The sequence below is a fragment of the Geodermatophilus dictyosporus genome (assembly GCF_900115505.1).
GTDB lineage: Bacteria > Actinomycetota > Actinomycetes > Mycobacteriales > Geodermatophilaceae > Geodermatophilus > Geodermatophilus dictyosporus.
In genome coordinates this window covers 343,554-568,507 of the sequence record NZ_FOWQ01000003.1, presented here as the reverse complement: position 1 = coordinate 568,507, position 224,954 = coordinate 343,554, and the positions used below count along the sequence as shown (strand labels likewise).

The window sequence follows — 224,954 nt, the reverse complement described above, 5'->3', positions numbered from 1 at the left end:
GACGACGGCCGCCATCCGCCGTCCCGGCCCCTCGAGGACGGTCAGCGCGCTGCCCGCGCAGGCGACGATCCAGCCGGCCAGCCCGCCGAGGACGACGACCACCACGGGCGCCGGCGGCGCCGGGGTGGCGGTGAGCAGTCCGTCGAGCCCCGTCAGGCCGCCCGCGAGCAGGGCCAGCGACTCCAGCCCGCAGACCGCGGCGAGCGCGAGCACGGCCGCCGGCCGCCGGGGCGCGGCGGTGGGGATCGTCGGGAGGGGGGCGTCGAGGACGCTGGTCGCCACGGGTCTGCTCCTGGCCGGGGACGTCGGTCACCGGTCAGGTCGTCGCGCGGAGGCGGGCTCCGGAGGTGCGCCGGAGCCCGCCTCACCCCTCCGAGGGGGTCAGCGGCGGGCGATGTTGTCCGCGGCCGACATCCGCTCCCCCGTGGCCATCCGGCTGTGGCCGCGGCCGTAGGCGAAGTACACGACGACGCCGAGGGCCATCCAGACGAGGAAGCGCAGCCAGGTGTCGGTGGGCAGGTTGGACATCAGCCACAGGGAGGCGAGCGCCGAGACGATCGGCAGGACCGGCACCCACGGCACGCGGAAGGAGCGGTGCAGGTCCGGGCGGGTGCGCCGCAGCAGCCAGACGCCGATCGACACGAGGAAGAAGGCGAACAGCGTGCCGATGTTCACCAGCTCCGCGAGGGCGGTGAGCGGGACGAACCCGGCCAGCAGCGCGACCACGATCCCGGTGACGATCGTGATGCGGTACGGGGTGCCGTACCGGGGGTGGACCTTCGCCAGGCCGGGTGGGAGCAGGTGGTCGCGGCTCATGGCGAAGAGCACCCGGGACTGACCGAGCATCAGGATCATCACCACCGACGTGAGCCCGGCCAGCGCGCCCAGCGAGATGATGCTCGAGAAGACCGGCATCCCGTTGGCGGAGAACGCACCCGCGAGCGGTGCGGTCGCGCTGAGCTCGGTGTAGTTCTGCATCCCCACGACCACCAGCGAGACCGCCACGTAGAGCACGGTGCAGATCGCCAGGGAGCCGAGGATCCCGCGCGGCATGTCCCGCCTGGGGTCGCGGGTCTCCTCCGCCGCGGTGGCCACGATGTCGAAGCCGATGAACGCGAAGAACACGATCGCCGCGCCGGCCAGCACGCCGCCCCACCCGAAGGTGCCGGGGCTGAACCCGGTGAGCACCGAGATCAGCGGCGTGTGCAGCCAGCCCTCCTCCCCCGCGGCCGCGGGCTCGGCCGGCGGCACGAACGGCGAGTAGTTGGCGGCGGAGACGTAGAAGAACCCGACGACGATGACCAGCAGGACGACGACCAGCTTGATCGCCACGATGACGCTGGTGACGCGCGAGGAGAGCTTGATCCCGAGGATCAGGACGCCGGTCATCACCAGGGCGATGACGATCGCCGGGATGTTGACCGTCGCGGTCTCCCCGGCGATCGACGTCGGCAGCGGCGTGCCGACGTCGTCGAGCAGCTGGTTGAGGTACCCCGACCAGCCGACCGACACCGTCGCGGCGCCCAGGGCCAGCTCCAGCACGAGGTCCCAGCCGATGATCCAGGCGATGAACTCACCGAAGGTGGCGTAGGAGAACGTGTAGGCCGACCCGGCCACCGGCACCGTCGAGGCGAACTCGGCGTAGCAGATCGCCGCCAGGCCGCAGACCACGCCCGCGATGACGAACGAGATGGCCACCGCCGGGCCGGCCTGGTCGCGTGCCACCAGCCCGGTGAGCACGAAGATGCCGGTGCCGATGATCACGCCGACACCGAAGACGGTGAGGTCGAGGCCCGACAGGTTCTTCTTGAGCCGGTGTTCCGGCTCGTCGGTGTCCCGGATGGACTCCTCGACGGACTTGACCCGGCGGGACCCTGCGGTCACGGCGTCCTCCTCGGCGAGCGCGACGCCGGCCTGGACTCGGCCGGCCTCCCAGGCAGCGTGGCACGGGGCCGCGGGCGCCGCACGCCTACGCTCTCCTCGCCCGCCGTACCGGCGGGACGGGAGGAGGCAGACGGTGGTCGACCCGCGGACCGAGGGCGCACCGGAGCTCTACGCGCCCAGCCCCCGCCCGCGGCCGGCGGGGGCACCACGACCGCCCCGCGGCCGGCCGCCGGGGACCGGAGCGGTGGTCGACTGCGCGGTCTACGTGCAGGGCCGGCGCGAGCCGCCGGTGGACCCGATGGAGGCCCTCGACACCGCGGTCGAGCGCGGCGGGTTCGTGTGGCTCGGGCTGTTCGAGCCGACCGAGGCCGAGCTCGGCGCCATCGCCGGCCGCTACCAGTTGCACCCGCTGGCCGTCGAGGACGCCGTCTACGCCCACCAGCGGCCCAAGCTCGAGCGCTACGACGACGACCTGTTCATGGTGCTCAAGACCGCGCGGTACGTGGAGCACGAGCAGCTGACCGCCACCAGCGAGGTGGTCGACACCGGCGAGGTCATGGTGTTCGTGGGTGCCCACCACGTGATCACCGTGCGGCACGGCGACCACAACGACCTGACCGACCTGCGGCAGCGGCTGGAGGAGGACCGCGACCTGCTCTGCCACGGGCCCGCGGCGGTGCTGTACGCGGTGGCCGACCTCGTCGTCGACACCTTCGTCGACGTCGTCGAGCAGGTGCAGGACGACGTCGACGAGCTCGAGGCCTCGGTGTTCAGCCCGGAGCGCACCGACGACATCGGCCGGCTCTACCAGCTCAAGCGGGAGCTGATGTCGCTGCGGCGGGCGGTGGGACCGCTGGAGGTGCCGCTGCAGAAGCTCTCCGAGCGGCCCGTCGACGTCGTCCCGGAGGCGATGCGCTCCTACTTCCGCGACGTCCTCGACCACGCCATCCGGGTGCGCGACCAGGTGGGCTCCCTCGACGAGCTGCTGTCGTCGATCCTGCAGGCGTCGCTGGCGCGCACCTCGATGGCCGACAACGAGGACATGCGCAAGATCTCGGCGTGGGCCGGCATCGTCGCCGTCCCCACCGCGATCGCCGGCATCTACGGGATGAACTTCGAGTTCATGCCCGAGCTGCGCTGGCGGTGGGGCTACCCGATGGTGCTGCTGGTGATCGCCACCGCCTGCCTGCTGCTCTACCGCGGCTTCAAGCGCAACGGCTGGCTCTAGCTGGGCGCGAGTGTGCGGCCCCCGGGGTCAGCTGCCGGCGGCTGGGCCCGGGGAGCGCACACTCACGGCCGCGAGGGCCCGGGTGACGCGCGCGACCAGCTCGCCGGGCCGGTGGAGGTCCGCGGCGGTCACGAAGACCACGCGCCACCCCGCCTCCTGCAGCCGGTTGAGCCGCTGCCGGTCCCGCGCGAACTGTCCCGCCTCGGCGTGCCAGCGACCGTCGTACTCGACGGCCACCCGCAGGTCCGGCCAGGCGAGGTCGACGCGGGCGACGAAGCGGCCCCCGACCCGGACGGTGAACTGCGGGACCGGCACGGGCAGACCCGCCCGGAGGAGGAGGACCCGGAGTCGCGTCTCCTGCGGGGACTCCGACCGCTCGTCCGCGAGCGCACAGACCGCCCGCGCCCGCGCACTCCCTCGCCCCGTGCACCGTGCCGCACGACCGCGCAGCGCACCGAGGTCGACGAGGCCGGAGGCCAGCACCCGGTCGACTGCCACCACCGCGTCGTCCCCCTCCAGGTGCCGGGCCAGGTCGAGGGCGGTGGCCTCCGGCGTGGTGGCCGGGACTCCCCGACGGCCTTCGACGTCGTCCCCGGCCAGCGACGCCCGGCACACGCGCAACCCACCCACCCGCACCGGGTGGCGCCCCGGCGGGAGCGTGAGCTCGACGTCGTCGTCGGTCCCGGCCAGCTCGATGCCCCAGAGGACCGCCGCACTCCTCCCCGAGACGACGGCGCCGGGGAGCAGCAGCCCCGCCGCGGCCACGGCACGCAGCTCGTGGGTGACCGGGAGGTCACGGTGCAGGTAGACGTCCCGGAAGAGTCGCCGCCAGGCGCTGCTCCGGAGCTGGTCCGCGGTGAGCAGCCCCCGGGCGACCGCGGTGGTACCCCGGAACGGGCCGGTGGTCAGGCGCGACGGCTGCGCCGGGGGGCGGGACACCGCGGCACCGTGCCGCACGAGGGACCTCTCCCGCCGGCGTCGTCCACAGGTCGGTGCGACCGTGCACCTGCCGGGGCATCGCTGCCGCCGATGGCCCCGACGAGTGCACGGTCGGAGGTCAGGTGTCCTTGGTGGCGACGACGGCGTCGTAGACCGTGCGGCGGGGCAGGCCGGTGCGGGTGACGACGGCGCGGATGGCGTCCTTGCGGGTGGCTCCTGCGGCCTCCTCGCCCGCCACCAGCGCGGCGAGCTCGCCGGCCGACAGGGCCACCGGCTCCGGCGACGCGCCCGCGACGACGAGCGTGATCTCCCCGCGCACACCGTCGGCCGCCCACGAGGCCAGCTCCGTCAGCGGCCCCCGCCGGACCTCCTCGTGGGTCTTGGTCAGCTCCCGGCACACCGCGGCCGCCCGGGAGTCGCCGAACGCGGCGGCGCAGTCGGCCAGGGCGTCGGCCAGCCGGTGCGGCGACTCGAAGAACACCATCGTGCGGCGCTCGTCGGCCAGCCCGGCCAGCCGCGACCGGCGCTCCCCGGCCCTGCGGGGCAGGAAGCCCTCGAAGCAGAACCGGTCCACCGGCAGCCCGGAGACCGCCAGGGCCGTCGTCACCGCGGACGGCCCGGGCACCGACGTGACCTCGGCCCCGGCCTCGATCGCCGCCCGCACCAGCGTGTAGCCGGGGTCGGAGACCGAGGGCATGCCGGCGTCGGTGATCAGCAGGACGGTCTGGCCCTGGTCGAGCGCCGACAGCAGCCCGGGCAGGCGGGAGCGCTCCACCGACTCGTGGAAGGTCACCACGCGGCCGGTGAGCGTCACCTCGAGGTCGGTGGCCAGCCGGTGCAGCCGCCGGGTGTCCTCGACGGCCAGGACGTCGGCCTCGGCCATCACCCGGCGCAGCCGCGGGCCGACGTCGCCGGGCTGGCCGAGCGGGGCACCACCGAGCACCAGCCGTCCGGTCACGTCCCGAGCCTGTCACGCCGGCCCGCCCCGGCGGCGCACATACCCTGAGGCGCATGGCGGTCCTGGCTCCCGAGCGCACGGACGCCGGGGACCCGCCGGGCCCGCCGCCGCGCGCGCGCCGCCGCCTGCCGCTGCCCCGGCCGCGCACCGACCGCACCCCGCCGCTGCCCGGCGACCGGCTGCTGTCCTGGCTGCTGGCCGGGGTGCTCGGCGTGCTCACGCTGGTCAGCCGGCTGGTCGGCATCGGCTATCCCGACACGCTGCTGTTCGACGAGGCCTACTACCCGCCCGAGGCCCACGACCTGCTCACCTGGGGCCACGAGTACAACCGCGGCTACACCTTCATCGTCCACCCGCCGCTCGGGAAGTGGCTGATCGCGGCCGGGGAGCAGCTGTTCGGCTACGACTCGTTCGGCTGGCGGTTCCCGTCCGCGGTGGCCGGGGCGATCAGCGTCGTCGTCCTCGTGCGGCTGGCGCGGCGGCTGACCGGCTCGACGCTGCTGGGCGTGGTCGCCGGCCTGCTCCTGGCCTTCGACGGCTTCCAGTTCACCGTCTCGCGCATCGGCCTGCTCGACGTGTTCCTGCAGGTCCTCGTGCTCGGCGCGGTCGCCTGCCTGGTCGTCGACCGCGACCGGGTGCGCGCCCGCGTCCGCGCGTCGCTGCCGGTGCCGGCCACCGGGTCCCGCCTCGGGCCGCGCGGCTGGCGGATCGCCGCGGGGGTCCTCTTCGGCTGCGCCTGCTCGGTCAAGTGGAGCGGGCTGTACTTCCTCGCCTTCTTCGCGGTGCTCTCGCTGTTCTGGGACCGCGCGGCGTGGCGGGAGGCGGGCGTCCCGCGGCCGACGGCGACCGCGCTGCGCCGCGGGCTGCCCGGCGCGACCTGGGCGCTGGCGGCCGTGCCGGTGCTCACCTACGTGGCGAGCTTCACCGGGTGGTTCCTCGGCGAGACGGCGCAGGGCCGCTGGTGGGCGCAGCGCAACCCGGAGACGGCGTTCCCGTGGGTCCCCGGCGCGCTGCGCTCCTGGTGGCACATGCACGTCGAGTGGTGGGACTTCCACAACGGCCTGTCGACGCCGCACCCGTGGGAGTCCGGCCCCTGGACCTGGCTGGTCAACGGCCGGCCGATCCTGCTGTGGAACCCGCAGGGCCTCACCGACGGGACCGGCGGGCAGGTGATCCGCTACATCCTCATGGTCGGGACGCCGACCCTCTGGCTGGCCTTCGCGCCGGCCCTGCTGTGGCTGCTCTGGCGGATCGTCGCCCGGCGCGACCCCGCGGCGGTGCTGGTCGCGGTCGCCGTCGCCGCCGGGTGGGGCACCTGGTTCCTCAACCCCGAGCGGACGATGTTCGCCTTCTACACCGCGCCGGTGCTGCCGTTCTTCGTGCTCGCCGTGACGCTGGTGCTGCAGGACGTCCTCGGCCGGCCGGGGGCCACGCAGTGGCGGCGCACGGTGGGCCTGGCTTCGGTGAGCGGCTACGTCGCCGTCGTCGCCGGCACGTTCGCGTTCTTCTACCCGGTGCTGGCCGGGCGGCCGCTCCCGCACGCGGAGTGGCTGCTGCGGATGTGGTTCCCCTCCTGGTTCTGAGGTGGTGCGCGGCCGGGCCCTACGGTGGTCGCCACCGCCCTCGGGAGGACCGATGACCACCGACCACCCGCGCGTCCTCACCGCGCTCGACGGGGACGTCTGGACCATCACGCTGGACCGGCCCGAGGCCGGCAACGCGCTGGACCCGGCCATGGCCGAGCAGCTCACCGCCGCGCTGGAGGCCCGCCCCGAGGCGACCCGGACGGTGCTGCTGCTGGGCAGCGGCGAGCGCTTCTGCGTCGGCGGCGACGTGCACTCCTTCGCCCGCGCCGAGGACCCCGGCGCCTTCGTCGGACGCCTGGCGCACGACTGGCACGAGGTGGTGCGCCGGCTGCTCTACAGCCCGGTGCCGGTGGTCGCCGGTGTGCAGGGCGCGGTGGCCGGCGCGGCCGTCGGGCTGGTGGGGGCCTGCGACGTCGTCGTCTGCGCCCGCTCGACGAAGTTCCGCCCGGCGTACGGCGCGCTGGGCTTCTCGCCCGACGGCGGCAGCTCGTGGGCGCTCACCCGGGCGCTGGGCGCGCCGCGCGCGCTGGAGCTGATGCTCACCGACGGCGCGCTCACCGCCGCCGAGGCCCACCAGTTCGGGCTGGTCGCGCGGCTGGTCGAGGACGAGGACCTGCGCGAGGCCGCCGTCGCCCTGGCCCACCGGGTGGCGACGGGGCCGGTGCGCGCGATGGTGCGCACCCGGGGGCTGGTCCGGCGGGCGGCCATCCGCACGCTGGAGGAGCAGCTGGACGACGAGGCGCGGCTGATCGCCGAGTCCGCCGCCGACCCCGAGGGGCGCGAGGGCGTGCGCGCGTTTGTCGAGAAGCGCCGGCCCGACTTCCGCGGCGCGGGCCGGCCGTAGGCCCGCGCCGCTCCCCTCACGGGCGGGCGGCGAGCGGCGGCACCGCGGCCACCAGCAGCGGGTCGGGCCGGCCGAGGACGTCGTCGCTGCGGCCGCGGTAGTCCACCGTCGAGAGCACCTGCCGCAGCGCCGCCAGCCGGGCCCGCGGCTCGTCGTCGGCGGCCAGCACCGTCCACGGCGCGCCGGGGGTCGAGGTGGCGCCCACCAGCGCGGCCTCGGCGACGGGGTCGGCGTCGGGACGGCGCACCGAGCACCACAGCTTGACCAGCTGCACGCCGTCGGCGAGCAGCGCCCGCTCGCGCGCCACCAGCTCGTCGACCGCCACCGGGGCCGGGCCGCACCAGCAGCGGTCGGCGACCAGGAGACCGCCCGGGCGGGGCAGCAGCGCGGCGCGGTCGGGCGCGTCGGTCACCACCCGCGCCCACCGGGGGTCGAGGTGCTCGACGAGTGCGGCGGCGATGCCCTGCTGGCCGGCGTCGCGGCTGCCCTCGAGGACGACGACCACGCGGCGGCGCTCCTCGCGCACGCCGGCCTGGAGCTTGAGCAGCTCGACCTGCAGCCGGAGCTCGGCGGCGGACGACGGGGACGAGGTGCCGGCCGGAGGAGCCGGCGGGGACGGGGCCGCCCGGCGGACCGGGGGGTGCGCGGCCCGGTGCGGAGCGGGCAGCGCAGGAGGGGACCGCCGGGGTGCCGGCACGGCGCCGGGCACGGGCAGCCGCGCGAGCGTCAGCGGCGTCCACAGCACCCGCGGGTCGCCGTCCCAGTCCAGGCGGACCCGCAGCCGGGCGGTGCCGGGACCGTCGTGCCGCCAGCCCAGCAGCTCGGCCGGGTGCCAGGTGGCGTCGAGCAGCACCTCGACGGCCAGCGCCTCCCGGAGGAGGGCGACCGGACGCTCCCCCGTTGCCACGGGCAGGAACGGTAGGCCGCGCGGGGGCCCGGTCCGGGGATGCCGGGACCGCGGGGGTTGACGAAGTCGGCGGCGCCGCGCTGTCGATCCGTCCCGACCCGGCGGGTCAGCAGGAGGGGGTCAGCGAGGCGGTGGCGACGGTGGAGGTCCAGGTGCCGCGGTGGGCCCACAGGCGGAACGTGTACGAGGTGCCGTTGACCAGCGGCCCCTCGGTGGCGGACGTCGTGCTGATCGGCGTGATCGACCGGTCCGACTGCACCGTGGCGCCGGAGCGGCGCTCGAGGCGGTAGCCGCTCGCCCACGTGCTGGGGCTGGCCGTCCAGGAGAGGGCCGCCTGCGGCGTGCCCGGGGCCCGCCGAAGCGCGACGGTCTGCCCCACCCAGGCCGCCGAGGTCCCGGTCGACGCCGAGGACCGGGAGGACACCGGACCGGCACCGGTGACCTGCTCGTCGCCCGCGCTGTAGCCGCCCAGGCCGGACACCGGGCCGACGCTCCACCGCGGGGTCGTGCCGGTCGGCGCCGGGTGGGGCTGGGCGGCGTGGCTGATCAACCGCAGCACCAGGGTGCCCGCGGTCGCGGTGGTCACCGCGGGGGTGGTGGCCGACGTACCGGTGCCGACCTGGCCGCTGTGGTCGTCGACGGGCGTGGTGGTGTCCGCCCCGGTGTAGGCGGCCATGGCGCCGCCCATCTTGACGGAGCTCCCCGGGGGGTAGCTGAACGTCGCGCTCGCCTCCCCCGTGGCGGCCTTCTTCCAGTAGAGCGCGGAGACGATCGTGTTCGCGCTGTTGTCGGTGCGGACGTGGGTCCACCCGGCGGGCGTGGTGAAGGGCGCCCCGGTCCAGGAGTGGGCGATGTGGACCAGCAGCAGGTCGCCGGCCACCGTGCCGGTGGGCACCGGGAGGGTCAGCGTCTCGGTGCCGGTGGCGGTCGCCACGCTGCGGAAGGCGACGGGCGTGGTCGCGCAGGCCAGGGCCGCCGAGAAGCCGGTCGGCGGCGCCACCCCGTCGGTGGCCCAGGCGCCGGCCGGGTTGCCGGTCACCGAGGTGAACCGCGCCGAGGCGCCGGGCAGCAGCACCGTGAGGGCGAGGAGCGCCAGCGCGCCGACGACGGCGGCCAGCGCGCGGCGCGGCAGCCGCCGCGCGCACCGTGACCGTGTCATCGCCGTCCTCCTGCCGGGTCCCGCCCGGTGGCGGGTCCTCGCCGGAGCATCGGCCGCGCCCCGCGCCGACTTGAGCGGCCGGCCGCACACCCCTCCCCCGGGGGGAGTACGCGCGCACGGCGACGGGCGGCGTCAGCAGGCAGGGGTCAGCGGAGCGGTGGCGACGGTGGAGGTCCAGGTGCCGCGGTAGGCCCACAGGCGGAACGAGTACGCGGTGCCGTTGACCAGCGGCCCCTCGGTGGTCGACGTCGTGCCGACCGGGGTGATGCTCCGGGGTGCCTGCGCCGTACCTGCGGTGCTGCGCTCGAGGCGGTAGCCGGTCGCCCAGGTGCTGGGGCTGGCCGTCCAGGACAGGGACGCGCCGACCTGGGGCGCGGTGGGCCGCAGGGCGATCGTGTGGGCGACGTACTCGGTGGCGGAGCCGGGCGTCGAGGACGAGCGGGACGGGGTCGTCCCCGGTCCCACGAAGGACTCGTCCGCCGCGGTGGCGCCCTCGCTGTCGGAGCTCAGCCGCCAGCGTTCCTGCAGAGCCCCGGGCGTCGGGAGCAGTCCGCCCGACTTGGCGAGGAAGTACACGAGCACCGTGTCCTTCACCGTCGTCGTCACCGTCGGCAGGTTCACCGTCTCGCCGGTCCCCGTGGTCCTGCCGGTCACGGCGACGGGGCTGCTCGGGTCGACCCCGCCGTAGGCGACGATCCCGCCCACCATGTCCCCGGGACTGGAGGGCGGACGGCTGAAGACCGCGGGTGCCTCGCTGCCCGTGGCGACCTTGTGGAAGACGGCGGAGGTCACGGACGTCCCGCTCGTGTCCGCGGAGAGGAGGGTCCAGTCGCCGGGCGCGCTGATCGTCGAGGTCCCGTAGTAGGCCACCTGGGCCACCAGGACGTCGCCCGGCTGGGTCTGGGCCGGGGGGCTGAGGGCGAGCGGTGACTGGCTCGTCGACGCCGCGGCCCCGCGGAACGCGATCGGGGTCCGCGTGCAGGTCTGCACCACCGTCAGTCCGGTCGGCGGCGCCACCCCGTCGGTGGCCCAGGCGCCGGCCGGGTTGCCGGTCACCGAGGTGAACCGCGCCGAGGCGCCGGGCAGCAGCACCGTGAGGGCCAGGAGCGCCAGCGCGCCGACGACGGCGGCCAGCGCGCGGCGCGGCAGCCGCCGCACGCGCCTGGACCGTCTCATCGCCGTCCTCCTGCCGGGTCCCGCCCGGTGGCGGGTCCTCGCCGGAGCATCGGCCGCGCCCTGCGCCGACTTGAGCGGCCGGCCGCACACCCCTCCCCCGAGGGGAGGGGGTCAGCGCGCCGCGGCCGGCTCCTGCCACGGGTACTGCACCGGCACGACCGGGTCCTCGACCTCCACCCCGCTGACCGGCCCCTCGACGCCGGCCATGCGGGCCTGGTCGCGGCCACCGGCCTTGGAGGCGTACAGGGCGGTGTCCGCGGCGCCGAGCAGGTCGGCGGCGGGCACCCCGGCCCCGCGGTGGCAGGCGATGCCGACGCTCGCGGTGATCGTGCGCGGCGCCTCGACGTCGGCCAGGACCCTGCGGATGCGCCGCGCGAACGCGATGGCGTCGTCGGCCTCGGCGCCGGGCATGACCACGGCGAACTCCTCGCCGCCGTAACGGGCGACGACGTCGCCGAGGCGCGCGCTCGACCGCAGCGCCGCGCCGACGCCGCGCAGGACGTCGTCGCCGGCCTGGTGGCCGAAGGTGTCGTTGAGCTTCTTGAAGTGGTCGAGGTCGAAGATCAGCACCGCCAGCGGCGCGTCGGTGCGGGCGGCGAGCGACAGCTCCCGGTCCAGCGCGGCGTCGAAGGCCCGCCGGTTGGACACCCCGGTGAGGCCGTCGGTGAGCGCGCTGCGCTGCAGGTGCTCGAGCAGCGCCACGCGGGCGAAGGCGGTCGCGGCGTGGGCCACCGCCTGCTCGGCCACGCCCACCCGGCGCTGCTGGATGCGCGACCCGGTGCGGGCGTCGTCGGTGAAGGTGAGCACGCCGTTGCCCTGGCCGTCGAGCCCGAACGGGATGGCCACGACGCGGCGGGCACCGTCGAGCACCTCGTCGACCCAGGGGTCGGGGGCGGCCATCGCGGCGAGGAAGGTGCTGCCGCGCCGGCCGACGTCGTCGAGCAGGGAGCCCTCGGCGGGCGCGCCGATGCCCCGCAGCACCTCCACCTCGCCGTCCCCGCGCCGGCGCAGCGCCAGGTCGACGGCGGGCCCGGCCGTGCCGGCGGGCACGTGGCAGTGCACCGCGGCGATCGCGGCGTCGGCCGCGTCGACGGTGAAGTCGAGCAGCGCCTCGGCGACCGCGGTGGTGCTCTCGGCCTCGTGCAGGGCCGCGGCCAGTCGGCGCAGCGCCTCCTCGTCGTAGCGGCGGCGGCGCAGCTCGCGCTCGTTGACCGCGCCGAGGACGGCGGTGGTCACCGCGGTCACCCACACCACGGTGAGGAAGACGCTGTAGGTGACCTTGTCGAAGCCCTCGACGCCGCGCGCGGGCAGGGAGCCGGTGGTGATGCCCTCGAGCACGCACATGACGACGAGGGAGTGCCACAGCGCCAGCTTCAGGCCGCTGCGGAAGGAGCCCAGCAGCGAGACGGCCAGCACGTGCAGCACGATCACGTAGACGACGGGGCTGCCGATGCCCCCGGTGACGTAGAGCGCCCACCCGAGGTGGACCGCGTCGAGGATGACCGGCACGGTGATCGCCAGCACCGCCCACCGGCGACCCCGGACCGACAGCTTCTGCAGCAGCAGCCCGAACGCCAGCAGCGCCACCCCGGGCAGCACGAGGTACTCGACGGGCAGCGTCTCCGCCGTCCGGGTGACCGGCCAGGCCGCCAGCGGCAGGGCCACGACCAGGCCGGTGCGGACGGCCAGCAGCCACCGCAGCCGGTCGGCCAGCGGCAGGAGGTCGAGGTCCTGCGGCGCGGACGAGGATGCCTGGCTCATGTCGTGGTCCTCGGCGTTCGGGGGAAGTCCTGGAAGTCGTGCACGTCGGAGCTGACCCGGGCCAGCGCCAGCTTGGGGTCGCGCTGGTCGAGCCGGCCCTGGACGAAGAGGAAGCCGACCACCACGCCCACGAGCCCGAGCGGGAACTGGCCGTCCTTGGCGACGGCCACGGCGGTCTCCCCCACCGCGGCGGCCACCTCGGCGACCACCTGCGCGACGGCCTCGGCGACCGTCGCCGGCGGGGCCGCCAGCGGCTCGGCCTGGACGACGTCGCCGGTCCGCGGCGGGTCGTCCGACGGCGGCGGCGGGCTCGGGACCTCGGGGGTGGGGGTGGGCTCCGGCGTGGGCACGGGGAGCACCTCCGGCGTCGGCTCCGGGGTGGGCGTCGGCGTCGGTGTCGGTGTCGGCGTCGGTCCGGGCTCCGGCGTGCGGGCCGGGACCGCGGAGGGCGTGGGTTCGGGCTCGGGCGGGTGGGGCTCGACGTCGAGGGCCCAGACGAAGGTGGCCGCGGCGCGGCGGCCCTGCGCCCGGGGGTCGTCGGGGACGGAGACGGTGAGCCGGAAGACCGCCCGGGACGCCGCCTCCGGACGCCAGCCCGTGGGGATCCCGGCAGCGGCGTCGGCGGGCACCTGCGCCAGGGTCCCGCTCCAGACGGGGGCACCGGAGAAGGTGGCGCACCGGGAGGGGTCGGCCAGCGTGCCGGCCTCGATGCCGACCTGCAGGTACGGGGCGAGGTCGCCGCCGGTCCCCGTGGCGCTGAGCCGCACCTCGCCGAGCGACTGGGCCGACCCGGTGACCGCGAGCGCGACGCAGGCGCTCTCGGTGCGCCCGGGGGTCAGGCCGGTGGAGCGGAACAGCGCGGCGCCGCCGCGGTCGTCGACCAGGCTGACCGCGCTGGTGCCGGCGGAGGCGGGGGTGGTGCCGACCGGCAGCCCCTCGGCGGCGAGGGCGGCGAACAGGGCGGCACCGACCAGCCAGGCGGCGAGCCTGCCGCCGCCGGCGGCGCGCCGGGGCGCGGTCTGGGGTGCTCGGCGCACGCTGTCCTCCTCCCCGGAGCGGTACCGGCCTCCTGGTGTCATCGGCCCCGCGGCGCGGTTGTTGAGCGGGGTGGCCGACGGGTCAGACGGCGGTGCGCACGGCCGGGGCGCCGAGCCGGTCGGCGGTGGTGCGGCCCCGCGGTGCGGGGTCGCGGTCGGCGGTGGTGCGGCCCCGGCCGCCGCCGGACCGGCCGGCGACGACGACGGCGGCCGCGGCGAGCAGGACGGCGGTCCCGCCGATCGGGCCCCACCGCCCCTCGGCCCGCCAGTACGCGGGGAGGCCGATGTAGGGCACGCGCAGCTGCACCTCGCCGATGACGCTGGCCGCCGGCACGTGCGTGGTGTCGTTGCTCTGGTTGGCGTCGCCCCGGGTGACCAGGGCACCCCGCTCGTCGAAGGACACCAGCCGGTGCACCACGAGCCGGTCGGCGCCCGAGGGATCGGGGAACAGCAGGATCTGTCCCGGCTCGAGGTCCTGCACGGCGACCGGCCGGGTCAGCACCACGTCGCCCTCGGCCAGCCGCGGGGCCATCGAGCCGGAGACCACCACGTGGCCCTCGAAGCCGACGAGCCGGGGGGCCAGGGCCAGGACACCCAGCCCGGCGACCGCCACCAGGGCGACCGCCACGGCGACCCGGGCGGTGGCGGCGGCCCGGGACGGCCACGAGGGAGCGGGAGGCGTGGTCACGTGTTGCGCGCCTCCCACGTGATGGTCGCGTCGGACCGGGTCCGCTGCGCGTTGTTGTCGTCCTTGACCAGGTAGGAGATGCGCAGGGTCAGCGACACGCCGGGGGCGACCGGGGCGCCGAGCGACAGCCCGGTGGCGTAGTCGGCGCGGGTGCGCAGGCTGGTCAGCGTGGCCGCCTGGTCGGCCAGGGCGTCGTTGGCCTGGCGGGTGTTGAACAGGAACGTCGGAGTGGCGTTCGCGGTGAAGCCGGCGGTGCAGTCGGCCGCCACCGGGGTCGACGCGCTCACGTTCTGCCCGCGCTCGACGCTCATCACGAGGAAGTTGTCGAGGGTGGTCGCGCCGCCGGCCGGCGTGCCGACGTACATCCGGATGTCGGCGGCGACGTCGCCGGTGTAGTCGAGGCGGATGCAGCGGGACCTGGCGGCACCGGGGACGAGACCGGTCTCGACGGTGCTCTGGAAGAGGGCCGTGTTGCTGTCGTTGTCGGCCAGCACGACGCTGCCGGTCTGCCAGGAGTTGCCCGGGTTGGCGGTGCTGGCCGAGAAGGCCGCGTGGGTCGAGCTCCAGGTGAGCGCCATGCTCAGCACCAGACCCACGGGGACCGCGCCGGCCAGCACGGATCGGCGACCGCGGCGCAGGGAGACGCGCACGATGCCTCCTTCACGTGGGGGACGCAGGGGATCTGCGTGCTGGACACAGCAGGCATCGGCGTCCCGGCGCGCGCCCTGAGGGCAGCGGCGGGAGGGGTCACCCGACCGGGTGAGTCGGGGGTGACGGGGGCGGCACGGCCGGGCCCGGAGACACCTCAGGCCGGGCCCGCGTGGGCCCGGCCTGAGGTGGGACGGGTGGAGCTGAGGGGATTCGAACCCCTGACCCCCTCGATGCGAACGAGGTGCGCTACCGGACTGCGCTACAGCCCCGACGCGGACGAGCTTACCGCCCGCCCGCCCCGGCACCGCGACGGGGGCGGCGCCGGGGAGTCGTCGCTAACCGTTGACGACGCGGGGCTGGTAGAGGTCCACGTCGGCGAAGCCGATGTCGTCGTCGTCGAGGCCCACGACGGCGCTGTCCTGCCAGCCGGCGGGCGCCGGGGTGCGGGCGGCGACGACGCGGCCGGGGCGCAGCGGGTGCACGGGGGCCAGCGGCAGGCTCGGGTGCGGCAGGCCGACGGTCGAGTGGACCTCCTCGACCACGGGCTCGGCGTGCAGCGGCTCGGCGACCGGACGCGGGGCCGGCCGGGCGACGGGGCGCACCCGGGCGGCGGCGCGGGCGGCCCGGCGCGCGGCGGCCTGCTCGCGGCGGACGGCGGCGCGCAGCACCACCAGGTAGCCGACCAGTGCGACGTCGAGCAGCCCCTGGAGCACCCACAGCCACGGCGAGACGAGCAGCGCGCCGGCCAGCGCGAGCGCCGTCAGCGCGACCAGCCCGGCCAGCGTGCGCCGGCGGACGGCGTGCACGTCGACCCGCAGCTCGCCGGTGCGGCGCAGCGTCTCCCGGTCGACCGAGACCCGCTCCGTCGCCGCGGAGCGGACCGGGTCACCGGCCCGCCGGCGCTGCAGCGTCCGGCCCGCGCCGACCTCCGCACGGGACGACGACGTGTCGCGGGTCACCACCATGGGCACCAGCACCACGAACCACAGCACGACCAGAGCGGCGAGCAGCACGCCTGACCCCATCGAGAACACCACCCGTCACACGAGTCACTTGCCGCGGCAGGTTATGCACGCGCCTCACCAGGACGAGGGAGGCGCGCGGGCGTGTCGCCGGAGTGTTGTGGGACGGGTGGGGCGCCGACGGCGGCGTGTCGGTACGGAGTCACCCGGACACGTTCGGTCAGCGTGCTAGGCGCGGGGGGTGAGGGACAGCCAGCGCCCCAGGACGCCGCCCGGGAGGTCCTCGGCCAGCAGCGCGTAGGACAGGTGGTCGCGCCAGTCGCCGTCGATGTCGAGGTAGCGGCGCAGCAGCCCCTCGCGGCGGAACCCGAGCCGCTCGACCAGCCGCTGGCTGGGCAGGTTCTCCGGCCGGATGTCGGCCTGCAGCCGGTGCAGCCCGGCGGCGCCGAACGCGTGGTCGCACACCAGCGCCACGGCCAGCGAGGCCATCCCCCGGCCGGCCACCCCGCGGTCGATCCAGTAGCCCAGCGACCCCGACCGCAGCGCGCCGCGCACCACGTTGTCCACGGTCACCTGCCCGGCCAGTCGGCCCTCCACCCGGACGGCGAAGGGCAGGGAGCCCCCGCTCCGGGCGCGCCGGGCCACCGAGCGGCGCATCGCCCGGTAGGCCGCGGGCGTGTGCCGCACCGACCACGCCACCCCGGCCGAGGGCTCCCACGGCCGCAGCCAGCTCTCGTTGGCCAGCCGCAGTCGGCTCCACTCGCCGGCATCGCCCCGGCGCAGCGGGTGCAGCTCGACCGGCCCGTGGGAGAGGTGGGCGGGCCAGCCGGGGTGCTGCAGGGGGTCGAGGTCCAGCTCAGCCGCCCAGCAGCAGCGGCATCACCGTCACCAGCCCGCCCTCGGCGACCTCGGTGACGTCCTCGTCCAGGACGATCAGGCAGTTCGCGCGGGCCATGCGGGCCAGCAGCGCCTCCTCGCCGTCGCCCAGCGGCTCGACGACGTAGCCGCCGTCGGGGTGGCGCATGACCTGGCCGTGCAGGTACTGCCGGTAGCCCAGCGGCGAGACCAGCCGCTCGGCCGAGATGGCCTGCACCGTGCGGCGGAACAGCTGCCGCTTGCCCAGCATCGAGCGGATGGCGGGGCGGACGAAGACCTCGAAGGAGACCAGGGCGGCCACCGGCTCCCCGGGCACGCGGATCACCGGCACCTCGTCACGGCCCAGCCGGCCGAAGCCCTGCACCGCGCCGGGGTACATCGTCACCTGGCGCGAGCGCATCGGGCCGAGCTCGGCGAGCACCTCCTGCACCAGGTCGCCCTCCGCGGCCGGCGTGCCGGCGACGAGCACCAGGTCACTGCGCAGCAGCTGGCTCTCCAGCACCTCGGTCAGCCGGCGGCGCTCGGTGGGCAGGATCCCCCAGCGGTAGGCCGAGGCCCCGGCGTCGCGGGCGGCGGCGGCCAGCGCGTAGGTGTTGACGTCGACCACCTGGCCCGGCGCCGGCTGGGTGGTGATGTCGACCAGCTCGCTGCCCGCGGACAGGACGGCGACCCGCGGGCGCGGGCGCACCTGCACCCGGTCGCGGCCGACGGCGGCCAGCAGGCTGATCTGCGCGGGACCGATCGGCATCCCGACGTGCACGGCGGCGGTGCCGGGCGAGACGTCGTCGCCGGCGCGGCGCACGTAGCTGCCCGCGGCCGGGCCGGCGTGCACCTGCACCCGGACGACGCCGCCGTCGGTCCACACGGCCGGGACGACGACGTCGGCGCCGGCGGGCAGCATCGCCCCGGCGGCGACCTTCTGCGCCAGGCCCGGGGGCAGCGACGTCAGGCCCGCGGCCCCGGCCACGCTCTCCCCCACCACGGCGAGCTCGACCGGCGCGTCGGGCGCGGCAGCGGCGACGTCCTCGGCGCGGACGGCGTAGCCGTCGAGGGCGGCCTGGTCGAAGGCCGGCAGCGCGCGGGCGCTGACCACCTCCTCGGCGCAGAGCAGCCCCTGCGCGTCGAGGACGGCCAGCTCGATCGGCTCGGGCTGCGGGACCGCGGCCAGGATCTCGTCGAGGTGGGCCTCCACCGACCGCAGCTCCGGCTCCGGCTCGGGCGCCGGGCGCGGCGGGGGGACCCGGCCGCGGTCGATCGCCGCGGTCGCGTGCGCGGCCGGCGCCGGCGGGTCGACCGTGGCGCCGCTGCGCAGGTCCAGCGCCGTCGTGTCCCGGGGTGCCGCCGGGGCCCCGCCCGGGCTGTGCTCGCTCATCGCCTCGATGGTCCCCCCTGCGGGGGCCGGGTCAGGCCTGCGACGCGCCCTCGGCGGGCAGGTCGGCCACGAACTCCGTCAGCCACGTGCGCAGCGCGGGGCCGAGGTCCTCCCGCTCGACGGCCAGGCGGACGACCGCCTTGAGGTAGTCGAGCTTGTCCCCGGTGTCGTACCGGCGGCCGTCGAAGACCACGCCGTGCAGCGGCTGCCCGCGCTCCACCAGGGTGGCCAGCGCGTCGGTCAGCTGGATCTCCCCGCCCCGGCCGGGCGGCGTCTCCCGCAGCACCTCGAACACCTCGGGGGCCAGCACGTAGCGGCCGATGATGGCCAGGCTGCTGGGCGCCTCGTCGACCGGCGGCTTCTCCACCAGGCCGGTGACCGTCACGACGCCCTGCTGGGTGTCCTCCTGGATGGCGACCGCGCCGTACTTGTCGATGTTCTCCCGGCCGACGTCGAGCAGCGCGATCACCGAGCCGCCGTGCTCGGCCTGCACGGCGAGCATCTGCTCGAGCAGGTGGTCGCGCGCGTCGATCAGGTCGTCGCCGAGCAGCACGGCGAAGGGCTCGTTCCCCACGAAGGCGGCCGCCTGCAGCACCGCGTGGCCCAGGCCACGGGCCTCGCCCTGCCGGACGAAGTGCACCTGGGCCACCTCGGTGGACTCCGCGACGGCGGCCAGCCGGGCGGCGTCGCCCTTCTTCTCGAGCGCCGCCTCGAGCTCGGGGGCGCGGTCGAAGTAGTCCTCGATCGCGGCCTTGTTGCGCCCGGTGACCATGAGCACCTCGGCCAGCCCGGCCCGTGCGGCCTCCTCGACGATGTACTGCAGGGCCGGGCGGTCGACGACCGGCAGCAGCTCCTTGGGCACCGCCTTGGTGGCGGGGAGGAACCGGGTGCCCATCCCGGCGACGGGGATGACGGCCTTGCGCGCCGAGGGGGTCCGCGAGCTCTCCACGCCGGGAGCCTAGCCACCGCACCGCACCCCACCTCGAGGCGGCCGGGAGCGGCGCGCGCGGCGGCCCACGGGGGCGCGACCGTTCCACCGGGCGGCCGGGGCCGGGCTCTAGCCTGCTGCGGTGACCGCCCCGCAGGACGTCGAACCGGTCAAGGCGGCCCTGCGCGACCGGGTCCGGGCCCGACGCCGGGACCGCTCCCCCACCGAGCGCGCGACGGCCGCGGCCGCGGTCACCACCGCACTGCTGCGGCAGCTGGCGAGGGTGCGCACCCTCGCGGCCTTCGTCCCCGACGAGACCGAGCCGGGCCACGGCCGGCTGCCGGCCGCGTTCACCCAGCTCGGCGCGCGGGTGCTGCTGCCGGTGGTCCCCGACGGCGACCCGCAGCTGCACTGGGCGGTGGACACCGGTCGGCTGGCGCCGGGCCGCTTCGGGCTGCTCGAGCCGGTCGGGCCGCGCCTGGGACCGACGGCGATCGGGGCCGCGGAGGTCGTCGTCGTCCCCGCGCTCGCCGTCGACCGGACGGGCACCCGGCTGGGCCGGGGCGGCGGCTACTACGACCGGGCGCTGCAGCACGTGCGCCGGGACGCCGTCGTGGTGGCGCTGGTCTTCGACGACGAGCTGGTCGACCGGCTGCCGGCGCTCGACCACGACCGGCCGGTCAGCGCCGTGGTCACCCCGGCCACCGGCTGGGAGGCCCTACCCGCCGGTAGGTGACACGGTGGGCCGACCCGTCGCAGAGGACAGGGAGACCGCGTGTCACCGGAGATCGTCACCATCCTGGCGCTCGTCGCGATCTTCGCGATCGCCACGTTCCTGCCGATCAACATGGGCGCGCTGGCCTTCGTCGCCGCCTTCGTCGTCGGGACCCTCTCGGTCGGGCTGAGCACCGACGACATCCTCGCCGGCTTCCCGGCCGGACTGGTGCTGACCCTGATCGGCGTCACGTACCTGTTCGCCATCGCGCAGAACAACGGCACCGTCGACCTGCTGGTGCGCGGCGCGGTGCGCCTGGTCGGGGGCCACGTGGCCGCCATCCCCTGGATCATGTTCCTCGTCACCGCGGTGCTCACCGCCATCGGCGCGCTCTCGCCGGCGGCGGTGGCGATCATCGCGCCGATCGCGCTCACGTTCGCCGCCCGGCACGGGATCAGCCCCCTGCTGATGGGCATGATGGTCATCCACGGCGCCCAGGGCGGCGGCTTCTCGCCGATCAGCGTCTACGGCGTCACGGTCAACGAGATCGTCGAGGAGTCGGGCCTGCCGAGCAACCCGCTGGCGGTCTTCCTGGGTGCCCTGCTGTTCAACCTGGCCATCGCGCTGGTCCTGTTCTTCGTCCTCGGCGGCCGCCGGCTGCTCGGCCGGAAGGTGGCCGCCGAGCCCCTGGCCCACACCGAGCACGCGCACGGCACCCTCGTGCGCGGGCACGGTGCGGCACCCGGGCCCGGGGTCGGCGGGGACGACGACGAGCACGTCCACCCCGACCGGCCCCGCCCGGTCTCCCTCGAGCAGGTCCTCACCCTCGTGGGACTCGTGGTGGTCGCCGTCCTGGCGCTGGTGTTCGACCTCGACATCGGGTTCGTCGCCATCACCGTCGCCGTCGTCCTGGCGCTGTTCTCCGCCCAGCGGCACAAGGGGGCGGTCACCCAGATCAGCTGGTCGACCGTGCTGCTCATCGCCGGCGTGCTGACCTTCGTGTTCGTCCTGCAGGAGGCGGGGACGATCGACTACGTCGGCGATGCGGTCATCGGGCTGGGTGCGCCGCTGCTCATCGCGCTGCTGCTCGCCTACATCGGCGGCGTGGTGTCGGCCTTCGCGTCCTCGACGGCGATCATCGGGGTCGCCATCCTGCTCGCGGTGCCGTTCCTGGAGGCGGGGGCCATCAGCGCCGTCGGCGTGGTGGTGGCCCTGTCGGTGGCCTCCACGATCGTCGACGTCAGCCCGTTCTCGACCAACGGCGCGCTGGTGCTGGCCAACGCGCAGGACGTCGACCGGGACCGCTTCTACAAGCAGATCCTCGCCTACTCCGGGATCGTCGTGGTCGTCGGGCCGTTCCTGGCCTGGCTGGTCTTCGTCGTCCCCGGCTGGCTCTGAGACCCCCGGAGGGCTGTCGTGACCGGACCGCTGGACGGCGTGCTCGTCGTCGACCTGACCCGCGCGCTGGCCGGCCCGCACGCGGCGATGATGCTCGGCGACCTGGGCGCCCGGGTGATCAAGGTGGAGAACCCCGGCAGCGGGGACGACACCCGCGGCTGGGGGCCGCCGTTCGTGCAGCCGGACTCCGGTGACCGCGAGTCGACGTACTTCCTGTCGGCCAACCGCAACAAGGAGTCGGTCACCCTCGACCTCAAGGAGGCGGGCGACCAGGACCTCCTGCGCGAGCTGGTCCGCCGCGCCGACGTGCTGCTGGAGAACTTCCGCCCCGGCACGCTGGCCCGCCTCGGCTTCGGCACCGACGTGCTCGCCGAGCTCAACCCGCGCCTGGTCACCCTCTCGATCAGCGGCTTCGGCCACGACGGCCCCGAGGGCAGCCGGGCCGGTTACGACCAGATCGCGCAGGGCGAGGCCGGGCTGATGTCGCTCACCGGGCCCGGCCCGGACGACCCCCAGCGGGTCGGCGTGCCGATCGGCGACCTGCTGGCCGGCATGTACGGCGCCTACGGCGTGCTCGCCGCGCTGCACGAGCGGGAGCGCACCGGCCGCGGCCAGGTGGTGCGCACCTCGCTGCTGGCCGCGATCGTCGGCGTGCACGCCTTCCAGGGGACGGCGTGGACCGTCGGCGGGCAGGTCGGCCGGGCGCAGGGCAACCACCACCCCTCGATCGCGCCCTACGGCCTGTTCCACTGCAAGGGCGGCAGCGTGCAGCTCTCCTGCGGGTCGGAGGGGCTGTGGCGGCGGCTGTGCACCGAGTTCGGACTGGACCCCGAGGCCGACGGCCTGGCCACCAACGGCGAGCGGGTGGGCAACCGGCAGCGGGTGATCGAGCTGCTCGAGGGCGTCTTCGCCGACACCGACGCCGAGAGCCTGCTCGCCCGGCTGGCCGCGGCCGGCGTCCCCGCGGGCAAGGTGCGGACCATCGACGAGGTCTACGGCTGGGAGCAGACGCTGTCCCAGGGCCTGCTCGTCGACGTCGAGCACGCCACGCTGGGCCGGCTGCAGCTGCCCGGCCCGCCGCTGCGCTTCTTCGCCCCGGGCCCGGACGGCGAGACCGAGACGACCCGCCGCGACCACGGCGCGCCGCCGGTCCTGGGCGGGTCGAACGAGGGCATCCGCGCCTGGCTGGCCTCCTGAGCCGTCGCGGCGGTGATCAGGTCACCTGACCGTCGCGCGTCCTCCCCCACGGTGGGCGGTCGGGGAGGACGCGCTGCCGTGAGGGAGGACGGGGATCAGCGGCCACCCGACGGCCGGCGCCACTGGTCCACCCGTCGTCGGGCACGGCGCGCTACGAGGTGCTGCCGGGCGCGCAGGTCCCGAAGCTCCACTCCCGCCCCTCGGGGTCGAGCAGGCGCGCGCGGCGGTGCCCTCCTCGGTGTCCCGCGGGGCGAGGACGGCGGTGCCGCCGGCCGCCACTCCGCGGGCGAAGCGGTCGTCGACGCCGGCCGCGTCGTCGAGCACCAGGTACAGGCCGGGACCCGCGGAGTGTCCGACCAGCGGCGGCCGGGTGTAGTCGGCGTCGTGGCTCGCGACCATGGGGACGACGTCGTCGCAGCGGACCTCCGCGTGGGCGACCGTGCCGTCCTCGGCGTCGGCCCGCCGGACCACGGTGGAGCCCACGGCCTCCATCCAGCGCAGGGCGGCCGGGGCGTCGCGGTGGCTCAGCTAGGCGGCCGGTCGCGCTCCCACGGCCGCGACCTGCTCGCGCTCCACCTCCCCCCGGAAGGGATCAGCCGGCGACGTCGCTGCCGTGCGCCACCCGCCGGCTGGCGTCGGGGTCGAGGCCCTGGACGACGGTCTCCAGCACCTCGCACAGCGCCTGCGTCTGCTGTTCGGTCAGCGGGTCGAACAGCGCGGCGCGCACCGCCGCGACGTGCCCCGGAGCGACCGACCGGACGACGTCCCAGCCGGCGTCGGTGAGGACGGCGAGGTTGCCGCGGCCGTCCTCGGTGGAGCGCTCACGGCGGACCCAGCCGCGGTCCTCGAGCCGGGCGACGGTGTGCGACAGCCGGCTCTGCGACTGGTTGGCCCGCCGCGCCAGGTCGCTCATCCGGCGGCTGCGCCCCGGCGCCTCCGACAGCATCGCGAGCACGATGTAGGCGGCGTGGGTGAGCCCGGCGTCGCGCTGCAGCTGGGCGTCGAGCTCGCGGGGCAGCAGCTCCGCGGCGGTCAGCCACGCCCGCCACGCGCGCTGCTGCGTCTCGTCCAGCCAGGGCGGTGTCACGCGCCGGAGGTTACCGGCGCGTACGCGTCCGTTCCGCCACGCGTGGTGCGGCCGTGGACGACGCCGACCTGCGAAGGGCCCGTGCGTGTCGGCGAGCGGCACCGCTGCTCGCGGCGCCCGGGGCCGGGTCAGTCGCCGTCCGCGTCACCGGAGCCGCGGTCGCCCCACGGCACCGGGTCGACTCGCCATGGCGCCGGCCTGGCACCTGCGGGTGCCGCGGTCCCGCCCTCGTCGGTGATCTCACGCGCGCCCGCCACGGAACCCACACTCGCCGACGGTGCGTGGACGGCGGGCCCGAGGTGTCGCATCATTGGCAGTCGAGGGTCCCGAGTGCCAGCCCGAGGGCAGGGGCGCCCGACCCGCCCACCCCCGCCCGACCAGGAGAACCGCCGTGCCCACGTACCAGTACGCCTGCACCAACGCCGAGGGCAAGCACGAGTTCGAGGTCGTGCAGTCCTTCACCGACGCCCCCGTGGCCGAGTGCCCGACCTGCGGCGCCCCGGTGCGCAAGGTCTACGGCTCGGTCGGCGTCGTGTTCAAGGGCTCGGGCTTCTACCGCACCGACAGCCGCGCGAAGGCCTCGTCCTCGGAGTCGTCGGGCTCGTCGTCCTCGACCTCCTCGTCGGAGTCGTCCTCGTCGGAGTCGTCCTCGTCGACGGCGGCGCCGAAGAAGGAAGCGGCCTCGACCCCGTCGAGCAGCCCGTCGTCGTCCTCCTCGGGCGGGTCGAAGGCCGCCGCCTCCTGACGGGGGCGCGTCCACAGCCGGGCGCGGCGTCCACAGCCGCCCCGCTCCCCTCCCCCCGGTCGTGCGGGACGGCCAGCCTGGGCCCGTGCCGCGCCTGCGCCGACCCCGCTCCCCCGTCCTGCTGCTGCGCCGCCTCGTCGCCGCGGCCCTCGTCGCCGGGGCGCTCGTGCTCGCCCTGCGGCCGCCACCCGCGCCGGCGGCGCCCCCGCCGCCCGGGACGCCGGTGGTCACCGCGGCCACCGACCTGCCGGCCGGGGCGGCCCTGACGGCGGCGGACCTCGGGACCACCGAGCTGCCGGCCGGCGCCGTCCCCGCCGGGTCGGCGACCGACCCCGCCGTGCTCGCCGGGCGGGTGCTCGCCGCGCCGGTGCGGGCCGGGGAGCCGCTCACCGACGTGCGCCTGGTCGGTCCCGGCCTGACCGCGCTGCTGCCGGCGGGACAGGTCGCCGCGCCGGTCCGCCTGGCCGACCTCGCCGTCGCCGGGCTGGCCGGAGCGGGCGACCGCGTCGACGTGCTGGCCACCGCCCCGGGCGCGACCCGGGCGGAGGTGGTCGCGCGGGCCGCGCCGGTGCTGGCCGCGACGCAGGGCGACGACGGCGGGCTGCTGGTGCTCGCCGTCGACGAGGCCACCGCCGCCGCTCTCGCCGCCGCGGCCACCACCGCCACGCTCACGCTGAGCCTGCCGGGGCCACCGTGAGGCGGTCCGGGGACGACGGCCGGCTAGACGGTCCCCCAGTGCGGAGGGCGGTCCTCGAGGTAGCGCCGGTCCTCGTCGCGCTCGCCGGGCCGCTCGCCCCAGCCCACGTCGCGGTCGTCGGGCGCCCGCTCCGGCGGCAGGGCCGGCGCCGGTCGCGGCGCCTCCTCCACCGGCAGTCCCAGGCCCTCGACCACCTCGGCGGCCGCCAGGGCGGCCAGTGCCGAGCCGGGCAGGGCCAGCTTGGCGCCGCGCGTGCCCGAGCCGACGACGACGACGTCGGCGGCCGCCACCGCGGCGTCGACGAGCACCGGCCACCCGTCGGGCAGACCGACCGGGGTGATGCCGCCGTAGGCCATCCCGGTCTCGGCCACGGCGACGTCCTGCGGGGCGAAGGACGCCTTGCGGGCGCCCAGGTGCCGCCGCACCAGGCCGTTGACGTCGGCACGGGTGGTGGCCAGCACGACGCAGGCCGCCAGCGTGGTCTGCCCGGCGCGGCGCGCGGCGACGACCACGCAGTTGGCCGACGCCTCGGGCGGCACCCCGTAGGCCTCGGTGAAGGCGGCGGTGTCGGCCAGCTCGTCGTCGACCGGGGCGACCCAGGCCGGCCCGGGCAGCGCGGACAGCGCGGCGGCCACGGGCCCGCCGAGGAGGTCGGGGCGGTCCCGGGCGGGGAGCCAGGTCAGCGAGCCGAGCACGGGCGGGGCGGGGTCGGTCACGGGTCCGATCCTGCCTCGTGTCCTGCCCCGTGGCCGGATCCCGGCGGAGGACGGCCGGTTCCCGGCGGGTGCGCCGCACCGGCAGCCAGCAGGATGGGGACCATGATCGGTCAGCTCCACTCCGTCGTGATCGACGCGCCAGACGCGCACGCGCTCGCCACCTTCTACGCCGACCTGCTCGGGATGGAGGTGAGCAGGGGCGGACCGGGCGACGACTGGGTCGTGGTCACCGGCCAGGGGTACCGGCTGGCCTTCCAGCAGGCGCCGGACCTGGTCCCCCCGGACTGGCCCGCCCCCGCCCGGCCCCAGCAGTTCCACCTCGACGTCTACGTCACCGACATCGACGAGGCCGAGCCGAAGGCCCTGGCGCTCGGTGCCCGCACGCTGCCCGGCGGCGGCGGGGACTTCCGCGTCTACGCCGACCCGGTGGGCCACCCCTTCTGCCTGGTGTGGGACGCGTGAGCGGGCCCGAGCTGCCACGGGTGGACCGCGCGTCGAGCAGCGCCTTCGTCGCCGCCACCGGCTTCGAGCCCGAGGAGATGACCGGCACCCGGGTCACCGGCACCGTCGAGCTCGGTCCCGACCAGCACACGCCCTGGGGCGTGGTGCACGGCGGCGTCTACTGCGCGGTCGTCGAGTCGGCGGCATCGATCGGCGCGAGCGTCGCCGTGGCGGACCGCGGCCAGTTCGCCGTCGGGGTCAACAACAGCACCGACTTCCTGCGGCCGGTGACCGCCGGCCGGCTGCACGTGCTCGCCGAGCCGGTGCAGCAGGGCCGCACCCTGCAGCTGTGGCTGGTGCAGCTGACCCGCGCCGAGGACGGCAAGCTCGTCGCGCGCGGCCAGGTCCGGCTGCAGAACGTGCCCCTGCCGGAGGCGTGAGCACCCGTGCCGTCCGCGCGGCGGCCGCCGCCTCCGCTGTGGCCGCCGCGCACGGCGTCCGGGTGCGCGGACCGCGGGTGCTGCACGACGGGGTGAACGCCGTGGTGCACCTCGCGCCCGCCCCGGTGGTCGCGCGGGTGGCCACGCTGACGCCGCTGCTGCGCCCCGACCCCACCCGGCCGTTCGGCCGGGAGGTGGCACTGGCCGGCGCGCTGGCCGCGGCCGGGGCCGCCGTCGTCGCGCCCAGCGACCTGGTGCCACCCGGCCCGCACCGGCACGACGGACTGGTGCTCACCTTCTGGAGGCACGTCGAGGTGCTGCCACGGGCGCCGGGCCCGGCCGAGGTGGCCGCGGCGCTCACGGACCTGCACGCCGCCCTCCGCGACCTCCCCACCACCGGCAGGCCGCTGGACACCCCGCTCGACGACCTGGCCGCCTTCGTCCGGCACGCCGGCGACTGGGGCGTGCCGGAGGCCGTCCGCGCGCGGGTGGCGGAGGACGTCGAGCGGCTGCGGCCCCGGCTGGACGGCGGGCCCGGGCAGGCGCTGCACGGCGACGCGCACCCGGGCAACCTGCTGGCCACGCCGCGGGGGTGGTGCTGGACCGACCTCGAGGACACCTGCCCCGGCCCGGTCGCCTGGGACCTCGCCTGCCTGCGCAGCACCTCCCGGCTGGACGGCCGGGCGGCCCTGGACGCGGTCGGCGGGCCGTCCGACGCCGAGCTCGCGCCGTGGCTTGAGCTGCGGCGGCTGCACGCGCGGGCGTGGACGACCGTGGTGCAGGGCGGCTACACCAGCGGCAGCGCGGGCTCGCGGTAGGTCGTGCCGGCCTGCGCCGGCGGCAGCACCTCCGGGTCGACGACGACGGAGAACAGCGCCCGCGGGTCCTGCAGCGTCGCCGGCGGCCGGGCCGCGGCGCGCGGCACGACGCGGTCCCAGCGGGCCGGGCGGCGGTGCGGGAGCAGCTCGCGGCCCTGGAACAGGTAGTCGCCGAGAACCTCGCCGACCAGCAGCCCGGCGCCGTGCTCGATGGGCAGCGCCACCGGGTCGCCCGGGCGGATCTCGTCGAGGAAGGTCGACAGCTGCCGCAGGTCCTTGCTCGGCCGCCGTCCGGAGAGCTCCTTGGCCAGGGCGCGCAGCTCCGCCGGCGAGAGCCCGGTGGCGTCGACGTCGACGCCCGACTGGGTGCCCAGCCCGACGACGCCGGCGGCCAGGCAGGCGCCGAGCTCGTTGTGCGCCCGCGGCCGCACGACCCACACCCGGGTCCCCTCGGGCTCGGCGGCGGGTGGCACGTCGTCGGCGCCCGGCCACACGTAGGGCAGGTCGTCGGGCTCGGTGCCGAACAGCGGCTGAAACAGCGGCCGGTAGAAGTCCGGGTCCTTGGCCAGCAGGTTCGACCGGTGCGACCGGTGCACCGCCTCGTCGCCCACCCACGAGGGCAGCAGGCCGGCGCGGGCGAGCTCGTCCTGGGTGGCGCCCTCGACGTCGGGCGCGAACTCGGCGATCAGCGTGTGCGTGCTGTCGGCGAACCCGCGCTCGCGCCACACCCGCACCGCGGCCAGGCCGTAGACGACCAGAGCCGCCGTCCGCCCCCGCCACATGTGCACGACCGGGTGCGAGGTCCAGCCGTAGTCGGGCAGCTCGAGGGCGCGCAGCACCTGCAGCGTCTCCACCCGCTGCTTGCCCAGGCGCGGCGAGTCGAGCAGCCGCGCGCTCTCCTCGAAGTCGGCCACCGGCAGGAAGGTCTGCATCGCGGGCCTTCCTGCCCGTCCCGGGGAGGCGTCAACCGCCGGTCGCGTCGAGGGCGGCCAGCGCCGCCTCCCAGCGGGCACGGCGGGCGTCGTCGTCCTGGTCCCACCAGGCCGGGCCGCGCTCGCCGAGGCCGGTCTTGGCCAGCTGCACGCGGTCGCGGGCGGCGCGGACGGCGGCCGGGTCGGTGCCCGTGCGCACCGCCGAGCGGGCCCTGCCCAGGTGCGAGAGCAGCCGGGCGCGGACGTCGCCGGGCAGCGACGGGTCGGCCGCCCGCCAGCGCCGCCCGTCGACGACCAGCCAGCGGCCGTCGTCGGTGAGCTGGCCTCCCTGCAGGGGCCCGGCGCGGGCCTGCGAGCGCTGGGGGGCAGGGAGGTCCTTCCGCTCGCGCCGGCTCACGCCCCGCAGCGGCGGGCCAGCTCCGGCAGCACCTCGCCGAGCGGGGCGTCGACCTTCACGTCGACCTTGGCGTCGCCGCGGGTGGGGCCGAGGTTGACCACGCCGACCGGGATGCCCAGCTCGGCGGCGCGCAGCACGAACCGGTAGCCGCTCATCACCGTGAGCGAGGAACCCAGGACCAGCAGGCTGCCGGAGTCCTCCAGCCGCCGGAAGCAGCCGTCCACCCGGTCGCGCGGCACCGTCTCGCCGAAGAAGACGACGTCGGGCTTGAGCGGGCCGCCGCCGCACGCGGTGCAGTCGACCATCACGAAGCCGTCGAGCACCTCGTCGGGCAGCTCGGCGTCGCCGTCGGGGTTCACCTCGTCGACGCGCGGGCCGAACGCGGGGTTGGCCGCCCGCAGCCGGCGGTGCAGCCCGGCGCGACCGGCGACGTCACCGCAGGCCAGGCAGACGGTCCGGTCCAGCCCGCCGTGCAGCTCGACGACGTCCCGGGCACCGGCGGCCTGGTGCAGCCCGTCGACGTTCTGGGTCACGACGCCGCCGAGCAGGCCGGCCCGCTGCAGCCGGGCGACGGCGGAGTGGCCGGCGTTGGGCCGGGCGGCGGCCATCTGCGGCCAGCCGACGTAGCTGCGCGCCCAGTAGCGGTGCCGGCCGCGCGGGTCGCGGCGGAAGGTCTGCCAGGTCATCGGCGTGTGCCGGCGCAGCGAGCCGGTGGCACCCCGGTAGTCGGGGATGCCGGAGTCGGTGGACAGGCCGGCGCCGGACAGGACGAGGACGTCGCCGTCGGCGACCAGGTCGGCCAGCTCGTCGAGACCGGGGACCGCGACCCGGGGCGGCTCGACGGCGGGGAGGGCGGCGCTCACCGGCCCATGGTCCCCCGCGACGGCGAGCCGTGCCGCGACCTCAGGCGGCGGTGGCCAGCTCCCGCTCGAGCCGGCCGAGCAGGTCGTCGTAGACCCGGCGCAGGCCCCTGGGGGCGAAGGTCCGCTCGAAGAACCCGCCGACGCCGCCGGCGCCGTCCCAGGTGGTGCGCACGCGCACGGTGCTGCGGTCGGCGCCGGTCGGGACGACGGTCCAGGTGGTCACCATCGACGAGCGGGTGTCGCGCTCGACGAGCGTCCCGTCGGGCTCGCTGACCTCGAGGTCCTGCTCGCGCACGCGCTTGGACGTCGCGGCGAACCGCCAGTGCACGCGGGTGCCCGCGCCCGTGCCCCCGGCCTCCACCCGGTAGTCGCTGAACTGCTCGGGCAGCACGCGCGAGCGGGTGCCCAGGTAGTCGGCGAGGCCGGCACGCACCCGGTCTGCCGGGGCTGCGACGACGCGTTCGGCGGTGGCCACGACCTGTCCCATGGCCACCATCCTGCCCTCGTCACCAGCGGTCCCGGCGCCAGGGCCGCCCGTTGCTGCAGGACCGGGACGAGCCGCGGCGCGGGTACGTGACAGGTCTCACCGGGAGGCCCCGTCGCCGTCGGGTAGCCCTCCCAGGTGACCGACACGCTCTCTCGCACGCGAGCCGGCTCCGGCGAGCCCCTCCTGCTGCTGCACGGCTGGGGCAGCTCGCGCCGCGACTTCACCGCCGTCCTCCCCGCGCTGACCGAGCGCTTCGACGTCCTCGACGTCGACCTGCCCGGCGTGGGCCGGTCGCCGGCCCTGGAGGAGCGGCCCACGGTCGCCGCGGTCACCGACGCCGTGGAGCGGACGCTGGACGAGGAGGGCGTCGGGCGGGTGCACGTGCTGGGCAACTCGCTCGGCGCCCGGGTGGCGATCGAGCTGGCGCGCCGGGGCCGTGCGCGCTCGGTGGTGGCGATCGGGCCGTCGGGGCTCAACGTGCCGCCGGAGCGGGTCGTGCAGGGCGCCGGGATGACCCTGGCCCGGGTGGCCATGCGCACCGGCGCGCAGCTGATCGGGCCGCTGTCGCGCTCCGCGGTGGGCCGTGCCGCGCTGCTGGCACCGCTCAAGGCCCGCCCGTGGTCCACCTCCCCCGAGGAGGCGATCGGCGCCCGCGAGGGGTTCGCCGACGCCCGCGACTGGTGGCGCACCCTGCTGTGGGGCCTGCTGCTCGACGTCCCGCGCGGCCTGGACCGCATCGACTGCCCGGTGACCCTCGTGCAGGGCGTGGCCGACTGGATCTCCTCGGGTCAGACGGTGCGCTACCTCCCGCTGGTCCCCGGCTCGCGGTTCGTGCCACTGCTGTGGGCAGGCCACGCGCCGCAGTCGGACCGCCCGCGAACCATCGTGCGGCTGGTCGAGGAGACGGTGGCACAGGCCGCTCAGCCCGCGGACTCCTCGGCGTCGAGGTACGAGCAGCGGAACCGCGCGGCGGACATCGCCTCGGTGAAGCGCGCCTCCCAGGCCGGGTCGTCCGACGCGAAGGCCGTGTAGACCCGGTCCTCGAGCACGACCGGCAGACCGTCCGGGCCGAGGTGACAGCGGCGCAGCAGCACCCGCGTCTGCCCGTCGACCTCGTCGTGCGCCGCCACCCACCGTGCCCGCACGGCGCCGGACCGCTGCCGTCGGCGCCCGGAGGGCCGGACGTCCGCAGGGACGGCGGAGCCCGCCGACCACACGCCCAGCCCGTGCAGCAGCAGGCCGGCCAGGAGCAGGAGGACCAGCAACTCGGCCAGCAGGACCACCATGGAGTGACGGTAGCCAGCCCGAGGCGCCGCGGGCAGCAACGCTAACCTCGTGCGGCAGTTCCCCACCGGCCGGCGGCCGGCGAGCCCCCGTAGCTCAGGGGATAGAGCATCGGTTTCCTAAACCGTGTGTCGCAGGTTCGAATCCTGCCGGGGGCACCAGCGAAACCGCTGGTCAGCACACTGATCCGCTCAGTCCGCTGACCGGCGGTCACCCCCGCCGGAGCCCTCAGTCCGCATCCAGTCCGCACGAGCGGCGTCCATCCGCTCCGCGACGGCGTCCAACTCGTCGCCGAAGAGGTGGCCGTACCGGTCGAGCGTCATGGCCGCCGACGCGTGTCCGAGCATCGACTGGACGCCCTTGATGGAGGCGCCGGACGCGATGGCGAGCGAGGCCGCGGTGTGCCGGAGCTCGTGCGGCACGAGGCCGGCCAGCCCCACGGCGACGGCCGCGCGGTCGAACCGGTCGCGCCGGAAGTTGCCGACCCGCAGCGGCCCGCCGGCCCTCGAGGGGAAGACGAACTCCTCCGGGTCCCGGTCGGCCAGGTGGTCGGCCAGGTCGTCGTGCAGGAACCGGGAACCGGCACCCAGCGGCGCGCGTGGGACTTGGGCGGCCCGAAGACCGAGCGCCCCTCGACCTCGGTCACGGACTCGGCCACCTCGATGCGGCCGCGGAGCAGGTCGATCCGCCGGACGCGGAGTGCGGCCGCCTCTCCCCAGCGGAGCCCGGTGTAGCCGAGGACCAGGACGAGCAGCCGGTGCGGTCCGCAGTGGTCCGCCATGTCGGCGAGCTGCCCGTGGATCAGGTACCGGCGGTCGGTGGTCGGCAGCCGCGGGAGGTCGACGCCGGCGGCCGAGTTGCGCGCCAGCCGGCCGTCCTTGACCGCGGCGTCGAGCATCGACGTCAGGAGGTGGTACGCCTGCCGAGTCCGGCTTGCCGACAACCCGTCCGCGCGCATGCCGGCTACCCACGCGACCACGTCACCGTGCGCCACCCGGCCGAGCGGCACGTGCTCCCACCGCGGCAGCACCCGCGCCCTCAGCAGTGAGCGGTAGCTGGCCAACGTCTTTGGCCCGAGGTGGGAGCGGCCGGCGATCCAGGTCTCTGCCCACTGACCGACGGTCTGGCGGGACAGCTCGGGATGGACAAACGTCCCCCGGACCAGCGCGACCGTCTGCTCGTCGAGCCACCGCTGGGCATCGACCTTCCGACCGAAGGCCTTGGTGACCTCCCGGCCGGACGGGTCGACGTTCCGGGCAGCTGAGTCCGCCACTCAGGGACGCCCCGCCGCAGCAGAACCGAGCAACGCGCCCACGGCCGCCAGGAGCGCGGCTCCGAGGCTTGCCCGAGAGCCTGTCTCGACCTGACGAGCGCAGCCCCTCGACGCGCAACACCTCCACCGCCCAGGCGCGTGCCAGTTCCGCGACGTACGGATTGCATGCTCCTGCCCGCGACGTGCGGCCTTCCGCACCTCGCGTTGGCCGCGTGCCCCGAATCCGCGCCACTCCCTCAGCGCCAGGCCCCGCCAGACCCTCGGATTCATCACCCCAGCCGAAGCCATGCAGCGACTACTGTCAGACCCCGAAAAGCCAGTCGTTGCGACGACCTCTTGAAACCGCCGCCCACTAGGGGACACGAGGTAATCAAGGCGGGCCCGATGGGCGCTCAACGCTCAGGATCCGCCGCCGCGTCCTCCGGGCCTGCGCCAATTGCGTCAAGCAGCGCACGACGCCGGTGAGCGACGCGGTCCCGCCATTCCGTGAACCCGACCGCGGTGATAATTAGGGGCACCGGCGTCGTCAAGCGGAAGTAGTCCCACAGCCAGGCCAAGCCAGGAATCAGCGACAGCAGCACGATGACGCCGGCCACGGCCAACACCGAAGCCACCAGCCCGAACTGCTCTCCGGCGCTTAGGGTGTGAGGTCGGGGCGAGCGAGCGGCTCGGGCGCGGAACTCCTCCAGCGTTCGCGCCGGCGGCTCACGCTGCATCCACTTCGGTAAGCCCACGGTCGCTGATCTTCCTCGGGGGTCAGTGCCCGCTGACCGCGCGGGCAGTCACAGGCACGGATCGTCGGCGGTACTGGTGTGTCGTTCTCGTGCTGCGTCTATCGGCGATCGGCGGATGTCCCTAAAGCCGCCTCTAGGGACACCCGGACAGCACCCGCGGTCGCCTCCAAGCACCCAGCCCAGGCCGTCGGTGACGCGCTAGAGCGCGCCGCTCAGGCCGAGGCCACCGGCACTAGAGACTCGCAAGATCAAGAGGGACGCACCTCATGCACTGTCGGGGGCTTGAACTCGTGGTGACGAGTGACAGGAGGCTCGTCAGCAGGCTCAGCGGCATGGGCAGCAAAGGGACGGCCGACCGCCGAAGGCGGCGAACCGAGGCTGAGCGGCGGCGCCGTGAGAACGCACAGCGGACGTCGCGTGAGGCGAAGGCCTGCGACGCAGCCGACGACGAGAAGGCCCCTGCACGACGCCGGGCGGCAGCCACCACCTGCGCCTGGTGCTGCGGACCGATCACGCCACGCAGTCGTGGCCCGATCCCGAAGTGGTGCTCGGCCACGTGTAGACACCGCGCCTGGGGCAGACCAGGGCAGCGGCGTCAGGTCGGTCAGCAGTGCAGGTCGTCGAGCGACGCGTCGAGGTGCTAGTCCCCACCACGCCGACGCGCCACGACTGGCCGGGACTGCTCAGCGCGCTTGCCGGCCAGATCGACAGCGGTCGCATCTACGACCGCGACCTCCTAGATCTCGTCGATGCCCTCGACACCGTCCTCAGCGCGTGCCGCCGACGCGCCTACGTCCGCAGCGGATCTCTCGACCAGCAACGCCAGGCTCGAGCCCGGCAATTGACGCACCGCACCTCTAACCCCTGGGGGACGCCGCTCGAGCTCGCACTGCAGGTCCACTGGAGAAGCCTCCGCACGCTGACTGCTGCGTGGGGTGGTCGGGCGGTGATGGCCGTCGTGAAGGCCCCTCGCAGCAGTCAACTCGCATCGAGGCGCTCGGAGGCACCACATGACGTCCACCAATGCCCGAAGCAGTGCGAGCGACCTCATGACGCTCGCCGAGACCGCGGCGTACCTGCGGACGCCCGTGGCCACCCTCCGCTACTGGCGACACCTCGGCGAGGGACCGGTGGGCTTCCGCCTCGGACGTCGGGTGGTGTTCAAGCGGACCGATGTGGACGCGTGGCTCGACGCCCGTCGGCGGACCGAGACCCGCTGACGAACAGCCGCGGCTCAGCAGACCGGTGGGACAGCCGCTCGCCGGCCAGGGCGCTCCAGTCCGCATCCAGTCCGCACGACGTCCAACAGACCTCACTTCGCCCCATCACAGCCCAACCACATACGCCAGGTCAGAGGCCGTGTCCATCGACCGTCAACGGCATCCAAGACTCGCTCGATCACTTTCCTAAACCGTGCGTCGCAGGTTCGAATCCTGCCGGGGGCACCAGCGAAACCGCTGGTCAGCGCACCGATCGCCTCAGGGCACTGACCGGCGGCCGCCCCCGCCGGAGGGCGGCGGCGGGCTCACAGGGGTCATCGTGGCCCACCCGGCGGTGGCTGGCAGCTACCTGAAGAGGTGACCTCAAGTGGGCCGCTCGGAACAGCGATCGGCTCGCCGTGAGGCGGTCCGATGGATCAGCGGCGGCTGCGGAACGGCGTAGCCCTGTCCGGACGAGGGGATCTTCGGAGAGGCCCGATGATCCCCGCGTCCGGACGCCGGTCAGGTGGCGGTCAGACGCCGACGCTCGTGCTCGCACGGCACGCACCGCGCGGCTCTCTCCACGAGGTGTGCCGGGAGCGCGCTGGCGGCCTCGGAGACCGGCTGCCTACACAGTGTCCCGGTGGGCGAGTCCTCGACTCCCAGATGCGCAATGTCCACCGGTGGCGAGGTCTGCAGAGGGCGCCCCAGCGGATGCGTGGCGCTCCAGCTGATCCGCAGTCTCAGGTCGATGCTCACGGTCATCTCCGCTCGTCCAGTCAGAGTCCGTCGGACTCATATGAAGGCGAAGGTACGAAGGCACTGCGGTCAGCGTCGCGCCCTGAGCGGAGTGCATCCGCGCCTGCTGAACGACGGCGTCATGACCGCCCCGTGCGACGAACAGCGGTCGTGGGGCACGAGTCACCGGATGCGCCGACGCAGCTTGTCCCCAGGAGCGCCGCAGGGCTCCCTCGCGGTCCCGGGGACCCGAACTCCGGAGGTGCACGGTGAGCACCCTCGACTGGGCCGAGGCCGCCGCCCGCCTGTTCGCCCACGGGGGCGGCGGTGCGGACGAGTCACTCTGCTCCGTCGTCGCGGAAAGAGCTGGCGCTCCTCGTTCCAGGAGAGGCCCATGATCGCGAGGAGGGTGGAGATCAGCGGTCGAGGAAGTCCGTGCCGACCATCACCCGCAGCGCGTTGGCCTCGAGCGCGATCCGCACCGGCGTGCGTCCGCGGATCTCGCCATCGACGTCGAGCGCGAGGGGCGGATCGGTCTCCACCCAGACTTCGCCGGCCGTGAGGAACCGGGTGCGGGCCAGCGGCCGGCGGGGCCCGAGGACCGTCTGGCGGACGGTCGCGAGGCTCAGCCGGAGCCGGTGGGCGTCGCCGAGCCGGTACACCACCAGCAGGCGGTCATCGAGGCCGGTGTCGGAGGCGATCGCCCGGCCGGCGTGGTGACTGCCGTTGGCGATGTTGAGCTGGTGGGTCGCGAACTCGTGGACCTCGTCGCCGATGCGCAGGCGTGCGGTGAAGGGCCGGTGGCCGGGCAGCAGGGCGAGGGCGGTCAGCGGATAGGCAGCGCGGCCGAGCACCCGCTTCAGCCGGTGCGGAACGTGCCCGGCGACCTGCACCGATAGCCCCAGGCTGGTCAGGTTGGCGAAGTGTCGCCCGGCCACGTGGCCGAGGTCGACGTCAGCGACCTTGCCGTCGGTGAGCACACCCAGGGCGGCGGGCAGGCCCAGCGGCAGGCCGAGGCCGCGGGCGAAGTTGTTGGTCGTGCCGAGCGGAACCACGCCGAGGCAGACGTCGCGGTGGGCGAGCTGGTGCGCGGCCTCGCTCAGCGTGCCGTCGCCGCCGCCCACCACCACGAGGTCAGCGCCGCTGTCGGCCGCGGCGGCGAGCGCCTCGGGCAGGCCCCGAGGGTCGGCGACCGGGCGCACGTCGACCAGCTCCACGGTGGCCTGCAGCCGTTGGTGCACCGCCGGGAAGGAACGGCGTCCCCGGCGGGACCGGACGTTGACGACCAGCGCGGTGCGGCGCAGGGCGCGGATGTCGGCGTCCAGCGCCGCCTTCGACCGCTGATGCACAGGTCCCGTCACGACGATCTCCGTCCTCCCGGCGCCGGTGGCTGCCCCCTCGAGCGCCGCCAGACGGGAGCGGCAGACCTCGGCGGGACCCTTCATCAGGGGCCGGAAAGCCCCGTTCGTCAAGGATCCCTCTCCGGCAACGGTGAACGCAGGCCCACCGACGCGTCCCCAACGGCGGCTTCGGGGACAGTCCGCGCCTGCTGGATGACGACCTCGCCCTGAGGGGACCAGTCGAAGTCCCAGTCACGATCCCCAGCTTGCAGGCACGTACCTCTCGACGTCGGGGAGACGGTCTCACAGGGGATCCTGTTCCTATCGGCGTCCAATAGTTCGGCCCGAGGCCTGGCGTCGAGAGATCGGCACAGCGCGGACGATCGGAGAGGGCGGATATCTCGCCCAGCGCGGATGTCGCGCCAATGTCACAAGTCGCGAAGGCCACGCGGAGGCCCAGCACGTCGCGTAGGCGCCTCGTGGCGCAACCCGCTCGTCGTCTGCTCGGGTCAGGCGGACGTGAGATGGCGACTCCACGCCACCACGCTGGTGATCGTGAGCGAGAGCACCACGGTCGAGGACCCCCTGCGCGGGTGGGACCCTCGCTGTCGTGCTGCCCTCGAACGCCTTCAGCGCCGCTTCCAGCAGGCTGGCGGCGACCGCGTGAGCCTGGCCGATGACCTCGTCGCTGGGCGGCGTCTCGAGGCAGCAGCCGAGGACCGTGAGTCGAGCGGCGAGTGATCGTCCTCGATGCCTCTGCCCCACTGGCCCTGATCAACACCGAACCCGGCTGGGACGTCGTCGCTCGTGATGCGGGCAGCAACGACGCGACCATCAGCTCGGTCGATCACGCCGAAGTCCTCCAGAAGGCAGCACGCCTGGGTGTGCCAGCCGAAGACGTCGACGGCGAACTCGACGCGCTGGGGATCACGGTGAGCCACGCCGGGCGCCTCGATGCGCGCCTGGCGGCGTCCTTCCACCGACACTGCTCCGGGTTGAGTCTCGCGGATCGCGTTTGCCTGGCCCTCGCGCGCAGCCTGTCGAGCCCGGCACTGACCACTGACCGCCACTGGCGGGACTGGGCCGATGACCTGGCCGTCGAGGTGGCGCAGCCACCCGGCGGCCCGCTGGGCAGCCGGCGATCCGCTCCGGCCGTGTGCAGTCGTGCCCTCCTGACGGTGTGGACTCCGGCGCGGCGTCCGGGGGGCCGCGTCCGGAGGGCCCATCCGTCAGGGAGACGGACCCACGCGCTCAGGGCAGCGATCAGGCGCACCCGGGGACCGTGCGTCCTCCACGTGTGCGGGCCGGTGTGCACGGCGGCCGTGCAGGGCTTCGCCCAGCGGGTCACGGCTGCGTAATCTGTCGTCGAGGACCAGCGGTCGGCCCGTAGCCTCGGCACTCCAGGAGGCCGTGTGTCCACCTCGCAGACGCACCCCGGCCTCGTCCAGCGGTCCTCGTTCTCCTCCAGCGACGAGACGGCGGTCACCGAGTTCATCCGCCGGATGTACGCCGACAACACGTCACGCTTCGCCCCGATCAGGAACGGCGCGCAGTTCTCGGCCCTCACCCACGACACGCCCGTCCTCGGCGCGGACCGCGTGCGCACGTCCATCGACTACAGCGGCACCTCCGGCGAGGGCTTCTCCGACTACGTCTTCTTCGTCGTGCACGCCGGCAGCGTGCAGATCTGCAGCCGCGGCGCCGAGACGGTCGCGGCGGGCGGGGACGTCGCCCTCTACCCGCTCGGGGTCTCGATCGACTTCGTCATGCACGGTTTCGACGTGACCACCGTGCGGCTGCCGGCCGAGCGGATGGAGCAGGTCGCCGAGGACACGGCGGGTGTGACCGGCCCGGAGCTGCGGTTCTCCGGCACCACGCCGGTCTCGCCGTCGATGCACCGTTTCTGGCGGTCCCTGGTCGGCCTCGTCAGCGGGGCTCTGATGGACCCCGTGTCCCCCCTCGACTCACCCCTGCTCGCCGAGGAGATGGCCCGGGCCGTCGCCACCGCTGCGCTGCACGTCTTCCCGAACACGACGCTGAGCCGTCAGCACGTGCCCGGTCCGGGCGCTGTCGCACCGGCAGCAGTCCGCCGGGCCGTCGCCCACATCGAGGCCCATGCCCACCTGCCCCTGAAGCTGGACGAGATCGCGGCGGCGGCGGGGACCAGCGCCCGCGCCCTGCAGTACGGCTTCCGGCGGCACCTCGACACGACGCCCACCGGGTACCTGCGGCGCGTGCGGCTCGAGGGCGCGCGACGGGAACTGCAACGCGCCGACCCGACGCGCGGCGACACCGTCGCTGCCGTCGCGCGGCGCTGGGGCTTCGCCAAGCCGGACCGGTTCGCCGCCGCCTACCGCACCGCTCACGGGGTTCCGCCCAGCCACACCCTGCGCACCTGAGCGGGGAACGACTGCTCGATCGAGGGAGGAGCATGCCGACCGGACCGGCCGCGCCCCGCCGCGTGTCCCTGGCGACCTCCGATCCCGTCGAGGCCCGCGCCTTCCTGGATCGCGCCTACGGGGGCCGCCTGCAGGTGAGCACGACCCCCGACACCAGCTGGCGGATGAGCCTCGACCAGGTGGACGCGGACGCCGTCAGCTCGGCCGTCGTCCAGGTCCCGGCCGATCTGACCTTCGACATGGTCCGACGCGGGGACCTGGTCATCAACGCCCTCCTCGATGGGGGCCTCCGGTTCGACCACGGCAAGAGCAGCGACCGCTTCGGGCCCGGTGACGTCTGCCTGGCCAACCACCCGGGGTCCGAGGGCGTGGCCCGCACCCGCGAGGTGCGACTGCGCGCCGTCACCCTCTCCGAGCGGCTGCTCACGGACGTGTCCGGCGGAACCGCCGACGGCCGAGTCGGTCCTGCTCAGTTCTTGTCGCTGTCTCCGGTCACCGGCGGCACCTCACGGTGGTGGGCGACGAACCGCTTCGTCGACGACCTGCTCCGCGAGCCCGTGACCGCCGCCTCGCCACTGCTGATCGCGCAGGCGTCGCGGCTGCTCGCTGCCACGGCTCTGGCCGTCTTCCCCAACACCGTCGTGCCGCCACCCACGCCGGCGGACCGCACCGACGCCCATCCCGTCACCCTGCGCCGCGCCACCGCGTTCATCGAGGCCAACTGCGAACGGGACGTCTCCCTCGCCGACATCGCCCGCGCTGCCTCCGTCACCCCACGAGCGGTGCAGCTGGCGTTCCGGCGGCACCTGGACACCACCCCGCTGGCCCACCTGCGGCAGCTCCGGCTCCGTCGGGCCCACGAGCAGCTCAGCCGTGCCACGCCCGGCGACGGCACCACCGTCACCGCGGTCGCGGCCCAGTGGGGGTTCACCCCCAGCCGGTTCACCGAGCGGTACAGCGCGGCCTACGGCGCGCTGCCCAGCCAGACACTGCGCAGTTGACGCGAGGTCGGAGGTCAGCCAGGTCCGACGGACCTCCAGCTGCCGGCGGAGGGCCTGCGCCCGTGCCTGGCACTCCTCGACCTCGCGGGCGAGCTCACGCGCGGATCGCCGGGCCTCGTCCATGGAGGCGCGGTCCCGGCGGGCGCGGTCCACAGCTGACCCGGGACGGCGTCCAGGCTCCGGTCCCACGGCGCGGAACGTGCCGGCCACTGCACTCCCCGCGATCTCGAGATCCCGCCGGTCGACGGGCGCCGAGTGCGGGAGACGGTCCGCCCGGGCTCAACGGCACCGCTCGTCGCAGTGACCACCGCACTCGACACCCAGGCCCCAGCGAAGGCGTCGACCCGACCTGCCGCACGTCGACGGCCTCCGCCTCCGCGTGTCGTGGGGGTGTCGGTGCGCGCGGCGGGGGGCACGTCAGTACCCGGCGGACTCGAGGGCAGCCGCCCGCGACCACGCACGGATCGCCTGGGCCCGCTCCTCGGCCGCCCGCGCACGCGCCCGATCCGCTCGTCCACGGGGCGGCCCCGCTGGGTCGGCGGTCACCCCGGCGTCCGCCGCGAGTGCCGCCACCTGGTCGTAGGTCAGCGCGACCAGGACAGCGGTCGCGGCCGCCTCGCGCATGGCCGTGACCGTCCGGCGCCTGGCCGCCTCGTGGAGCTGGGCCAACGGCGACTGTCCCGGTTCCGTGATCACCCGATGAGCGTGGTCAGGTGACCAGCCGTCGGCTAGCCCACCACCGCAGTCCGGACCCGCCGATCCGCCCGTCAGCGAACCTGCGCGCCGACGCGGTGCGTACACGGGCAGGCCGTGGACCTCGGGACAGCGCTCGTCCGGCGGCGGACCCGTGCCCGCGGCCGGTCACCGCGGGTCCGAGCCCAGATCCAGCCGGGACGTCGACTCTCCTGCACCCGGCGATCACCGCCCCGGTCGCGCGCCCCGTCGGTCGTGCGGTCGCGCAGCCTGACGAGGGAGGCCGGCGGCGTGTCGACACGCACGGGCGTCCCGGGTCGGGTCCGGCTGTGGCGCACGCGGTGGGCCCACGCGGCAGTATGGGGGGACGCGGTCGGAGGCGCCGGGGAGGGCTCACATGGGGACCGAGGCAGCCGGGCGGCAGGCGGCCGAGCGAGCGACCTCGGCCGGCCGCCGCTCGCGGGAGCTGTCCGAACGGCTGGTGCGTCCGTCCACGGGCGACCTCCCGGACACCGGCGGCGCCGAGCGTGCCCGGGCCCGGTCCGAGACGGCGGCCGAGCACGCGCGCGAGTCGCTGGAGTGGGCCCGCCGCGGGCACGATCGCGCCGCCGGTCATCGGTGTGCGGCCGACCACGACCGCCGTGCTGCCGCTGAGCACGCCTCGGAGCAGACGGAGGAGGTGGACGTCGATGAGTCCCGGTGAGCGTGACGTCGCCGGCACCCCGCAGTCGGTGGACGAGGTGGTGGCCCAGTTGGCCGCCCTCGACATCCGCCACGAGGAACTGCAGGTCGTCTCCGAGGAGCTCCGTGCCCAGCAGGAGCAGGTCACCGAGCTCCTGCAGCAGCACGAGGCCGAGCTGCGCTGGCGCAGCCACCTCGCCGCCGTGGTACCGCTCGGCCTGGCGCTCACCGACGGCAACGGCAAGCTCCTGGAGGTCAACCCGGCGCTGGCCCAGTCCGTCGGGGTGGGGTTCAGCCGGCTGCTCGGCAAGCCGCTGTCGGTCTACCTGGCGCCCGAGGACGCCCCCGCGTTCCGCAAGGCCCTGCGGTCGCTCACCGGTCCGCCCGCCGCCGAGCAGCGGCTCACGGTGACGCTCCATCCCCGAGGCGGCACACGCCGGTGCGCCGAGCTGTTCGGCTTCACGGAGGTCAGTGGCCCCCTCCCGTCGGCTGCCCGGGTGCAGTGGGTGCTCGCGCCCTGGGACGAGGCCCGTGACCAGGACGCCACCGCGGGCCTCCCCCGCACCGGGCCGGCGTCCCCCGGTCCGCAGGAGTCCGGCGCCGCTGCCCCGGCGGACGTCGTCGGGCTGGCCGCCTCCTTCGTCGAGATGTCGGCGTTGCCGGTGGAGGAGCCCGACCGCCAGCGGCTGCTGAGCCGGATGGCCACGCTCGTCCGCAGCGCCGTGCCCGGCGCCGACTGGGTGAGCATCACGCTCGGCTCCCCGCTCGAGCCCCAGCGTGTGGGCAGCGACTCCGCAGAGGCCCAGGACTTCGACGGCCGGCAGCTCCGCGTTCAGGAGGGGCCCTGCTGGCAGGCCTACGCCACCGGGCTCGAGGTGGTCACCGGGGACGTCACCACCGACGAGCGCTGGCCGCAGCTGCGCGCGCTCGGCGGCCCGACCGCCGTGCGCAGCGTGCTGGCCATCCCGATCAGCGACGGCGGTCAGGGCGCCGCCGTGGTCAACGTCTACGCGGGCCGGCGCGACGCGTTCGGGCCGGCCAACCGCCGCATCGGCGAGCTGGCCGCCGCAGCCGTGACCGGCGTGCTCCAGAACGTCGCCGAACGCGAGTCGCTGCGGTCGCTGGCCAGCAACCTGGAGACCGCCCTCACCTCCCGGGCCGTCATCGACCAGGCCAAGGGGGTCCTGATGCACCGCATCGGGGTCGACGCCGACGAGGCCTTCGCGCGCCTCGTGACGCTGAGCTCCCGCCTGAACGTCAAGCTGCGCGACCTCGCCCGGCTCGTGGCGGAGGGCGACGTGGAGCTGATCATCGCCGCGGGCGGCTGACCGCGGCCCTCAGGGCTCGGCGGGGTCCATCAGGATGACCGCCCCGCCGTGCCCGTCCGCGCCGTGGCTGAACGGGCTGACGGTCACGCGCACCCGCACCGGCCGTCCGCGCCTGTTGACGGCGGCCAGCTCGACCGAGTCGTGCGGAGGCCCGTCGTCGGTGACCTGGCGGCGCAGCAGCGGGTGCAGCTCGGACAGCGGCAGGCCGATGTCGAGGTTGAGCAGGTGCTGGCCGGAGACCTCGTCCTGCCGGACGCCCCACAGCTCCTCGGCCGCCGCGTTCCAGACCAGGATCCTCAGGTCCGGGTCGACCACCACCACCCCGGCGCGGAAGCTGCCGAGCACGCCGGTCATGAACCGGTTGAGCGTGCCGACCTCGTCGGTGCTGCGGCGCAGTTCCTCGTTGGCGACGTGGAGCTCGTCGTTCATGGACTGCAGCTCCTCGTTCATCGTCTCGAGCTCCTCGTTGGTCGACTGGAGCTCCTCGTTCGTCGTCTCGAGCTCCTCGACGGTGGACTGGAGCTCCTCGTTCGTCGTCTCCAGCTCCTCGTTGGTCGACTGCAGCTCCTCGTAGGCGGTCTCGAGCTGCCGGTTGGCGTACTCCAGCTCGCTCTGCAGACGCCGGTACAGCGTCACGTCGTCGAAGATGACCGTGGTCCCGAGCAGGGTGCCGTCCTCGCGGTACAGCGGCCGGACCTGCACGTCGAAGACCGCCGGTTCCTGGCCCGACCGGCGGCGTTCGACGCCACGCAGCCACACGACGCGGCGCTCGGCCACCGCCTCCGCGATGGCACCGCGCAGCTCCACGGGGCGGTAGGAGATCTCGAGGTCCTGGAACAGCCGGCCGACGTCGCGGTCGTCCACGCCCAGCACCTGCTCGGCCTGCCGGTTCACCATCGCGACCCGGCCGTCGGTGTCCACGGCCAGCTGGGCCGCGGGCGCGGACAGCATCGCCTCCCGGCGGAGCCGGGCCACCTCGAGCTCGTCGACGTGCGGGGGGCTGGGCGCGGGCACGGCCGGCGGTGGCCGATCAGCAGCCGGGCGCCCGTCCCGATTGCGGAAGAACCGGCGGGTGAGGTCCACCGGCGTGAACAGCTGGCTGTGCGAGAGGAGCATCTCGGCCTTGCCGAGGAACAGGACGCCGGACGGGTTGAGCGCGAAGTGCAGCCGGCCGAGGATCCGGCTCTGGGTCTCGGCGTTGAAGTACATGAGCGTGTTGCGGCACAGCACCATGTCGACGTGCGAGATCGGCGCGTCCTGCACCAGGTCGTTCCGCCCGAAGATCACCGACCTGCGGAGGTCCTTGCGGAAGGTGTAGCGCGCACCCTCCGGCTGGAAGTACTCCTCGACCTGGTCGGGCGTGAGCCCGGCGAGCGCCCGCTCGGTGTACGTGGCCTGGCGTGCCTGGGCCAGGGCGTCCTCGTCCACGTCCGTGGCGTAGATCTTCACCCGCTGCCGGAACTGCTCGGCGCCGAGGACGCCCGTCAGCAGGATGGCGAGGCTGTACGCCTCCTCGCCCGACGCGCACCCGGCGCTCCACACGCGGATCGTCGGGCCGGCCGCGGCGAGCACCTCGGGCAGCAGCACGTCCCGCAGGTGGTCCCACGACGCCCTGTCGCGGAAGAAGCTGGTGACGTTGATCAGCACCGTGTTGAACAGCGGCGTGAACTCCTCGGGGTGGACCTCGAGGAAGTCCTGGTACTCGGCCACCGACGTGATGCCGACGTCGCTCATGCGCCGGCGGACCCGGCGCACGAGGCTGGGCCGCTTGTAGCCGGTGAAGTCGAAACCCCGCTTCTCCCGCAGGTAGACGAGCAGTGCCTCGAAGTCCGGGTCGAGCTCCCCCGCGACCCCGCTCGCGGCGTCGTCGGCCGGCCGGTCCTCGCCGCTCTCGCCGTCGAGGTCGCTCCTGTCGGGTCCCTCCTCGCTCATCGGGTCAGCGCTCCGTGACCTCGTCCGGCAACGCTCCCCCGTCGAGCTCCCCGTGCTGCAGGAGCCGGCGGATCAGCAGGGCCGCCGCCTGCGCCTCGTCGTGGCGCTGGCGGAACGACGAGGCGGTGTGCGCGTGGCCGCGCTGCTGCGCCCGCTCCCCCATCCGCAGGCTCAGCGCCGCGCGCTCCTCGAGCCCCCGGAGAGCCATCCACAGTGCTCCCTCCAGTGCCTCGGCCTGCTCGGCCGCCAGCGCCTCGGGCGACCAGGCGTGCCCCACCCGGCAGCGGAAGCGCTCCATGCCGCCCTCGGTGATCGCGAAGAGGGCACCGTGGCACGAGGGGCAGCCGAAACCCGAGGGCGTGCCGGGCCGGTCGTCGTCGTTCAGCGCAGCGGCGTCGAACTCCGCCATCGCCGCCTCCACGTCCATCAACTCGCTGGCCTCCGGGGCATCGACCGAGACGTCCTCACCGACCAGCTCCTCGAGCAGGGACCCCATCTTCGCCGCGGGCGCCACGTGGTCGACGGAGGCGACCTCGATGGCGTGCGTCGGCATGCTCGGGTAGATCGCGTCCTCGGGGTCCTGGGCCACGCCGACCCCACCGCGCTCGCGGACGGCGATCATCCCGGCCGTGCCGTCGTCGAGCGCTCCGGACAGGACGACCGCGACGACCCGTGGTCCGGCGGTGCGCGCGGCCGTGCGGAACAGGACGTCGACCGCCGGCCGGTGTCCGTTCTCCCGCGGACCACGCGACAGCAGCAGCCGGTCCCCCACGACCATCAGGTGGTGGTCCGGGACCGCGACCGTCACCGTCCCCGGCTCCAGGGGAGCACCGTTGACCGCTCGCCGGACCAGCAGGGGCGTGGACCGCGCGAGGATCTCCGGGAGGGCGCTGCGGCCGGTCGCCGGGATGTGCAGCACCACGAGCACTGCCGCGGAGAAGTCCGGCGGCAGGCTGCCCAGCAGTGTGCGCAGCGCCTCGATGCCGCCCGCCGAGGCGCCGACCACCACCAGGTCTCGTCGCGCCACGATCGGACTCCGTTCTCGCCGGGAAGCCGGGCAGGATCCTCTGCACGGTAGTGCCGCGGGGGTCGGCCGACCCGTCAGCCGCCGACCCGCCGGGCTGACGCCCGGCCCCCACGCCGCACCGACTCTGCGTGCTCCCGGACGTCCCGGGCGTGGGCACGGGCACGCCCGCACCGCTCGAACAGGGCGGTCAGCCGGGTGGCGCGGGCGTGGGCCGCCAGCACGGCCGCAGCGGACCGGCGGTGGTCCTGGGGGGCGCCGGGACCGGCCACGCCGCGGTGGTGCAACTCGGGGAGGGCCGGCTCGACGAGCGGCGGCAGCTCGCTCTCCCGGAGCGCCTCGTCGGCGACCACGGCCAGGAAGCGGTCCTCCGACTCCGGCCACGGCGCGCCGGCGAGGCGCAGGGCGAGCTCCGCCTGCGACCGGCTGCCACCGATCCCCAGGTAGCGCGACCACAGGTCGCCGAGGGACAGGCCACCCAGTCGGCAGGCCAGCATCAGGTCGTCAGTCGCCATTGCTGCGCTCTCCGGCGTCTCGGTCGGCAGGTTGCCGGGACGTCCACGATACGTCGCGGCGAGGGGGACGCCGGTCGAGGAACGCGTCGTGACCGACACGCGGGGCGCTGCTGTGTACGGCGCCTGACACAGGCGTACCTTCGGTCCGGTGACGACGCTGCCCCCTGGTGACCGGCGGCCCGGGTTCTCCGTCGTCGTGCTGGCCGCCAGCACCGGCGGCGTGCGGGCGCTGAGGACCGTCGTGTCGCGGCTGCCGGCCGACCTGCCGGTGCCCGTGCTGGTGGTGCAGCACCGCAGCCCGGGCACTCCGGAGCTGCTGACCGACCTGCTGCGCGCAGGGGCGGCCCTCCCGGTGCGCACCGCATCGACCGGTCCTCTGGAGCCCGGGGTCACGGTGCTGCCCGCGGGGACCACCGCGGACCTCGGACCGGACGGCCGCCTGACGCTGCGCGACTGCCCCACGACCCGGACGGCCGACGACCTCCTCGCCGGGGCAGCCGCCGTCTTCGGCGCGCGGGTGCTGGCCGTCGTGCTGACCGGCCGGCTGTCGGACGGGGCCGCCGGGGTGCGCGCGGTCCGGCGGGCCGGCGGGCGGGTGCTCGTCCAGGACCCCGACGACGCCGAGGCACCGGGCATGCCCAGCGCCGCCCTCGCCACCGGCTGCGTCGAGCACGCCCTGCCCCTGGCGCTCGTCGCGCCCGCACTGGTGGCGTACACGATGGCCCCCGGCGCCGCGGACCTGCTCGCCGTCCCGGTCCCGCCGTGGGCCCGCCTGGGTCCGCGGCCACCCGTACCGGCATGACGCCCGGCGGGGACGGGTAGCTCCCGGAGCGGACGGGACCGCCCGTCCCCGGAGGAGGAGCCGTGTCCACGCCGACCGAGAGCACCCGACCGGACCCCCGACGCAACCTCCTCCTCGGCCTCCTGCCCGACGACGAGTTCGACCGGCTCCTGCCGGAGCTCGAGACGGTGGAGCTCGACGTGCGCGAGCAGCTCTACGAGCGGGGCAAGGGGATCGAGCACCTGTACTTCCCCGTCGACTCGGTGCTGTCACTGCTGGCGACCGTCGAGGGGGAGGCCGCGGTCGAGGTGGCCACGGTAGGTCACGAGGGCATGGCCGGACTGCCGGCCTTCCTCGGCTCCACGGAGAGCGTGCACGACTCCTTCTGCCAGATCGCCGGGACGGCGGTGCGCCTGACCACCGGCGAGCTGCGCCGCTTCCTCTCGCAGGACGGCGCCCTGCACGACCTGCTGCACCGCTACACCCAGGCCACCATGGTGCAGCTGTCGCAGAACGTGGCCTGCAACCGGCTGCACACCACCGAGGAGCGCGCCGCCCGGTGGCTGCTGCAGACCCGCGACCGCGTCGGCGCCGACGAGTTCACCCTCACGCAGGAGTTCCTCGCCCAGATGCTCGGCGTGCGCCGTGGCACCGTCTCGCTGACCGCCGGCGTGCTCCAGCAGGCCGGCGTCATCCGCTACACCCGCGGGCGGATCAGCGTCCTCGACGCCGACGCCCTGCACTCGGCGGCCTGCGACTGCTACGACGTCGTGCAGGCCGAGTACCAGCGCCTCACCGTGGCTCCCGAGGTCTGACCGCCCCCGGACGCTCACCGGGCCTCGTACAACCGCCGCCACCGTTCCTCGCTCTCGCGGAGGGCCCGCTCCGCCCGGGTGCGCTCGATGGCGGTCCACGCTCGCTCGGCCACCTCCTCGAGCAGTGCCCGCTCGCCCTCGGTCCACCGGCGCGGCGTCGCCATGGCGGCCGCCAGCGCCCAGACCACCTCGCGGGGCCCCCTGCGCAGCGGTGCCACGAGCAGTGCCCGCAGGCGGAACCCGGCCAGCAGCGCCTTCTCGGGGTCCGGGAAGCGGGCATCGACGGCCGCGTCCTCGACGGCCATCGGCTGGGTGGCCAGCTGCCGCATCGTCTCCGGGTAGTCCGACAGCCGGAACACGCCCGACATCGGCGGGACGTCGGGCCGGTGGTGTTCCGGGCCGACCGTGGAGAACCCCTGCTGCCCGGACACCTGGCTGATCCAGCAGCGGTCGAGGCGCAGGTGCCCGGCGAGCATCGTGACGGTCGTGGTCTCGATCGACCGCTCGTCGGGCTGGGCCCGCAGCGAGTCGCTTAGCTGCAGCAGGAACGCCTGCCGCTCCTCGCGTTCCCTGCGGTCGGTGACGTCCTTGAAGACGACGGCCACCCGACGGCTGCCGGCGTCGTCCACCCGGGTCGCGTAGACGTCGTACCAGCGTCCGGTGTTCCGGTGGTGGCTCTCGAAGCGTTCGGCCTCGCCGGTCCGGGCCACGCGGCCGTAGGTCTGGACCCAGTACGGCTCACGGCCCGGATCGACGTCGCTCCCCAGCCTGCCGGTGATGCCGAACAGGCCCGTCTGCCGTTGGAACGCCTCGTTGACCTCGACGAAGCGGAAGTCGACGGCGGTCCCGTCCGCGTCGTCGAGCAACTCGATGACGCAGAAGCCCTCGTCGATGGACTCGAACAGCGTCCGGTACTTCGCCTCGCTCCCTCGCAGCGCCGCCTCGGCGCGGGCACGCTCGGCCGCCGCCCACGTGCGCTCCGCGGTCGTCTCGACGAGGTCGACCTCGTCGGCGGTCCACGCGCGCGGCGTCGCGCTCTGCACGCCGAACTCGGCGACGAAGCGCCCCGCCTTGACGAGCGCCACGGTGACGGCGGCCCGCACACCGCCCGCGACCCAGGCCTCCCGCTCGGAGGGGTCGAACCTCGGGTCCGTCGTGACGTCCGTGACGGCCATCGTCTGCCCGAGACGGCGGCGCGCCATCGTCTGCTCGCCGTAGCTGCTGTAGCTGTACCGGTCGGGGAACGGCGGCGGAGCCGACCCGCCAGGGATCGCCCCCTCGGGCGCCTGGTAGCGGCCACGGAGCGTCCCGACCTCGGCCCCGGGCCCACCGTCGACCTCGGCGTACATCACGCGCGTCGCCCCGAGGTGCTCGCCGAGGACGCGCGCGGCCGTGTCCTGGATCTCACCGGGGTCCGCCAGCGGACACAGGGCGTCGCTCAGCGCCAGGAGGAACGCCTGGCGCTTCTCGCTCTCCCGGAGCGCGGCCTCGGCGCGGGCGCGCTCGACCTCGCCCCAGCACCGGACCGCGACTCCCTCCACGAGCGCGATCTCCTCCGCCGACCAGCGGCGGGGCCGGCGCCCGTTGAGCGTCAGCGCGCAGCGCGTCCGGCCGTCCGCCAGGACGGGCACACCGAGGTCGGCACCGACGCCGAGCTCCGTGAGGGCCTCCTGCACCGGAGTGGGCAGCCGCGGGTCCCGTCGCGTGTCGTCGACGACGTTCGGCCGTCCGTCGAGCAGCCAGGACGTCTGCGGCTGCCAGGCGTCGAGGGGGAACCGGCCCCCCACGGGTGGGATCCCCTGCGCGTGCGACTCCCCGGCGACGACCCACTCGCGCTGTGCCCAGTCGACCTCGGCCCAGTAGGCGCGGTCCGCGCCGAGCTGGTCCCGGACCATCCGGCACGCGGTGCGGGCCACCTCGGCGGGGTCGGTGAGCCCGCGCACGGCATCCGAGAAGCGGACCAGGAACCCGTTGAGCTCCTCGTTCCGCCGGCGGGTCCGCGCCAGCTCCAGCTGCCCTCCCACGCGCGCGACGAGCTCGCGGGCCGAGAACGGCTTGACGATGTAGTCGTCGGCGCCGGCGAGGAGGCCGTCGATCGCCGCCTCCTCGCCGGCGCGCGCGGTCACGAGCACGACGGGGACCGTCCTGAGCGTCTCGTCCTGCCGCAGCTCGCGGAGGAGCCCGAAACCGTCGAGGCCCGGCATCATCACGTCGGCGAGCACGAGATCCGGTGGGTCGCGGCGTGCGCGCTCGAGCGCCTCGGCGCCGTCGGACGCCGCGTCGACCGTCCACTGCGGCGCCAGCAGTCGTGCGAGGTACTGCCGCATGTCGCCGTGGTCGTCGGCGACGAGGACGCGCGCGCCGGCGCCGTAGCCGCGCAGCGACTGCCGGACGGCGTCGTCGTCGTCGTCGGCGAGCAGCTGTGGTCCGGGCGCCTCCCCCCACTGCATCGCCTCCTCGGCCATCCCGCCCGCGACCTCCGTCGTCCGCGGCGGCTCGTCGCGCAGTGCCTCCGGCGGGACGGGACGCCGTCCGAGGGGGATCCAGACGGTGAACGTCGTGCCCTCGCCGACGGTGCTGGTGGCACGGATCCGGCCGTGGTGGCGGCGCACCAGCTCGTCGACCAGCGCGAGCCCGATACCGGCACCCTCGTACGTCCGCGCCCGGGTGCCGCGGACCCGGTGGAACCGCTTGAAGACGTGGGGCAGCTCCTCGGCGGGGATGCCGACACCGGTGTCCCGGACGACGAGCTCCGCGTGCTTAGGCAGCCGGCGCAGCGCGACCTCGATCCGGCCGTCGAAGGTGAACTTGAGGGCGTTGGAGACCAGGTTCGAGACGACCTTCTCCCACATCTCGACGTCGACCCAGACCGGCTCGGGCAGCTCCTCGACCTCGACGTGCAGGTCCAGCCCGGCACGCGACACGGCGCTGTCGAACTGCGCGACGATCTCCCGCGTGCGCTCCGCGAGATCTACCGGCGCGAACCGCGCCCGCAGCCGCCCGGCCTCGATCTGCGAGAAGTCGAGCATCGTCCCCACGAGCCGGAGGAGACGCCGGGCGTTCCGGCGCACGAGCTCCAGCTCGGCCTTCCGTCGGGGCGGCAGCTCGTCGCCGTCCTGCAGGAGGTCCTCGAGCGGGCCGAGCATCAGCGTCAGCGGCGTCCGGAACTCGTGGCTGACGTTGGAGAAGAACTCCGTCTTGACCCGGTCGAGCTCGGCGAGGCGCTCCAGCCGCTCCCGCTCGCGCCGGCGCGTGCGCGCCTCGGCGACGGTGGCGCTGATCTGCGTGCCCACCAGGTCGAGGAAACCGCGGTACGCCTCGTCGACGACGAGCCTGGGGCTGAAGCCGGCGACGAGGACACCGATCGGCGGCTCGTCCGTGACGGGACGGATCGGCAGCAGCACCGCGGCGCGGGGTCCCTCGGGCCAGGGCCCGGCGTGGAAGGCGGCGAACCGCGTGCCCAGGTCGTCCACGAGGAGCGGTGTCCCGTCGGCGAGCACGCGGCCCACCGGCCAGGCGGCGTCCCCGGCCCGCGTCGACAGCGTGCGCGGCGCGACACCGGAGCCCGGCTCCACCCCGGTCGAGGCGCAGAGGTGGGCCGTCCCCCGGGTGGGCTCGGAGAGGTACACCAGTGCGAACGGGACGTCCCGGGGGTTCTGCTCCAGGGTCCGGATCGCGCGGTCGCAGGTGGACGGCAGCGACTCCGCCCCGACACCCGAGGTCGCGAGCGCGCGGAGGGTCGCGAGGCGCCGGTCGGCGAGGACGCGCGCCGTCGTCTCCAGCGACGTCTCGAGGACGCCGGCGAGGTGGCCGTCGTCGTGGAGCGCGCTGTAGCAGTAGGTGAAGTACGCCTCCTCGACGAAGCCGCGACGGTTCGGGGAGAACTCGGCGTCGCGCGCGAAGACCGGCTCGCCCGTCCGCCGGATCCGCTCGAACCGCGGCCCGACGACGTCCCAGAGCTCCGGCCACGTCGTGCGCACGGGCAGACCCTGCATCCGCTTGGTGCCGAGGGTGGGTGCGTACGCGTCGTTGCCGATCTGCACGAGTTCCGGTCCCCACATCAGGAACATGGGGAACTCGGTGTCCAGCACGGCCCGCACGAGCGCGCGCAGGGACGCCGACCACGACGCGACCGGACCGAGCGGCGTCGTGGACCACTCGATCCCCCGCAGCTCCGCGCGGGCGTGGCCGGGGCCGCCGAACAGCGCCTCGACCGCCTCCACCTCGGTCCGCGGGCGCGGCAGGCCGCCGCCCGCGACGACGTCGGCGACGACCCGCCCGATCTCGTGCAGCGGGAGCACGAGGTGCGCGCCCGCCTCCGCAGCCGCACGGGGCATCGACGGCTGCTCGGCGGTCTCCTCGTCCTGCGCGATCACGGTGCCGCCGGCCGCGCGCAGCGCCGCGGCCCCCGCCGCGCCGTCCCGCCCCATGCCGGTCAGGACGACACCCAGGGCGGACGCCCCGTAGCTGTCGCCCACCGACGCGAGCAGCGTGTCCAGCGGCCGGTCCTCGAGCACGCCGGAGATCGGCCGGACGGCGCACGAACCGTCCGGGAGGACCTCGAGCACCGATCGAGGCGGGCACACCGTGACCCGCCCGGCGCGGATCGGTGCGCCGTCGCGCGCCCACTCGAGCGGGAGGGCGACCCGGCGCTGGAGGATGTCGAGCAGCGCGCTCCCCTGACCCCCCAGGTGCTGGGCCACGACCACCGCCGCCGCGAAGTCCTCCGGCAGGTCGCGCAGCACGACCGACAGCGCCCCGAGGCCGCCGGCCGAGGTCACGAGGGTCACGACCTCGACGCGGTCCGCCCCCGCGTCCCGGGTGACGTCCCCCTGCGCCGTTCCTCCTCGGGCCATCGCCACCCCGACCTCGATCCCGACCGGCTCACGGCCACGGTGTCACCGCCTGCCGCCGCCGACAAGGCAGCGGCGGGTCGCCTCGACGCTCGGGCGACCCGGGCGCCATTGCATGGCGCGCAGGCGGATCGGGCACCACCCGACGGTGAAGACCACCGTCATCGCCGTCCTCGGCGGCCTGCTGACCCTCGCCGGCATCGCCCTGCTCGTGCTGCCCGGCCCCGGCTTCGTGCTGGTCGCCGCCGGCCTGGCGGTGCTGGCCACCCGGTTCTCCTGGGCGAAGAAGCCCCTGGAGTACGCCAAGGACAAGGCCCAGGAGGGCGTCGAGGAGGTCGCCAAGAGCCCCCTGCGCGCGGCCGGGGCGGTCCTGGCCGCCCTCGTGCTGGTCGCGCTCGGCGTGCTCGCCCTGGCGGGGGTGGACCTGCCGTTCGTCAACGCGTTCACCGCCGTCGTGCTCATCCTCTCCGGGCTCTTCCTGATCGGGACGGTCCTCTTCGCGCGGCGCCAGGAGAAGCTCGAGCAGGCCCGGGCCCACCGCCCGGCGGGTCGGCGGGGGACGGCCGGCGCCTACCGGGCCGCACCCCGCGGCGACTGACCGCCCGGAGCGTCAGCGCGGGGCGGTCAGGACGCGCGGGCCGTCCTCGGTGACGGCGACCGTGTGCTCGACGTGCGCGGCCCGGCTGCCGTCGGCGCTGCGCAGCGTCCACCCGTCGGCGTCGACCCGGTAGTCGTCGGAGCCGCCGGCCAGGAACCACGGCTCGATCGCGATCACCAGCCCGGCGCGCAGCGGCACCCCGCGCCCGGCGCGCCCCTCGTTGGGCACGCTCGGCGGCTCGTGCATCGAGCGGCCGACGCCGTGACCGCCCTGGTCGGTGTTGATGCCGCACCCGCCGGCCCGGCCGACCGCCCCGATCGCGGCCGAGACGTCGCCGACCCGGTTGCCGACGACGGCCGCGGCGATCCCCGCCTCCAGCGCCCGCTGCGCGGTCCCGACCAGCCGCAGGTCCTCCGGGCGCGGCGTGCCCACGGCGAAGGTGGTCGCCGAGTCGCCGACCCAGCCGTCGAGGGTCGCGCCGGCGTCCACGCTGAGCAGGTCGCCGTCCTCGAGCACCTGCGGGGTGGGGATGCCGTGCAGCGCGACGTCGTTGACCGACAGGCACACCACGCCGGGGAACGGCGGGGTGGTCGGCAGCGGGGCGTAGCCGAGGAACGGCGACGTCGCCCCGGCGGCCGCCAGCACGTCCCGGGCCACCTCGTCGAGCTGGCTGAGCCGCACACCCGGCGCGGCCGCGGCCCGGACGGCGGCGATCATGTCGGCCACCACCGCCCCGGCCGCGCGCATGGCGTCGAGCTCCCCGGGGGTGCGCAGTTCGATCACGGTGGTCAGCCCTCCCGGCTCCCGGTCGCGTGCCGCTCCACCGAGGCGAGCAGGTCGCGCAGGTCGTCGTCCACCCGGCGCAGGCGCGCGGCGGACAGGTCGCCCAGCAGCCGCTGCTGCTCGGCGAGCCCGGCGGTGACCGCCTCGTCGATCAGCGCCCGGCCGCTGTCGGTCAGCCGCACCAGCAGTGCCCGCCGGTCGGCCGGGTCGGGGACGCGGACGAGGTGCCCGGCCCGCTCCAGCCGGTCCAGCCGGCTGGTGGTCCCGCCGGTGCTGAGCATCAGCGCCGCCGTCAGCCGCCCCGGGGAGAGCCCCTCGGGTCCGGCCGCGCGGCGCAGGGTCGCGAGGACGTCGAAGTCCGCGCGGGTGATGCCGAAGCGGGCGTAGCAGCGCTCCTGGGTGTCGCCGGCCAGCCGCGCCGCCCGGTAGATCCGGCCGAACACCGCCATGGCCTCCGTGTCGAGGTCGGGCCGCTGGACGGCCCACTGCTCGCGGATCTCGTCGACGCCGTCCCGCTCCGTCACGCCGCCCAGCCTGCCACACCGATCGACCGCAAGATGCACGTTACCAAGTATCTTGACATCGAGATTCTTGGCGGCGAACGATGAGCACCGTGACCGCCACGCTCACCACACCCGGCACCGTCTCGCCGGCCCGCCGCCGGCGGGGCCTCCTGACGCTGGCCACCGCCGTCGCCCCCGCGACGTGGGGCACCACCTACGTGGTCACCACCGAGTGGCTGCCGCCCGACCGCCCGCTGCTGGCCGCCACCGTGCGGGCCCTTCCCGCCGGGCTGCTCCTCGTCGCCGTCGGGCGGCGCCTGCCGCACGGTGCGTGGTGGTGGAAGGCGGCCGTCCTCGGCGTCCTCAACATCGGGGCGTTCTTCGCCCTGCTCTTCGTCGCCGCCTACCGCCTCCCCGGCGGGGTCGCGGCCGTGCTGGGAGCGGCCCAGCCGCTGCTCGTCACCGTGCTGGCCGTGCCGTTGCTGGGCGAGCGGCTGCGCAGCCGGACCCTGCTGCTGGGCCTGCTCGGGGTGGCCGGGGTGGCGCTCATCGTCGTCACCGGTCCCGTCGCGCTCGACCCGGTCGGGCTGCTCGCCGGGCTGGCCGGGACCGCCTGCATGGGCAGCGGCGTCGTCCTCACCAAGCGGTGGGGCCGGCCGGTCCCGGTGCTGGCCTTCACCGGCTGGCAGCTGGCCGCCGGCGGCCTGGTGCTCCTCCCGCTCGCCCTGGCCCTCGAGGGCCTGCCGGCCACGCCGACCGCCGGCCAGGCCGGCGGCCTCCTCTACCTCGCGACGGTCAACACGGCCCTGGCCTACGTGCTGTGGGTGCGCGGCATCGGCCTGCTGCCCACGGGCCGGGTCACCTTCCTCGGGCTGCTCTCCCCCGTGGTCGCCGCGACCGCCGGCTGGGTGCTGCTCGGCGAGTCCCTCACGCCGCTGCAGCTGGCCGGCACGGCCCTGGCGCTGGGCACGGTCCTCCTCGCCCAGCGCCCACCCCGCCCCTAGTCGAAGCGGACCATGCCCCGGATGTTGCGGCCCTCGCGCATGTCGCGGTAGCCCTGCGCGACCTCGTCCAGGCTGTAGGTCCGGGTGACCAGCTCGTCGAGCCGGAGGGTGCCGGCGGCGTACTGGGTCAGCAGGTGGGGGATGTCCCACCGCGGGTTGCAGCCGCCGAACAGCGCTCCCTGCAGCCGCTTCTGGAAGACCGTGAACATGGTGTTGTTGATCGGGATGCCCGACTGCCGCATCCCGCCGGTCCCGGTGAGCACGACCGTGCCGGCCTTGCGGATCGAGGCCACCGCCTCGGCGATGTGCCCGCCGTCCACCACACCGACGGTGACGATCGTCGCGTCGGCGCCCTGCCCGTCGGTCAGCGACCGGGCGAGGGCGCTCGCCTCCTCCATGGTGGCGGCCGTGTGCGTGGCCCCCAGCTTCTCGGCGCACTCCCGCTTGAAGTCCACCGGGTCCACGCCGATCACGGCGCGGGCGCCGATGGCCCGGGCGGCCTGGACGCTGTTGATCCCGACCCCGCCGACACCCATGACGATGACGACGTCGCCGGCCTGCGCGTCGGACATGTGGGTCACCGACCCCCACCCGGTGGCGACGCCGCAGCTGACCAGCGCGGCCTTGTCCAGCGGCACGCCCGGGTCGATCCGCACCACGGACCGGGCGTCGACGACGGTGTGCTCGCTCAGCGCCGAGATCCCGTGGGCCTGCACCACCGGCCGGCCCTCGTACGTCATCCGGAAGCTGGTCGGGTCGTCGATCCGCCCGCCGGTGAACAGCCGGCCGCCGAGGTCGCAGAGGTTCTGCCGCCCCGTCGAGCACATGCGGCACTCCCCGCAGACCGCGGTGAAGCTGAGCACCACGTGGTCGCCCTCGGCCCAGCCGGGGGTGTCGGGGCCGACGCCGACGACCACGCCGGCGCCCTCGTGCCCGCCGGCGATGGGCAGCCGGAAGGCGGGGGTGTCGCCGACGGCGACGTGGTCGTCGGTGTGGCAGAGCCCGACGGCGACCATCCGCACCAGCAGCTCACCGCGACGGGGGTCGTCGAGCTCGACCTCGGTCACCTCGTACTCACCGGGCTGGGAGTGCAGGACTGCGCTACGGGTCTTCACGTCGGCTCCCTTGCAGACGGGCGGGTCGTCGAGACCGCAATGTATTGACGAGAGCCGTCCGCGTCGCCCGCCTGGAGGATGGTCCCGGGGCCGCTGGGAGACCCTCCGCAGGTCCCTGGACGACCACGACCTCCGGGTGACATCCCCGGCGCGTGGGAAACCCGTGGGCCTGCGAGGCGTTACCGTCTGAGGAGCACGTCGTACTCGCGGCAACGGCGCCGCGGGACCTGCGGAGGTGGGAACGCAACGATGGAGACCACGGTGGTCGACGTCCCCGAACGGGGGCGCTTCGAGATCCGGGTCGGCGACCGTGTCGTCGGTCTGGCGAGCTACCACGTCGAGGGCGGCACCATGGCCCTGCCGCACACCGAGGTCGACCCGGGCATGGGTGGCCGCGGGCTCGGCAAGGCCCTCGTCAGCGGCGTCCTCGACGCCGCCCGTGAGCGCGGCCTGACCGTCCTCCCCTACTGCTCCTTCGTGCGCCACTACATCCAGCAGCACCCCGAGACGCTGGACCTGGTCGCCGACGACGACAAGCCGCACTTCGGCCTGGCCACCGCCGACCGCTGACCTGCGGGGCCGCGCGGCGTTGCCTACCGTGGCGCTGGTGCCGACCGCCCTCCTCTGGTTCCGCCGGGACCTCCGGCTCAGCGACCACCCCGCGCTGCTGGCCGCCGTCGGGGCCGCCGGCGACGGCGGCAGGGTGCTGCCGGTCTTCGTCGTCGACCCGCGGCTGTGGGAGCCCTCCGGGCCGCCGCGCCGCGAGTTCCTGCGCAACTGCCTGGCCGACCTGCGCGAGCAGACCGGCGGCGCGCTGGTCGTCCGCTCCGGGGACCCCGCGCGCGTGCTGCCCGACCTGGTCCGCGAGACCGGGGCCGGGAGCGTGCACGTGTCCGCCGACGCCGGCGTCTACGGCCGCGAGCGCGACGCCGCCGTCGAGCGGGCGCTCGGCGAGGTGCCGTTCGTGCGGACCGGCTCGCCCTACGGCGTCACCCCCGGACGGCTGCTCAAGGACGACGGGACGCCCTTCCGCGTCTACTCGCCCTTCGCCCGGGCCTGGCGGGCGCGGGGCGTGCACGCGCCCGCCGAGCGGCCTGCCGGCGTCCGGTGGGCCGACGGGCTGCCCGCCGGGGACCTGCCCCCGGCGCAGGACCTCGGCGACACCGTGCTGCCCGCCGCGGGCGAGCAGGCCGGGAGGGACGTGTGGGCGCAGTTCCGGGACCAGCGACTGCTCGGCTACGCCACCGGCCGCAACACCCCCGGCACCGACGCCACGAGCCGGCTCTCGGCGCACCTGAAGTACGGCACCGTGCACCCGCGCACGCTCCTCGCCGAGGCCCGGGCCCTGGGCGGGGACCACGCCGACGCGGTGGACAAGTTCGTCGGCGAGCTGATCTGGCGCGACTTCTACGCCGACGTCCTCTGGCACCGCCCCGAGACCGCGCGCGAGGCCCTCGACCCGAAGATGCGGGCGATGCGCTACGACACCGGCCCGGTGGCCGACGAGCACTTCGCCGCCTGGGCGGAGGGCCGCACCGGCTACCCGATCGTCGACGCCGGGATGCGGCAGCTGCTCGGTGAGGCCTACGTGCACAACCGGGTGCGCATGATCGTGGCGTCCTTCCTGGTCAAGGACCTGCACCTCGACTGGCGGCGCGGCGCCCGCCACTTCTTCGACCACCTCGTCGACGGCGACCTCGCCAGCAACCAGCACGGCTGGCAGTGGGTGGCCGGCACCGGCACCGACCCCTCGCCGTACTACCGGGTGTTCAACCCGACCCGGCAGGGCCAGCAGTTCGACCCCGACGGCGTCTACGTGCGCCGCTGGGTGCCCGAGCTGCGCGACGTCCCCGACCGGTACGTGCACGAGCCGTGGACGCTGCCCGGCGGTCCCCCCGCGGGCTACCCCTCGCCGATCGTCGACCACGCCGAGGAGCGCCAGGTGGCGCTCGCCCGCTACCAGGAGGTCCGGGGTGCCTGAGGGCCACACCCTGTACCGGCTGGCCACGGAGCAGAGCGGCCTGTTCGCCGGCCGGCCGGTGCACGTCACCAGCCCGCAGGGCCGCTTCGCCGCAGGGGCGGCACTGCTCGACGGCCGGGTGCTCGAGGAGGTCACCAGCTACGGCAAGCACCTGTTCGCCGACTTCGGAGGCGACGTGCTGCACGTGCACCTGGGCCTCTACGGCACCTACACGACCGGCGTCGGCGACCCGCCGGCCCCGCGGGGCGCGCTGCGCATGCGGTGGGTCGCGGACGGGCCGAAGGGCGAGGGCGTGTGGACCGACCTGCGCGGGGCCACGGCCTGCGACGTCCTGTCCCAGCCCGAGGTCGACGCGATCCTCGACCGGCTCGGCCCCGACCCGCTGCGCACCCGCCGCGGCGGCCCGCTGTCCCACGCGCGGGTGGGCCGCAGCCGGACGGCGGTCGGCGCGCTGCTCATGGACCAGTCGGTGCTGGCCGGCGTCGGCAACGTCTACCGCGCCGAGATCCTGTTCCGGCACCGGATCTCGCCGTTCCGGCCCGGCCGTGACGTCGGTGCGGCCGAGTGGCAGGCGCTGTGGGACGACCTGGTGGTGCTCATGCGCGCCGGCGTCCGGATGGGCCGGATCGTCACCACGCACCCGGCCGACCGGTCCCGCCGCTCGGGCGCGGTGCGCCGCGAGGACGCGCACTACGTCTACCGGCGTACCGGCCTGCCCTGCCGCCTCTGCGGCACCGAGGTGCGCACCGAGGAGATGGTCGGCCGCAACCTCTACTGGTGCCCCACCTGCCAGGTGGTCTGACCGGCCCCTCTGCAGGGGCCCGCCGCCAGCCTGCGAGTGGTGGGGGGCAGAGGGGTCCTTCTCCTACAGCGCGCCCTTGCCCGCGTCGCCGGCGGGCAGCGCGTCGAGCACGGTGACCGTCGGGGCCCCGGTGAGCTTGCCCTCGAGCCGGCCCGACAGCGAGCTCAGCGCGCCGGCCTTGCCGTGGGTGGCCAGTGCCTCGGGGCTCTCCCACTTCTCGACCATGACCAGCGCGCCGTCGCGTCCCTGGTGCAGCGAGTAGCGCTCGCAGCCGGGCTCCTCGTGCACCCGCGGCACCGTGTCGAGCACCGCCTGGCGGACCTCCTCGGCGTGCTCGGGCTGCGGGGTGATGGTGGCGATGACGACGACGGACACGGGGCGGTCCCCTCCGGTGCGGTGGTCGGGAGCGTGGGTGGTGCGCTGGCGCACCCCTACCCCGCGGGGCCAGGATCCCAGTCGTGCCCGACGACAGTCCTTCCGCGGCAGACGGCGGCCGGCCACTGCGGGTCGCCGTCGTCGGCGCCGGCCCGGCCGGCATCTACACCGCCGAGGCGCTCACCCGCCGGGCACCGGTGCCGGTGACCGTCGACCTGCTCGACCGGCTGCCCACGCCGTTCGGCCTGGTCCGGCACGGCATCGCCCCCGACCACCTCAAGATGCGGGCCATCCGGGAGACGCTGCACCGGGCCCTGGACGACCCGGGCGTGCGGTTCGTCGGCAACGTCGAGGTGGGCACCGACATCACCCTCGACGACCTGCGCGCCCACGTCGACGCCGTCGTCTACACCTACGGCGCGGCGCTGGACCGGCCGCTGTCGATCGACGGCGAGGACCTGCCCGGCAGCCTGGCGGCCACCGACCTGGTCGCCTGGTACTGCGGCCACCCCGACGCCGACCGCGCCCGGGTCGAGGACGCGCTGGCCGGGGTGCGGCGGGCGGTCGTCGTCGGCGTCGGCAACGTGGCCCTCGACGTCGCCCGGGTGCTGGCCCGCACGCCGGAGGAGCTCGAGCACACCGACATGCCCCAGCACGTCCTCGACGCCCTCGCCGCGAAGCGGGTCGAGGAGGTGACCGTGCTCGGCCGGCGCGGCCCGGCCCAGGCGTCGTTCACCACCAAGGAGCTCGACGAGCTCGCCGAGCTGGCCGGGGCCACGGTGCTCGTCGACCCCGCCGACCTGCCCGGCGAGGACGAGCCGCGGCCGGCCGACCGGCTGGTCGCCCGCAACGTCGACGTGCTGCGCGGCTTCGCGGCACACACCGCCGAGCCAGGCCACCCCCGGGTGCGGCTGCGCTTCTACCGCCGCCCGGTGCGGCTGCTCGGCGACGAGCGGGTCACCGGCCTGGAGGTGGAGCGGACGACGGTCGACGCCGACGGCCGCGCGGCCGGCACCGGCGAGTACGAGGTGCTCCCCACCGACCTCGTCGTCCGCTCGGTCGGCTACCGCGGGCAGGGCCTGCCCGGGCTGCCCGTCGACCAGCGCAGCGGCACCGTGCCCAACGAGGACGGCCGGGTGCTGCGCGAGGGTGCCCCGTCGACCGGCGAGTACGTGGCCGGGTGGATCAAGCGCGGCCCCACCGGCGTCGTCGGCACCAACAAGCACGACGCCCGGGAGACCGTCGCCGCCCTGCTCGCCGACGCCGAGGCCGGCGTCATCGTCCCGCACGGCGACCGCGACGACCTGGTGCGGACGCTGCGCGCCCGCGGCGCCGAGCCGGTGCTGCTGGATGACTGGCGGGCCATCGACGCCGCCGAGGTCGCGCTGGGCGCCACCCGCGGCCGGGCGCGGACGACGATGCACGAGCGGGAGTCGCTGCTCGCCGCGGTCCGGGCGGCCGCCGGCCGCTAGACCGGCACCGCGGCGATCAGCTCGCGGGCGGCGTCCGCGGTGGCCGCCGCGGCGAACCGGATGAGCCCCTCGGTGTCGGGCGTCAGCCGCAGGGGCGCGCCGTCGCGGGTCAGCGCCACCCCGCCGGCGCCGCCCAGCACGGCCAGTCCCCCGGCGACGTCGTGCACGTGGGTGCCGCCGCGGTCGAGGTTGTGCCACGCGCCGGCCGACCCGTCGGCGACCAGGCAGACGTCGACGGCGGTGCAGCCCGTGACCCGCACCCGCCGCGCCGTCGAGGGCACCAGCACGCCGCGCCCGGTCGGCGCGGTGGGGGCGACCAGGGTGCTCCCCGGCCGCACCCGCGCCGGGACGCCGTCGCGCCAGGCACCGGCACCCCCGGTCCCGGCCCACCGCCGTCCGGACGAGAGGTCGACCACCAGCCCCGCCACCGCCCGGCCGTGCTCCACGAGCGCCGCCGAGAACGCCCAGGGCGGGAGGCCGGCGCGGAAGTTGCCGGTGCCGTCGAGCGGGTCGAGCACCACCCACGGCTCGTCGTCGGCGACGGCGGCGTCGGCGCGCTCCTCCGACAGCACGGTGACCCCGAGCGGGGCCATGCACTCGGCCGCTGCGGCGTGCGCGGCCTCGTCGGCGGCCAGCGACCAGCTCCCGTCGGCCTTGCGCCGGTCGCGGCCGCTGTCGCGGGCCAGCGCCACGGCCACCTCCACCCGGGTGGCGGCCAGCGCGGCGAGGTGGGCGAACCGCTCGGCCAGCGGCGCGTCGGCCGGCGGCGGCGCCACCTCGAGGACGCGTCCGGTGCCGGCGTCGCGCACCTGCGAGCAGCCCCAGGCCGAGGCGGCGGCGAGCAGCCCGTCCCGGCCGGTGACGTGGGTGGAGCGGTGCAGCACGACCGCCTCGGTGGTGCCCTCGTCGGTCCAGCGCCGCCGCAGGTGGGCCGCGGCGCCGCCGCCGACCAGCAGCCGGGCGCCGGGGTCGAGCAGCTCGGGCGCCAGCGCCGCCGGGCTCACGCCGAGCAGCTCCACGGCGGCCCGCAGGTCCTCCCCGGACGCGGCGACCCGCATCGTGCCCGTCTCGCCCACGGTTCCCCGCCTCCCCGCCGTCTCCCCGCAAGGTAGGCCACCGGCCGGGGTAGGGCGCCGCGGTGCCCCAACCCCGCGCCGGCCTCGACGACGTCGACGTCGTCCTCCTCGTCCACCACGAGCCGCCCGCCCTGCTGGCCCGCCACCACGCCGCGCTCGCGGCGACCACCGGGCCGGGCTGGCGCGGCTGCGCGCTGCTGGTGGAGAACGCCGCCGCGGCGGTGACCTCCGCCGCCGCCCGCGCCGAGCTGGCCGCCCGCCACCCCGACGCGGGGAAGCGGGTGCTGCGCTCGCCGCGCAACCTCGGCTTCGCCCGCGCCATGGACCTGGCGCTGTCCGCCTGCACCGGCCGCTACGTGCTGCTGGTCAACTCCGACGGCGAGCCCGCGCCCGGGATGCTGCGCCGGCTGGCCGAGGTCCTCGACGCCGAGCCGCGCGCGGTGTGGGCGGCCCCGGCCGTGCACGGCCCCGGGGAGGACGACGACCCGCCCGGACCGCCGTTCGAGGCCGAGGAGCTCGGCGGCACCGCGGTGCTCGTGCGGCGGGCGGAGTTCCTGGCCGCCGGCGGCTTCGACCCGCTCTACTTCCTCTACAACGAGGACCGCGACGCCTCCCGCCGGCTGCGCGCCGCCGGGCACCTGCTGCTGCGGGTGCCCGACGTCCGGTTCCGGCACGGCAAGGAGGGCCGCACCGCGCGCGGGGTGTTCCTGCGGGAGTGGCACTACGCCCGCACGGTGCAGGTGCTGGTCCCGCAGCACGCGCCGCGTCCGGTCCGCGGGACGGCGGCGTTGCTCGCCGGGCGCCCGCGGGCCGTCCTGGCCCACCTGCGCGAGCGCGACCTGCCCGGCGCGGCCGGCATCGCGCTGGCCGCCCTCGAGCTCCCGCGCGGGCTGCTGCTCGCCGCCGCCCGCCGGCGCCGCCCCTGGGACGGCGCCCGGCTGGCCGCCTGGGTGGAGCGCAACCGGCTCCCCGTGCGGGAGCTCTAGCCCGAGTTGCGGAGCGCCGTCGCGATCCCGTTGATCGTCAGCTGGATGTTGCGCCGCACCAGCTCGTCGTCGTCGCCGGTCCGGCGGCGGCGCAGCATCTCCACCTGCAGGTGGTGCAGCGGCTCGAGATAGGGGAACCGGTTGCGGATCGACCGTTCCAGCGACGGGTTGTCGGCCAGCAGGTGGTCGTCACCGGTCACCGCCAGCAGCACCCGGCAGGTGCGCCCGTGCTCCTCCCGGATCCGGTCGAACACCCGCGCCCGCAGCTCCGGGTCGGGCACCAGCTCCGCGTAGCGGGCGGCCAGGTCGAGGTCGGTCTTGGCCAGCACCATGCCCATGTTCGACAGCACCGTGCGCAGGAACGGCCAGCGCCGGTGCAGCTCGCGCAGCCGGGCCAGGCGGGCCGGGTCGTCGCCGATCCACGACTCCAGCGCCGCGCCGGTGCCGTACCAGCCGGGCAGCATGATCCGCGCCTGCGACCAGCTGAACACCCACGGGATGGCGCGCAGGTCGGCGATCCGGTCGCCGGCCTTGCGCGACGGCGGCCGGCTGCCGATGTTGAGCTCGGCCAGCTCGCGGATCGGCGTCGCGGCGCGGAACCACTCCACGAAGCCCGGCGTCTCGTGCACCAGCTCCCGGTAGGCGGCCTGCGCCCGGCCGGCGAGGTCGTCGAGCAGCGCGTAGGCCTCCTCGGCGTCGTCACCGAGGCCCTCGACGTCGAGCAGCGTGGCCTCCAGCGTGGCCGCGACCAGCGCCTCGAGGTTGCGGCGGGCGAGGTCGGGCTCGCCGTACTTGGCCGCGATCACCTCGCCCTGCTCGGTGATCCGCAGCGCGCCGGCCACCGCGCCCGGCGGCTGGGCGCGGATGGCCTCGTAGCTCGGCCCGCCGCCGCGGCCCACCGTGCCGCCGCGGCCGTGGAACAGCCGCAGCCGGACGCCCTCCCGCCGCGCGACCTCGACCAGGGCGAGCTCGGCCCGGTACAGCGCCCAGTTGGCCGCGAGGTAGCCGCCGTCCTTGTTGCTGTCGGAGTAGCCGAGCATGACCTCCTGCTGGTCGCCGCGGTCGGCCACCAGCGCGCGGTAGACCGGCTGGGCCAGGACGGCGGTCATCGTGTCGCCCGCGGCCTGCAGGTCGCCGATCGTCTCGAACAGCGGCGAGATGCCCACCGGGCAGGTCGGCCCGTCCGCGCCGTCCGGGTCGAGCAGGCCGACCTCCTTGAGCAGGACGGCGACCTCGAGGACGTCGCTCACCGACTCGCACATGCTGATCACGTAGTTCGGCACCGCCCGCGGCCCGAGCAGCGCCACCTGCCCGGCGGCGGCCGCCAGCAGGTCGAGCTCCCCGCGGGCCAGCTCCGACAGCTCCGCGCCCGGGCGGACCAGCGGCCGGCGCACCCGCAGCTCCCCGGCGAGCAGCTCGACGCGGGCCGCCTCGTCGAGAGCGGCGTAGTCGGCGCACACCCCCGCCCAGGCCAGCAGCTCGCCGACGACCTCCTCGTGGACGGCGGAGTTCTGCCGCACGTCCAGCCCGGCGAGGTGGAACCCGAAGACGTCGACGGCGTCGCGCAGCCGGGCCAGCCGGTCGTCGGCGAGGGCGCCGGCGCCGTGGCTGCGCAGCGAGGCGTCGACGACGGCGAGGTCGGCGAGCAGCTCGCCGGGGGTGTCGTAGGGCTCGAGCGCGGCGTGCGGCGGGGTGCCCGGCACCTGCCCGAGGACCCGCCCGGCGGTGGCCGCCAGCCGCGCGTGCACCCCCAGCAGCGCCCGGCGGTAGGGCTCGTCGGCGCGGAAGGGCGAGTCGTCGCGGGAGGCGTCGGCCAGCGCCCGCAGCGGCGGCGTCGGGGTGACCAGCCGGTCGGACATCGACAGCTCGCGGTAGAGCTCGGTCAGCTCGGCGAGGTGGTGGCCCAGTGCCGTCTCGGCCTGCCGGCTGCTCGCCCGGCGGACGGCGTCGGCGGTGACGAACGGGTTGCCGTCGCGGTCGCCGCCGATCCACGAGCCCGGCTGCAGCACCGGCCCGGTGGGCAGCCCGCTGCCGGGCCAGCGCTCCTGCAGCGACCGGCGCAGCTCGGCGTTGATCGCCGGCACCACCCGGAACAGCGACAGGTCGTAGTAGCGCAGCGCCTCGTCGATCTCGTCGGCCAGCCGCAGCCGCGACAGCCGCAGCAGCGCCGTCTGCCAGAGCGTGAGCACCGACCGGTGCAGCGCGGCGTCCCAGGCGGCCTCGTCCACCTCGCCCGGCGCCGACCGGTCGCGCTCGCGGATCAGGTCGGTCACCTGCTGCTGCACCTGCGAGATCGTCCTGCGCCGCACCTCGGTCGGGTGCGCGGTCACCACCGGGACGACCAGCGCCCCGGCCAGCTCGCGGGCCACGACGTCGGGGTCGAGGCCGGCCCGGTCGAGCTGCGCGAAGCCGGCCGCCAGGCTGCCCGGCTGGGGCGGGGACCCGGCGCGGCGGTGGTGCCGGCGGCGGCGCTCGTGGTGCAGGTCCTCGGCGAGGTTGGCCAGCAGCGAGAAGTGGCTGAACGCGCGGATGACGTGGTTGGTCGCGCGCACGTCGAGGTCGCCCAGCCGCGCGGCCAGCCCCGCGCGGTCGGCCTCCGACCGGCGGACGGCGAAGGCCTGCAGGCGGGTGGCCTCGACCAGCTCCAGGACGTCGGCCCCGCTCTGCTCGGCGATCACCTCGCCCAGCACCCGGCCCAGCAGCCGGATGTCCTCCCGCAGCGGGGCGTCGTCGGCACGGCCGTCCCGCTCGGGGTCACGGCCGGGCAGGCGCAGGTCGGCGACGTCGACGGTGGCTTCGGACACGGCCGCAGTATCGACCGCTCGTGTGACGCGCAGGTGACACGGGCACAGCCCCTCGTGTGCTGACCCTGCGCGCCACCCCCGCCGCCCCCGAGCCCGCCGGCCACGGCGAGGGCCCGACCTGGGACGGCGAGCGCGCCGAGCTGCTGTGGGTGGACATCGGCGCCGGCCTGGTCCGGCGGGCCGCGCTCGACGGCGACCGGCTGACCGAGACCGGCGCGGCGCGGGCCGGCGACACCGTGGGTGTCGTCGTCCCGGCGGCGGCCGGCGGCTGGCTGGCCGGCGCGGGCGGCGGGTTCACCCACCTCGCCGCCGACGGCACCGCCCGCGTGCTGGTGGACCTGGCCGGCGAGGGCGGCAGCGAGGCCGACGGCGGCACCCGGATGAACGACGGCGCCTGCGACCGCGCGGGCCGCTTCTTCGCCGGGACCATGGCCTTCGACGAGCGCCCCGGCGCCGGCACCCTCTACCGGCTGGACACCGACGGCACCGTGACGACCGTGCTCGACGGGCTGACCGTCTCCAACGGCATCGGCTGGTCGCCCGACGAGCGCACCGTCTACCTGGCCGACTCCGGCCCCGGGCTGGTGCACGCCTCCGCCTACGACCCGGCCAGCGGGGCGTTCGGCGAGGGACGGGTGCTGCTGGAGACCGGCGGCCCCGACGGCGTCGCCGACGGGCTCACCGTCGACGACGAGGGCTGCCTCTGGACGGCGATGTGGGGTGGCGGGCAGGTGCGCCGCTGGTCACCGGAGGGCGAGCTGCTCGCCGTCGTCGAGGTGGGCGTGGCGCACACCTCCAGCTGCGCCTTCGCCGGCGACCTGCTGGTGATCAGCACCGCGCGCGGCGAGGCGGACGAACCCGAGGCGGGGCGGCTGTTCACCGTGCGGCCAGGCGTCTCCGGCCCGCCGGCCAACCCCTACCGCGGCCCGCTCACCGGGATCGAGCAGCGCCGCTAGCTCTCCTGGAGCAGCTTCAGCGCGGCGGCGGCGAGCCGGTCGCCGGCCTCCGCGCCGCGCTGGAACTCCTCGGCGGCACCGGCGAGGTCACCGCGGTCGGCGAGGAGCACGCCCAGGTTGTGGTGGCAGTAGACGTCGCCGGCCTGGATGCCGGCCCGGTAGGCCTCCTCGGCGGCCTCGTCGTCGCCGAGCTGCTCGCGGTAGAGGTTGCCCAGCGGCAGCCAGGCCACCTGCTCGCCCAGCTTGGCGCCGCGCTCGAGCACCGCGCGGGCCTCCTCCTCGCGGCCGGTCTCCAGCAGCAGCGCGGCGAGGTCGGCGCGGGCGGCCGGGAAGTGGCCGGCGCCGGCCCGCAGCCGCGGCTCCAGCGCCGGGTCCAGCGTGGCGCACCACCGCCAGCAGGCGGCCACGGCGTCGGCCTCGTCGTCCCCGGCGGCGGCCAGCTCCTCGGCGACGGCCAGCGCCTCCTCCCGCTCCCCCTGCTCGCGCAGCAGGAACGCCAGCTGCAGCCCGCCCTCGGTGTCGCCGACCTCGGCGGCGCCCCGGTAGGCGGCCATGGCCCCGGCCAGGTCGCCGAGCTGCTCGAGCACCAGCCCGAGGTTGCGCCAGGCGTCGGGCTCGCCGCCGGCCACCGCGACCCCGTAGGCGTCGGCGGCCTCGGACCAGCGCTGCTGCGCGGCGAGGCTGTTGCCCAGGTCGTAGTAGCCGGTGGCGTCGCCGAGCGCGGCGGCCCGGCGGAAGCACCACTCCGCGTCGGTCTGCCGGCCGGCGTCGGCCAGGTCGCAGCCCAGCTCGATGAGCTCGTCGGCGTCCTCGGAGGCCTGCAGCCGCCAGAGGCGCGCGTCCAGGTCCTCCGTCATGGCGCCGATGATGTCGGCCCTGACCTGCACACACGCCCTCCGTCGGGGTGAGGTCACCCCAACGTGTCCGGCGCTGCTCCGCGCGGGTGTCCCCCGCTCAGGCCCGGCCGGACCGCAGCGCCTCCCTGATCTTCGTCCTGCCGCTGGTGCGCAGCAGCGCGCCGGAGTAGACCCGCCCGCCCAGCCGCACCACCAGGGCGATGGCCACGAGCATGAGGACGACGGCGAGGCCCACCTCCCAGGCCGCCACCTCGCCGGCCGCCTGCCGCACCGGCATGACCATCGGCGAGAGCCCCGGCACGAACGACGTCACCACGGCCAGCGTCCCCGACGGGTTCGTCGCCGCCTGGATGGCGACGAAGAAGCCGACGAAGAGCACCAGCGACGCGGGGGTGAGCACGCTGGCGAGATCCTCCTGCCGGCTCACCAGCGAGGCGGCCACGGCGAACAGCGAGGCGAAGAGGGCGTAGCCGAGGAGGTACCAGAACAGCACCCAGCCGACCGTGCCGACGAGGTCGCCGGGGACGTCGACGACGTCGAAGGCCAGCGCCCCGCCTACCCCGATCACCGCGATGAGCGCGATCTGCGCCAGGCCGAGCGCGCCGAGGCCGAGGATCTTGCCGGCGAGCAACTGCCAGGGCCGCATGGTCGCCAGCAGCAGCTCCACCACCCGGCTGGACTTCTCCTCGACCACGCCCTGCGCGACGAACTGGCCGAACAGGATGATCAGGCTGTAGAGCAGCACCACGCCGACGATGGCGACGACGGTGCGCTGCTGGTCGGCCGCCGAGGTCTGGTCCAGCGCCGTGACGCTCACCTGCGGCAGGTCGCCGGGGGCGACGCCGGCCTCGGCCAGCACCCGGCCCAGCGCCACCGACGAGACCGCGCCGGAGACCAGCGCCTCCAGCGTCGAGTCGGACTCGCGGACCACGAGCTCGGGGTCGGGTCCGGTGCCGTCGAGCACCGCGGCGTCGACGTCCTCGGTCTCGACGGCGGTGCGGGCGGCGGCGCCGTCGGCCACGTCGACCACGGTGACGTCGAGACCGAGGACCTCGCCCTGCGCCTCCAGCGCCGGCCCCAGCGCGGCGGAGTCGCCGGTCACGCCGATGCGGCGCTCGTCGCTGCCGGAGCCGAGGACCACCTGGAAGACCAGGACGCCGAGGATGATCAGCAGCATCACCGCGGAGCTGATCAGGAAGGTCTTGTCACGCAGCCGGGTGGAGACCTCCCGGGCGGCGACCAGGCGGATCAGCGCACCGCTGCCCAGCGGGCTGCCCGGAGCACTCACGCGGCCACCTCCTCGCGGGCGGTCCGCTGCGCCGGGTCGGCGACGGCCTCGCGGAACAGCTCCACGAGCGTGGCCTCGCGCCAGGCGAAGTGGGTGACCCGGCCGGTGCGCAGCGCCGCGGCGAGCACCACCTGGTCGTCGGTGTCCTCGGCCAGCTCGAGCACCGTGTCGCCGGCCCGCTCGGACACCACCCGCACGCCGGGGACGGCGCCGGCCCAGCCGGGGGCGGCGTCGGGCGCGACCACCCGCAGCAGGCGGCCGGCCTCGCGGCGGCGCAGCTCCTCGACGGTGCCGCTGGCCACCATCCGGCCGCGGGCGAGGATGCCGACGGCGTCGCACAGCCGCTCGACGAGGTCCAGCTGGTGGCTGGAGAAGACGACCGGCACCCCGGCGCGGCACTGCTCGAGCAGCGCCTCGGCCAGCGCGTCGACGCCGACGGGGTCCAGGCCGGAGAACGGCTCGTCGAGGATGAGCACCTCGGGGCGGCTGACCAGCGCGGCGGCCAGCTGCACCCGCTGCTGGTTGCCCAGGGACAGCTCCTCGACCCGGGAGCGCCGGCGCTCGCCCAGGCCCAGCCGGCCGGCCCACTCCTCGGCGGCGCGCGCGGCGGCCGCGGCGTCCAGGCCGTGCAGCCGGGCGAAGTAGGTCAGCTGCTCGCCCACCCGCATCTTCGGGTAGAGCCCGCGCTCCTCCGGCATGTAGCCGACCCGGCGGCGCGACCCCTCGTCCAGCGGCCGGCCGCGCCAGCGGACCTCGCCGGAGTCGGGGCGGGCCAGGCCCATCGCGATGCGCATGGTCGTCGTCTTCCCGGCGCCGTTCGCGCCGCAGAAGCCGAACATCGAGCCGGGGGCGACGGTGAAGCCGACTCCCTCCAGCACGTGGTGGTCGCCGTAGCTCTTGTGGAGCCCGTCGAACTCGAGCACTGCTCCTCCGTCCGGATGTCCCCCGTGCGCGGCCGACGCTATCGGTCCCGACACCTCGCGGAACGGAACCGAGCCGGAACGGGCCGGGAACGGTCGGAGGCCGCCGCCACGGTCCGCCCCCGTGACCGCCGCGCCCGCGGTCGGGAGCCGGATCCCGGCCCGGTGCTGCGCGTGGTGGCGGCCGACCACGCGGTGCGGGCGTCGCTCGGGCTGGCGGCCGCGGCGCTGGCGCCGGCCCGGGCCGGGCACGGGCCTGTTCACCGCCTCGGTCGGCCCGCTGGTGCTCGGTCGCGGCCCGGCCACCCACCTGTCGCGCGCCCAGGCCGCCGTCGCGCTCGCGCAGAGCCTGCCGCTGCCGGCGGCCACCGGGCTGCTCGGCGGCCTCGCCGGCCGGGCGGGGGCGCCGGCCGCGCTGGCCGCGTGCGCCGCCGTCCTGGCGGTCGCGGCCGGTGCGGCGCCCGCCTCCCCGGCGCTGCGCGCGGTCCGCTGAGGGTCCCGCCTCGCGCGCCCGGCCGACCTGGGGTGTCATCGGGACATGAGCCAGGAGAACTCCCCCGCCGACCCGCCCTCGGGCGTGGGACTCGAGGGGCTGCGCGCCGCCGCGGCCGGCTGCCGCGCCTGCGAGCTGTGGGAGCCGGCCACCCAGACGGTGTTCGGCGAGGGGCCGGAGACGGCGCGGATCGTGTTCGTCGGCGAGCAGCCCGGCGACCAGGAGGACCGCAAGGGCGAGCCGTTCGTCGGTCCGGCCGGCCGGCTGCTGGACCGCGCGCTGGCCGACGCGGGGATCGAGCGCCGCGACGCGTACGTGACCAACGCCGTCAAGCACTTCCGCTTCACCCCGACGCCCAAGCGGCGGATCCACCAGTCGCCGGGCGCCGAGCACATCCGCGCCTGCCGGCCGTGGCTGGAGGCGGAGTTCGAGGTGCTCAAGCCCGAGGTGGTCGTCTGCCTGGGGGCGACGGCGGCCAAGGCGCTCATCTCGCCGTCGTTCCGGATCACCAAGGAGCGCGGGAAGCTGATGCCGTGGACGCCGCCGGGCGTCGCCCGCGCCGAGGCCGGCGTCGACGAGGCCGAGGAGGACGAGCCGGCGCAGACCTGGATGCTCGCCACCGCGCACCCCTCGGCGGTGCTGCGGGTACCCGACGAGGACCGCCCGAAGGCCTACGACGCGCTGGTCGCCGACCTGCGCGTGGTCGCCGGCGCCCTGGCCTGAGAGGACGACCGTGGACCGTCTCTACACCGCCGAGGCCACCGCCACCGGCGCCCGCACCGGGCACGTCGCCTGTCCCGACGGGCGGCTGGACCTGCAGCTGTCCCGCCCCGCCGAGATGGGTGGCGACGGCGGTCCGGGCACCAACCCCGAGCAGCTGTTCGCCGCCGGGTACGCGGCCTGCTTCCACAGCGCGATGCGCTTCTCGCTCCAGCACCTGGGCCTGTCCCCGTCGGCGCTGGAGGGCTCGTCGGTCACCGCCCAGGTGCACTTCCTGCGCGGCGGGTCCGGCGACTTCGGCCTGGCCGTCGACCTCACCGGCCACCTGCCGCAGCTCGACGAGGGGCAGGCGCGGGCGCTGATGGAGCGCACGCACACCGTCTGCCCCTACTCCCGGGCGACGACGGGCAACGTGGCGGTCGGCCTGCACGTCGCCCCGGCTACCTGAGGGCGCGCGACGCCCGGAAGTGCAGGAAGGACGGCACGGCCAGCGCGACGACCCCCATCGCGACCACCACCACGACGCCGCCGGACACCATCGCCGCGCTGACGCCGGCGGCGCTGGCCACCGCGCCGGCGCGCAGGTCGCCCAGCCGCGGGCCCCCGGCGACGACGACGAGGAACACCCCCTGCATCCGCCCGCGCATATCGTCGGGCGCGGCCGTCTGCAGCATCGACGAGCGCAGCACCGCGCTGACCATGTCGCCGGCCCCCGCCACCGCCAGGCAGACGACGGCCAGCCACAGGGTCGGCGCCAGCCCGAAGCCGATGATCGCCACCCCCCAGACGACGATGGCGGCCAGCACGACCGCCCCCTGCCGGTCGACCCGCGACACCCACCCCGAGGTCAGCCCCATGAGCAGCGCGCCGATCGAGATGCCGGCGTAGAGCCAGCCCAGGCTGTTCGCCGACTCCGCGTACCGCCCCTCGGCCAGCTCGGGGAACACCGCCTGCGGCCAGGCGAACAGCATCGCGACGACGTCGACGACGAAGGTCATCAGCAGCACCGGCTGGGTGCGCAGGAAGGCGAAGCCCTCCCCCACCCCGCGCAGCGCCGCCCCGAGCCGCAGCGGCCCGGTGCGCCCGCCCGGCGGCAGCGGCGGCAGTCCGCGCACCACGTACGCGGCGAAGGCGAGGGTTGCCGCGTCGACGGCGTAGGCGAGGAACAGGTCGCCGGCGCCGATGAGCACGCCGGCCAGCAGCGGCCCGACGATGACGCCGGCCTGCCGGACGGTCATGGCCAGCGCGTTGGCCGCCGGCACCCCCTCGGTGCCCACCAGCGCCGGGATGACGGCGCTGCGGGCGGGCTGGTTGACCGCGGTGAGCCCCGAGACGGCGGCGGTCAGCAGCCACAGCAGCGCCAGGTTCCCACCCCCGGGCAGCAGCGCCTGCAGCGCCAGCAGCGCGCTGGTGACCGCCGACCCGACTCCGGTGACCAGCATCAGCCGGCGCCGGTCCATGGCGTCGGCGATGGCACCGCCGAGCAGGCCGAACACCACCAGGGGCACCAGCGCGACGACGGAGGTGACGCCCACCAGCAGCGAGTCGCGGGTGAGCGCGTAGACCTGGAACGGGACGGCGACCAGCGTCATCTGCTGGCCGATCATCGTGGCCGTCAGGCCCCAGAACAGCCGCCGGTACCCCGGGTTGCGCAGCGGGCTGGTGTCGATCGCCCAGCCGCGGCGGGCAGCGGGGTCCCTCCTCACGGGGCCAGCCGCTGCAGCACCCAGCCGCCGCCCTCCTCGTCGTCGCGGACGAAGCGCAGCCGGTCGTGCAGCCGGCCCGGGCCGCCCTGCCAGAACTCGACGCTGGCGGGCACCACCCGGTAGCCGCCCCAGGTCGGCGGCCGCGGCACCTTCTCCGTCGTCGTCCCCTCGTCGAGGAGGCGCACCCGGTCGGTCAGCTCCTCGCGGGAGTCGACGACGGTCGACTGGACCGAGGCGACCGCGGCGAGCTGCGCCTCGCGCGGGCGGGGGTCCCACAGGCCGTCGGAGGCGCCGTCGCCGATGCGCTCGACCCGGCCGGTCACCCGCACCTGGCGCTGCAGCGCGTGCCACGGGAAGACCAGCGCCGCCCGCGGGTTGGCCGCCAGCTGCGCGCCCTTGGTCGAGGCGTAACTGGTGCCGAAGACGAAGCCCGCCTCGTCGTAGCCCTTGAGCAGCACGATGCGCGCGTCGGGGGCGCCGTCGGCGTCGGCGGTGGCGACCACGACCGCGTTGGGGTCGGGCAGGTCGGCGGCGACGACGTCACGGAACCAGCGGTCGAACTGCTCGAGCCAGGTCGGGGCGAGGTCCTCCTCGCGCAGGCCCGGTCGGTCGTAGTCCCTGCGCATGCGGGAGAGGTCGGGCACCCGACCATGCTGACACCGCGGCACCGGGCGGGTCCGGGTGGCCGTGTCACCGGAGGCTGCCCCGCCTGTCACCGGGGCGGGCGGACGGCCTAGATTCGCCCTGCAGTCGTGCGCCGTGGCCTGAGCGCGCACGAGGATCGCGCGCAGAGGAGCATGCGAGATGGCCGACGACTTCGTACCCGGCCTCGAGGGCGTCATCGCCTTCGAGACCACGATCGCCGAGCCCGACAAGGACGGCGGCGCGCTGCGCTACCGCGGGGTCGACATCGAGGACCTGGTCGGCAAGATCACCTTCGGTAACGTCTGGGCGCTGCTGGTCGACGGCAAGTTCGGCCCCGGCCTGCCCCCGGCCGAGCCGTTCCCGATCCCGGTGCACAGCGGGGACGTCCGCGTCGACGTGCAGGCCGCGCTGGCGATGCTGGCGCCGTTCTGGGGCTACCGCCCGCTGCTCGACATCAGCGACGAGGAGGCCCGCGACCAGCTGGCCCGCGCCGCGGTCATGGCGCTGTCCTACGTCGCCCAGTCCGCGCGCGGCATCGGCACCCCGGCGGTGCCCCAGAGCCGCATCGACGAGGCCGCGACCATCGTCGAGCGCTTCATGGTCCGCTGGCGCGGCGAGCCCGACCCCCGCCACGTCGCCGCCGTCGACGCCTACTGGACGTCGGCGGCCGAGCACGGCATGAACGCCTCGACGTTCACCGCCCGCGTCATCGCCTCCACCGGCGCTGACGTGGCCGCCGCGATGTCGGGCGCCATCGGCGCCATGTCGGGCCCGCTGCACGGCGGCGCGCCCTCCCGGGTGCTGCACATGCTCGACGGCGTCGAGCAGGCCGAGAACGCCGAGAAGTACGTCAAGGACCTGCTCGACCGCGGCGAGCGGCTGATGGGCTTCGGTCACCGCGTCTACCGCGCCGAGGACCCGCGCGCCCGCGTGCTGCGCAAGGCCGCCCAGGAGCTCGGCGCACCGCGCTTCGAGGCCGCACTGGCCCTGGAGCAGGCCGCGCTGAAGGAGCTGCGCGAGCGGCGCCCGGACCGGCCGATCGAGACCAACGTCGAGTTCTGGGCGGCGATCGTGCTCGACTTCGCCGAGGTGCCCAGCCACATGTTCACCTCGATGTTCACCTGTGCCCGCACCGCCGGCTGGTGCGCGCACATCCTGGAGCAGAAGCAGACCGGCCGCCTCGTGCGCCCCTCGGCCCGCTACGTCGGCCCCGAGGCGCGCAGGCCCGAGGACGTCGACGGCTTCGACACCATCACCGTCAAGGCCATCAACGAGGCTGCCCCCAGCCCCGCCTGAACCGCCGGCACGACGGCCCGGGCCCGCGACCGCGGACCCGGGCCGTCGCCGTCCGACCCCGCACCGAGAGGCACGTCGCACATGACCATCCAGATCCCCGCCGAGCTCCTGCCCGCCGACGGCCGGTTCGGGTGCGGCCCGTCGAAGGTGCGCCCCGAGGCGCTGCGGGCGCTGGCCTCCGACGGCGCCGCGGTCATGGGCACCTCGCACCGCCAGGCGCCGGTCAAGGGGCTCGTCCGGCAGGTGCGCGAGGGGCTGACCCAGCTGTTCGACCTGCCCGAGGGCTACGAGGTCGTCCTGGGCAACGGCGGCAGCACCGCCTTCTGGGACGCCGCGGCGTTCGGCCTGATCCGGCGCCGCAGCGCGCACGGCACCTACGGGGAGTTCTCCGCCAAGTTCGCCGCCGGGGTGGCCGAGGTGCCCTTCCTCGAGGAGCCGGTCGTGGCCGGCGCCGCGCCGGGCTCCCTGGCGCTGCCCAGGGGCGAGCGCGGCGTCGACGCCTACGCCTGGGCGCACAACGAGACCTCGACCGGCGTCATGGCACCCGTCGTCCGCCCCCGACACGCCGACGACGACGCGCTGGTGCTCGTCGACGCCACCAGTGGCGCCGGCGGCCTGCCGGTCGACGTCGCACAGACCGACGCGTACTACTTCGCCCCGCAGAAGTCCTTCGCCGCCGACGGCGGCCTGTGGATCGCGCTGATGAGCCCGGCCGCGCTGGAGCGGGTGGCCGAGATCAAGGCCGCCGGGCGGTGGATCCCCGGCTTCTTCGACCTGTCGGTCGCGATCGACAACTCCACCAAGGACCAGACCTACAACACCCCGGCCGTCGCCACGCTGTTCCTGCTCGCCGACCAGGTCCGCTGGATGCTGGGCCTCGGCGGTCTGTCGGGCACGGTGGCGCGCAGCCAGGACTCGGCGCACCGGCTCTACGGCTGGGCGGAGAAGTCCTCCTACGCGACGCCGTTCGTGACCGACCCCGACCAGCGCAGCCTCGTCGTCGGGACGATCGACTTCGACCCGTCGGTCGACGCGGCGACGCTGGCGAAGACGCTGCGGGCCAACGGCGTCGTCGACGTCGAGCCCTACCGCAAGCTCGGCCGCAACCAGCTGCGGGTGGGCATGTTCCCCGCCGTCGACCCCGACGACGTCAGCGCGCTGACCGCCTGCATCGACTTCGTCGTCGAGCGCCTGTGAGCGAGCGGGCCCGCTCGCCTCAGCGGGCCTGCTCGCCGTCGGCGGGCTGGACGGCGGTGCTCGGGAAGTCGCTCAGGTCGCCGGTGGGACGGCGGTCCCAGCTGCGGAACGTGAGGTCGGTCTGCAGGTAGAGCGCCACCAGCTCCGCGGTGCTGCGGATGCCGTCGAGGTGGGTGCGCTCGTTGCCGTGGCTGCCGTCGATGCCGAAGCCGATCAGCGCGGCGCGGGTGTTGGCCCCGGCCTCCAGCGCCGACGCCGCGTCGGAGCGGTAGTACTTGTAGACGTCGCGCCGGTGCGGCACCTCGTGCACCCGGCACAGGTCGATCAGGTGCCGGGTCAGGTGGTAGTCGAAGGGCCCGGTCGAGTCCTGCATCGCGATGTTGACGCACTGCTCGGAGGACGCCTGGCCCGGCGCGACCACCGAGGTGTCGATCGAGACGAGCTCGGCGACGTCGGCGTCCAGGCCGTGGCTGGCCCCCAGGCCCACCTCCTCGGCGATGGTGACCAGCAGGTGCGCGGTCACCGGCACCTCGACGCCGTGGTCGACGATCGCCTTGAACGCGCCCAGCGCGGCCGCGATCCCGGCCTTGTCGTCGAGGTGCCGCGAGTTGACGAACCCGCTGCCGGTGATCACCGGCTGGGCGTCGATCGCGACGAAGTCGCCCACCTGGATGCCGCGGCGCTCGAGGTCGGCCCGGCTGTGCACCACCTCGTCGACGCGGACCTCCACGAAGTCCCAGCCCACGCCCTGCTCGTCGACCTCGTCGCCGTAGCGGTGCCCGCTGGCCTTGATCGGCAGGATCGTGCCGGTGTGCCAGTAGTCGCCGGAGACGTCGTCGCTGAAGATCGTCACCCGCGCGCCCTCGGCGAAGCGGGCGCTGTGCGTGCCGACCGGGACGATCGCCAGCCGGCCGTTGTCCTTGAGCTGGCTGACCATGCAGCCGATCGTGTCGGCGTGCACGACCACGGTGCGGTCGGCACCCGGCGAGCGGCTCGGCAGCTCGGCGATCAGCGCCCCGCGGCGGGTCACCTCGAAGTCCAGGCCCAGGTCGCGCAGCTCGCCGCCGATGAGCTGCATGACGTGGTCGGTGCGGCCCGAGGGGCTGGGGATGGTGAGCAGTTCCATCATCACGCGCTGGACGTAGTCCATGTCGATGGGCAGGCGCTTCTGGCCCGCGTCGACCGGGGAGGGCAGGAAGCGCTCGTTGGGCTCGACGTCATCGAGGGTGTCGTCGCGGACGAGGCCGTCGTCCCGGGGACCGGTCAGCATGGACGTCGAGTCTAGGAGCGCCCGCCGCGACGGCCGGCCGGCCCCCGGCGCCGTCCGCCGCGCCCCTTCCGGGCCGCCACGCCGCGCGACGTGCAGCGCGGCCCCCGTGCGCGCGGATAGCCTCGCGCGTGGCCCGCTGTCCCCCGGGCCGGTCCCGCCCCGCCGTCGACAAGCCCCGTCCGAGGAGGTCACCGTGCGCACCCTGCGCCTCGTGGGCCTGTCCGACGACGGCCGGAGCCTGCTGCTCGCCCTCGAGGGCGCCGACGGCGAGGAGGAGCGGTTCGCGCTGCCGGTCGACGACCGGCTGCGCGCGGCCGCCCGCGGGGACGCCCGCCGGCTGGGCCAGATCGAGGTCGACAGCGCCCTGTCGCCCCGGGTCATCCAGCAGCGCATCCGCGCCGGCGAGACGCCCGAGCAGGTGGCCGCGGCCTCGGGCACCCGGGTCGAGCGGATCATGCGCTTCGCCCACCCGGTGCTGCAGGAGCGACAGCGCATCGCCGAGCAGGCGCGCGAGGCCCGGGTGCGGCTGTCGGAGGGCACGCCCGGCGTCGCCCTGCAGCAGTTCCTCGCCGAGCGGCTGCGGCTGCTCGGCGCCGACCTCGACGCCGTCCGCTGGGACGCCGCCCGGGCCGACGACGGCACCTGGGTGGTCAGCGCCGCCTGGCGGGCCGGCGCCAAGGAGGGCACCACCTCCTGGGCCTACGACCTGCCGGCCCGCACCGTCAGCCCGCTCGACGCGGCGACCCGCGACTTCGCCGAGGGCACCCGGCTGGTGCGGGTGGTCCCCGGCGTGCCGGCCGAGCGCCCGGGCCTGCCGCTGCACCGCAGCGCCGCCGTCCCGGACCGGGCCGCGGCGCCCGACCGCGCCGCCCCCGAGCGGACGCCGACCGGCGAGCGGGCCGTGCCACCCGCCGGGCCGCCCGCCGAGCCGGCCGCCGCCCGGCGCGCCGTCGTCCCCGACGACGAGGACGTCTCCGAGCACGACACCGTCGTGCTGCGCCCCGGGGAGACCGACGGCGAGGACGAGGACCCCCGCGCCCGCGTCCCCGCGTGGGAGGACATCGTCTTCGGGGTGCGCCGCAACCACTGACCCCGCCGCGGTGTGACCGACCGGACGTGTCCCACCGAGACGCCCGGGTACCCCTCCTGCGAACGCACGAGCACACGCACGCGCGGGAGTGGAGCGAGTCATGTCGATGTCGGTGTCGATGCCGCTGGGCGGCGTCCAGGTGGGGACCTACGAGAGCTACCAGCAGGCGCAGGCCGCGGTGGACCACCTCTCCGACGAGAAGTTCCCCGTCGAGAACGTCACGATCATCGGGTCGGACCTCCGGATGGTCGAGCGGGTGACCGGCCGGCTGACCTGGGGCCGGGCGATCGGCGCCGGCGCGGCCAGCGGCGCCTGGTGGGGTCTGTTCGTCGGCCTGCTGCTGGGCATCTTCGCGCCCAGCGGCACGAGCTGGGTCAGCTCGGTCCTGACCGGCCTGCTGATCGGTCTGCTCTTCGGCGCGCTGTTCGGCGCCATGGGCTACGCGGCCACCCGGGGGCAGCGCGACTTCACCAGCGTCTCGCAGGTCGTCGCCAGCCGGTACGAGGTCATGTGCGCTCCCCCGCAGGCCGAGCAGGCCCGGGAGATCCTGGCCCGCTGGTCGCTGCGCAACTAGCGCAGGGTCGCGAAGGCCACCGCCGCGGCGGCGGCGACCCCGAGCGAGTCGACGCCGGCCCGCATCGGGATCCGGGCGCGCACCCGCGCCGCCGCCTGCGCCTCCGGGGTGAGGCCCGGCCCCTCGGCGCCCAGCAGCACCGCCGTGCGCGGGTGCGCGCGCGGGTCGACGTCGGCGAGGTCGACGGCGTCCGGGGCCGGGGTGAGCGCGACGGTGAGGTAGCCGGCGTCGTGCAGCCGCGCCAGCCCGCCGGGCCAGTCGGCCAGGACGGCGAACGGCAGCGCGAGCACGTGGCCCATCGACACCCGCACCGCCCGCCGGTACAGCGGGTCGGCGCAGCGGGGGTCGAGCAGCAGCCCGTCGACGCCGAGGGCCACCGCCGAGCGGGCGATTGAGCCCAGGTTCTCGGCGTCGTTGAGCGCCTCGAGCACCGCCAGCCGCCGGGGCGCGGCCGGGTCGGGGCCGGCCAGCAGCGCGTCGACGCCGGCCGGTGCACGGCGGTCGGCGGAGGCGAGCACCCCGCGGGTGAGCCGGAACCCGATGAGCTCCGACAGCACCCACTTGTCCATCTCGTAGGCCGCCACGCCCTCGGGCAGGTCGAGCTGCGCCAGCCGCCCGGGGACGCCGAGCACCGCGCGCACCCGGTAGGGCGAGGCCAGCAACCGCTGCACCGCCGGTACGCCCTCGACGACCACCGGGCCGGTGCCCCGCTCCCGCCCCGCCGGCCGGTCGCCGGCGTGCAGGTCGCGGAAGTCGGCGACCCGCGGGTCGGCCGGGTCGTCGATCGGGACGGGGACGGCGGGCACGTGCCGATCCTCCCCGAGCGCCGGTGCCGCCCTGCCCGCAGGATCCAGTGGTGCCCAACAGAACCGTCGTCGTCGGGGCCGGCATCGCCGGCGTGGCCTGCGCCCGGGCGCTCGCCGCGGCCGGCGCGCCCGTGCAGGTCCTCGACCGCGGCCGCCGCCCCGGAGGGCGGATGGCCTCCCGCACCCTCTCCGGCCGGGTCACCGACCTCGGCGCCTCGTACCTGACCGCCGCCGACGGCTCCCCGTTCGCCGCCGTGGTCGCCGACTGGGTGTCCCGCGGCCTGGCCCGCCCCTGGACCGACACCTTCGCCGTCGCCGGGTCCGGCGGCGTCGAGCGCACCACCAGCGGGCCCGTGCGCTACGCCGCCCCCGGCGGGCTGCGCTCGCTGGTGGCCGACCTCGCCGAGGGCCTCGACGTCGCGCAGGAACGGACGGTGCGCCGGGTGGAGGCCGGCCCGCGGGTGGACGGCGAGGACGCGCCCGCCGTCGTCCTGGCCCTGCCTGACCCGCAGGCGCGGCGGCTGCTGCCCGCCGACCTCGCCGGCCGGCTGCTCGGCGAGCGGGAGTGGCGGCCGAGCCTCTCCGTCGCCCTCGGCTGGGACGAGCGGCGCTGGCCGGCCGACCTGCACGGCGCCTTCGTGCACGACCCGGTGCTCGAGTGGGTGGCCGACGACGGCGACCGGCGCGGCGACGGCGCGCCGGTCCTGGTGGCGCACACGACGTCGGACACGGCCGCGGCGCACCTCGACGACCCCGACGCCGCCGCCCCCGCGGTCGCCGAGGCCGTGCGGCGGGTGCTCGGCATCGACGCGGCGCCGTCCTGGACGCACGTGCACCGCTGGACCTTCGCCCGGCCGGCGGACCCGCGGGAGGAGCCGTTCGGCCGCGTCGACGGGGTGGCCGCGTGCGGCGACGGCTGGCGGGCGCCGTCGAAGGTGGAGAGCGCCTGGACCTCCGGCCACCTGCTCGGCACCGAGCTCGGCGCCGAGCTGGGGAGCCGCTGATGCCGGGCGGGCTCGCGCCGCCCCCGGGCCCGGCCGACCAGGCGGCCGAGGAGGAGCGCTCCGCCGGGTCTCCGGCGAAGGCGGGCCTGCGCGGCATCGTCCTGCCGGCCCTCGTGGCGGTGCTGGTCGGCTGCCTCCACCTGGTCGTCCAGCTGTCGATCTCCACCACCGCGACGCCGCGCGACCTGCCGGTCGGCGTGGCCGGCACCGCCGAGCAGGTCGACCGGGTGCGGGCCCAGGTGGAGGAGGCCCAGCCCGGCGCCCTGCGCCTGGTCGCGCTGCCGGACGCCGCCGCGGCCGAGCAGGCGGTGCGCCGCGACGAGGTCCGCGGCGCCCTCGTGCTCGACGGGCCCGCGCCGCAGCTGCTGACCGCCGGCGCCCACGGCCAGGGCGTCACCGAGACGCTCACCCTCGCCTTCACCCCGGTCGCCCAGCAGGCCGGGCAGCAGCTCGCCGTCACCGACGTGGTCCCCCTGACGGCGCAGGACACCCGCGGGCGGGCCCTGGACTCCACCGCCTTCGCCGTCGTCCTCGGCGGCTTCCTCTTCGGGATCACCAGCTACCAGGTGGCGCCCCAGCTCGCGCTGCGGCTGCGCCTGGCCAGCTCCGGGCTGTTCGCGGTGGCGGCCGGTGCCACCGGGGCCCTGCTCAGCGGAGCGGTCTTCGACGCGGTGCCGGGGACGGCCTGGACCGTCGGCGGGCTGGTGGCCCTGCTGGCGCTCGCGTCCGGCGCCTTCGCGGCCCTGACCCTGCGGCTGCTCGGCGGCGTGGGCACCTTCGCGGCCACCGCGGTGCTGCTCGTCCTCGGCGCGGCGACCAGCACCGGGAGCGACCCCGCGGAGTACCTGCCGGGGTGGGCGGCGCCGCTGGCCTCGGTCCTGCCCCCGGGCGTGGCCGTCCAGGGCCTGCGCGACGCGGTGTACTTCACCGGCGGCGGGGTGCTGCGCGCCGTCGTCGTCCTGGCGCTCTGGGCGGCGGTGCCCTTCCTCGTCATCGCCGGCGCCGACGCCGTCGCCCGCCGCCACGGCTGACCTCTCCCGGGACGGGGTCCGACGACCCCGTTGACAACTCGTCTAGCGTTGAGTTCATCAGGCGTTGAGTTCTCTCCCAGGAGGTCCCCATGACCGACGCCGTCACCGTCACCGACCTGGTCGTCGACCGCGGGCGCCGGCGGGTGCTGCCCGGGTTGTCCTGCACGGTCCCGGCCGGCCGGGTCACCGGCCTGCTCGGCCCCAGCGGCAGCGGCAAGACGACGCTGATGCGCGCGCTGGTGGGCGTGCAGCAGGTCCGCTCCGGCACGGTCACCGTGCTCGGCGAGCCGGCCGGCAGCCCCGGCCTCCGCTCGCGGGTGGGCTACGTGACCCAGGCGCCGAGCGTCTACCCCGACCTGACCGTGCGGGAGAACGCCCGCCACTTCGCCGCGCTGTACGGCCGCGGAGCCCGGGCGGCCGACGACGCCCTCGAGGCCGTCGGGCTGACCGGCGCCGCCGGGCAGCTGGTCGCCGACCTCTCCGGCGGCCAGCGCGGTCGGGCGTCGCTCGCCTGCGCGCTGGTGGGCGAGCCCGAGCTGCTCGTCCTCGACGAGCCGACCGTGGGACTGGACCCGGTGCTGCGGGTGGAGCTCTGGGAGCGGTTCCACGCACTGGCCGCGGCCGGCACCACGCTGGTCGTCTCCAGCCACGTCATGGACGAGGCCGGCCGCTGCGACCGGCTGCTGCTGCTGCGCCAGGGCCGCCTGCTCGCCGACTCCACGCCCGCGCAGCTGCGGGCCGACTCGGGCACCGACGACCTCGAGGAGTCCTTCCTCCGCCTGGTGCGGGCACAGCAGGAGGTGGACGCGAGCGGACAGGGACGTGAGCATCGCAGGGAGGAACGAGCGAGGAGCGGAGCGTCCCGCGGGAGCGAGCAGGTGAGCCGAGCGTGAGCACCGCGACCGCCGTCCTGAGCCCCCGGCTGACCGCCGCCACCACCGGGCGGGTGCTGCGGCAGCTGCGCCACGACCACCGCACCATCGCGATGATGGTGCTGCTGCCCAGCCTGCTGCTGGGGCTGCTGTACCTGCTCTGGCGCGACGTCCCGGCCCCGCCCGGTCAGCCCGGGGTGTTCGACCGGGTCGGGCTGACGATGCTCGGCGTCTTCCCGTTCGTGGTGATGTTCCTGGTGACCAGCATCGCGATGCTGCGGGAGCGCACCTCGGGCACGCTCGAGCGGCTGCTCACCACCCCGCTGTCGCGGCTGGACCTGCTGCTGGGCTACGGCGCCGCGTTCGGCCTGGCCGCCGCGGTGCAGGCGGTGGTCACGGTGACCGTCGCGACCACCCTCTACGACCTCGACGTGGCCGGCTCGCTGTGGCTGGTCGTGCTCATCGCCGTCGTCGACGCCGTCCTCGGGGTGGCGCTGGGGCTGCTGGCCAGCGCCTTCGCCCGCAGCGAGTTCCAGGCGGTGCAGTTCATGCCGGTGGTCGTGCTCCCGCAGTTCTTCCTCTGCGGGCTGCTGGTGCCGCGCGAGCAGATGGCCGGCTGGCTGCAGGCGGTCAGCGACGTGCTGCCGCTGACCTACGCCGTGGAGGCCCTGCAGGAGGTCGGGCGGTCGGCGGCGGAGACCGGCACGATGTGGACCGACGTCGGCGTGGTGGCCGGCGCGGCCGTGCTGGCCCTGGCGCTGGCGGCGGCGACCCTGCGGAGGAGGACCAGCTGACGACGGCACGGCGGCCGGGACGGCGCCCGGGCAACCCCGGCACGCGGGCGGCGGTGCTCTCCGCCGCCCGCGCGGCGTTCGCCGAGCGCGGGTTCGACGGGGCCACGATCCGGGCGATCGCCACCGCCGCGGGCGTGGACCCGGCGCTCGTGCACCACTACTTCGGCAGCAAGGACAAGCTGTTCCTGGCCGCGGTCGAGGCCCCGGTCGACCCCGAGCAGCTGCTGCCGCAGGTCCTCGCCGCCGGCCCGGACCGGCTGGGCGAGAGCGTCGTCGGGATGCTGCTGCGGGTCTGGGACGGCCCGGCGCGCCCGGCCGGCCTGGCCCTGGTCCGCTCGGCCGTGGGCAACGAGTGGACGGCGCGGCTGCTGCGCGAGTTCCTCGTCTCGCAGGTGCTGCGGCGGGTGGTCGGCACGCTCGACCTGCCGCCGGCCGAGGCCGAGGCCCGCGGTGCGCTGGTCGCCTCGCAGCTGATCGGCGTGGTGATGACGCGCTACGTGCTGGAGGTGGAGCCGCTGGCGTCGGCGCCCGCGGAGGAGCTGGTCGCCGCGCTCGCCCCGACCGTGCAGCGCTACCTCACCGGCGAGGTCGCCCTCCCGGGCCGGCGCGCCTAGCGGGCCACCCGGGCCAGCTGCCGGCCCTGGGCGACCAGCCGGCCGGCGGAGTCCCAGATCCGGCACTCCTCGTCCGACCAGCCGCCGGTCACCTCGGTCGAGCGGGACTCCACCACGCACCAGCCCGGCGCCGGGAGCGCGCGCACCAGCACCTGCAGCTGCACCGTGGGCGCCCACCCCGGCTTCCCGACCGCGAACGCGGTGGGCGGCAGCGCGTCGGCGAACAGCAGCAGCGCGAGCGGGTCGGGGTCGCGGCCGTCGGCCAGCCGGATCCACGCCCGCAGCAGCCGCCGGTCCGACGGCCGGCCGGCCACCCAGCCCGCGGTCGCGGGGTCCAGCCGGGTGTCGAGCTGCCGCGCCAGACCGACGGCCGGGCCGCCCTCGGACGTGCGGGTGGCCACGCACTCGTCGGGGGCGGGCAGTTGCGGCGCCGGGTTGACCGTGTAGTCGGCCGGGTCGCTGCCCAGCGTCGCCGTCGTCACCTGGACCGACAGCGTCGGGCCGGCCGCTCCGGTGAGCAGGACCGAGGAGTGCGCCAGCGTCCGCCCCGCTGGCCCCGCCGCGACCGCCAGGCCGGCCGGCCCGCCGGGAGTGGCCCGCAGGTAGCTGGCCGCCAGCGCCACCGGGTGCGGGTGGGGGCTGTCGGCCAGCGCCGCCCGCGCGACGACGGCGAGCAGGTAGCCGCCGTTGAGGACGCCGTTGCCGACGTCCCAGCCCGGGTCCAGGTCGGCCCGCAGGCCGCCGCCCTCGGTGCGGGTGACGGCGGTGGCGCGGTCGAAGGCGGACGGCCCGGTCCCGGTCTGCGGCACGGCGGCCAGGGTGCCAGGGTGGCTGGACGTGGAGTACACACACCTCGGACGCAGCGGCCTGTCGGTCTCCCGCCTCTGCCTCGGCACCATGAACTTCGGCTGGAAGACCGAGGAGACCGACGCCCACGCGGTCATGGACCGGGCGCACGAGGCGGGCGTCAACTTCTTCGACACCGCCAACGTCTACGGCTTCGAGGCCGGCAAGGGCCGCACCGAGGAGGTGCTCGGCACCTGGTTCGCCCAGGGCGGGGAGCGCCGCGAGCGCACGGTGCTGGCCACCAAGGTCTACGGCGGCATGTCCGACTGGCCCAACGACACGTTCCTGTCCGCCCGCAACCTGGTGCGCTCGGCCGACGCGTCGCTGCGCCGCCTGCAGACCGACTGGATCGACCTCTACCAGTTCCACCACGTCGACCTCGCCACGCCCTGGGACGAGGTCTGGCAGGCCTGCGAGACGCTGGTCGCACAGGGCAAGGTGCTCTACGTCGGGTCCTCCAACCACGCCGCCTGGCACCTGGTCGCGGCCAACGAGGCCGCCGCCCGCCGCGGGTTCCTCGGCCTGGTCAGCGAGCAGTCGCACTACAACCTGCTCACCCGGCACGTGGAGCTCGAGGTGCTGCCCGCGGCGCGGCGGTACGGCATCGGCGTCATCCCGTGGAGCCCGCTGGCGCAGGGCCTGCTCGCCGGCGTCCTCGGCGACCAGGAGGGCGACCGCCGGCACGCCGACCGCAACCGGGCGCGGATCGAGCAGCACCGCCCGGCGCTGCAGGCCTACGAGGACGCCTGCCGCGACTGGGGCCTGGCGCCGGCCGACGTCGCCCTGGCCTGGCTGCTGCACCAGGACGGCGTGACCGCGCCGATCGTCGGCCCGCGCACGCTCGCCCAGTTCGAGGGGTCGCTGGCGGCGCTGGACGTGCGGCTGGAGCAGGCGCAGCTCGACCGGCTCGACGAGGTCTTCCCCGGCTACCGCACCGCGCCCGAGGAGTACGCCTGGTAGCCATGACACCGCGATCCTCCGGATCGCACAGCGGCCACGTGCGGTCCCCGACCTGCGCGGAGCCCGTCCCGCTCCTCGGTCGCGGAGGCCTCCGGCCCCCACTCCTCGGCGCGACTCACCCCGTGAGGGACCAGACGGTGAGCGGCTCGTGGCGGCCGGCGGAGCTGCGCACGAGGGACACCTCGCGCAGCGGCCACGGCGGGCCCCGGTAGCCGGCCAGCCGGTCGGGCAGGTCGCCGTCGGCCGGCCGGCGGGGCAGCCAGCGGCCCAGCGTGAGGTGCGCCCGGAACGGCCGGTCCTCCACCGGCAGGCCCAGCGCCCGGGCGGCGGCGGCCAGCCGGCCGGCCAGCGCGGTGAGGACGGCGACGTCGCCGTCGAGCCCGGCCCAGCACACCTGCGGACGCCGCCGCGAGCCGAACCGCCCGGCCCCGGCCAGCCGCAGCACCGCCGGCGGCGTCCGGGCGACCGCCTCCCCCACCGCCGCGGTGAGGTCGGGCAGCAGTCCCGGTGGGACGGCACCGAGGAACAGCAGCGTCAGGTGCCAGCGGGCCGGGTCGCCCCAGCGGGGCGCGCCGGGGGCGTCCCGGAGCGGGGCCAGGGCCGCGGCGAGGTCGGCGCGCGCCGCACCGGGCGGCTCCACCGACACGAACAGCCGCAGTGCCGCCGGCTCGCTCAGCGCACCACCAGGCCGACGTCGGCCAGCGCGGCCTCCACCCGCAGCCGCTCGACGTCGCGCGCCGGGCCCGGCCGCAGGCCGGCCAGCGCGTGCGGGACGGCGAACTGGCCGGCCGCCTCGGTGAGCACGTCGTCGTAGGCGGCCTGGAAGCCGCGCCGGCGCACCGCGGGGGAGCCGGCCGGGACCCGGTCGAGCTGGCGGGCCAGGCGGCGCAGGTCGGCGGCGACCTGCTCGACGGGGCGGTGGACCGCCTCGGGCGGCCGGTCCAGCCCGCGCGCCCGCCGCCGGGCCGTGCGGCGGGCGCGCAGGTCCATCTGCAGCTGGCCGGAGAACAGCCGGAAGGCCACCCCCATCAGGGCGAAACTGCCGACGAGCATGGCGGTGATCGCGAGCAGGTGCAGCAGTGCCTCGGTCATGGCGCTCCGTCGAGCCATGGGGAACGGTGGCCGCGACGGTACGTCGGGGAGCCGCGCTCCGCCAGGTCCCCGAGTCAGGACCGGGCGGGGCCCCGCCGGCGGGCCAGCACCAGGCCGGCGGCGAGCGCGGCCACCACGACGACCAGCCCGCCGAGGATGAACCCCCACGGGGCGCCCAGGTGCTCGGACACCCAGCCGATCAGCGGCGCGCCCAGCGGGGTGCCGCCCATGAAGCAGGTGAAGTAGAGCGCCATCACCCGCCCGCGCACCTGCGGGTCGGTGCCCAGCTGCACGAAGCTGTTGTTGGCCACGCTGAACACCAGCGCGGCCGCGCCGGCGGGCACCAGCAGGACGGCGAAGGCGGCGTACCCGGGCGCCAGCCCGCAGGCGACGGTGAGCAGGCCGAAGACCACCGCCGAGCCGACGAGGAAGCGCTGCCGCGGCCGGACGCTGCGCCGGGTGGACAGGAACGCGCCGGTGAGCGAGCCGATCGCGAACGTCGTCGACAGCAGGCCGAAGGCCTCCGCGCCCAGGTCGAACACCTCGCGGGCCATGAGCGCGATGGTCACCTGGTAGTTGAAACCGAAGGTGCCGATGACGAAGGCCAGCACCATCGCCAGCACCAGGTCGGGGTGCGCCCAGGTGTAGGCCAGCCCCTCCCTCAGCTGGCCGCGCCCGCGGGCCACCGGGGTGCTGGGGTCGAGCTCCCCGGGCCGCATGAGCAGCAGCGCGCCGATCGTGAAGGCGAAGCTGCCGGCGTTGACGAAGAAGGCGGGCGCGGTGTCCCCGCCGGATGCCCCGATGAGCAGCCCGGCCAGCGCCGGCCCGACCAGCCGGGCGCCGTTGAAGATCGTCGAGTTCAGCCCGACGGCGTTGGGCAGCAGGTCGCCGCCGACCATCTCCGGGACGAACGCCTGCCGCACGGGGGCGTCGATCGCCGACACCGAGCCCAGCCCCGCGGCCAGGAGGAACACGTGCCACAGCGCGACGCCGCCGGTGGCCACCAGGACGCCGAGCACCACGGCCAGCAGCCCCATGAGGACCTGGGTGACCACCAGCACGCGGCGCTTGTCGTACCGGTCGGCGAGCACCCCGCCGTACATGCCGAGCACCAGCGTCGGGCCGAACTGCAGCGCGGTGGTCAGGCCGAGCGCGACGCCGCTGTCGCCGGAGAGCTGCAGCACCAGCCAGTCCTGGCCGATGCGCTGCACCCAGGTGCCGGTGAGGCTGACCAGGTTCGCCGAGGCGTAGAGCCGGAAGTTGTGCACCCGCAGCGACCGGAACGGCCCGCGGTCCGCCGGCGCCGGCGCGGCCGCGGCGGGGGTGGTCTCAGCGGCCGTGGCCGTCACCCACCGGCGAGCTCCTCCATGATCTCCGCGGCCTCGCGCAGGGTGGCCCGCTGCTCGGGCGTGAGCCGCTGCAGCTGGCCGGACAGCCACGCCTCGCGCGCCCGCGCCTCCTCGGCGAGCAGGTCCTCGGCCGCGGCGGTCAGCTCGATGACCACCTGTCGGCCGTCGGTCGGGTGCGGGCTGCGGGTGACCAGGCCCATCCCCTCCAGCGCGACGACGACGCGGGTCATCGACGGCGGCTGCACCCGCTCGTGCGCCGCCAGCTCGCCGGGGCTCATCGCGCCGTGCCGCTTGAGCGTGGACAGCGCGGCGAGGTGGGTGAGGGTGACCGAGGTGTCGACCCGCTGGTTGCGCAGCCGCCGGGAGAACCGCATGACCGCCAGCCGGAGGTCGTGTGCCAGCGCCGCGGTGTCCAGCGTCGACCGGGTCACGGCGGGAAGCGTACCCGGACCGTTAGCCGTCCTCAGAACAGTTGCTGGAGGGGCTCCAGGGCGAAGTAGACGACGAAGGCGGCCGCGATGACCCACATCAGCGGGTGCACCTCCCGACCCCGGCCGACCGCCGTCCGCAGCAGGACGTAGCTGACGACGCCGGCGCCGATGCCGTTGGTGATCGAGTAGGTGAACGGCATGAGCGCGATGGTCAGGAACGCCGGGATGACCAGGGACATGTCGTCCCACTCCAGCGTGCGGATCTGGCTGATCATCAGCGCGCCCACGATGACCAGCGCGGGCGCGGCGGCCTCCGACGGGACGATCTGCACCAGCGGGGTGAAGAACATCGCCAGCAGGAACAGCACGCCGGTGACCACGCTGGCCAGCCCGGTGCGGGCGCCGTCGGCCACGCCCGAGGCCGACTCGATGTAGGTCGTGTTCGACGAGACGCTGGCCGCGCCACCGGCGGCCGCGGCCAGCGAGTCGACCAGCAGCACCGGCTGCGAGCCGGGCAGGTTGCGCTTCTCGTCGAGCAGCTCGCCCTCGGCGCCGACCGCGGTGACGGTGCCGACCGTGTCGAAGAAGTCGGCGATCATGATCGAGAAGACGATGAGCAGCGCGGCGACCACGCCGATCCGCTCGAACCCGCCGAACGGCGAGACCTGCCCGATGATCGACAGGTCGGGGGCACTGACCACCTGGTCGGGCAGCGTGGGCACCTGCAGCGCCCAGCCGCGCGGGTTCACGCCGTCGTCGGTGAAGGTCGGCCCCACGTCCGCGATCGCCTCGATGACGATCGCGAGGACCGTCGTCACCACGATGCCGATGAGCAGGCCGCCCTTGACGCGACGCACGACCAGCAGGCTCATGAGCAGCAGGCCGATGACGAACACGAGGATCGGCCACCCGGCGAGCTGACCGTTGACGCCGAAGGTGATCGGGACGACGCCCTGCTCCGCCCGGCGGATGAAGCCGGCGTCGACCAGGCCGATGATCGTGAGGAAGAAGCCGATGCCGACTGCGATCGCCGTCTTCAGCTGCGGGGGGATGGCCTCGAACACCGCGCGCCGGAAGCCGGTGAGCACCAGCACGGTGATCAGCAGCCCCTCGAGCACCACCAGGCCCATGATCTCCGGCCAGGACAGCTGGGTGGCCGCGAAGACGGCGACGATCGCGTTGATGCCCAGCCCGGTGGCCAGCGCGAACGGGTAGCGGCCCACCACGCCCATGAGGACGGTCAGCGCCCCGGCGACCAGGGCGGTGACGGCCGCGACGCCGGCGAAGGGCAGGGTGGCCCCGGTGATGTCGGCGCCCGACAGGATGATCGGGTTGAGCACCACGATGTAGGCCATCGTGAAGAAGGTGGTGAAGCCACCGCGCACCTCGCGGCCGACGGTGCTGCGGCGGGCGGAGATCGAGAAGTAGCGGTCCAGGCCGTTGCGCGGCCTGACCTGCGGGCCCCCGCTGCGCCGCGGCGGGACGGGCGCGGCGGCGACGTCGGCGGGCGTGTCGCCGGCGCGGGCGGCGTCGCGCGCACCGCCGGAGGGACGGGACTTCTCGGGCATGGGGGCTCCTGCGGACTGCTGCAACCGGGCGACGAGCGGCGACAGCGTGCCACACCCGCGTGTCGTCCCCGTGCCGTTCACCCGACGGGTGCGCCTAGGGTCGGCCCGTGCCCGCCCCGCTCAAGCAGGCCCCGCCTCCGCTGCGGGTCGACACCGTGCGCGTGGTCCTGGCCGGCACCGCGCTGTGGGTGTTGGCGCTGGTGGTCCTGCTGCTGCTCGGCGACCGGGTGGACCGGGTGTGGACCTGGACCTGCGTCGCCGGCATCGTCCTGCCCTTCGTCGGGCTCGGCATCATGCGCGCGCAGGGCCAGCTCGGCCGGCGGGACTAGAGGACGTCGAAGTCCGCGGTGTCGTAGCGGGCCGAGGTCACGACCTCGGCCGGCTCCCCGGCGGCGAGGGTGGCCTGGCTGTGCGCCCCGCAGCCGTAGTCGACGGCGACGACGCGGCCGTCGGCCGGGGAGTACTCGTTGCCGCAGGCGCCGAGCAGGCTCCGCAGCGACCCGGCCAGCGGCAGGAAGAAGCCACAGGTGCCGCACGGGCCGGGCGCCTGGCGGGCCATGGCCGAGCGCGGCCCGTGGTCGCCGGCCAGCCAGCGCGCGGCCGCGGCGGCGCGGCCCTCCCGGGACATCACCCGCTCGCGGCCCACCCCCAGCTCGGTGGCCAGCGCCTGCGCCTCCGGGTCGGCCGCGGCGTCGTCCTCGGTGGTGTACGCGGGCACCAGCCGCGGGTCGTCCTCGGTGGCGGGCAGGACGTCGCCGACGGAGAGGTCACCGGGCCGCAGCCGCTCGTGCCACGGCACCCAGGCCGGGGCCAGCAGCGCGGCGTCCCCGGGCAGCAGCACGACCTCGTCGACGGTGACCTCGCCGGAGCCGGGGACGTGGGCGACGGTGACCGCCCAGTGCCAGCCGACGTAGCCGGGCAGCCGGCTGGCGAAGGAGTGGGTGAGCACCTGGCCCAGCGCCTCGGCCGGCACGCCCGCGGTGGCGCCGCCGAGCGGCTCGGCGGTGGCGCCCAGGTGCTCGCCGACCAGGGTGGGGTCGCCCGCGGTCTCCTCGGCCGCGGCGCGGGCCAGGTCGACCGCGGCGGGCAGCGCGTCGCCGTCGGGGGAGTCGGGGTGCACGCGGCCATTGTCGCCGATGCCCCCGGCGGCCGGGACCGCGGGCGGCGCCCGCGCCCAGGCCGGTGCGGCACGATGGGGGCGTGCCGTCCTCGCGTCCCCCCGGGTCCCGCCGGGGACCGCTGCGCCGGGGACCCGTCCCCGTGCCGCCGGGCCCGGACTCCCCCGACCGCGCGGACACCACCCCCCTCGACCTGCCCGGCGACCCGGCGCAGCCCGGCACCCGGCCGATGAGCGCCGCACCGCCCCCTCAGCTGCCTCCGAGCGCCCCGCGCAAGGTGACCGTCACCCGGGTCGCCGTCGCGCGCACCCGCGAGCTGACCGGCGCCACGGTCGCCCGGGTCCGGGCCGCGAGCCGGGCCGACGGCGCCGGCGAGAGCGGGCTCACCCACCTGCTGTGGGTCAACGCCCTGCACATGGCCGGCGACGCGATGATCGCCGTCTCGCTGGCCGGCACCCTCTTCTTCGCCGCCACCACCGACGCCCAGCGCGGCAATGTGGCGCTCTACCTGCTGGTCACCATGGCGCCGTTCGCGCTGGTGGCGCCGGTCGTCGGCCCGCTGCTCGACCGGCTGCAGCGCGGGCGCCGCTGGGCACTGGGGACGGCGTCGTTCGGCCGCGCCGCCCTGGCGCTGGTCATGGCCGCGCACGTCGACGACCTCTGGCTCTACCCGGCGGCCCTCGGCGTGCTGGTGCTGTCCAAGTCGCACAACGTGCTGCGGGCGGCGGTGGTCCCGCGGGTGCTGCCCGGCGCGATGTCGCTCACCTCGGCCAACGCCCGGCTGTCGGTCTTCGGCCTGGTCACCGCGGGGGTCTTCGGCGGCCTCGGCGCCGGCGTCGCCTGGGCGGCCGGCTTCCACGGGCTGCTGTGGGCCACGGCCGCCGTCTTCGTCGTCGCCGGGGTGTGCGCGGTGCGGCTGCCCCGCCACGTCGACGTCCCCACCGGAGAGCAGCCGGCCGACGTCCTCAGCACCGGGCCGCTCCCCCGGGCCGGCCGCCGGCGCCGGCCGGTCAACCCGCACGTCGTGCTCGCGCTGCGCGCGAACGCGGCGCTGCGCGGGCTCGGCGGGTTCCTCACCATCTTCTCCGCGTTCCTCGTGCAGGCCACCGTCACCGGGTGGGAGGCGACGCTCGCCCTCGGCGCGATCGCCGGGGCGGCCGGGGCCGGCAGCGTGCTGGGCACGGGCATCGGCTCCCGGCTGCACGCCGCCGACCCCGACCGGGTCGTCGTGTGGTCGGCCGGCGCCGCGGCGGCGGTCACCGTGCTGGCGGCGGTCTTCTTCGGCCTGGCGACGGCGGCGGCGGTGGCCGGCGTCGCCGCGGTCGCCAACGCGCTGGGCAAGTCCGCGCTCGACGCGATCATCCAGCGCGAGGTGCCCGAGAGCCTGCGCGCCTCGGCGTTCGCGCGCTCGGAGACGGTGCTGCAGCTGGCCTGGGTGCTCGGCGGCGCCGTCGGCATCGCACTGCCGCCGATCGGCTGGCTGGGCTTCACCGTCGCCGCGGCGCTGCTCGTCCTCGCCGTCGGTCTGGTGCTGTGGACCCCGCGCCGCCGCTCCTGGGTGCCGGTGGACCCGGCCGCCCCGACCGTGCCCGACGCCGTCCCCTTCGCGGAGGCCCCCACCGTGCCGGAGGGCCGCCGCCCGTGAGGACGACGAGGACCGCCGGCGCGCTGCTGGCCGGGGTGCTGACGGCCGCCCTGACCGGGTGCGGGGACGCGGCGTCGGCCGAGCCGCCGGAGGTGACGGTGACCGCCGGGCCGCAGGAGGTCACCGCCCGTCCCACCCAGTACTGCGGCGAGGGCCAGGGGCAGCGCTACTCGGTCACCCCGCCGGTCGTCGAGGTCTCCCCCGACACCCCGATCGCGCTGACCGTGCCCGAGGAGGTCGCGCGCAACGGCTGGGGCGTGCAGGTCTACGACGAGCGCCTCGAGCAGCGGATCGGTGAGGTCGACGTCGAGCGGGGCACGACCACGTTCGACGGCATCAACAGCTCCGACGTCGTCCCGACCGCGTTCTACCTCGTCGTCGTCGAGGACCAGCACGGCGAGTGCCTGCTCACCGGCTCCTGGCCGATCGGCTTCCTGCGGGCCGGCGGCGACCTGGGCACCGAGCCCACCCCGACGTCGGCCCCCGCCAGCCCGGCCGGCTGAGCCCGCCGGCTCAGGCCTCCAGGTCGCCGGCGACCGCGCGCAGCACCGCCGCGACCTTGCGCGACTCGGCGCGGTCGGGGTGCCGGCCGCGGCGCAGCGAGTTCGAGACGTCGTCGAGCAGCTTGATGAGGTCCTCGATGATCGGGACCAGCTCGTCGGGCTTCTTGCGGTGCCGCTCGGCGACCTTGGCCGCCACCGAGGGCAGCGGGTCGAGCACGCGGACCTGCAGTGCCTGGTCGCCGCGGCGGCCGGCGACGATGCCGAACTCGACCCGCTGGCCCGGCTTGAGCTCGGTGGTGCCCGAGGGCAGGGCGTCCTTGTGCACGAAGACGTCGGGACCGTCCTCCCGCGAGAGGAAGCCGAAGCCCTTCTCGGGGTTGAACCACTTGACCTTGCCGGTGGGCACGTTGATCCCTCAGTCGTCGTCCGTGGGCGGCCCCGGCGCTCGGCCGGGGGACGGGTGCGGCAGCCGTCGGCCGCTGTCGGGCCCCAGGTTAGTCACCGCCGTGGTCCGGGCGGGGGGCTTTCCGGGAGATCGGCCCGTGAGCGACGGGCCGGTCACCGCCCCCTCCCCGGACGGCGTCCGCGTGCGCCGGGCCCGCGAGGCCGACCTGCCGGCCCTGGTCGGCCTCCACGCACAGCTGCACCCCGAGCTGCCGCCGTGCGACGGGGACACCGCCGGGCGGGTGTGGGCGGCGCTGACGGCGACACCGGGGCGGGTCGTCCTGGTCGCCGAGGTCGCCGGTGCGGTGGTGGGGACCGCCGACCTCGCGGTGATGGCGAACCTGGGGCACGTCGGCGAGCCGTACCCGCTGGTGGAGAACGTCGTCGTCGACGCCGCGCACCGCCGCAGCGGCGTCGGCCGGGTGCTCCTCGGCGGGCGGCCGCGGTGACCGGCCCGCCCGCGCACCCGGACCACCGGTTCACCCTCGCCGACGAGCGCACCCTGCTCGCGTGGCTGCGCACCGGCCTGGCGCTGGTCGCCGGCGGGGTGGCGGTGGCCTCCTGCCTGCCGCGACCCAGCGTCCCCTGGGGCGGCGGGGCGGTCGGCCCGGCGCTGGTGGCGACCGGCCTGGGGACGGCGCTGGCCGCGCTGGCCGTCCTCGGCGTGCCGGCGCCGCGGCGGGCCCGCGCGCCGACGCGGGCGCCGGCGTCGGCACCGGCCGCGGCCGCGCTGGCCACCCGGGCCGTCGTGCCGACCGCGGCGGCGGCCGCGGTGGTGGTGGTGGTCAGTCGCTGACCGGCGGCCCGACGATGCCGAGGCGGCCGAGCAGGTCGAGGAAGACGACGGCGAAGTCGTTGCCGGCGACCTCGCGCCGGACGGTGTCCCAGTCGACCTGCTCGCGCAGTGCCCGGGCCACCGGCAGCAGCCGGGAGAAGTCGCAGTAGTGCTCGTCGAGGGCCATGAGCTTGGTGGTCAGGATGTCGGTGGCCGCGAGCACGGGCATGTGCACCGAGAGCACCGGCTTGTCCTCGGCCCGCTCGATGAGGTCGCTCTCCACCGGGTGGCCGCAGGTGCGCCACAGGACGTCGACGAACGAGTTGCCCTGCACGACCTTGGTCAGCCAGTCCTCGGCGGGGTCCTCGACCGTCAGCCCGGCGTCGTGCAGCACCTTGACCGCCCGCTCCGACTCGGCGGCGGGGACGAGGAAGTCGGCGTCGTGGTCGGGCTCGGGCGCCCCGCGCACCCAGGCGGCGTACCCGCCGCACAGCGCGAACGGGACACCGCCCTCCTTGAGGGCCACGGCGGTGCGCTTGAGCAGGTCGCGGATCTCGTCGCGGTCGTCGGGCAGCACGCGCGTGCAGCTACCCGCGTCCGGGCATGGCACTCGTCGTGCGCATCGCGACCTTCAACATCCTGCACGGGCGCTCGCCGGAGGACGACCGGGTCGACGTCGACCGGCTGGCCGGCGCGGTGAAGACGCTGGACGCCGACGTCCTGGCCCTGCAGGAGGTCGACCGCGACCAGCCCCGGTCGATGAACGCCGACCTCACCGCGGTGGCCGCCGAGGCCATGGGCGCGGTCGACTCCCAGTTCGTCGCCGCACTGGCCGGCACCCCCGGCGGCACGTGGATGGCGGCCACCGGTGACGAGCAGCCGGGCTCGGCGAGCTACGGCATCGCGCTGCTGTCCCGCTACCCGGTGGTGTCGTGGCGGGTGGTGCGGCTGCCGGCGCTGCGCGGGCGGGTCCCGGTGTGGTTCCGCGGTGCCCGGGCGCCGAAGCTGGTCGGCGACGAGCCGCGGGTCGCCGTCGCCGCGGTGCTCGACGGCCCGGACGGCCAGTTCACCGTGGCCTGCACGCACCTGTCGTTCGTGCCGGGCTGGAACTCGGTGCAGCTGCGCCGGCTCGTGCGCTCGCTGGCCGGCACCCGCGAGCCGCTGCTGGTGCTCGGCGACCTGAACATGGAGTCGCGGCAGGCGCAGCGGGTCAGCGGGCTGCGGTCGCTGGCCTCGGGGGCGACCTTCCCGGCCGGCGAGCCCACGCGGCAGCTCGACCACGTGCTGGCACGCGGCCAGGTCGTGGCCACCGGCGAGGCGGAGGCCGTGCGGCTGCCGCTGTCGGACCACCGCGCGCTCGTCGTCCCCTGCGGTCCCGGCTGAGCGGTCCCGGGTCCCCGCGCCGCCGCCCGGACCCCGGACGGCGGCGCGGGGTGCGCTCAGCGGCGCCGGTTCTCGGGGAGCTGCACCCCGGCCCGGTTGGGCTTGTCCGTCGGGTGCGCGTAGCGGATCCGGTCGGCCGGCAGCGGGAAGCTGTGGTCCTCGCCGAAGGGCGACAGCGGCCCGGCCACCTCGCCGAGCAGCTCGGTCACCGGCGGCCCGGCGTCCTCCGACTGGCCCCAGGTGGGCTCCACCAGGTGGGCGTGCTTCTCCTTGCGCTTGGCCATCTCGCCTCCGTGCTCGGGCGCACCCCGGGGTGCGCGTCGGGTGCCATCTTCCCGCGCCGGGTGCCCTACCCGCACCAGGCCCCGTGCGACACGGCGTCAGCGGGGACGGCGGGCGGTGCGCGCGCCGTACAGGGTGGGCAGGCCCTCGGCGGTGAGCACCCACTGGCCCGGGCCGACGGGCGCGGCGCGGACCTCCCCGCCGTCGAGCTCCTGCACCTGGCGGGTGCGCCACACCGAGGTGCTCACCAGGCGCAGCCGGACCGGCTCGTCGGCGGGGTCCCACTCGTCGTAGCCCTCGGGCTCGAAGGCGACGATCGCCGGGCCGGCGATGCGCAGCAGGCCCCGCTGCCACGGGACGGCGGTCAGCGCCCGGTGCCAGCGCAGGGCCCGCAGCAGCGCGCCGAGTCCCGCGACCGCGGCGACGACCCCGCCGACGACCAGCACGACGACGACCATGCCGGCCAGCGGCAGCGGGCGGCCGCGGTCCTCGGCGATGCTGACGGCGACCGCGCCGAGCAGGACCGCGAGGACGACGGCGATGAGCCCGCCGGCCAGCCACCGCAGCGCGCCGGCCCGGTAGCCCTCGAGCGCGGTCCGGGTGTGCGGGTCGTCGGCGGCCGGGTGCACGACTCCATGCTGGCAGGCCGTGCGGGGACGGCGGCGGCGCGCGGGCCGGGGGCGACGTAGCGTTGGCCGGATGCCTGCCGACCGCCCCGCCACGCTGGCCGCGTGGCTGCGCACCCGCAGCGACGCCCAGCTCGCGGCGCTGCTCGCGGCGCGCCCCGACGTGGCCCGGCCCGCGCCCTCGGACGTCGTCGCGCTGGCCGGGCGGCTGGCGGTGCCGGTGTCGGTCGACCGGGCGCTCGACGAGCTCGACGCGGCCACCCTGCAGGTGCTCGACGTCGTCCTGCTCTCCCCCGCCGACGGCGTCGAGGTCGGCGACCTCGCCGGCGAGCTGCCGGGCCTGCCCGACGACGTCCTCGACGCGGCGGTCGAGCGGCTGACCACCCGGGCGCTGCTGTGGGGCGAGGACGTGCTGCACGCCCCCGACCAGGTGCGCCGCGCCGTCCGCCACCCGGCCGGGCTGGGCCGCCGCGCCGCCGACCTGCGGGTGACCCTGCCCGCCGACCTGCCGGCCGCCCTCGGTGCGCTCGCGCCGGCCGAGCGGGAGGTGCTCGAGCGGCTCTCCGGCGACCGGCCGGTGGGCCACCTCCCGGAGACCGGCGGCGGCGCGGCCTCCCCCGCCCGGCGGCTGCTGCAGGCCGGGCTGCTGGCCCGCATCGACGCGCTCAACGTGGAGCTGCCGCGCGAGATCGGGCTGCTGCTGCGCGGCGACCTGCCCTACGGCCCGCCGCGGCTGCGGCCCGAGCCCGCCGTCGCCGAGCGCGACCCGGCCCTCGTCGACCGGCAGGCCGCGGGCGCGGCACTCGAGGCGGTGGGCCGGGTGGGCGAGCTGCTCGCGGTGCTCGAGGAGGAGCCGGCCGGGCTGCTGCGCAGCGGCGGGGTCGCCGTCCGGGACCGCAAGCGGCTGGCGAGGGCGCTGTCGGTGTCCGAGGACGACGCCGGCTGGCTGCTGGAGCTGGCCCTCGCCGCCGGGCTGCTCGACGTCGGCGGCGCGCACCGCGACGAGTGGCTGCCCACCCGCGGCTACGACCTGTGGCGCGAGCAGCCGCTGCCCGACCGGTGGGCGGCGCTGGCCGCCGGCTGGCTGGACAGCACCCGGCTGCCCTCGCTGGTGGGTCAGCGCGACGTCGCGGGCAAGGCGGTCAACGCGCTCTCCCCCGACCTGGTGCGGCACACCGCCCCGGCGATCCGGCGCTCGGCGCTGGCCGTGCTCGCCGACGCCCCGCCCGGCCGCGGCCTGGCGCCCGACGAGCTGGTCACCCTGCTGCGCTGGCGCACGCCGCGGCGGGGCGACCGGCTGGCGCCGGTGCCCGACATGCTGGCCGAGGCCGCGCGGATCGGCGTCCTGGTCGGCGGGGTGCTGTCCTCGGGCGGGCGCGGGCTGCTCACCCGGGGCGAGGAGGGCGCGGCCGACGGGATGACCGGGCTGCTGCCCGAGCCGGTCGACCACGTGCTCGCCCAGCCCGACCTGACGCTGGTGGCGCCCGGGCCGCTGGTGGCCGGCCTGGCCGACACGCTCTCGGTGGTCGCCGACGTCGAGTCCTCGGGCGGGGCGACGGTGTTCCGGGTGTCGGAGTCCTCGGTGCGCCGTGCCCTGGACGCCGGCTGGTCGGCCACCGACCTGCACGACCTGTTCTCCCGCGCCTCGCGGACGCCGGTGCCGCAGGCGCTGGACTACCTCGTCGCCGACGTCGCCCGCCAGCACGGCCGGCTGCGGGTGGGCTCGATCGAGAGCTACGTCCGCTCCGACGACCACGGCCTGCTGGCCCAGGTGCTCGGCGACCGGCGGACGGCGTCGGCGGAGCTGCGCCGCCTGGCGCCGGGGGTGCTGGTCAGCGGGCTGGGTGCCGACGAGGTGCTCACCGTGCTGCGGTCCGCGGGGTACGCCCCGGCCGGCGAGTCGCCCGGCGGGACGGTGCTCACCCGCCCGCCGGCGCGGCCCCGCGCCGCCGGCCGGCGTCCCGGCCCGCCGCCCTCGCCGGCCGGGCGGCCGCTCACCCCCGCCGAGGCCGAGGCGACGGTCCGCGAGATCCGCGCCGGTGACGCGGCGCTGGCCGCCCGCCCGGCCGCGCCGGTGCGCCAGGTGCCCGGGGTGACCACCGCGGGCACGCTGGAGCTGCTGTCCCGCGCCATCCGCGAGGGCACCCCGGTGTGGCTGGGCTACGTCGACGCCCAGGGCAGCGGCAGCCAGCGCGTCGTGCAACCGGTGTCGCTGGCCGGCGGGTTCCTGCAGGGTCGGGACGAGCGCCGCCAGGAGAACCGCACGTTCGCGGTGCACCGGATCACCTCGGTCGCGCTGGTCGACGAGGAGGACGCCGCCGGCTGAGCCCGGGGACGGCGGTCGGCGTCAGCCGAGCCAGTCCACCCGGCCGCCGTGGGGCGCGGTGTGCGCCAGGGGGACGCCGTCGAGGGACAGCACGAAGTGCGGCCCCCACCCACCCGGGTGCGGCTCGCCCGTGCCGGGCACCATGCCGGCCCCCTCCTGCGCGACCCAGCGCACCGGCAGGCTGCGCACCCGGTCGACGAAGGCCGCGCGACGGGTCTCCTCCACGTAGGGCAGCACCGCGGTGTGCAGGACGACCGGGGTCGCACCGTCGGGGACCAGCGCCAGGGCGTCGGGCAGCCGGTCGAGCAGGTCACCGGCCAGCAGGGTCGGCGGCTCGCGCGCGGCGATCGCCGCGGCGGCGTCGAGCCGCTGCAGCCGCTCGGCCTCGACCGGACCGGGCCAGACCAGGGCGCGCAGCCAGGCGAGGTCGTCGGGGTCGGTGACGTCGAGCGGCTGCAGGTCGACGCCGATGCGCGCCACCACCTCGGGCGGGGTGACCGGCACCGGCACCGCGCCGCCGGTGGTGCACCGGAGCCGCACCGGCCCGGGCGGCCCGACGGGGCGGCCGTCGTACTCGTAGCCGTAGCGGTCGGGGTAGAGGCACAACCCGGCCGAGGCCCCCACCTCGACGAGGGCGAGCGGGCCGTCGATCGCGGCGAGGGCGGGCAGCAGCGCGGCGCAGCGTGCGGGCTCGTTGGTCTGCGTCGCGCGGGTGAGCACGGTGTCGCGCAGCCGGACGGCGTCGGAGGCCACCCGGTCCCGCAGCTCGGCCCCGTCGGCCGGGACGCCGCCGAGGAACCGGAGGGCGGCGAGGAGCAGCGTCGGGTGCCGCTTGCCCGGCGGGAGGCCGAGGAGGAAGTCGAGGACGTCCCGGTCGCCTGCCACCGCGGCCGCCAGCGCCGAGTAGCGCGGCGACTCGGGAGCGGACTCCGCGCCGAACGCCCGGTACCCCTCGGCGAGCCGCTCGCGCTCGTCGTCGGTCACCACGCCATGGTGCCGAGCCGCCCGGCGCCCGGCAGTCCCGCCGGGGCGGAAGGACCTGTCCCCGCCCGGCGTTACCTTCAGCGGACCGGGTGCCCCCGTGCGCCCCCGTGGTCCCCAGCGACCGCCTCCCAGCGACGGAGAGAGACACCATCCCCGTGAACGACGGACCCCTCATCGTCCAGTCGGACAAGACCCTGCTGCTCGAGGTCGACCACCCGCAGGCGCGGGACTGCCGGGCGGCCATCGCGCCGTTCGCCGAGCTGGAGCGCTCGCCCGAGCACGTGCACACCTACCGGGTGACCCCGCTGGCGCTGTGGAACGCCCGCGCCGCCGGGCACGACGCCGAGCAGGTCGTGGACGCGCTGGTGCGCTACTCGCGCTACCCGGTGCCGCACGCGCTGCTCGTCGACGTCGCCGACACCATGGACCGCTTCGGCCGGCTCACGCTGGTCAACCACCCGGTGCACGGGCTGACCCTCGCCAGCACCGACCGCGCGGTGCTCGAGGAGGTCGTCCGCTCCAAGCGGGTGGCGCCGATGCTGGGCGCGCGCATCGACCCCGACACCGTCGTCGTCCACCCCTCCGAGCGCGGCCGGCTCAAGCAGGCGCTGCTCAAGGTGGGCTGGCCGGCCGAGGACCTCGCCGGCTACGTCGACGGGCAGGCGCACCCGATCGAGCTGGCGCAGGACGGCTGGCACCTGCGCGACTACCAGCAGGAGGCCGTCGACGGCTTCTGGGCGGGCGGCTCGGGTGTCGTCGTCCTGCCGTGCGGGGCGGGCAAGACGCTGGTCGGCGCCGCGGCGATGGCCGAGGCCAGGGCGACCACGCTGATCCTGGTGACCAACACCGTCTCGGGGCGGCAGTGGAAGCGCGAGCTGATCGCGCGCACGTCGCTGACCGAGGAGGAGATCGGCGAGTACTCGGGCGAGCGCAAGGAGATCCGCCCGGTCACCATCGCGACCTACCAGGTGATGACCACGCGCCGGAAGGGCGAGTACCGCCACCTGGACCTGTTCGACGCGCAGGACTGGGGCCTGATCGTCTACGACGAGGTGCACCTGCTGCCCGCGCCGATCTTCCGGCTCACCGCCGACCTGCAGTCGCGCCGCCGCCTGGGCCTGACCGCGACGCTGGTGCGCGAGGACGGCCGGGAGGACGACGTCTTCTCCCTCATCGGGCCCAAGCGCTACGACGCCCCGTGGAAGGACATCGAGTCGCAGGGCTACATCGCGCCGGCGGAGTGCACCGAGGTGCGGGTGTCCCTCGACGACGAGGAGCGGATGACCTACGCGGTCGCCGAGCCCGAGGAGCGCTACCGGATCGCGGCGACGGCGACGTCGAAGCTGCCGGTCATCCGGCGGGTGCTCGAGCGGCACCCCGGCGAGCAGAAGCTGGTGATCGGCGCCTACCTCGACCAGCTCGAGGAGCTCGGGCGCGCACTGGACGCCCCGGTCATCCAGGGCTCGACCACCAACCGCGAGCGGGAGAAGCTCTTCGACGCCTTCCGGCGCGGCGAGGTCGACACGCTGGTCGTCTCCAAGGTGGCCAACTTCTCCATCGACCTGCCCGAGGCCGCGGTCGCCGTCCAGGTGTCGGGGACGTTCGGCTCACGGCAGGAGGAGGCACAGCGGCTGGGCCGGGTGCTGCGGCCCAAGGCCGACGGCCGGAAGGCGCACTTCTACACGGTGGTCAGTCGCGACACCCTCGACGCCGAGTACGCCGCCCACCGGCAGCGCTTCCTCGCCGAGCAGGGCTACGCGTACACGATCGTCGACGCCGCCGACCTGGCCGGGCCGGGCGAGGTCAACGGTCCCGACTGGGTCGACGAGCCCGCCGACTGAGACGCCGCACGGCTCCAGGACCGGCGCACCCGCGCCGATGTCCTGACCGTGCCGCTGCCGACCGCTCCCCCGCCCCGGCCGCCCGGCCGGACCTGGTGGGCGATCGGCTGTCTCGTGCTGACGGGGTGCTGGCTCGCGCTGGTCCTGTTCGAGGTGTCGTCGAGCCGCCTCACCACGGCGACGGTGGAGCGCGTCCACGGTGACGGGTCGTGCACGGTCTCGTGGTCCGACCCCACCGGGCGGGTGCACCGCGTCGGGTCGGACTGCTCCGGCGAGCCACCTGGCAGCCCGCTGCGCGTCCTCGTCGACTGGACGGCCCCCGGGGCCGCCGTGACGACGCCGGCCGGGTTCGCCGTCGACTCGGCCGTCGTCGCCGGGCCGTTGGTGGCCGTCGGCGGGCTCCGGCTCCTGGTGGTGGCGCGCCACCGGGCACGGCAGCGGTCCGCCGGGCCGTCCTCGTCGCCGGGTGTCCCCCTCGGGGCGGCGCCGGGTGCGTCGACGGCGCCAGCCCGGTCCTTCGACCGGACGGCGACGGCCCTCCGGCGCGCGTTCCGGGGCGTGTGGGCGCTGACGGCGCTCGGGGTCGTCTGCGCCGTCGTCTTCATGGGCCTGCTGGGCGTGATGGCGAGGGCCGACGGCGAGCTCCGGCTGGCCGGGGCGCGGGCCGAGGGGACCCTGCTCCGGGTCGACCCGGACACGGCGACCAGCCGGGGCGGCGCCTCGGTCGGGTTCGCCGTCGCGGGCGAGGACCTGGTGCGGCACGTCGACCTGGGTGCGTACGCCGACTCGTACGTCCCGGGGGACGCCGTCGTGGTCTGGTACGACCCCGCGGATCCCTCGCGCGTGACGGTCGACGACGTGGCCTACGACCCGCCGGGGACCACGTGGCCGGCGGTGCTCGCGTTCGTCGGCGTCCTGTTCTCCCCGGTCCTGGCGGTCTGGACCCTCGCGGGGGTGTGGCGCACGGACCGGCTGCTCAGCCAGCGGCCGTGGCAGCAGGTCCGAGTCTCCGTGACCGAGGGCCACGGCGCCCTGCTGTTCAGGACCCCCGACGGCACGGTCTGGCGGTCCACCCGCGCGGTCGCGTGGTCGGCGCCCGACCGCGAGCCGTGTCTGCCGTCCGACGGTGACCTGTCCGGCGGTGATCCGGATGTCGTCGCGGCTGACCACCTCGTGTGGTGGGTCGCCGGCGGCCGAGCGGCGGTGTTCTCACCTGACGGCGGTCACCCCCTCGTGCTCGCCCGGCGTCGCCGCCAGGACCAGCCGCGTGGGCCGTCTCACCACCCCGGCGGGTGCCGGTGTGCGACGGTGGAGGCGGGCCCCGCGGTGGGGCCCCCGGACGAGCGGCGCCGTACCCGGACAGCGACAAGACGGCGACCTCGGGAGTCCTCGTGTCCTGGATCGTGCTCGTGCTCTCCGGCGTCCTCGAGGCCGTGTGGGCGACCGCCCTCGGCCGCACCGAGGGCTTCTCGCGGGTGACGCCGACGGTGGTGTTCCTGGTCGCGATCGTCGCCAGCATGCTCGGGCTCGCCTACGCCATGCGCAGCCTGCCGGTGGGCACCGCGTACGCGGTGTGGGTGGGCATCGGAGCCGCGCTGACCGCGGGTTACGCCATGTGGTCCGGCGACGAGCCGGTGTCGGCGGTGCGCATCTTCCTGCTGCTCGGCATCATCGGCTGCGTCATCGGGCTCAAGCTCACCCACTGACGCGGCGGCCCCGCCCCGCCCTCAGTAGGGCGGGGGTTCGGTGACGACGGTCAGCCCGGTGGGCGTGGTGACCGTGAGGGTGCCGTCGGGTGTCAGTTCGTGGCGCCCGCCGGAGGCCTGGTGTCTGCCGCGGTGGTGGCGGGTGCAGGAGCCGGCCAGGTCGCCCGCGCCGGTGCACCCGGCCGGGGTAGGGGACGACGTGGTCGAGTTCGCCGCCGCGGGGCACGCGGCGGCGGCAGCCGGGGAAGCGGCAGCGCCGGTCGCGGGCGCGGACGTGGCGGTCCAGTGCGGCGGCCGGCCGGTAGCCGTCGGTGGCCGCCGGTGTGCCCAGGCCGGTGCCGGTGCGGTCGGTGCGGCGCAGCTCGGGCAAGTCGGTGAGGGCGAGCAGGGCGCCGGTGAGGGCGTCGACGTGGGCGAGGCGGGGCCGGTCGGTGAGCCCGCCACCGGTGGTGCGCTGGAGGAGGGCGGCCAGCGCCGCGCGGGCCTCGCCGGTGGCGGCGTGCAGGCCGGTGAGCGTGTCGGCGGCGGTGCCGGGCGGGGTGTGCTGCCAGGCGGTCTCGTCGGCAGGTGGCGGCGCGGACATCGCACGGGCACCCCCTGCGGCCGGTCGGCCGAGACGGGCCGGGACGCGGCGAACGCCGCCACCGCCCGGCGCGCAGCGCGGTCTGCCGGGCGGTCCCGCAGTCGGCGGCCTGCACCGCACCCGAGGGACCGGACGACAGCGCCACCGGCGGCGCCGGGGGCACCGCAGCGGTCACCACGTCGTCCACGCACTCGATCACAGGTTCGAAACGATCGCTGAGCAGGGGCAACGCCCTCGGAGATCACTGCCCAGCCGAGCCCCGTCCGGCCGTCCAGGCGGCGATCTCCGCCCGTGAGCGGAACCCGAGCCGCGCCAGGATCTGCTCGACGTGCGACTCGGCGGTGCGTGGCGAGATGACCAGCCGCGAGGCGATCTCCCGGTCGGTCATCCCCTGCGCCACCAGCTCGGCCACCTCCCGCTGCCTGGGCGTCAGCCGGTCGGCCTCGGAGCGCGGCGCGGGCACCGGCGAGCGGACCCCGAGGGCCAGCGCGACCGCCGCCGCCCGGGACAGGGCCGCCCCCTCGCGGTGCAGGGCTGCCCGCCGCCGTTCCCCCAGCGCCTGCCCGGCCGCCCTCGCGCACTCCTCGCGCCGTCCGGACAGCGGCGCGGGCAGGGCCGCCGGGACGGAGCGCCAGACCCCCTCCGCTGCACCGGCCAGCCGTGCCGCCCGCTCCCAGTCCCGCTCCGCGGCGGCCACCCAGGCCAGCGCCTCGACGCACAGCGCCGTCCCGCTGCGGTCGTCCACCTCCCGCATGAGCTGCAGCGCCGCGTGCTCCAGCGCCGCGGCCTCCGCCGGCTCGCCGGCCGCCAGCCGGACGAGGCCCAGGCCCCAGAGCGCGTGCGAGCGCGTCCAGGGGTCGGTGCCCAGCGCGAGACCGCGCTCGAACGCCTCGGCGGCCGCGGTCAGGTCCCCCGCCAGGAACGCCGTCACCCCCACGTCGGCCCAGCAGAAGGCCTCGTGGCCGGGGGCGGTCGACGCCAGGACGGTGGCCGCCTCGCGCAGGAGCCGGTCGGCGGCCGCGAGGTCACCGCGGAACAGCGCGGCCTGCCCGAGGAACTGGGTGGCCAGGGCCGGGACGAGCGCCGGCCCGGTGACCGCGCCCAGGTCCCGCGCCTGCTCGAGCAGCGGGACGGCGGCGTCGGCGTCCGTGGCCGTGAGCTCGACGTAGCCGGCCGCCAGCAGGCCGCGCGCGCGGACGGGGATCGGCTGCGGGCAGGCCGCGAGCAGCGCGGCCAGGTACCGGCGCCCCTCCCCGAGGTGGCCCCGGGCCGCCCAGTACAGCCACAGGTCGGCCGCGAGGGCGAGCCCGCGCTCCGCCTCGCCGGGCACGCCGAGCCCCCACTGCAGCGCCTCCCCCACCTCCGCGTGGACGGCGTCGACGGCGTCGAGGGCGGCGACCTGCGCCGGCCCCGTGAAGCCGGCCGCGGCCGCGGAGACCACGCCGGCGCACCAGTCGCGGTGCCGCCGCCGCACGGCGGCCTCCTCGCCGGACCCCGCGAGCAGCTCCCGGCCGTAGGCACGCACCGTCTCCAGCATGCGGAACCGCCGCCCGTCACCGACGCGGGTGCCCTCCAGCAGCGAGGCCTCGGCGAGGCGGTCGAGTGCGGCGAGCACCGCGGGTGCCGGCAGTGCCCCGTCGGCGCAGACCGCCTCCGCGGCGGCCAGGTCGAACCCGGCGGCGAAGACCGACGCCCGGCGCCAGAGGACCCGCTCGGCGGGGGCGAGCAGGTCCGCGCTCCACTGCACGGTCGCCCGCAGCGTGCGGTGCCGCTCGGCGCCCGCCGTCCCCGAGCGGGCGAGCAGCACGAAGCGGTCGTCGAGGCGGGCGGCCAGCTCGGCGGGGGTCAGCGTGCGCAGCCGGACGGCGGCGAGCTCGACGGCCAGCGGCAGCCCGTCCAGCCGCCGGCAGACGTCGGCGAGCACCTCGGCGTCGGCCGGGGTGAGCGCCAGCCCGGGCACCGCCGCAGTGGCCCGCTGGACGAGCAGCTGCACCGCGTCGTCCGGGGTGGACGGGCCCCCGGCAGGGGGGACGGGCAGCGGTGGCACCGCCAGCAGCGCCTCGCCGTCGACGTCCAGCGGGACCCGGCTGGTGGCGAGCACGGACAGCCGCGGGCAGGACGCCAGGAGGGTGTCGACGAGGACGGCGGCGGCGTCGCGGACGTGCTCGCAGTTGTCGAGGACGAGCAGCACCTGCCGGTCCCCGACGACCTCGGCGACGCGGGCGGGCAGCCACGAGCCCGAGACGTCGCGCACGTCCAGCGCGGCCGCGGCCCGCTCGACGACCGACGAGGGGTCCGAGACCGGGGTGAGGTCGGCGAGGGTCGCGCCGTCGGGGAAGGAGCGCCGCAGGTCCGCGGCGGCGCGCACGGCCAGCCGCGTCTTGCCGACGCCGCCGGGCCCCACCAGCGTGCCCAGCCGGGAGGCGGACAGCAGCCGGCGGACCTCCGCCAGCTCGGCCCGGCGACCCACGAAGGAGCTGCGCTCGGCCGGCAGCCGGAGGAGCCCGTCCCGGGCGCCCGGCCTCGCCATGCCGCCCGACCGTAGCGACTCAGTCCGGTCCCCGGCCCGGATCCGTACCTCCCTCCGGAGTCCTCCCGATGTGCCGGGGAGCCCAGCGGGACACGGTGGCCGCGTGGACGCAGGTCGCCCGCCGGGCCACCCGGCCCCCGCACGGGAGCGGGGGCTGTTCCTGGTGGAGCTCCGCGGCAGCTCGCCCGACGGCGGGGACGAGGAGGGCATGTCCGCCGCCCTCCGCCTCGCCGTCCGCCGCCTGGCGGCCACCGGGACGCCGATCCGGTGGTGCGGTGGCTGGCACGTCCCGGCCGACCGGCGCTGCCTGTGCCTGGTGGAGGCCGCGGACGGGACCGCGGTGGTCCTGGCCCGCGACACCGCCGCCCTCGGGCCGGCCGGCGTCCACCCGGTCCGGCCGCTGCCGGACCGGCCCCTCCCCGCCCGCGACGAAGGCAGGTCCTGACATGTCCGCCATCGAGCACACCCCGGCTCCGCCACCGCCCCGCGCCGCAGCCGGGACGCGCGGGCTGCGCGCCCGGGCCGCGCGGCGCCCGCTGACCGCGCTCCTCGCCGTCACCCTGCCGCTGGGCTGGGCGCTGCTCGCGGTGCCGGCCCTCGCCTTCCACGGCATCGTCCCGGGCGGCCCGCTGCCCATGGAGCCCTTCGTCCTCGCGCTGACCCTGCTGGTGATGCTCCCGACGGTGCTCTGGGTGACCGCGGCCGCCGACGGGCGGGCCGGGGTGCGCGCGCTGCTCGCCCGCGTGTTCCGGTGGCGCTTCGGCGTGGGTCAGTGGGTCGCGGTCCTGCTCGCCCTACCGGTGACCACCCTCGCCGTGGGGGCGGCCCTCGGCCGGTCGGTCACGGCCGCGGACCTGCCCTCGCTGCTGGGCGGCGCCGTCGTCGACCTCGTCGTCGCGGTCGTCGTCATCAACCTGTGGGAGGAGACGGTGTGGGCGGGGTTCGTGCAGACCCGCCTCGAGCACCGGCACGGGCTGGTGGTCGCTGCCGCGCTCACCGCGCTCGCGTTCGGGGGCATCCACCTGCCGATGCTGCTCGCGACCGACGTGACGGCGTCCGGGCTGCTCGGCGCGGTCGCCTACCTCCTGCTGGCCGCCGTGCTGGTCCGGCTGGTGGTGGGCCTGTTCCTGCGGCTGACGGCCGGGAGCGTGCTGGCCGTCGCGGTCCTGCACGCGACCTGGAACGCCAGCAGCGGCGAGGGTGACGTGGTCGACGAGCTGCTCTCCGGCGGGCAGCCCGTGCTCCCCGCCGTGCTGGCCGTCGTGCTGGTGGCCGCGGTGGCGGCGGCGCTCCTCGCCCGCCGGCGGCCGGCCACCGTCGGGTGACGAGGCCTGACCGGTCCCGGGGCCGCCTGGGCTGCCCCGGGACCGCTGTCCGGCCTATCGTCGGGAGGTGGACTCGAAGGACCTGCAGGACCTCGTCCGGCGCCGGCTGTGGGAGCTGGGGCTGACCGTGCACGAGGCCGCGCTGCGCGCCCGGGGCGCGGTCGCCCCCGAGGTCCTCGACCGGCTGACCCGCAGCCCCGGCCGGGCGTTCATCAGCCCGCGCATGGCCGCGCACCTGGCCCGCGTGCTCGACGTCCCGGAGAACCGGGTCCGCCGGGCGGCGCGGCTGCCCGAGGTCCCCGACCTCCGCGAGGACGAGCCGACCGGCCCGCACCTGCGCCTGCTCAGGGGCGGGGGCTGACCGGCCGCAGGTCCAGCCGCGAGGGGACGGGTGGGGTCCAGGAGGCGGGACGGACCGGTCCGGACGTCCTGTGAGGCGAGTCACGTCCGCGATGTCTCCGCAGGTCAGGCGGGCGCAGGTGCCTCCGTATACGACGCCGGCCGCGAGGCGCGCGGGAGGTGGCCGGTTGGGCGTGTCCCGGCCGCCGCGGGCAGGATGGACCCCGAGATGGCGAGCGCAGCACGGGCCGGGGCGGTCGCCCCGCAGACGACCAGCCGACCGCTCCGGGTGTGGCAGCAGGCCGCGCTCGACAGGTACGAGGAGCAGGCGCCCAAGGACTTCCTGGTCACCGCCACCCCGGGCGCGGGCAAGACGACCTTCGCCCTCACGCTGGCCGCCCGGCTGCTGCAGCGGCGCGAGGTCGCCCGCGTGGTCGTGGTCTGCCCCACCGACCACCTGCGGCTGCAGTGGGCCGACGCCGCCGACCGGGTGGGCATCGTGCTCGACCCCGGGCTGACCAACGCCGTGGGTCCGGTGCGCGCCGGCACCCAGGGCTACGTGACCACGTACGCGCAGGTGGCCGGCAAGCCGATGCTGCACGCCGCCCGCGCCACCGCCGTCAAGACGCTGGTCATCCTCGACGAGGTCCACCACGCCGGCGACGGCCTGTCGTGGGGCGAGGCCATCGAGGAGGCCTACGGCTTCGCCGCGCGCCGGCTGTGCCTGACCGGGACGCCGTTCCGCACCAAGCCCGACGAGCGGATCCCCTTCGTGCGCTACGAGGAGGACGGCTTCGAGGGTGACGCCGGGGAGGCCGGCGCCGGGCTGGTCAGCCGCGCCGACTACACCTACGGCTACAAGGAGGCGCTGGCCGACAGCGTCGTCCGCCCGGTCGTGTTCGCCGCCTACACCGGCACCTCGCGCTGGCGGAACTCCGCCGGCGAGGTGGTCGCCGCCTCGCTGTCGGAGGCCGGCACCCGGTCGGTGGAGATGGCCGCCTGGCGCACCGCGCTCGACCCCAAGGGCCAGTGGGTGCCGCACGTCATCGCCGCGATGGACGACCGGATCACCCACCTGCGCGAGCACGGCGGCATGCCCGACGCCGCGGGGCTGGTCCTCGCCAGCGACCAGGACGACGCCCGCGCCTACGCCAAGATCGTGCGCCGGGTGACCGGCAAGGCGCCCGAGCTGATCCTCTCCGACGACCCCAAGGCGTCGAAGAAGATCGAGCGCTTCGCCACCGGGTCGGCGCGGATCGCCGTCTGCGTGCGGATGATCTCCGAGGGCGTCGACGTCCCGCGGGCCGCCGTCCTCGCGTGGATGACCTCCTACCGGACGCCGCTGTTCTTCGCCCAGGCCGTCGGCCGCGTCGTCCGCTCCCGGGCGACGCACGAGACCGCCACCGTGTTCCTGCCCGCCGTCCGGCCGCTCCTCGGGCTGGCCGCGTCGCTGGAGAAGGAGCGCAACCACGTCATGCCGCCGCCCAAGGCGGCCGACCCCGAGGCGCTCGACCTCGACCCGCTGCCGCCGGAGGAGCGCGAGCCGGTGGGCCTCAAGCAGTGGGAGGCGCTGGAGGCCGACGCCCGCTTCGCGCACGTGCTGCACGGCGGGACGGCGCACACCGGCTCCGACGGCGCGGTCGCGGTCGCGGCCGAGGACGAGGACTTCCTCGGCATCCCCGGCCTGCTCACCGCCGAGCAGACGGCGTCGCTGCTGGCCCGGCGGGACGACGAGCTGCGGCTGCGGATCGCCCAGCGGGTGCACGACGAGGACACCGGCGAGCTGCCCGTCGTCGAGGACCACCCCGACGAGGACGACGCCGGCCGCTCCTGGCGCGACGCCGCCGAGCTGCGCCGGGAGATCAACCGCCTGGTGAGCCGGGTGTCGGCGAAGACCTCCACGCCGCACGCCGTGGTGCACACGCAGCTGCGCCAGCACGTGCCCGGCCCGCCGTCGGCGTCGGCGTCGGTCGACGTCCTGCGCGCCCGCCGCGAGCGCCTCCGCACCATGCTCTGACTGCGTGCACGTCCGCGGACCTGCACGCAGTCGGAGCCGCGACACCCGTTCGGGTCGTCCCGGGGTCCCAGCGGGTTCGCCGCCGGTGCGCCGGGGCACCGGGGCGCCGCGGCGAGACGACCCCGGGACCGGCCCGGGGTGCGGTCCCGCCGCGAGGAGGGGACCGGCATGCGTCTCGGAACCGCCATCGTCCTGCTCGCGCTGGGCGCCGTCCTGACCTTCGCGCTGCGCCTGGACGTCAGTGGCATCGACCTCCAGGTGGTCGGCTGGATCCTGATGGCCGCCGGCGCCCTGGGCATCGTGCTCGAGGTGGCCGTGTGGGGCCCGCGCCGCCGCGTCACCCGGACCGAGGCGTACGACCCGCACGCTCCTGGCGTGCCGGTGCGGCGGACGACCGACGAGACCTACTGACCGGGGCTCAGCCGGTGGGCAGCAGACCCCTGGTCGCGGCGACGGCGACGGCCTCGGTGCGGCTGCCGGCGCCGAGCTTGGCCAGGATGTTGCTCACGTGCACGCTGGCGGTCTTCTCGCTGATGTAGAGCTCGCTGCCGATCTGCCGGTTGGTGCGGCCGCGCGCGAGCAGCGCGAGGACCTCGGTCTCGCGCGGGGTGAACACCGCCTCCGCGGGGACCACCCGCCCGGCGCCGGGCAGCTCCAGCCGAGCCCGGCGGGCCAGCGCGGTGACCGCGGCCAGCAGCGGCGCCGCGCCCAGGGCGCGGGCCGTCTCGGCCGCCGACCGCAGCGGCCCGACCGCAGCCTCCCGGTCACCGGCGGCCACCAGCGCCTCGGCCAGCCGCCACCGGCTGCGCGCCTGCTCGTAGACGTGCCCGTAGCCGAACGCGGCGACCGCCGCCGACCACAGCTCCGGCATGGCCCGGCCGGCCAGCCGCGCGGTCTCCGCCGCCAGCCGGGCGAGCCAGGCCGCCGCCTCGACGCCGTACTCCCCCACCACCCGCTCGTGGTCGGCGACCGCGGCCCGGGCCAGCGCCACCAGCTCCCCGCCGCCGGCGACCCACTCGCGCTCGGCGGCCGCGTCGCCGGTCAGCCGCGCCGAGGCGGCGGCGTCGGCCACCGGCGCCAGGGCGGTCACGGCCAGCCGGACGACGACGATCCGCTCGGCGCCCCACAGCTCCTCGAGCCGCGCGGCGGCGGTCCGGGCGGTGGTGAGCGCGGCCGCCGGGTCGGGGGCCCACGCGGCCAGCTCGAGCTCCGCCCCGGCCGCGGACACCAGCAGCAGCGCGTGCGCACCCAGCCGCCGCACCAGCCCGCGCGCCCACGCGGTGCGGGCCGCCGCGGCCGGGTCGCCGCGGCCGACCTGCACCAGCAGGCCCGCGGCCCGCACGTGCGCGGCCATCTCCGGCACCCGGGCCAGCTGGTCGGCCAGGGCGAGGCTGCCGTCCCAGTCGCCGAGCACGTACCGCGAGAGGACGCCGAGGTGGCGCAGCTCCGCGGCGTAGAACGACCACTCGACGCCGAGCTCCCGGGCCCGCGCCAGGCCGGCGTCGCTCCAGCGCAGCGTCTCCTCGGCCGCGCCGTCCTCGTAGGCGACGATCGCCAGGTTGAACAGCACCCGCATCTCCACGTCGGGGTCGCCCGCCCGGCGGGCGCGGGCCAGCGCCTCCTCCAGCCGCGCCGCCAGGCCCTCGCCCCCGCGGGAGCGGGCCAGCGAGACCGCGACGTCGGCCCACGCGCTGTCCAGGCCGAGCGCGTCGGCGGCGGCCAGCGCCTCCTCGGCGGCGGCCGCGGCCTCCTCCCGCCGGCCCACCTCGAAGCAGGCGCGGGCGTGCGTGGCCGCCGCCCAGGTGCGCACCGGCGACGGCGGCTGCGCCGGCACCAGGGCCATCGCCGCGGTGGTCTCCCGCAGCGCGGAGTCCTGGTCCTCGACGCGGGCCAGCGCCTGGGCGAGCGTGTAGTGCACCCGGGCACGCAGCTCCCGCTCCCCGTCGGGGCCGAGCACGTCCTGCGCCGCCCGCAGCAGCGCCACCGCCCGGTGCAGCTCACCGCCGCGGCGGGCGGCGGCCGCGGTGTCGAGCAGCAGCACCGGCTGCGACCGGCCGGCCCGCCCGGCGGCGTCGGGCACCGCCGGCCACAGCGCCAGGGCGCGCTCCAGGTGCTGCAGCTGCTCGGCGGGCGCGCCCACCCGGCCGGCCTCGTCGGCGGCCTCCAGCGAGGCGGTCAGCGCGCCGGCGAGGTCGTTGCTCTCCTGCAGGTGGTGGGCCCGCTCGGCGGCCGTGCCGGCACCCGGGACGGCGGCCAGGTGCGCGGCGACGGCGGCGTGCAGCCGCACCCGCTCCCCGGGGAGCAGGTCGGCCAGCACCGCCTCCCGCAGCAGCGCGTGGCGGAACCGGTAGGCGCCGTCGGGCGAGACGACGAGCAGGTGCGAGTGCACCGCCTCGGCCAGTGCCCGCTCCAGGTCGGCCGGGGAGAGCCCGCCGACGGCCGCGACCAGCTCGTGGCGCACCCGCCGCCCGGCCACCGCCGCCACCCGCAGCACCTGCTGCGCGGCCGGCCCGAGCTGCTCGACCCGGGCCAGCAGCACGTCGGTGAGGGCGAGTGGCAGCGTCTCCCCGGCCAGCCCCGCGGCGAGCAGCTCCTCGGCGTAGAACGCGTTGCCCTCGGCGCGGGCCACGACGTCCTCCACCGTCCGGTCGGGCACGGCGCCGGCCAGGCCCCGGACCAGCTCCTCCACCGCGGCGTCGGGCAACGGGCCCAGGTCGAGCCGTTCGACGCCGGGCAGCCGCACCAGCTCGGCCAGCAGCGGGCGCAGCGGGTGCCGCCGGTGCAGGTCGTCGGAGCGGTAGGAGGCCACGACGGCGACCGGCTCGTCGGCCAGCCGGGCGAGCAGGTAGCGCAGCAGGTCGCGGCTGGACCGGTCGGCCCAGTGCAGGTCCTCCAGCACCACCAGCAGCGGCCGCTCGGCGGCCAGGCCGGTCAGGGCGGCGGCGACGGCCTCGAACAGCTGCAGCCGGCCGTCGTCGACGGGCGGGCGCAGCGCCGCCACGGGGCTGCCCAGGTCGGGGACCTCGGGCTCCCCCGCGGCCCGCGCCCGGGCGGTGAACAGGCCCGCCGCGCCGTCGCCGAGCTCGGCGGCCACCGGGCGCAGCAGGTCGACGAAGGGCAGGTAGGGCAGGCCGACGTCCCCGAGGTCGACGCAGTGGCCGGTGAGCACCCGCAACCCGCGGCCGGCGGCGCGGACGGCGAGCTCGTCGAGCAGCCGCGACTTGCCGACGCCGGCGTCACCGGCCACGAGCACCGCCGCCCCGCGGCCGGCCGCGGCCCGGTCGACGGCGGCCACCAGGGTGGCGAGCTCACCGTCCCGGCCCACCAGGGGTCGCTCGTCCCACCGCGGCACGCCGCCGATCGTGGCACGGGGCGCCGACACGGTGGTCGACGCCGGCACGGCGACCGGTGGGCGCGATCGGCCCCCGTGCAGGGTCCCGCCGCGAGCGACGGGGGGCACGCGGGTCCTCCGTCAGCGCGAGCGCCGTGACCGCCACGTGCGCCGGGTGCGGGTGCCGCGCCCGAGCTGCTGCAGCACCTCGCGCCGGTAGGCCAGCTCCGCCTCGAGTCCGGGGTTGGGGTAGTGCGTATACACGGCCGTCTCCTCGCGTCGTCGTCCGGGAGTGGACGACGACCACGCTCGGCCTGAGGCCCGGGCACGGGCATCGGGCGGCCGGGCAGTCCTGCCCGGCCGCCGCCGTCTGAGGGGACCTCAGACGCCGCCTCAGCGCAGCTCGGTGCCCTTGGTCTCGCGCAGCGTGAGGATGGCGAGGAAGGCGACCACCGCGCCACCCGCGACGTACCAGAAGAAGACCATCGGCATGTCGCGGTTGGACAGCGCGGTGATGACCAGCGGCGCGGTGCCGCCGAAGGTCGCGACGGTGAGGTTGTACCAGGCGCCGATGCCGGTGGCCCGCAGCTCCGTCGGGAACAGCTCGCTCATGATCGCCGGCGCCAGCGAGGCCATCGCCGCGTACAGCCCCAGCCCCACGCAGAACACGATGATCAACGAGAACAGGTCGTCGCGGACCAGGAACGACAGCGGGACGACGAGCACCGCCGTCGCCGCCGCCCAGGCCAGCAGCACGGGTTTGCGGCCGACCCGGTCCGACAGCGCGCCGTAGGGGTAACACAGCGCGATGAACAGCGCGGTACCGACCGACAGCGCGATGAACACGTCGTTGCCGTCGGCGTCGCGGAAGTTGATCGCGAACGGCGTCAAGGCGCTGAAGAACGTGTAGTACGAGAGCGTGTTGAGCAGGGTGATCCCGCACAGCTGCAGCACCGACTTCGGGTGCTCCTTGATGGTGCGCAGCAGCGGGTGTGTGGTGGCCCGCGCCTTCTCGGCGCTCTCCTCGAAGCTCTCGCTCTCGGTCAGCGACCGCCGCAGCCACAGGCCGACGAGGCCGAGCAGGCCGCCGATGCCGAAGGCGATCCGCCAGCCGTAGGCCTCCAGCTGCTGCTGGTCGAGCACCGCGGTGAGCAGCACGCCGAGCAGCGAGGCCAGCAGCAGCGCCGACCCGGTGGAGATGTAGAAGAACGCCGAGTACCGGCCGCGGCGCTCCGGCGGGGCGATCTCGGCCAGGTACGCCGAGGCGCCGGACACCTCACCGCCGAGGCTGAGCCCCTGGGCGATGCGGGCGAGCAGCAGCAGGACCGGCGCGAACCACCCGACCTGCTCGTAGGTGGGCAGGACGGCGATCACCAGCGAGCCGCCGGCCATGAGCAGGATGGTCAGCAGCATGCCGGCCTTGCGGCCGCGCAGGTCGGCGAAGCGGCCGATGACGATGCCGCCCAGCGGCCGGAAGAAGAACGCCAGCGCGTAGGTCGACGTCGTCCCGATCAGCGCGAGCGCCTCGTTGTCCGACGGGAAGAACTGTCCCGCGAAGTAGACGAGGAAGGTCGCGTAGACCGTCCAGTCGAACCACTCGACCGCGTTGCCGATGCTCGCCGAGACGAGGGTCCGCACCGGGAGTCGGTGCTGCTCACCTGCCCGGTCGGTCGCCGCTGTGCGTGCCATGGGCCGCACGGTAGTGACCACGGCCACGTCCGGCGCGTCGAGCGGGAGACCAGGGAGGGGGCGAGGCTGGGGACGACGAGAGGAGCCCCCCGTGCCCGACCTGCCCCCGACCGTCTTCGTCCTCTTCGGCGCCACCGGCGACCTCGCCGCCCGGATGGTGCTGCCCGCCTTCGACCGGCTCGACCGCCGCGGCCTGCTGCCCCCCGACTGGCGGCTCGTCGGCAGCGGCCGCGGCGAGCGCTCCGACGACGACTTCCGGCAGCTGGTCGCCGACGCGCTGGCCGAGCACGGCGACGGCGAGCCGTCCGCGGGCCTCCCCGGCCGGCTGCGCTTCGCCGGGGGCGGCTTCACGCCCGACGACCCCGGGCAGCTGGCCGACGCCGTGGCGCGGGCCCGCGAGGAGCTCGGCGAGGGCGCCCAGCTCGTGCACTACCTCGCCGTCCCGCCGGAGGCGTTCGCCGGCACCACCCGGGCGCTCGACGCCCACGGCCTGGCGGAGAGCAGCCGCGTCGTCTTCGAGAAGCCCTACGGCACCTCGCCCGACGGGTTCCGCGAGCTCGACGAGCTGGTGCACTCGGTGTTCGACGAGGAGCAGGTGTTCCGCATCGACCACTTCCTCGGCAAGGAGGGCACCCAGGACCTGCACGTGCTGCGCTTCGCCAACGGGCTGTTCTCCTCGGTGTGGAGCCGCGAGCACGTGGCGCAGGTGCAGGTCGACGTCCCCGAGACCCTCGACGTCGCCGACCGGGCCGAGTTCTACGACGCCACCGGCGCGGTGCTCGACATGCTGGTCACCCACCTGTTCCAGGTGGCGGCGGAGGTGGCGATGGAACCGCCGGCCTCGCTGACGCCGGCCGACCTGCAGGAGGCCCGCGAGGCGGTCCTGGCGGCGTTCCGCCCGCTGGCCCGCGAGGACGTCGTCCTGGGCCAGTTCGAGGGCTACCGCGACCTCGACGACGTCGCCGACGACAGCCGCACCGACACCTTCGTCGCCGCCCGGCTGCACGTCGACACCGACCGCTGGCGGGGCGTGCCGTTCCTGCTGCGCACCGGCAAGCAGATGGCCGAGAGCCAGCAGCGGGTGACGCTGGTGGTGCGGCGGCCCGACGGCCCCGTGGGCGCGCTGCCCGGCGGCGGCAACACCGTCTCCCTGTCGCTGTCGGGCGCCGGCGCGCTCGACCTCGGACTGGTGGCCAAGCGGCCCGGTCCCGACCTGGAGCTCGCGGTCGCCGGGACGACGCTGGACCTGGGCGCCGTCCCCGGCGGGGACCCGCTGCCGGCGTACGCCTCCCTCATCCACGACGTGCTCGTGGGCGACCGGTCGCTGTTCACCACCAGCGCCGGCCTGGCGCACGCCTGGCGGGCGGTGCGGCCGGTGCTCGACGACCCGCCGGAGCTGCGCCCGTACGCGCCCGGGTCGTGGGGTCCCGCGGAGGCGGCGGCGCTGGCCGACCCGTGCGGGTGGGTGCTGGGGAGCTGAGGTCCGGACCGGGCTCTGGTCGCCTCGCGGCGAGTTGCACGACGCGGCTCCAGGCCCCCGACCGAGGTCGGGGCGGTGGTCCGTGAAGGCGGTATCCAATTGGCACCCGGGGACACAGATCGCCCGGCCCGGACACCACCGACGGTACCCCTCCCCCCGGCGCTGACACACGCCGATCGGCAGGTGCCAGACTCCCCAGCCGTGGCCGACCGCACCCGCACCGAGGCCGCCGTCCTCGACGCCGTCGACGAGGCCGCCGCGGTCGGCCTGCTCTGCCGGCTGGTGGCGGTGCCCTCGGTCGGCGGCACCGCGGCCGAGAGCGAGGTGCAGGCCCTGGTCGCAGGCGAGCTCGACGCGCTCGGCTGCGACGTGGACCGGTGGGCCATCGACCTCGGGGCCGCCGCCACCGCTCCCGACGCACCCGGCCAGGAGGTCGCGCGCGAGGAGGCGTGGGGCGTCGTCGGCACGCTGCCGGGCGCCGGGGACGGCGACCCGGCGCTGGTGCTGTGCGGCCACTCCGACGTCGTCCCGACCGGCGACCGGGCACTGTGGGCCGGTGACCCGTTCACCCCGCGGATCGCCGGCGGCGCGGTGCACGGCCGCGGCACCTGCGACATGAAGGGCGGCCTCGTCGCCGCCCTGGCCGCCCTCGCGGCGGTGCGCGCGGCGGGCGTGCGGCTGCGCCGGCCGGTGGCGCTGCACAGCGTCGTCGGCGAGGAGGACGGCGGCCTGGGCGCGTGGGCCACCCTGGCCCGGGGCCACCGCGGCGACGCGTGCGTGATCCCCGAGCCCACCGACGGCGCCGTCGTCACGGCCGCGGCCGGCGCGCTGACCTTCCGGCTGGAGGTGACCGGGCACGCCGCGCACGCCGCGATGCGCGACCGCGGGGTCAGCGCCGTCGAGCTGTTCGCCGACGTGCACGCCGACCTGCGCGCCTTCGAGGCCGAGCGGCAGCGCGACGCCGACCCGCGCTTCGCCGGCGAGCGGTACCCCTTCGGCATCAGCATCGGCACCGTGCGCGCCGGCGACTGGGCCTCCACCGTGCCCGACCGGCTGGTCGCCGAGGGCCGCTACGGCGTGCGGCTGGGCGAGCCGGTCGAGGCCGCCCGCGCCGCGTTCGAGGCCCGGGTCGCCGCCCTGTGCGCCGGGCACCCGTGGCTGGCCGCGCACCCGGTGCGGGTGACCTGGACCGGCGGCGCCTTCGCCAGCGGCGAGCTCCCGCCCGGCGCGGAGCTGCTCGGCCAGGTCCGCGACGCCGTCGTCGACGCCGGCGGCCCGCCGCCCCCCGAGCGCGCCGTGACGGCCGGCACCGACCTGCGGCTCTACGCCGCCGCCGGCATCCCGGCACTGCACCTGGGCCCCGGCGACCTGCACCTGGCGCACGGACCGGCCGAGCGGGTGCCGGTCGCCGAGGTGACCGCGGTGGCCCGCGCGCTGGCGCTGCTCACCCTCCGCCGCTGCGGGGTCGCGTGAGCGGGATCGGCTACGCGCGGTTCGCCGCGCTCACCGGCGACTCCCCCACCGCGCGCACCGAGTGGGCGGCGCTCGTCGCCGCGTGGAGCGAGCCGCACCGGCGCTACCACGACCTGCACCACCTGGCGGCCGTGCTCGGGCTGGTCGGCGAGCTGGGGATCGACGCCGCCGACCCGGCCACGGTCGCGCTGGCCGCCTGGTACCACGACGCCGTCTACGACCCGCGTCGCAGCGACAACGAGCAGGTCAGCGCCGAGCGGGCGCGCGCCGGCCTGCGCGGGCTGGTACCCGCGGACCGGGTGGACGAGGTGGTCCGGCTGGTGCTGCTCACCGCCGGGCACGACGCGGCCCCCGGCGACGCGAACGGCGCGGTGCTCTGCGACGCCGACCTCGCGGTGCTCGCCGGCCCGCCCGAGGCCTACGCCGCGTATGCCTCGGCGGTCCGCGAGGAGTACGGGCACCTGTCCGACGAGGTCTTCACCGCCGGGCGGATCGCCGTCCTGGAGTCGCTGCTGGCGCTGCCGGCGCTCTACCGGCTGCCGGCCGTGGCCGGCGACTGGGAGCCGCGGGCGCGGGCGAACCTCACCGCGGAGCTCGCTCTGCTGCGCTCGCGCGCTTCCTGACCCGCAGCCCGGCGCCCACCAGCCGGGCGAGCAGCTCGCGGGCGCCCACCGGCTGCGCGCCGGCGGCGACGGCGACGGCGTGGAGCTCCTCGGGGACGTCGTAGTGGTCGCCCTGGAACGCCCGGCGCGGGATGCCGAGCTCGGCGGCGACGAAGGCGTGCAGCTCGTCGTAGGAGACGTCGCTGACCAGGTGCGACCACAGCCGCCCCCGCCAGGGCCACACCGGGGAGTCGATCAGGACGGCCACCGGGTCAGTCTGCCGCGCCCCGGCTAGCGTCGTCGGGGTGAGCAGGGAGATCCGCTGGGGCGTCGTCGGACCGGGGCGCATCGCGCAGAACGTGCTGGGGGACTTCGCGCACGTCCCGGACGCCCGGCCGGTGGCGGTGGCCTCGCGGTCGGCCGAGCGGGCCGCGGCCTTCGCCCGGGAGCACGGGCTGGAGCGGTCCTACGGGTCCTACGCCGGGATCCTCGCCGACCCCGACGTCGACGTGCTCTACCTCGCCACCCCGCACGCCCAGCACCACGCCGTCGCGCTGGCCGCGATCGAGGCGGGCAAGCCGCTGCTGGTGGAGAAGGCGTTCACCGCGACGACGCCGGGCGCCGAGCAGGTCGTGGCCGCCGCCCGCGACGCCGGCGTCTTCGTCATGGAGGCGATGTGGACGCGCTTCCAGCCGGCCGTCGTGGCGCTGCGCGAGCTGGTCGCCGACGGCGCGATCGGCGAGGTGCGCTCGGTGCAGGCCGACCTCGGCGTCGACCGCGTCTACGACCCCGCCGACCGGCTGTTCGCCCTCGAGCTCGGCGGCGGGGCGCTGCTCGACCTCGGCGTCTACGTCGTGTCCTTCGCGCAGATGCTGCTCGGCGCGCCCGACACCGTCACCGTCGCGGGCTCCACCTACCCCACCGGGGTCGACGCCGAGGCCGGTCTGCTGCTGGGCTGGGACGACGGCCGCAGCGCCACGCTGACCACCTCGCTGCGCTACCCGACGCCGGGGCAGGCGCGGGTGTTCGGCACGGAGGGGTGGATCGACGTCCTCCCCCGCTTCCACCACCCCGACACGATCGTGCTGCACCGCACCGGCGCGGAGCCGGAGACGATCAGCCGCCCGGCATCGGGGGTCGGCTACTCCCACGAGCTGGCCGAGGTCACCGCCTGCCTGCAGACGGGGCGCACCGAGAGCACGGTCATGCCGCTGGCCGACACCCTCGCCGTCCAGTGGGTGCTCGGGCAGGCCGCCGAGCAGCTGGGGGTCGCCCATCGGGAGGATCCCGACGCGCTGACTGCATGACGGCTCGAGGTCCTGACCGAGGCGCCGATCACACCGGCATGCCGCTGCTGTCGGGAGTGACCGCCGTCCTCGCCAAGATCACGTCGGCCTCCACCGTGGCCCAGGCCGCGGCCGGTGTCGGCATCGCCGTCGTCGGGGTCACCGGCGCAGGCGCCACCGGGGCGCTCCCGGGGCCGGTCCAGGACGGCGTCGCCGGCGTCCTGGAGACCGTGACGCCCTTCGACCTGCCCGACTCCGCCGACGCCGGCAGCCCCAGGACCGGGATCTCCGCGCCCGCCGACGAGACCCCCGGCGCGGACCCGACGGCGGTCCTCCCGACACCGATCGCGCCGACCTCCGACGCCGCCGACGACAGCGACGCGCCCGACTCCCCCGACGACCCCTCCGACGACTCCTCCGACGACTCCTCCGACGACGACGGCCCGACCGCCACCCCTCCCGCGGCCCCGACGTCGGCGCGCCCGACGACCTCCGGCCCGCGCCCGACCTCGTCGAACTCCGGCCCCGGCTCCGTGGACTCCGGCTCCGGCTCCGTGAACTCCGGCTCCGGCTCCGGCTCCGGCCGGGACCACCCCGAGGACGACGCCACCCCGCCCGCCCCGGCCCCGGCGACCGGCTCCGACGACGCCGACGAGGTCGACGACTCCGGTGGCGACTCGCCGAGCGACCTCGACCACTCCGACGAGGACCACGACGACGACGACGACCACGACGGCTCCAGCGGCTCCGGGCGCGGCGGGTCCGGCTCGTCGGGCTCCGGCGGCGACGACGACTGAGCTCAGGCCGCCGGCCAGGCCAGGCCGCTGGCCTGCTCGGGCGTGGGCACCCGGGTGGGCGTGCGGCCGGTCCGGCGGACGGCGCCGGCCAGGGCCACCGCGTCGACGACGGCCGCCCCGCCGGGGTCGTTGTTGAGGTAGACGAACACGTCCTCGTCGTCGGCCCAGCTGGCCGCGAGGCGCTGCGCCCACTCGTCGAGGACCGCGGCCGGGTAGCCCCAGCCCTCGGCGCCGGTGTGCAGCCGCAGGTAGCCCCAGCCGGTGGTGCGCCACAGCGGGGTCACCGGCCGCTCGGCGCGGTCGGCCCAGCACAGCGCGGCGCCGTAGCGCTCCAGGAGCGCGCGCACCTCGTCGGTCGCCCACGTCTCGTGCCGCGGCTCGACGGCCACCCGGACGCCCGGCGGGAAGCAGGCCAGGCAGTCGCGCAGCAGCCCGGCGTCGGCCCGGAGCGTCGGCGGCAGCTGCAGCAGGACGACGTCGAGCCGCTCGCCCAGGCCCTCGGCGTGCTGCACCAGGCGGGCGACCGGTTCCTCCGGCTCCCGCAGCCGCTTGACGTGGGTGAGGAAGCGGCTGGCCTTGACCGCCCAGCGGTAGTCGGGCGGGGTCCGCTCGCGCCAGGCGGCGAAGGTGTCCCGCTCGGGCAGCCGGTAGAAGGCGGCGTTGCTCTCGACCGTGGCGAAGTGCTGCGCGTGGTGCTCCAGCCAGAGCCGCTGCGGCAGCCGCTGCGGGTAGAAGCGGCCGCGCCAGTCGCGGTACTGCCACCCCGACGTCCCGATCACCACGGCCACGCCGCCCGCCTACCCGCCACCGCCGCGGCCGACGCACCCGCACCCGCGCTCGCCCCGGACCGGTGATCACCTCGGGTGCAGCGGGGCCTCACCGGGCACGAGAGCCCGCTGGGCCCGAGGTGATCTCGGGGGGGCACGCCGGTCAGCGGCAGCTCGGGCTGTCCCGGCCGAGGACGCGCCGAACGCCCCCTCCGTCGTCCGGAGGGGGCGCCGCGCGCGCGTTCGGCGGGACAGGGGCCCGCGGACGCCGACAGGGGCGGCCCCGCGAGTGCGGGACCGCCCCTGCCGGGCGTTGCTGGTGCTACGGGAAGGCGGGACTCAGAAGTCCATGCCGCCCATGCCGCCGTCGCCACCGGGCATGGCCGGGGCGGCCTTCTCCGGCTTGTCGGCGATGACGGCCTCGGTGGTGAGGAAGAGCGCCGCGATGGAGGCGGCGTTCTGCAGCGCCGAGCGGGTGACCTTGGCGGGGTCGATGATGCCGGCCGCGACCAGGTCCACGTACTCGCCGGAGGCGGCGTTCAGGCCGTGGCCCACCTCGGAGTTGCGGACCTTCTCCGCCACGACGCCGCCCTCGAGGCCGGCGTTGACGGCGATCTGCTTCAGCGGCGCCTCGAGCGCGACACGCACGATGTTGGCACCGGTGGCCTCGTCACCCTCGACGTCGAGCTTCTCGAACGCGACGGCGGTGGCCTGCGCCAGGGCGACGCCACCACCGGCGACGATGCCCTCCTCGACGGCGGCCTTGGCGTTGCGCACCGCGTCCTCGATGCGGTGCTTGCGCTCCTTGAGCTCGACCTCGGTCGCGGCGCCGGCCTTGATGACGGCGACGCCACCGGCCAGCTTGGCCAGGCGCTCCTGCAGCTTCTCGCGGTCGTAGTCGGAGTCCGACTTCTCGATCTCGGCGCGGATCTGGTTCACCCGGCCGGCGATCTGGTCGGAGTCACCGGCACCCTCGACGATCGTCGTCTCGTCCTTGGTGACGACGACCTTGCGGGCGCGGCCGAGCAGCTCGAGGCCGGCGTTGTCCAGCTTGAGGCCGACCTCCTCGCTGATGACCTGGCCACCGGTGAGGATGGCGATGTCGGTCAGCATGGCCTTGCGGCGGTCGCCGAAGCCGGGGGCCTTGACGGCCAGCGACTTGAAGGTGCCGCGGATCTTGTTCACGACCAGGGTCGCGAGGGCCTCGCCCTCGACGTCCTCGGCGATGATGGCCAGCGGCTTGCCCGACTGCATGACCTTCTCCAGCAGCGGGAGCAGGTCCTTGACCGAGCTGATCTTGGAGTTGACGACGAGCACGTACGGGTCGTCGAGGACGGCCTCCATGCGCTCGGCGTCGGTGACGAAGTAGGGCGAGATGTAGCCCTTGTCGAAGCGCATGCCCTCGGTGAGCTCGAGCTCGAGGCCGAAGGTGTTGCTCTCCTCGACGGTGATGACGCCTTCCTTGCCGACCTTGTCCATCGCCTCGGCGATGAGCTCGCCGATGGCCGGGTCGGCGGCGGAGATCGACGCGGTGGCGGCGATCTGCTCCTTGGTCTCGACGTCCTTGGCGGTCGAGAGCAGGTACTCGGTGACCGAGGCGACGGCCTTCTCGATGCCCTTCTTCAGGGCCATCGGGTTGGCGCCGGCGGCGACGTTGCGCAGACCCTCGCGGACGAGCGCCTGGGCCAGCACGGTGGCGGTGGTGGTGCCGTCACCCGCGACGTCGTCGGTCTTCTTCGCGACCTCCTTGACCAGCTCGGCGCCGATCTTCTCCCAGGGGTCCTCGAGCTCGATCTCCTTGGCGATGCTCACACCGTCGTTGGTGATCGTGGGAGCGCCCCACTTCTTCTCGAGGACGACGTTGCGGCCCTTGGGGCCGAGCGTCACCTTGACGGCGTCGGCGAGGGTGTTCATGCCCCGCTCGAGGCCGCGGCGCGCCTCTTCCTCGAAGGCGATCATCTTGGCCATGTGGTGATGTCCTCCATGCATGGATCGCTGCACGGCCGGGACCGGCGCCCGCGACGGACGACACCGGCGCCGCGGGCGCTCACGTGGCCCGCGCTCCAGTGCCTCACCGTTCCGACCTGATTGGCACTCGGCACTGTCGAGTGCCAATCGGAAGTCTGGCACTCGCACCTGCCGAGTGCAAGAACGGGGGGTGCCCGAGGACCGTTCCCGGGCGGTCAGTCGGACAGGCGCGCGAGGACGGCGGTCCACAGCGCGCCGAAGGCGAGCAGCGGGACCAGCCAGGACCAGCCGTGCGCCGAGCCGCCGACGACGGTCGCCCACACCCAGCCGCGCTCCGGCTGCGGGGCGGCCAGGCCCACGGCCAGCCAGGTCCAGGGCAGGACCGCCCAGCACGCGGTGCCGGCCAGCCAGCGCTGCAGCGGCCGTGGCCGGCGCACCCCGACGGCCCGGGCCACGAGGACGACGACGGCGAGCGCGAGCACCCAGGTCACCGGCCCGACACCGGCACCGCCGCCGGTGTCGACACCGCCGGCGTGCAGCGCGAGGGAGACGAGCAGGAGCAGCAGCAGGACGGCGGCGTGCGCGGCGAGCACCGCCGGCGCCCAGCTCGGCGGTGCGCGGTCGCCGTCCCCGGACACGGCAGCGGCCCGGCCCCCGCGACGGGGACCGGGCCACTGCACGTCCGGGCCGGGGCTCAGGCGGTGCGCACCGCGTCGGCCTGGGGACCCTTCTCGCCCTGGACGACCTCGAAGGTCACCCGCTGGCCCTCGTCGAGGCTCTTGTACCCGTCCATCTGGATGGCCGAGTAGTGGACGAAGACGTCCTGGCCGCCGTCGACGGCGATGAAGCCGAAGCCCTTCTCGGCGTTGAACCACTTCACGGTGCCCTGTGCCACGTGTGCTCCCACGTCTCGTGCCTGCGGACGGACCCCGATGTCCGGGGGCCGGGTACAGCTCTTCCGCCCGTCGGACACGAACGTGGAACTGACAACCGCGCGGAAACGTACAGCAGGGAGCGCCGCCTGGGGAGTCACCTCAGGCAGGACACATGGCCCGATCGGGGGGTGCGCTCACCCGCCGGACCGGCGCTGGGCCGAGCCTACGCCCCTACCCGATGAGCCCGGCCGTCCGCACCGACCGCAGCGACGGCTCGACCCGGTGCGTGGGGCCGACCACCGGCAGGAGGGGGTCGAGGGTCTTGAGGCCCTCGCCGGTGTTGAGGACGACGGTCTCCTCCGCCGGGTCGAGGCGGCCGTCCTCGACCAGCTGCCGCAGCACGGCCACGGTCACGCCGCCCGCGGTCTCGGCGAAGACGCCCGTGGTGCGGGCCAGGTCGCGGATGCCCTGGACGATCTCGGCGTCGCCGACCCGGCCGACGGCGCCGCCGGTGCGGCGGATGGCGTCCAGCGCGTAGGGGCCGTCGGCGGGGTTGCCGATGTTGAGCGACTTCGCGATGCCGGTGGGCTTGACCGGCTTGACGACGTCCCAGCCGTTGTCGAAGGCGGTGGCGATCGGGTCGCAGCCGGCCGACTGGGCGCCGAACACCCGCCACTCGGTGGCCTCGACGATGCCGGCGGCGGCCAGCTCCCGCCAGGCCTTGTCCACCTTGGTCAGCAGCGAGCCCGAGGCCATCGGGATGACGACCTGGGCCGGGATGCGCCAGCCGAGCTGCTCGGCGATCTCGTAGCCCATCGTCTTGGAGCCCTCGGCGTAGTAGGGCCGCACGTTCTGGTTGACGAAGGCGGTGTCCTCGAACTCGTCGGTCTCGGCGAGCTCGCTGGTCAGCCGGTTGACGTCGTCGTAGGACCCGTCGACGGCGACGAGCGTCTGCCCGTAGACCGCCGACTGGACGACCTTGCCGGGCTCGAGGTCGGCCGGGATGAACACGTAGGACGGGATGCCGACGCGGGCGGCGTGCGCGGCCACCGAGTTGGCCAGGTTGCCGGTGGAGGCCGCGGCGATCTTGGCGTAGCCCAGGCCCCTCGCGGCGGTCGCGGCGAGGCTGACCACGCGGTCCTTGAACGAGTGGGTCGGGTTGGCCGAGTCGTCCTTGACCCACAGCCCGCCGGTGAGGCCGAGCTCGGCGGCCAGCCGGTCGGCGCGCACCAGCGGCGTCATGCCGGGGTCGAGCGAGACGCGGTCGGCCGGGTCCTGGCCCACCGGCAGCAGGGCGGCGTAGCGCCAGATGTTCTGCGGGCCGGCCTCGATCTGCTCCCGCGTGACCGCGCGCATGCGCTCGGGGTCGTAGTCGACCTCCAGCGGGCCGAAGCACTCCGCGCAGGCGTGCTCGGCGACCAGGCCGAAGGTGGCGCCGCAGTTGCGACAGACGAGACCCCGGGCGGGGCTGGGCGGGACCGGGCCGCCTGCGGCGGAGTCGGCCTGGGTGGAACCGGGAGCGGTCAGGGTCATGCGACGACTACCTCCTCATCTTCCCCGCGTCGGGCCGTCGAGCCGCGCGGGACGGAATTGGCACCTCTCGCCGCTCGCGCGAGCGCGGTTGCCGGGGCTTCACCGGGCCGTGTCCCTCTGCCCCTCTGGATGAGTGGAACGCCCCGGACTCTACCCGCCTGCCGGGAGGGCCCCGGGGTCCGGCCATGCTGACCGGTGTGGCTGCGCGCATCGTCTACACCGACCTCGACGGCACGATGGTCGGCCCGCGGGGGTCGTTCTGGCACACCGCGGAGGGCGCGCCGACGGCCGAGCCCGCCGCGGCGCTGCTGGAGCTGCACACGGCCGGGGTCGCCCTGGTCATCGTCAGCGGCCGCACCGCCGACCAGGTGACCGAGGCCGGGCGGATCTTCGGGGCCGACGGCGCGATCGCCGAGCTGGGGTCGCTGGTCACGTGGAAGGGCGGCCGGGCGCGCCACCAGCTGACCGGCGAGCTGCCGGCCGAGTACGCGGGGCGGACGCCGGTGGACGTGCTGGCCGAGCTCGGCGTCGTCGAGGCGCTGTGCGCCGCGCACCCCGGCCGGCTGGAGTGGCACGCGCCCTGGCACACCACCCACGAGGGCGACGCGCTGCTGCGCGGCCACGTCGACCCGGTCGCCGTCGACGCCTGGCTGGCCGAGCGGGGCCTGCCGTGGCTCACGCTCAAGGACAACGGCGCGATCCCGGCGTCGGCCCGGCTGCGGCTCGCCCCGGAGGGGCAGCTGGCGCGGGTCTACCACCTCATGCCGCGCGGCATCGACAAGGGCGTCGCGATCGCCTGGGACCTCGAGCGGCGCGGCATCGACCCGGCCGACGCCGTCGCGGTCGGCGACAGCGCCAGCGACCTGGAGATGGCACCGGCGGTCGGGCGGCTGTGGATCACCGCCAACGGCGCCGAGGTCGACGGCATGGCCGGCCTGCTGGCCGCCGTCCCCGGGGTGTCGGTCACCGACGGGGCGATGGGCGTCGGCTGGGCCCAGGCCGTGCGAGCGAGCCTGTGACACCGTCGCCCCACCGGGCGACACCGCGGCCAGGTGCCGTCCCCCTGCCGCGTGGAGCCGCTGCACGCGGACGCGGCGAGGACCCTCCGGGCCCGTCCCCGCGTCCCGCCCCCGCAGGGCGGCTCACCTCGTTCAGCTGGTGACGTCGCGGCGGGAGAAGTGCCGGAAGCCCAGCGCGGTGAAGACGGCGGCGTAGACGAGGGACTGGACCACCCCGCGGAAGAGGTCCGAGGAGTCGACCGGGGTCTGCAGCAGGTCGGTCCAGGCGAACTCCTCCGCGGTGGGGAACCAGTCGCGGATCGACCCGAGCTGCTCGACCTGGTCGAGGATGGCGAAGACGAACACGGTGAACACCGCCCCGCCGACCGCGGCCAGCGGCGCGTCGGTGACGGTGGACAGCCAGAACGCCAGCGTGCCGACGACGAGCAGGTGGACGGCGAGGTAGCCGAGCATCCCGGCCAGCCGCAGCAGGCCCTCGCCCTGCGAGAGGGTCACCCCGATCGGCGTCTGGATCTCCGCGAAGCCGAAGGCGATGCCGCCCGCGACCACCGCGACCGAGGCGAGGGTGAGCAGCGCGCTGACCGAGAGCACCAGCGCGGCGGCGAACTTCTGCCGCAGCAGTCGGCTCCGCGGCACCGGCGTGGCCAGCGTGTAGCGCAGCGACCCCCACTGTGCCTCGCTGGCCACGGTGTCGCCGAAGAACAGCGCGTACACCACGACCAGGAAGAAGCTCGTCGTCGCGAACAGCACGAACAGCGTGAAGTTCAGCCCGCTGGCGGTGGCGACGTCGACGAGGTTGATCCGGCTGTTGGTCCGCGCCTCCTCGCTGGCGCCCAGCTGCAGCGCGGCGATGAGCACCAGCGGCAGGGCGACCATCAGCGCGAACACGCCGATGGTGCGCCGCCGCTTGAACTGCCGGCGCAGCTCGACGCCCAGCCGCAGCGTCCGCTCGGGCCGGTAGCCGGCGACCGCGCCGGTGGGCTGCACGTGCTCCGTCGCGGTCATCAGTTCTCCCCCACCAGGGCCAGGAAGGCGTCCTCGAGCCGGCGCCGCGGCGTGAACTGGTCCACGGCGACGTCGGCGGCCACCAGCGCCTGCAGCGCCGCCGCGCGCGTCGTGCGGTCGCCGAGGTCGGCGACCAGGCCCTCGTCGGTGTGCTCGACGGTGACCCCGGGCAGCCCGGACAGCACGGCGGCCGCCCGGTCGGCGTCGGCGGGGTCGGACAGGCCGACCAGCACCGCGCCGCCGGTGCCGACGATGTCCTCGACGGTCCCCTGCGCGATCTTCTGCCCCTTGGCCATGACCACCACGTGGGTGCAGGTCTGCTCGATCTCGCTGAGCAGGTGGCTGGAGACGATGACCGTGCGGCCGGTGGCGGCGTAGGAGCGCAGCACCTCGCGCATGGCGTGGATCTGCGGCGGGTCCAGCCCGTTGGTCGGCTCGTCGAGGACCAGCAGGTCGGGCAGGCCCAGCATCGCCTGCGCGATGGCCACCCGCTGGCGCATCCCCTGGCTGTAGCGCCGCACGGGGCGGTCGATGGCCGCCCCCAGGCCGGCGACCTCGATCGCCTCCTCCATGTGCGCGTCCTCGGCCGGGCGGCCGGTGGCGGCCCAGTACAGCGTCAGGTTGTCCCGCCCGGACAGGTGCGGCATGAGCCCGGTGCCCTCGACGAAGGAGCCCAGCCGCGACAGCACCGGCGCGCCGGGACCCGCGGCGTGGCCGAAGACGCTGATCCGCCCCTCGGTCGGGCGGATGAGGCCCATGAGCATGCGCAGCGACGTCGTCTTGCCCGCGCCGTTGGGGCCGAGCAGGCCCAGCACCTGGCCGCGGCGCACCTCGAAGGACAGGTCGCGCACGGCCACGAAGCCGTCCTTGTAGGCCTTGGTGACGCCCTCGAAGCGCAGCGGCACGTCCTCGCCGTCGGGCTCGACCACCGAGGTCACCCGGCGCCGGCGGCGGCCCCAGAGCCACCCGGCGAGCGCGCCGAGCAGACCGAGCGCCACGACGGCGGCCAGCAGCCACCACCAGCGGGAGGTGCCGCCGTCGGCCTGCGCCTGCCCCTCGACGGTCGGGACGGCGAGCGCGGTGCCGCCGTTGTCCGCGCCGGCCAGCGCCACCGAGTAGACGGTGGACTCGGCCGGCAGCGCGAAGGCCTGGTCGGTGGAGGAGACGACGACGCGCATCGTGTGGCCGGCCTCGAAGCGGTGCACGATCCCCGGCAGCGTGACGGTGACCTCGGTCGGCGCCGTCGGGTCGGCGGACAGCCCGGTGAGCGCGAGCGGGGCGACCAGACCGCCCGGCAGCGTCTGCGTGCCGTCGGGGCCGACGTCGTACAGCTTGGCGAAGAGGGTGGCGCTGCCGGTCGGGGAGGCGACGGCGAGGTCGACGGCGGGCGTGCCGACCACCTCGACGGCCTCGGCGAGCGGCTCCGTGGAGAAGGCGGCGAACTGGCCGGGGATCTCCACCGCGGTGCCGGCCAGTGCCGAGGCGATCGAGCCCAGGCCGGGGACGGTGGTGATCGCGGCCGGGGTGCCGCCGGCCGGGGTGACCACCGGCTGCGTCGGGCCGTCGACGGCGAGCTCGGTCCGCTCGGCGGCCGCCCCGTCGTCCAGGCCCGGGTAGGCGCCGGCGACCACGCTCTGGCTGCCGCCCTGCACGCTGCCCAGCCCGCTGCCCAGGCCGGTGGGCGCGGGGAACCAGAAGCCGGTGCCGGGGTCCTCGCCGCGGGCGGGGTCGTCCCCGTCGCGCAGGTGCCAGTCGAACCAGCCCGCCACGAGGTCGCGCAGCTCGGCGGTCTCCCGCTCGGAGGCCTGCGAGTCGTGGCCGCCGGCGTACCAGACGACCTTGACCTCGGTACCGGTGGCGGCGATGCCGCGGGCGTTGGCATCGGCCTGGCCGAGGCCGAACAGCGAGTCCTCGGTGCCCTGCACCAGCAGCGTCGGCGCGGTGATGCGGTCGAGCACCCCGGCCGGGCTGCTGCGGTCGAGGACGGCGGCGATCTCCGGCGTCAGCGTGCCGGTCGCCGCGGCGTCCTGGTAGGCGGCGCAGATGTCGGCGCGGAAGCGGCCGCAGGTGAGCGCCTGCTCCACGGCGGCCGGGTCGACCGTCGAGGGGTCGAACGGCAGGTCGGGCACCGACGCCGGGGCGGCCGCCGCACCGCCGCCGCTCCCGCCGTCCCCGGCGCCGTCCTCACCGTCCTCGTCGGTGGCCTCCCCGCCGCCCCCCAGCTGGCCGAGCAGGCCGCCGGTGGGCACCGAGCCCACGCCGAAGAACAGCCCGGCCCACAGCCGCTTGTAGACGCCGGCGTCGGGGTCCTGCGGGGTGGCCGCGGGCGTGGCGGCCTCGACGGTGCCGGTCTGCGAGGGGAACAGCGCCGCGGTCAGCGAGTTCCAGGTGATCTGCGGGGCGATGGCGTCGACGCGGTCGTCGTAGGCGGCGCCGAGCAGCGACAGCGCACCGCCGTAGGAGGCGCCGGCCACGCCCACCCGCGGGTCGCCGTCGCCGTCGCGCAGGACGTCGTCGCGCTCGGCGAGCACGTCGATCAGGGTGGAGAGGTCGGCGACCTCGTAGCGGGGGTCGTCCAGGCCGATCTGGCCGGTGCTCGCGCCGAAGCCGCGCGCGGAGTAGGTCATCACGACGTAGCCGCGGCCGGCCAGGTCGGCGGCGTCGTCGGCCACCGACTGCTTGCTGCCGCCGAAGCCGTGGGCGAGGACGACGGCCGGCGCCGGGGCGTCCGCGGTCGCCGAGGCCGGCACGTACAGCGTGGTGTCGAGCTCCACGGCGTCGGCGCCCGAACCCGAGGGGATCCACGCCTCCTCCGTGCCGACGTCCTCGGCGGCGTGGGCGGTCGCGGGCAGTGAGACGAGCACCGTGCCGGCGAGCAGCAGGGCGGTCAGGGCACCGAGGGTCGCGCGGGCGCCGGAGCGCGGGCGGAGACGCACGGGCCCGCGGTGGGGACGCACGCTGCGGCCAACGGACGGCGCCGCACCGGTGTTCCGCCGGTGTCGGGTCAGGGCTGCCACTCGCCGGTGACGACGACCACCAGACCGGGGTCGGCCACGCCGGGGACCTCGAAGAACCGCACCGAGGGCCCGACCGTCACCTGCGGGAAGGCGTCCATCAACTGCACGGCCGACTGGCGCTGCGTCTCGTCGCCCTGGGTGAAGAAGACGGTGGTCGTGGCGACCTCGCTGCCCTGGTACTCGCCCACCCCGGCGCTCTGCCACCCCTGCCCGGCCAGCGACCCGGCCACGTCGGCGGCCAGCCCGCCGATCTGGGTGGCGTTGAGCACGGTCACCGGCACGCGGACGGGCGTGGCCGGCGCCTCCTCCACCGGCGGCAGCGGCTCCACCGACAGCGGCGGCAGCGGGCCGGACGGGGGCGCCGCCGACGTCGGCGCCGCCGTCGTCGTCGCAGGCTCGGTGGACCCGGCCTCCTGGGCCTCCGGGGAGGTGAAGCTGTAGACGCCGAGGACGACGAGCGCGACCACGACGACGGCGAGCAGGCCCACGGCGGTGCGCCCGCGGCGCGGCGGGGCGTCCTGGTCGTCGGCGGCGCGCAGCGCGGCGCGCGAGACGCCGGCCCGGCGGGCGGCCTTGCGGCGCTCGGCCTCCATCGCCTGCCGCTCGGCCTCCCGGGCCTGGCGCTCGGCGCGCCCCGCGGCCCGGCCGCCGACGACGCCGGTGTTCGTCCCGGTCTCGGGCTGGTCCCGGTACCGGTCGGCGACCCCGCGGTCGGGGATGGCCTCGGTGGCCGGGGCCGGCTCGGCGCGGCCGCGGGCGACCTCCCGGTCGGGGATGGCCTCGGTGGGCGGCGCGGCGGGGCGGGCGGCGGCGGGGCCGGAGGGTCGGGTCCAGTCGCGGTAGGCCGGGTTGCCGCCGTTGGGCGCCGGGGACGGCGCCGGTGGCGCGGCTGCCGGAGAGGGAGCTGCCGGTGCGGGGGCTGCCGGTGCGGGGGCTGCCGGTGCGGGAGCTGCCGCGGCCGGCGCGGGAGCGGCGGGTGCCGGGCGGGCGGGCACGGCTCGCGGGGCCGCCGCGGCCGACCGCGCCCTGACGGCGGGCTCGGCGGCGGGGGGGCGGGCGGGTGCGGTCCGGGCGCGGGCCGGCGGCCGGGCTGGCTGGTCCCAGGGGTCGATGGCCGGTGCGGCGGGCCCGGCCTCGTCGGCCTGGGGTGTGGGCACCGCCTGGAACGGCGCGACGGTGGTCTCTGGGACGGCCGGGCGGGCCGGCGGCTCGGGCTCCGGCCGCGCGGGGCCGGCCACGGGCGGCGCGGGCAGGCGCGGACGGGTCAGCGGCGCGGGCTCGACCGGGCGGGAGCGGGCGGCCGGTGGCTCCGGTGCGCGCACCGGCCGGACCGCGGGCCGGGCCGGGCGGGGGGCGGACGGCGCCGGTGGCTCCGCGGTGCGCGGCGCGGCGGTGGCCCCGGCGGGCCGGCCGGTCAGGAGACGGCGCCGGTCGGTGTCGCTGCCGAGCAGGGCGTCGCGCCGGCGGTCGGCGCGGCTGCGGCCGGGGGTGGTCGCGTGGTCGCTCAGCTCGACCTGGTCGGCGGGCGGCGGGGCCGGTGACGGGGCGGCGGGGGCACCCGGTGGGACGCCGTCGGTGCGGCGCCGGCCACCGGCCACCGGGGCGGCCGGACGGCCCGGTTGGTCACCACCTGACGCCGCGTGCCTGCCCACGGTGACCAAATCTAGATGGCCGGGGAGCCCTTGCCCAGGAGGTGAGGCGAACGCCGCTGGCGCCGGGCGGTGCGCAGCCGCCGCAGCCGGCGCACCAGGAGGGGGTCGGCGGCCAGCGCCGCCGGGCGGTCGACCAGGGCGTTGAGCACCTGGTAGTAGCGCGTCGGGGCGACGCCGAACTGCTCGCGGATGGCCGTCTCCTTCGCACCGGCGTGGCGCCACCACTGCCGCTCGAAGGCCAGCATCTCGTGCTCGCGCCGGGTGAGGCCCGCGGGCTGCGCGGGGCCCTCGCCCGACGCCGGGCCCTCGGGCGGGGAGACCGCGGGGGCGGGGTCGGGGGTCATGGCCGGGACGTCCGTTCGATCGGGGGGAAGCCGTCACCCACGACGGTAGGCCCGGGTGCCGACACTCCGCGCCGTGCCGGGCGCGGCGTCGGCGATCCGTGACCGGGCGCCGCCCTCACGCAGCGGCAGGCACCTGCTCGGCGGCCGCCCGGCGCCCGGCCGCGCGGGCCGCCCGCAGGCTGTCGACGGTGAACACCGCCAGCGCGGCCCACACGACGGCGAACCCGGCGAGCCGCGCCGGGGGCATCGGCTCGCCGTAGACGAAGACGCCGATGGCCAGCTGCATGAGCGGCGTCAGGTACTGCAGCAGGCCCACGGTCGACAGCGGGATCCGCCGGGCGGCCGCGGCGAACAGCAGCAGCGGCACCGCCGTCGCGACGCCGGAGCTGACCAGCAGCAGCAGGTGCCCGGCGCCCTCCCCCGCCGTCCCCCGCCCCGAGGTCTCGAGCACCCCGAGGACCACCAGCGCCGGCACGAGCACCAGCGCCGTCTCCACCAGCAGGCCCGGTGCCGCCTCGACCCGCACCAGCTTCTTGAGCAGGCCGTAGGCGCCGAAGGTGAGGGCCAGCGTCAGCGCGATCCAGGGCGGGCGGCCGTGGTCCCAGGTGAGGACGGCGACGGCGAGGGCGGCCAGACCCACCGCCGTCCACTGCAGGGGGCGCAGCCGCTCGGCGAAGACGACGACGCCGAGCAGCACGCTGACCAGGGGGTTGATGAAGTAGCCCAGCGAGGTCTCGACCACGTGGCCGGAGTTGACGCCGTAGACGAACACCAGCCAGTTGGCCGCGATGAGCACCGCCGCGCCGGCCAGCACGAGCAGCGACCGGACGTCGGTGACCGCGGCGCGCACCAGCGACCAGCGGCGCAGCGCGGTGACCAGCAGCGCGACGAACAGCAGCGACCAGACCACGCGGTGGGCGACGATCTCCAGCCCGCCGGCGGGCTCGAGCAGCGGGAAGTACAGCGGGAACAGGCCCCAGAGCCCGTAGGCGGCCAGGCCCGCCAGCGTGCCGGTGCGCCGCTCGTCCACGCGCCGCACCGTACGCCCGCGACCGGCCGGTCCTGAGCCCGGCTCAGGACCGGTGCTCAGGAGGTCTGGATGTAGTCGACGAGGTGGGCGCGCTCCTCCTCGAGCTCGTCGAGCCGGGCCTTGACGACGTCGCCGATGGAGACGATGCCCAGCAGCCGGCCGTCCTCGACGACGGGCACGTGCCGGACGCGGTGGTCGGTCATCGTGCGGGCCAGGTCGTGCACGGAGGCGCCGGGGACGCAGGTGCGCACCTCGGCGGTCATCAGCGCCGACACCGGCCCGTCGAGGACGCCCGGGCCCGAGGCGTGCAGCCCGCGGACGACGTCGCGCTCGGAGAGGACGCCGTCGACGGCGCCCGGGACGGCGGCCACCAGCAGCGCCCCGATGCCGTGCTCGGCCAGCAGCGCGAGCGCCTCGCGGACCGGCGCGGTGGGCGCCACGGTGACCACGCCGGGACCCTTCCGGCGGAGCAGGTGGGCGATCTGCACGGGCGCCTCCCTCCCTCGGCGGCGGCAGTCTGCACCCGGCGGGGAGCGCGCACAACGGCCCGCGTCCCGGAGGCGGCACGAGCGGCCGGACCGGCCTACCGTCGAGGCGTGCGCACCGAGCACCGCCCCTCCCCCGCCGTCGCCCGGCCCAACCCGTGGCAGTGGCTCCGCTACGCCTTCGGCGGCCGGCTGCCCCGGCGGTTGTCGGCCTGGGTGCTCGCCGACACCACCGGCCCCGGCTGGGCGCGCCGGCACCTGTCCCGCTCGGTCGTGCAGCTCATGCCGCTGGTGGTGCTGTGCATGTTCGTCCCGGTGGGCACGGCCTACCGGCTGACGGCGGCGCTCGGCGGCCTGCTGGTCGGGCTCATGTACTCGCTGGCCCTCATGGTCGAGACCACCGAGCACCGCGTGGCCAAGGCCGGCTACCCCGCCGGTACCGCCGCCCGGCTGCGCGAGGAGCGGGCCGAGCGCGCCCGGACCGCCCGTGTCGAGCAGCGCCACCCCTACCGCGTGGGCGGGGCGGGCAGCTTCGACTGAGCGGGTCCCGGGAGGGAGCCGACGGGGGGACTCGAACCCCCAACCGCCCGATTACAAGTCGGGTGCGCTACCAGTTGCGCCACGCCGGCGGGACACGGGAACAGGTCCCGGGGCAAGGATAGGGACCCGGCCCCGGCCGGCGACCGACCCGGTCCGGGGTGCTCGCCGGTCCTCCCGGCGGCCGAGCGCGACGACCCCGGAGCTAGGGCATCGGCTCCATCTCGCCCATCCGGTCGGCGGGAGTGGTGAGGGCCGGGATCGCCTGCGGCGCGGCCACCACGAGCAGGCCCAGGACGAGGAGCAGGACCGTCGTCCCGTAGGTCGCCACGCGCCGCCACGGCAGCGTCTTCTCGACGGCGATCAGCCCCGCGACGACCGCCATCCAGACGACGCTCATGACGCCCAGCGCGAACAGCGACGCCATCAGCGCCCAGCAGCAGCCGACGCACCACGCGCCGTGCCTCGCGCCCATCTGCAGCGCGCCGCGGCGGCCGTCCCGCCACGAGCTCAGCAGGAACCCGAGCGGGCTGCGGCACCTCCCGAGGCAGACGTCCTTGAGCGGGGTCAGCTCGTAGGCCGCCGCGACGACGAGGGTGGCGCCGGCGACCCACCGGCCCGCGCGGTCCCAGGCGAGCACGTCGCCGGCGGCCCGGTCCACGAGCGCGGCGAGGGCGTAGGCGAGCAGGCCCGCCGCCGTCCACGTGAGGAGGTAGCCGGTCACGAACAGCAGGGGCGACAGCGGGGACCGCCGCCGGGTCATCCGGGAGTACAGCGCGACCGTCGGCGCGACCGACGGGAACATCATCGCGGCCATCATCACGACCCAGACCGAGAGGAACCAGCCCAGCGTCCCGAGGCCGGTCCAGGGGCCCTCGTCCATGCCCCGCATCCGGGAGACGGTCCACCACCAGCCGACGCCGGCCAGGACGAACAGCGCGGCCACCAGGCCGGACCGGACACGGACGGCGGCGAGGGCCGGCGCGAGGCCCTGGCCCCCGGTGACCCGCTCCGGCGCCGAGGCGCTCATCGGCTCAGGCGGCCCAGGAGAACTCAGCGGTGGAGAGCCCCGTCCTGCCCTCGTACCGGATGCCGAAGGCGTCGATCCGGGAGCGCCGCGCCTCGGCCATCGTCAGGTTCGACCCGACCGGGTGGAACATGTTGGCGAAGCGGACCGGCTCCCCGGTCTCGACGCCGAACGGGACGATGTCCTCGACCTCGAAGTCGATCACGTCCCCGACACGGACGCTGTGCAGCAGCCCGTCGTCGCGCATCTCGATCGCCGCCCGCTCGACGCCGACGACCTCGCCCACCAGCGGGGCGAGCGCGCCCATCGGGCCGCCGAGCTGCCCACCGAAGACCTGGACGAGCTTGTCGAACTGCTCGTCCGTGGCCTCCTCGTCGACGAACAGCCCGAGTCGCCAGTTGCCGTCGGTCATGACCTTCGGCGTGTCGATGATCGTCACGACCCTGCGGCCCCGGACGTCGGTGCCGTCGACCTGACCCTCGCGGATGTCGAAGGCCAGGGTCGCCCGGCAGAAGTCGTAGGTGGCCCCGTGGTCGATCGTGAGGTTGCACGGGCACATCAGCTCGCACGAGCACGTCTCGGCGTAACTGCCCCTGAGGTCCCATGCCATGACCGGCCCCCTCCGCGAGGGAGCCAGTGTCCGACCGTCCGGCGGGACCGGTCAACGGCCTCCGCGACGGCTCCGGCGCTCAGGCGGGAGCGGTGCCCGCGGCCGGGCCCTCCTGCAGCCAGTCGGCGGGGTCGCTGCCCGGCAGCGGGCCCTCGGCCAGCCAGCGGGCGAAGCCCTCGGGGTCGCGGCGCTCGAGCTCGTCGAGCGTCTCCTGGCGGCGGCGGACCACGGCCTGGCGGGCCGCCGGGTCCAGCCGCCCGGCGAGGGCCGCCGTGGTGCTCAGCCACTCGCGGCCCAGCGCCACCGTCGACAGCGTCGCCACCGGCGGCAGGGCCAGCACGCGGGCGCCGGACTGGCCCGGCGACCAGGCGGGCCCGGGCCGCGGCGGTCCGGCCGGCGCCACCGGGGGAGGCGGCACCGCGGTCGGGCCGGGACGGCGCCCGCCGGGCCGGCCGGCGCGCAGGAGCCAGACGCCGAGCCCCGCGACGACCAGCAGCGCGGCTGCCGACGCGGTGAGCGCGGCGCCGCCGAGCGCGGCCGTCCCGGAGAGGAACAGCAGGACCACGATGGTGGCCGCGCCGGTGCGCCAGGCGGCCTCCAGCGGAGCCGGGCCCCCGTCGGTCGACTCGCGGGCCACCCCGGCGGCCAGGCAGGCGGTCACCACCGCGGCCAGCCCGACGGCCAGCAGCCCGGGCGGCCGGAGGGCCAGGCCGCCGACGACCACGACGGCCGTCAGGGCGAGGGCGCCGACGCCCAGGAGCAGGCGGGCGGGCAGACCGCGGTCGGACATCGGGCAGCCTCCAGGAGGGCAGGCCGGGCACGGGGCTCCCGGCCGGCTCCGGGAGGAGCGACCGGGACCGGCCCCTACCCAGCGACCACGCGATCGCACACCGTGGCCGGGCGTGTCGCGGGCCGCCGAGTCGTGGGCGGCATGATCGCCGCCCGTGGGCACCTCCGTCGTCGACCTCGGGCCGCGCCTGGCCGTCGTCCTCGTGCTGCTCACCGCCCTGGCCGCGGCCGGCGGCCGGCTGTCCGGGCTGGGCCAGGAGCGGCCCGTCGTCGTGGCGGCGCTGCGGGCCACGGTGCAGCTGGCCGCGGTCTCGGCGGTGCTGCTGGCCGTCGTCGGCTCGCTGTGGCGGTCGGCGGCGTTCGTGCTGCTCATGCTCACCGTCGCGGCGGTCACCGCCGCCGGGCGGGTGAGCGGCCTGCCGCTGCGCGCGCCCGGCGCCCCGGGCCGGGTCGCGGCGGCGGCACTGGCCGTCGTCGGCGGGGCGGGACCCGTGGTGGGACTGGTGCTGGCCAGCGGCACGGTGCCGCTGCGCGGCGAGGCGGTGGTCCCGGTGGCCGGGATCCTCGTCGGCGGCGCCATGACGGCGACGTCGCTGGCCGGGCGGCGGCTGCGCGAGGAGCTGGCCGGCCGGCGCGGCGAGGTGGAGGCGGCACTGGCGCTGGGACTGCTCCCCCGCGACGCCGTCCTCCTCGTCGCCCGCCCCTCGGCCGCCACCGCGCTGGTCCCGCCGCTCGACCAGACGCGCACCGTGGGCCTGGTCACCCTCCCCGGCGCCTACGTCGGCGTGCTGCTGGGCGGTGGCAGCCCGCTGGCCGCCGGGGCCGCCCAGCTGCTGGTGCTGGTCGGGCTGCTGGCCGCCGAGGTCGCCGCGGTGTGGATCGTCACCGAGCTGGTCGCGCGGGGGCAGGTGCTGGCCGACCTCCCCCGCTGAGCCCGTCCAGCGACCTCACAGGCGCCCTCCAGCGCCCCGCCAGTCCCTCCGCCGACCGTGGTCGTCGAGGGCGGCGGACGGCCGCCCGTGAGGGAGGCACAGGACAGTGACCGACGGACAGCAGCACCCGGCGCAGCAGCCGACCGGCGCGACCCCGGGGTGGGCCCCGCCGCCGTCCGGTGGCGGCTGGCACCCCTCGGGCGGGACCGCGACGGTGCCGCCGCCGCTGGTGCCGCTCGTGCCCGCCTCCGCCCCGCGCCGCGCCGGCCGGGTGCGGCTCGGCGTCGCCGGCCTGCTCGCCGGCGCGCTCATCGGCGGCGGCGCCGGCGCCGGCGTCGTCGCGCTCACCGCGGACGGCGGCGGCTCCGCGATGACGGCCGCCACCGCGCAGAGCGTCGTCGTCAAGGACCCCGAGACGGCGACCGCGGTGACCGCCGCCGCCGCGAAGGCCGCGCCGAGCGTCGTCACCCTGTACGTCAGCAGCGGCTCGGGGTCGGGCAGCGGCTCGGGCGTGCTGCTCTCCGCGGACGGCTACGTGCTCACCAACGACCACGTGGTCACCCTCGACAGCAGCACCGAGGGGGCCACCATCCAGGTGCGCACCTCCGACGGCACGCTCTACGACGCCACCGTCGTCGGCACCGACCCGACCTCGGACCTGGCGGTCGTCAAGCTGCAGGGCGCCGACGGGCTGACCCCGGCCACCTTCGCCGACTCCGACGACGTGCAGGTCGGCGACCTGGCGGTGGCGATCGGCGCCCCGCTCGGACTGTCCGACACCGTCACCGACGGGATCGTCAGCGCGACGAACCGCGCGGTGGCCACCGGTTCCACCCAGGACGACGCGACGGTCATCGACGCGCTGCAGACCGACGCGGCGATCAACCCGGGCAACTCCGGCGGTGCGCTGGTCGACGCCGCCGGCGAGGTCATCGGCATCAACACCGCCATCGCCTCGGTGGCCTCGGGGGTGCCCGGCCAGCAGACGCAGAGCGGCAACATCGGCGTCGGCTTCGCCATCCCGAGCAACACCGCCCAGCGCATCGCCGAGGAGATCATCGCCACCGGCTCGGCCACCCACGCCGTCCTCGGGGTGCAGGCGCAGACCGCGGCCAGCGACGCCAACAGCGAGGTCGGCACCGGCGCGCAGGTCGTGCAGGTGCAGTCCGGCGGCGCGGCGGCCTGGGCCGGGCTGCAGGCCGGCGACGTCGTGACCGCCGTCGGCGACCGGGCGGTGACCACCTCCACCGAGCTCACCGCCGCGGTGCGCAGCAGGGCCCCCGGTGAGGAGGTGACGCTGACCGTCCGCCGCGACGGCCGGACCTCGACCGTGGAGGTCACCCTCGGCAGCAGCGACAGCTGATCCCCACGCCCCGACGGCACCCTCCCGGGCCTCCTACGCTCGGGAGGGTGTCGTCGTCCCCGAGCGTCCCGCTGGCCTCCTCGCTGGACGACCCGGAGCGCGCCGAGGGCCTGCGCCGGATGAAGCGGCTGGCCACCGGCCTGTTCCTGCTGGCCGCGGCGGTGTTCCTGGTCTGCGTGCTGGTCGGGGAGGACGCCGGCGCGTGGGTCGGCTACGTGCGGGCCACCGCCGAGGCCTCGATGGTCGGCGCGCTGGCCGACTGGTTCGCCGTCACCGCGCTGTTCCGGCACCCGCTGCGGATCCCGATCCCGCACACGGCGATCATCCCGCGCAAGAAGGACCAGATCGGGGCCAGCCTGGGCACGTTCGTGCAGGAGAACTTCCTGACCCGCGGCGTCGTCGAGGACAAGCTCGCCACCGTCGACGTCCCCGGCCGGCTCGGGGGCTTCCTCGCCGCCCCGGGCCGGGCCGAGCGGCTGGCCGCCGACGCCGCGGTCGCGCTGACCGGGGTCACCGACCTGCTGCGCGACGACGACGTGCAGGACGCCGTCGCCGGGCTGGTCGACCGCAAGCTGCACGAGACGCCGGCCGCGCCGGTGCTGGCGCGGGTGCTCGAGCTGGTCGTCGACGGCGACCGGCACCAGGAGGTGCTCTCGGCGGCACTGCGCTACCTGGCCCGCTTCCTCGAGGACAACCGGGTGGTGTTCCGCGCCCAGCTCGGCGACGCCTCCCCCGCCTGGGTGCCCGACTGGGTCGACGACCGGGTGTTCGACCGGGTCTTCGCCGGGGTGCAGACCTTCCTCGACGAGGTCGGCGCCGACCGGCACCACGAGCTGCGCCGGGTCTACGACGCCCGGCTGCGCGTCTACGTGCACGCGCTGCGCACCGACCCCGACACCGCCGCGCGGGTCGAGGCGTTCAAGAAGGAGCTCCTCGAGCACCCGGCGGTGCGCACCTGGTCCTCGTCGCTGTGGACCAGCGCCAAGACCGCGTTCCTCGCCGCCGCCGCCGACCCCGACTCCGAGCTGCGGGCGCGGGTGGCCGGGCTCGTCCGCGACGCCGCCCGGCTGCTGCAGACCGACCCTCGGGTGCGCGAGCGGGTGCAGCGGCAGTCGGTGCGGGTGGCCGGCTACCTGGTCGACCGGTTCGCCGGCGAGCTGGCCGACGTCGTCGGCGCCACCGTCGCCCGCTGGGACACCGAGGAGACCAGCCGCCGCATCGAGCTGCAGGTGGGCCGCGACCTGCAGTTCATCCGCATCAACGGCACCGTCGTCGGCGGCCTGGCCGGCCTGGTGATCTACACCGTCGCCCAGCTGCTCGGCTGAGCGGCGCGGCCGCTACCGGCGCGCCTGGGCGGCCGCGTAGAGGGCGATGCCGGCGGCGACGCTGACGTTGAGCGACTCGGTGTCGCGGGCGATCGGGATGCGCAGGACGACGTCGCAGCGCTCGCGCACCAGCCGCGACAGTCCCGTCCCCTCCGCACCGACGACCAGCGCCACCGGGTCGGCGAGGCCGTCGAAGTCGTGCAGGTCGGTGTCGCCGTCCCCGGCCAGGCCCACGGTCATCAGCCCGGCGTCCTGGTAGGAGGCCAGCGCGCGGGCGAGGTTGACCGCGCGGGCCACCGGCAGGCGGGCGGCGGCCCCCGCGCTGGTCCGCCAGGCCGAGGCGGTCATCCCGACGGCGCGGCGCTGCGGGACGACGACCCCGTGCGCGGCGAACGCGGCCGCCGAGCGGACGACGGCGCCGAGGTTGCGCGGGTCGGTGACGCCGTCCATGGCCACCACCAGCGGTGGGCGGCCGGAGTCGCGTGCGAGGTCGAGCAGGTCGTCGGGGTGCGCGTAGTCGTACGGCGGCACCTGCAGGCCGATGCCCTGGTGCAGCGCGCCGTTCGACATCCGGTCGAACTCGGCCTTGCCCACCTCCAGCAGCGGCAGGCCGCGGTCGCCGGCGAGCTGCACGGCCTCGGCGACCCGCTCGTCGGTGCGCGTGGACTCCCCCGTGACGACGTAGAGGGCGGTCGCCGGGATCTCGGCGCGCAGCGCCTCGACCACCGGGTTGCGGCCGAGCAGCAGCTCCGGGGTCTCCTCGGCCCGCTGGCGGCTGCGGTCCCGCTCGGTCCGGCGACGCGCGTCGGCCTGGGCCTTGCGCTGCGCCGGGTGCCCCTTGCGCATCTCGGCCGGCGGCGTCGCCCCGCGGCCGGCCAGGGACCGGCGGTTCTTGCCGCCCGTGCCCGCGGTGGCGGTCTTCTTGCCCGCACCGGTCGTGCGGCCGCGGCGCTGGCTGTTGCCGGCCATCAGCGGGTCAGCTCCCATCGGGGTCCCTGCGGGGTGTCCTCGACCTGCACGCCGAGGGCGGTGAGCTGGTCGCGCAGCGCGTCGGCCGCCGCGTAGTCCTTGCGCGCGCGGGCGGCCTGGCGCTGGTCGAGCGCCAGCCGGACCAGCCCGTCGGTCACCTCGGCCAGCCGGTCCCCACCGCCGCCGGCCCACCGCGGGTCGAGCGGGTCCAGGCCGAGCACGGCGAGCATCGCGCGCACCGGGCCCAGGACGGCGGCGGTGGCGGCGGCGTCGCCGTCGGCCAGGGCGGTGTTGCCCTGCCGGACGGTGTCGTGCACGACGGCGACGGCGGCCGGGGTGCCCAGGTCGTCGTCCATCGCGGCGCGGAAGGCGTCGGGGAGGTCGGCCCCGTGCTCGGCGCCCACCCGCTCGGCGGCCCGCTGCACGAACGACTCGATCCGCCGGTAGGCGGCACCGGCCTCGGCGAGCGCGGCGTCGGTGAACTCGATCGTCGACCGGTAGTGCGGGGCGACCAGGTAGTAGCGCAGCTCCACCGGCCGCACGCGCTGCACCACCTCGTCGACCAGCGCGGTGTTGCCCAGCGACTTGCTCATCTTCTCGCCGCCGAGGGTGACCCAGCCGTTGTGCAGCCAGTACCGGGCGAACCCGTCGCCGGCCGCGCGCGACTGGGCCTGCTCGTTCTCGTGGTGCGGGAAGCGCAGGTCCAGCCCGCCGCCGTGGACGTCGAAGTCCGGACCGAGGTAGCGCCCGGCCATCGCCGAGCACTCCAGGTGCCAGCCCGGCCGGCCGCGGCCCCACGGCGTCGGCCAGGCCGCGGTGTCCGGCTCGCCGGGCTTGTGCGCCTTCCACAGCGCGAAGTCGCGGGGGTCGCGCTTGCGCTCGTCGGTGTCGGTGTCGCCGGCCGCCTCGAGGTCCTCGAGCCGCTGGCGGGTCAGCGCGCCGTACTCCGGGAACGAGCGGACGTCGAAGTAGACGTCGCCGTCGACGGCGTAGGCGTGCCCGCGCTCGACCAGCCGCTCGACGAGCTCGACCATGTCGGGCACGTGCCCGGTGGCGCGCGGCTCGTAGGTGGGCGGCCGGACGCCGAGGACGTCGTAGGCGCGGGTGCAGGCCAGCTCGTTGGTGTAGGCCCACGCCCACCACGGGACGCCGGCGTCGGCGGCCTTGGTGAGGATCTTGTCGTCGATGTCGGTGACGTTGCGGACCAGCGTGACGTCGAGGCCGTGCCCGCGCTCCAGCCAGCTGCGCAGCACGTCGAAGACCAGCGCGGCGCGCACGTGCCCGACGTGCGGCGGCCCCTGCACGGTGAGCCCGCAGACGTACACGGAGGCCTGTCCCGCACGCAGGGGCGTGAAGTCGCGGACCGCGCGGGCGGCCGTGTCGTACAGGCGGAGGCTCACTGCGCGGAGTCTACGGAGGGCTGCGTCAGCGGGGCGCGGAGTCCACGGACCCCGTCCCGACGACCAGCGCGGTGGCGATCGCCGCCCGGCCCTCGCCCCGCCCGACCAGGCCCAGCCCGTCGGTGGTGGTGGCGGTGACGCTCACCGGCGCACCCAGCGCCGCCGACAGCGCCGCCTCGGCCTCCGCGCGGCGCGGACCGAGCTTCGGCGTCGGGGCGACCAGCTGCACGGCGGCGTTGCCGACCCGCCAGCCGGCCGCGGCGAGGGTCTCCCGCACGTGCTCGAGGACGGCGACGCCGCGGGCGCCGGCCCAGCGCGGGTCGTCGGTGCCCAGCAGCCCGCCGATGTCACCGAGCCCGGCGGCCGACAGGACGGCGTCGGTGAGGGCGTGCGCCACGACGTCGCCGTCGGAGTGCCCGGCGCAGCCGTCGGCGCCGGGCCACTCCAGGCCGGCCAGCCGGCAGGGGCGCCCGGCCTCGACCGGGTGCACGTCGACGCCGAGACCCACCCGCGGCAACCCGGTCACCGGGCCACCTGCAGCCCGGCGAGGTGCAGGTCGTGCGGCACGGTCACCTTCGCGGCGCGCTCGTCGCCGTCGACGGTGGCCACCGGGACGCCGGCGGCGCGCACCACGGCCGCGTCGTCGGTGAGCTCGACGCCCTCGGGCAGGCCGGCGTAGGCGGCGAGCAGGGTCGCGCGGTCGAAGCCCTGCGGTGTCTGCACCCGGCGCAGCCGAGCCCGTGGCACGGCGTCGGCGACCAGGCCGCCGTCGTCGACGACCACGGTCGTGTCGACGACCGGCAGCACCGGGACGACGGCGGGGGCGCCGGCCGCAAGCGCGGCGAGCACGCGGGCGACGACGTCGGGCGGGGTGAGCGGGCGGGCCGCGTCGTGCACGAGGACGACGTCGGCGCCCGGGCCGGCGGCGGCCAGGCCGGCGCGCACCGAGGCGGTGCGGGTGGCGCCGCCCTCGACGAGCTGCACGCGGCCGGGGAGCGCGGCGGCGAAGGCCGCCCGCTCGGCGGCGGGGACGGTCACCACCACCTCGTCGACCCCGCCGGCGAGCAGGGTCTCGACCGCCCAGGCGACCAGCGGCCGGCCGGCCAGCTCGACGAGCGCCTTCGGCCGGTCGGCCCCCAGACGCGAGCCACTCCCGGCCGCTGCGACGACGCCGACAGCGGACACGGGAGTGGCCGGGTGGAGCAGAGGGTGCGGGGGGTTCAGCTGGCGAGGACCTCGTCGAGCAGGACCTCGGCCTTGTCCTCGTTGGTGCCCTCGGCGAGCGCGAGCTCGCTGACCAGGATCTGGCGGGCCTTGGACAGCATCCGCTTCTCGCCGGCGGAGAGGCCACGGTCCTTGTCGCGGCGCCACAGGTCGCGGACGACCTCGGCCACCTTGTTCACGTCACCGGAGGCCAGTTTCTCGAGGTTGGCCTTGTAGCGGCGCGACCAGTTGGTCGGCTCCTCGGTGTGCGGGGCCCGCAGGACCTCGAACACCCGGTTCAGCCCGTCCTGCCCGACGACGTCGCGGACGCCGACGATCTCTGCGTTGTCGGCCGGCACGCGCACGGTCAGGTCGCCCTGGGCGACCTTCAGCACGAGGTAGGCCCTCTCTTCACCCTTGATGACCCGCGTCTCGATCGCCTCGATCAGCGCGGCACCGTGGTGCGGGTAGACGACGGTCTCGCCGACAGTGAAGCCCATGTGATTGTGACCCCTTTCGCTGACCCCAGGTTAGCACGGCACACTGTCGGCCGGACAGATCCGTCTGCTCATATGCGCAGGTCAGAGGCCTGGTGAAGTCTCCGGGAGGGGTTGACAGAGGCGTGGTCGGTGTGCGTGCGCACCCCTCGCGGGTCCCTCTCGTGCGGGCCCTCGTGCTCGCCACGCACGCCCCGCCGGCGGCCGCGGTGACGGTCGTGGCGACCCTGCTCGCCGTCGCCGCGGGCCTGCCCGCCGGGCGCGTGGCGCTCGTGGGGATGGCCGTCCTCGCAGGTCAGGCCTCCATCGGCTGGAGCAACGACTGGCTCGACGCCGACCGCGACAGGGCCGTCGCCCGGGCCGACAAGCCCGTCGTGCAGGGCGCCGTGGCCCCCGCCGTGCTGCGGACGGCGGCGCTCGCGGCGGCCGCGGCGGCCGTCGTCCTCTCGCTGCTGCTCGGCCCGGTGCCCGGCCTGCTGCTGCTGGTCCTGGTGGCCAGCGGGTGGGCCTACAACGCCGGGCTCAAGCGGACCGCGGCCTCGGCACTGCCCTACGTCACCGGCTTCGGCGCGCTGCCGGCCGGGGTCGTGGCCGCCGCGCCGGGGGTGCCGGTGGCGCCGTGGTGGCTGCCCGCGGCCGGGGCCGCGCTGGGCGCGGCGGCGCACCTGGCCAACGTCGCCCCCGACCTCGACGACGACCTCGCCACCGGGGTGCGGGGGCTGCCGCACCGGCTGGGCGCGCAGGCGTCGGCGGCACTGGGGGCGCTGCTGCTGGGGACCGCGTCGCTGGTGCTGGTCCTGGGCCCGGCCGGCCCGCCCGCCCCGTGGGGCTGGGCCGGGCTGGCGCTGGCGGTGCCGGCGGTCGTCGTCGCGGCGCTGGCCGGGACGGCCCGCTTCCGCCGGGCGGCCTTCCCGGCGGTGCTGCTGCTGACGGTGCTCGACGTGGTGCTGCTGGTGGCCGGCGGGGCCGCGCTCACCTGAGCGCGGCCCCGCCCTGGCTCACTTGCGGCCGTTGCCGCCACCGTTCCCGTTGCCACCGCCGTTGCCGTGGCCGTGGCCGTGGCCGTTGCCGTTCCCGCTGGTCGCGGCGGGCGCGGGGGCCGGAGCCGGGGCGGGTGCGGCCTCCTCGGTCACCGGCTGCGGGGCGGGGGCGGGCTGCACGGGCGCCGGCTGCGCCGGGGTCGCGCCGCGGGCGGCCTCGCGCTCGGTGCGGCGGTCCTCGTTGCGCTGGTGCGCGGCCTCGCTGACGGCCTGGCCGGTCGACCAGCCGTTGCGCGCGCCCTCGCTCACCCAGTCACCGAAGGACTGGCCGGGCCGGGGCCCCTGAGTCCACGCTGCGGCCGCGGCGGCGTCGTCCGGGGTCGGGGTGGTCCGGTCCTCGGTGGCCGGGTCCTCGCCGTCCGTCGACTCCCCGCCGTCGGTCGGTTCCCCGGCGCCCGGGTCGGTGGGCTCCGTGATCAGCTCCGTCGGCTCCGTGATGGGCTCGGTCGGCTCCGTGGTCGGCTCGGTGGGCTCCTCGCCGGTGGGCACGGTGGGCTCCTGCCCGGTCGTGTCGTCGACCGGGGCGACCGAGCCGTCCTCGGACTGGACGACGGTGTCCTCCGAGCCCGCGAGGGTGACGGTGGTGGCCGTACCGGTCAGGGCGAGGGCGACGGCGCCGGTGGCGGCGGCGCACTTGGCGGCGACGCCGGCGGCGGCGAGCTTGGCGGTGAGGGTGCTGAGGATCATGCGGGGTCTCTTCCGTGAGGCCCGGGCGGGGTGCCCGGTCGTCCGCGTGGACGGTTCCGACTGGTCGGTGAGCAGACCGGTGGCCAGCAGCTCGGCCAGGGCCGCGGAGGGCCGCCCGGGGGCGGCGGCACCGGCCCGGACCGCGTCGGTGAACGCGGTCAGGTGCGCGGCACCCTCGGGCACGGGCCGGCCGGCGAGGCAGGCCGCGAAGGCCTCCTCGTCGGTCCGGACGTCGGCTGGCGTGGTCATCTCGCTCCCGTCATCGCCGGGCGGGCCGGGAAGGGTGCGCGCACCGCCACAGCCGTCTCACCCGTCCGGGGGGTCCCGGCCGGTTCGAGGCGGGCGCGCAGGGTCCGCAGCCCGCGCCGCTGCAGGGCCTTGACCGCGCCGGTCGAGCGGCCCATCACGGTCGCCACCTGCTCGACGGTGAGGTCGGCGAGCACCCGCAGCAGCAGCACCGAGCGCTGGTCCGCGGGCAGGTCCGCGCACATCCGGTGCACGGCCTCGGTGCCCAGCCGGACCAGGACGTCGTCCTCCACGTCGCCGCCGGGCGTCTCGGCCAGCGCGTCGCCGGCGTCGTCGGCCGGCTGCGGACGGCGGCTGCGCCGGCGCCACTCGTCGACCAGCCGCCGGTGGGCGATGGTGAACACCCACGAGCGCAGCGCGGCCTCGTCGCCGGAGAAGCCGCCGAGGCCCCGGAACACCGCGAGGAACGTCTCGCTGGCCAGGTCGTCGGCGTCCGCGGCGCCGTGCAGCCGCAGGTAGCCGGTCACCGCCGGGGAGAGGTCCCGGTAGAGGACCTCGAAGGCCCACGCGGCGCCCGCCCGGGCCGCCGCGAGGACGTCGTCGAACGCCGGTCCCGTCGCCATGCGCACCTCCTGCCGTTCCTCCTGTGCGGAGGAGGCATCGGCAGGCGCGGGCCGGAACTGGACCCCTGTCCCCCGGTCAGGGGGCGGTCAGGGCGGGCTGGTGCCGCGGGCGGCCTCCTGCTCGACGACCTCCGGGAGGCCCTTGAGCCGGTCGAGACCCTGCAGCGGGCGGCGCATCCGCTGGTTGCCGGCCAGCCGCTCGCGGTTGCGCTCGAGGAAGGCCCAGTAGCCGGCGGTGTAGGGGCAGGCGTCCTCGCCCAGGCGCTGCCGGGGGTCGTAGGGGCAGCCGCCGCAGTAGTCGCTCATCCGGTCGATGTAGGCGCCGCCGGCCGCGTAGGGCTTGGTGGCCAGCGCCCCGCCGTCGCCGTGCTGGCTCATGCCGACGACGTTGGCGACCATCACCCAGTCGTAGCCGTCGACGAAGGTGCGGTGGAACCAGTCGGTCATCGCCAGCGGGTCGATGCCGCGCTGCAGCGCGTAGTTGCCCAGCACCATCAGCCGCGGGATGTGGTGCACCCAGCCGTCGCGCCGCAGGTCGCCGAGCACGCCGGACAGGCACGCGGCGTCGACGGCGGAGTCGTCGAGGTCGGCCAGCCACTGCGGCACCGGCTCGGTCGCGCGCAGGAAGTTGGCGTGCCGGTAGTGCCGGCCGAAGTGCCAGTAGGTGTGCCAGATGTAGTCGCGCCAGCCCATGACCTGCCGGACGAAGCCCTCGACGCTGTTGAGCGGCAGCGGGTCGCCGTCGGCGGCGCGGGCCCGGGCGACGCCCTCGGCGGCCTGCACCACCTCCAGCGGGTCCAGCAGGCCGAGGTTCATCGCCGGCGACAGCAGCGAGTGGGCCAGCCAGCGCTCGCCGGCGAGCATCGCGTCCTCGTGCGGGCCGAAGACGCCCAGCCGCTGGGTGAGGAAGTCGTGCAGCCGGGTGAGCGCCTCCTCGCGGGTCACCGGGAACAGCCGCGGGCCGTCGTCACCGACGAAGGCGACCTCGCCGTCGGCCTCCCAGCGGTCGAGGTCGGCGCGCACCTGCTCGTCGATCTCGTCCTCGGCCGGCCACCACGGCTCCGGGGCCGGCGAACGACCGTCGCGCGGTGCGGGCTCGCGGTTCTCCTGGTCGTAGTTCCACCGTCCGCCCAGCGGCTCGACGCCGTCCATCAGGACGCCGAGCCGGCGGCGGGCGTCGCGGTAGAAGTCCTCCATCAGCAGCCGGCGGCCCCCGCGGCCCTCCGCCCAGCGGGCGAACTCGTCCTGGCTGCTGACGAACCCGCGCGCGGCGAGCACCTGCAGGTCGCGGCGGCGCAGCACGTAGTCGCGGCTGCTCCAGGTGGTCGGCGCACAGACGCTCAGCGGCTCGTCGTAGCGGTCGAGGGCCTCGGCGTAGGTGGTGACCTGGTGCAGGTGCGCCTGCTCGCCGAGCTCGGCGGCCCGGTGGCGCAGCGCCGAGAGCACCAGGTGGGCCTTCTGCCGGTGGAAGCGGCGGCGGGCGAAGACGGCCTTCGACTCGACGAGCAGCACCGGCTGGCCGGGGCAGTCGAGGAAGTGCGGGCCGAGCTGGTCGGCGAACAGCCAGCGGCGGGTGCCCGGCGACCGCTCGGGGAAGTCCGCCAGCGCCGGGTCGCGCCCCTCCGCGCCGGCGCCGCCCGTTCCCGGTCGCTCCATCCGCCTCACCTCCCGGCGGACATGGTGGGTCGACCGTTAGGCTCGGCGCGACTCGGGCCACCGATCCCTCCGGTGGCCGGCACGTGTTCCCGCTGGAGGTCGACCGCTGTGAACCGCGCGAAGCGCGCCGCCGTGATGGGTGCCCTCGTGATCGCCCCGGTCGCCCTCGGTGCCTGCAGCGCCGGGCAGGTGTCCCAGACCGGCACGCAGGACCGCGACAAGGTCGGCCCCCAGGCGCAGGTCGAGGACATCCTGCTGCGCCAGGTGCTGCTCGCCTACCCCGAGGAGGGGCAGTACGAGGAGGGCGACGACGCCGAGCTGATCGTCACGATCATCAACGCCTCGAACGCCGACGACACGCTCACCGACATCGAGGGCGAGGGCTTCAGCGGCCTGCAGGTGGCCGCCACCGGCCCCACGCCCTCGCCGTCCTCCCCCGCGGGCAACCAGCCCACGGCCACGCCGACCCCGGGCACGACCGGCGCCACCCCGGCCGCACCGCCGACCGCCGCCACGCCCACCAGTGCCTCCCCGACGGCGAGCTCCCAGCTGTCGCTGGACATCCCTGCCGACACCGCCCTCTACATCGGGCGGGAGGACGGTGCGACGGTGACGCTGCAGGACCTCGCCGAGCCGCTCACCCCCGGGCAGAACCTGACGCTGACCTTCACCTTTGAGCAGGCCGGCGAGATCACCGTGCAGGTGCTCGTGGCGGGGCCCGAGGAGGAGCTCGAGCGCGGCGAGCCCTTCCACTTCGACACCGAGGAGGAGTCGGACGAGCCCAACACCGAGGCGGAGTGACGCAGGGTCCCCTGCCTCCTCCCCGGGAGTGTCAGTAGCCGCACCTACCGTGGCGGCATGCCCCCGTCCGGAGTGAAGGCCGCTCGTCCCGCCCACCGCTGCACCGAGTGCGGCTACGCCTCGGCGAAGTGGGTCGGCCGCTGCCCCGAGTGCCAGGCCTGGGGCACCCTGCAGGAGGCCGGCCCGCCGGCCGCCGCGCTCCGCTCGGTCGCGGCCGGCCCGGTCACCGCCCCCGCCCGGCCGATCGGCCAGGTCGAGCTGACCGGCGCGCGCGCCGTCCCCACCGGCATCCCCGAGTTCGACCGGGTGCTCGGCGGCGGACTGGTGCCCGGCGCGGTGGTCCTGGTCGCCGGCGAGCCCGGGGTGGGCAAGTCCACGCTGCTGCTCGAGGTCGCCCACCGGGTCGCGGCGGGCAACGGGCCGACGCTGGTGGTGTCCGGGGAGGAGTCCGCGGCCCAGGTGCGGCTGCGCGCCGAGCGGATCGGCGCCCTGCACGACCGGCTCTACCTCGCCGCGGAGACCGAGCTGTCGGCGGTGCTGGCCCACGTCGAGCAGGTGGCCCCGTCGCTGCTGGTCCTCGACAGCGTGCAGACCGTCCGCTCCCCCGCCGTCGACGGCACCGACGGCGGCGCCACCCAGGTGCGGGCGGTGGCCACCGCGCTCACCGCCGTCGCCAAGTCGCGCGGGATGACCACCATCCTGGTCGGGCACGTCACCAAGGACGGCGCGATCGCCGGCCCGCGGTCGCTGGAGCACCTCGTCGACGTCGTCGTCTCCTTCGACGGCGAGCGGCACTCCACGCTGCGCCTGGTGCGGGCCACCAAGAACCGCTTCGGCCCCGCCGACGAGATCGGCTGCTTCGAGATCGGCGACGGCGGCGTGGTCGGCGTCCCCGACCCCTCGCACCTGTTCGTCTCCCGGCGCACCGCCGCGGTGCCGGGCAGCTGCGTCACCGTGACCATGGAGGGCAGCCGGCCGCTGCTGGCCGAGGTCCAGGCGCTGGTGGCCACCAGCGCCGGCGGCGGCTCCCCGCGGCGGGCGGTCAGCGGCCTGGACTCCCAGCGGGTGGCCATGGTCAACGCCGTCGTCGAGCGGCGGGGCGGCGTGCGGCTGGCCGACGCCGACGTCTTCGCCGCCTCCGTCGGCGGGGTGAGGATCGCCGAGCCCGCGGCCGACCTGGCGCTGGCGCTGGCCATCGCCTCGGCGTCCCGGGACACGCCCCTGCCCGAGGGGATGGTCGCGCTCGGCGAGGTCGGGCTGTCCGGCGAGATCCGGCGGGTCGGCGGCACCGGCCGGCGGCTGGCCGAGGCCGCCCGGCAGGGCTACCGGCTGGCGCTGGTGCCGCCCGACGCCGGCCCCGCCCCGAAGGGCATCCGGCTGATGGAGGTGCCCGACCTCGGCGCGGCGCTGTCCTCGCTGTTCCCCGGGTGAGCCGGCCGGCCCCCGCACCCCGCTGGCGACCGGCCGGACGGCGTGCCACGTAGACTCGGCCGCCGGACCACGTCGACGTCAGGAGCGCCCGTGCCGCCCGCTGTGGACTCCGAGGTCGCCCTCCGGGAGCTCCTCGGCCGCATCGCCCCCGGGACGGCGCTGCGCGACGGTCTGGAGCGGATCCTGGCCGGGCGCACCGGTGCCCTGATCGCGCTCGGCTACGACCGGGTCGTGGAGTCCATCTGCACAGGCGGGTTCGCCCTCGACGTCGCGCTCTCGGCCACCCGGCTGCGGGAGCTGGCCAAGATGGACGGCGCGGTCATCCTGTCCTCCGACGGGCTGCGCATCGTGCGCGCCGGCGTGCACCTGATGCCCGACCCGACGGTCCCCACCGAGGAGTCGGGCACCCGGCACCGCACCGCCGAGCGGGTGGCCGTGCAGACCGGCTTCCCGGTCATCTCGGTCAGCCAGTCCATGCACATCATCAGCGTCTACGTCGCCGGCCGGCGCTACACCCTCGAGCACCCGACGACGATCCTCGCGCGCGCCAACCAGGCGCTGGCCGCGCTGGAGCGCTACAAGCTGCGCCTCGACGAGGTGGCCAGCACCCTGTCGGCGCTGGAGATCGAGGACCTGGTCACCGTCCGCGACGCGATGAGCGTCAGCCAGCGGCTGGAGATGGTGCGCCGGATCGCCGACGAGATCGAGGGCTTCGTCGTCGAGCTGGGCACCGACGGCCGGCTGCTGGCCCTGCAGCTCGACGAGATGCTGGCCGGGGTCGAGGAGGACCGCGCGCTGCTGGTCCGCGACTACCTGCCGGGCGGGGGCGGACGGCGGCCGCGCAGCATCGACCAGGTGCTCACCGACCTGCGGGCGCTGTCGGCCACCGAGCTGCTCGACCTCTCCGCCGTCTCCCGCTGCTACGGGCTGCCCACCTCGGCCGAGGCCCTCGACTCCCCCGTCAGCCCCCGCGGTTACCGGCTGCTGGCGCGCGTGCCCCGGCTGCCGTCCGGGATCATCGACCGGCTGGTCGACCACTTCGGCGGCCTGCAGAAGCTGCTGGCGGCCACCATCGAGGACCTGCTGGCCGTCGAGGGCGTCGGCGAGGCCCGCGCCCGCGGCATCCGCGAGGGCCTCTCCCGGCTGGCCGAGACCTCGATCCTCGACCGCTACAGCTGAAGAAGGACCCCCTTGCCCCCCACCCCTCGCTGACGCTCGGGGCGGGCCCCTGCAAGGGGGCCGGCTACACCACCTGGAGCGCCGCGTCGGGGCTGGTCTCGGTGTCCAGCCGGGCGCGCAGCACGTACTCCCCCGGTCCGACCGGCACGCGCTCCGCGGTGCACGTCGGCTCGCTGGTCAGCCCGCCCCAGGTGAGCGGGAAGACCACCTGCTCGCCGGGCGCCAGGGTGCGGGTGTCGTCGCTCTGCTCGGGGAAGCAGTCGTTGCTGCCCCACAGCCGCGCACCGGCCGCGTCGAGCAGCACGATCTCCTGCAGTTCCTGGTCCAGCACGCGCGTGCAGGGCACGGCCGAGGTGTTGGTGACGACGAGCTCGAGGACCGGCTGGGATCCCGCGGGCACCGAGCCGGGGGTGCGGACCTCGAGGGCGATGACGTCGTCACTGCACGGCGCACCGGCCTCCTGCGCCGGGGTCGACGGCGCGGCCGGCTCCGGGGCGGCACTGGGCGGCGGCGTGGGGGTGCGCACGCTGGCCAGCGAGGGGACGACGCGGTCGAGGGCGGGCGGCTGCGCGGCGGTGGTCGTGGCCGTCGCCTCGGCGGCCGCGGCGTCGCCGTCCGACCCGCCCAGCAGGGCCACGCCGAGCCACCCGCCCCCGCCGAGGACGGCGAGCAGGAGCACCAGCACCAGGAGCCGCCGTCGCCAGTAGACGGCGGCCGGCAGGGGCCCGACCGGGTGCAGCACGGACAGGACCGTAGTCGGCGGCCGGCGCCCCCTCCTCCGCGGCACGCCGCGGCGCCGGGCAGGCACACTGGACCCTCGTGGACGACCCCGCCGTGCCGGCCTCCGGGATCGGGGACACCCTGGTCGACTGGTACGACACCGCCGCGCGCGACCTGCCGTGGCGGCGGCCCGGGGTGGACCCGTGGGCGGTGCTGGTCAGCGAGGTGATGCTGCAGCAGACACCGGTGGCCCGCGTCGAGCCGGTCTGGCACGCCTGGGTGGCCCGGTGGCCCACGCCGGCCGACCTGGCCGCGGCCTCGCCGGCGGAGGTGATCCGCGCGTGGGGCAAGCTCGGCTACCCGCGCCGGGCGCTGCGGCTCCGGGAGACCGCCGTCGCACTCGTGGAGCGGCACGGGGGCGCCGTCCCCGCCGACGTGGCGGCCCTGGAGGCGCTGCCGGGCATCGGCACCTACACCGCTCGGGCGGTGGCCTGCTTCGGCCACGGCCGGCCGCAGCCGGTGGTGGACACCAACGTGCGCCGGGTGGTGGCCCGGCTCGTGCACGGCCGTGCGGAGGCCGGGACCGCCCGCGCCGCCGACCTCGCCGACGTCGCGGCGCTGGCGCCGGCCGACCGGGACCGCGCGGTGCGCTTCTCGGTGGCGGCCATGGAGCTGGGGGCGCTGGTGTGCGTGGCCCGGACGCCGCGCTGCGCGGTGTGCCCGGTGCGCGACCGCTGCGCCTGGCGGCTGGCGGGGAGCCCCGCCGCCGACGGGCCACCCCGGCGGGTGCAGCGCTTCGCCGGGACCGACCGCCAGGTGCGCGGCCGGCTGCTCGACGTCCTGCGGGGCGCCGAGGGCCCGGTGCCGGCCTCCGCCCTCGACGACGCCTGGGGCGAGGCCGTCCAGCGCGGCCGCTGCCTGGACTCGCTGCTGGCCGACGGACTGGTCGAGCAGACCGCGGACGGCCGGTTCGCCCTCCCCGCCTGAACGCGGCGAGGGCCGCCCCCGCGGTGCGGGAGACGGCCCTCGTCGGTGGTGCGGTGTGGGACTACTTCTTCTCCAGGGACGTGGTGCCGCCCTGGCCGTCCTCGTCGTCGCCCACGGTGAGGGCGACCGGCGGGGTGTCGGGCAGGTCGATCGGCTTGGCCTCGCCGCGGAAGGTGAAGGTCGCGGTCGGACCCTCGCCCTCGACGTCCACCACGATGATCTGACCGGCGGTCAGCTCCCCGTAGAGGATCTTCTCCGACAGCGCGTCCTCGATCTCGCGCTGGATGGTCCGGCGCAGCGGCCGGGCACCCAGCACCGGGTCGAACCCGCGGTGCGCCAGGAGCTTCTTGGCGTCCTGCGTGATCTCCAGCGACATGTCCTTGTTCGCCAGCTGGCCCTCGACGCGGGCGACCATGAGGTCGACGATCTCGATGATCTCGTCCTCGGTCAGCTGGTGGAACACGACGATGTCGTCGATGCGGTTGAGGAACTCCGGCCGGAAGTGCTGCTTGAGCTCCTCGTTGACCTTGAGCTTCATCCGCTCGTAGTTCGACTGGGTGTCGTTGCCGACCTGGAAGCCCAGACCCACGGCCTTGGAGATGTCCCGCGTCCCGAGGTTGGTCGTGAGGATCAGGATCGTGTTCTTGAAGTCCACGATCCGGCCCTGACCGTCGGTGAGCCGGCCGTCCTCCAGCACCTGCAGCAGCGTGTTGAACACGTCCGCGTGCGCCTTCTCGATCTCGTCGAAGAGGACCACCGAGAACGGCTTGCGCCGCACCTTCTCGGTCAGCTGGCCACCCTCGTCGTAACCGACGTAGCCGGGAGGGGCACCGACGAGCCGCGACACGGTGAACCGGTCGTGGAACTCGCCCATGTCGATCTGGATGAGGGCGTCGTCCTCGCCGAAGAGGAACTGCGCGAGCGCCTTGGCGAGCTCGGTCTTACCGACACCGGAGGGGCCGGCGAAGATGAACGAGCCACCGGGGCGACGCGGGTCCTTGAGGCCCGCGCGGGTGCGCCGGATCGCCTGGCTGACGCTCTTGATGGCCTCTTCCTGGCCGATGATGCGCTTGTGGAGCTCGTCCTCCATGCGCAGCAGCCGGGTCGTCTCCTCCTCGGTGAGCTTGAAGACGGGGATGCCGGTCCAGTTGGCCAGCACCTCGGCGATCTGCTCGTCGTCGACCTCGGCGACGACGTCCATGTCGCCGGCCTTCCACGCCTTCTCGCGCTCGGCCTTCTCGCCCAGGAGCTGCTTCTCCTTGTCGCGCAGCGACGCGGCCTTCTCGAAGTCCTGCGCGTCGATCGCCGACTCCTTCTCGCGACGGATGGTCGCGATCCGGTCGTCGAACTCGCGCAGGTCCGGCGGCGCGGTCATCCGCTTGATCCGCATCCGGGCACCGGCCTCGTCGATCAGGTCGATCGCCTTGTCGGGCAGGAAGCGGTCGGAGATGTAGCGGTCGGCCAGCGTCGCGGCGGCGACCAGGGCGCCGTCGGTGATGCTGATCCGGTGGTGGGCCTCGTAGCGGTCGCGCAGGCCCTTGAGGATCTCGATGGTGTGCTGCAGCGTCGGCTCGCCGACCTGGATGGGCTGGAAGCGGCGCTCGAGGGCGGCGTCCTTCTCCAGGTGCTTGCGGTACTCGTCGAGCGTGGTGGCGCCGATGGTCTGCAGCTCACCGCGGGCCAGCATCGGCTTGAGGATGCTGGCGGCGTCGATCGCGCCCTCGGCGGCACCGGCACCGACGAGGGTGTGGATCTCGTCGATGAACAGGATGATGTCGCCGCGGGTGCGGATCTCCTTGAGGACCTTCTTCAGGCGCTCCTCGAAGTCACCGCGGTAGCGCGACCCGGCGACGAGCGCGCCGAGGTCGAGGGTGTAGAGCTGCTTGTCCTTCAGCGTCTCGGGCACCTCGCCCTTGACGATCGCCTGGGCCAGGCCCTCGACGACGGCGGTCTTGCCGACGCCGGGCTCGCCGATGAGGACGGGGTTGTTCTTGGTCCGCCGCGAGAGGACCTGCATGACCCGCTCGATCTCCTTGGCCCGCCCGATGACCGGGTCGAGCTTGGAGTCGCGGGCGGCCTGGGTCAGGTTGCGGCCGAACTGGTCGAGGACCAGGGAGGTCGACGGCGTGCCCTCCGAGGGGCCACCGGCCGCGGCCGGCTCCTTGCCCTGGTAGCCCGACAGCAGCTGGATGACCTGCTGGCGGACGCGGTTGAGGTCGGCACCCAGCTTCACCAGGACCTGGGCGGCGACGCCCTCGCCCTCGCGGATGAGGCCGAGCAGGATGTGCTCGGTGCCGATGTAGTTGTGGCCGAGCTGCAGCGCCTCGCGCAGCGAGAGCTCCAGCACCTTCTTCGCCCGCGGCGTGAAGGGGATGTGGCCGGAGGGAGCCTGCTGGCCCTGGCCGATGATCTCCTCGACCTGCTGGCGGACACCCTCGAGCGAGATGCCCAGGGACTCGAGCGCCTTGGCCGCGACACCCTCACCCTCGTGGATCAGGCCCAGGAGGATGTGCTCGGTGCCGATGTAGTTGTGGTTGAGCATCCGGGCCTCTTCCTGGGCCAGGACGACCACCCGACGGGCTCGGTCGGTGAACCGTTCGAACATCTGCTGATCTCCTCTGACCGGCTGGTCCGGCACTGTCCTCCCCAGGAGCGGGGAGGAGCACCCGACGTCCGTCGGCGCGCTGGGGCACCGGTCTTTCCACTGTAGTCACGGACCACGCCGTCCCGTCGGTGGCGACCGGCGGTGCGGTGGGTGGCTGTCCTGGTCAACCGATGGTGCCCGGACGGTGTTCCGGACCGGTTACGCCGACAGCGGACGGCGCGGTGCCCGGGGACGCCGGTGGCCCGGCCCCTCGGGGGGGCCGGACCACCGGTGACGTGCCGGAACGGCCCCCTCGCAGGGCCCACCCCGAGCGGAGCGAGGCGTGGGGGGCGAGGGGGTCCTGCTTCAGTGAGCGGCCTCGTAGGCGTCGACGACGCTGGCCGGGATGCGGCCCCGGTCGCTGACGTTGTGGCCGTTCTTGCGGGCCCAGTCGCGGATCGCGCCGGCCTGCTCGCGGTCCATCCGGCCACCGCCGCCGGTGGCCCGGGAACGGCCCGAACCCGAGGCGCGGCCGCCGCCGCGGCCGACCTTGCGCGCGGCCTGGACGTACCGGGAGAAGGTGTCGCGCAGTTCCTTGGCGTTCTTCTCCGACAGGTCGATCTCGTAGCTCGTGCCGTCGAGGGAGAAGCTCACCGTCTCGTCGGCGGGGAGGTCCTCGTCGAGGTCGTCACTGAGGATGACCTGCACCTTGCGCGCCATTGTCGCTGTTCCTCGCACTCTCCGGCATCGCGCCGGTATCGGATTGTCGTCCGCCTGCTCCGGACTCTGCGGCCATTCGACCACACATTCGGCCGGACGCACCAATCACGTGGAGTGACCCGCCCATTCCGGGGGAGAGAATCGCGGCGATTGCACGAACAGCGCGTTTCAGGGGAGTGGCCGCACCAATGGGAACAGGATCGTCTCCCGGATTCCCAGACCGGTGAGCGTCATCATCAGCCGGTCGATGCCCATGCCGACCCCACCGCACGGCGGCATCCCGTACTCGAGTGCCTCGAGGAAGTCCTCGTCGAGCACCATCGCCTCGGGGTCGCCGGCCGCCGCCAGCAGCGCCTGCTGGGTGAACCGCTCGCGCTGCACGACCGGGTCGACCAGCTCGGAGTAGCCGGTGCCCCGCTCGATGCCGCCGATGTAGAGGTCCCACTTCTCGGCCAGGCCGGGCGTCGTGCGGTGAGCGCGGGTCAGCGGCGAGGTGTCGACCGGGTAGTCGACGACGAACGTCGGGGCCTGCAGCGAGTGCTGCACCAGCGCCTCGAACAGCTCCTCGACCACCTTGCCGGGCAGCCACGCCGGGTCGACGCCGACGTCGTGCCGCTCGGCCAGACCGCGCAGGTGCTCGACCGGCGTCTCCGGGGTGACCTGCTCGCCGACGGCGTCGGAGACCAGCGAGTAGAGCGGCACCTGCGGCCACTCCCCCGACAGGTCGACCTCGGTGCCGTCGTGGTGGCGGGCGGTGTGGTCGCCGAACAGCGCCGCGCAGCACTCCTGGACCAGTTCCCGGGTGGTGCGCGCGACGTCGGAGTAGTCGGCCCAGGCCTCGTAGAACTCGAGCATCGCGAACTCCGGCGAGTGCGAGCTGTCGGCGCCCTCGTTGCGGAAGTTGCGGTTGATCTCGAAGACCCGCTCCAGGCCGCCGACGATGCAGCGCTTGAGGAACAGCTCCGGGGCGATGCGCAGGTAGAGGTCGAGGTCGAAGGCGTTCATGTGGGTGCGGAACGGCCGGGCCGCCGCACCCCCGTGCACGGTCTGCAGCATCGGCGTCTCGACCTCGAGGAAGCCGCGGCCGGTCAGGCCGGCGCGCAGCGCGGCCACCACCTGCGCGCGTTGCCGGACGGTGCGGCGGGCCTCGTCGCGCACGATGAGGTCGACGTAGCGGCGGCGGACCCGCAGCTCCTCGCTCATCGGCTTGTGCGCCACCGGCAGCGGCCGCAGCGCCTTGGCCGCCAGCTGCCAGGAGTCGGCGAACACCGAGAGCTCGCCGCGCCGCGACGTCCCGACCTCACCCTCGACGACGACGTGGTCACCGAGGTCGACGTCGGCCTTCCAGGCGTCCAGCGCGTCGGCGCCCACGCGGTCGCGGGAGAGCATGACCTGCAGCTCGGCGTCGCCCTCGCGCAGCGTCGCGAAGCAGAGCTTCCCGGTGTTGCGGCTGAAGATCACCCGGCCGGTGACGCCCACGCGCTCGCCGGTCGTGGTGTCCGGCTCGAGGTCGGGGAACCGCTCCCGGACGTCGGCCAGCGACGTCGTCCGCGGGACCGTGACCGGGTAGGGGTCGACGCCGGCCTCGCGCAGCCGGTCGAGCTTGCCGCGGCGGACCCGCAGCTGTTCGGGGAGCTCGTCGTCCGGCTGGCCGGGAGGTTCGTCGGTCACGGCGCCCGAGCCTACGGCCGTGGGCCGCGCCACCTCCCCCGGACGGTGGTCAGCGGCGGCCGCCGGCCTGGTGGCGCTCGAAGGCCAGCCGCAGCCCGTGCACGGTGAGGTCGGGCTCGCGCTCCCCGATCGACCGGCAGCTGTCGGCGACCAACGGCGCCAGCCCCCCGGTGGCGACGACGACCGGGGCCGCGCCGAACTGGCCCACCAGCTCGGCGGCGATGCGGGCGACCAGCCCGTCGACCAGGCCGGCGAAGCCGAGCACCAGCCCCGACTGCAGCGCCGCGACGGTGTTCTTGCCGATCGCCTGGGGCGGGACGGTCAGCTCCACCGAGCGCAGCTGGGCGGCGCGGCTGGCCAGTGCCTCCAGGCTGACCTCCACCCCGGGGGCCAGCGCGCCGCCGAGGAACTGCCCCTCGGGGCCGACGGCGTCGACGTTGGTGGAGGTGCCGAAGTCGACCACCACGACCGGCCGGCCGCGGCCGTCGGGCCAGCGGCCGAACAGCTCGTGCGCGGCCAGCGCGGTGACCACCCGGTCGGCGCCGACCTCGCGCGGGTTGTCCACGTGCAGCGGCACGCCGGTGCGCACGCCGGGGCCGATGAGCACGACCGGCACCTCGAGGGAGTCCAGCAGCCGGCGCAGCGCGGGCAGCAGCGCGGGCACCGTCGAGCAGGCCGAGACGCCGGTGACCTCGCTGTCGCGCAGCAGCCCGCGCCAGAGCATCCGCAGCTCGTCCGAGGTGGCCCGCGCGTGCGTGGTCACCCGCCAGCACCCGACCCGCCGGGCGCCGTCGAAGGTGGCCAGCACGGTCTGGCTGTTGCCGACGTCGACGGTGAGCAGCACGCCTCAGCCCCGCAGGTCGAGCGCGAGGTCGAGGATCGGCGAGGAGTGGGTGAGCGCGCCGACCGACAGGTAGTCGACCCCGGTCGCGGCGACCTCGCGGGCGACGGCCAGGGTGAGCCCGCCGGTGGCCTCGAGCTCCGCGCGGCCGCCGACCAGCGCCACCACCTCGCGCAGCGTCGCGGGCGGCATGTTGTCCAGCAGCAGGAAGTCCGCGCCGGCCTCGACCGCCTCGACGGCCTGGGCCGGGGTGTCGGCCTCCACCTGCACCGGCACGCGCGGCGCCCGCTCGCGGACCGCGGCGACGGCCGCGGCCACCGACCCGGCGGCGGCGACGTGGTTGTCCTTGACCATCGCGACGTCGTAGAGGCCCATCCGCTTGTTCGACCCGCCGCCGCAGCGCACCGCGTACTTCTCGAGCGGCCGCAGCCCCGGCGTGGTCTTGCGGGTGTCGAGCACTCCGGCGCCGGTGCCCTCGACGGCGTCGACCCAGGCGCGGGTGGCCGTGGCGATGCCGCTGGCCCGGCTGGCGATGTTGAGGGCGCTGCGCTCGGCGGCCAGCAGCGCCCGCACCGGGCCGCGCACCGTGAGCAGCACGTCGCCGCGGGACACCCGGTCGCCGTCGGCGGCGCCGGCCGTCAGCGTGGCGCCGGGCGCGAGGCGGGCGAACACGCGGGCGGCCACCGGGAGGCCGGCGACCACGCCGTCGGCGCGGGCGACCAGGTCGGCGGTGCCGTACTGCGCCGGCGGCACGGTGGCGGCGCTGGTGACGTCGAGGGCCACGGCGAGGTCGGGTGCGCTGGGCAGCACGGGCACGCCGGCGAGGTCCTCGGCCAGCGTGCGCTCGACCAGGTCCTCGACCCACGCCTCGGACAGGCCGGTGCCCTCCAGGGAGCGCGGGTCGCCGCTCACCACGGCGCCACCACCGGCGTGCCGACCGGGCGGCGGGTCAGCCGCAGCCCCCCGTCGTCGTCGAGCCGCACGTCTAGGTGCACCCGCCAGTCCTCCTCGGTGTCGGGGTGGTCCTCCCGCCAGTGGCAGCCGCGGGTCTCCTCGCGGGCGGTGGCCGCGGCGGTGAGGGCGCCGGCGACGGTCAGCAGGTCGGTCGCCTCCCAGCTCGCCACCCCCGGATCGGCGCCGGGCCCCTCGTCCAGCCCGCCCGCCAGCGCCGCCAGCGCGGCGGTCGCCTCGGCCAGGCCCGTTCCGGAGCGGAGCGCGGCGACCCGCCCGGACATCGTGTCGGTGACCGTGCGCCGGCCGGCCGGGTCGAGCAGCCCCGCCGTCGCCGGGGCGGCCTCGCGGACCGGCGCGGACGGCGGCAGGCCGCGGGCCAGCTCCGCGCCGATGCGCGCGGCGAACACCAGCCCCTCCAGGAGCGAGTTCGACGCCAGCCGGTTGGCGCCGTGCACGCCGGTGCAGGCGACCTCCCCGCAGGCGTAGAGGCCGGGCACGGTGGTGCGCCCGGCGAGGTCGGTGACCAGGCCGCCGGAGGCGTAGTGGGCGGCCGGCGTCACGGGCACCAGGTCGGTGACCGGGTCGACGCCGGCGGCGCGGCAGCTGGCCACGATGGTCGGGAAGCGGCGCGCGAGGTCGGGCACCCCTCGGGCGTCGAGCCAGACGTGGTCGACGCCGTCGCGCAGCTGCACGCGGGTGATGCCCTTGGCGACGACGTCGCGCGGGGCGAGCTCGGCCAGCGGGTGCGCGCCCACCATGAACCGCTCCCCCGCGCCGTCGCGCAGCACCGCGCCCTCGCCGCGCAGCGCCTCGCTGACCAGCGGCTGCTGCCCGCGGGCGCCGGGGCCCAGGTACAGCGACGTCGGGTGGAACTGGACGAACTCCAGGTCGGTGGCCACCGCCCCGGCGCGCAGGCCGAGCGCCACGCCGTCCCCGGTGGACACCGCGGGGTTGGTCGTCGCGGCGTAGACCTGGCCCATGCCGCCGGTGGCGAGGACGACGGCGCGGGCGCGCACGGCGCCGACGCCGTCCTCGGAACCCTCGCCGAGCACGTGCAGCGTGACGCCGGCGGCGCGGCCGCCGGCGTCGGTGAGCAGGTCGAGCACCATCGCGTGCTCGACGAGGGTGACGCCGGGGTCGGCGTGCACGGCTGCGCACAGCGCGCGCATGACCTCGGCTCCGGTCGCGTCCCCGCCGGCGTGCACGATCCGGTCGGCCGAGTGGCCGCCCTCCCGGGTGAGCAGCAGCGCCCCGGCGGGGTCCCGGTCGAAGCCGGCGCCCCAGTCGATGAGCTGGTGCAGCCGCGCCGGCCCCTCGGTCACCAGGGCGCGGACGGCGGCGGGCTCGCACAGGCCCACGCCCGCGACCTCGGTGTCGCGGGCGTGGGCCTCCGCGGTGTCGACGGGGTCGAGGACGGCCGCGATGCCGCCCTGCGCCCAGCGGGTCGACCCGTCGTCGACCCGGACCTTCGTGACGACGGCGACCGACAGGCCGGCCGCCCGCGCGTGCAGCGCCACGCACAGCCCCGCGACGCCGGAGCCGACGACGCAGACGTCGGCGGCCAGCTCCCAGCCCGGCGCCGGGGCGGCCAGTCGGGTGGGCAGGCCGGTGCGGGCCGGCGTCGTCAGGGTCACCGGACCGGCACGCCCCGGTCGCTGCGCCGCACGTCCGGCGCGCCGGGCACCGGGGCCGAGGGGTCCCCGCCGAGCTCGACGACGCGGTTGGCGGCGTCGACGTGCACGACCCTCGGGATGGCGGACTTCGCCTCGGCGTCGTCCATCAGGCCGTAGCCGATGAGGATCACCAGGTCGCCGGGGTGCACCAGGTGCGCGGCGGCGCCGTTGATGCCGATGACGCCGCTGCCCCGCTCGCCCGGGATGACGTAGGTCTCCAGCCGCGCGCCGTTGGTGACGTCGACGATCGCGACCTGCTCGCCGGGGATCAGGTCGGCGGCGTCGAGCAGGTCCTCGTCGACGGTCACCGAGCCCACGTAGTGCAGGTCGGCCTGGGTCACCGTCGCTCGGTGGATCTTGGACTTGAGCATCGTGCGCATCATCGGGGGCCTCCCAGCAGGACGGCGGTGTTGTCGAGGAGTCGGGTGCTGCCGGCGCGTGCGGCGACGAGCAGCCGGGCGGGACCGGCGACCGGTGCGGGCCCGAGGTCGGGGTCGGTGAGCGCGAGGTAGTCGGGGACGAGCTCCGGGGCGGTGTCCAGCACCGCACCGGCCGCGGCCAGGACGGCGTCGGCACCCCGCGGGCCGGCGCCGGCGCCGGCGCGCAGCGCGCGGGAGATCGTGGCCGCGGTGGCCCGCTGCCCGGGCGAGAGCCAGCGATTGCGGGAGGACAGCGCCAGGCCGTCGTCCTCGCGGACGGTGGGGACCCCGACGACCACCGGCGGCAGCGCCAGCTCGCGCACCATCGCGCGGACGAGCGTGAGCTGCTGGTAGTCCTTCTCGCCGAAGTACGCCAGGTCGGGCCGGGTGAGGCCGAGGAGCTTGGCGACGACGGTCAGCACACCGGTGAAGTGCCCGGGCCGTACCGCGCCCTCGAGGACCGACCCCCGCGGGCCCGGGTCGACGGTCACGCCGAGCGCGCCCGGCGGGTAGACCTCCTCGACCGGCGGGTGGAAGACGACGTCGGCACCCTCCTCGGTCAGCGCGGCGAGGTCGTCGTCCCAGGTGCGGGGGTAGCGGTCGAGGTCCTCGCCGGGGCCGAACTGGGTCGGGTTGACGAACACCGAGACGACGACGCTGCCGGCGCGCTCGCGGGCGGTGCGGACGAGGGTGCGGTGTCCCTCGTGCAGGGCGCCCATGGTGGGCACGAGCGCGACCGGGCCGGGCAGCGCGGCGCGCAACCGGGCCAGCTCGGCGGTGGTCCGCGCGACCGCCGGCACGGAAGGCGCGCTCACCGGGAGCCGGCCGGGTCGGCGGCCTCGTAGAGCAGGTCGAGCAGCGGCGCGCCCTCGTGCCGCCGGAGCCGGCCGGAGGCCAGCGCCCGCTCGGTGGTCCGCTGGGCCATCGCGACGTAGGCCGCGACCGACTCGGGCGCCCGCTCGGTCAGCGTCTCGAGGTGGTCGGCCACGGTGCCGACGTCGCCGCGGCTGACCGGGCCGGTGAGCCCGCGGTCACCGCGGCGCAGGCCGTTGTCCAGCGCGGCGGTGAGCAGCGGGGTGAGCACCCGGGCCGGGTCACCGACGCCGGCGGAGCGCAGCAGGTCCGCGGCCTCGGCCACCAGCGTGACCAGGTGGTTGGCCCCGGTGACCAGCGCGGCGTGGTAGAGCCGCCGGTCCTCCTCGGCCACGAAGGAGGGCTCGCCGCCCATCTCCAGCACCAGGGTCTCGGCGACGGCGCGGTGCGCGGGCCGGCTGGTGACGCCGAAGGGGGCGCCCGCCAGCCGGTCGGCGTCCTCGGGGGCGCCGGTGAAGGTCATCGCCGGGTGCAGCGCCAGCGGCAGCACGCCGGCGCGCTCGGCCGGGGCGAGCACGGCCAGGCCGTGCGCGCCGGAGGTGTGGAAGGCCAGCTGGCCGGCCCGCCAGGTGCCGGTGCCGGCCAGACCGGCGACCAGCCCGGCCAGGGTGTCGTCGGGCACGGCGAGGACGACGAGGTCCGCTGCGGCGACGACCTCGTCGGCGGGGAGCAGGGGGACGCCGGGCAGCAGGCGGGCGGCGCGCGCGGCGGAGGCGGCGGACAGGCCGGAGGCGGCGGCGACGTCGTGGCCGGCGGCGGCGAGGGCGGCGCCTAGGACCGCGCCGACGCGGCCGGCGCCGATGACGCCGACGCGGAGGCGGGCGGGAGCGTGGTCGGCGGGCGGGAGACCGGCCGCGCGGGAGTTCCTGCGGGCAGCAGGCATCGGGACACCTCTCGTTCCAGTCCCTGGCGGGTACCGGACTCGGGTCCGGCCACCGTCGTCGGCGGCCGGCGGTGGTGCGGTCGTGCCGGTGGTGCGGTCGTGCCGGTGGTGCGGTCGTGCCGGTGGTGCGGTCGTGCCGGTGGTGCGGTCGTGCCTGTGGTGCGGTGCGCCGGCGCGCGTCCGCTGCGGCCGGGTGTGCCACGCGGACGGGTGCCGAACGCGAGTGTCGGACCCCCTCCGCCACGCTGCAACGGATCCGCCGTGTGGAGTGGGTCACTCCCCGCCGGGGTGGGGACGGCGCCGTTCCGCACCTTCCCTACGGTGGGCGGCGGCACGTCCGGCACCGGAGCCGGCGGGACGGAGGAGTGTCGTGGGCACGTTCGAGGGACGGACCGCACTGGTCACCGGCGGCAGCCGCGGCATCGGCCTGGCGATCGCGCGCAGCCTGGTGGACCGGGGCGCGCGCGTGGTGCTCACGGCCCGCAAGGCCGAGGCCCTCGAGGAGGCGGTCACCGCGCTCGGCGGCCCCGAGGTGGCCGTGGGCGTGCCGGGCCACGCCGGGGACCCCGCCCACCGCGCCGAGGCGGTGCGCACCGCGGTCGAGCGGTTCGGCAGCCTGGACCACCTGGTGGGCAACGTCGGGATCAACCCGGTCTACGGGCCGATGGTCGACCTCGACCTCGACGCCTTCCGCAAGATCCTCGACACCAACGTCGTGGGCACCCTCGGGCTGGTGCAGGAGGCCTGGCGGGCCTGGATGAGCGAGCACGGCGGCTCGGTGCTCGTCGTCGCCTCGGTGGCCGGGCTCAAGGCCTCGCCGATGATCGGTGGCTACGGCGTGAGCAAGGCCGCGCTGGTCAACCTGGTCACCCAGCTGGCCGTGGAGCTCGGGCCGCGGGTGACGGTCAACGGGGTGGCGCCGGCGGTGGTGAAGACCCGCTTCGCCGGTGCGCTGTACGAGGGCCGCGAGGAGGAGGCCGCCCGCGCCTACCCGGCGGGGCGGCTCGGTGAGCCCGAGGACGTCGGCGAGGCCGCGGCCTACCTGCTCGGGGCCGGCTGGGTCACCGGCCAGACGCTGGTGCTCGACGGCGGCGCGCTCTCCCGCGGCCCGTCCTAGTCGCGGTACCGGTGGCGGCGGCCGCCGGGCCGGACACCGCTCTCGGCGAGGATCTGCGCCAGCCTCGCCGAGCCGACGTCGTCGACCTCCGCCGCCGGCGACGGCGCGGCCCAGGACGGCGCGGCGTGGCCGGCCGCGGCGGTGTGCACCGTGGGCCGCTCGACGGTGAGCTGCTCGGCGGGCTGCGGGGCGGACGCGCCCGCGGGGTCGGTGTGGCGGCGGCGCGGCGCGGCGTCGGCCGGGTCGAGCGGTCCGCGCGCGGCCGGCCACTCGCGCGGGGACCCGGCCGGCTCCGCGTGCACCGGCACGGGCACCGGCGGGAGCGGCAGCGGCCGGGCGGGCGGCTCGGGCTCGCGCGCCACGGCGGGGGCGACGACGGTCGCCGCGGGGACCTGCGCCGCCCAGCCGGTGTCGAGCTCGCCGCCCCAGGCGGGAGGAGCCGGCTCCAGCGGCTCGCGGCCGGCCGGCGTCCGCACCGACTGGGTGCGCATGACCAGCCGCTCGACGCGCATCTCCCCGGTCAGCTGCTCGGTGAGCTCCGCGCGCAGCCGGCCGACGTCGGCGCGCAGGCCGCCGATCTCCGCCAGGTCGGCACGCAGTGCGGTGAGCCCGGCCAGGTCGGCCCGCAGGGCGCCGACGGCGGCGACCTCCGCGCGCAGCGCGGCGATGCCGGACAGTCCCTCGCGCAGCCCGGCCAGCTCGCTCCGCAGCGCGTCGAGCTCGCGGCGCATCGACTGCTCGGCCTCTCGCCGGACCTCGTTCTCCAGCTCCAGCTCGTAGCGCTGACGGGCGGCGACCTCGCGCTCGAGCTCGGCGTCGTAGGCGCGGCGCAGCTCCGCCTCGAGGGCGGTGGTGTCGGGAGCGGTGGGGGGCGCGGCGTCGGCGTCCCGGGCGGACCGGCGACCGGCGGCCACCGCGGCGAGCAGGCAGGCCCAGGCGACGGCGACGACGGTGATCCGCAGCACCCGGGCGTCCTCGGTCAGGAAGACCACGGCGGTGGCGGCGACGGCCAGCAGGGAGCCGAGGACCAGCCCGGCGGTGCGCAGCCGGGGCGAGCCGGCGGGGTCGGGAGGTCGTCGGGCCACCGTGTCCACTCCTCCCCGCATGGCCTCAGGGTAACGGTGAGCAAGCCCCCGGCTCCGGCACGCAGTCGTCGTGCGTGCCGGAGCGGCCTCAGCCTCGGGCGAGGGCGCCGTCGGAGCTGAATACCAGGCCCATCGAGACCTCGCCCTGGGTGATGGCGGCCTTGGTCGCGGGGCCGCCGGCGTCGAACTCGCGGAACTCGGCGAACTGCAGGCCGTAGGTCTCCTCGAGGCCGGGTTGGCAGAACGGCCGGCTCGGGCACTCGGCCGGGCCGCCCAGGACCAGCGAGCCGTCGCCGCAGGCGTCGGCCAGCTCGGAGAGGGTGGTCACCTCGAGCCGGTCGGCGAACTCCTGCGTCACCGCGAAGGCGTTCTGGTCGGCGGCCTCCGAGGGCGTGCCGAAGGTCAGTCCCACCTGGTCGGCCAGCGGCTGCAGCGCGTCGCGGGTGGCCTGCGCGTCACCGCTGGCGATCGGCGTCGGGTTCGGGCCGTTGACCTGGGCGTTGAGCGCCTCGGTCACGGTGGCCAGGTACTCGGGGAAGACCTGCAGGTCCGCGCCGGAGATCAGCGCCGGGAGGTACAGGTCGCGGTTGCCGACCTCGCGCACCGAGGCGTCGAAGCCCGCCGCGTCGAGGACCCCGGCGTAGACGTTGGCCAGGATCGTGGACTCGGTGAAGTTGCCCGCACCCACGACGATCGGCCCGCTGCCCTGCTCGAGGCCGTCGGTGACGCCGCTGTCCTCGACCCAGGCGGCCGCGACGTCCTCGGCGCTCTGCCGCTCGAGGTCCACCGCGGCGTTCATCTCGATGAGCTGGTCGGTGGTCAGCGCGGCCGAGACGGCGTCCAGCGCCGGGATGAGCGCCGGGTTGGCCGCGGCGGTGGCCGAGGTGACCGCCGGGACGATGTTGTCGGCGTTCTGCAGCTGCTGGTCGTCCTCGAGGACGACGAGCTGGTCGCCGGCCACGGGGGCGCAGGCGTCGCCGGACGCGGCCGAGCCGCTGGTGCCGGTGGAGCCGCCCGTGCCGGAGGACCCGGACTCGCCACAGGCAGCGGTGAGCAGCAACCCGGCCAGCAGGAGTGGGGTCAGTGCGCGTGGCTGACGCATGTGTCCGCCTTCTGTGTCCCGTGCGGCGGGCGGCCGCGACGCGTGTCTGGCGGGGTTCCCCGCGCGGGACATGCAACCCCCGCAGTCCACGGCTGGGCAATCGCGGCACGGATGTGTTGCGGGGTCGTTACCGAGCCCGGCTCCGGGTCGGGACCTGCCTCACAGCGGCACGCCGCTCGCCGTCGGTTCCGGAACCGAACTGCCCCCCTTCGGGGCGCTGACCTGCAGGAACGGCAACCGGCGCGGTCCGGGGGTGAGCGCCCAGGACAGCATCGCGAGCACCGCCTCGGTGAGCAGGGCGAGGCCGGCGACCAGGATCGCGCCGGCGATCATGACGCCGTAGTCCTGCTGGCCGAAGCCGAGGTTGATCAGCCGGCCCAGCCCGCCGCCGCCGACGAGCGCGGCCAGCCCGGCCGTGGCCACCACCTGCACCGCGGCGGTGCGGATGCCGGTCGCCACCAGCGGGAGGGCCAGCGGCAGCTCGACCCGGCCGAGCACCTGGCCGCGGCTCATCCCCATGCCGCGGGCGGCCTCGCGCACCTCGGGGTCGACGCCGCGGAACCCGACGAAGGTGTTGGTCAGGATCGGCGGGACGGCGAAGACCGCCAGCGCGATCGTCGTGGCCCGGTTGCCGAAGCCGATGGGGCTGACGGCGAACAGGGTGAGCAGCGCCAGCGTGGGCACCGCCCGGCTGACGTTCGACAGGACGACGACCAGGCCCGCGCCGCGCCGCGCCGTCCCCAGGGCGACGCCCACCGGCAGCGCGAGCACCGCCGCGGCCAGCACGGCCACCGCGGAGATGGCCAGGTGCTCCAGCGCCAGGTCGGTGATGCCGCTGGGGCGGGTCCAGTTGAACGGGTCGTTGAGGTAGAGCAGCGCCCGAGAGAACTCGTTCACTCCCCCTCCTCGCTGGCGCTCGTCGGTCTCGTGCCCGTCGTCGCTCTGCTCCTGCGTGAGCTCGCGAGCTCGCTCACGAGCCCACCGCCCGGGCCCAGGGCGTCAGCGCCCGCTCGACGCCGGCCAGCAGGACGTCGGCCAGCAGCGCCAGGAGCACGCACCCGACCGCCCCGGTGACGATCTCGGCGCGGTAGAAGTTCGCCGCGAACCCGCCGGTGATCAGCTGCCCGAGCCCGCCGTGGCCCACGAGGACGCCGACGGTCGTCAGCGCCACCGTGGACACCGTGGCGATCCGCAGCCCGGCCATGAACGCCGGTAGCGCCAGCGGCAGGTCCACCCGCCAGAGGGCCTGGGCCGGGGACAGCCCCATCCCCCGGGCCGCCTCGCGGACGTCGGCGGGCACGCCCTGCAGCCCGGCCAGGAAGTTGCGCACCAGGATGACCAGCGAGTACGCGACCAGGCCGATGAGCACGGTGTTCGACGACAGCCCGGTGAAGGGCACCAACAGCGCGAACATCGCCAGCGACGGGATCGTGTACACGACCGTGGACAGGCCGAGGACCGGCGCGGACAGGTACCGGCTGCGCCGGGCGAGCAGTGCCAGCGGCAGCGCGAGCACCGCCCCGATCACCACCGCGAGCACCGTCAGCCGCACGTGCTCGCCGGTGTAGGCCAGGATGGAGTCCCAGTTGTCGGTCACGTAGGACGGGTCGAACCACGGGTTCGGGGCCTCGTCCACCGCGAGCCGCCCCACCGGGGGGTCGCTCACCGCGTCCAGCAGAGGGCGCGCACCCAGGGAGGTCACCCCGTGGACGCTACTGCCGCGCGTGGTGCGGAGGGCACCGCGCAGGAGATCCGGCTCGAGGGGGTCGGCAAGACCTACGCCGACGGCACGGTCGGTGTCGAGCGGCTGGACCTGACCTTCGCCGCGGGCGAGCTGTCGGTCCTGGTCGGCCCCTCGGGCTGCGGCAAGACCACCACGATGAAGATGATCAACCGGGTCATCGAGCCGACGACGGGGCGGATCCTGCTCGGCGGCGAGGACGTGACCCGGGTCGACGCCGACCGGCTGCGCCGCCGCATCGGCTACGTCATCCAGAACGTCGGCCTGTTCCCCCACCAGACGGTGCGGGCGAACGTGGCCACGGTGCCGCGGCTGCTGGGCTGGGACCGGCGCCGCACCCGGGCCCGGGTGGACGAGCTGCTGGCCACCGTCGGCCTCGACCCCGCCGTCCACGGCGACCGCTACCCCAGTCAGCTCTCCGGCGGCCAGCGCCAGCGCGCCGGGGTGGCCCGGGCGCTGGCCGCCGACCCCTCGGTCCTGCTGATGGACGAGCCGTTCTCCGCCGTCGACCCGGTGGTGCGCGAGCGGCTGCAGGGGGAGTTCCTCCGGCTGCAGGAGACGGTGCGCAAGACGATCGTCTTCGTCACCCACGACATCGAGGAGGCCGTGCGGCTCGGCGACCGGATCGCCGTGATGAGCTCCGGCGGGCGGGTCGAGCAGTTCGCGCCGCCCGCGGAGCTGCTGGGCCGCCCGGCCAACGCCTTCGTCGCCGACTTCGTCGGCGCCGACCGGGGCCTCAAGCGGCTGGCGGTCACCGGCATCTCGGTCGACGACCTCGAGCGACCGCCGCTGGTGCACGTCGCCGACGGGCTGGCCGACGCGCGCGCTTCGCTGCAGGTCACCGGGGCGCGCTGGGCGGTGGTCCTCGACGACGACGGCCACCTGCACGGCTGGCTGTCGGCCGACCGGGCCGCCGGCGCGGGCACCGTCGGGTCGGCGGCGCACCGGATGGACGCGTGGGTGCCGGCGGAGGCCAGCCTGAAGACGGCGTTCTCCACGATGCTGCAGCACGAGGCCGGCTGGGTCGCGGTGCTCGACGGTGAGGTGTTCCTCGGGGTGCTCACGCCCGAGTCGCTGCACCGGGCACTGCGCCGCTCGGTGGACGGCACGGCCCCCGAGACCGCCGGCGCCGCGGTACCGGCGCGCTGAGACCCGGCGCTAGGCGCGGACGCCGTTCCCGGGGCGCCCGTCGTCGCGCTGTGACGGCGGCACGCGGCACACCGACTCGAGCCACAGCGCGGCGGCGGTGAGCGCGGCCGCGCAGACCACGCCGATGACCGCGGTGACCGTGTCGCCACCCGCGGCCTCGAGCCGCGACACCGCGGGCGCCACGTGCAGCAGCACCCCGGCCCACACGCCGGCGACGGCCGCCCCGACGAAGGCGCTGGCCTGTGCGAGCACCGCCAGCCGGGCCACCAGCATCGGCTCGACCGGGCGGACCAGCGGGGCCGCCGGCTCCCCGCCCCGCGGGCGGGTGTCGCCGCGGCGGGCGGCCCGCTCGGCGGCCAGCCGTGTGCGCAGGGTGCGGGCACCGAGCGCCTCGGCGACGGCGAGCAGCGCCAGCGGCACCGGCAGCCACCAGCGCAGCGGCGGCAGGCTGCCGTAGGCGACGCGCACGACCAGCCACGCCGCCAGCGCCAGCCCGGCCCCGACGACGAGGAGGTCCCGCCGGTTCACCGGCCTCACTGCAGGTGCTCCCACCTCGCGACCGCGGCGACGTCCTCGGGGGGCAGCGCGGCGACCAGGTCAGCCACGCGGCCTCGTCCGGGCAGGACGGCGGTCGGGTCCAGCGACAGCCACGGGACCAGCACGAAGGCCCGCTCGTGCGCCCGCGGGTGCGGCAGGGTGAGTGCCGGGTCGTCGGAGAGCACGGGGGCGCCGTCGTCGCCGGTGACCGTGACGACGTCGACGTCGAGCGTCCGGGCACCCCAGCGCACCTCGCGGGTGCGCCCGGCGGCCTGCTCGAGCTCGTGCGCGCGGGCCAGCCACCCGGCGGCGTCGCGGTCGCCGCGGACGACGACGACCGCGTTGAGGTAGGGAGGCTGCTCGACCGGGCCCCACGGCGGGGTCTCGTAGAGCACCGAGCGGGCCACCAGGCCGTCGTCCTTCAGCGCCTCGATCGCGCCGCGGAGGGCACCGGCCCGGTCGCCGAGGTTGGCGCCGAGCGACAGCACGGCCCTAGCCATCGGCATCCCGCGCCTCGTCGGCCTGCCCCAGGGGCCCGCGGCGGGCCTGCGAGCCGTGGGTGGAGGCAGGTCCTCCCGCCTTCTCCCGGCGGATGGTGACGGTGACGTCGTCGAAGGGGACGCCGAGATCGGCCTGCGGCTTGTGCACGGTGATCTCCGCGGCCTGCACCAGCGGGTCGGCCAGGCAGACGTCGGCCAGCCGCCGGCAGAGCGTCTCCAGCAGGTCGACCGGCTCCCCGGTGAGGACGGCGTGCAGCCGCTGGGCGAGCTCGGCGTAGTCGACCGTCAGCGCGAGGTCGTCGGTGGCGGCCGCCGGTGCGGTGTCGACCTCGAGGACGGCGTCGACGGAGAACGTCTGCCCGTTCTCGCGCTCGAAGCCGTAGACGCCGTGGTGGGCGTGCGCGGTCAGCCCGCGGACGGCGATCCGGTCGGGCCGGGCGTCAGCCACGGCGGGCCCCCCGCGCGGCGCGCACGGCCTCCACGGTGCGCACCGCGTCCACCGAGGAGGCGGCGTCGTGCACCCGCACGCCCCAGGCGCCGGCCTCGGCGGCGAGCACCGTGGTGGCGAGGGTGGCGGCGTCGCGCTGCTCGGCCGGCCGCGGCGCGGCGTCCGGCCCGGCGAGCAGCCGGCCGAGGAAGGTCTTGCGGGAGGCGCCGACCAGCACCGGCAGCCCGAGGGCGATCAGCCGGTCGAGGCCGGCCAGCAGCGCCCAGTTGTGCTCGGCGCGCTTGGCGAAGCCCAGCCCGGGGTCGACCACCAGCTGCCCCGGGTCGACGCCGGCGGCGACGACGTCCTCCACCCGGGCGGTGAGCTCGGCGCACACCTCGGTGACGACGTCGCCGTACCGGGCGGCGGCGTACATCTCGCGGCTGTGGCCGCGCCAGTGCATGAGCACCCAGGGGACGCCGGCCTCGGCGACCAGGTCGGCCATGTTCTTGTCGGCGAGCCCGCCGCTGACGTCGTTGACCAGGACCGCGCCGGCGGCGAGCGCCGCCTCGGCGACCTCGGCGCGGGTGGTGTCGACGCTGGTGCGCACGCCGGCGGCCGACAGCTCGCGGACGACCGGCACCACCCGGCGGCACTCCTCGTCGGCGTCGACGCGGTCGGCGCCCGGGCGGGTGGACTCACCCCCGACGTCGACGTAGTCGGCGCCGGCCGCGTGCAGCGCCAGCCCGTGCGCGATCGCGGTGGGCGCGTCGGCGAAGCACCCGCCGTCGGAGAACGAGTCGGGGGTGACGTTCAGGACGCCCATCACCACGCAGCGCCCCGGCCGCGGGAGGACGGTGGCGGTCACCGGCCCAGCACGAGGCCCATGGCCTCGGCGCGGGTGGCGGCGTTGTCGCGGAAGATGCCGCGCACCGCCGAGGTGACCGTGGTCGAGCCGGGCTTGCGGATGCCGCGCATGCCCATGCACAGGTGCTCGGCCTCGATGACGACGAGGACGCCGCGCGGCTGGAGGTGCTCGGCGAGGGCGTCGGCGATCTGCCGGGTCATCCGCTCCTGCACCTGCGGCCGCCGGGCGTAGACGTCGACCAGCCGGGCGATCTTCGACAGCCCGGTCACCCGGCCGTCCTCCCCGGGGATGTACCCGACGTGCGCGGCGCCGTGGAAGGGCACCAGGTGGTGCTCGCAGGTCGAGTACATCGGGATGTCCTTGACCAGCACAAGCTCGTCGTGGTCCTCGTCGAAGACCGTCGCGAGGATCTCCCCGGGGTCCTGCCAGAGGCCGGCGAAGGTCTCGGCGTAGGCGCGCGCCACCCGGCCGGGGGTGTTCCTCAGGCCCGGCCGGTCGGGGTCCTCCCCCACCGCGAGCAGCAGCTCGCGGACGGCGGCCTCGGCCCGCGCCGTGTCGACCCGTGAGAAGTCGGCGCGGACCTCGCCCTCCGGCTCCTCGAGGAGCTCGTTCACCGCTGGACGGGTGCGCCGACGTCGCCCACGGCGGTGCTCCCGCCCTTGACCAGGCTGGCGCCGTGGGCGTGCCCGTTGCCGTTGGCCTGGGCCGCGGCCTCGGCCGGGGTCAGCACCGGCGGCTGGTCGGACGGCGTCCGCTTGCCGAAGCCGTTGTAGGGCGCCAGCGAGGGCCGCTTGGTGACCGGCGCGCAGATGCGGGCCATGTCCTCCTTGGAGAGGGTCTCCTTCTCCATGAGCTCGAGGACGAGCGCGTCGAGCACCCCCCGGTACTCCACCAGGATCTCCCACGCCTCGTCGTGGGCGGCCTCGATGAGCGCGCGCACCTCGGCGTCGATGTCGGCGGCGACGGCCTCGGAGTAGTCCGGCCGCGAGCCCATGTCCCGGCCGAGGAACGGCTCGGAGTCGGTGCTGCCGTACTTCACCGCGCCGAGCTTGGCGCTCATGCCGTACTGGGTGACCATCGCGCGGGCCATCGAGGTGGCCTTCTCGATGTCGTTGCCGGCACCGGTGGTCGGCTCGTGGAACACCAGCTCCTCGGCCGCCCGCCCGCCGAGGGCGTAGGCGAGGGTGTCGATCATCTCCGAGCGGGTCTGGGTGTACTTGTCCTCGGTCGGCAGCACGAGCGTGTGCCCGAGCGAGCGGCCGCGCGGCAGGATCGTCACCTTGTGCACCGGGTCCAGGTTGGGCAGTGCGTGCGCCACCAGGGCGTGCCCGCCCTCGTGGTAGGCGGTGACCTTCTTCTCCTTCTCGCTCATCGCCCGCGTCTTGCGCTCGGGACCGGCGATGACGCGGTCGATCGCCTCCTCGAGGACGGCGTCGGTGATGACCGAGGAGTTCTGCCGGGCGGTGAGCAGCGCGCCCTCGTTGAGCACGTTGGCCAGGTCCGCGCCGGTGAAGCCGGGGGTGCGCCGGGCGACGGTCTCCAGGTCGACGTCGGGGGCGAGCGGCTTGCCCTTGGCGTGCACCTGGAGGATCTGCTTGCGGCCCTCGAGGTCGGGCCGGTCGACGGCGATCTGCCGGTCGAAGCGGCCCGGGCGCAGCAGGGCCGGGTCGAGGATGTCCGGCCGGTTGGTGGCGGCGATCATGATGACGCCGCCCTTGACGTCGAAGCCGTCCATCTCGACGAGCATCTGGTTGAGCGTCTGCTCGCGCTCGTCGTGCCCGCCGCCCATGCCGGCTCCGCGGTGCCGACCGACGGCGTCGATCTCGTCGACGAAGATGATCGCCGGGGCGTTGGTCTTGGCCTGCTCGAACAGGTCGCGCACGCGGCTGGCGCCGACGCCGACGAACATCTCGACGAAGTCCGAACCGGAGATCGAGAAGAACGGCACGCCCGCCTCGCCGGCCACCGCGCGGGCGAGCAGGGTCTTGCCGGTCCCGGGCGGGCCGAACAGCAGCACGCCCTTGGGGATCTTGGCGCCGACGGCCTGGAACTTCACCGGGTTCTGCAGGAAGTCCTTGATCTCCTGCAGCTCCTCGATGGCCTCGTCGGCGCCGGCGACGTCGGCGAAGGTCGTCTTGGGGCTGTCCTTGGTGATCTGCTTGGCCTTGGACTTGCCGAAGGCCATGACGCCCCGGCCGCCGCCCTGCATGGAGTTGAACAGCCAGAACAGCAGCAGCAGCAGGATGAGGAAGGGCAGGAAGCTGATCAGGACGCTGACGAAGACGCTGTCCTGCGTGACGTTGGTGGTGAAGTCGACACCCTCGGCGTCACCGGCGCCCGAGACCAGGTCGAAGACGTCGTCGGACGCACCGACGGGGTAGGCGGCGCTGATCTGCTCCTCGCCGTCGACCGGGTCGACCAGGTCGAGGTCGAGGGTCTGCTCCTTGTCGTTGATCGTGACCGAGGAGACGTTGCCGTCCTCGATCTGCTGCAGCGCGACGGAGGTGTCGACCGTCTTGTAGTCCGAGCCGCCGCCGAGGAACGAGGACAGGCCGAGGGCCACCAGGACGACGAGGACGACCCAGAACCACACGGAGCGGAAGATCTTCTTGCGTTCCATACACCGATGCCGGGCGGCCGGAGGGCTCCGGCCTGGCCCGTCGACCCTCCTGATCGTCCGGGTGACGCGCCGCGCGAGCCGGGCGGACACCCTCGCGCGGTCCAGCGTCGTTGCGCCCGACGGTACACCGGGACGCCTGTGGACCCCCTGTCCGCGAGCTGGGCGGTCGCCGCCGCGCCACCCGCGCGGGTGGCCCGGCGACGCAGGGGGACGGGCCGGGATCAGTCCGAGTAGACCTCGGGCTTGAGCGTCCCGATGTAGGGCAGGTCGCGGTAGCGCTCGGCGTAGTCCAGGCCGTAGCCGACGACGAACTCGTTGGGGATGTCGAAGCCGACGTAGCGCACCGGCACCTCGACCTTGATCGCGTCGGGCTTGCGCAGCAGCGCGCACACCTCCAGCGACGCCGGCCGCCGGCTGCCCAGGTTCTTCAGCAGCCACGACAGGGTCAGGCCGGAGTCGATGATGTCCTCGAGCACCAGCACGTGCCGGTCGGAGATGTCGCGGTCGAGGTCCTTGAGGATGCGGACGACACCGGAGGAGCTCGTGGAGCTGCCGTAGGAGGAGACGGCCATGAACTCCATCTGGGTGGGCAGCTGCAGGGCCCGGGCGAAGTCGCTCATGAACAGCACCGCGCCCTTGAGGACGCCGACCAGCAGGACCTCCCGGCCGGCGTAGTCGCGGGCGACCTGCGCGGCCAGCTCGGTGATCTTGTCCTGGATCTGCTGCTCGGACAGGAGCACGTGGTGGATGTCGGGGCCGTAGCCGTGGTCGGGGCCCAGGCCGCCGGGCACCGCCGCGGTGGACGCGGCCCCGGTGGACTCGGCCCCGGAGGACTCGGCCTCGGTGGACGCGGCCTCGGCCGACGCGGTCTCGCTCACGGGTGCTGCTCCTCGGGCTGGGGGACCGGGCGGGGGTCGGCGGCCGGCCGGGCGGTCGCGCCCCGGCAGCCGGCGGGCCGCAGCACCAGCCTGCCAGACGTCCGCAGCGCCTCCGCACCGCCCGGCAGGGTCACCGGTCCCTGGCCCCGCCACCCGGTGAGCAGCGCGTCGACGGCGGTGAGGTGGACCAGCGCGAGGTCGGGGACGCCGGCCGCGCGCAGCCAGCCGCGCAGCACCCGGCGGCGCAGCGCGGCGGGCAGCGCGGCGAGCTCCGCGGCGGGCAGCCCGCCGTCGTCCAGCAGGCGGGCGCGCTCGGCGTCGGCCAGGGCGTCGAGGGCGTCGAGGTCCTCGCGCAGCAGGCCCGCCGTCCGGGCCAGGGCCCCGGCCACCCCGCCGCCGAGGACGTCCTCCAGCAGCGGCAGGGCCTCGGCCCGCAGCCGGGAGCGGCGGTGGGCGGGGTCGGTGTTCCACGGGTCGTCCCACACCGGCAGGCCCAGCGCGGCGCACGCCTCGCGGGTGGTCGACCGACGGACGGCGAGCAGCGGCCGCCAGTACGGCGGGCGGTGCGCCACCATGCCGGCCAGCGACCGCGGGCCCGAGCCCCGGCCCAGCCCCAGCAGCACCGTCTCGGCCTGGTCGTCGAGCGTGTGGCCGAGGGCGACGCGCGCGCCGCGGGCGGCCGCGGCACCGTCCAGCGCGGCGTAGCGCGCGGTGCGGGCCGCGCCCTCGGGGCCGCCGCCGGTCCCGACGTCGGCGGGCAGCACGAGCACGGGGTCCAGGCCGAGGCCGCGGACGAGGTCGGCGGTGGCGGCGGCGCGGGCGGCGGAGCCGGCCTGCAGGCCGTGGTCGACGGTCACCGCGCCGGCCGGCACGTCGGCGCGCGGCGCCTCGAAGGCCACCGCGGCGGCCAGCGCGAGGGAGTCCGCTCCCCCGCTGACGGCCACCAGCACCGGCTGCGCCGAGGCCCGCAGGCCCGGGCGGACGGCGCCGCGGACGGCCGCGACCGCCGGCGGCGGCCCGCTCACCGGCGTCCGGGCGTCAGGCGGGGACGGCGGGGCGGCCGTGCACCCGCTCGACCCAGCGGGCGGGGTCGGTGAGCTCCTCGACCAGCGGCAGCGTCTCCGGCCCCGACCAGACCCGGTTGAAGCCGTCCATGCCGACCCGGTCGACGACGCCCCCGACGAAGGTCCGCCCGTCGGCGTACTGCTTCATCTTCTGCTCCAGGCCCAGCAGCCGGCGCAGCACGCGGTCGAGCGGGCCGCGGCCCTTGCGGCGCTGGGCGAAGCGCTTGCGCAGCGTGCGCACGGAGGGCACCACGTCGGGGCCGACGCCGTCCATGACGAACTCGGCGTGCCCCTCGACCAGGCTCATCACCGCGGTGACCCGGTCGAGCACGGCACGCTGCGCGGGGTCGCGGACCAGCGCCATCAGGCCCTGGGAGCCGGCGTCGTCGTCCCCGCCGCGGACGGCGTCGCCGATGCCGCGGACCAGGTCGGCCACGCGGTCGCGCAGCGCGTCCGGGGACAGGTCGGTGGCCTGCACGAACTCGCCGATCTGCGCCTCCAGGTGGTCCTGCAGCCACGGGAAGGCGGTGAACTGCAGCTGGTGGGTGACCTCGTGCAGGCACACCCAGAGCCGGAAGTCCGACGGGTCGACGCCCATCCGGCGCTCGGCGTCGACGATGTTCGGCGCGACGAGCAGCAGCCGGCCGCCGGTGCCGAAGACCTCGTACTGGCCCAGCACGCGCGAGGACAGGAAGGCCAGCAGGCCGCCGGCCTGCACGCCGGTGGCGCGCGAGCCGATCGCGGTGGCCAGCGGGCCGGGGCGGCTCTCCGACCGCTCGAGGAGCGCGCCGGCCAGCGGGTCGAGCAGCGCGGCCATGCCCGCGGTGTTGGCGTCGATCCAGCCCGGCCGGTCGACGACGGCGACCTCGGGGACCGGTCCGCCCTCGACCGGGCGCAGGCCGGTGAGGCCCTCGACGTGCGCCACCGCGGTGGCCGAGGCCCGGTGCAGCTCCGCGACGACGGCCGCGGCCTCCTCGCGGGTGGTCTCCGGCCCGGGCCCGGTCAGCCGGCGGGCGGTGCGCCCGGCGAGCTGCCAGTCGACCAGTGCACTGCTGCTCATCGGCTCACCCTACGCGGGAGAAGGACCCCCCTTCCCCCCACGCCTCGCAGGCTCGGCGCGGGCCCCTGGAGGGGGGCCGTTCCAGTCCGTCAGGAGCAACCGCAGGCGGCCATCGCGGAGGCCACGGCGTCGAGCGCGGCCTCCTCGGGGCCACCGCCGCCGGAGGTGCCGTTGGCCACCAGTGCGTAGGCCAGCAGCCGGCCGTCGGCGGTGACGACGGTGCCGGCGAGGCCGTGCACGCCGAGCAGGGTCCCGGTCTTGGCGCGAACGGTGCCGGGCGGGGCGGCGGGGTCGCCGCGGTCGGCCAGCGTGCCGTCGTAGCCGGCCACCGCGAGGCCGGACAGGACCGCCGAGGCTCCCGCGAGCGAGCCGTCGGCGGCGCCGCCGAGCAGCTCGGTGAGCACCGCCGGGGTGACGAGGTCCAGCCGGGACAGCCCGCTGCCGTCGTACAGCTCGACGTCGGAGACGTCCAGGCCGGCCTCCTCCAGGGCGCCGGTCACCGCCTGCGCCGCGCCGTCGAAGGTCGCCGGCAGGTCGCTGGCCAGCGCGACGTGGCGCGACAGCGACTCGGCGAGCAGGTTGTCCGACTGCGACAGCGCCTGCTCCACCAGGCGGGCCACCGGGGCCGACCGGACGCTGCCCAGCGTCTCCGCGCCCTCGGGCGCCGCACCGAGCTCGACCGTCGCACCGGGGACGCTCAGCGCCGCGGCCAGCGCGCGCCCGGCGTCGGTGCCCGGCGCGCCGCTGCGCGGGTCCTCGCCGGGCCGGAGCCGGGCGCCGTCGACGGCGGTGGCGGTGACCGGCGCCGCGTAGGTCGACGGCGCGTCCTCCGGCCCCCAGCCCTCCGCCGTCAGCGGGCCCTCGAACAGCGAGTTGTCGACGACGACGCGGGTCACCGCCGCCCCGGCGGGCAGTGCGGCCCGCACCTGCGCGGCGAGGTCGGCGACGGTCGGGGCGCCCGGGTAGGTCAGCGAGGGCGCCGTCGTGGACAGGGTGGGGTCGCCGCCGCCGACGAGCACCACCTCGCCCGGGCCGGCCCCGGCGACGACGCGCGTCTCGAGGGTGTCCTCGGGGTCGATGGCGGTCAGCGCGGCGGCCGCGGTGAGCAGCTTGGCCGTCGAGGCCGGGGTGACCGGGTCGTCGGCGCCCAGCGCGAAGAGGGTCCGCCCGCCGGCGACGTCGACCACCTCGGCCGAGACGCCGCCGCCCAGCGCCGGTGCGGCCAGCAGCGGCGTCAGCAGCGTGCCGAGCGCGTCGGGGTCGGGCGCGGGGGCGTCGTCGGGCAGCGCGGCGAGCACGGGCGCCGGTGCGCCGACGTCGGGCAGCACCGCGCCCGGGCCGTCGGCGGCGTCCGGGGTGACGTCGTCCCCGCGCAGGAACAGCAGCCCGGCCACCACCAGCGCGGCGACGACCACGAGCGCCACGACGGTCACCAGGAGTCGTCTGCGCAGCCGCCCGTAGCTCGGCGTGACCGACGTCGACCCGCTCGGCACGATCGTTCCCACCCCCAGGGAGTGACCCCCGGGCGGACCTGCACCGGTGAGCCTGATACCGGTGGGCCACACTACGTGCCGTGCAGTTCGACGTGACGGTAGAGATCCCCAAGGGCCAGCGGAACAAGTACGAGCTGGACCACGCCACCGGCCGCATCCGGCTCGACCGGATGCTGTTCACCTCCACCCGGTACCCGGCCGACTACGGGTACATCGAGAACACCCTGGGCCTCGACGGCGACCCGCTCGACGCCCTGGTGCTGCTGGAGGAGCCGACGTTCCCCGGGTGCCTGATCACCTGCCGGGCCATCGGCATGTTCCGGATGACCGACGAGGCAGGTGGGGACGACAAGGTCCTCACCGTGCCGGCCACCGACCCCCGCATGGCCCACCTCCAGGACATCACCGACGTCTCGGAGTTCGACCGGCTGGAGATCCAGCACTTCTTCGAGACCTACAAGGACCTCGAGCCGGGCAAGTCGGTGGAGGGCGCCAACTGGGTGGGCCGCGCCGAGGCCCAGGCCGAGATCGAGGCCTCGATCAAGCGGGCCGCGGAGGCCGGCGGCCACTGACGGCCCGAGGGGCCCGGCCCCTCCCGAGCGCACGACGGACGACGCACGGCGGTGCACCCCACCGGGGGGCACCGCCGGCGTCGTGTGCGGGGCGGGTCAGCCATCCCTGTCGTGCAGGACGACGGTGAGGAAGCCCAGCTCGCCGCGGTAGCCCTCCAGCCACTGCCGGCGGTGGGCGCGAGCGGCCTCCAACGCGGCCTCGCGGTCGGCGTCGGGGGCCTCGGTGAGGGCCCACTCGGTGAGCGCGCCGGTCCAGCACCACTCGTACTCGTCCCACTCGGCCCGGGTGCTCAGGTGGCCGTAGCCGGGCTCCAGGCCCGCGCGGCCCAGCTCGGCGAGCAGCCCGGGCAGGTCGGGCAGCTCCCCCGGCCCGGCACCCAGGCCGGCCAGCGCCGCCGGGCTCGGGCCGGCCTCCCAGAAGCCGTCGCCGAAGAGCACCCGCCCGCCCGGGCGCAGGTGCCCGCGCAGCGCCGCGAGCGTGCCGGCCGGGCCGCCGAAGACGTGCGTGGCGCCGACGCAGACGACGGCGTCGAACCGCCCGGCCCGCCAGGTCGCGGCGTCGGCCGCCACGAACTCGACCCGGCCCAGCACGCCGGCCATCGCGGCACGGTCGCGGGCGGCGTCCAGGGCCGGGCCGGAGGTGTCCACGCCGACGCCGGTCAGCCCGGGGTGGGCGGCCACCAGCGGTACCAGCCAGGCGCCGGAACCGCAGCCGAGGTCGAGCACCCGGCCCTGCGGCGGCGGGTCCAGCCGGTCGAGGAGGCGGTGCAGGCCCTCGCCGGAGACGGGGGCGGCGACGGGGTGCCAGCGGTGGGCGATCGCGCTGAGCCGGGCTCTGTCCACGGCGGCATCCTGGCCGACGGCGTCAGTCCCCGGGGTCGGCGTCCTCGGGTGGCCCGTGCCGCAGCTCGGCGGCCAGCGCGGCGAACACGGCGCAGGTGGCCGGCACCTCGCGGGCGAGGACGGCCGACACCTCGGCGGGATCGGGCAGGGTGCCCTCGGCCGCGGCGTCGTCCCAGCCGGCGCAGGCGCGGGCCAGCGGCTCGGCGCCCAGGTTGGCCGCGGCGCCGCGCAGCCGGTGGGCGGCCCGGCCGAACAGCGCGACGTCGCCGGCGGCCGCCGCCGACTCGATGGCGGCGACCGCGGCGGGGGCCTGCTCGACGAAGACCTCGAGCAGCGTGGCGACGAGGTCGCGCTCCTCGTCGCCGTCGACGGCACCCAGGTCGCCGACGCGCTGGCGCACCACGCCCTCCAGCGCCGTCTCGGGGGCGCCGAGCACCTCGTCGATGGCCGCGGTCAGCTCCCCGACGGTGCAGGGCTTGTGCAGGTAGGCCGCGCCGAGGGCCCGGCCGGCGGCGACGTCGCCGGGCAGCGCCCGGCCGCTGAGGAAGACGACCGGGACGGTGGCCGACCCGGGGTCGGCGCGCAGGTCGGAGACCAGGCCCAGGCCGCTGCCGCCGGGCATGAACATGTCGGTGACCACGACCTCCGGGGTGAAGGCGTGCTCGATCACCGCGCGCGCCTCCGGCGCCGAGGCGACGGCGCGCACCCGGTGGCCGGCCCAGCGCAGGCGGGCCTCGAGCAGCAGCCGGGTGGTGTCCTCGTCCTCGACGACCAGCACCCTCGCCACACGGCCCTCCTCGCGCGCCCGCGGGGCGGCGGCGCGCCGTCCCGTCCCCGGGTGCATCGGCAGACGGGGGCTGCCTCTGCAGCCGGGACGGCTAGATCACGCCCCGCGAACGCAGGTCGCGCAGCTCGGCGAAGACCCGGCGCCGGATGGTGTCCTGCCGCTTCTCGCCGAGCCCGAGGAAGCGCAGGGACAGCTCCGGGCGCCCGTCCTCCCGCTCGTGACGGCGGATCACCTCCGCGTCGAAGCGCATGCGGGTGCCGTCGAGGTCGAGGGCCACCCCGAGGACGGCGCCGACCTCGATCGCCGGCGCCCCTGCGGGCGGCTCGACGAACAGGCAGCGGCTGCCGCCCTCGCTGAGGTCGAGGGTGGCGCCGCCGAGGACGACCTTGTCGAGCTCCAGCTCCAGGGGCAGCGCCAGCGGGGTACGGACGGCCGCCCGGCGCTGCCCGCGTGAGGCGGGCCCGGTGGCGCGGATCCGCCACGTGGGGGCGTCACCCCCGCCGACCTCGACCAGCTCGGCCGGGACCGAGCGCAACTCGTCGGGCCCGCGCCAGATCAGCTCGACGTGCTCGCCGACGTCGAGGCGCACCCGGCGCTTCGCGGCGTCGGTGCCCACGCTGAGCACCATCTCGCCGCCCGAGACCTGCTCGACGAAGCTGAGCAGCACGTCGTCACGGCTCTCGGCCTTCACGTCGACGACCGCCCGCTCCTCCGGGTGGTCCACTCCCGGCGTCGCCATGCCCGTCCTCCTGCTCGCCCGCCCGGAGGACGTCCCCCCGGGGTCTATGCAGAACAGATCGGCACCGACCTGACCCGACGTGAGCGGAGTCCGCGATCGGATCCCCCGTCCGGGGTACGCGCGCCCCTACCCGCCGACGTAGGCGGCCAGGTGCTCCCCGGTGAGGGTGGACCGGGCGGCGACGAGGTCGGCCGGCGTGCCCTCGAAGACCACGCGACCGCCGTCGTGGCCGGCCCCGGGGCCGAGGTCGACGATCCAGTCGGCGTGGGCCATGACCGCCTGGTGGTGCTCGATGACGACCACCGAGCGGCCGGCGTCGACGAGCCGGTCGAGCAGCGCGAGCAGGTTCTCGACGTCGGCGAGGTGCAGGCCGGTGGTGGGCTCGTCGAGGACGTAGACGCTCGTGGACCCCGGGCCGCCCCTCTCGGCCATCTGCGTGGCCAGCTTGAGCCGCTGCCGCTCGCCGCCGGACAGCGTGGTCAGCGGCTGGCCGAGCGTGAGGTAGCCGAGCCCGACGTCGGCCAGCCGGTCGAGGACCGCGTGCGCGGCCGGTGTCCGCGCCTCGCCCGAGCCGAAGAACTCCTCGGCCTGGGTCACCGACATGGCGAGCACCTCGGCGATGTCCCGGCCGCCCAGGGTGTACTCGAGCACCGAGGCCTGGAACCGCCGGCCCTCGCACTCCTCGCACGGGGACTCGACCGTCGCCATGACACCGAGCTCGGTGTAGATGACGCCGGCCCCGTTGCAGCTCGGGCAGGCGCCCTCGGAGTTGGAGCTGAACAGGGCGGGCTTCACGCCGTTGGCCTTGGCGAACGCCTTGCGGATCGGCTCGAGCAGGCCGGTGTAGGTGGCCGGGTTGCTCCGCCGCGAGCCGCGGATCGCGCCCTGGTCGACGACCACGACGCCGTCCCGCGGCGCGACGGAGCCGTGGATCAGCGAGCTCTTGCCGGAGCCGGCGACGCCGGTGACCACGCAGAGGACGCCGAGCGGGAGGTCGACGTCGACGTCGCGCAGGTTGTGGGTCGCGGCGGCGCGCACCTCGAGCCACCCGGTCGGCGTCCGGACCGACGGCTTGAGCGACGCGCGGTCGTCGAGGTGCCGGCCGGTGAGGGTGCCGCTCCCGCGGAGCCCCTCGACGCTGCCCTCGTAGACGACCTCCCCGCCGGCGGTGCCGGCCAGCGGGCCGAGGTCGACGACGTGGTCGGCGATCGCGATCGTCTCGGGCTTGTGCTCGACGACGAGCACCGTGTTGCCCTTGTCCCGCAGTTGCAGGAGCAGGCCGTTCATCCGCTCGATGTCGTGCGGGTGCAGCCCGATGGTGGGCTCGTCGAAGACGTAGGTGACGTCGGTGAGCGAGGACCCGAGGTGGCGGATCATCTTGGTGCGCTGCGCCTCTCCCCCGGACAGCGTGCCCGCGGGCCGGTCGAGGGAGAGGTAGCCCAGCCCGATCTCGGAGAACGAGTCGAGCAGGTGCTGCAGCCCGGTGAGCAGCGGCGCGACCGACGGCTCGTCCAGGGCGCGGACCCAGTCGGCCAGGTCGCTGATCTGCATGGCGCAGAGGTCGGCGATGTTCTCCCCGCCGATCCGCGACGACCGGGCCTCCGGGGTCAGCCGCGTGCCGTCGCACCCGGGGCAGGTCTGGAACGTGATCACGCGCTCGACGAAGCGCCGGACGTGCGGCTGCAGCGAGTCGACGTCCTTGGAGAGCATCGACTTCTGGACCTTCGGGATCACGCCCTCGTACGTGAGGTTGATGCCCTCGACCTTGATCTTCGTCGGCTCCGCGTGGAGGAGGGCGTCCATCTCCTTCCTCGTGTACTCCCCGATCGGCTTGTCCAGGTCCAGGCCGATGCCCTGGAAGAGGCGGCCGTACCAGCCCTCCACGCTGTAGCCGGGGACCATCAGGCCGCCCTCGTTCAGCGACCTCGACCCGTCGTAGAGGGCCGTGAGGTCGAAGTCGGAGACCGAGCCCATGCCCTCGCACCGCGGGCACATGCCGCCCAGGTAGACGACGTCGCGCACCACGTTCTTCTCGACCCGGCCGCCGGCCTTCTCGGTGCTCATCACCCCGCTCGCCTTGCGCGTCGGGACGTTGAACGAGAACGCGGTGGGGGGACCGACGTGCGGCGTGCCGAGCCGGCTGAACAGGATGCGGAGCATCGCGTTCGCGTCCGTGGCGGTGCCGACGGTGGAGCGCGGGTTGGCGCCCATGCGCTCCTGGTCGACGATGATCGCCGTCGTCAGGCCCTCGAGCAGGTCCACCTCCGGCCGCGACAGGGACGGCATGAAGCCCTGCACGAAGGCGCTGTAGGTCTCGTTGATCAGCCGCTGGGACTCCGCGGCGATCGTGCCGAACACCAGCGAGCTCTTGCCCGAGCCGGAGACGCCGGTGAACACCGTCAGCCGGCGCTTCGGGATCTCGACGCTGACGTCCTTGAGGTTGTTCTGCCGGGCGCCGAGCACGCGGATCAGGTCGTGGCTGTCGGCGGCGTGAGCGGCCGGCGACCGCGGGTCGCTGCTGGTGGCGGTGCTCATCGGGGTCTCCCTCCGTCGGTGCGGTCGCGCCTCGCTGTCTACCGGACGGGGACGACGGTCGGGGAGCACGACGCCCGTCCGGTCGACGCCGCACCGGCGCCGGGCGGCAGACGAGGTCGACCGCGGCTCCTCGGCGTCGGCCGGCAACACGTGGGACACCCGGTGCCCAGGGACCGGGCGCGCTCCCGTATGGCGCAGGACCGCGTCGTCCTGCACCCTGCATGGGCCTCAGCGGGCACGAGGGTGACCATGGGCGCGAGCAGAGCGGCCGGAGGTGTCACGACGGGACGCCTCCCGTCCCTGGACGGGCTGCGCGGTGTCGCTGCGCTGGTGGTGGTCGTGTACCACTGCATGCTGGTGTGGCCGACCCTGGCCGACCCCGTCTACACGGACAGGGAGGTCCCAGGGAGCCGCCTCGACTGGTGGCTGGTGCACACGCCGCTGCGCGCGCTGTGGGCCGGCGAGGAGGCGGTGTCGGTCTTCTTCGTGCTCAGCGGCGTGGTGCTGACGCTGGCCGCCCAGCGGGCCGGGTTCTCCTGGAGGGCGTACTACCCGAGCCGGCTGGTGCGGCTCTACCTCCCCGTGTGGGTGTCCCTCGTCCTCGCCGTGGGCTGGTACCTCCTCCTGCCCGAGGAGCCGGTGCCCGGGGCGGGGACGTGGCTCAACGCCCACGTGGGGTCGCTGACCGCGAGCAACCTGCTCGGTGACCTCGTGCTGATCGGCGGCACGTCGACGCTCAACGGCCCGCTGTGGTCACTGCGCTGGGAGGTCCTGTTCTCCCTGGGCCTGCCCCTCTACCTGCTGGCGGGGTGCCGGTGGCCGCGGCTGTGGCCGCTCGTCGTCGTCCTCACCGTGGTGACGACGGCCGTCGGCGCGGTGGCCGGCCGCGGCTGGCTGTTCTACCTGCCCGTGTTCGCGCTCGGCACCCTCGTCGCCGTCCACCTGGACTCCCTGCGCGCGCTCGCGCAGCGGATCGAGCGCCGCCCCCGCCCCGGTCTCGTCTGGGGGTCGCTGTTCTCGATCAGCCTGGTGGTCCTGGTGCTGCGCTGGCTCGCCATCGCCGTCGACGCACCCCCGCTGGTCCTGCACGTGCTGTACGTGCTCAGCCCGCTGTCGGCGACGGTGCTGGTCGTGCTGGCCGCGCTGTGGCCCGCCGCGGTGCGCCTGCTGACCACCCGGCCGGCCGCGTGGCTGGGCACGGTGTCCTTCAGCCTCTACCTCGTGCACGAGCCCCTGGTCGTCGCGCTGGCCTTCCAGCTCGACGGCGGTCCGCTCGTCCTGGTGGGCCTGCTCGCCCTCCCGCTCTCGCTCGGGTACGGCTGGCTGTTCTACCGCTGGGTCGAGCGGCCCGGCCACCGGCTGGCCAACCGGGTCGGCGCCTGGCGCCCCCGTCGCCCGGCGCGGGAACCGATGTGACCCCACGGTCAGCACCACGGCCGTCGGCGCGAGGAGAGCCGCCTGTCGGAATCGAACCGACGACCTTCTCATTACGAGTGAGATGCTCTACCGACTGAGCTAAGGCGGCGGGCGTGCGGTGCACAGCCTACGTCACGGCTCCCCACCGACCGCGCAGGGTGGCCCTCAGGACGGGAGGCGCAGCGCCACGGTGAGCGCCTCGACGGCGACCTGCGGCTTCACGTTCTGCTCGAGCGCCGTCCGGCAGGCCAGGACGGCGTCGATGCGGCGCAGGGCCCCCTCGGCACCGATCCGGGCGGCGAGGTCCTCGGCGTCGGCCCGCCGGTCGGGGTGGTTGAGCGGCAGCTGCTCCCCCGGCGCGGCGTGCAGCACCAGGGCGTCGCGGTAGAGCCCGGCGAGGTCGACCAGCGCGCGGTCGAGCGAGTCCCGGCCGATGCGCGTGGCCCGGCTCCGCTGCCGCTTCTCCAGGTCCTTGAGCACACCGGCGCCGCGGCTGGCGGCGGCCACGCCCGGCCCGCGGGCGCCGACGCCGAGGCTGGCCTTGACCGCCTCGGTCTCGGCGCCGTCGAGCTCCGCGGCGGCCCGGTCGGACTCCTCCCTGGCCGCGCCGACGAGGTCGTCGGCGGCGGTGAGGCAGGCGGCTAGCGAGACCAACCGCAGCGGGACGTCGAGCACGGCCTTGCGGGCCAGCCGGGCGGTCTCGTCGCGGGCGAGGTGCCGGGCCCGCCCGACGTGCCCGCCGGCGGCGCCGGCCGCCCAGGCCGCCAGCGCCGGGTCGATGCCGTCGCGGCGCACGAGCACGTCGGCGACGGCGTCGACCGGCGGCGTGCGCAGGCCGACCACGCGGCACCGGGAGCGGATGGTGACCGGGACGTCCTCGGGGTGCAGGCTCGGGGCGCACAGGAGGAACACCGTCCGCGGCGGCGGTTCCTCGATCATCTTGAGCACCGCGTTCGCCGCCTGCTCGGTCATCCGGTCGGCGTCCTCGACGACGACGACCTGCCACCGGCCCTGCGACGGCGCCCGTCCGGCCAGCCGCACCAGCTCGCGGGCCTCCACGACGCCGATGGACAGCCCCTCGGGGACGACCGTCTGCACGTCGGCGTGGGTGCCGGCCAGCACGGTGCGGCAGGCGTGGCAGGTGCCGTCCCCGCCGTCGGGGCACTGCAGCGCGGCGGCGAAGGCCCGGGCGGCGACCGAGCGGCCCGACCCCGGCGGGCCCGTGAACAGCCACGCGTGGGTCATCGCCGCCGGGTCGGCGACGGCGGCCCGCAGCTCGGCCACCACGCCGGGCTGGCCGATCACCCGCCCCCAGACGCCGTCGGCGGTGGCGCTCACGCGACCCGCCCGGGCAGCAGGGCGCCGACCCGCTCGCGGACGGCGGCGGCGATCTCCTCCGCCGGCCGTTCCGCGTCGAGGACCAGGTAGCGGCCGGGGTCGGCGGCGGCCAGCGCGCGGAAGGTGGCGCGGACCCGCTGGTGGAACTCCAGCGACTCCGACTCCAGGCGGTCGGCGGCGGCGCGGCCGAGCGCGCGGGCGAGCCCGGTCTCCGGCGGCAGGTCGAGCAGCACGGTCAGGTCGGGCACCAGCCCGCCGGTGGCCCAGGCCGAGATGCGGCGCACCTCGTCGAGGTCGAGGGTGCGGCCGGCGCCCTGGTAGGCCAGCGAGCTGTCGACGTAGCGGTCGGTGACCACGACCTCGCCGGCCTCCAGCGCCGGTCGCACCACCGCGTGCACGTGGTGGGCGCGGTCGGCGGCGTAGAGCAGCGCCTCGGCGCGGGGCGCGAGGTCGCCGGTGGCCGGGTCGAGCAGCAGGGAGCGGATGCGGGCGCCGGGCGCGGTGCCGCCGGGCTCGTGGGTGAGCCGCGCGGGCAGCTCGTGCAGGCCGAGCCAGTCGAGGAGCAGCCGCGCCTGAGTGGACTTGCCGGTGCCCTCACCACCCTCGAGGGCGACGAACAGCCCGCGGCCGGGCGGGCGCGGGTGGACGTCGATCGCGGGGCTCCCTCGAGGCGTGCGGCGGCCGGGCCTCCCGGCGGCCGGTCCACGGTACCGGCCGGGTCCGACGCCCCCGGGGCTCTACGGTCGGGTCCCGTGGACGCCGCCTGGGACCCCGCGCTCTACCTGCGCCACGCCGGGGAGCGCGCCCGGCCCTTCGCCGACCTGCTCGCCCGGGTGGGCGCCGACGCGCCGCGGGCCGTCGCCGACCTCGGCTGCGGCGAGGGCGCGCTCACCGCCTCGCTGGCGGCGCGGTGGCCGGACGCGCGGGTGACCGGCGTGGACTCCTCACCGGAGATGCTCGCCGCCGCGGCCGCCCACGCCGTCCCCGGCCGGGTGGACTTCGTGCGCGGCGACGTGCGGGACTGGCGGCCGGCCGGGCCGGTCGACGTCCTGGTGAGCAACGCCGTCCTGCACTGGGTGCCCGGGCACGCCGCGCTGCTCTCCCGGTGGGCCGACCTGCTGGCGCCGGGCGGGTGGCTGGCCGTGCAGGTGCCGGGCAACCACACCGCCCCGACGCACCGGCTGCTGGCCGACCTGTGCACCTCGCCGGCCTGGGCCGCGCAGCTGGCCGCCGCCGCTCCCCCGCCGGACGCGGTGCTCGAGCCGGCCGGCTACCTCGACGTGCTGGCGGGCGCGGGCCTGGCCCCCGACGTGTGGGAGACGACGTACCTGCACGTGCTGCGGGGAGCCGACCCGGTGCTGGGCTGGGTGCGCAGCACCGTGCTGCGGCCGGTGCTGGCGCTGCTGGACGACGACGGGGCGGCCGCGCTCACCGCGGAGTACGCCGCGGCGCTGCGGGCGGCCTACCCGGCGCGGCCGGACGGGACGACGGTGCTGCCGTTCCGCCGGGTGTTCGCCGTCGGCCGGGCGCCGCTCAGCGCGGGGTGAGCCGGTAGGCGTCGGTGCGGTACGGCAGCTCGAGGACCTCGCCGCCCCGGGTGCCGGGGTGGCCGGCCAGCAGGTCGCGGATGCCGCCGAGGAAGGCCTCGCGGGCCACCGGGGTCATCGTGGCGACGTAGCTGCGGGTGCCGATGCCGCCGACGACCTGCTCGGGCGTTCCCCGCTGCACGGTGGCCGACCCGTGGGTCGCCACGTCGGCCGGGAGCGCGCGGGCGAACTGCGCGACCACGCCCTGGTCGGCCTCGTGCCCGCGGGCCTCGGCGGCCAGGGCGGCGCCGAGGGCGGCGACCCACGGCACCCGCTCGTCGCGGACGTTCCAGACGAACCCGACCACACCGCCGGGCCGCAGCACCCGCCGCAGCTCGGGTGCTGCCGCGTCCGGGTCGAACCAGTGCGCGGCCTGCCCGGCGACGACGGCGTCGACGCTGCCGTCGGGCAGCGGCACCTCCTCGGCGCCGCCGACGTGCGCCGGGACGCCGGGGTGGCGGGCGCGCAGCTGGTCGAGCATCGGCGGTGACGGGTCGACCGCGACCACCTCGTGCCCGGCGGCGACCAGGACGTCGGTGAGCAGGCCGGTGCCGGCGCCCAGGTCGAGCACCCGCAGCGGCCGCTCGCCCAGCAGGAACGCGACGGCGTCGGGCGGGTAGCCCGGGCGCAGTGCGGCGTAGTCGGCCGCGACCGACCCGAACGACGTCCGCCGCTGGTCCCAGTCGGCGGGGTCGGTCGTGCCGGTCACGGCCGGGGTCAGCTCGCGGGGACGGCGTCGGAGGCGGCCTTCTTCGCGGTCGTCTTCCTGGCGGTCGTCTTCTTGGCGGTCGTCTTCTTCGCCGCGGTGGTCTTCGTGGCCGCCGTCGTCTTCGTGGCCGCCGTCGTCTTCGTGGCCGCCGTCGTCTTCGTGGCCTTCTTGGCCGCCTTCTTCTTCGTGGCGGCGGGGCGGCTGCGCCGGTCGGCCAGCAGTTCGGCGGCGCGGTCGAGGGAGATCGTCTCGACCTCGTCGCCCTTGCGCAGGCTCGCGTTGGTCTCGCCGTCGGTCACGTAGGGACCGAAGCGGCCCTCGCGGACGGTGATCTGGCCCTGCGTCACAGGGTCGGGCCCCAGCTCCTTGAGCGGTGCGGCCGCGGCCCGCCGCCCCCGCTGCTTGGGCTGGGCGAAGATCGCCAGCGCCTCGTCGAGGGTGACGGTGAACAGCCGCTGCTCGTCCTCCAGCGAGCGCGAGTCGGTGCCCTTCTTGAGGTAGGGCCCGTAGCGGCCGTTGAGGGCCTGGATCTCCTCGCCGTCGGGGGCGGTGCCCACGGTGCGCGGGAGCGTCAGCAGCTGCAGCGCCTGCTCGAGGGTGACCGTCTCCGGCGACATCGAGGAGAACAGGCTCGCCGTGCGCGGGGCCTCCTTGCTGCCCTCGGGGACGACGGTGGTCACGTAGGGGCCGTAGCGGCCGGCCTTGACCACGACCGGGGAGCCGCTGTCGGGGTCGGTGCCCAGCTCACGGTCGCCCGAGGGCGCGGCGAGCAGCTCGGCGACCTTCTCGCCCGTCAGCTCGTCGGGGGCGAGGTCCTCGGGGATGCTGACCCGCGGCCCGTCCTCACCGCCGGCCTGCAGGTAGGGCCCGTAGCGCCCGACCCGGACCACGACCGGCTCGCCGTTCGGCCCCGTGGCGCGCAGCGGGATGGAGTTGACGCCGCGTGCGTCGATCTCCTCCAGCTGCTGGCCGATGACGGTCTTCAGGCCGCCGGAGGCCGCGATGCCGCCGGCGTGCCGGCCCTCGCCGCCGAAGTAGAACTCGGTCAGCCAGTCGACCCGGCCCAGCGACCCGCTGGCGATCTCGTCGAGCTCGTTCTCCAGCGACGCGGTGAAGTCGTAGTCGACGAGCGCGGCGAAGTGCTGCTCCAGCAGGTTGACCACCGCGAAGGCGACGAAGGAGGGCACCAGCGCCGACCCCTTCTTCCACACGTACCCGCGGTCCTGGATCGTCTGCATGATCGACGCGTAGGTCGACGGGCGGCCGATGCCGAGCTCCTCCAGCCGGGCGACCAGGCTCGGCTCGGTGTAGCGGGACGGCGGCGACGTGGTGTGCCCCTTGGGCTCGAGCTGCTGGGTGTCGAGCTGCTGGCCGCGCTCGACGCGGGGCAGCCGCCGCTCGGCGTCGTCGCTGCCGTGCTCGTCCTCGCCGCCGGGACCCTCGTCGCGGGACTCGACGTAGGCGCGCAGGAAGCCGGGGAAGGTGATGGTGCGCCCCGACGCGGTGAACTCGACGCGCTCGTCGGTGGTGCTGCGGCCGGCCAGCCGGATGCTGACGGTCTGCCCCACGGCGTCGGCCATCTGCGAGGCGACGGTGCGCTGCCAGATCAGCTCGTAGAGCCGGAACTCGTCGCGCGCGAGCTGACCGGCCAGCTGGCCCGGCGTCCGGAAGGAGTCGCCGGCCGGCCGGATCGCCTCGTGCGCCTCCTGCGCGCCCTTGGCCTTCTTGCTGTAGCGGCGGGCCTCGGCCGGGACGTACGCGTCGCCGTAGAGCTCGCGGGCCTGGGTGCGGGCGGCGTTGATCGCCTCGTTGGAGAGGTTGGTCGAGTCGGTCCGCATGTAGGTGATGTGGCCGTTCTCGTAGAGCCGCTGCGCCACCCGCATGACCTGCGCCGAGGACCAGCCGAGCTTGCGACCGGCCTCCATCTGCAGCGTCGAGGTGGTGAACGGCGCGTAGGGACGGCGCCGGTAGGGCTTCTCGTCGACCCGGCTGACGGTGACCTGGCGCCCCTCGAGCCGGGCGGCCAGCCCGCGGGCACCGGCCTCGTCGAGGTGCACGACGTCGCCGGTGACCTGCCCGGTGGCCGGGTCGAAGTCGCGGCCGGTCGCCACGCGGCTGTCGTCGACGCTGACCAGGCGGGCGCGCAGCGTCGTCGGCTCGCCCGCGTCGGTCCCCGTCCGGCCGGGGACGGCGAAGACGCCGTCGAGCGACCAGTAGTCGGCCGCGGTGAACGCCATCCGCTCCCGCTCCCGCTCGACCACGATGCGGGTGGCCACCGACTGCACACGGCCGGCCGAGAGCTTGGGCAGCACCTTCTTCCACAGGACCGGGCTGACCTCGTAGCCGTAGAGCCGGTCGAGGATGCGGCGGGTCTCCTGCGCGTCGACGAGCGCGGTGTCGAGCTCGCGCGGGTTGGCCACCGCGCGGGCGATGGCCTCGGGGGTGATCTCGTGGAAGACCATCCGGCGCACCGGCACCCGCGGCTTGAGCGTGTCGACCAGGTGCCAGGCGATGGCCTCGCCCTCGCGGTCCTCGTCGGTGGCGAGGTAGACCTCGCTGGCGTCCTTGACGAGCTGCTTGAGCCGGGTGACCTGCTGCTTGCGGTCGGGGCTGACCACGTACAGCGGCTCGAAGGCGTTGTCGACGTCCACCCCGAGCCGCGCCCAGGAGGCACCCTTGTGCTCGGCGGGCACGTCGGCGGCGTTGCGGGGCAGGTCGCGGATGTGCCCGACGCTCGCCTCCACGACGTAGCCGTTGCCGAGGTAGCCGGCGATCTTCCCGGCCTTGGTCGGCGACTCCACGATGACCAGCGGCCGGCCGGCCCCCGTGGCGGCGGTCCGGCGTCGGGCGGGCGTGCTGGGGCCGCCGGCGGTGCGGCCGGCGCTCGCGCCGGTCTTCGCGGTCTTCGTGGGCACGGTGCTCCTGTCGGTGGTGCTGTCTCGTGGCGGCGCGGTGCGCGGTGGTCGGCTCCGGTGCGCCCCCTCGGCGGGCCACGGTAGGCCACGTCGACGGAACGACACCGTCTGGCGACCCCCTGTGGGCGTGCCGTCACCCGCACCAACGGCGCAGCCGGTCCCCTGTTCCCGGCGCCTCCGCGCCGTCCCCCGGGTGGGCGGGCGGTCAGCCGGGCTGACGGGTGCCGGCCACCACCTCCCCCATCGCGGCGAGCGTCGGGTGCCAGTGGCTGTAGTACTCGGTGTGCAGCGTGTGCCAGTCGGTCGGCAGCGCGGTGGAGCCGAACGACTCCTCCCAGGTGCTGGAACCGAACCAGCCGAGGTAGGAGACGGGGTCGAACGGGGACGAGGCGTCGTACACCTCCGGCACCTCGAGCCCGCTCACGTCGTACTCCTCGATCCCCGGGCTGCCGAGGAGCACGAGGGCGTCGGCGGCGAGCTGCCCCGGCTGGTCGCCGGCCTCGTCGGCCACCACGGTGCCGTAGCTGTGCGCCAGCACGGCGACCCGCGGGTCCGACGGGCGCACCACGTCGGCCGCCCGGGCCGCGGCGAGGCCGGCGAGGTCCCCGGCCAGCGCCGCGCCGCCCTCGGCGGCCCGGCCCCGGGTCACGGCGCGGACGGTGCCCAGCCCGGCAGGTGGCCGGTAGCCGAACCAGGCGACGGTGGCGACCGACGCGGCCGGTGCGGCGTCGAGCGCTGCGGCAGAGACCGCCTGGGCGTTGGCGCCGAGGTCGTCGAGGTCGGTGCCGACGTCGTTCGTGATCCCCGGGACGAGGAGGGCCACGTCGTCCGCGGTGTCGAGGTCGCCGTAGGCGACGGCCGCCCGCTCCAGCCAGGGGTCGAACAGCCACAGCTGCACGGGCCGGCCGGCCGCCTCCTCGACGGCGATCTCCGCGGCGGCAGCCCGGGCAGCCGCGTAGCCGGTGTTGCGGGGGTCCTCCAGCGTGCGCTCCAGGACCAGCCGGTTGGCCTGGTCGCGGGCCCAGGCCGGCAGTCCGTCGAGGCCGCCCACCAGGTGGGGCTCGGCCCGCACCGCGAACTGCCGGGCCGGCTCGGACAGGCCCGCCCACCACGCGGCCACCGCCTCGGGGGACGTCCCGGCCACCGGCAGGCAGGACGGCTGCCACACGCCACCGAGGGCGACGGCCGCGGACAGCCCGGTGAAGTCGGCCGGGACCCCGGCCGCGGGACCACCGACCGCGGCCAGCGGCTCCCCCGTGCCCGCCGCGTGCGCCGCCGCCACGGCTGCCGCGTGCAGCGCGTCCGCCGCCAGTCCCGCGACCCGCACGGCGGCGGCCGCCTGCTCGGCCATCCCGGCGTGGTGGCCGGCCAGCGCCTCGAGCGACGCACCCTCCGGTGGCACGCTGGGCGCGGGGGTCACGACGCCGCCGGCCGCGTCGAGCGTCACGCCCAGCGCCGCGGCCTCGGCCAGCGCCTGGGCGGCCAGCTCCTGCGCCGTCCGGGCCTGCCGCGCGGTGTCCCACAGCCGGTCGAGGGACGAGCCGAGCGCGCCGGTGACCGCCGTGACGACCGCCGAGACCTCGCCGAGGGCCCGGGCGGCCTGCTGCCCGGCCGGGCCGGACCAGCACTGCGCGTCGTCCAGGGCGCGGGCGACGGCCTCCACCCGCGCCCGCCACGGGGGCAGCCGCTCGCCGACCGCCTCGAGGGTGGAGACGGCGCCGTCGAGCAGGGCGGTGTCCCACCCGGCGACGGCGGTCAGGCCGGGCGCGCTCACGCCGTCGCCCCGGCGGCGCCCGCGGCCCGCTGGGCGAGCAGCCGGTCGGACACGGCCGCGTCGAGCAGGCGGTAGGCGTGCACCGCCGCGAGCAGCGTCTGCCCGGCCGCGGCGGCCCCGGCGGCCACCGCGTCGACGAGGGTCACCCACGCCTGTCCGGTGGCGCCGGCGTGCTCGGCCACCTCGCCGGGGGTCGCCGTCGCCAGCGACACGGCGGTGGACCGGCAGAGGTCGGCGTCCCCGGACAGCTCGGCGGCGAGGGCGGTCAGCTCCTCACCGAGCGCCTGGACCGCGTCGAGTTGGACGGCGATCTCCACGGACAAGGGACCCTCCCGGCGTCGGCGCCGGCCCGATCTGGACCGGCGCCGCGGACGCTAGGAGCGGAGGACGGCACCGGCCCCGTCGCCGTCCACAGCCCCGGTGCCGGTCCACAGCCGCCACCGCGGGCCCCGCCCGGCAGGACACCGGGCGGAGGCTCGCGGCGTGAGATCAGGCGGCGTGGGATCAGGGAACGCTCGTGGTCAGCGACCCCGCGGTCTCGTCGGTGGTCCCGCCGACGACGACCGAGCGGCGCTTGGAGACCACCACGGCGCCGACGACCACCAGCGTCGCGGCCCCGGCGATGAGCAGGCGCACCGTGGTGTTGGCGTCCTCCCCGACCGAGAGCCCGACCACCGCGGGGGCGATGAGCAGCGCCACCAGGTTCATCACCTTGATCAGCGGGTTGATCGCCGGGCCCGCCGTGTCCTTGAACGGGTCGCCGACGGTGTCGCCGATGACCGTGGCCGCGTGCGCCTCGCTGCCCTTCCCGCCGAACGCACCGTCCTCGACCATCTTCTTGGCGTTGTCCCAGGCCCCGCCGGAGTTGGCGAGGAAGACCGCCATCAGCGTCCCGGCCGCGATCGCGCCGACCAGGTAGGCCGCGAGCGGCCCGAAGCCGAGGCCGAAGCCGACCGCCACGGGGGAGAGCACGGCGAGCAGACCCGGCGTCGCCAGCTCCCGGAGCGAGTCCTTGGTGCAGATGTCGACGACCGCGGAGTAGTCCGGCCGCTCGGAGAAGTCCATGATCCCCGGGCGGGTGCGGAACTGCTCGCGGACCTCGAAGACCACCCGCCCCGCCGCGCGGGAGACGGCGTTGATGGCCAGCCCGGAGAAGAGGAAGACGACGGCCGCGCCGATCACCGCGCCGACGACGTTGTCCGGCTCGACCAGGCTGAACGCCTCGCCGAGGTCGACGCCCTCCAGCGCGACGAGCACCTGCTGGTTGTAGGAGCCGAACAGCGCGGTGGCGGCGAGCACCGCGGTCGCGATCGCGATGCCCTTGGTGATCGCCTTGGTGGTGTTGCCGACCGCGTCGAGGTCGGTGAGCACGCGGGCGCCGTCCTCGTCGATGTCCCCCGACATCTCCGCGATGCCCTGGGCGTTGTCGCTGACCGGGCCGAACGTGTCCATCGAGACGATGACGCCCGCGGTGGTGAGCAGGCCACAGCCGGCCAGGGCGACGGCGTAGAGCGCCGCGCCCCCGCCGATGAGGAAGGCGCCGTAGACGGCGCCGCCGATGAGCAGGGCGGCGTAGACGGCCGACTCCAGGCCCAGCGAGATGCCCGAGAGGACGACGGTGGCCGGGCCGGTCAGCGAGCTGCGGCCGACGTCGCGGACCGGCTTGCGGCTGGTCTCGGTGAAGTAGCCGGTGAGCAGCTGGATGGCCGCGGCCAGGACGATGCCGATGAGGACCGCGACGAAGCCGAGGACCTGCGGGTCGACCACCGAGTCGGGGACGTCGGCGACGCTGGGCAGCACGGTGAAGGCCGCGGCGGCGACGAGCACGAGGGAGACGACCGCGGAGGTGAAGAAGCCGCGGTTGATGGGCGCCAGGCCGCTGGAGTCGTTCTTGCCCGGGTTGCTGGCCAGGATGCCGACGACCGAGGCGAGGACGCCGATGGCGGCGACGACGAGCGGGAACACCATGCCGACCGCGCCGAAGAAGACCTGCCCGAGGATGAGGGCGGCGACCAGGGTGACGGCGTAGGACTCGAACAGGTCGGCCGCCATCCCGGCGCAGTCGCCGACGTTGTCGCCCACGTTGTCGGCGATGGTCGCGGCGTTGCGCGGGTCGTCCTCGGGGATGCCGGCCTCGACCTTGCCCACCAGGTCCGCGCCGACGTCGGCGGCCTTGGTGAAGATGCCGCCGCCGACGCGCATGAACATGGCCAGCAGCGCACCGCCGAACCCGAAGCCCTCGAGGACGACGGGCGCGGTCTCGTCGAACAGGAGCAGCGCCAGCGCGGCGCCGAACAGGCCCAGGCCGACGGTGATCATGCCGCAGACGCCGCCGGTGCGGTACGCGATGCGGAAGGCCGGCCGGTACCCCCCGGTCTGGGCCGCGGCGGCCACGCGGACGTTGCCGCGGGTGGCCAGGGTCATCCCGATGAAGCCGACCGCCGCGGAGAACAGGGCGCCGACGAGGAAGAACACCGCGCGGCCGATCCGCGTGCCCCAGCCGCCCTCGGCGACCGGGAGGACCAGGAGCAGCAGGAAGACGATGACCGCGAAGACCCCGAGGGTGCGGAACTGGCGGCGCAGGTAGGCCCCCGCTCCCTCCTGCACGGCGCGCGCGATCTCGCGCATCCTGGTGGTGCCCTGGTCGGCGGCCACCACGGCTCTGACCAGGGACCCGGCGAAGAGCAGAGCAGCGAGCGAGATGACGAGGGCCGCCGTCACGAGGACGACGTCCCCGCCGGAGAGATGACTGTCCGGCATCAAGACCTCCCAGCGGTCGGGTGCCACCGGGCGGCCCCGCGTCCCCGGTCGGCGCAGAACGCGCCCGAGGGCAGGGGTTCCACCCGCGGACGCCGCGCCAATGTAACGGGAATCACACTCTGCGGAACCCCCCTTGCGACGACGCCCTGTCGCGCAGCGCGGTCGGGGGCGCGCAGCCGGTTGCCCCCGGGTGTGAGAGTGGTGGGGTGACCACGCTCCACCCGGTCCGGCCGGCTGCTCCCCCAACCGGTCAGGAGGGTGCACCAGGGGGCGACGCCCGCCGGGGGCCGGCACCGGGCACCCCGGCGGTCCACACGACGGCGGCCGCGCACGGGTCCGAGGGGCTCGCGCCGGCGGCCGCCCCGCCCGGTGGCGAGCTCCTCGACGAGCTCCTCGCCGGCACCCCCGACGAGGAGCACCCGGTCACCCACGTGCACCGCCTGGCCGTGCGGGAGAGCCGCACGCTGCCCTGGCCGGCCTGGGTGGACCCGGCGCTGCGCCTGCGGCTGGAGGAGGCGGGGGTCCGCGAGCCGTGGCGGCACCAGGTGGAGGCCGCCCAGCTGGCGCACGACGGCACGTCGGTGGTCGTGGCCACGGGGACGGCATCGGGCAAGTCGCTGGCCTACCAGCTGCCCGCGCTGACCCGGCTCGCGGAGGACCCGCGCGCCTGCGTGCTCTACCTCGCGCCGACCAAGGCGCTGGCCCGCGACCAGCTCGCCTCGGTCGCGGCGCTCGCCGACCCCTCGGTGCGCCCGGCCGCCTACGACGGCGACACCCCGGCCGAGGAGCGCGACTGGGTGCGCCGGCACTCGCGGTGGATCGTCACCAACCCGGACATGCTGCACCGCGGCGTGCTCCCGGCCCACCAGCGCTGGTCCTCGACGCTGCGCCGGCTGGCCTACGTCGTCGTCGACGAGTGCCACGCCTACCGCGGCGTCTTCGGCTCGCACGTCGGGCACGTGCTGCGCCGGCTGCGCCGCATCTGCCGCCGCTACGGCGCCGACCCGGTGTTCGTGCTGGCCTCGGCGACCGTGGCGGAGCCGGCCGCGGCCGCGACCCGCCTCGTCGGGGCGCCGGTCGTCGCGGTCACCGACGACGGCTCACCGCGGCCGGGGGCGACCTTCGCCCTCTGGGAGCCGCCCCTGACCGAGCGCACCGGCGAGCACGGCGCACCGCTGCGCCGGTCGGCGGCGGCCGACGCGGCCGGGCTGCTGGCCGACCTCGTCGAGCGCGGCGCGCGCACGCTGGCCTTCGTCCGCTCCCGGCGCAGCGCCGAGTCGGTTGCCGAGCAGGCGCGGCGGCTGCTCGCCGAGCGGGGCCGCGAGGACCTGGTCCGCCGGGTCGACTCCTACCGCGGCGGCTACCTGCCCGAGGAGCGGCGCGAGCTCGAGCGCGCCCTGTCGGCCGGGGAGCTGCTCGGCGTGGCGACGACCAACGCCCTGGAGCTGGGCATCGACATCGCCGGGCTGGACGCGGTCGTGCTGGCCGGCTACCCGGGCACGCTGGCCTCGCTGTGGCAGCAGGCGGGCCGGGCCGGCCGCGCCCAGCGGGAGTCGCTCGTCGTCTTCGTGGCCCGGGACGACCCGCTGGACCACTACCTGGCCCACCACCCGCGCGCGGTCTTCGGCCGGCCGGTCGAGGCCACGGTCACCGACCCGGCCAACCCCTACGTCCTCGGTCCGCAGCTGTGCTGCGCGGCCGCGGAGCTGCCGCTCACGCCCGACGACCTGCCCGACTTCGGCGGCCCGGTGGCCGAGGCGCAGCTCGAGCAGCTGGTCGCCGCCGGTGAGCTGCGGCGGCGGCCCGCCGGCTGGTACTGGGCCGGCCGCGGCCGTCCCGACGTCGACATCCGCGGCAGCGGCGGCGAGCCGGTGGCGATCATCGAGGGCGGGACCGGCCGCCTGCTGGGCACCGTCGACGGCGGCGCCGCGCACGCGACCGTGCACACCGGAGCGCTCTACGTGCACCGCGGCCAGACCTACGTCGTCGACGAGCTCGACCTCGACGACGCCTGCGCCGTGGTGCACGCCGAGGCGCCGGAGTGGACCACCGTCGCCCGCGACGTCACCGACCTGGGCATCGTGGCGACCGACCGGACCCGCAGGCTGGGCACGGTCGCCGCGCACACCGGCGTCGTCGACGTGACCAACCAGGTCGTGGCCTACCAGCGGCGGCGGGCGGGCACCGGTGAGGTCCTGGCCGAGTTCCCGCTGGACCTCCCGCCGCGGCAGCTGCGCACCCGCGCCGTCTGGCTCACCCTGGGCGCCGACGCGGTCGCCCGCGCCGACGTCGACGACCTCGCGCTGCCCGGCTCGCTGCACGCCGCCGAGCACGCGGCGATCGGCATCCTGCCGCTGCTGGCGACCTGCGACCGCTGGGACCTCGGCGGCCTGTCCACGGCCCTGCACCCCGACACCGGCACCGCGACGGTGTTCGTCTACGACGGCCACCCCGGCGGCGCGGGCTTCGCCGAGCGGGGGTTCGCGGCGCTGCGCCGCTGGCTGACGGCCACCCGCGCCACCGTGGCCAGCTGCGAGTGCGAGGCCGGCTGCCCCTCCTGCGTCCAGTCGCCCAAGTGCGGCAACGGCAACGACCCGCTGGACAAGGCCGGCGCCGTCCGCGTCCTGGACGTGGTCCTCGACGAGCTGGCCGCCGCGGAGGACGCGACGGCCGAGGACGACGAGGACAGCGGCGACGCGGACGACGACGACCAGGACGGCGACGACCAGGACGGCGACGACCAGGACGGCGACGGCGTGGCCGCCACCCCGGTCACGCCGACCGGACCGGTCCGCGGCCTCCTGCGCCGGCCCGGCACCCGCCGGGCACCCGTGGCACCGGACCCGACGCCCGAGGCGGCCGACCCGGGCGCCGGGCACGTCGAGGACGACCTCGTCTTCTGAGGGCGCTCAGCCCGGCAGGCGGAAGGCCACGGCCCGGACCGGGGCGCCGTCGGCGCCGGCCAGCCGCAGCGGCAGCACGCTGACCACCGGGTCGACGGCGGGCACCCGGCCCAGGTCGCGCAGGTTCTCGACGATGACACCTCCGGCGCCGAGCACCGTGAGGTGGGCGGCGAAGCCGTCCGCGGGCTCGCCGTCGACGACGGTCTCGTCGAGGCTCAGCGCGTCGAGCCCCACGGTGCGCACGCCGGCGGCGACCACCCGGGCGGCGGCGTCGCCGGTCAGGTAGGGGTGGTCGAAGTAGGCGTCGGTGCCCCAGTGCTCGTCCCACCCGGTGCGCAGCAGCAGGATCCGCCCGGGTCCCAGCCGGTCGGCCCAGGGCGCCAGGTCGGACCACTCGATCCGGCCGCGCGGTGGCTTCCCGCGGACGTCGGCGACGACGGCCGGCCCGAGGAAGTACTCGAGCGGGATCTCGTCGATGCGCGGACCGTCCTCCAGGAAGTGGTAGGGCGCGTCGACGTGCGTCCCGGTCTGGGAGCCCATCCGCACGTGCAGGACGTTGTAGCCGTCGGCCGCCACGGTGGTGGCCGGGCTGAACCGGGCGACCGGGTCCCCGGGGTAGACCGGGGTGTCGTCGTCGAGCGGGTGGGAGAGGTCCACGACGTCGCGGACGGGCGGGACGGAGCGGGTCACCGGGCCTCCTCGGGGACGGCGGTCCACGAGCGTCGGGGGGAGGCCCCACCGGACCTCGCAGGCGGCCGGCGACGCGTTCCGCCAGGGGTACGGCATCGCCGGGGGGACGGTGGACGCGTCCCCCTCGTCGTGTCCCCGCATCCCAGCACGTCGTGTCAACTCTTGGTGAACCACCGTTGCCTCCTGGGCAACCCGCCTCTACTGTCTGCGCACCGCGGTGGTCGGACCACCGCCTCAACGGGGAGCACACATGAGTGGAGCGGAGGTCGCCGGGCCGGCGACCGGACAGCGGCGACCGCGGGCCACCGAGGTCGAGCAGCACGGGATCGACACGATCCCCGATGCCGAGCGGACGTCGAGGCCCTTCGACCTGTTCCGCATCCAGTTCGGTGGCGCCAACACCTTCGCCACCGTCATCCTCGGCACCTTCCCGGTGCTGCTGGGCCTCGACCTGCTCGAGGCGGTGGCGGCGACGGTCGTGGGCGTGGTGGTCGGGGCGCTGATCCTCATGCCGATGGGGCTCTTCGGCCCGCGCACCGGCACGAACAACGCCGTGTCCTCGGGCGCGCACTTCGGCGTCCGCGGCCGGGTCCTGGGCTCGTTCCTGTCCCTGCTGACCGCCATCTCGTTCTACTCGATCTCGGTCTGGGTCAGCGGGGACGCCCTGGTCGGCGCCTCGACCCGGCTGTTCGGGACGGGTGACTCCGACCTGCTCCGCGGGGTCATCTACGCCGTCCTCGGCGCCCTGGTCATCGTCGTGGTGGTCTTCGGCTACCAGCTGATGCTGCTGGTCAACAAGGTCGTGGTGCTGGCCAACACGGCGCTGATGCTGCTCGGCCTGGTCGCCTACGCCACGCTGTTCGACTTCGGCTACGACCCGGGCCCCGACGCCTACGCGCTGGGCGGCTTCTGGCCGACCTTCGTGCTCTCCGCGCTCATCGTCATGGGCAACCCGGTCAGCTTCGGCGCCTTCCTCGGCGACTGGTCGCGCTACATCCCAGCCGACACCCGCCCGTCGCGGCTGCTCGGGGCCACCTTCGTCGGCCAGCTCGCCACCCTGGTGCCCTTCCTGTTCGGCGTCGGGACGGCGACCCTGGTGGCGGGCGAGGCCGACTACGTCTTCGCGCTCATCCAGGTCTCACCCCTGTGGTACGCCGTCCTGCTCATGGTCGTGGCCTTCCTCGGGGGCATGTCGACCGGCGTGACCTCGCTCTACGGGACGGGGCTGGACTTCTCCTCGGTCTTCCCCCGGCTCAACCGTGTCCAGGCGTCGCTGGTCATCGGCACCCTGGCGTTCGTCTTCATCCTGGTGGGCCGGCTGGTGTTCGACCTGCTGGCCAGCGTGAACGCCTTCATCGGCGCCATCGTCATCTGCACGACGCCGTGGATGGTGATCATGATGATCGGCTACTGGGTGCGCCGCGGCCACTACTCCCCGGTCGACGTGCAGGTCTTCAACCAGGGCCGCATCGGTGGGCGCTACTGGTTCACCGAGGGCGTCAACTGGCGCGGGATGGCGGCCTGGATCCCCGCGGCCGTCACGGGCCTGCTGTTCGCCAACTACCCGCCGCTGATCGAGGGCCCGTTCCGCAACGCCGCCGGCGGCGTGGACGTCAGCCTGCCCATGTCGCTGGGGCTGGCCGCGGTCGTCTACCTGGCGCTGCTCTTCGCCTTCCCCGAGCCCCGCTACGTCTTCGGCCCGGCCGGCCCGCGGCTGGTCCCGGCGCGGGAAGGGGTGGCTTCCCCGGTGACCGACGACCCGCGCGCCTCCGTCCACCGCGCCGGCCGCCGCACCCCGCTCGCGCCGCCCGCGGAGGCCGTGGAGGTGGACCGGTGAGCACGGATCCCGACGTCGCGGCCGAGGTGCTGCAGGCGGCCGGCGACCTCGTCGCGGCCTTCGGCGCCGACGACGTGGACACCTACCTCGCCTGCTTCCGCGAGGACGCGACGTTCCTCTTCCACAGCACCGACCGGCTCCTGTCCTCCCGGGAGGAGTACCGGCGCGAGTGGGCCGCCTGGGTGCGGGACGACGACTTCCACGTGCTCGGCTGCCGGACCTCCGGCACCCGTGTGCAGGTGCTCGGGGACACCGCCGTCCTGACCCACGACGTGCAGACGACGGTCTCCACCCGGGCCGGGCAGGAGGAGACGCGGGAGCGGGAGACCATCGTCTTCCAGCGGGAGGCGCCCGGGCGGTGGCTGGCCGTCCACGAGCACCTCTCACCCGCCCCGGCGCCTCCGGCATAGGTCGCGGTCACGGCGTCACCGGGCCGGCGCGGGCGAGGGCCCGGGCCGTGCGGGTGCCCAGCGGCCCGAGCGGGACGGTCACCGCGACGCCGACCTCGACGACGGCGCCGTCCCCGACGGTGCAGGCGGTGAGCACCGCGCCGTTGGCCCGGGCGACCTGACCGGCCGTGTCGCACGCGGCGGGGTCGCCGGCCACCGCGCGGCTCGCGGCGGCCAGGGCGGCCAGGTCGGCGGCCGACCCCGCCCGGTGGCGGGCGACGACGGCCGCGCCGACCAGCACCGCGGCCAGCCCGATCGCGGCGAGGACGCCGGCGAGCGCGGCGGTCCACACGGTCGCCGAGCCCCGCTCCCGGTCGGCGCTCACGCGGTGACCCCGGGCTCGAGCCGGGCGACCGCGGTCGCGCCGACCTCGACGCCGAAGCGCACCGGCCCCACCGGGACCACCTCGGCACGCACCGTCACCCGGACCTCGCCGCCGCTGACCGCCACCGTGGTCACCGCCCCGTCGGGAGCCGCCCGGGCGGTCACCGCGCGGACGACGGCCGGGTCCTCCCCGCGGGCGGCGGCGCGGGCCCCCTCCCGGGCGGCGTCGACGCAGCGCAGCTGGGCGCCGACGACCACCACCGCGGCCACGACGGCGGCCAGCACCAGCAGGAGCACGGGCAGCACGACGGCGGTCTCGGCGGTGACCATCCCGGCCTCCCGCCGTCCGCCGGTGCGGGTGCGGGTGCGGGTGCGCGTGCGCGTGCGGCGCACGGTCAGGACAGGACGGCCAGTGCGGACTCGACCAGGTCGCCGAGCGCGCTGACGATCGAGCCCCCGGTCACCACCTGGTAGAGCACCGCGGCGAACGCGCACGCCGCGACGGTGCCGACGGCGTACTCGGCGGTGCTCATCCCGGCCTCCGGCTCGGCGCGGACGCGTCTCCAGCGGGCGGCGGGCCCCTGCCGGGGGGTGGGCGCGACCACGGTCGGGGCGACGACGTCCCCGTCCGGGTCGGGAGTGCTGGGCTGCTCGACGGTCACGGGTCCTCCTCGGGTCCGCCCCGCCGGTGCGGGGCACGACCCGACCCTGGCGGGCACCCCCGGGCCCGTTCCAGCGCCGCCGCGGACCTGTGGGTGCAGCCCGTCCCTGTGGACGGCGCGCCGCGCAGGAGCCGCGGCCGGCTCAGGGGCGCAGCGCCTGGCTCTCCCGGTAGGACCGGTCGCGCACGTCGCGGAAGAGGGCCACCGGCTGGAGGTCGTCCGCGCCGAGGGTCGGCCGGAAGCGCAGCTGCTCGGCCTCGCTGCCGGGCAGCTCCGCACCGAGGGTCAGCCGTCCCCAGCGCGTCCAGCCGCCGGTGAGCGGTGCCGCGAGCAGCTCCCAGCCCGTGCCCGTGCCGTCGCTGCGCGCGCCGAGCAGGACCAGGCGCCCCGTCGCCGTGCGGTAGGGCAGCACGGAGGAGAACGTCCGGCCCAGCGGGTGCGGGAGGAAGACGTGCCGCAGGCCGGGCGGCCCGCCCGCGGTGTTGACCAGCACGTCCAGCGGCCCGCCGTCCCGTCCCAGGCCGGGGAAGCGGACGGCGAGCCCGATGACGTCGGGCAGCGGACGGGGAAGCCCGGCCCCGCGCGAGATCCGGACCACGACGTCGTGCCTGCCCGCCTCGTCGAGGACGCGGGCGCCCCAGGATCCGTCCCCGTCGGCCACCACGCTCGCGACGGCGGCCCGTCCGCGGGGGTGGAAGACGCGCGATCCGCGCAGCGCCGTGCCGAGGGCGAGCGTGGTCGAGGTGAGGGCACGGGGGATCGCGAGCAGGTCCATGCCGTCCGGCTACCCGGTGGCCCTCCCCGGCGCACCCCCGAGGAGCGGGACGGTGGTCACCCGAACACCTGCCCGGCGATGCCGATGACCAGCGGCGCGATACCGAGGCAGACGAAGGCGGGCAGGAAGCACAGGCCCAGCGGGGCGAGCACCCACACGCCGGCCCGGCGCACGCCGGCCTCGGTGCGGCTGCGGGCCGCGGCGCGCGCCTCGGCGGCGAGCACGCGCAGCGCCGGCACCGCCGCGGCACCGGACTCCCCCGCCCGCACCAGGACCCGGCCCAGGCCGGCGAGCCGGCCGGGGGCGGCGCCCCACGCGACCCGCGGCGCGGCCCCCAACCGCAGCCGGCCCGCGACGGCGGCCAGCGCGTCCCCCAGCGGCCCGGGCAGGGCCGGTGCCACCGCGGCGAGGGCCCCGGTGACCGGGAGCCCGGCCCCGAGGCAGACGGCCAGCAGGTCGCAGGCGACCGGCAGCTCCCCCACCAGCCCCGCCTCCCCGTCCTCCTGGCGCGGGACCCGCCGCAGCAGCCGGTCGGCGAGCACGGCGACGACCACGCCCGCCACGGCGCCGGCGGCACCGCCGAGGAGGAGCGCGGCCGCCGACCCCGCTGCGGCCGGCAGGAGGACGCGGCGCACGCCGGCCGGCGGCGGCCCGGGCGGTCCGGGGTCGCGCGGTCGGGCCGGCGACCCGCTCACCGCGCGCGCCCGGGCCGCCAGCCGCGCGGTCGACGACGGCCAGGCGAGCAGGGCGCCGGCGAGCAGCAGCACGGCCGGTGCCGTGGGACCGCTCACCGCAGTGCGCGGCGCACCAGCCGCGCCGACCAGGTGAGCCCGGCCGCCTCCAGGGCCACGCCGAGGACGAGGAGCACCTGCCCGGCGGGGGTGGTGGTCAGCACCGCCCAGGGGTCGGCGCCGATGCCGCTGCCCATGGCCAGCCCCAGCAGCGGCAGCCCGGCCAGCAGCGCGGCACTCGCCCGCGGGCCCGCGGTCGCCGAGCGCAGCTCCAGCCGCTGTCGCCGCCGGGCGCGCAGGTCGTCCTCGACGGCGCCGACGACGGCGGCCAGCGAGCAGCCGGTGTGCGCGCTGAGCCGCACCGCCGCGGCGACCCGGGCCAGCGCCCGGTCCAGGTCGGTGCCGGGTCCCGCCGCGGCGGTGCCCGGCACCCGCAGCGCCCGGGCGAGCGCCGCGCCGCTGGCGTCGTCGGCGCAGACGGCGACCGCCGACGTGGTGGCGGCCTCCAGCGGCCGGCCGCTGCGCAGCTCGGCGGCGAGGGCGGCCAGCGCGTCGGCGAGGGCGTCGAGCCGTTCCTCGTCCCGGCGGCCCTCCCGCTGCCGCAGGACCGCCCGGACCGCGGCGGCGGCGGCCGCTCCCGCGAGCGCGGCCACCAGCGGGGTGCTCAGCAGCGCTCCCCCGGCCGCGGCGGCGGCCCCCGCCAGGGCGGGCCAGGCCGGGGGCGGCACCGCGGCCCGCGACGCCGACCGGCGCCCGCGGGTGAGCCGCCGGAGGCGCCGCCGTCGCAGCGCCGTCCCGCCGGGCCACAGCAGCGCCGCGGTCGCGACCAGCAGCAGTGCGGCGGTCACGCCGCCGGCCCACCGTCGAGCAGGGCGGCCAGCCGCCGCTGCCCCGGGCAGGCACCGCCGTCGGCGCGCCACCCGGGCTCCACGGCCACCAGGTCGCCGTCGCGGCGCACCACGCCGACCTCCTCCACCCGGCGACCGGCCGGGGTCCGGCGCAGGTGGACCACGACGGCCAGCGCCGCCGCGGCCTGGCTGTGCACCGCCCGCCGGTCCAGCCCCGCGGCCACCCCGAGCGCCTCCAGCCGCGCGGGCACCTCACCCGGCCGGTTGGCGTGCAGGGTCCCGCAGCCGCCGTCGTGGCCGGTGTTGAGCGCGGCGAGCAGGTCGGTGACCTCCGCGCCGCGGACCTCGCCGACCACCAGCCGGTCGGGACGCATCCGCAGCGCCTGGCGCACCAGGTCGCGCAGCGAGACCTGCCCGGCGCCCTCGACGTTGGGCGGGCGGGTGAGCAGCCGGACGACGTGCGGGTGGGCCGGGGTGAGCTCGGCGGCGTCCTCGCAGAGCACGATCCGCTCGGCCCCGGGGACCTCGCCGAGCAACGCGGAGAGCAGCGTCGTCTTGCCCGAGCCCGTGCCGCCGGTGACGAGGAAGGCCAGCCGCGCCCCCAGGACCGCCCGCAGCAGCTCGGCCGACCCACGGGGCAGCGTGCCGCGGTCGGTGAGGTCGGCCAGGTCGAGGGAGCAGCGGCGCAGCACCCGCAGCGACAGGCAGGTGCCCGCGCCGGAGACCGGCGGGAGCACGGCGTGCAGGCGGGTGCCGTCGGGCAGGCCGGCGTCGACCCAGGGAGCGGCGTCGTCGAGGCGGCGCCCGGCGCCGGCCGCCAGGCGCACGGCCAGCCGGCGGACGGCGTCCTCGTCGGGGAAGCGCAGCGCGGCGCGCTCGAGACCGGCGCCGCGGTCGACCCAGACCTCGTCCGGGCCGTTGACCAGCACGTCGGTGACGCCGGGCTCCCGCAGCAGCGGCTCGAGCGGCCCGGCGCCGGCCAGCTCGTGTACCGCGTCGCGCACCGCGTCGAGGACGTCGGCGTCCCCGAGCAGGCCGGCCTCCTCGCGGACCAGCGCGGCGACGGCGGCCCGGCTCGGTGGGCCGGGCTCGAGCGCCAGCCGGGCGCGGACCCGCTCGACCAGGGGCAGCGCGCTCACGCCGCCCGCTCCCGGCCGTCCCGGTCCCCGAGCAGCCGGCGGGTGAGCACGCCGAGCGGGCTGCGGGGCGTGACCGACGGCGGTTCCCCGCGTTCGCCGCGGGCGAGGAGACCGCGGTCGTGGACCAGTTCGCCGGCCACCGGGCGCCCGGTCACCGCGGCCACGTCCTGCGCCGAGAGCCCGCCGCGCACCGGGCGCACCACCAGGCGGGCGGCCGACCACGGCACCGGCCCGCCGGGCGGCCCGCAGAGGAGCAGCCGGGCGGCCGAGGCGGCCCGCAGCCGCGCGGGGACCACCAGCACGGCCAGGTCGGCCTCGGCCAGCGCCGCCTCGGCCAGCGCCGTCCCGCCGGGCCCGGGCCGGGGCAGGTCGACCACCACCGGCCGGCCGGCCGACCGTGCGGCGTCGACGACCGCGGTCAACGCCTCGGGAGGCAGCCGCTCGGGGACCTCGCGCGAGGCGGCCAGCACGTGCACCCCGCCGACCTCGGGCAGCGCGGCGAGCAGCGCGTCGCCGGCCACCCGCCCGCGGATGCCGGTCAGCGCGGGCCAGCGCAGCCCCTCGGCGTCCTCCGCGCCCAGCAGCAGGTCGAGGCCACCGCCCCACACGTCGGCGTCGACCAGCAGGGCTCCCCCGGCGTCGTGCGCGGCGGTCACGGCGAGCGCGGCGGCCAGCGTGCTGGCGCCCGCGCCCCCGCAGCTGCCGCCGACGACGACCAGCCGCCCGCGCTCGACCGGCGAGCGGACCGCGCCGGCCGCGCGCGCGACCAGCCACGCCTCGTCGGCGGGCAGGACCGCGACCCGCTCGGCACCCAGCTCGACCGCGGCCGCCCACGCCGCGGGGGGCAGCGGGGCGGCGGCGACGACGACCACGCCGGAGCGGCGGGGCAGCGACCGCACCGCCGCCCCGGCCAGCGCGTCGGCGCCGAGCAGCACGAGGGCGGCGTCCCGGTGCGCGCGGCGCAGCGCCGGCCCGCCGGTGGCCACCTGCGGTTCGGTGCCGGCCGCGGCCAGCACACGGAGGACGTCGTCGAGCAGCTCCTCGTCGGCACTGACCACCAGGGGGCGGGCCGGCGTCGGCGGGGGGACGGTCGGGGAGGGGCGAGGGGGCACGCGCCCGAGCCCAGCGCAGCACGGGCACCGCGCGGGAGGGTCGGCGCGACCTGTGGATGACCCGGACGGGTGTGGACGGCGCCGCGATCCCCGTCACACCTCAGGAGCCCGCTTACAGTCGTGAACCGTGACCCGCGCTGCGGCGTTCTTCGACCTGGACAAGACGGTCATCGCCAAGTCCAGCACCCTGGCCTTCGGCCGCCCGTTCTTCGCGGGCGGGCTGATCAACCGCCGCGCCGTCCTCAAGGGCGCCTACGCGCAGTTCACCTTCTCCCTCGCCGGCGCCGACGCGCAGCAGATGGAGCGGATGCGGGCGCAGATCACCAGGATGGCCACCGGCTGGGACGTCGCCACGGTGCACGACATAGTCCGGGAGACGCTGCACGAGATCGTCGACCCGCTGGTCTACGCCGAGGCCGCCGACCTCATCGAGGAGCACCGGGCGGCCGGGCGGGAGATCGTCATCGTCTCCAGCAGCGGTGCGGAGATGGTGGAGCCGATCGGCGAGATGCTCGGTGCCGACCGGGTCGTGGCCACCCGGATGGTCACTGCCGACGGCCGGTACACCGGCGAGATCGACTTCTACGCCTACGGGGAGAACAAGGCCGCGGCGATGCGGCAGGTGGCCGCCGAGAGCGGCTACGACCTGGCCGACTGCTTCGCCTACAGCGACTCGGTGACCGACCTGCCGATGCTCACCGCGGTCGGGCACCCGACGGCGGTCAACCCCGACCGGGCGCTGCGCAGGGCGGCGGCCGAGCGCGGCTGGCCGGTCCTGGAGTTCACCCGGCCCGTGGCCATGCGGTCGCGCTTCCCCGTGCCGCCGGCACCGGTGGTGCGGGGCGCGGCCGTGGGCGTGGGGGCCGCGGTGGCAGGGCTGGCCTGGTACGCGCGGCGGCGGGCGCTGCGCGTCGTCCCCTCGGCGCCGTCCGTCGCGCTGCCCGTGCCGGCCGCCGGGCGCCGGCGCCGGCGCGGGGCCTGAGGGAGCGCCGTCGCTCAGAACGGGAGCCGCTCCCGGACACCGTCGACCAGCGTGCGGGCGGCGGAGACCGGCGCGAAGTCCCGTGCCGCCGCGGTGAGCGCCTCCTGCTCGTCGGGGCGCAGGTCGACCTCCGCGGCGGCCGCGTTGGCCTCGACCTGCTCGACGCTCGACGCCCCCGGGATGACCACCACCTGCGGCAGCGACACCAGCCAGGCCAGGGCGACGGTCCCGGGCCGGACGCCGTGGGCGCCGGCGACCTCGCGGAGGACGTCGAGCAGCGGCTGCACGCGGCGCAGGTTCTGCGTGCCGAACAGCGGGTTGGCCGCCCGGACGCCGCCGGGCCGGTGCCCGACGTCGTACCGGCCGCCGAGCAGCCCCTGCGCGAGCGGGCTGTAGGCGATGACCACCCGGCCCTCGCGCTCGGCGAAGGGCACGAGGTCGGCCAGCGGGCCCGGCCGGGCCAGCGAGAACTGCACCTGGTTGCTGACGACCGGCCGGCCGAGCGCGGCGTCGGCGGCCCGCCAGCGCTCGAGCGGGTAGTTGGAGACGCCGACGGCGCCGATCCGGTCCTCGTCGAGGAGCGTGCGCAGCCCGGGCATCGTCACGCTGTCCGGGACGACCGGGTTGGGCTGGTGCACCTGGTAGAGCGGCACCCGCCGCAGGCCCAGTCGCCGCGCGCTGCCCTCGAGCCGGCGCCGGACGACCGGCGGGAAGGGCGCCACGGGGAACAGCTTCGAGGCGACGACGACGTCGGCGCGCTCCTCCCCCAGCGCCTCGCCGAGGATCCGCTCGCTGCGGCCGAGGCCGTAGACCTCCGCGGTGTCGAAGAGGGTGACGCCGAGGTCGCGCGCCCGGCGGACGATCTGCTCCGCCGCGCCGGTGGCGTAGCCCTCGCCGTAGCCCCACTCGCGGGAGCCGAACTGCCAGGTGCCCAACCCGATCCGGCTGACCGCTCCGAGCCCGTCGACGTCGAGGTACCGCACCGGCCCACTGTCCCCCGCGCCCCGACCCGGCGCAGAACGGGGTCAGCCGCGCAGGATCGCCTCGGCGATGGCCAGGCCCTCCCGGGCGCCGAGCTCGGTGGCGCGGCAGCAGTGCACCAGCCAGGCGGCCACGCCCTCGGGACCGCCGGACGCGTAACCGGTCAGCCGGGCGCGGTACTCCTCGGCGCCCAGCTCGGCGAAGCCCACCTCGGGCACCGACACGGCCTTGGGGTCCAGCCCCCGGCCGGTGACGGTCAGCCGGCCGGCGGCGCGGGCGACGACGCCGTCGGCGGTGCCGAAGGGCGCCAGGGCGGCCAGCTCGCCGTGCACGAGGCCGGCGACCAGCACGGCGGGCACCGTCGAGGTACCGGTGACCACCGGGAACAGCCCGCCCAGCCGGGCGCCGGCGTGCGGCGCGGGCCGGCCGAGGGCGTCGCGGTCGACGAGGTCGGCGGCGGCCAGCACGTGCAGCCGGGCCAGCACCTGCCCCGGGGCCCTGGCCCAGGTGTCGACCATCGACCCGAGTCCCACCGACACCCGCAGCGAGCCCTGCACCACCGGGTCGTCGACCGAGCCCGCGCGGAGGTCGGCCAGCGGGACGTCGACCCCCTCGAGAGCCGCCGAGGCGCGGGCACCCCGCAGCGCCGACTCGGTGCTGACCTCGGCCGACCGGTTGCGCATCAGCCGGTGCGCCAGCAGCCGGTCGATGCCCGCGCGCGCCGCGTCCGCGGCCTCGCGGACGCCGGGGAGGTCCAGCAGCGGGGCCAGCGGGTCGGGACCCGCGGGCCGGCCGGCGGGACGGGCGGCGCCGGGCCGGACGGGGATGGTCACGCCCCGACGGTACGAGCACCCCGGCCGGGCCCCGCCGCCGCCTGGCCTAGGCTCGGCGACCACCATGGCGCGCCCGCTCACCCTCCTCCTCGTCCGGCACGGCCAGAGCGAGTGGAACGTCGCCGGGCTCATGCAAGGCCAGACCGCGCACGTGCCGCTCACCGGACTGGGGCACCGGCAGGCCGCCGCCGCGGCCGTCGAGCTGGCCGCCCTCCGGCCCGGGGCGGTGCTGTCCAGCGACCTGCTGCGGGCGGTGCAGACCGCCGAGCACTGCGCCCGCGCCGTCGGCCTGCCGTTCACCACGACGCCCGCGCTGCGCGAGCAGGGCTACGGCGTGCTGGAGGGCCGGCCCTCCCGGGAGCTGTGGGACGTCGTCGACTGGACCGACCCGCACTGGGCGGCCGAGGGTGGCGAGAGCCTGGCCCAGCTGCACGCGCGAGTCGCGGACCTCCTCGCCCGGCTGTCGGCCGACCCGCCGGCCGACGTGGTCGCGCTCGTCACCCACGGCGACACCATCCGGGCGGCGCAGGCGGTCGCCGGCGGGCTCGGCCCCGCCGACCTGCCGGCCGCCACCCCGCACAACGGCACGGTGACCCGCCTGGAGCTCCCGGCGGAGCCCGCGCCGTGAGCCGGGTGCTGGTGCTGGGCGGCTCGCGGTCGGGGAAGTCGGCGCACGCCGAGTCGCTGGTCGCCGACCGCGCGGACGTCGTCTACCTGGCCACCTCCGCACCCGTCACCGACGACCCCGAGTGGGCCGGCCGGGTGGCCGCGCACCGGGCCCGGCGCCCGGCCGGCTGGACGACGCTGGAGACCACGGCGCCGAGCGAGCTGCTGCGCGGCGGCACGGTGCTGGTGGACAGCGTCACCACGTGGGTGGCGGCGCTGATGGACGAGACCGGCGTGTGGAGCGAGGAGCCCGGCGCCCTCGACCGGCTGGCCGGCCGGGTGGACGCGCTGGTCAACGCCTGGGCGATGACGCCGGCACACGTGGTGGCGGTCAGCGACGAGGTCGGCCTGGGCGTCGTCCCGGAGTCCCGCGCCGGGCGGCTGTTCCGCGACGCGCTCGGCGAGGTCAACCAGCGGCTGGCCGGCACCGCCGACGAGGTGTGGTTTGTCGTCGCGGGCCTGCCGCAGCGGCTGCGGTGAGCGCCCGGCCGAGGTGGGCCGGCCCGCTGGAGTCGGTGGCCCTGCTGACGGCGGTGCGGGTGCCGGCAGCGGTGGCGTCGTCCACCCGCGGGGTGCTGCCCTGGGCGCCGCTGGTGGGGCTGGCGCTCGGCGCGGTGGCGGCCGGCGTGGGCGTGCTGGGCGCGCGGCTGGTGTCCCCGCTGACCGGGGCGGTGGCCGCGCTGGCCGTGCTCGCCGCGCTGACCCGCGGCCTGCACCTCGACGGCCTGGCCGACACCGCCGACGGCCTGGGCCCGCTGCGCGACCGGGAGCGGTCGCTGCAGGTCATGCACCGGGGCGACGTCGGCCCGTTCGGCGTGGTGGCGCTGGTGCTGGTCCTGCTGCTGCAGGCGGCGGCCGCGGCGGCCCTGCTCGGGCGGGACGGCGGCTGGCTGGCGCTCTGGACCGCGGTGGTGGTCGCCCGCCTGGCGATGGCGCGCACCGGGCTGCCCGGGGTCGGCACGGCCGAGGGGTCGTCCCTCGGGCGGGCGGTGGCGGGCACGGTGTCGCGACCGTGGCTGGCCGGGTGGTTGGTGGTCAGCGCGGCGCTGGCCGGGGCCGCGGCGTGGGCGGCCGGAGGGGCGCTGGCGGCAGTGGTCCTCGTCGGGGCGGCGGCTGCGGGGCTGCTCGTGGCCGAGGGGGTCCGCGCCCGCGCAGCGGCCCGCCTCGGCGGGGTCACCGGGGACGTGATGGGGGCCATGGGTGAGGCGGCGGCGACCGTCGTGCTGCTGGTCGCCGCCGCCTCACTGCCCTAGCGACCCCGCTGCCGGAGCAGCGGGGTCGGCGCTCAGCGGCGGCCGGTCAGCGACCCGAGCAGCCGGCCGAGGCCACCGGAGGCGGCCGTCGTCGGCGCCCCACGGCCCGTGCGCCGGGAGGGTGTGCCGGTCGCCATGCGCGTGCGGCCCATGGAGCGGCCCATCGAGCGGCCGGCTGCACCTCGGCCGGCCATCCCGCGACCGCCCATCCCGCGGCCGCCGGCAGCGGCGCCCCGTCGAGCGGTGGTCTCTGCAGTTCCGAGGAGTCGGTTCAGGATGCCCATGCACCGGGTGTTACCCAGCGCAGGCGGGACACGCCTGTCACCGGGTGCCACTCCGGCGCGTCGTGACGCACCGCACACGGAAGCGTCACGTGACCGCGCCCTGCTGGGCCGGCGTCTCCCCGCCCTCGAGGTCGCCCTCCGTGTCGAGGTAGGCCTGCCGCAGCCCGGCCAGCAGGTCGGGGTCCGGCTCGGCCCACATGCCGCGGTCGACCGCCTCCAGCAGCCGCTCGGCGATCCCGTGCAGCGCCCAGGGGTTGGACCGCTCCATGAACTCGCGGTTCTCCGGGTCGAGCACGTAGGTCTCGGTCAGCTTCTCGTACATCCAGTCGGCCACCACGCCGGTCGTGGCGTCGTACCCGAACAGGTAGTCGACGGTCGCGGCCAGCTCGAAGGCGCCCTTGTAGCCGTGCCGGCGCATCGCCTGCAGCCACTTGGGGTTGACCACCCGCGCCCGGAACACCCGCGAGGTCTCCTCGGTCAGCGACCGGGTGCGCACCTGCTCGGGGCGGGTCGAGTCACCGACGTAGGCAGCCGGCGCCCGCCCGGTCAGCGCGCGCACCGTCGCGACCATCCCGCCGTGGTACTGGAAGTAGTCGTCGGAGTCGGCGATGTCGTGCTCGCGGGTGTCGACGTTCTTGGCCGCCACCGCGATCCGCCGGTAGGCCGCCTCCATGTCCGGCCGGGCCTGCACGCCGTCGAGGTCGCGGCCGTAGGCGTAGCCGCCCCACACCGCGTAGACCTCGGCGAGGTCGGCGTCGCCGCGCCAGTCCCGCGAGTCGATCAGCGACAGCAGCCCGGCCCCGTAGGCGCCCGGCTTGGAGCCGAACACCCGGGTGGTCGCCCGCCGCCGGTCGCCGTGCCCGGCGACGTCGGCCTCCACGTGCGCCCGCACGAAGTTCTGCGTCGCCGGCTCGTCGAGGTCGGCGACCAGCCGCACCGCGTCGTCGAGCATCGTCACCACGTGCGGGAAGGCGTCCCGGAAGAAGCCCGAGATGCGCACGGTGACGTCGATCCGCGGCCGGCCGAGCTCGTCGAGCGGCACCGCCTCCAGCGAGGTCACCCGCCGCGACGCGTCGTCCCACACCGGCCGGACGCCGAGCAGCGCGAGCACCTCGGCGACGTCGTCCCCAGAGGTCCGCATCGCCGACGTCCCCCACACCGACAGCCCCACCGAGGGCGGGTACCCGCCGGTGTCGGCCAGGTACCGCTCCAGCAACGACTCGGCCATCGCCTGCCCGGTCTCCCAGGCCAGCCGCGAGGGCACCGCCCGCGGGTCGACCGAGTAGAAGTTGCGGCCGGTCGGCAGCACGTTGACCAGACCGCGCAGCGGCGAGCCCGACGGCCCGGCCGGCACGTAGCCGCCGTCGAGGGCGTGCAGGATGGCGTCGAGCTCGTCGGTGGTCCGCTCCAGCCGCGGCACCACCTCGTCGACGGCGAACCGCAGCACCGCCGCGACCGCGTCGTCCTCCCGGCCGAGCACCTCCCGCACGACCGGGCCGACGGCGCCGATCGTCCACCCGGCGTCCTCCATGCCCGAGACCAGGGCGTGGGCCTGCGCCTCGACCGCGTCGGTCGCCCGGAGACCGGCCGTGCCGTCCTCGGCCAGCCCGAGCGCCTCGCGCAGCCCGGGCAGCGCGACCGAGCCGCCCCAGATCTGCCGTGCCCGCAGGATCGCCAGCACCAGGTCGACCCGGTCGGGGCCCGACGGCGGGGTGCCCAGCACGTGCAGGCCGTCGCGGATCTGCGAGTCCTTGATCTCGCAGAGCCAGCCGTCGACGTGCAGGATCATCGCGTCGAAGCGGTCGTCCTCCGGGCGCTCGGCCAGCCCGAGGTCGTGGTCGAGCTTCGCCGCCTGCAGCAGCGTCCAGATCTGCGCCCGCACCGCCGGCAGCTTCGCCGGGTCCATCGCCGCGACGTTGGCGTGCTCGTCGAGCAGTTGCTCCAGCCGGGCGATGTCGCCGTAGGAGTCCGCGCGCGCCATGGGCGGCACCATGTGGTCGACCAGCGTGGCGTGCGCGCGGCGCTTGGCCTGCGAGCCCTCGCCCGGGTCGTTGACCAGGAACGGGTAGACCAGCGGCAGGTCGCCGATCGCGGCGTCGGGCCCGCAGGAGGCAGACAGCCCCACCGTCTTGCCCGGCAGCCACTCCAGGTTGCCGTGCTTGCCGACGTGCACCAGCGCGTGCGCGCCGAACACCGACCGCAGCCACCAGTAGGCGGCCAGGTAGTGGTGCGAGGGCGGCAGGTCGGGGTCGTGGTAGATCGCGATGGGGTTCTCGCCGAAGCCGCGGGGCGGCTGCACCATCACGACGACGTTGCCGGCGCGCAGGGCGGCGAACACGACGGCCCGGTCGTCCCCTGCGCCGTCCACGAACAGCGACCCGGGCGCCTCGCCCCAGTGCGACACCATCGCCTCGCGCAGGTCGGCCGGCAGGGTGTCGAAGAAGCGCCGGTACTCCTCGGCGGGGATGCGCACCGGGTTGCCCGAGAGCTGCTCGTCGGTGAGCCAGTCGGCGTCCTGCCCGCCGGCGGCGATCAGCGCGTGCACCAGCGCGTCGCCGTCGAGGTCGGCGACGCCGGGCAGCGCGTCCGGACCGTCGAACGGGCCGACGTCGTAGCCCTGGCCCTGCATGGCGGCCAGCAGCCGCACCACCGACGCCGGGGTGTCCAGGCCGACGGCGTTGCCGATGCGCGCGTGCTTGGTCGGGTAGGCCGACAGCATCACCACGATGCGGCGCTCGGCGGGCGGGGTGTGCCGCAGCCGCGCGTGCGCCACCGCCGTCCCGGCGACCCGCGCCGCCCGCTCGGGGTCGGCGACGTAGTGGGTCAGCCCGTCGGCGTCGGTCTCCTTGAAGGAGAACGGCACGCTGATCAGCCGGCCGTCGAACTCGGGGATCGCCACCTGGTTGCCGACGTCGAGCGGCGAGAGGCCGTCGTCGTCGGCCAGCCAGTCGGCGCGCGAGCGGGTCAGGCACAGCCCCTGGACGACCGGCACGTCGAGCGCGGCGAGCTGGCCGACGTCCCACGCGCCGTCGTCCCCGCCGGCCTGCGCGGTGGCCGGCCGCGAGCCGCCGGCGGCGAGCACGGTGACGACGAGCGCGTCGGCGGTGCGCAGGACGTCGAGCAGCTCGTCGGGGACGCTGCGCAGCGAGCTCACGAACACCGGCAGCGCCTGCCCACCGGCGGACTCGACGGCGCCGCAGAGCTCCTCCACGAACGCGGTGTTCCCCGCCAGGTGGTGCGCCCGGTAGTAGAGGACGGCGACCCGCGGGCCGCTCCCCCGGTCCGCGCGCTCCAGCACGCCCCAGTCCGGCGCGACCGACGGCGGCTCGAAGCCCTCACCGGTGAGCAGCACGGTGTCGGAGAGGAAGCGGTGCAGCTGGACGAGGTTGTCCGGCCCGCCCTGCGCGAGGTAGCCGTGCGCCTCGGTGGCCACGCCCATGGGGACGGTCGAGAGCTCCATCAGCTCCGCGTCGGGCACCTGCTCCCCGCCGAGGACGACGACCGGCGCCGGCCCGGCCAGCAGGGGGCTGAGCATCTCCTCGTACTGGCGCCGCACCCCCAGGATCCGGACGACGACGAGCCGCGCGCCCTCGGTCAGCGCCGCGGTGCCCTCGGCGCCGAGCCGGACGGGGTTGCCCAGCCGCCAGTCGGCACCGCTGGCGCGGGCGGAGAGCAGGTCGGTGTCGCTGGTGGACAGCAGGACGAACACGCGGTCAGACGCTACCGCCCGCCCCGGCGCCGGCCGCCGCGCGACCGGCGCCGAGGGGTGGTCAGGCGGCGCCGAGGGCGTCGGCGAGGCGGTGGTGCACCGTCGCCTCGGCCGGGCGGTTCTGCCGCTCCAGGGTGCGGGCCAGCGCGCGGCGGGCCCACCCGTTGGCCGGGGCGAGGTCGACCAGGCGCAGCAGCGCCGCCTCGGCCCGCCGCAGCTGCGCGGAGCCGAAGTAGCTGCGGGCGAGCAGCTCCAGGGCCGCCTCGTTGCCCGGTTCGGCCGCCACCAGCGGCTCGAGCAGGCGCGCGGCCTCGACGGGCTGACCCATGGAGAAGAACAGGTCGGCGCGCAGGAACTCGGAGTGCAGATCGGTCGGGAACGGCTGGGTCACGGCCGCTGAACCGCGCCGCGGGCCCGGCTCTTCCCACGCCGACACGCCCGGGCGTGGACGGGACGAAGGAGTCCGGAACCAGGTGCATCTGGACACCACCGAGTTGGGAACAACCGGTACGGCACCACCCGAACCCGAGGAGCCCTGCCATGGCCCTGTCCCTGCACCGCCCCCGGAAGGCCGACCGTGCACCGGCGACCGCCCACCCCGCCCCAGCCCCCGCTCCCGCCGAGGCCGCTCGTGCCGAGACCGAGGTCCCCGATCGGCTGACCGCCGCCGAGCCGGCCGCCGCCACGACCGGACGGGGCGGCCGCGTCTACACCGTCCAGCGCATCGGCGCGTTCGTCGTCGCCGGGGTGATCGCCGTCTTCGGCGTCCTCGGCTTCGCCAACGGCCTGGCGTTCTTCTCCACCGACGGGGAGCAGATCCTGGGCCTGTCCTCGAACGGCCTGCTCTCGACCATCTCGGTCGTCACGGCGGTCGTCCTGGTCTTCGCCGCCTTCCGCAGCCCCCGCACCGCCTCGACGGTCATGCTCGTCATCGGCGCGCTGTTCCTGGTCTCGGCGCTGGCCAACCTGGCCGTGCTCAACACCGACTGGAACCTGCTGGCGTTCGGGCTGAGCAACGTCGGCTTCTCCGTGGTCGCCGGGGCGGTGCTGCTCCTGCTCGGCGCCTACGGCCGGGTCAGCGGCAACCTGCCGGCCGACAGCCCCTACGCGCGGGCGTCCGCCGACGACGACGTCTCGCCGGTCTCGCCCGACGAGTTCCCGTCGACGCCGGCCGAGTTCGCCGCCGAGCGGGCCATGCGCGACGCCGAGGTCGCCGTTGTCCAGCACGTGGCCTCCTTCGAGCAGCGCCGCCGCGTGGCCGCCATGTCCCAGGTGCAGACCCGCAAGGAGCGCCGCGAGGTGTGGATGTCGTTCGACCGCGCCCGCCGCGACGCCTGACGGGCCCGAGGTCGTGGCGCCCGCGTCGTAGCCTCGCGGGCGCCATGACCTCAGCAGCGACCTCAGCAGCACGGACCTCCTCCCCCCGGCTGCGCGCCGACGCCTGCCCCGGCGCGCTGCAGACGCACTCCGCCGCCGACGGCGAGCTGGCCCGGGTCCGCGTCCCCGGCGGCCTGCTCACCGCGCCGCAGCTGCGGGTCCTGGCCGCGGCCGCGCGCGACCTGGGGGACGGCGCCCTGGAGCTCACCAGCCGCGGCAACCTGCAGCTGCGCGGGCTGGCGCCCGGTGCACCGGCCGCGCTCGGCGACCGGCTGGCCGCGGCCGGCCTGCTGCCCAGCGAGAGCCACGAGCGGGTGCGCAACGTCCTGGCCAGCGCGCTGACCGGCCGGGCCGGCGGGCACCTCGACGCCCGGCCGTGGGTCGCCGGGGTGGACGCCGGCCTGTGCGCCGACCCCACCCTCGCCGCCCTGCCCGGCCGCTTCCTCGCCACCCTCGACGACGGGCGCGGTGACGTGACCGGCCCCGCCGGCGACGTCGGGCTGCTCGCGCTGTCCCCGGCCTCGGTGGCCCTGGTCCTGGCGGGCACCGACAGCGGCCTGCGCGCGGCGCCCGCCGACGCCGTCGGCCTGCTGCTGGCCGCCGCCCGCGCCTTCCTCGCCGAGCGCGCCGCGCAGGGCGGCACCGCCTGGCGGCTGGCCGAGCTCGACGACGGCCCCGCCCGGGTGGCGGCCCGGCTGCCCGGCCCGCGCGTGGCCCCCGCCGTCCTGCCGGAGGCCCCCGCGACCGGCCCCGTCGGCGCGGAGACCCAGGCCGACGGGCGGACCGCGCTGATCGGGGTCCTCCCCCTGGGCCGGCTCTCCGCCGGCCAGGCCGACCTGCTCGCCTCGCTCACCGGCGAGGTGCAGCTGACCCCCTGGCGCAGCGTCGTCGTCCCCGACCTCGCCGAGGACCGCGTGGACGACGCCGCCGTCGACCTGCACCGCACCGGCGTCGTCTTCGACGCCGGCAGCCCGTGGGTCCGGGTCACCGCCTGCGCCGGCCGGCCCGGCTGCGCGCGGTCGCTGGCCGACGTCCGGGCCGACGCGGCCGCCGCCGTCGCCGCCGGGACGGTGCCCGACGGCGCCCGGCTGCACTGGGCCGGCTGCGAGCGCCGCTGCGGCCGCCCCCGCGGCGACGTCCTCGACGTCGTCGCGACAGCCGACGGCTACCGCACGGGCTGACGACGGTCCGTCGGCGGCCCCCTCCCGGGGCCCGCCCCGAGCGTGCGAGGGGTGGGGAGGAGGGGGTCCTTCCTCAGTCCTCGTCGGGGTCGGGGTAGCGGGCGCCGGCCGCGATCTCCGTGCCCTCGGGGACCTGCACCCGGCGGCCCAGCAGCGCGACGTCGCCGTCGCCGCCGCCGACCGTGCAGCCGCGGCCGACGTCGACGCCGTCGTCGACCACCGCGCGGGTCACCGTCGCGCCCGAGCGGACGCGCACGCCGGGCAGCAGCACCGAGTCGACGACGGTCGCGCCGGCCTCCACCACCACGCCGGGCGAGATCACCGAGCCGCGCACGTCGCCGGAGACGCGGGTGCCGCCGGAGAGCAGGCTGTTCTCGATGCGGCCGTCGTCGAGCACCCGGGCCGCGCTGCGCCGGCCGCCGCGGGTGTGGATCGGCCACTCCGGGGCGTCGAGGTCGATCGGCGGCTCGGGCGTCAGGAACTCCTGGTGCGTCCGCCAGTAGGAGTCCACGGTGCCGACGTCGCGCCAGAAGCCCCCCAGCGGGTACGCGCGCGCCAGGCCGTCCTGCGTCTGCGCGGGCAGCAGGTGGCTGCCGAGGTCCTCGAGCCCCTCCTCGCCGAGCTCGGACCGCAGCTGCTCGAGCCGGTCCAGGGTGGGCTCCGGGCTGAAGACGAACACCTCGTTGGTGGCCGTGGTGGTCGCCGGCTCGTCGGGCTTGTAGGCGTAGCCGGTCACCCGGTCGCCGTCGACCTCGACGATCCCGTAGCGCGACGCGTCGTCGGGGGCGACCTCGGTGGTCACCATCGTCACCTCGGCGCCCGACTCCAGGTGCGCCTCGGCGACCTCACGGTAGTCCAGCTCGTAGATGGCGTCGGCGCTGACGACGACGAGCGCGTCGGCGCCGAACGCGCGGACCAGGTCGGCCTGCCGCCACAGCGAGTTGGCGGTGCCGGTGCTCCACCCGCCGCGCTCGGTGCCCTGGAACGGCGGCAGCGTCATCAGGCCGCCGGTGGTGCGGTCGAGGTCCCACGGCCGGCCGTTGGCCAGGTGCTCGGCCAGCGAGGTCGGGTGCTGCTGGATGGACACCCAGACGTCGGCGATGTGGGAGTGCTCGCAGTTGCTCAGCGGGAAGTCGATGAGCCGGTAGACGCCGGCGAAGGGGACGGCGGGTTTGGCCCGCGTCTCGGTCAGCAGCTGCAACCGGCCGCCGGCGCCACCGGCCAGCACGAGGACGAGCACGCGGGGAAGGGCCATGACCGACCCGCTACCCGCTTCCCGGCGGGACGTAGCCTCGCGCCGGTGTACGAGTACGAGAAGGACGGCGCCGAGATCTACCGGCGGTCGTTCGCCACGATCCGCGCGGAGGCGGACCTGCGCGGCCTGCCCGACGACGTCGCCCGGGTGGTCGTGCGGATGGTCCACGCCTGCGGGCAGGTCGACCTCGTCGAGGACGTGGCGTACAGCCCGGACGTCGTCGCCCGCGCCCGCGAGGCCCTCGACGCCGGCGCCCCGGTGCTCTGCGACGCGCAGATGGTCGCCTCCGGCGTGACCCGCCGCCGGTTGCCGCAGGACAACGACGTCGTGTGCACGCTCGACGACCCGCGGGTGCCGGCGCTCGCCGCCGACCTGGCCACCACCCGCACCGCCGCCGCGCTGGAGCTGTGGCGCGACCGGCTCGGGGGCGCCGTCGTCGCCATCGGCAACGCGCCCACCGCGCTGTTCCACCTGCTGGAGATGGTCGCCGCCGGCGCGCCGCGGCCGGCCGCGGTCCTCGGCATCCCAGTCGGCTTCATCGGCGCCGCCGAGTCCAAGGAGGCCCTGGCCGCCTGCGACCTGGACTTCCTCGTCGTCCGGGGACGGCGGGGTGGCAGCGCGATCACCGCCGCGGCCGTCAACGCGATCGCGAGCGACGTCGAGTGAGCGGCCGCCTGTACGGCGTCGGGCTGGGGCCCGGCGACCCGGAGCTCGTCACCGTCAGGGCCGCCCGGCTGATCGGCGCCGCCGACGTCGTCGCCTTCCACGCCGCGCAGCACGGGCGCTCGGTGGCCCGCGCGGTGGCCGCCCCCTACCTGCGCGAGGGGCAGGTGGAGGAGCTGCTGGTCTACCCGGTCACCACCGAGGCCACCGACCACCCCGGCGGCTACCAGGGCGCCATCGACGAGTTCTACGAGGCCGCCGCCGCCCGGCTGGCCGCGCACCTCGACGCCGGCCGCGACGTCGTCGTGCTGGCCGAGGGCGACCCGTTCTTCTACGGCTCCTACATGCACATGCACAAGCGGCTGGCGCACCGCTACCCCACCGAGGTCGTGCCCGGCGTGACCAGCGTCAGCGGCGCCGCGGCGGTGGTCGGCCGGCCGCTGGTCGAGCGCGACGAGGTGCTCACCGTGCTGCCCGGCACGCTGCCCGCCGACGAGCTCGCCGAGTGGCTGGCCACCACCGACTCGGCGGCGGTGGTGAAGCTCGGCCGCACGTTCCCGCAGGTGCGCGAGGCGTTCGAGGCCGCCGGCGTGCTCGACCGCGCGCTCTACGTCGAGCGGGCCACGACCGACCGCCAGCGCACGCTGCCGCTGGCCGACGTCGACCCGGCGTCGGTCCCCTACTTCTCCCTCGCGCTGCTGCCCAGCCCGCTGACCGGGCCCTCCCCCGTGCCCTCCCGCGGCACGGCTCCCCCGCAGGCCGGCGAGGTGGTGGTCGTGGGCCTCGGTCCCGGCGCCCGCTGCTGGACGACGCCCGAGGCCGCCGACGCGGTCGCGGCCGCCGACGACCTGGTCGGCTACGGCCCCTACCTCGACCGGGTACCGGCCAACCCGCGCCAGACCCGCCAC

At 76.2% G+C, this 224,954-nt stretch carries 219 protein-coding genes, 4 tRNA genes, 1 pseudogene and 2 riboswitches (2 of these 226 cut by a window edge); of the genes and pseudogenes, 88 read left to right on the top strand and 136 right to left on the bottom strand.

The window, feature by feature from the left end:
• Together BMZ33_RS10025 and BMZ33_RS10020 are read right to left on the bottom strand one after the other, a co-directional pair.
• Positions 1-282: the beginning of a hypothetical protein gene (locus tag BMZ33_RS10025; protein ID WP_091109382.1), read on the bottom strand. 333 nt of this gene lie to the left of the window's left edge; 282 of the gene's 615 nt are visible here — the first part of the coding sequence; its start codon is at positions 280-282; its stop codon lies off the left edge, out of view.
• Between the two features lie 99 nt (positions 283-381).
• Positions 382-1,884 (bottom strand): amino acid permease, encoded by a 1,503-nt coding sequence (locus BMZ33_RS10020; RefSeq protein ID WP_091109379.1) that lies wholly within the window; start codon positions 1,882-1,884, stop codon positions 382-384.
• Positions 1,885-2,017: 133 nt separating this feature from the next.
• Here BMZ33_RS10020 and corA point away from each other — a divergent pair, with 133 nt between their 5' ends.
• Entirely contained in the window at positions 2,018-3,112 is a 1,095-nt protein-coding gene (corA, locus tag BMZ33_RS10015; RefSeq protein WP_169064129.1) for a magnesium/cobalt transporter CorA, read from the top strand.
• A 27-nt stretch (positions 3,113-3,139) separates the two neighbouring features.
• Here corA and BMZ33_RS10010 read toward each other — a convergent pair whose 3' ends face one another.
• Entirely contained in the window at positions 3,140-4,051 is a 912-nt protein-coding gene (locus BMZ33_RS10010) for a hypothetical protein (RefSeq protein ID WP_091109877.1), read from the bottom strand.
• Between the two features lie 118 nt (positions 4,052-4,169).
• Complete coding sequence (rsmI, locus tag BMZ33_RS10005; RefSeq protein ID WP_091109377.1) at positions 4,170-5,009, bottom strand: 16S rRNA (cytidine(1402)-2'-O)-methyltransferase; 840 nt, start codon at positions 5,007-5,009, stop codon at positions 4,170-4,172.
• 53 nt (positions 5,010-5,062) lie between these two features.
• Between rsmI and BMZ33_RS10000 the strand changes: the two genes are divergently transcribed.
• On the top strand, positions 5,063-6,592 hold the full coding sequence (locus BMZ33_RS10000; RefSeq protein WP_091109374.1) for a dolichyl-phosphate-mannose--protein mannosyltransferase: 1,530 nt from the start codon (positions 5,063-5,065) through the stop codon (positions 6,590-6,592).
• Positions 6,593-6,644: 52 nt separating this feature from the next.
• Positions 6,645-7,439 carry an enoyl-CoA hydratase/isomerase family protein gene (locus BMZ33_RS09995; RefSeq protein WP_091109372.1) on the top strand — a complete coding sequence of 265 codons (795 nt, stop codon included), beginning with the start codon at positions 6,645-6,647 and terminating at the stop codon, positions 7,437-7,439.
• A 16-nt stretch (positions 7,440-7,455) separates the two neighbouring features.
• Here the strand turns inward: BMZ33_RS09995 and BMZ33_RS09990 are convergent, their stop codons facing one another.
• The 12 genes from BMZ33_RS09990 to galU form a co-directional block, all read right to left on the bottom strand.
• Positions 7,456-8,346: a polyphosphate kinase 2 family protein gene (locus BMZ33_RS09990; protein ID WP_136697263.1), complete on the bottom strand. Its 891-nt coding sequence runs from the start codon at positions 8,344-8,346 to the stop codon at positions 7,456-7,458.
• 106 nt (positions 8,347-8,452) lie between these two features.
• Positions 8,453-9,505 carry a hypothetical protein gene (locus BMZ33_RS09985; RefSeq protein ID WP_091109369.1) on the bottom strand — a complete coding sequence of 351 codons (1,053 nt, stop codon included), beginning with the start codon at positions 9,503-9,505 and terminating at the stop codon, positions 8,453-8,455.
• A 132-nt stretch (positions 9,506-9,637) separates the two neighbouring features.
• Positions 9,638-10,681, bottom strand: a complete 1,044-nt coding sequence (locus tag BMZ33_RS09980) for a hypothetical protein (protein WP_136697262.1) — start codon at positions 10,679-10,681, stop codon at positions 9,638-9,640.
• Positions 10,682-10,792: 111 nt separating this feature from the next.
• Positions 10,793-12,442 carry a GGDEF domain-containing protein gene (locus tag BMZ33_RS09975; RefSeq protein ID WP_091109367.1) on the bottom strand — a complete coding sequence of 550 codons (1,650 nt, stop codon included), beginning with the start codon at positions 12,440-12,442 and terminating at the stop codon, positions 10,793-10,795.
• A complete protein-coding gene (locus BMZ33_RS23210) occupies positions 12,439-13,479 on the bottom strand; it encodes a hypothetical protein (protein WP_091109366.1) in 1,041 nt (346 codons plus the stop codon). The genes BMZ33_RS09975 and BMZ33_RS23210 overlap by 4 nt, the downstream gene beginning before the upstream one ends.
• Positions 13,480-13,561: 82 nt before the next feature.
• Positions 13,562-14,167 carry a signal peptidase I gene (locus tag BMZ33_RS22650; protein ID WP_169064128.1) on the bottom strand — a complete coding sequence of 202 codons (606 nt, stop codon included), beginning with the start codon at positions 14,165-14,167 and terminating at the stop codon, positions 13,562-13,564.
• Positions 14,164-14,817, bottom strand: coding sequence for a hypothetical protein (locus BMZ33_RS22645; protein ID WP_136697260.1), 654 nt, complete (start codon positions 14,815-14,817; stop codon positions 14,164-14,166). The genes BMZ33_RS22650 and BMZ33_RS22645 overlap by 4 nt, the downstream gene beginning before the upstream one ends.
• A 196-nt stretch (positions 14,818-15,013) precedes the next feature.
• Positions 15,014-15,087 (bottom strand) — tRNA-Ala (locus BMZ33_RS09960).
• A 66-nt stretch (positions 15,088-15,153) separates the two neighbouring features.
• Positions 15,154-15,831, bottom strand: a complete 678-nt coding sequence (locus BMZ33_RS09955; protein ID WP_169064127.1) for a hypothetical protein — start codon at positions 15,829-15,831, stop codon at positions 15,154-15,156.
• Between the two features lie 177 nt (positions 15,832-16,008).
• A complete protein-coding gene (locus BMZ33_RS09950) occupies positions 16,009-16,563 on the bottom strand; it encodes a GNAT family N-acetyltransferase (RefSeq protein WP_280139203.1) in 555 nt (184 codons plus the stop codon).
• A 73-nt stretch (positions 16,564-16,636) separates the two neighbouring features.
• A complete protein-coding gene (glp, locus tag BMZ33_RS09945; RefSeq protein WP_091109363.1) occupies positions 16,637-18,028 on the bottom strand; it encodes a molybdotransferase-like divisome protein Glp in 1,392 nt (463 codons plus the stop codon).
• Between the two features lie 31 nt (positions 18,029-18,059).
• Positions 18,060-18,977: a UTP--glucose-1-phosphate uridylyltransferase GalU gene (gene galU, locus BMZ33_RS09940; protein ID WP_091109362.1), complete on the bottom strand. Its 918-nt coding sequence runs from the start codon at positions 18,975-18,977 to the stop codon at positions 18,060-18,062.
• 121 nt (positions 18,978-19,098) lie between these two features.
• Between galU and BMZ33_RS09935 the strand changes: the two genes are divergently transcribed.
• The 3 genes from BMZ33_RS09935 to BMZ33_RS09925 are packed head-to-tail and all read left to right on the top strand — an operon-like array spanning position 19,099 to position 22,266.
• Positions 19,099-19,692, top strand: coding sequence for a 5-formyltetrahydrofolate cyclo-ligase (locus tag BMZ33_RS09935; protein WP_091109361.1), 594 nt, complete (start codon positions 19,099-19,101; stop codon positions 19,690-19,692).
• 39 nt (positions 19,693-19,731) lie between these two features.
• Positions 19,732-21,069 carry an SLC13 family permease gene (locus BMZ33_RS09930; RefSeq protein ID WP_091109360.1) on the top strand — a complete coding sequence of 446 codons (1,338 nt, stop codon included), beginning with the start codon at positions 19,732-19,734 and terminating at the stop codon, positions 21,067-21,069.
• A gap of 18 nt (positions 21,070-21,087) precedes the next feature.
• The gene (locus BMZ33_RS09925) at positions 21,088-22,266 is read left to right on the top strand and encodes a CaiB/BaiF CoA transferase family protein (protein WP_091109359.1); all 1,179 of its coding nucleotides are present in this window, start codon (positions 21,088-21,090) and stop codon (positions 22,264-22,266) included.
• A gap of 21 nt (positions 22,267-22,287) precedes the next feature.
• On the opposite strand, the gene BMZ33_RS09920 is transcribed toward BMZ33_RS09925, so the two are convergent.
• Both BMZ33_RS09920 and BMZ33_RS09915 read right to left on the bottom strand, forming a co-directional pair.
• Positions 22,288-22,749, bottom strand: a complete 462-nt coding sequence (locus tag BMZ33_RS09920) for a VOC family protein (RefSeq protein WP_169064126.1) — start codon at positions 22,747-22,749, stop codon at positions 22,288-22,290.
• 109 nt (positions 22,750-22,858) lie between these two features.
• A complete protein-coding gene (locus tag BMZ33_RS09915; protein WP_091109358.1) occupies positions 22,859-23,353 on the bottom strand; it encodes a MarR family winged helix-turn-helix transcriptional regulator in 495 nt (164 codons plus the stop codon).
• A gap of 391 nt (positions 23,354-23,744) precedes the next feature.
• Between BMZ33_RS09915 and BMZ33_RS09910 the strand changes: the two genes are divergently transcribed.
• Together BMZ33_RS09910 and cpaB are read left to right on the top strand one after the other, a co-directional pair.
• Positions 23,745-24,098, top strand: a complete 354-nt coding sequence (locus BMZ33_RS09910; protein WP_091109357.1) for an FmdB family zinc ribbon protein — start codon at positions 23,745-23,747, stop codon at positions 24,096-24,098.
• An 85-nt stretch (positions 24,099-24,183) separates the two neighbouring features.
• Positions 24,184-24,795 carry a Flp pilus assembly protein CpaB gene (cpaB, locus tag BMZ33_RS09905; RefSeq protein ID WP_091109356.1) on the top strand — a complete coding sequence of 204 codons (612 nt, stop codon included), beginning with the start codon at positions 24,184-24,186 and terminating at the stop codon, positions 24,793-24,795.
• Between the two features lie 23 nt (positions 24,796-24,818).
• Here cpaB and BMZ33_RS09900 read toward each other — a convergent pair whose 3' ends face one another.
• Positions 24,819-25,511 carry a YbaK/EbsC family protein gene (locus tag BMZ33_RS09900; RefSeq protein WP_169064125.1) on the bottom strand — a complete coding sequence of 231 codons (693 nt, stop codon included), beginning with the start codon at positions 25,509-25,511 and terminating at the stop codon, positions 24,819-24,821.
• 102 nt (positions 25,512-25,613) lie between these two features.
• Here BMZ33_RS09900 and BMZ33_RS09895 point away from each other — a divergent pair, with 102 nt between their 5' ends.
• From BMZ33_RS09895 to BMZ33_RS09885, 3 genes are read left to right on the top strand one after another with little or no spacing between them, the layout of a single operon-like run.
• The gene (locus BMZ33_RS09895) at positions 25,614-25,973 is read left to right on the top strand and encodes a VOC family protein (protein WP_169064124.1); all 360 of its coding nucleotides are present in this window, start codon (positions 25,614-25,616) and stop codon (positions 25,971-25,973) included.
• Positions 25,970-26,392: a PaaI family thioesterase gene (locus tag BMZ33_RS09890; RefSeq protein WP_169064123.1), complete on the top strand. Its 423-nt coding sequence runs from the start codon at positions 25,970-25,972 to the stop codon at positions 26,390-26,392. The genes BMZ33_RS09895 and BMZ33_RS09890 overlap by 4 nt, the downstream gene beginning before the upstream one ends.
• Positions 26,389-27,210, top strand: coding sequence for a phosphotransferase (locus BMZ33_RS09885; protein WP_091109354.1), 822 nt, complete (start codon positions 26,389-26,391; stop codon positions 27,208-27,210). Before BMZ33_RS09890 ends, BMZ33_RS09885 begins: the two co-directional genes overlap by 4 nt.
• On the opposite strand, the gene BMZ33_RS09880 is transcribed toward BMZ33_RS09885, so the two are convergent.
• The 4 genes from BMZ33_RS09880 to BMZ33_RS09865 are packed head-to-tail and all read right to left on the bottom strand — an operon-like array spanning position 27,180 to position 29,889.
• The gene (locus BMZ33_RS09880) at positions 27,180-28,142 is read right to left on the bottom strand and encodes an MSMEG_6728 family protein (protein ID WP_091109353.1); all 963 of its coding nucleotides are present in this window, start codon (positions 28,140-28,142) and stop codon (positions 27,180-27,182) included. The genes BMZ33_RS09885 and BMZ33_RS09880 overlap by 31 nt on opposite strands.
• A 31-nt stretch (positions 28,143-28,173) precedes the next feature.
• On the bottom strand, positions 28,174-28,539 hold the full coding sequence (locus BMZ33_RS09875; protein ID WP_169064122.1) for a biopolymer transporter Tol: 366 nt from the start codon (positions 28,537-28,539) through the stop codon (positions 28,174-28,176).
• Complete coding sequence (locus BMZ33_RS09870) at positions 28,536-29,402, bottom strand: NAD-dependent protein deacetylase (RefSeq protein WP_091109352.1); 867 nt, start codon at positions 29,400-29,402, stop codon at positions 28,536-28,538. Before BMZ33_RS09870 ends, BMZ33_RS09875 begins: the two co-directional genes overlap by 4 nt.
• 40 nt (positions 29,403-29,442) lie before the next feature.
• A complete protein-coding gene (locus BMZ33_RS09865) occupies positions 29,443-29,889 on the bottom strand; it encodes an SRPBCC family protein (protein WP_091109865.1) in 447 nt (148 codons plus the stop codon).
• Positions 29,890-30,024: 135 nt separating this feature from the next.
• Between BMZ33_RS09865 and BMZ33_RS09860 the strand changes: the two genes are divergently transcribed.
• Positions 30,025-30,921, top strand: coding sequence for an alpha/beta fold hydrolase (locus tag BMZ33_RS09860; RefSeq protein WP_091109351.1), 897 nt, complete (start codon positions 30,025-30,027; stop codon positions 30,919-30,921).
• Here BMZ33_RS09860 and BMZ33_RS09855 read toward each other — a convergent pair.
• Positions 30,810-31,175 (bottom strand): hypothetical protein, encoded by a 366-nt coding sequence (locus BMZ33_RS09855; protein ID WP_091109350.1) that lies wholly within the window; start codon positions 31,173-31,175, stop codon positions 30,810-30,812. The genes BMZ33_RS09860 and BMZ33_RS09855 overlap by 112 nt on opposite strands.
• 83 nt (positions 31,176-31,258) lie before the next feature.
• Here BMZ33_RS09855 and BMZ33_RS09850 point away from each other — a divergent pair.
• Positions 31,259-31,334: transfer RNA gene (locus tag BMZ33_RS09850), tRNA-Arg, on the top strand.
• Positions 31,335-31,364: 30 nt separating this feature from the next.
• Here the strand turns inward: BMZ33_RS09850 and BMZ33_RS09845 are convergent.
• Entirely contained in the window at positions 31,365-32,144 is a 780-nt protein-coding gene (locus BMZ33_RS09845; RefSeq protein WP_169064121.1) for a tyrosine-type recombinase/integrase, read from the bottom strand.
• A gap of 694 nt (positions 32,145-32,838) precedes the next feature.
• The gene (locus BMZ33_RS23205; protein ID WP_091109349.1) at positions 32,839-33,180 is read right to left on the bottom strand and encodes a hypothetical protein; all 342 of its coding nucleotides are present in this window, start codon (positions 33,178-33,180) and stop codon (positions 32,839-32,841) included.
• Between the two features lie 1,010 nt (positions 33,181-34,190).
• Here BMZ33_RS23205 and BMZ33_RS09830 point away from each other — a divergent pair.
• The gene (locus tag BMZ33_RS09830) at positions 34,191-34,400 is read left to right on the top strand and encodes a helix-turn-helix transcriptional regulator (RefSeq protein ID WP_091109348.1); all 210 of its coding nucleotides are present in this window, start codon (positions 34,191-34,193) and stop codon (positions 34,398-34,400) included.
• Between the two features lie 1,133 nt (positions 34,401-35,533).
• Here the strand turns inward: BMZ33_RS09830 and BMZ33_RS09820 are convergent.
• Positions 35,534-36,478 (bottom strand): diacylglycerol/lipid kinase family protein, encoded by a 945-nt coding sequence (locus BMZ33_RS09820; RefSeq protein WP_169064120.1) that lies wholly within the window; start codon positions 36,476-36,478, stop codon positions 35,534-35,536.
• Between the two features lie 534 nt (positions 36,479-37,012).
• Between BMZ33_RS09820 and BMZ33_RS09815 the strand changes: the two genes are divergently transcribed.
• From BMZ33_RS09815 to BMZ33_RS09800, 4 genes are read left to right on the top strand one after another with little or no spacing between them, the layout of a single operon-like run.
• Positions 37,013-37,198, top strand: a complete 186-nt coding sequence (locus BMZ33_RS09815; protein WP_136697258.1) for a hypothetical protein — start codon at positions 37,013-37,015, stop codon at positions 37,196-37,198.
• The gene (locus tag BMZ33_RS09810) at positions 37,195-37,815 is read left to right on the top strand and encodes a type II toxin-antitoxin system VapC family toxin (RefSeq protein WP_091109344.1); all 621 of its coding nucleotides are present in this window, start codon (positions 37,195-37,197) and stop codon (positions 37,813-37,815) included. Before BMZ33_RS09815 ends, BMZ33_RS09810 begins: the two co-directional genes overlap by 4 nt.
• Positions 37,816-37,869: 54 nt before the next feature.
• Entirely contained in the window at positions 37,870-38,856 is a 987-nt protein-coding gene (locus BMZ33_RS23200) for an AraC family transcriptional regulator (protein ID WP_169064119.1), read from the top strand.
• A 32-nt stretch (positions 38,857-38,888) separates the two neighbouring features.
• Complete coding sequence (locus BMZ33_RS09800) at positions 38,889-39,857, top strand: helix-turn-helix transcriptional regulator (protein ID WP_091109343.1); 969 nt, start codon at positions 38,889-38,891, stop codon at positions 39,855-39,857.
• Positions 39,858-40,274: 417 nt separating this feature from the next.
• On the opposite strand, the gene BMZ33_RS23705 is transcribed toward BMZ33_RS09800, so the two are convergent.
• Positions 40,275-40,481, bottom strand: coding sequence for a hypothetical protein (locus tag BMZ33_RS23705; protein ID WP_136697257.1), 207 nt, complete (start codon positions 40,479-40,481; stop codon positions 40,275-40,277).
• Between the two features lie 758 nt (positions 40,482-41,239).
• Between BMZ33_RS23705 and BMZ33_RS09785 the strand changes: the two genes are divergently transcribed.
• The gene (locus tag BMZ33_RS09785; RefSeq protein ID WP_091109340.1) at positions 41,240-42,559 is read left to right on the top strand and encodes an ANTAR domain-containing protein; all 1,320 of its coding nucleotides are present in this window, start codon (positions 41,240-41,242) and stop codon (positions 42,557-42,559) included.
• A gap of 9 nt (positions 42,560-42,568) precedes the next feature.
• Here BMZ33_RS09785 and BMZ33_RS09780 read toward each other — a convergent pair whose 3' ends face one another.
• The 3 genes from BMZ33_RS09780 to BMZ33_RS09770 all read right to left on the bottom strand — a co-directional run bounded on the left by BMZ33_RS09780 (position 42,569) and on the right by BMZ33_RS09770 (position 46,030).
• Positions 42,569-44,491: a CheR family methyltransferase gene (locus tag BMZ33_RS09780; RefSeq protein ID WP_091109339.1), complete on the bottom strand. Its 1,923-nt coding sequence runs from the start codon at positions 44,489-44,491 to the stop codon at positions 42,569-42,571.
• 4 nt (positions 44,492-44,495) lie between these two features.
• Entirely contained in the window at positions 44,496-45,518 is a 1,023-nt protein-coding gene (locus BMZ33_RS09775; protein WP_169064118.1) for a chemotaxis protein CheB, read from the bottom strand.
• Positions 45,519-45,592: 74 nt separating this feature from the next.
• Positions 45,593-46,030 (bottom strand): hypothetical protein, encoded by a 438-nt coding sequence (locus BMZ33_RS09770; protein WP_091109338.1) that lies wholly within the window; start codon positions 46,028-46,030, stop codon positions 45,593-45,595.
• Between the two features lie 148 nt (positions 46,031-46,178).
• Between BMZ33_RS09770 and BMZ33_RS09765 the strand changes: the two genes are divergently transcribed.
• Entirely contained in the window at positions 46,179-46,832 is a 654-nt protein-coding gene (locus BMZ33_RS09765; protein ID WP_091109337.1) for a chemotaxis protein CheB, read from the top strand.
• Positions 46,833-46,894: 62 nt separating this feature from the next.
• Positions 46,895-47,626 carry a Crp/Fnr family transcriptional regulator gene (locus tag BMZ33_RS09760; protein ID WP_091109336.1) on the top strand — a complete coding sequence of 244 codons (732 nt, stop codon included), beginning with the start codon at positions 46,895-46,897 and terminating at the stop codon, positions 47,624-47,626.
• Between the two features lie 14 nt (positions 47,627-47,640).
• Here BMZ33_RS09760 and BMZ33_RS09755 read toward each other — a convergent pair whose 3' ends face one another.
• Positions 47,641-52,416 (bottom strand): chemotaxis protein CheB, encoded by a 4,776-nt coding sequence (locus BMZ33_RS09755; RefSeq protein ID WP_169064117.1) that lies wholly within the window; start codon positions 52,414-52,416, stop codon positions 47,641-47,643.
• Between the two features lie 211 nt (positions 52,417-52,627).
• Between BMZ33_RS09755 and BMZ33_RS09750 the strand changes: the two genes are divergently transcribed.
• On the top strand, positions 52,628-53,077 hold the full coding sequence (locus BMZ33_RS09750; protein WP_091109334.1) for a PGPGW domain-containing protein: 450 nt from the start codon (positions 52,628-52,630) through the stop codon (positions 53,075-53,077).
• Positions 53,078-53,089: 12 nt separating this feature from the next.
• Here BMZ33_RS09750 and map read toward each other — a convergent pair whose 3' ends face one another.
• Both map and BMZ33_RS09740 read right to left on the bottom strand, forming a co-directional pair.
• Positions 53,090-53,860, bottom strand: coding sequence for a type I methionyl aminopeptidase (map, locus tag BMZ33_RS09745; RefSeq protein WP_091109333.1), 771 nt, complete (start codon positions 53,858-53,860; stop codon positions 53,090-53,092).
• Positions 53,861-53,865: 5 nt separating this feature from the next.
• Positions 53,866-54,384 (bottom strand): MarR family winged helix-turn-helix transcriptional regulator, encoded by a 519-nt coding sequence (locus BMZ33_RS09740; protein WP_169064116.1) that lies wholly within the window; start codon positions 54,382-54,384, stop codon positions 53,866-53,868.
• Positions 54,385-54,473: 89 nt separating this feature from the next.
• Here BMZ33_RS09740 and BMZ33_RS09735 point away from each other — a divergent pair, with 89 nt between their 5' ends.
• Positions 54,474-55,367, top strand: coding sequence for an EamA family transporter (locus tag BMZ33_RS09735; RefSeq protein ID WP_169064115.1), 894 nt, complete (start codon positions 54,474-54,476; stop codon positions 55,365-55,367).
• Here the strand turns inward: BMZ33_RS09735 and BMZ33_RS09730 are convergent.
• Positions 55,364-56,482, bottom strand: a complete 1,119-nt coding sequence (locus BMZ33_RS09730) for an NDMA-dependent alcohol dehydrogenase (RefSeq protein ID WP_091109331.1) — start codon at positions 56,480-56,482, stop codon at positions 55,364-55,366. The genes BMZ33_RS09735 and BMZ33_RS09730 overlap by 4 nt on opposite strands.
• Positions 56,483-56,731: 249 nt before the next feature.
• On the opposite strand from BMZ33_RS09730, the gene BMZ33_RS09725 reads away from it, so the two are divergent.
• From BMZ33_RS09725 to BMZ33_RS09715, 3 genes are read left to right on the top strand one after another with little or no spacing between them, the layout of a single operon-like run.
• On the top strand, positions 56,732-57,052 hold the full coding sequence (locus BMZ33_RS09725; RefSeq protein ID WP_091109330.1) for a GNAT family N-acetyltransferase: 321 nt from the start codon (positions 56,732-56,734) through the stop codon (positions 57,050-57,052).
• Positions 57,053-57,089: 37 nt separating this feature from the next.
• Positions 57,090-58,463: a cryptochrome/photolyase family protein gene (locus BMZ33_RS09720; protein ID WP_091109855.1), complete on the top strand. Its 1,374-nt coding sequence runs from the start codon at positions 57,090-57,092 to the stop codon at positions 58,461-58,463.
• Positions 58,456-59,265: an Fpg/Nei family DNA glycosylase gene (locus tag BMZ33_RS09715; protein ID WP_091109329.1), complete on the top strand. Its 810-nt coding sequence runs from the start codon at positions 58,456-58,458 to the stop codon at positions 59,263-59,265. Before BMZ33_RS09720 ends, BMZ33_RS09715 begins: the two co-directional genes overlap by 8 nt.
• 63 nt (positions 59,266-59,328) lie before the next feature.
• Here the strand turns inward: BMZ33_RS09715 and BMZ33_RS09710 are convergent, their stop codons facing one another.
• Positions 59,329-59,640, bottom strand: coding sequence for a putative quinol monooxygenase (locus BMZ33_RS09710; RefSeq protein ID WP_091109853.1), 312 nt, complete (start codon positions 59,638-59,640; stop codon positions 59,329-59,331).
• An 83-nt stretch (positions 59,641-59,723) separates the two neighbouring features.
• Between BMZ33_RS09710 and BMZ33_RS09705 the strand changes: the two genes are divergently transcribed.
• Complete coding sequence (locus tag BMZ33_RS09705; protein WP_091109328.1) at positions 59,724-61,112, top strand: FAD-dependent oxidoreductase; 1,389 nt, start codon at positions 59,724-59,726, stop codon at positions 61,110-61,112.
• Here the strand turns inward: BMZ33_RS09705 and BMZ33_RS09700 are convergent.
• Positions 61,109-62,188, bottom strand: coding sequence for an inositol monophosphatase family protein (locus BMZ33_RS09700; RefSeq protein ID WP_169064114.1), 1,080 nt, complete (start codon positions 62,186-62,188; stop codon positions 61,109-61,111). The two genes, BMZ33_RS09705 and BMZ33_RS09700, sit on opposite strands and share 4 nt — an antisense overlap.
• Positions 62,189-62,250: 62 nt before the next feature.
• Here BMZ33_RS09700 and BMZ33_RS09695 point away from each other — a divergent pair, with 62 nt between their 5' ends.
• Positions 62,251-63,174: a glycosyltransferase gene (locus BMZ33_RS09695; protein ID WP_091109327.1), complete on the top strand. Its 924-nt coding sequence runs from the start codon at positions 62,251-62,253 to the stop codon at positions 63,172-63,174.
• On the opposite strand, the gene ppc is transcribed toward BMZ33_RS09695, so the two are convergent.
• On the bottom strand, positions 63,171-65,978 hold the full coding sequence (gene ppc / locus BMZ33_RS09690; RefSeq protein WP_091109326.1) for a phosphoenolpyruvate carboxylase: 2,808 nt from the start codon (positions 65,976-65,978) through the stop codon (positions 63,171-63,173). The two genes, BMZ33_RS09695 and ppc, sit on opposite strands and share 4 nt — an antisense overlap.
• Before the next feature lie 56 nt (positions 65,979-66,034).
• Between ppc and BMZ33_RS09685 the strand changes: the two genes are divergently transcribed.
• Entirely contained in the window at positions 66,035-66,934 is a 900-nt protein-coding gene (locus BMZ33_RS09685; RefSeq protein WP_091109325.1) for an SMP-30/gluconolactonase/LRE family protein, read from the top strand.
• Here BMZ33_RS09685 and BMZ33_RS09680 read toward each other — a convergent pair.
• From BMZ33_RS09680 to BMZ33_RS09670, 3 genes are all read right to left on the bottom strand, one after another.
• Positions 66,931-67,791 carry a tetratricopeptide repeat protein gene (locus tag BMZ33_RS09680; protein ID WP_091109849.1) on the bottom strand — a complete coding sequence of 287 codons (861 nt, stop codon included), beginning with the start codon at positions 67,789-67,791 and terminating at the stop codon, positions 66,931-66,933. The genes BMZ33_RS09685 and BMZ33_RS09680 overlap by 4 nt on opposite strands.
• 97 nt (positions 67,792-67,888) lie before the next feature.
• A complete protein-coding gene (locus BMZ33_RS09675) occupies positions 67,889-69,079 on the bottom strand; it encodes an ABC transporter permease (RefSeq protein WP_091109324.1) in 1,191 nt (396 codons plus the stop codon).
• A complete protein-coding gene (locus BMZ33_RS09670) occupies positions 69,076-70,002 on the bottom strand; it encodes an ABC transporter ATP-binding protein (RefSeq protein WP_091109323.1) in 927 nt (308 codons plus the stop codon). Before BMZ33_RS09670 ends, BMZ33_RS09675 begins: the two co-directional genes overlap by 4 nt.
• 121 nt (positions 70,003-70,123) lie before the next feature.
• On the opposite strand from BMZ33_RS09670, the gene BMZ33_RS09665 reads away from it, so the two are divergent.
• Genes BMZ33_RS09665 through BMZ33_RS09655 form a run of 3 tightly spaced genes read left to right on the top strand, consistent with a single transcriptional unit; the run spans position 70,124 to position 71,660 of the window.
• A complete protein-coding gene (locus tag BMZ33_RS09665; protein WP_091109322.1) occupies positions 70,124-70,492 on the top strand; it encodes a hypothetical protein in 369 nt (122 codons plus the stop codon).
• 45 nt (positions 70,493-70,537) lie between these two features.
• On the top strand, positions 70,538-71,215 hold the full coding sequence (locus tag BMZ33_RS09660; RefSeq protein ID WP_091109321.1) for a UdgX family uracil-DNA binding protein: 678 nt from the start codon (positions 70,538-70,540) through the stop codon (positions 71,213-71,215).
• A 10-nt stretch (positions 71,216-71,225) separates the two neighbouring features.
• Positions 71,226-71,660 carry an organic hydroperoxide resistance protein gene (locus BMZ33_RS09655; RefSeq protein WP_091109320.1) on the top strand — a complete coding sequence of 145 codons (435 nt, stop codon included), beginning with the start codon at positions 71,226-71,228 and terminating at the stop codon, positions 71,658-71,660.
• Here the strand turns inward: BMZ33_RS09655 and BMZ33_RS09650 are convergent.
• On the bottom strand, positions 71,653-72,918 hold the full coding sequence (locus BMZ33_RS09650) for an MFS transporter (RefSeq protein ID WP_169064113.1): 1,266 nt from the start codon (positions 72,916-72,918) through the stop codon (positions 71,653-71,655). The two genes, BMZ33_RS09655 and BMZ33_RS09650, sit on opposite strands and share 8 nt — an antisense overlap.
• Positions 72,915-73,562: a pyridoxamine 5'-phosphate oxidase gene (pdxH, locus tag BMZ33_RS09645; RefSeq protein ID WP_091109319.1), complete on the bottom strand. Its 648-nt coding sequence runs from the start codon at positions 73,560-73,562 to the stop codon at positions 72,915-72,917. The genes BMZ33_RS09650 and pdxH overlap by 4 nt, the downstream gene beginning before the upstream one ends.
• Positions 73,563-73,722: 160 nt before the next feature.
• On the opposite strand from pdxH, the gene BMZ33_RS09640 reads away from it, so the two are divergent.
• Together BMZ33_RS09640 and serC are read left to right on the top strand one after the other, a co-directional pair.
• Positions 73,723-74,859: a citrate synthase 2 gene (locus BMZ33_RS09640; protein WP_091109318.1), complete on the top strand. Its 1,137-nt coding sequence runs from the start codon at positions 73,723-73,725 to the stop codon at positions 74,857-74,859.
• 81 nt (positions 74,860-74,940) lie between these two features.
• Complete coding sequence (gene serC, locus BMZ33_RS09635) at positions 74,941-76,056, top strand: phosphoserine transaminase (protein WP_091109317.1); 1,116 nt, start codon at positions 74,941-74,943, stop codon at positions 76,054-76,056.
• Between the two features lie 19 nt (positions 76,057-76,075).
• On the opposite strand, the gene BMZ33_RS09630 is transcribed toward serC, so the two are convergent.
• The gene (locus BMZ33_RS09630; protein ID WP_091109316.1) at positions 76,076-77,326 is read right to left on the bottom strand and encodes an osmoprotectant NAGGN system M42 family peptidase; all 1,251 of its coding nucleotides are present in this window, start codon (positions 77,324-77,326) and stop codon (positions 76,076-76,078) included.
• Positions 77,327-77,519: 193 nt separating this feature from the next.
• Between BMZ33_RS09630 and sepH the strand changes: the two genes are divergently transcribed.
• Together sepH and BMZ33_RS09620 are read left to right on the top strand one after the other, a co-directional pair.
• Positions 77,520-78,416, top strand: coding sequence for a septation protein SepH (gene sepH, locus BMZ33_RS09625; RefSeq protein ID WP_091109315.1), 897 nt, complete (start codon positions 77,520-77,522; stop codon positions 78,414-78,416).
• Positions 78,417-78,516: 100 nt separating this feature from the next.
• The gene (locus tag BMZ33_RS09620) at positions 78,517-78,990 is read left to right on the top strand and encodes a YflT domain-containing protein (RefSeq protein ID WP_091109314.1); all 474 of its coding nucleotides are present in this window, start codon (positions 78,517-78,519) and stop codon (positions 78,988-78,990) included.
• On the opposite strand, the gene BMZ33_RS09615 is transcribed toward BMZ33_RS09620, so the two are convergent.
• A complete protein-coding gene (locus BMZ33_RS09615; protein WP_091109313.1) occupies positions 78,987-79,796 on the bottom strand; it encodes a TrmH family RNA methyltransferase in 810 nt (269 codons plus the stop codon). The two genes, BMZ33_RS09620 and BMZ33_RS09615, sit on opposite strands and share 4 nt — an antisense overlap.
• Before the next feature lie 50 nt (positions 79,797-79,846).
• Here BMZ33_RS09615 and BMZ33_RS09610 point away from each other — a divergent pair, with 50 nt between their 5' ends.
• The 5 genes from BMZ33_RS09610 to BMZ33_RS09590 all read left to right on the top strand — a co-directional run bounded on the left by BMZ33_RS09610 (position 79,847) and on the right by BMZ33_RS09590 (position 84,111).
• A complete protein-coding gene (locus tag BMZ33_RS09610; protein WP_169064112.1) occupies positions 79,847-80,800 on the top strand; it encodes an NAD(P)/FAD-dependent oxidoreductase in 954 nt (317 codons plus the stop codon).
• Entirely contained in the window at positions 80,800-81,831 is a 1,032-nt protein-coding gene (locus BMZ33_RS09605) for an ABC-2 transporter permease (RefSeq protein ID WP_091109311.1), read from the top strand. The genes BMZ33_RS09610 and BMZ33_RS09605 overlap by 1 nt, the downstream gene beginning before the upstream one ends.
• A gap of 89 nt (positions 81,832-81,920) precedes the next feature.
• On the top strand, positions 81,921-82,724 hold the full coding sequence (locus BMZ33_RS09600) for an ABC transporter ATP-binding protein (RefSeq protein WP_091109310.1): 804 nt from the start codon (positions 81,921-81,923) through the stop codon (positions 82,722-82,724).
• Positions 82,721-83,497, top strand: coding sequence for an ABC transporter permease (locus BMZ33_RS09595; RefSeq protein WP_169064111.1), 777 nt, complete (start codon positions 82,721-82,723; stop codon positions 83,495-83,497). The genes BMZ33_RS09600 and BMZ33_RS09595 overlap by 4 nt, the downstream gene beginning before the upstream one ends.
• A 53-nt stretch (positions 83,498-83,550) precedes the next feature.
• Positions 83,551-84,111, top strand: a complete 561-nt coding sequence (locus tag BMZ33_RS09590; RefSeq protein WP_169064110.1) for a TetR/AcrR family transcriptional regulator — start codon at positions 83,551-83,553, stop codon at positions 84,109-84,111.
• Here the strand turns inward: BMZ33_RS09590 and BMZ33_RS09585 are convergent.
• Positions 84,108-84,920, bottom strand: a complete 813-nt coding sequence (locus BMZ33_RS09585) for a thioesterase family protein (protein WP_091109309.1) — start codon at positions 84,918-84,920, stop codon at positions 84,108-84,110. The genes BMZ33_RS09590 and BMZ33_RS09585 overlap by 4 nt on opposite strands.
• A gap of 28 nt (positions 84,921-84,948) precedes the next feature.
• On the opposite strand from BMZ33_RS09585, the gene BMZ33_RS09580 reads away from it, so the two are divergent.
• Complete coding sequence (locus tag BMZ33_RS09580) at positions 84,949-85,917, top strand: aldo/keto reductase (RefSeq protein ID WP_091109308.1); 969 nt, start codon at positions 84,949-84,951, stop codon at positions 85,915-85,917.
• Between the two features lie 115 nt (positions 85,918-86,032).
• Here BMZ33_RS09580 and thpR read toward each other — a convergent pair whose 3' ends face one another.
• The 5 genes from thpR to BMZ33_RS09555 form a co-directional block, all read right to left on the bottom strand.
• Positions 86,033-86,563 carry an RNA 2',3'-cyclic phosphodiesterase gene (gene thpR / locus BMZ33_RS09575; protein WP_169064109.1) on the bottom strand — a complete coding sequence of 177 codons (531 nt, stop codon included), beginning with the start codon at positions 86,561-86,563 and terminating at the stop codon, positions 86,033-86,035.
• A gap of 26 nt (positions 86,564-86,589) precedes the next feature.
• On the bottom strand, positions 86,590-87,009 hold the full coding sequence (locus tag BMZ33_RS09570; protein WP_091109306.1) for a hypothetical protein: 420 nt from the start codon (positions 87,007-87,009) through the stop codon (positions 86,590-86,592).
• Positions 87,010-87,083: 74 nt separating this feature from the next.
• The gene (locus BMZ33_RS09565; protein ID WP_091109305.1) at positions 87,084-88,358 is read right to left on the bottom strand and encodes an MFS transporter; all 1,275 of its coding nucleotides are present in this window, start codon (positions 88,356-88,358) and stop codon (positions 87,084-87,086) included.
• Entirely contained in the window at positions 88,355-88,789 is a 435-nt protein-coding gene (locus BMZ33_RS09560) for a MarR family winged helix-turn-helix transcriptional regulator (protein ID WP_091109304.1), read from the bottom strand. The genes BMZ33_RS09565 and BMZ33_RS09560 overlap by 4 nt, the downstream gene beginning before the upstream one ends.
• A gap of 32 nt (positions 88,790-88,821) precedes the next feature.
• Positions 88,822-90,357 (bottom strand): NCS2 family permease, encoded by a 1,536-nt coding sequence (locus tag BMZ33_RS09555; protein WP_091109303.1) that lies wholly within the window; start codon positions 90,355-90,357, stop codon positions 88,822-88,824.
• A 107-nt stretch (positions 90,358-90,464) separates the two neighbouring features.
• Here BMZ33_RS09555 and BMZ33_RS09550 point away from each other — a divergent pair, with 107 nt between their 5' ends.
• Positions 90,465-90,686, top strand: a complete 222-nt coding sequence (locus BMZ33_RS09550; protein ID WP_091109302.1) for a DUF2530 domain-containing protein — start codon at positions 90,465-90,467, stop codon at positions 90,684-90,686.
• Here the strand turns inward: BMZ33_RS09550 and BMZ33_RS09545 are convergent.
• On the bottom strand, positions 90,683-91,477 hold the full coding sequence (locus BMZ33_RS09545) for a DUF3027 domain-containing protein (RefSeq protein WP_091109301.1): 795 nt from the start codon (positions 91,475-91,477) through the stop codon (positions 90,683-90,685). The two genes, BMZ33_RS09550 and BMZ33_RS09545, sit on opposite strands and share 4 nt — an antisense overlap.
• 140 nt (positions 91,478-91,617) lie before the next feature.
• On the opposite strand from BMZ33_RS09545, the gene BMZ33_RS09540 reads away from it, so the two are divergent.
• A complete protein-coding gene (locus BMZ33_RS09540) occupies positions 91,618-93,120 on the top strand; it encodes an MFS transporter (RefSeq protein WP_169064108.1) in 1,503 nt (500 codons plus the stop codon).
• On the top strand, positions 93,117-93,623 hold the full coding sequence (locus tag BMZ33_RS09535; protein WP_091109299.1) for a DUF2771 family protein: 507 nt from the start codon (positions 93,117-93,119) through the stop codon (positions 93,621-93,623). Before BMZ33_RS09540 ends, BMZ33_RS09535 begins: the two co-directional genes overlap by 4 nt.
• A gap of 10 nt (positions 93,624-93,633) precedes the next feature.
• Here BMZ33_RS09535 and BMZ33_RS24665 read toward each other — a convergent pair whose 3' ends face one another.
• Positions 93,634-94,029 carry a cold-shock protein gene (locus BMZ33_RS24665; protein WP_091109298.1) on the bottom strand — a complete coding sequence of 132 codons (396 nt, stop codon included), beginning with the start codon at positions 94,027-94,029 and terminating at the stop codon, positions 93,634-93,636.
• A gap of 136 nt (positions 94,030-94,165) precedes the next feature.
• Here BMZ33_RS24665 and BMZ33_RS09525 point away from each other — a divergent pair, with 136 nt between their 5' ends.
• A complete protein-coding gene (locus tag BMZ33_RS09525) occupies positions 94,166-94,516 on the top strand; it encodes a GNAT family N-acetyltransferase (RefSeq protein WP_091109297.1) in 351 nt (116 codons plus the stop codon).
• A complete protein-coding gene (locus BMZ33_RS09520) occupies positions 94,513-94,863 on the top strand; it encodes a YidH family protein (RefSeq protein ID WP_091109296.1) in 351 nt (116 codons plus the stop codon). Before BMZ33_RS09525 ends, BMZ33_RS09520 begins: the two co-directional genes overlap by 4 nt.
• Here BMZ33_RS09520 and BMZ33_RS09515 read toward each other — a convergent pair.
• Positions 94,853-95,419, bottom strand: coding sequence for a nucleotidyltransferase family protein (locus tag BMZ33_RS09515; protein ID WP_091109295.1), 567 nt, complete (start codon positions 95,417-95,419; stop codon positions 94,853-94,855). The genes BMZ33_RS09520 and BMZ33_RS09515 overlap by 11 nt on opposite strands.
• 26 nt (positions 95,420-95,445) lie before the next feature.
• Between BMZ33_RS09515 and BMZ33_RS09510 the strand changes: the two genes are divergently transcribed.
• A complete protein-coding gene (locus BMZ33_RS09510) occupies positions 95,446-96,225 on the top strand; it encodes an endonuclease/exonuclease/phosphatase family protein (protein WP_169064107.1) in 780 nt (259 codons plus the stop codon).
• Between the two features lie 56 nt (positions 96,226-96,281).
• Here BMZ33_RS09510 and BMZ33_RS09505 read toward each other — a convergent pair whose 3' ends face one another.
• Together BMZ33_RS09505 and BMZ33_RS09500 are read right to left on the bottom strand one after the other, a co-directional pair.
• Positions 96,282-96,509 carry a hypothetical protein gene (locus BMZ33_RS09505; protein WP_091109294.1) on the bottom strand — a complete coding sequence of 76 codons (228 nt, stop codon included), beginning with the start codon at positions 96,507-96,509 and terminating at the stop codon, positions 96,282-96,284.
• Between the two features lie 96 nt (positions 96,510-96,605).
• Positions 96,606-97,136 (bottom strand): hypothetical protein, encoded by a 531-nt coding sequence (locus tag BMZ33_RS09500; protein ID WP_091109293.1) that lies wholly within the window; start codon positions 97,134-97,136, stop codon positions 96,606-96,608.
• Between the two features lie 70 nt (positions 97,137-97,206).
• Between BMZ33_RS09500 and BMZ33_RS09495 the strand changes: the two genes are divergently transcribed.
• Positions 97,207-99,459 (top strand): helicase C-terminal domain-containing protein, encoded by a 2,253-nt coding sequence (locus BMZ33_RS09495; RefSeq protein ID WP_091109292.1) that lies wholly within the window; start codon positions 97,207-97,209, stop codon positions 99,457-99,459.
• Positions 99,460-99,480: 21 nt separating this feature from the next.
• On the opposite strand, the gene BMZ33_RS09490 is transcribed toward BMZ33_RS09495, so the two are convergent.
• Positions 99,481-100,443, bottom strand: coding sequence for a DUF2332 domain-containing protein (locus BMZ33_RS09490; RefSeq protein ID WP_091109835.1), 963 nt, complete (start codon positions 100,441-100,443; stop codon positions 99,481-99,483).
• Between the two features lie 155 nt (positions 100,444-100,598).
• Between BMZ33_RS09490 and BMZ33_RS09485 the strand changes: the two genes are divergently transcribed.
• From BMZ33_RS09485 to BMZ33_RS09475, 3 genes and pseudogenes are all read left to right on the top strand, one after another.
• On the top strand, positions 100,599-102,284 hold the full coding sequence (locus tag BMZ33_RS09485) for a DNA repair helicase XPB (RefSeq protein WP_091109291.1): 1,686 nt from the start codon (positions 100,599-100,601) through the stop codon (positions 102,282-102,284).
• Positions 102,285-102,887: 603 nt separating this feature from the next.
• Positions 102,888-103,127 (top strand): annotated as a pseudogene (locus tag BMZ33_RS24660) (DUF3592 domain-containing protein); the annotation flags it as partial.
• Between the two features lie 470 nt (positions 103,128-103,597).
• Positions 103,598-103,664, top strand: a riboswitch (guanidine-III (ykkC-III) riboswitch).
• Between the two features lie 11 nt (positions 103,665-103,675).
• Positions 103,676-103,990 (top strand): DMT family transporter, encoded by a 315-nt coding sequence (locus tag BMZ33_RS09475; protein WP_091109289.1) that lies wholly within the window; start codon positions 103,676-103,678, stop codon positions 103,988-103,990.
• Here the strand turns inward: BMZ33_RS09475 and BMZ33_RS09470 are convergent.
• Both BMZ33_RS09470 and BMZ33_RS09465 read right to left on the bottom strand, forming a co-directional pair.
• Complete coding sequence (locus BMZ33_RS09470; RefSeq protein ID WP_169064105.1) at positions 103,980-104,573, bottom strand: hypothetical protein; 594 nt, start codon at positions 104,571-104,573, stop codon at positions 103,980-103,982. The two genes, BMZ33_RS09475 and BMZ33_RS09470, sit on opposite strands and share 11 nt — an antisense overlap.
• A 241-nt stretch (positions 104,574-104,814) precedes the next feature.
• The gene (locus tag BMZ33_RS09465; protein WP_091109288.1) at positions 104,815-107,103 is read right to left on the bottom strand and encodes an ATP-binding protein; all 2,289 of its coding nucleotides are present in this window, start codon (positions 107,101-107,103) and stop codon (positions 104,815-104,817) included.
• 103 nt (positions 107,104-107,206) lie between these two features.
• Here BMZ33_RS09465 and BMZ33_RS09460 point away from each other — a divergent pair, with 103 nt between their 5' ends.
• From BMZ33_RS09460 to BMZ33_RS09440, 5 genes are all read left to right on the top strand, one after another.
• Positions 107,207-107,548 (top strand): hypothetical protein, encoded by a 342-nt coding sequence (locus BMZ33_RS09460; RefSeq protein WP_136697254.1) that lies wholly within the window; start codon positions 107,207-107,209, stop codon positions 107,546-107,548.
• A 1-nt stretch (position 107,549) separates the two neighbouring features.
• Positions 107,550-108,428: a CPBP family glutamic-type intramembrane protease gene (locus tag BMZ33_RS09455; protein WP_091109286.1), complete on the top strand. Its 879-nt coding sequence runs from the start codon at positions 107,550-107,552 to the stop codon at positions 108,426-108,428.
• A gap of 67 nt (positions 108,429-108,495) precedes the next feature.
• On the top strand, positions 108,496-108,789 hold the full coding sequence (locus tag BMZ33_RS09450) for a hypothetical protein (protein ID WP_091109285.1): 294 nt from the start codon (positions 108,496-108,498) through the stop codon (positions 108,787-108,789).
• A 207-nt stretch (positions 108,790-108,996) separates the two neighbouring features.
• Complete coding sequence (locus tag BMZ33_RS09445) at positions 108,997-110,784, top strand: DEAD/DEAH box helicase (protein WP_091109832.1); 1,788 nt, start codon at positions 108,997-108,999, stop codon at positions 110,782-110,784.
• 168 nt (positions 110,785-110,952) lie between these two features.
• Positions 110,953-111,195: a DUF6458 family protein gene (locus BMZ33_RS09440; RefSeq protein WP_136697253.1), complete on the top strand. Its 243-nt coding sequence runs from the start codon at positions 110,953-110,955 to the stop codon at positions 111,193-111,195.
• Between the two features lie 7 nt (positions 111,196-111,202).
• Here BMZ33_RS09440 and BMZ33_RS24430 read toward each other — a convergent pair whose 3' ends face one another.
• From BMZ33_RS24430 to BMZ33_RS09430, 3 genes are all read right to left on the bottom strand, one after another.
• Complete coding sequence (locus BMZ33_RS24430) at positions 111,203-114,136, bottom strand: ATP-binding protein (RefSeq protein ID WP_091109829.1); 2,934 nt, start codon at positions 114,134-114,136, stop codon at positions 111,203-111,205.
• A 120-nt stretch (positions 114,137-114,256) separates the two neighbouring features.
• On the bottom strand, positions 114,257-114,379 hold the full coding sequence (locus BMZ33_RS24425) for a hypothetical protein (RefSeq protein WP_280139198.1): 123 nt from the start codon (positions 114,377-114,379) through the stop codon (positions 114,257-114,259).
• A 129-nt stretch (positions 114,380-114,508) separates the two neighbouring features.
• Positions 114,509-115,804, bottom strand: a complete 1,296-nt coding sequence (locus tag BMZ33_RS09430; protein ID WP_091109283.1) for an MFS transporter — start codon at positions 115,802-115,804, stop codon at positions 114,509-114,511.
• Positions 115,805-115,895: 91 nt separating this feature from the next.
• Here BMZ33_RS09430 and BMZ33_RS09425 point away from each other — a divergent pair, with 91 nt between their 5' ends.
• The 3 genes from BMZ33_RS09425 to BMZ33_RS09415 all read left to right on the top strand — a co-directional run bounded on the left by BMZ33_RS09425 (position 115,896) and on the right by BMZ33_RS09415 (position 119,380).
• Positions 115,896-117,284: a glucose-6-phosphate dehydrogenase gene (locus BMZ33_RS09425; protein WP_169064104.1), complete on the top strand. Its 1,389-nt coding sequence runs from the start codon at positions 115,896-115,898 to the stop codon at positions 117,282-117,284.
• 201 nt (positions 117,285-117,485) lie between these two features.
• A complete protein-coding gene (locus tag BMZ33_RS09420) occupies positions 117,486-118,757 on the top strand; it encodes an ArgE/DapE family deacylase (protein WP_091109281.1) in 1,272 nt (423 codons plus the stop codon).
• Positions 118,754-119,380, top strand: a complete 627-nt coding sequence (locus BMZ33_RS09415; RefSeq protein ID WP_091109280.1) for an HD domain-containing protein — start codon at positions 118,754-118,756, stop codon at positions 119,378-119,380. Before BMZ33_RS09420 ends, BMZ33_RS09415 begins: the two co-directional genes overlap by 4 nt.
• Here BMZ33_RS09415 and BMZ33_RS09410 read toward each other — a convergent pair.
• Positions 119,340-119,627 (bottom strand): DUF4031 domain-containing protein, encoded by a 288-nt coding sequence (locus tag BMZ33_RS09410; RefSeq protein ID WP_091109279.1) that lies wholly within the window; start codon positions 119,625-119,627, stop codon positions 119,340-119,342. The two genes, BMZ33_RS09415 and BMZ33_RS09410, sit on opposite strands and share 41 nt — an antisense overlap.
• A 37-nt stretch (positions 119,628-119,664) precedes the next feature.
• On the opposite strand from BMZ33_RS09410, the gene BMZ33_RS09405 reads away from it, so the two are divergent.
• Positions 119,665-120,666: a Gfo/Idh/MocA family protein gene (locus BMZ33_RS09405; RefSeq protein WP_091109278.1), complete on the top strand. Its 1,002-nt coding sequence runs from the start codon at positions 119,665-119,667 to the stop codon at positions 120,664-120,666.
• Between the two features lie 38 nt (positions 120,667-120,704).
• On the top strand, positions 120,705-121,442 hold the full coding sequence (locus tag BMZ33_RS23195) for a hypothetical protein (RefSeq protein WP_169064103.1): 738 nt from the start codon (positions 120,705-120,707) through the stop codon (positions 121,440-121,442).
• A gap of 2 nt (positions 121,443-121,444) precedes the next feature.
• On the opposite strand, the gene BMZ33_RS09395 is transcribed toward BMZ33_RS23195, so the two are convergent.
• From BMZ33_RS09395 to thrC, 5 genes are all read right to left on the bottom strand, one after another.
• Complete coding sequence (locus tag BMZ33_RS09395; protein WP_091109277.1) at positions 121,445-122,230, bottom strand: DUF72 domain-containing protein; 786 nt, start codon at positions 122,228-122,230, stop codon at positions 121,445-121,447.
• Positions 122,231-122,548: 318 nt separating this feature from the next.
• The gene (gene groL / locus BMZ33_RS09390; protein ID WP_091109276.1) at positions 122,549-124,177 is read right to left on the bottom strand and encodes a chaperonin GroEL; all 1,629 of its coding nucleotides are present in this window, start codon (positions 124,175-124,177) and stop codon (positions 122,549-122,551) included.
• A 215-nt stretch (positions 124,178-124,392) separates the two neighbouring features.
• Positions 124,393-124,815 (bottom strand): hypothetical protein, encoded by a 423-nt coding sequence (locus tag BMZ33_RS09385; RefSeq protein WP_091109275.1) that lies wholly within the window; start codon positions 124,813-124,815, stop codon positions 124,393-124,395.
• A gap of 56 nt (positions 124,816-124,871) precedes the next feature.
• Complete coding sequence (locus tag BMZ33_RS09380) at positions 124,872-125,072, bottom strand: cold-shock protein (protein ID WP_091109274.1); 201 nt, start codon at positions 125,070-125,072, stop codon at positions 124,872-124,874.
• Between the two features lie 211 nt (positions 125,073-125,283).
• Entirely contained in the window at positions 125,284-126,585 is a 1,302-nt protein-coding gene (gene thrC, locus BMZ33_RS09375; protein WP_169064102.1) for a threonine synthase, read from the bottom strand.
• A gap of 12 nt (positions 126,586-126,597) precedes the next feature.
• Positions 126,598-126,721: riboswitch (SAM riboswitch) on the bottom strand.
• 61 nt (positions 126,722-126,782) lie between these two features.
• Here thrC and BMZ33_RS09370 point away from each other — a divergent pair.
• Positions 126,783-127,604, top strand: a complete 822-nt coding sequence (locus BMZ33_RS09370; protein ID WP_091109824.1) for an HAD family hydrolase — start codon at positions 126,783-126,785, stop codon at positions 127,602-127,604.
• Positions 127,605-127,736: 132 nt separating this feature from the next.
• On the opposite strand, the gene BMZ33_RS09365 is transcribed toward BMZ33_RS09370, so the two are convergent.
• The 6 genes from BMZ33_RS09365 to BMZ33_RS09340 all read right to left on the bottom strand — a co-directional run bounded on the left by BMZ33_RS09365 (position 127,737) and on the right by BMZ33_RS09340 (position 135,140).
• The gene (locus BMZ33_RS09365) at positions 127,737-128,609 is read right to left on the bottom strand and encodes an ABC transporter permease (RefSeq protein ID WP_091109273.1); all 873 of its coding nucleotides are present in this window, start codon (positions 128,607-128,609) and stop codon (positions 127,737-127,739) included.
• Positions 128,609-131,545 (bottom strand): alpha/beta fold hydrolase, encoded by a 2,937-nt coding sequence (locus BMZ33_RS09360; RefSeq protein ID WP_169064101.1) that lies wholly within the window; start codon positions 131,543-131,545, stop codon positions 128,609-128,611. Before BMZ33_RS09360 ends, BMZ33_RS09365 begins: the two co-directional genes overlap by 1 nt.
• 68 nt (positions 131,546-131,613) lie before the next feature.
• On the bottom strand, positions 131,614-133,278 hold the full coding sequence (locus tag BMZ33_RS09355) for a LytR C-terminal domain-containing protein (RefSeq protein WP_136697252.1): 1,665 nt from the start codon (positions 133,276-133,278) through the stop codon (positions 131,614-131,616).
• Between the two features lie 11 nt (positions 133,279-133,289).
• Positions 133,290-133,622 carry a DUF3263 domain-containing protein gene (locus BMZ33_RS09350; protein ID WP_091109270.1) on the bottom strand — a complete coding sequence of 111 codons (333 nt, stop codon included), beginning with the start codon at positions 133,620-133,622 and terminating at the stop codon, positions 133,290-133,292.
• Between the two features lie 115 nt (positions 133,623-133,737).
• Positions 133,738-134,652 carry an EamA family transporter RarD gene (rarD, locus tag BMZ33_RS09345; RefSeq protein WP_091109269.1) on the bottom strand — a complete coding sequence of 305 codons (915 nt, stop codon included), beginning with the start codon at positions 134,650-134,652 and terminating at the stop codon, positions 133,738-133,740.
• A gap of 56 nt (positions 134,653-134,708) precedes the next feature.
• Positions 134,709-135,140, bottom strand: coding sequence for a CBS domain-containing protein (locus BMZ33_RS09340; protein WP_091109268.1), 432 nt, complete (start codon positions 135,138-135,140; stop codon positions 134,709-134,711).
• Positions 135,141-135,248: 108 nt separating this feature from the next.
• Between BMZ33_RS09340 and BMZ33_RS09335 the strand changes: the two genes are divergently transcribed.
• Positions 135,249-135,677 carry a DUF5313 family protein gene (locus BMZ33_RS09335; RefSeq protein WP_091109267.1) on the top strand — a complete coding sequence of 143 codons (429 nt, stop codon included), beginning with the start codon at positions 135,249-135,251 and terminating at the stop codon, positions 135,675-135,677.
• 16 nt (positions 135,678-135,693) lie between these two features.
• Here the strand turns inward: BMZ33_RS09335 and BMZ33_RS09330 are convergent.
• From BMZ33_RS09330 to BMZ33_RS09315, 4 genes are all read right to left on the bottom strand, one after another.
• A tRNA-Thr gene (locus tag BMZ33_RS09330) sits at positions 135,694-135,766 on the bottom strand.
• A gap of 113 nt (positions 135,767-135,879) precedes the next feature.
• Positions 135,880-136,704, bottom strand: coding sequence for a DUF2182 domain-containing protein (locus tag BMZ33_RS09325; RefSeq protein WP_091109266.1), 825 nt, complete (start codon positions 136,702-136,704; stop codon positions 135,880-135,882).
• A 4-nt stretch (positions 136,705-136,708) separates the two neighbouring features.
• Positions 136,709-137,311 (bottom strand): DUF1326 domain-containing protein, encoded by a 603-nt coding sequence (locus tag BMZ33_RS09320; RefSeq protein ID WP_091109265.1) that lies wholly within the window; start codon positions 137,309-137,311, stop codon positions 136,709-136,711.
• 79 nt (positions 137,312-137,390) lie between these two features.
• On the bottom strand, positions 137,391-138,101 hold the full coding sequence (locus BMZ33_RS09315; RefSeq protein WP_091109264.1) for a hypothetical protein: 711 nt from the start codon (positions 138,099-138,101) through the stop codon (positions 137,391-137,393).
• A 154-nt stretch (positions 138,102-138,255) separates the two neighbouring features.
• On the opposite strand from BMZ33_RS09315, the gene BMZ33_RS09310 reads away from it, so the two are divergent.
• The 3 genes from BMZ33_RS09310 (at position 138,256) to BMZ33_RS09300 (ending at position 141,720) form a co-directional block, all read left to right on the top strand.
• Entirely contained in the window at positions 138,256-139,032 is a 777-nt protein-coding gene (locus tag BMZ33_RS09310) for an ABC transporter permease (RefSeq protein ID WP_091109263.1), read from the top strand.
• Positions 139,033-139,138: 106 nt separating this feature from the next.
• Entirely contained in the window at positions 139,139-140,395 is a 1,257-nt protein-coding gene (locus tag BMZ33_RS09305; RefSeq protein WP_091109262.1) for a S1C family serine protease, read from the top strand.
• 47 nt (positions 140,396-140,442) lie between these two features.
• Positions 140,443-141,720 (top strand): DUF445 domain-containing protein, encoded by a 1,278-nt coding sequence (locus BMZ33_RS09300; protein ID WP_091109261.1) that lies wholly within the window; start codon positions 140,443-140,445, stop codon positions 141,718-141,720.
• A 12-nt stretch (positions 141,721-141,732) separates the two neighbouring features.
• On the opposite strand, the gene rlmB is transcribed toward BMZ33_RS09300, so the two are convergent.
• The 5 genes from rlmB to BMZ33_RS09275 are packed head-to-tail and all read right to left on the bottom strand — an operon-like array spanning position 141,733 to position 145,792.
• Complete coding sequence (gene rlmB, locus BMZ33_RS09295) at positions 141,733-142,707, bottom strand: 23S rRNA (guanosine(2251)-2'-O)-methyltransferase RlmB (RefSeq protein WP_169064100.1); 975 nt, start codon at positions 142,705-142,707, stop codon at positions 141,733-141,735.
• On the bottom strand, positions 142,689-144,089 hold the full coding sequence (gene cysS, locus BMZ33_RS09290) for a cysteine--tRNA ligase (RefSeq protein WP_091109260.1): 1,401 nt from the start codon (positions 144,087-144,089) through the stop codon (positions 142,689-142,691). The genes rlmB and cysS overlap by 19 nt, the downstream gene beginning before the upstream one ends.
• 25 nt (positions 144,090-144,114) lie before the next feature.
• On the bottom strand, positions 144,115-144,615 hold the full coding sequence (gene ispF / locus BMZ33_RS09285) for a 2-C-methyl-D-erythritol 2,4-cyclodiphosphate synthase (protein WP_091109259.1): 501 nt from the start codon (positions 144,613-144,615) through the stop codon (positions 144,115-144,117).
• On the bottom strand, positions 144,612-145,274 hold the full coding sequence (ispD, locus tag BMZ33_RS09280; RefSeq protein WP_091109258.1) for a 2-C-methyl-D-erythritol 4-phosphate cytidylyltransferase: 663 nt from the start codon (positions 145,272-145,274) through the stop codon (positions 144,612-144,614). Before ispD ends, ispF begins: the two co-directional genes overlap by 4 nt.
• A 35-nt stretch (positions 145,275-145,309) precedes the next feature.
• Complete coding sequence (locus BMZ33_RS09275) at positions 145,310-145,792, bottom strand: CarD family transcriptional regulator (protein ID WP_012946870.1); 483 nt, start codon at positions 145,790-145,792, stop codon at positions 145,310-145,312.
• A 161-nt stretch (positions 145,793-145,953) separates the two neighbouring features.
• On the opposite strand from BMZ33_RS09275, the gene BMZ33_RS09270 reads away from it, so the two are divergent.
• Positions 145,954-146,769, top strand: a complete 816-nt coding sequence (locus BMZ33_RS09270; RefSeq protein ID WP_169064099.1) for a UbiA family prenyltransferase — start codon at positions 145,954-145,956, stop codon at positions 146,767-146,769.
• 18 nt (positions 146,770-146,787) lie between these two features.
• Here BMZ33_RS09270 and BMZ33_RS09265 read toward each other — a convergent pair whose 3' ends face one another.
• The 3 genes from BMZ33_RS09265 to BMZ33_RS09255 all read right to left on the bottom strand — a co-directional run bounded on the left by BMZ33_RS09265 (position 146,788) and on the right by BMZ33_RS09255 (position 150,041).
• A complete protein-coding gene (locus BMZ33_RS09265) occupies positions 146,788-147,765 on the bottom strand; it encodes a hypothetical protein (RefSeq protein WP_091109257.1) in 978 nt (325 codons plus the stop codon).
• Positions 147,762-148,385, bottom strand: coding sequence for an RNA polymerase sigma factor (locus tag BMZ33_RS09260; protein WP_091109256.1), 624 nt, complete (start codon positions 148,383-148,385; stop codon positions 147,762-147,764). Before BMZ33_RS09260 ends, BMZ33_RS09265 begins: the two co-directional genes overlap by 4 nt.
• An 87-nt stretch (positions 148,386-148,472) precedes the next feature.
• Positions 148,473-150,041 (bottom strand): cryptochrome/photolyase family protein, encoded by a 1,569-nt coding sequence (locus BMZ33_RS09255; protein WP_091109255.1) that lies wholly within the window; start codon positions 150,039-150,041, stop codon positions 148,473-148,475.
• Positions 150,042-150,149: 108 nt separating this feature from the next.
• Here BMZ33_RS09255 and BMZ33_RS09250 point away from each other — a divergent pair, with 108 nt between their 5' ends.
• From BMZ33_RS09250 to disA, 3 genes are all read left to right on the top strand, one after another.
• On the top strand, positions 150,150-150,842 hold the full coding sequence (locus BMZ33_RS09250) for a copper chaperone PCu(A)C domain-containing protein (RefSeq protein ID WP_091109254.1): 693 nt from the start codon (positions 150,150-150,152) through the stop codon (positions 150,840-150,842).
• Between the two features lie 57 nt (positions 150,843-150,899).
• Positions 150,900-152,273: a DNA repair protein RadA gene (gene radA / locus BMZ33_RS09245; protein ID WP_091109253.1), complete on the top strand. Its 1,374-nt coding sequence runs from the start codon at positions 150,900-150,902 to the stop codon at positions 152,271-152,273.
• Positions 152,274-152,363: 90 nt separating this feature from the next.
• On the top strand, positions 152,364-153,452 hold the full coding sequence (gene disA / locus BMZ33_RS09240) for a DNA integrity scanning diadenylate cyclase DisA (protein WP_091109252.1): 1,089 nt from the start codon (positions 152,364-152,366) through the stop codon (positions 153,450-153,452).
• Positions 153,453-153,516: 64 nt separating this feature from the next.
• Here disA and BMZ33_RS09235 read toward each other — a convergent pair whose 3' ends face one another.
• Positions 153,517-154,194: a MucR family transcriptional regulator gene (locus tag BMZ33_RS09235; protein WP_091109251.1), complete on the bottom strand. Its 678-nt coding sequence runs from the start codon at positions 154,192-154,194 to the stop codon at positions 153,517-153,519.
• 77 nt (positions 154,195-154,271) lie between these two features.
• Here BMZ33_RS09235 and BMZ33_RS09230 point away from each other — a divergent pair, with 77 nt between their 5' ends.
• Entirely contained in the window at positions 154,272-155,159 is an 888-nt protein-coding gene (locus BMZ33_RS09230; RefSeq protein WP_091109250.1) for an HhH-GPD family protein, read from the top strand.
• 61 nt (positions 155,160-155,220) lie between these two features.
• Here the strand turns inward: BMZ33_RS09230 and BMZ33_RS09225 are convergent, their stop codons facing one another.
• From BMZ33_RS09225 to BMZ33_RS09185, 9 genes are all read right to left on the bottom strand, one after another.
• The gene (locus BMZ33_RS09225) at positions 155,221-157,764 is read right to left on the bottom strand and encodes an ATP-dependent Clp protease ATP-binding subunit (protein ID WP_091109249.1); all 2,544 of its coding nucleotides are present in this window, start codon (positions 157,762-157,764) and stop codon (positions 155,221-155,223) included.
• Between the two features lie 345 nt (positions 157,765-158,109).
• Positions 158,110-158,463 carry a histone-like nucleoid-structuring protein Lsr2 gene (locus tag BMZ33_RS09220; protein ID WP_091109248.1) on the bottom strand — a complete coding sequence of 118 codons (354 nt, stop codon included), beginning with the start codon at positions 158,461-158,463 and terminating at the stop codon, positions 158,110-158,112.
• A 168-nt stretch (positions 158,464-158,631) separates the two neighbouring features.
• Entirely contained in the window at positions 158,632-160,134 is a 1,503-nt protein-coding gene (gene lysS / locus BMZ33_RS09215) for a lysine--tRNA ligase (RefSeq protein ID WP_091109247.1), read from the bottom strand.
• Between the two features lie 49 nt (positions 160,135-160,183).
• Entirely contained in the window at positions 160,184-160,978 is a 795-nt protein-coding gene (locus tag BMZ33_RS09210) for a type III pantothenate kinase (protein WP_091109246.1), read from the bottom strand.
• Positions 160,979-160,981: 3 nt separating this feature from the next.
• Entirely contained in the window at positions 160,982-161,887 is a 906-nt protein-coding gene (gene nadC / locus BMZ33_RS09205; protein WP_169064098.1) for a carboxylating nicotinate-nucleotide diphosphorylase, read from the bottom strand.
• Positions 161,884-163,563, bottom strand: a complete 1,680-nt coding sequence (locus tag BMZ33_RS09200; protein WP_169064097.1) for an L-aspartate oxidase — start codon at positions 163,561-163,563, stop codon at positions 161,884-161,886. The genes nadC and BMZ33_RS09200 overlap by 4 nt, the downstream gene beginning before the upstream one ends.
• A complete protein-coding gene (gene panD / locus BMZ33_RS09195) occupies positions 163,560-163,985 on the bottom strand; it encodes an aspartate 1-decarboxylase (RefSeq protein WP_091109245.1) in 426 nt (141 codons plus the stop codon). The genes BMZ33_RS09200 and panD overlap by 4 nt, the downstream gene beginning before the upstream one ends.
• On the bottom strand, positions 163,982-164,836 hold the full coding sequence (gene panC / locus BMZ33_RS09190; RefSeq protein ID WP_169064096.1) for a pantoate--beta-alanine ligase: 855 nt from the start codon (positions 164,834-164,836) through the stop codon (positions 163,982-163,984). Before panC ends, panD begins: the two co-directional genes overlap by 4 nt.
• Positions 164,833-165,777, bottom strand: a complete 945-nt coding sequence (locus BMZ33_RS09185; RefSeq protein WP_091109243.1) for a Rossmann-like and DUF2520 domain-containing protein — start codon at positions 165,775-165,777, stop codon at positions 164,833-164,835. Before BMZ33_RS09185 ends, panC begins: the two co-directional genes overlap by 4 nt.
• Before the next feature lie 370 nt (positions 165,778-166,147).
• Between BMZ33_RS09185 and BMZ33_RS09180 the strand changes: the two genes are divergently transcribed.
• Positions 166,148-166,894 (top strand): SDR family oxidoreductase, encoded by a 747-nt coding sequence (locus BMZ33_RS09180; protein ID WP_091109242.1) that lies wholly within the window; start codon positions 166,148-166,150, stop codon positions 166,892-166,894.
• Here the strand turns inward: BMZ33_RS09180 and BMZ33_RS09175 are convergent.
• The 4 genes from BMZ33_RS09175 to BMZ33_RS09160 all read right to left on the bottom strand — a co-directional run bounded on the left by BMZ33_RS09175 (position 166,891) and on the right by BMZ33_RS09160 (position 170,747).
• Entirely contained in the window at positions 166,891-168,000 is a 1,110-nt protein-coding gene (locus tag BMZ33_RS09175) for a DUF6779 domain-containing protein (RefSeq protein ID WP_136697251.1), read from the bottom strand. The two genes, BMZ33_RS09180 and BMZ33_RS09175, sit on opposite strands and share 4 nt — an antisense overlap.
• Positions 168,001-168,067: 67 nt before the next feature.
• Complete coding sequence (locus BMZ33_RS09170) at positions 168,068-169,081, bottom strand: glycine betaine ABC transporter substrate-binding protein (protein WP_091109240.1); 1,014 nt, start codon at positions 169,079-169,081, stop codon at positions 168,068-168,070.
• Positions 169,082-169,240: 159 nt separating this feature from the next.
• The gene (locus tag BMZ33_RS09165) at positions 169,241-169,978 is read right to left on the bottom strand and encodes an ABC transporter permease (protein ID WP_091109239.1); all 738 of its coding nucleotides are present in this window, start codon (positions 169,976-169,978) and stop codon (positions 169,241-169,243) included.
• A gap of 73 nt (positions 169,979-170,051) precedes the next feature.
• Positions 170,052-170,747, bottom strand: a complete 696-nt coding sequence (locus BMZ33_RS09160; RefSeq protein ID WP_169064095.1) for an ABC transporter permease — start codon at positions 170,745-170,747, stop codon at positions 170,052-170,054.
• 39 nt (positions 170,748-170,786) lie between these two features.
• On the opposite strand from BMZ33_RS09160, the gene BMZ33_RS09155 reads away from it, so the two are divergent.
• On the top strand, positions 170,787-171,971 hold the full coding sequence (locus BMZ33_RS09155; RefSeq protein WP_169064094.1) for an ABC transporter ATP-binding protein: 1,185 nt from the start codon (positions 170,787-170,789) through the stop codon (positions 171,969-171,971).
• A gap of 9 nt (positions 171,972-171,980) precedes the next feature.
• Here BMZ33_RS09155 and BMZ33_RS09150 read toward each other — a convergent pair whose 3' ends face one another.
• The 10 genes from BMZ33_RS09150 to dacB all read right to left on the bottom strand — a co-directional run bounded on the left by BMZ33_RS09150 (position 171,981) and on the right by dacB (position 181,430).
• Positions 171,981-172,499, bottom strand: coding sequence for a DUF3180 domain-containing protein (locus BMZ33_RS09150; protein WP_169064093.1), 519 nt, complete (start codon positions 172,497-172,499; stop codon positions 171,981-171,983).
• 5 nt (positions 172,500-172,504) lie between these two features.
• A complete protein-coding gene (gene folK, locus BMZ33_RS09145; RefSeq protein ID WP_169064092.1) occupies positions 172,505-173,014 on the bottom strand; it encodes a 2-amino-4-hydroxy-6-hydroxymethyldihydropteridine diphosphokinase in 510 nt (169 codons plus the stop codon).
• Entirely contained in the window at positions 173,001-173,456 is a 456-nt protein-coding gene (folB, locus tag BMZ33_RS09140; protein ID WP_091109237.1) for a dihydroneopterin aldolase, read from the bottom strand. Before folB ends, folK begins: the two co-directional genes overlap by 14 nt.
• A complete protein-coding gene (gene folP, locus BMZ33_RS09135) occupies positions 173,449-174,303 on the bottom strand; it encodes a dihydropteroate synthase (protein WP_169064091.1) in 855 nt (284 codons plus the stop codon). Before folP ends, folB begins: the two co-directional genes overlap by 8 nt.
• Complete coding sequence (folE, locus tag BMZ33_RS09130; protein WP_091109236.1) at positions 174,300-174,917, bottom strand: GTP cyclohydrolase I FolE; 618 nt, start codon at positions 174,915-174,917, stop codon at positions 174,300-174,302. Before folE ends, folP begins: the two co-directional genes overlap by 4 nt.
• Positions 174,914-176,923 (bottom strand): ATP-dependent zinc metalloprotease FtsH, encoded by a 2,010-nt coding sequence (ftsH, locus tag BMZ33_RS09125; RefSeq protein ID WP_091109235.1) that lies wholly within the window; start codon positions 176,921-176,923, stop codon positions 174,914-174,916. Before ftsH ends, folE begins: the two co-directional genes overlap by 4 nt.
• Before the next feature lie 221 nt (positions 176,924-177,144).
• Positions 177,145-177,801 (bottom strand): hypoxanthine phosphoribosyltransferase, encoded by a 657-nt coding sequence (gene hpt, locus BMZ33_RS09120; protein ID WP_169064090.1) that lies wholly within the window; start codon positions 177,799-177,801, stop codon positions 177,145-177,147.
• Positions 177,798-178,826: a tRNA lysidine(34) synthetase TilS gene (gene tilS, locus BMZ33_RS09115; RefSeq protein ID WP_091109234.1), complete on the bottom strand. Its 1,029-nt coding sequence runs from the start codon at positions 178,824-178,826 to the stop codon at positions 177,798-177,800. Before tilS ends, hpt begins: the two co-directional genes overlap by 4 nt.
• 13 nt (positions 178,827-178,839) lie before the next feature.
• Positions 178,840-179,925: a zinc-dependent metalloprotease gene (locus BMZ33_RS09110; RefSeq protein ID WP_169064089.1), complete on the bottom strand. Its 1,086-nt coding sequence runs from the start codon at positions 179,923-179,925 to the stop codon at positions 178,840-178,842.
• 89 nt (positions 179,926-180,014) lie between these two features.
• A complete protein-coding gene (gene dacB, locus BMZ33_RS09105) occupies positions 180,015-181,430 on the bottom strand; it encodes a D-alanyl-D-alanine carboxypeptidase/D-alanyl-D-alanine endopeptidase (RefSeq protein ID WP_091109233.1) in 1,416 nt (471 codons plus the stop codon).
• A 68-nt stretch (positions 181,431-181,498) separates the two neighbouring features.
• Between dacB and BMZ33_RS09100 the strand changes: the two genes are divergently transcribed.
• Positions 181,499-181,990, top strand: a complete 492-nt coding sequence (locus BMZ33_RS09100; protein ID WP_091109232.1) for an inorganic diphosphatase — start codon at positions 181,499-181,501, stop codon at positions 181,988-181,990.
• Between the two features lie 96 nt (positions 181,991-182,086).
• Here the strand turns inward: BMZ33_RS09100 and BMZ33_RS09095 are convergent, their stop codons facing one another.
• From BMZ33_RS09095 to BMZ33_RS09080, 4 genes are all read right to left on the bottom strand, one after another.
• Positions 182,087-182,833: an SAM-dependent methyltransferase gene (locus BMZ33_RS09095; RefSeq protein WP_091109231.1), complete on the bottom strand. Its 747-nt coding sequence runs from the start codon at positions 182,831-182,833 to the stop codon at positions 182,087-182,089.
• Positions 182,834-182,855: 22 nt separating this feature from the next.
• Complete coding sequence (locus BMZ33_RS22635) at positions 182,856-183,620, bottom strand: Hpt domain-containing response regulator (protein WP_169064088.1); 765 nt, start codon at positions 183,618-183,620, stop codon at positions 182,856-182,858.
• A 91-nt stretch (positions 183,621-183,711) separates the two neighbouring features.
• Positions 183,712-184,359, bottom strand: coding sequence for a PilZ domain-containing protein (locus BMZ33_RS09085; protein ID WP_091109230.1), 648 nt, complete (start codon positions 184,357-184,359; stop codon positions 183,712-183,714).
• 126 nt (positions 184,360-184,485) lie between these two features.
• Positions 184,486-186,894: an ATP-binding cassette domain-containing protein gene (locus tag BMZ33_RS09080; RefSeq protein ID WP_091109229.1), complete on the bottom strand. Its 2,409-nt coding sequence runs from the start codon at positions 186,892-186,894 to the stop codon at positions 184,486-184,488.
• A 249-nt stretch (positions 186,895-187,143) separates the two neighbouring features.
• Here BMZ33_RS09080 and BMZ33_RS09075 point away from each other — a divergent pair, with 249 nt between their 5' ends.
• Entirely contained in the window at positions 187,144-188,310 is a 1,167-nt protein-coding gene (locus tag BMZ33_RS09075) for an acyltransferase family protein (RefSeq protein WP_169064087.1), read from the top strand.
• Between the two features lie 36 nt (positions 188,311-188,346).
• Here BMZ33_RS09075 and BMZ33_RS09070 read toward each other — a convergent pair.
• From BMZ33_RS09070 to tmk, 3 genes are all read right to left on the bottom strand, one after another.
• Positions 188,347-188,419: transfer RNA gene (locus tag BMZ33_RS09070), tRNA-Thr, on the bottom strand.
• A 56-nt stretch (positions 188,420-188,475) separates the two neighbouring features.
• Positions 188,476-189,648: a DNA polymerase III subunit delta' gene (locus tag BMZ33_RS09065; protein WP_091109227.1), complete on the bottom strand. Its 1,173-nt coding sequence runs from the start codon at positions 189,646-189,648 to the stop codon at positions 188,476-188,478.
• Positions 189,645-190,268, bottom strand: coding sequence for a dTMP kinase (gene tmk, locus BMZ33_RS09060; RefSeq protein WP_280139202.1), 624 nt, complete (start codon positions 190,266-190,268; stop codon positions 189,645-189,647). The genes BMZ33_RS09065 and tmk overlap by 4 nt, the downstream gene beginning before the upstream one ends.
• A gap of 132 nt (positions 190,269-190,400) precedes the next feature.
• Here tmk and BMZ33_RS09055 point away from each other — a divergent pair, with 132 nt between their 5' ends.
• A complete protein-coding gene (locus BMZ33_RS09055) occupies positions 190,401-191,195 on the top strand; it encodes a trans-aconitate 2-methyltransferase (protein WP_091109225.1) in 795 nt (264 codons plus the stop codon).
• On the opposite strand, the gene BMZ33_RS09050 is transcribed toward BMZ33_RS09055, so the two are convergent.
• From BMZ33_RS09050 to BMZ33_RS09030, 5 genes are all read right to left on the bottom strand, one after another.
• Complete coding sequence (locus tag BMZ33_RS09050) at positions 191,182-191,943, bottom strand: class I SAM-dependent methyltransferase (protein ID WP_091109224.1); 762 nt, start codon at positions 191,941-191,943, stop codon at positions 191,182-191,184. The genes BMZ33_RS09055 and BMZ33_RS09050 overlap by 14 nt on opposite strands.
• 8 nt (positions 191,944-191,951) lie before the next feature.
• Entirely contained in the window at positions 191,952-194,858 is a 2,907-nt protein-coding gene (gene topA / locus BMZ33_RS09045) for a type I DNA topoisomerase (protein ID WP_091109223.1), read from the bottom strand.
• A gap of 205 nt (positions 194,859-195,063) precedes the next feature.
• On the bottom strand, positions 195,064-196,632 hold the full coding sequence (locus BMZ33_RS09040; protein ID WP_091109222.1) for an alpha/beta hydrolase: 1,569 nt from the start codon (positions 196,630-196,632) through the stop codon (positions 195,064-195,066).
• The gene (locus BMZ33_RS09035) at positions 196,629-196,949 is read right to left on the bottom strand and encodes a hypothetical protein (protein WP_091109221.1); all 321 of its coding nucleotides are present in this window, start codon (positions 196,947-196,949) and stop codon (positions 196,629-196,631) included. The genes BMZ33_RS09040 and BMZ33_RS09035 overlap by 4 nt, the downstream gene beginning before the upstream one ends.
• Positions 196,950-197,136: 187 nt before the next feature.
• Positions 197,137-199,392: a sodium-translocating pyrophosphatase gene (locus BMZ33_RS09030; RefSeq protein ID WP_091109797.1), complete on the bottom strand. Its 2,256-nt coding sequence runs from the start codon at positions 199,390-199,392 to the stop codon at positions 197,137-197,139.
• A gap of 206 nt (positions 199,393-199,598) precedes the next feature.
• Here BMZ33_RS09030 and BMZ33_RS09025 point away from each other — a divergent pair, with 206 nt between their 5' ends.
• Positions 199,599-202,295: a DEAD/DEAH box helicase gene (locus BMZ33_RS09025; protein ID WP_169064086.1), complete on the top strand. Its 2,697-nt coding sequence runs from the start codon at positions 199,599-199,601 to the stop codon at positions 202,293-202,295.
• Between the two features lie 6 nt (positions 202,296-202,301).
• Here BMZ33_RS09025 and BMZ33_RS09020 read toward each other — a convergent pair whose 3' ends face one another.
• The gene (locus BMZ33_RS09020) at positions 202,302-202,985 is read right to left on the bottom strand and encodes a cyclase family protein (protein ID WP_169064085.1); all 684 of its coding nucleotides are present in this window, start codon (positions 202,983-202,985) and stop codon (positions 202,302-202,304) included.
• Between the two features lie 250 nt (positions 202,986-203,235).
• On the opposite strand from BMZ33_RS09020, the gene BMZ33_RS09015 reads away from it, so the two are divergent.
• Positions 203,236-204,822 carry a purine-cytosine permease family protein gene (locus BMZ33_RS09015; protein ID WP_091109220.1) on the top strand — a complete coding sequence of 529 codons (1,587 nt, stop codon included), beginning with the start codon at positions 203,236-203,238 and terminating at the stop codon, positions 204,820-204,822.
• Positions 204,819-205,232, top strand: a complete 414-nt coding sequence (locus tag BMZ33_RS09010; RefSeq protein ID WP_091109219.1) for a YybH family protein — start codon at positions 204,819-204,821, stop codon at positions 205,230-205,232. Before BMZ33_RS09015 ends, BMZ33_RS09010 begins: the two co-directional genes overlap by 4 nt.
• Positions 205,233-205,239: 7 nt before the next feature.
• On the opposite strand, the gene BMZ33_RS09005 is transcribed toward BMZ33_RS09010, so the two are convergent.
• The 8 genes from BMZ33_RS09005 to ssd all read right to left on the bottom strand — a co-directional run bounded on the left by BMZ33_RS09005 (position 205,240) and on the right by ssd (position 210,862).
• Positions 205,240-205,596: an Rv3654c family TadE-like protein gene (locus tag BMZ33_RS09005; RefSeq protein WP_091109218.1), complete on the bottom strand. Its 357-nt coding sequence runs from the start codon at positions 205,594-205,596 to the stop codon at positions 205,240-205,242.
• Positions 205,593-205,988, bottom strand: a complete 396-nt coding sequence (locus tag BMZ33_RS09000; RefSeq protein WP_169064084.1) for a TadE family type IV pilus minor pilin — start codon at positions 205,986-205,988, stop codon at positions 205,593-205,595. Before BMZ33_RS09000 ends, BMZ33_RS09005 begins: the two co-directional genes overlap by 4 nt.
• A 2-nt stretch (positions 205,989-205,990) precedes the next feature.
• Positions 205,991-206,257 (bottom strand): DUF4244 domain-containing protein, encoded by a 267-nt coding sequence (locus BMZ33_RS08995; RefSeq protein WP_169064083.1) that lies wholly within the window; start codon positions 206,255-206,257, stop codon positions 205,991-205,993.
• A 142-nt stretch (positions 206,258-206,399) separates the two neighbouring features.
• Complete coding sequence (locus tag BMZ33_RS08990; protein ID WP_091109217.1) at positions 206,400-207,032, bottom strand: hypothetical protein; 633 nt, start codon at positions 207,030-207,032, stop codon at positions 206,400-206,402.
• Between the two features lie 56 nt (positions 207,033-207,088).
• Positions 207,089-207,823, bottom strand: coding sequence for a type II secretion system F family protein (locus BMZ33_RS08985; protein WP_091109216.1), 735 nt, complete (start codon positions 207,821-207,823; stop codon positions 207,089-207,091).
• Complete coding sequence (locus BMZ33_RS08980) at positions 207,820-208,611, bottom strand: type II secretion system F family protein (protein WP_091109215.1); 792 nt, start codon at positions 208,609-208,611, stop codon at positions 207,820-207,822. Before BMZ33_RS08980 ends, BMZ33_RS08985 begins: the two co-directional genes overlap by 4 nt.
• Entirely contained in the window at positions 208,608-209,750 is a 1,143-nt protein-coding gene (locus BMZ33_RS08975; RefSeq protein ID WP_091109214.1) for a TadA family conjugal transfer-associated ATPase, read from the bottom strand. Before BMZ33_RS08975 ends, BMZ33_RS08980 begins: the two co-directional genes overlap by 4 nt.
• Positions 209,747-210,862 carry a septum site-determining protein Ssd gene (gene ssd, locus BMZ33_RS08970; RefSeq protein WP_091109213.1) on the bottom strand — a complete coding sequence of 372 codons (1,116 nt, stop codon included), beginning with the start codon at positions 210,860-210,862 and terminating at the stop codon, positions 209,747-209,749. Before ssd ends, BMZ33_RS08975 begins: the two co-directional genes overlap by 4 nt.
• A 127-nt stretch (positions 210,863-210,989) precedes the next feature.
• On the opposite strand from ssd, the gene BMZ33_RS08965 reads away from it, so the two are divergent.
• Positions 210,990-211,844 (top strand): HAD family hydrolase, encoded by an 855-nt coding sequence (locus BMZ33_RS08965; RefSeq protein ID WP_091109212.1) that lies wholly within the window; start codon positions 210,990-210,992, stop codon positions 211,842-211,844.
• 14 nt (positions 211,845-211,858) lie between these two features.
• Here BMZ33_RS08965 and BMZ33_RS08960 read toward each other — a convergent pair whose 3' ends face one another.
• Positions 211,859-212,827 (bottom strand): aldo/keto reductase, encoded by a 969-nt coding sequence (locus BMZ33_RS08960; RefSeq protein WP_091109211.1) that lies wholly within the window; start codon positions 212,825-212,827, stop codon positions 211,859-211,861.
• A gap of 42 nt (positions 212,828-212,869) precedes the next feature.
• Positions 212,870-213,658: a Fic family protein gene (locus BMZ33_RS08955; protein WP_091109210.1), complete on the bottom strand. Its 789-nt coding sequence runs from the start codon at positions 213,656-213,658 to the stop codon at positions 212,870-212,872.
• Positions 213,659-213,722: 64 nt separating this feature from the next.
• On the opposite strand from BMZ33_RS08955, the gene BMZ33_RS08950 reads away from it, so the two are divergent.
• Genes BMZ33_RS08950 through BMZ33_RS08940 form a run of 3 tightly spaced genes read left to right on the top strand, consistent with a single transcriptional unit; the run spans position 213,723 to position 215,577 of the window.
• The gene (locus BMZ33_RS08950) at positions 213,723-214,286 is read left to right on the top strand and encodes a histidine phosphatase family protein (RefSeq protein ID WP_091109209.1); all 564 of its coding nucleotides are present in this window, start codon (positions 213,723-213,725) and stop codon (positions 214,284-214,286) included.
• Positions 214,283-214,804, top strand: a complete 522-nt coding sequence (cobU, locus tag BMZ33_RS08945) for a bifunctional adenosylcobinamide kinase/adenosylcobinamide-phosphate guanylyltransferase (protein WP_091109208.1) — start codon at positions 214,283-214,285, stop codon at positions 214,802-214,804. The genes BMZ33_RS08950 and cobU overlap by 4 nt, the downstream gene beginning before the upstream one ends.
• Entirely contained in the window at positions 214,801-215,577 is a 777-nt protein-coding gene (locus BMZ33_RS08940; RefSeq protein WP_091109207.1) for an adenosylcobinamide-GDP ribazoletransferase, read from the top strand. The genes cobU and BMZ33_RS08940 overlap by 4 nt, the downstream gene beginning before the upstream one ends.
• Positions 215,578-215,946: 369 nt before the next feature.
• Here BMZ33_RS08940 and cobN read toward each other — a convergent pair whose 3' ends face one another.
• Together cobN and BMZ33_RS08925 are read right to left on the bottom strand one after the other, a co-directional pair.
• The gene (gene cobN, locus BMZ33_RS08930; protein WP_091109205.1) at positions 215,947-219,570 is read right to left on the bottom strand and encodes a cobaltochelatase subunit CobN; all 3,624 of its coding nucleotides are present in this window, start codon (positions 219,568-219,570) and stop codon (positions 215,947-215,949) included.
• A gap of 61 nt (positions 219,571-219,631) precedes the next feature.
• On the bottom strand, positions 219,632-219,961 hold the full coding sequence (locus tag BMZ33_RS08925) for a tetratricopeptide repeat protein (RefSeq protein WP_169064082.1): 330 nt from the start codon (positions 219,959-219,961) through the stop codon (positions 219,632-219,634).
• 149 nt (positions 219,962-220,110) lie between these two features.
• Here BMZ33_RS08925 and BMZ33_RS08920 point away from each other — a divergent pair, with 149 nt between their 5' ends.
• Positions 220,111-220,908, top strand: coding sequence for a DUF4383 domain-containing protein (locus BMZ33_RS08920; RefSeq protein WP_136697249.1), 798 nt, complete (start codon positions 220,111-220,113; stop codon positions 220,906-220,908).
• A gap of 44 nt (positions 220,909-220,952) precedes the next feature.
• Positions 220,953-222,128: a precorrin-3B synthase gene (locus BMZ33_RS08915; RefSeq protein ID WP_091109204.1), complete on the top strand. Its 1,176-nt coding sequence runs from the start codon at positions 220,953-220,955 to the stop codon at positions 222,126-222,128.
• Between the two features lie 73 nt (positions 222,129-222,201).
• On the opposite strand, the gene BMZ33_RS08910 is transcribed toward BMZ33_RS08915, so the two are convergent.
• Entirely contained in the window at positions 222,202-223,383 is a 1,182-nt protein-coding gene (locus BMZ33_RS08910) for a glucose-1-phosphate adenylyltransferase family protein (protein WP_091109203.1), read from the bottom strand.
• Between the two features lie 45 nt (positions 223,384-223,428).
• On the opposite strand from BMZ33_RS08910, the gene BMZ33_RS08905 reads away from it, so the two are divergent.
• A complete protein-coding gene (locus BMZ33_RS08905) occupies positions 223,429-224,049 on the top strand; it encodes a precorrin-8X methylmutase (protein WP_091109202.1) in 621 nt (206 codons plus the stop codon).
• On the top strand, positions 224,046-224,954 hold the 5' portion of the coding sequence (locus BMZ33_RS08900) for a precorrin-2 C(20)-methyltransferase (RefSeq protein ID WP_091109201.1). Its footprint extends 585 nt past the window's final position; only the first 909 of its 1,494 coding nucleotides appear in the window; its start codon is at positions 224,046-224,048; its stop codon lies off the right edge, out of view. Before BMZ33_RS08905 ends, BMZ33_RS08900 begins: the two co-directional genes overlap by 4 nt.

Excerpts from the sequence above, each read along its gene's own strand:
- BMZ33_RS10000 (WP_091109374.1), top strand. The coding sequence starts at position 5,063 with ATGGCGGTCCTGGCTCCCGAGCGCACGGACGCCGGGGACCCGCCGGGC.
- BMZ33_RS09995 (WP_091109372.1), top strand. The coding sequence starts at position 6,645 with ATGACCACCGACCACCCGCGCGTCCTCACCGCGCTCGACGGGGACGTC.
- BMZ33_RS09985 (WP_091109369.1), bottom strand. The coding sequence starts at position 9,505 with ATGACACGGTCACGGTGCGCGCGGCGGCTGCCGCGCCGCGCGCTGGCC.
- BMZ33_RS09980 (WP_136697262.1), bottom strand. The coding sequence starts at position 10,681 with ATGAGACGGTCCAGGCGCGTGCGGCGGCTGCCGCGCCGCGCGCTGGCC.
- BMZ33_RS09975 (WP_091109367.1), bottom strand. The coding sequence starts at position 12,442 with ATGAGCCAGGCATCCTCGTCCGCGCCGCAGGACCTCGACCTCCTGCCG.
- glp (WP_091109363.1), bottom strand. The coding sequence starts at position 18,028 with ATGAGCGAGCACAGCCCGGGCGGGGCCCCGGCGGCACCCCGGGACACG.
- BMZ33_RS09895 (WP_169064124.1), top strand. The coding sequence starts at position 25,614 with ATGATCGGTCAGCTCCACTCCGTCGTGATCGACGCGCCAGACGCGCAC.
- BMZ33_RS09880 (WP_091109353.1), bottom strand. The coding sequence starts at position 28,142 with ATGCAGACCTTCCTGCCGGTGGCCGACTTCGAGGAGAGCGCGCGGCTG.
- BMZ33_RS09865 (WP_091109865.1), bottom strand. The coding sequence starts at position 29,889 with ATGGGACAGGTCGTGGCCACCGCCGAACGCGTCGTCGCAGCCCCGGCA.
- BMZ33_RS09855 (WP_091109350.1), bottom strand. The coding sequence starts at position 31,175 with ATGGTGGTCCTGCTGGCCGAGTTGCTGGTCCTCCTGCTCCTGGCCGGC.
- BMZ33_RS09830 (WP_091109348.1), top strand. The coding sequence starts at position 34,191 with ATGACGTCCACCAATGCCCGAAGCAGTGCGAGCGACCTCATGACGCTC.
- BMZ33_RS09800 (WP_091109343.1), top strand. The coding sequence starts at position 38,889 with ATGCCGACCGGACCGGCCGCGCCCCGCCGCGTGTCCCTGGCGACCTCC.
- BMZ33_RS23705 (WP_136697257.1), bottom strand. The coding sequence starts at position 40,481 with ATGCGCGAGGCGGCCGCGACCGCTGTCCTGGTCGCGCTGACCTACGAC.
- BMZ33_RS09785 (WP_091109340.1), top strand. The coding sequence starts at position 41,240 with ATGAGTCCCGGTGAGCGTGACGTCGCCGGCACCCCGCAGTCGGTGGAC.
- BMZ33_RS09780 (WP_091109339.1), bottom strand. The coding sequence starts at position 44,491 with ATGAGCGAGGAGGGACCCGACAGGAGCGACCTCGACGGCGAGAGCGGC.
- BMZ33_RS09770 (WP_091109338.1), bottom strand. The coding sequence starts at position 46,030 with ATGGCGACTGACGACCTGATGCTGGCCTGCCGACTGGGTGGCCTGTCC.
- BMZ33_RS09725 (WP_091109330.1), top strand. The coding sequence starts at position 56,732 with ATGGAGACCACGGTGGTCGACGTCCCCGAACGGGGGCGCTTCGAGATC.
- BMZ33_RS09680 (WP_091109849.1), bottom strand. The coding sequence starts at position 67,791 with ATGACGGAGGACCTGGACGCGCGCCTCTGGCGGCTGCAGGCCTCCGAG.
- BMZ33_RS09660 (WP_091109321.1), top strand. The coding sequence starts at position 70,538 with ATGAGCCAGGAGAACTCCCCCGCCGACCCGCCCTCGGGCGTGGGACTC.
- BMZ33_RS09640 (WP_091109318.1), top strand. The coding sequence starts at position 73,723 with ATGGCCGACGACTTCGTACCCGGCCTCGAGGGCGTCATCGCCTTCGAG.
- serC (WP_091109317.1), top strand. The coding sequence starts at position 74,941 with ATGACCATCCAGATCCCCGCCGAGCTCCTGCCCGCCGACGGCCGGTTC.
- BMZ33_RS09630 (WP_091109316.1), bottom strand. The coding sequence starts at position 77,326 with ATGCTGACCGGTCCCCGGGACGACGGCCTCGTCCGCGACGACACCCTC.
- BMZ33_RS09620 (WP_091109314.1), top strand. The coding sequence starts at position 78,517 with ATGTCGATGTCGGTGTCGATGCCGCTGGGCGGCGTCCAGGTGGGGACC.
- BMZ33_RS09605 (WP_091109311.1), top strand. The coding sequence starts at position 80,800 with ATGCCGGGCGGGCTCGCGCCGCCCCCGGGCCCGGCCGACCAGGCGGCC.
- BMZ33_RS09600 (WP_091109310.1), top strand. The coding sequence starts at position 81,921 with ATGACCGACGCCGTCACCGTCACCGACCTGGTCGTCGACCGCGGGCGC.
- BMZ33_RS09570 (WP_091109306.1), bottom strand. The coding sequence starts at position 87,009 with ATGACCGAGGCACTGCTGCACCTGCTCGCGATCACCGCCATGCTCGTC.
- BMZ33_RS09555 (WP_091109303.1), bottom strand. The coding sequence starts at position 90,357 with ATGCCCGAGAAGTCCCGTCCCTCCGGCGGTGCGCGCGACGCCGCCCGC.
- BMZ33_RS09510 (WP_169064107.1), top strand. The coding sequence starts at position 95,446 with ATGGCACTCGTCGTGCGCATCGCGACCTTCAACATCCTGCACGGGCGC.
- BMZ33_RS09505 (WP_091109294.1), bottom strand. The coding sequence starts at position 96,509 with ATGGCCAAGCGCAAGGAGAAGCACGCCCACCTGGTGGAGCCCACCTGG.
- BMZ33_RS09495 (WP_091109292.1), top strand. The coding sequence starts at position 97,207 with ATGCCTGCCGACCGCCCCGCCACGCTGGCCGCGTGGCTGCGCACCCGC.
- BMZ33_RS09470 (WP_169064105.1), bottom strand. The coding sequence starts at position 104,573 with ATGTCCGCGCCGCCACCTGCCGACGAGACCGCCTGGCAGCACACCCCG.
- BMZ33_RS09465 (WP_091109288.1), bottom strand. The coding sequence starts at position 107,103 with ATGGCGAGGCCGGGCGCCCGGGACGGGCTCCTCCGGCTGCCGGCCGAG.
- BMZ33_RS09455 (WP_091109286.1), top strand. The coding sequence starts at position 107,550 with ATGTCCGCCATCGAGCACACCCCGGCTCCGCCACCGCCCCGCGCCGCA.
- BMZ33_RS09445 (WP_091109832.1), top strand. The coding sequence starts at position 108,997 with ATGGCGAGCGCAGCACGGGCCGGGGCGGTCGCCCCGCAGACGACCAGC.
- BMZ33_RS09440 (WP_136697253.1), top strand. The coding sequence starts at position 110,953 with ATGCGTCTCGGAACCGCCATCGTCCTGCTCGCGCTGGGCGCCGTCCTG.
- BMZ33_RS09430 (WP_091109283.1), bottom strand. The coding sequence starts at position 115,804 with ATGGCACGCACAGCGGCGACCGACCGGGCAGGTGAGCAGCACCGACTC.
- BMZ33_RS23195 (WP_169064103.1), top strand. The coding sequence starts at position 120,705 with ATGCCGCTGCTGTCGGGAGTGACCGCCGTCCTCGCCAAGATCACGTCG.
- groL (WP_091109276.1), bottom strand. The coding sequence starts at position 124,177 with ATGGCCAAGATGATCGCCTTCGAGGAAGAGGCGCGCCGCGGCCTCGAG.
- thrC (WP_169064102.1), bottom strand. The coding sequence starts at position 126,585 with ATGACCCTGACCGCTCCCGGTTCCACCCAGGCCGACTCCGCCGCAGGC.
- BMZ33_RS09365 (WP_091109273.1), bottom strand. The coding sequence starts at position 128,609 with ATGACCGCGACGGAGCACGTGCAGCCCACCGGCGCGGTCGCCGGCTAC.
- BMZ33_RS09350 (WP_091109270.1), bottom strand. The coding sequence starts at position 133,622 with ATGACCCCCGACCCCGCCCCCGCGGTCTCCCCGCCCGAGGGCCCGGCG.
- BMZ33_RS09325 (WP_091109266.1), bottom strand. The coding sequence starts at position 136,704 with ATGAGCGCCTCGGCGCCGGAGCGGGTCACCGGGGGCCAGGGCCTCGCG.
- BMZ33_RS09320 (WP_091109265.1), bottom strand. The coding sequence starts at position 137,311 with ATGGCATGGGACCTCAGGGGCAGTTACGCCGAGACGTGCTCGTGCGAG.
- BMZ33_RS09315 (WP_091109264.1), bottom strand. The coding sequence starts at position 138,101 with ATGTCCGACCGCGGTCTGCCCGCCCGCCTGCTCCTGGGCGTCGGCGCC.
- rlmB (WP_169064100.1), bottom strand. The coding sequence starts at position 142,707 with ATGGGAGCTGACCCGCTGATGGCCGGCAACAGCCAGCGCCGCGGCCGC.
- BMZ33_RS09275 (WP_012946870.1), bottom strand. The coding sequence starts at position 145,792 with ATGGGCTTCACTGTCGGCGAGACCGTCGTCTACCCGCACCACGGTGCC.
- BMZ33_RS09265 (WP_091109257.1), bottom strand. The coding sequence starts at position 147,765 with ATGACCACGCCAGCCGACGTCCGGACCGACGAGGAGGCCTTCGCGGCC.
- BMZ33_RS09260 (WP_091109256.1), bottom strand. The coding sequence starts at position 148,385 with ATGGCGACGGGACCGGCGTTCGACGACGTCCTCGCGGCGGCCCGGGCG.
- BMZ33_RS09255 (WP_091109255.1), bottom strand. The coding sequence starts at position 150,041 with ATGGAGCGACCGGGAACGGGCGGCGCCGGCGCGGAGGGGCGCGACCCG.
- radA (WP_091109253.1), top strand. The coding sequence starts at position 150,900 with ATGCCCCCGTCCGGAGTGAAGGCCGCTCGTCCCGCCCACCGCTGCACC.
- BMZ33_RS09225 (WP_091109249.1), bottom strand. The coding sequence starts at position 157,764 with ATGTTCGAACGGTTCACCGACCGAGCCCGTCGGGTGGTCGTCCTGGCC.
- BMZ33_RS09220 (WP_091109248.1), bottom strand. The coding sequence starts at position 158,463 with ATGGCGCGCAAGGTGCAGGTCATCCTCAGTGACGACCTCGACGAGGAC.
- panD (WP_091109245.1), bottom strand. The coding sequence starts at position 163,985 with ATGATGCGCACGATGCTCAAGTCCAAGATCCACCGAGCGACGGTGACC.
- BMZ33_RS09185 (WP_091109243.1), bottom strand. The coding sequence starts at position 165,777 with ATGCCTGCTGCCCGCAGGAACTCCCGCGCGGCCGGTCTCCCGCCCGCC.
- BMZ33_RS09175 (WP_136697251.1), bottom strand. The coding sequence starts at position 168,000 with ATGCGGGGAGGAGTGGACACGGTGGCCCGACGACCTCCCGACCCCGCC.
- BMZ33_RS09170 (WP_091109240.1), bottom strand. The coding sequence starts at position 169,081 with ATGCGTCAGCCACGCGCACTGACCCCACTCCTGCTGGCCGGGTTGCTG.
- folK (WP_169064092.1), bottom strand. The coding sequence starts at position 173,014 with ATGCCGATGGCTAGGGCCGTGCTGTCGCTCGGCGCCAACCTCGGCGAC.
- ftsH (WP_091109235.1), bottom strand. The coding sequence starts at position 176,923 with ATGGAACGCAAGAAGATCTTCCGCTCCGTGTGGTTCTGGGTCGTCCTC.
- BMZ33_RS09110 (WP_169064089.1), bottom strand. The coding sequence starts at position 179,925 with ATGAGCAGCAGTGCACTGGTCGACTGGCAGCTCGCCGGGCGCACCGCC.
- BMZ33_RS09085 (WP_091109230.1), bottom strand. The coding sequence starts at position 184,359 with ATGGCGACGCCGGGAGTGGACCACCCGGAGGAGCGGGCGGTCGTCGAC.
- BMZ33_RS09080 (WP_091109229.1), bottom strand. The coding sequence starts at position 186,894 with ATGAGCACCGCCACCAGCAGCGACCCGCGGTCGCCGGCCGCTCACGCC.
- BMZ33_RS09075 (WP_169064087.1), top strand. The coding sequence starts at position 187,144 with ATGGGCGCGAGCAGAGCGGCCGGAGGTGTCACGACGGGACGCCTCCCG.
- BMZ33_RS09030 (WP_091109797.1), bottom strand. The coding sequence starts at position 199,392 with ATGCCGGACAGTCATCTCTCCGGCGGGGACGTCGTCCTCGTGACGGCG.
- BMZ33_RS09015 (WP_091109220.1), top strand. The coding sequence starts at position 203,236 with ATGAGTGGAGCGGAGGTCGCCGGGCCGGCGACCGGACAGCGGCGACCG.
- BMZ33_RS08990 (WP_091109217.1), bottom strand. The coding sequence starts at position 207,032 with ATGGACCTGCTCGCGATCCCCCGTGCCCTCACCTCGACCACGCTCGCC.
- BMZ33_RS08950 (WP_091109209.1), top strand. The coding sequence starts at position 213,723 with ATGGCGCGCCCGCTCACCCTCCTCCTCGTCCGGCACGGCCAGAGCGAG.
- BMZ33_RS08920 (WP_136697249.1), top strand. The coding sequence starts at position 220,111 with ATGGCCCTGTCCCTGCACCGCCCCCGGAAGGCCGACCGTGCACCGGCG.
- BMZ33_RS08915 (WP_091109204.1), top strand. The coding sequence starts at position 220,953 with ATGACCTCAGCAGCGACCTCAGCAGCACGGACCTCCTCCCCCCGGCTG.
- BMZ33_RS08910 (WP_091109203.1), bottom strand. The coding sequence starts at position 223,383 with ATGGCCCTTCCCCGCGTGCTCGTCCTCGTGCTGGCCGGTGGCGCCGGC.